Source organism: Bradyrhizobium sp. SZCCHNR1043, from assembly GCF_032489675.1.
Taxonomy (GTDB): Bacteria; Pseudomonadota; Alphaproteobacteria; order Rhizobiales; family Xanthobacteraceae; genus Bradyrhizobium.
Genome location: NZ_JAUEYN010000018.1, coordinates 1 through 172635 on the forward strand (window position 1 = coordinate 1; position 172635 = coordinate 172635).

General features: G+C 63.9%; 144 protein-coding genes, 2 tRNA genes, 1 other RNA gene and 2 pseudogenes. 83 read left to right on the forward strand and 66 right to left on the reverse strand.

Annotation, left to right across the window (positions count from 1 at the left end; genetic code table 11):
• Positions 1–346: 346 nt before the first annotated feature.
• Positions 347–2416 (forward strand): acyltransferase family protein, encoded by a 2070-nt coding sequence (locus QX039_RS28610; RefSeq protein ID WP_315773677.1) that lies wholly within the window; start codon positions 347–349, stop codon positions 2414–2416.
• Positions 2417–2519: 103 nt separating this feature from the next.
• Here QX039_RS28610 and QX039_RS28615 read toward each other — a convergent pair whose 3' ends face one another.
• On the reverse strand, positions 2520–2888 hold the full coding sequence (locus QX039_RS28615) for a hypothetical protein (protein ID WP_315773676.1): 369 nt from the start codon (positions 2886–2888) through the stop codon (positions 2520–2522).
• Here QX039_RS28615 and QX039_RS28620 point away from each other — a divergent pair.
• Together QX039_RS28620 and QX039_RS28625 are read left to right on the forward strand one after the other, a co-directional pair.
• A complete protein-coding gene (locus QX039_RS28620) occupies positions 2866–4053 on the forward strand; it encodes a TCR/Tet family MFS transporter (RefSeq protein ID WP_315773675.1) in 1188 nt (395 codons plus the stop codon). The genes QX039_RS28615 and QX039_RS28620 overlap by 23 nt on opposite strands.
• Positions 4054–4091: 38 nt before the next feature.
• Positions 4092–4307 carry a hypothetical protein gene (locus QX039_RS28625; protein ID WP_315773674.1) on the forward strand — a complete coding sequence of 72 codons (216 nt, stop codon included), beginning with the start codon at positions 4092–4094 and terminating at the stop codon, positions 4305–4307.
• A 31-nt stretch (positions 4308–4338) separates the two neighbouring features.
• Here QX039_RS28625 and QX039_RS28630 read toward each other — a convergent pair whose 3' ends face one another.
• Positions 4339–4731, reverse strand: coding sequence for a hypothetical protein (locus tag QX039_RS28630; protein ID WP_315734901.1), 393 nt, complete (start codon positions 4729–4731; stop codon positions 4339–4341).
• Positions 4732–5100: 369 nt separating this feature from the next.
• Between QX039_RS28630 and QX039_RS28635 the strand changes: the two genes are divergently transcribed.
• Complete coding sequence (locus QX039_RS28635; protein WP_315773672.1) at positions 5101–5316, forward strand: hypothetical protein; 216 nt, start codon at positions 5101–5103, stop codon at positions 5314–5316.
• Between the two features lie 216 nt (positions 5317–5532).
• On the opposite strand, the gene QX039_RS28640 is transcribed toward QX039_RS28635, so the two are convergent.
• Entirely contained in the window at positions 5533–6771 is a 1239-nt protein-coding gene (locus QX039_RS28640) for an NF038122 family metalloprotease (protein WP_315773670.1), read from the reverse strand.
• Between the two features lie 251 nt (positions 6772–7022).
• On the opposite strand from QX039_RS28640, the gene QX039_RS28645 reads away from it, so the two are divergent.
• A complete protein-coding gene (locus QX039_RS28645; RefSeq protein ID WP_315773668.1) occupies positions 7023–7973 on the forward strand; it encodes an aldo/keto reductase in 951 nt (316 codons plus the stop codon).
• A gap of 292 nt (positions 7974–8265) precedes the next feature.
• Positions 8266–9429 (forward strand): hypothetical protein, encoded by a 1164-nt coding sequence (locus tag QX039_RS28650; RefSeq protein ID WP_315773666.1) that lies wholly within the window; start codon positions 8266–8268, stop codon positions 9427–9429.
• A 42-nt stretch (positions 9430–9471) separates the two neighbouring features.
• Here the strand turns inward: QX039_RS28650 and QX039_RS28655 are convergent, their stop codons facing one another.
• Together QX039_RS28655 and QX039_RS28660 are read right to left on the reverse strand one after the other, a co-directional pair.
• Positions 9472–10923 (reverse strand): HAMP domain-containing sensor histidine kinase, encoded by a 1452-nt coding sequence (locus QX039_RS28655; protein ID WP_315734906.1) that lies wholly within the window; start codon positions 10921–10923, stop codon positions 9472–9474.
• Positions 10924–10928: 5 nt separating this feature from the next.
• Positions 10929–11600 (reverse strand): response regulator transcription factor, encoded by a 672-nt coding sequence (locus QX039_RS28660; protein ID WP_315734907.1) that lies wholly within the window; start codon positions 11598–11600, stop codon positions 10929–10931.
• A 468-nt stretch (positions 11601–12068) separates the two neighbouring features.
• Between QX039_RS28660 and QX039_RS28665 the strand changes: the two genes are divergently transcribed.
• Positions 12069–13625, forward strand: a complete 1557-nt coding sequence (locus QX039_RS28665) for a glycosyltransferase family 39 protein (protein ID WP_315773664.1) — start codon at positions 12069–12071, stop codon at positions 13623–13625.
• Positions 13626–13727: 102 nt separating this feature from the next.
• On the opposite strand, the gene QX039_RS28670 is transcribed toward QX039_RS28665, so the two are convergent.
• Positions 13728–14051, reverse strand: coding sequence for a hypothetical protein (locus tag QX039_RS28670; protein ID WP_315773662.1), 324 nt, complete (start codon positions 14049–14051; stop codon positions 13728–13730).
• Positions 14052–14831: 780 nt separating this feature from the next.
• Here QX039_RS28670 and QX039_RS28675 point away from each other — a divergent pair.
• Together QX039_RS28675 and draG are read left to right on the forward strand one after the other, a co-directional pair.
• Positions 14832–15656, forward strand: coding sequence for an NAD(+)--dinitrogen-reductase ADP-D-ribosyltransferase (locus QX039_RS28675; RefSeq protein ID WP_315773660.1), 825 nt, complete (start codon positions 14832–14834; stop codon positions 15654–15656).
• Positions 15657–15668: 12 nt separating this feature from the next.
• On the forward strand, positions 15669–16559 hold the full coding sequence (draG, locus tag QX039_RS28680; RefSeq protein ID WP_315773658.1) for an ADP-ribosyl-[dinitrogen reductase] hydrolase: 891 nt from the start codon (positions 15669–15671) through the stop codon (positions 16557–16559).
• Positions 16560–16646: 87 nt separating this feature from the next.
• Here the strand turns inward: draG and hisC are convergent, their stop codons facing one another.
• Entirely contained in the window at positions 16647–17714 is a 1068-nt protein-coding gene (gene hisC / locus QX039_RS28685) for a histidinol-phosphate transaminase (protein WP_315773656.1), read from the reverse strand.
• A gap of 316 nt (positions 17715–18030) precedes the next feature.
• On the opposite strand from hisC, the gene QX039_RS28690 reads away from it, so the two are divergent.
• The 8 genes from QX039_RS28690 to QX039_RS28725 all read left to right on the forward strand — a co-directional run bounded on the left by QX039_RS28690 (position 18031) and on the right by QX039_RS28725 (position 27285).
• Entirely contained in the window at positions 18031–19389 is a 1359-nt protein-coding gene (locus QX039_RS28690) for a tyrosine-type recombinase/integrase (RefSeq protein ID WP_315773654.1), read from the forward strand.
• A gap of 455 nt (positions 19390–19844) precedes the next feature.
• Positions 19845–20138, forward strand: a complete 294-nt coding sequence (locus QX039_RS28695) for a helix-turn-helix domain-containing protein (protein ID WP_315773686.1) — start codon at positions 19845–19847, stop codon at positions 20136–20138.
• Positions 20139–20150: 12 nt separating this feature from the next.
• Entirely contained in the window at positions 20151–22166 is a 2016-nt protein-coding gene (gene hyfB, locus QX039_RS28700) for a hydrogenase 4 subunit B (RefSeq protein ID WP_315773652.1), read from the forward strand.
• Positions 22157–23110: a respiratory chain complex I subunit 1 family protein gene (locus tag QX039_RS28705; RefSeq protein WP_315773651.1), complete on the forward strand. Its 954-nt coding sequence runs from the start codon at positions 22157–22159 to the stop codon at positions 23108–23110. Before hyfB ends, QX039_RS28705 begins: the two co-directional genes overlap by 10 nt.
• A 2-nt stretch (positions 23111–23112) precedes the next feature.
• Positions 23113–23778: a hydrogenase-4 component E gene (locus QX039_RS28710; RefSeq protein ID WP_315734917.1), complete on the forward strand. Its 666-nt coding sequence runs from the start codon at positions 23113–23115 to the stop codon at positions 23776–23778.
• Positions 23778–25226, forward strand: coding sequence for a hydrogenase 4 subunit F (locus QX039_RS28715; protein ID WP_315735705.1), 1449 nt, complete (start codon positions 23778–23780; stop codon positions 25224–25226). Before QX039_RS28710 ends, QX039_RS28715 begins: the two co-directional genes overlap by 1 nt.
• A 5-nt stretch (positions 25227–25231) precedes the next feature.
• A complete protein-coding gene (locus QX039_RS28720) occupies positions 25232–26743 on the forward strand; it encodes an NADH-quinone oxidoreductase subunit C (RefSeq protein WP_315734918.1) in 1512 nt (503 codons plus the stop codon).
• A 14-nt stretch (positions 26744–26757) separates the two neighbouring features.
• A complete protein-coding gene (locus QX039_RS28725; protein WP_315734919.1) occupies positions 26758–27285 on the forward strand; it encodes an NADH-quinone oxidoreductase subunit NuoB in 528 nt (175 codons plus the stop codon).
• 211 nt (positions 27286–27496) lie between these two features.
• Here QX039_RS28725 and QX039_RS28730 read toward each other — a convergent pair.
• Positions 27497–27573: transfer RNA gene (locus tag QX039_RS28730), tRNA-Arg, on the reverse strand.
• A 270-nt stretch (positions 27574–27843) separates the two neighbouring features.
• Positions 27844–29319 (reverse strand): HAMP domain-containing sensor histidine kinase, encoded by a 1476-nt coding sequence (locus QX039_RS28735; protein ID WP_315734920.1) that lies wholly within the window; start codon positions 29317–29319, stop codon positions 27844–27846.
• A gap of 502 nt (positions 29320–29821) precedes the next feature.
• On the opposite strand from QX039_RS28735, the gene rpmH reads away from it, so the two are divergent.
• The 10 genes from rpmH (at position 29822) to dapE (ending at position 38848) form a co-directional block, all read left to right on the forward strand.
• Positions 29822–29956 carry a 50S ribosomal protein L34 gene (gene rpmH, locus QX039_RS28740; protein WP_006609582.1) on the forward strand — a complete coding sequence of 45 codons (135 nt, stop codon included), beginning with the start codon at positions 29822–29824 and terminating at the stop codon, positions 29954–29956.
• A 31-nt stretch (positions 29957–29987) separates the two neighbouring features.
• Positions 29988–30398, forward strand: coding sequence for a ribonuclease P protein component (gene rnpA / locus QX039_RS28745; protein WP_315734921.1), 411 nt, complete (start codon positions 29988–29990; stop codon positions 30396–30398).
• A 22-nt stretch (positions 30399–30420) separates the two neighbouring features.
• Entirely contained in the window at positions 30421–32286 is a 1866-nt protein-coding gene (gene yidC, locus QX039_RS28750) for a membrane protein insertase YidC (protein ID WP_315734922.1), read from the forward strand.
• Positions 32287–32431: 145 nt separating this feature from the next.
• Entirely contained in the window at positions 32432–33091 is a 660-nt protein-coding gene (gene yihA, locus QX039_RS28755; protein ID WP_315734923.1) for a ribosome biogenesis GTP-binding protein YihA/YsxC, read from the forward strand.
• The gene (locus tag QX039_RS28760) at positions 33088–33459 is read left to right on the forward strand and encodes a DUF423 domain-containing protein (protein ID WP_315734924.1); all 372 of its coding nucleotides are present in this window, start codon (positions 33088–33090) and stop codon (positions 33457–33459) included. The genes yihA and QX039_RS28760 overlap by 4 nt, the downstream gene beginning before the upstream one ends.
• 75 nt (positions 33460–33534) lie before the next feature.
• Positions 33535–34431 (forward strand): acetylglutamate kinase, encoded by an 897-nt coding sequence (argB, locus tag QX039_RS28765; RefSeq protein ID WP_012047096.1) that lies wholly within the window; start codon positions 33535–33537, stop codon positions 34429–34431.
• Between the two features lie 125 nt (positions 34432–34556).
• Positions 34557–35621, forward strand: a complete 1065-nt coding sequence (locus tag QX039_RS28770) for a DUF1036 domain-containing protein (protein WP_315773649.1) — start codon at positions 34557–34559, stop codon at positions 35619–35621.
• Positions 35622–35841: 220 nt separating this feature from the next.
• The gene (locus QX039_RS28775) at positions 35842–36534 is read left to right on the forward strand and encodes a pyrimidine 5'-nucleotidase (protein ID WP_315773648.1); all 693 of its coding nucleotides are present in this window, start codon (positions 35842–35844) and stop codon (positions 36532–36534) included.
• 254 nt (positions 36535–36788) lie between these two features.
• Positions 36789–37634, forward strand: a complete 846-nt coding sequence (gene dapD, locus QX039_RS28780; RefSeq protein WP_315773647.1) for a 2,3,4,5-tetrahydropyridine-2,6-dicarboxylate N-succinyltransferase — start codon at positions 36789–36791, stop codon at positions 37632–37634.
• Between the two features lie 59 nt (positions 37635–37693).
• Positions 37694–38848, forward strand: a complete 1155-nt coding sequence (gene dapE, locus QX039_RS28785; RefSeq protein WP_315773645.1) for a succinyl-diaminopimelate desuccinylase — start codon at positions 37694–37696, stop codon at positions 38846–38848.
• Positions 38849–38867: 19 nt separating this feature from the next.
• Here dapE and QX039_RS28790 read toward each other — a convergent pair whose 3' ends face one another.
• The 4 genes from QX039_RS28790 to def form a co-directional block, all read right to left on the reverse strand.
• Entirely contained in the window at positions 38868–40925 is a 2058-nt protein-coding gene (locus QX039_RS28790) for a HAMP domain-containing methyl-accepting chemotaxis protein (protein ID WP_315773642.1), read from the reverse strand.
• Between the two features lie 154 nt (positions 40926–41079).
• Positions 41080–41817 (reverse strand): tRNA pseudouridine(38-40) synthase TruA, encoded by a 738-nt coding sequence (truA, locus tag QX039_RS28795; protein ID WP_315734935.1) that lies wholly within the window; start codon positions 41815–41817, stop codon positions 41080–41082.
• 117 nt (positions 41818–41934) lie between these two features.
• A complete protein-coding gene (gene fmt / locus QX039_RS28800) occupies positions 41935–42870 on the reverse strand; it encodes a methionyl-tRNA formyltransferase (protein ID WP_315773640.1) in 936 nt (311 codons plus the stop codon).
• 141 nt (positions 42871–43011) lie between these two features.
• On the reverse strand, positions 43012–43539 hold the full coding sequence (gene def / locus QX039_RS28805) for a peptide deformylase (protein WP_315773639.1): 528 nt from the start codon (positions 43537–43539) through the stop codon (positions 43012–43014).
• A gap of 169 nt (positions 43540–43708) precedes the next feature.
• On the opposite strand from def, the gene QX039_RS28810 reads away from it, so the two are divergent.
• Positions 43709–44941: a DNA recombination protein RmuC gene (locus tag QX039_RS28810; protein WP_315773637.1), complete on the forward strand. Its 1233-nt coding sequence runs from the start codon at positions 43709–43711 to the stop codon at positions 44939–44941.
• Positions 44942–44984: 43 nt separating this feature from the next.
• A complete protein-coding gene (locus QX039_RS28815; RefSeq protein ID WP_315773635.1) occupies positions 44985–46370 on the forward strand; it encodes an AmpG family muropeptide MFS transporter in 1386 nt (461 codons plus the stop codon).
• 204 nt (positions 46371–46574) lie between these two features.
• Here QX039_RS28815 and QX039_RS28820 read toward each other — a convergent pair whose 3' ends face one another.
• The 5 genes from QX039_RS28820 to ffs all read right to left on the reverse strand — a co-directional run bounded on the left by QX039_RS28820 (position 46575) and on the right by ffs (position 50136).
• Entirely contained in the window at positions 46575–47000 is a 426-nt protein-coding gene (locus tag QX039_RS28820; protein WP_315773633.1) for a hypothetical protein, read from the reverse strand.
• A 20-nt stretch (positions 47001–47020) separates the two neighbouring features.
• On the reverse strand, positions 47021–47620 hold the full coding sequence (recR, locus tag QX039_RS28825; protein WP_008964175.1) for a recombination mediator RecR: 600 nt from the start codon (positions 47618–47620) through the stop codon (positions 47021–47023).
• Positions 47621–47645: 25 nt separating this feature from the next.
• Entirely contained in the window at positions 47646–47966 is a 321-nt protein-coding gene (locus QX039_RS28830) for a YbaB/EbfC family nucleoid-associated protein (RefSeq protein ID WP_315715348.1), read from the reverse strand.
• Between the two features lie 103 nt (positions 47967–48069).
• Positions 48070–49908 (reverse strand): DNA polymerase III subunit gamma/tau, encoded by a 1839-nt coding sequence (locus tag QX039_RS28835; RefSeq protein WP_315773631.1) that lies wholly within the window; start codon positions 49906–49908, stop codon positions 48070–48072.
• Positions 49909–50039: 131 nt separating this feature from the next.
• Positions 50040–50136, reverse strand: an RNA gene (ffs, locus tag QX039_RS28840) — signal recognition particle sRNA small type.
• 144 nt (positions 50137–50280) lie between these two features.
• Here ffs and QX039_RS28845 point away from each other — a divergent pair.
• The 5 genes from QX039_RS28845 to QX039_RS28865 all read left to right on the forward strand — a co-directional run bounded on the left by QX039_RS28845 (position 50281) and on the right by QX039_RS28865 (position 54206).
• On the forward strand, positions 50281–50700 hold the full coding sequence (locus tag QX039_RS28845; protein WP_315773628.1) for an HIT family protein: 420 nt from the start codon (positions 50281–50283) through the stop codon (positions 50698–50700).
• A gap of 3 nt (positions 50701–50703) precedes the next feature.
• Complete coding sequence (gene nudC / locus QX039_RS28850; RefSeq protein ID WP_315773626.1) at positions 50704–51648, forward strand: NAD(+) diphosphatase; 945 nt, start codon at positions 50704–50706, stop codon at positions 51646–51648.
• A gap of 128 nt (positions 51649–51776) precedes the next feature.
• Entirely contained in the window at positions 51777–52277 is a 501-nt protein-coding gene (locus QX039_RS28855) for an Lrp/AsnC family transcriptional regulator (RefSeq protein ID WP_315773624.1), read from the forward strand.
• 112 nt (positions 52278–52389) lie between these two features.
• Complete coding sequence (locus QX039_RS28860; RefSeq protein WP_315773684.1) at positions 52390–52719, forward strand: hypothetical protein; 330 nt, start codon at positions 52390–52392, stop codon at positions 52717–52719.
• Positions 52720–52739: 20 nt separating this feature from the next.
• Positions 52740–54206: a methyl-accepting chemotaxis protein gene (locus QX039_RS28865; RefSeq protein ID WP_315773622.1), complete on the forward strand. Its 1467-nt coding sequence runs from the start codon at positions 52740–52742 to the stop codon at positions 54204–54206.
• Positions 54207–54269: 63 nt separating this feature from the next.
• On the opposite strand, the gene QX039_RS28870 is transcribed toward QX039_RS28865, so the two are convergent.
• The 4 genes from QX039_RS28870 to QX039_RS28885 all read right to left on the reverse strand — a co-directional run bounded on the left by QX039_RS28870 (position 54270) and on the right by QX039_RS28885 (position 60579).
• Positions 54270–55769, reverse strand: a complete 1500-nt coding sequence (locus tag QX039_RS28870; RefSeq protein ID WP_315773620.1) for a phosphomannomutase/phosphoglucomutase — start codon at positions 55767–55769, stop codon at positions 54270–54272.
• A 224-nt stretch (positions 55770–55993) separates the two neighbouring features.
• Entirely contained in the window at positions 55994–56494 is a 501-nt protein-coding gene (locus tag QX039_RS28875; RefSeq protein WP_315773682.1) for a TIGR02281 family clan AA aspartic protease, read from the reverse strand.
• Positions 56495–56655: 161 nt separating this feature from the next.
• Positions 56656–59130, reverse strand: a complete 2475-nt coding sequence (gene hrpB / locus QX039_RS28880) for an ATP-dependent helicase HrpB (RefSeq protein WP_315773618.1) — start codon at positions 59128–59130, stop codon at positions 56656–56658.
• 129 nt (positions 59131–59259) lie between these two features.
• Positions 59260–60579 carry a UDP-glucose/GDP-mannose dehydrogenase family protein gene (locus QX039_RS28885; RefSeq protein WP_315773616.1) on the reverse strand — a complete coding sequence of 440 codons (1320 nt, stop codon included), beginning with the start codon at positions 60577–60579 and terminating at the stop codon, positions 59260–59262.
• A gap of 151 nt (positions 60580–60730) precedes the next feature.
• Here QX039_RS28885 and QX039_RS28890 point away from each other — a divergent pair, with 151 nt between their 5' ends.
• Entirely contained in the window at positions 60731–61783 is a 1053-nt protein-coding gene (locus tag QX039_RS28890; protein ID WP_315773614.1) for an acyltransferase family protein, read from the forward strand.
• Positions 61784–61791: 8 nt separating this feature from the next.
• Here QX039_RS28890 and QX039_RS28895 read toward each other — a convergent pair whose 3' ends face one another.
• Positions 61792–62760: a quinone oxidoreductase gene (locus QX039_RS28895; protein ID WP_315734965.1), complete on the reverse strand. Its 969-nt coding sequence runs from the start codon at positions 62758–62760 to the stop codon at positions 61792–61794.
• 97 nt (positions 62761–62857) lie between these two features.
• Here QX039_RS28895 and QX039_RS28900 point away from each other — a divergent pair, with 97 nt between their 5' ends.
• From QX039_RS28900 to QX039_RS28915, 4 genes are all read left to right on the forward strand, one after another.
• The gene (locus tag QX039_RS28900; protein WP_315734967.1) at positions 62858–63709 is read left to right on the forward strand and encodes a LysR family transcriptional regulator; all 852 of its coding nucleotides are present in this window, start codon (positions 62858–62860) and stop codon (positions 63707–63709) included.
• 72 nt (positions 63710–63781) lie between these two features.
• Positions 63782–66847: a DNA polymerase I gene (gene polA, locus QX039_RS28905; protein ID WP_315734969.1), complete on the forward strand. Its 3066-nt coding sequence runs from the start codon at positions 63782–63784 to the stop codon at positions 66845–66847.
• Positions 66848–67722: 875 nt separating this feature from the next.
• Positions 67723–68922 (forward strand): glycosyltransferase family 87 protein, encoded by a 1200-nt coding sequence (locus QX039_RS28910; RefSeq protein ID WP_315734971.1) that lies wholly within the window; start codon positions 67723–67725, stop codon positions 68920–68922.
• A gap of 84 nt (positions 68923–69006) precedes the next feature.
• The gene (locus QX039_RS28915) at positions 69007–69642 is read left to right on the forward strand and encodes a LysE family translocator (RefSeq protein ID WP_315734973.1); all 636 of its coding nucleotides are present in this window, start codon (positions 69007–69009) and stop codon (positions 69640–69642) included.
• Between the two features lie 129 nt (positions 69643–69771).
• On the opposite strand, the gene QX039_RS28920 is transcribed toward QX039_RS28915, so the two are convergent.
• Positions 69772–70398 (reverse strand): glutathione S-transferase family protein, encoded by a 627-nt coding sequence (locus QX039_RS28920; RefSeq protein WP_315734975.1) that lies wholly within the window; start codon positions 70396–70398, stop codon positions 69772–69774.
• Positions 70399–70567: 169 nt separating this feature from the next.
• Between QX039_RS28920 and pyrE the strand changes: the two genes are divergently transcribed.
• Positions 70568–71125 carry an orotate phosphoribosyltransferase gene (gene pyrE / locus QX039_RS28925; protein WP_315734978.1) on the forward strand — a complete coding sequence of 186 codons (558 nt, stop codon included), beginning with the start codon at positions 70568–70570 and terminating at the stop codon, positions 71123–71125.
• Between the two features lie 188 nt (positions 71126–71313).
• Positions 71314–72132 carry a DUF2865 domain-containing protein gene (locus tag QX039_RS28930; RefSeq protein ID WP_315773612.1) on the forward strand — a complete coding sequence of 273 codons (819 nt, stop codon included), beginning with the start codon at positions 71314–71316 and terminating at the stop codon, positions 72130–72132.
• Positions 72133–72237: 105 nt separating this feature from the next.
• On the opposite strand, the gene QX039_RS28935 is transcribed toward QX039_RS28930, so the two are convergent.
• On the reverse strand, positions 72238–72669 hold the full coding sequence (locus QX039_RS28935) for a hypothetical protein (protein WP_315753838.1): 432 nt from the start codon (positions 72667–72669) through the stop codon (positions 72238–72240).
• A 190-nt stretch (positions 72670–72859) separates the two neighbouring features.
• Between QX039_RS28935 and QX039_RS28940 the strand changes: the two genes are divergently transcribed.
• The 3 genes from QX039_RS28940 (at position 72860) to QX039_RS28950 (ending at position 76815) form a co-directional block, all read left to right on the forward strand.
• Positions 72860–73162 (forward strand): GIY-YIG nuclease family protein, encoded by a 303-nt coding sequence (locus tag QX039_RS28940; protein ID WP_315773610.1) that lies wholly within the window; start codon positions 72860–72862, stop codon positions 73160–73162.
• A 221-nt stretch (positions 73163–73383) separates the two neighbouring features.
• A complete protein-coding gene (locus tag QX039_RS28945) occupies positions 73384–75891 on the forward strand; it encodes a glycogen/starch/alpha-glucan phosphorylase (RefSeq protein ID WP_315753840.1) in 2508 nt (835 codons plus the stop codon).
• A 105-nt stretch (positions 75892–75996) separates the two neighbouring features.
• Positions 75997–76815, forward strand: coding sequence for a thioesterase family protein (locus tag QX039_RS28950; protein ID WP_315773608.1), 819 nt, complete (start codon positions 75997–75999; stop codon positions 76813–76815).
• Positions 76816–76975: 160 nt separating this feature from the next.
• Here QX039_RS28950 and QX039_RS28955 read toward each other — a convergent pair whose 3' ends face one another.
• From QX039_RS28955 to QX039_RS28965, 3 genes are all read right to left on the reverse strand, one after another.
• Positions 76976–78589: a phosphoenolpyruvate carboxykinase gene (locus QX039_RS28955; protein WP_315734988.1), complete on the reverse strand. Its 1614-nt coding sequence runs from the start codon at positions 78587–78589 to the stop codon at positions 76976–76978.
• A 109-nt stretch (positions 78590–78698) separates the two neighbouring features.
• Positions 78699–79013, reverse strand: a complete 315-nt coding sequence (locus QX039_RS28960; RefSeq protein WP_316219534.1) for a hypothetical protein — start codon at positions 79011–79013, stop codon at positions 78699–78701.
• 304 nt (positions 79014–79317) lie between these two features.
• Positions 79318–80043, reverse strand: a complete 726-nt coding sequence (locus tag QX039_RS28965; RefSeq protein ID WP_315735716.1) for a HugZ family protein — start codon at positions 80041–80043, stop codon at positions 79318–79320.
• Positions 80044–80257: 214 nt separating this feature from the next.
• Between QX039_RS28965 and QX039_RS28970 the strand changes: the two genes are divergently transcribed.
• From QX039_RS28970 to QX039_RS33120, 6 genes are all read left to right on the forward strand, one after another.
• Positions 80258–80959: a response regulator transcription factor gene (locus QX039_RS28970; protein WP_006611449.1), complete on the forward strand. Its 702-nt coding sequence runs from the start codon at positions 80258–80260 to the stop codon at positions 80957–80959.
• A 228-nt stretch (positions 80960–81187) separates the two neighbouring features.
• On the forward strand, positions 81188–82993 hold the full coding sequence (locus QX039_RS28975) for a sensor histidine kinase (protein ID WP_315734990.1): 1806 nt from the start codon (positions 81188–81190) through the stop codon (positions 82991–82993).
• On the forward strand, positions 82990–83451 hold the full coding sequence (locus tag QX039_RS28980) for an HPr kinase/phosphatase C-terminal domain-containing protein (RefSeq protein ID WP_315773606.1): 462 nt from the start codon (positions 82990–82992) through the stop codon (positions 83449–83451). The genes QX039_RS28975 and QX039_RS28980 overlap by 4 nt, the downstream gene beginning before the upstream one ends.
• A gap of 195 nt (positions 83452–83646) precedes the next feature.
• A complete protein-coding gene (locus QX039_RS28985) occupies positions 83647–84048 on the forward strand; it encodes a PTS sugar transporter subunit IIA (protein WP_315734995.1) in 402 nt (133 codons plus the stop codon).
• The gene (locus QX039_RS28990) at positions 84045–84374 is read left to right on the forward strand and encodes an HPr family phosphocarrier protein (protein WP_315734997.1); all 330 of its coding nucleotides are present in this window, start codon (positions 84045–84047) and stop codon (positions 84372–84374) included. The genes QX039_RS28985 and QX039_RS28990 overlap by 4 nt, the downstream gene beginning before the upstream one ends.
• Before the next feature lie 88 nt (positions 84375–84462).
• Positions 84463–84996: a putative immunity protein gene (locus tag QX039_RS33120; protein ID WP_409998913.1), complete on the forward strand. Its 534-nt coding sequence runs from the start codon at positions 84463–84465 to the stop codon at positions 84994–84996.
• Positions 84997–85043: 47 nt separating this feature from the next.
• Here QX039_RS33120 and QX039_RS28995 read toward each other — a convergent pair whose 3' ends face one another.
• The gene (locus QX039_RS28995; RefSeq protein ID WP_315773604.1) at positions 85044–86648 is read right to left on the reverse strand and encodes a glycosyltransferase family 39 protein; all 1605 of its coding nucleotides are present in this window, start codon (positions 86646–86648) and stop codon (positions 85044–85046) included.
• A 116-nt stretch (positions 86649–86764) separates the two neighbouring features.
• Here QX039_RS28995 and lepA point away from each other — a divergent pair, with 116 nt between their 5' ends.
• Complete coding sequence (gene lepA, locus QX039_RS29000) at positions 86765–88576, forward strand: translation elongation factor 4 (protein WP_315735001.1); 1812 nt, start codon at positions 86765–86767, stop codon at positions 88574–88576.
• Positions 88577–88728: 152 nt separating this feature from the next.
• On the forward strand, positions 88729–90696 hold the full coding sequence (locus QX039_RS29005) for a methyl-accepting chemotaxis protein (RefSeq protein ID WP_315773602.1): 1968 nt from the start codon (positions 88729–88731) through the stop codon (positions 90694–90696).
• Positions 90697–90714: 18 nt separating this feature from the next.
• Here QX039_RS29005 and QX039_RS29010 read toward each other — a convergent pair whose 3' ends face one another.
• Positions 90715–91113 carry a rhodanese-like domain-containing protein gene (locus QX039_RS29010; protein WP_315735005.1) on the reverse strand — a complete coding sequence of 133 codons (399 nt, stop codon included), beginning with the start codon at positions 91111–91113 and terminating at the stop codon, positions 90715–90717.
• Positions 91114–91210: 97 nt separating this feature from the next.
• On the opposite strand from QX039_RS29010, the gene ftrA reads away from it, so the two are divergent.
• Positions 91211–92242: a transcriptional regulator FtrA gene (gene ftrA / locus QX039_RS29015; RefSeq protein WP_315773600.1), complete on the forward strand. Its 1032-nt coding sequence runs from the start codon at positions 91211–91213 to the stop codon at positions 92240–92242.
• On the opposite strand, the gene QX039_RS29020 is transcribed toward ftrA, so the two are convergent.
• A complete protein-coding gene (locus QX039_RS29020) occupies positions 92216–94435 on the reverse strand; it encodes a putative bifunctional diguanylate cyclase/phosphodiesterase (protein ID WP_315773598.1) in 2220 nt (739 codons plus the stop codon). The two genes, ftrA and QX039_RS29020, sit on opposite strands and share 27 nt — an antisense overlap.
• A gap of 393 nt (positions 94436–94828) precedes the next feature.
• Between QX039_RS29020 and mepA the strand changes: the two genes are divergently transcribed.
• Both mepA and QX039_RS29030 read left to right on the forward strand, forming a co-directional pair.
• Entirely contained in the window at positions 94829–95770 is a 942-nt protein-coding gene (mepA, locus tag QX039_RS29025; RefSeq protein ID WP_315773596.1) for a penicillin-insensitive murein endopeptidase, read from the forward strand.
• A 175-nt stretch (positions 95771–95945) separates the two neighbouring features.
• On the forward strand, positions 95946–96464 hold the full coding sequence (locus QX039_RS29030; RefSeq protein ID WP_315773594.1) for a hypothetical protein: 519 nt from the start codon (positions 95946–95948) through the stop codon (positions 96462–96464).
• A 3-nt stretch (positions 96465–96467) separates the two neighbouring features.
• Here the strand turns inward: QX039_RS29030 and QX039_RS29035 are convergent, their stop codons facing one another.
• Complete coding sequence (locus QX039_RS29035; RefSeq protein WP_315773592.1) at positions 96468–98261, reverse strand: potassium/proton antiporter; 1794 nt, start codon at positions 98259–98261, stop codon at positions 96468–96470.
• Between the two features lie 209 nt (positions 98262–98470).
• On the opposite strand from QX039_RS29035, the gene QX039_RS29040 reads away from it, so the two are divergent.
• The 3 genes from QX039_RS29040 to QX039_RS29050 all read left to right on the forward strand — a co-directional run bounded on the left by QX039_RS29040 (position 98471) and on the right by QX039_RS29050 (position 101613).
• Complete coding sequence (locus QX039_RS29040) at positions 98471–99790, forward strand: mechanosensitive ion channel family protein (RefSeq protein WP_315735015.1); 1320 nt, start codon at positions 98471–98473, stop codon at positions 99788–99790.
• A gap of 97 nt (positions 99791–99887) precedes the next feature.
• Entirely contained in the window at positions 99888–100712 is an 825-nt protein-coding gene (gene map / locus QX039_RS29045; protein WP_315773590.1) for a type I methionyl aminopeptidase, read from the forward strand.
• A 97-nt stretch (positions 100713–100809) separates the two neighbouring features.
• Entirely contained in the window at positions 100810–101613 is an 804-nt protein-coding gene (locus QX039_RS29050; RefSeq protein WP_315773680.1) for an intradiol ring-cleavage dioxygenase, read from the forward strand.
• Here the strand turns inward: QX039_RS29050 and QX039_RS29055 are convergent, their stop codons facing one another.
• Together QX039_RS29055 and mddA are read right to left on the reverse strand one after the other, a co-directional pair.
• The gene (locus QX039_RS29055) at positions 101614–102804 is read right to left on the reverse strand and encodes an MFS transporter (RefSeq protein ID WP_315773588.1); all 1191 of its coding nucleotides are present in this window, start codon (positions 102802–102804) and stop codon (positions 101614–101616) included. It lies immediately after the preceding gene.
• Positions 102805–102989: 185 nt separating this feature from the next.
• On the reverse strand, positions 102990–103769 hold the full coding sequence (mddA, locus tag QX039_RS29060) for a methanethiol S-methyltransferase (protein ID WP_315735022.1): 780 nt from the start codon (positions 103767–103769) through the stop codon (positions 102990–102992).
• A 146-nt stretch (positions 103770–103915) separates the two neighbouring features.
• Between mddA and QX039_RS29065 the strand changes: the two genes are divergently transcribed.
• From QX039_RS29065 to QX039_RS29085, 5 genes are all read left to right on the forward strand, one after another.
• Positions 103916–105466 carry an alpha/beta fold hydrolase gene (locus QX039_RS29065; protein WP_315773586.1) on the forward strand — a complete coding sequence of 517 codons (1551 nt, stop codon included), beginning with the start codon at positions 103916–103918 and terminating at the stop codon, positions 105464–105466.
• Between the two features lie 33 nt (positions 105467–105499).
• Positions 105500–105667, forward strand: a complete 168-nt coding sequence (locus tag QX039_RS29070) for a hypothetical protein (protein WP_315735026.1) — start codon at positions 105500–105502, stop codon at positions 105665–105667.
• A 70-nt stretch (positions 105668–105737) separates the two neighbouring features.
• A complete protein-coding gene (locus QX039_RS29075) occupies positions 105738–106349 on the forward strand; it encodes a RadC family protein (RefSeq protein ID WP_316219536.1) in 612 nt (203 codons plus the stop codon).
• A gap of 148 nt (positions 106350–106497) precedes the next feature.
• On the forward strand, positions 106498–107742 hold the full coding sequence (locus QX039_RS29080) for a tyrosine-type recombinase/integrase (RefSeq protein ID WP_315774316.1): 1245 nt from the start codon (positions 106498–106500) through the stop codon (positions 107740–107742).
• A gap of 80 nt (positions 107743–107822) precedes the next feature.
• Positions 107823–107899 (forward strand) — tRNA-Arg (locus QX039_RS29085).
• A gap of 199 nt (positions 107900–108098) precedes the next feature.
• On the opposite strand, the gene QX039_RS29090 is transcribed toward QX039_RS29085, so the two are convergent.
• Positions 108099–108335, reverse strand: coding sequence for a helix-turn-helix domain-containing protein (locus QX039_RS29090; RefSeq protein WP_315774315.1), 237 nt, complete (start codon positions 108333–108335; stop codon positions 108099–108101).
• Positions 108336–108514: 179 nt separating this feature from the next.
• On the opposite strand from QX039_RS29090, the gene QX039_RS29095 reads away from it, so the two are divergent.
• From QX039_RS29095 to QX039_RS29115, 5 genes are all read left to right on the forward strand, one after another.
• On the forward strand, positions 108515–108997 hold the full coding sequence (locus QX039_RS29095) for a hypothetical protein (RefSeq protein ID WP_315774314.1): 483 nt from the start codon (positions 108515–108517) through the stop codon (positions 108995–108997).
• A 54-nt stretch (positions 108998–109051) separates the two neighbouring features.
• A complete protein-coding gene (locus tag QX039_RS29100) occupies positions 109052–109231 on the forward strand; it encodes a hypothetical protein (protein WP_315774313.1) in 180 nt (59 codons plus the stop codon).
• Positions 109232–109889: 658 nt separating this feature from the next.
• Complete coding sequence (locus QX039_RS29105; protein WP_315774312.1) at positions 109890–110903, forward strand: SIR2 family protein; 1014 nt, start codon at positions 109890–109892, stop codon at positions 110901–110903.
• A 69-nt stretch (positions 110904–110972) separates the two neighbouring features.
• On the forward strand, positions 110973–112832 hold the full coding sequence (locus QX039_RS29110) for an ATP-binding protein (protein ID WP_316219535.1): 1860 nt from the start codon (positions 110973–110975) through the stop codon (positions 112830–112832).
• The gene (locus tag QX039_RS29115) at positions 112829–113038 is read left to right on the forward strand and encodes a KTSC domain-containing protein (protein WP_315774309.1); all 210 of its coding nucleotides are present in this window, start codon (positions 112829–112831) and stop codon (positions 113036–113038) included. The genes QX039_RS29110 and QX039_RS29115 overlap by 4 nt, the downstream gene beginning before the upstream one ends.
• A 126-nt stretch (positions 113039–113164) precedes the next feature.
• On the opposite strand, the gene QX039_RS29120 is transcribed toward QX039_RS29115, so the two are convergent.
• On the reverse strand, positions 113165–114565 hold the full coding sequence (locus QX039_RS29120; RefSeq protein WP_315774308.1) for a DUF2130 domain-containing protein: 1401 nt from the start codon (positions 114563–114565) through the stop codon (positions 113165–113167).
• 576 nt (positions 114566–115141) lie between these two features.
• Here QX039_RS29120 and QX039_RS29125 point away from each other — a divergent pair.
• On the forward strand, positions 115142–117856 hold the full coding sequence (locus tag QX039_RS29125; protein WP_315774306.1) for an AAA family ATPase: 2715 nt from the start codon (positions 115142–115144) through the stop codon (positions 117854–117856).
• A 99-nt stretch (positions 117857–117955) separates the two neighbouring features.
• Here the strand turns inward: QX039_RS29125 and QX039_RS29130 are convergent, their stop codons facing one another.
• A complete protein-coding gene (locus tag QX039_RS29130; RefSeq protein ID WP_315774305.1) occupies positions 117956–118174 on the reverse strand; it encodes a conjugal transfer protein TraD in 219 nt (72 codons plus the stop codon).
• Position 118175: 1 nt separating this feature from the next.
• Positions 118176–118502 carry a conjugal transfer protein TraD gene (locus QX039_RS29135; RefSeq protein WP_315774303.1) on the reverse strand — a complete coding sequence of 109 codons (327 nt, stop codon included), beginning with the start codon at positions 118500–118502 and terminating at the stop codon, positions 118176–118178.
• A gap of 170 nt (positions 118503–118672) precedes the next feature.
• Here QX039_RS29135 and traA point away from each other — a divergent pair, with 170 nt between their 5' ends.
• A complete protein-coding gene (traA, locus tag QX039_RS29140; protein WP_315774020.1) occupies positions 118673–121684 on the forward strand; it encodes a Ti-type conjugative transfer relaxase TraA in 3012 nt (1003 codons plus the stop codon).
• Positions 121685–121812: 128 nt separating this feature from the next.
• Complete coding sequence (locus QX039_RS29145; protein ID WP_315774022.1) at positions 121813–122067, forward strand: AlpA family transcriptional regulator; 255 nt, start codon at positions 121813–121815, stop codon at positions 122065–122067.
• A 278-nt stretch (positions 122068–122345) separates the two neighbouring features.
• Here the strand turns inward: QX039_RS29145 and QX039_RS29150 are convergent, their stop codons facing one another.
• Genes QX039_RS29150 through QX039_RS29165 form a run of 4 tightly spaced genes read right to left on the reverse strand, consistent with a single transcriptional unit; the run spans position 122346 to position 132461 of the window.
• Positions 122346–123716, reverse strand: a complete 1371-nt coding sequence (locus QX039_RS29150; RefSeq protein ID WP_315774024.1) for a hypothetical protein — start codon at positions 123714–123716, stop codon at positions 122346–122348.
• The gene (locus tag QX039_RS29155; protein ID WP_315774026.1) at positions 123713–129970 is read right to left on the reverse strand and encodes an AAA domain-containing protein; all 6258 of its coding nucleotides are present in this window, start codon (positions 129968–129970) and stop codon (positions 123713–123715) included. Before QX039_RS29155 ends, QX039_RS29150 begins: the two co-directional genes overlap by 4 nt.
• Positions 129967–130635 carry a 4Fe-4S single cluster domain-containing protein gene (locus QX039_RS29160; RefSeq protein ID WP_315774030.1) on the reverse strand — a complete coding sequence of 223 codons (669 nt, stop codon included), beginning with the start codon at positions 130633–130635 and terminating at the stop codon, positions 129967–129969. The genes QX039_RS29155 and QX039_RS29160 overlap by 4 nt, the downstream gene beginning before the upstream one ends.
• A 2-nt stretch (positions 130636–130637) precedes the next feature.
• Positions 130638–132461: an AAA family ATPase gene (locus tag QX039_RS29165; RefSeq protein ID WP_315774031.1), complete on the reverse strand. Its 1824-nt coding sequence runs from the start codon at positions 132459–132461 to the stop codon at positions 130638–130640.
• Between the two features lie 142 nt (positions 132462–132603).
• On the opposite strand from QX039_RS29165, the gene QX039_RS29170 reads away from it, so the two are divergent.
• The 3 genes from QX039_RS29170 (at position 132604) to QX039_RS29180 (ending at position 138289) form a co-directional block, all read left to right on the forward strand.
• Entirely contained in the window at positions 132604–135999 is a 3396-nt protein-coding gene (locus tag QX039_RS29170; RefSeq protein ID WP_315774033.1) for a TM0106 family RecB-like putative nuclease, read from the forward strand.
• Positions 136000–136594: 595 nt separating this feature from the next.
• Positions 136595–136825 carry a helix-turn-helix domain-containing protein gene (locus QX039_RS29175; protein ID WP_315774035.1) on the forward strand — a complete coding sequence of 77 codons (231 nt, stop codon included), beginning with the start codon at positions 136595–136597 and terminating at the stop codon, positions 136823–136825.
• A 264-nt stretch (positions 136826–137089) separates the two neighbouring features.
• On the forward strand, positions 137090–138289 hold the full coding sequence (locus QX039_RS29180; RefSeq protein WP_315714240.1) for an IS256 family transposase: 1200 nt from the start codon (positions 137090–137092) through the stop codon (positions 138287–138289).
• Positions 138290–138426: 137 nt separating this feature from the next.
• On the opposite strand, the gene QX039_RS29185 is transcribed toward QX039_RS29180, so the two are convergent.
• The 15 genes from QX039_RS29185 to QX039_RS29250 form a co-directional block, all read right to left on the reverse strand.
• Positions 138427–139140, reverse strand: coding sequence for a class I SAM-dependent methyltransferase (locus tag QX039_RS29185; protein WP_315774037.1), 714 nt, complete (start codon positions 139138–139140; stop codon positions 138427–138429).
• A 47-nt stretch (positions 139141–139187) separates the two neighbouring features.
• Positions 139188–140039 (reverse strand): SDR family oxidoreductase, encoded by an 852-nt coding sequence (locus QX039_RS29190; RefSeq protein ID WP_315774040.1) that lies wholly within the window; start codon positions 140037–140039, stop codon positions 139188–139190.
• A complete protein-coding gene (locus QX039_RS29195; RefSeq protein ID WP_315774042.1) occupies positions 139933–140940 on the reverse strand; it encodes a hypothetical protein in 1008 nt (335 codons plus the stop codon). Before QX039_RS29195 ends, QX039_RS29190 begins: the two co-directional genes overlap by 107 nt.
• The gene (locus QX039_RS29200) at positions 140918–141901 is read right to left on the reverse strand and encodes a nucleoside hydrolase (RefSeq protein ID WP_315774044.1); all 984 of its coding nucleotides are present in this window, start codon (positions 141899–141901) and stop codon (positions 140918–140920) included. Before QX039_RS29200 ends, QX039_RS29195 begins: the two co-directional genes overlap by 23 nt.
• The gene (locus QX039_RS29205) at positions 141902–142495 is read right to left on the reverse strand and encodes a histidine phosphatase family protein (protein ID WP_315774046.1); all 594 of its coding nucleotides are present in this window, start codon (positions 142493–142495) and stop codon (positions 141902–141904) included. It abuts the gene before it with no gap.
• A gap of 1 nt (position 142496) precedes the next feature.
• Positions 142497–143984, reverse strand: coding sequence for a polysaccharide deacetylase family protein (locus QX039_RS29210; protein WP_315774049.1), 1488 nt, complete (start codon positions 143982–143984; stop codon positions 142497–142499).
• Positions 143981–144298, reverse strand: coding sequence for a PqqD family protein (locus tag QX039_RS29215; protein WP_315774050.1), 318 nt, complete (start codon positions 144296–144298; stop codon positions 143981–143983). The genes QX039_RS29210 and QX039_RS29215 overlap by 4 nt, the downstream gene beginning before the upstream one ends.
• Positions 144285–145622, reverse strand: a complete 1338-nt coding sequence (locus tag QX039_RS29220; protein ID WP_315774051.1) for a B12-binding domain-containing radical SAM protein — start codon at positions 145620–145622, stop codon at positions 144285–144287. The genes QX039_RS29215 and QX039_RS29220 overlap by 14 nt, the downstream gene beginning before the upstream one ends.
• Before the next feature lie 7 nt (positions 145623–145629).
• The gene (locus QX039_RS29225) at positions 145630–146142 is read right to left on the reverse strand and encodes a phosphoribosyltransferase (protein WP_315774053.1); all 513 of its coding nucleotides are present in this window, start codon (positions 146140–146142) and stop codon (positions 145630–145632) included.
• Between the two features lie 50 nt (positions 146143–146192).
• On the reverse strand, positions 146193–147341 hold the full coding sequence (locus tag QX039_RS29230) for a radical SAM protein (protein WP_315774054.1): 1149 nt from the start codon (positions 147339–147341) through the stop codon (positions 146193–146195).
• Between the two features lie 8 nt (positions 147342–147349).
• Positions 147350–147616: a PqqD family protein gene (locus QX039_RS33125; RefSeq protein WP_409998918.1), complete on the reverse strand. Its 267-nt coding sequence runs from the start codon at positions 147614–147616 to the stop codon at positions 147350–147352.
• Positions 147613–148920, reverse strand: coding sequence for a radical SAM/SPASM domain-containing protein (locus QX039_RS29235; protein ID WP_315774055.1), 1308 nt, complete (start codon positions 148918–148920; stop codon positions 147613–147615). Before QX039_RS29235 ends, QX039_RS33125 begins: the two co-directional genes overlap by 4 nt.
• 315 nt (positions 148921–149235) lie before the next feature.
• A complete protein-coding gene (locus QX039_RS29240; RefSeq protein WP_315774056.1) occupies positions 149236–149541 on the reverse strand; it encodes a hypothetical protein in 306 nt (101 codons plus the stop codon).
• 65 nt (positions 149542–149606) lie between these two features.
• On the reverse strand, positions 149607–150791 hold the full coding sequence (locus QX039_RS29245; RefSeq protein ID WP_315774058.1) for a radical SAM/SPASM domain-containing protein: 1185 nt from the start codon (positions 150789–150791) through the stop codon (positions 149607–149609).
• Positions 150792–150855: 64 nt separating this feature from the next.
• Positions 150856–151842 carry a JmjC domain-containing protein gene (locus QX039_RS29250; protein ID WP_315774059.1) on the reverse strand — a complete coding sequence of 329 codons (987 nt, stop codon included), beginning with the start codon at positions 151840–151842 and terminating at the stop codon, positions 150856–150858.
• Between the two features lie 916 nt (positions 151843–152758).
• Here QX039_RS29250 and QX039_RS29255 point away from each other — a divergent pair.
• Positions 152759–152992, forward strand: a pseudogene (locus QX039_RS29255) (JAB domain-containing protein); the annotation flags it as partial.
• A gap of 149 nt (positions 152993–153141) precedes the next feature.
• The gene (locus QX039_RS29260) at positions 153142–153855 is read left to right on the forward strand and encodes a hypothetical protein (RefSeq protein WP_315735028.1); all 714 of its coding nucleotides are present in this window, start codon (positions 153142–153144) and stop codon (positions 153853–153855) included.
• 11 nt (positions 153856–153866) lie between these two features.
• Here QX039_RS29260 and QX039_RS29265 read toward each other — a convergent pair whose 3' ends face one another.
• Positions 153867–154727 carry a DMT family transporter gene (locus tag QX039_RS29265; RefSeq protein WP_315735030.1) on the reverse strand — a complete coding sequence of 287 codons (861 nt, stop codon included), beginning with the start codon at positions 154725–154727 and terminating at the stop codon, positions 153867–153869.
• Between the two features lie 155 nt (positions 154728–154882).
• Between QX039_RS29265 and QX039_RS29270 the strand changes: the two genes are divergently transcribed.
• On the forward strand, positions 154883–156289 hold the full coding sequence (locus QX039_RS29270; protein ID WP_315774060.1) for a PLP-dependent aminotransferase family protein: 1407 nt from the start codon (positions 154883–154885) through the stop codon (positions 156287–156289).
• A gap of 3 nt (positions 156290–156292) precedes the next feature.
• On the opposite strand, the gene QX039_RS29275 is transcribed toward QX039_RS29270, so the two are convergent.
• The 7 genes from QX039_RS29275 to QX039_RS29305 all read right to left on the reverse strand — a co-directional run bounded on the left by QX039_RS29275 (position 156293) and on the right by QX039_RS29305 (position 162841).
• On the reverse strand, positions 156293–156622 hold the full coding sequence (locus QX039_RS29275) for a hypothetical protein (RefSeq protein ID WP_315715302.1): 330 nt from the start codon (positions 156620–156622) through the stop codon (positions 156293–156295).
• Positions 156623–156729: 107 nt separating this feature from the next.
• Positions 156730–158382: a PAS-domain containing protein gene (locus tag QX039_RS29280; RefSeq protein ID WP_315774061.1), complete on the reverse strand. Its 1653-nt coding sequence runs from the start codon at positions 158380–158382 to the stop codon at positions 156730–156732.
• A 159-nt stretch (positions 158383–158541) separates the two neighbouring features.
• Positions 158542–159138, reverse strand: coding sequence for an AprI/Inh family metalloprotease inhibitor (locus QX039_RS29285; protein WP_315774075.1), 597 nt, complete (start codon positions 159136–159138; stop codon positions 158542–158544).
• A 92-nt stretch (positions 159139–159230) separates the two neighbouring features.
• A complete protein-coding gene (locus QX039_RS29290) occupies positions 159231–160214 on the reverse strand; it encodes a 2-hydroxyacid dehydrogenase (protein ID WP_315774062.1) in 984 nt (327 codons plus the stop codon).
• Positions 160214–160942 (reverse strand): ABC transporter permease, encoded by a 729-nt coding sequence (locus QX039_RS29295; RefSeq protein WP_409997693.1) that lies wholly within the window; start codon positions 160940–160942, stop codon positions 160214–160216. The genes QX039_RS29290 and QX039_RS29295 overlap by 1 nt, the downstream gene beginning before the upstream one ends.
• A gap of 83 nt (positions 160943–161025) precedes the next feature.
• The gene (locus tag QX039_RS29300; RefSeq protein ID WP_315774063.1) at positions 161026–161826 is read right to left on the reverse strand and encodes an ABC transporter ATP-binding protein; all 801 of its coding nucleotides are present in this window, start codon (positions 161824–161826) and stop codon (positions 161026–161028) included.
• Between the two features lie 25 nt (positions 161827–161851).
• The gene (locus QX039_RS29305) at positions 161852–162841 is read right to left on the reverse strand and encodes an ABC transporter substrate-binding protein (RefSeq protein ID WP_315774065.1); all 990 of its coding nucleotides are present in this window, start codon (positions 162839–162841) and stop codon (positions 161852–161854) included.
• 129 nt (positions 162842–162970) lie between these two features.
• Here QX039_RS29305 and QX039_RS29310 point away from each other — a divergent pair, with 129 nt between their 5' ends.
• Entirely contained in the window at positions 162971–163801 is an 831-nt protein-coding gene (locus QX039_RS29310) for a creatininase family protein (RefSeq protein WP_315774066.1), read from the forward strand.
• Between the two features lie 229 nt (positions 163802–164030).
• On the forward strand, positions 164031–164306 hold the full coding sequence (locus QX039_RS29315; RefSeq protein ID WP_315774068.1) for a hypothetical protein: 276 nt from the start codon (positions 164031–164033) through the stop codon (positions 164304–164306).
• A gap of 179 nt (positions 164307–164485) precedes the next feature.
• Here the strand turns inward: QX039_RS29315 and QX039_RS29320 are convergent, their stop codons facing one another.
• Positions 164486–166546 carry a carbohydrate porin gene (locus QX039_RS29320; protein ID WP_315774069.1) on the reverse strand — a complete coding sequence of 687 codons (2061 nt, stop codon included), beginning with the start codon at positions 166544–166546 and terminating at the stop codon, positions 164486–164488.
• 518 nt (positions 166547–167064) lie between these two features.
• On the opposite strand from QX039_RS29320, the pseudogene QX039_RS29325 reads away from it, so the two are divergent.
• From QX039_RS29325 to QX039_RS29340, 4 genes and pseudogenes are all read left to right on the forward strand, one after another.
• Positions 167065–167556: pseudogene (locus QX039_RS29325) on the forward strand (creatininase family protein); the annotation flags it as partial.
• A 146-nt stretch (positions 167557–167702) separates the two neighbouring features.
• Positions 167703–167987 (forward strand): hypothetical protein, encoded by a 285-nt coding sequence (locus QX039_RS29330; protein WP_315774071.1) that lies wholly within the window; start codon positions 167703–167705, stop codon positions 167985–167987.
• A 264-nt stretch (positions 167988–168251) separates the two neighbouring features.
• Positions 168252–170237 (forward strand): carbohydrate porin, encoded by a 1986-nt coding sequence (locus tag QX039_RS29335; RefSeq protein WP_315774073.1) that lies wholly within the window; start codon positions 168252–168254, stop codon positions 170235–170237.
• Positions 170238–170546: 309 nt separating this feature from the next.
• Positions 170547–171857, forward strand: a complete 1311-nt coding sequence (locus QX039_RS29340) for a hemolysin family protein (RefSeq protein ID WP_315735049.1) — start codon at positions 170547–170549, stop codon at positions 171855–171857.
• Positions 171858–172635: the final 778 nt, after the last annotated feature.

Genomic DNA, 172635 nt, shown 5'->3' on the forward strand with positions numbered 1-172635 from the left:
CTCTCGCCGCTCTTGAACGGCCGATTCGTCATGCCCCCAAATCTTACCGTGAACACTGAGTTCTTGCCCAGCCTCGATGGCGCAAGCCGAACGACGTGCGACAAACAGGCTCGACGGGCAATCTGCGCATGACGGGGATGCGGGAATTGCCCGTCGGGCCGACAGAGAACTGATGAGCACGGACGTGCCGACGTTCGCCACCGATGGCGACCACCTCCTCACGACGCTCATTCATGATTGCGTTTGCCCCGCACTGTCCGCCATTATTGTACAAGAGACATTTTCGCGAGTTTGATTGCATCCAAGACGATTGGAAGCCGAACGTTCTTTTGGGGAGAGAGCGCACATGCACGCGCCAGTGGCCGGCTCGAAACCGGTTCCCGTGGTCGGCACGGCCTACAGGCCGGATATCGACGGACTGAGAGCTGTCGCAGTCATGTCCGTCGTCGTGTTCCACGCCTTTCCGCATGTGCTTCGCGGCGGATTCATAGGAGTCGACATCTTCTTCGTCATATCCGGGTTCTTGATCACCTCGATCATCGTTGCGGATCTGGCGAACGGATCATTTCGTCTTCGGACCTTCTACGCTCGTCGCGTCAAGCGCATCTTCCCCGCCCTCATCGTGGTCCTTCTCGCCGCCCTCCTGCTCGGATGCATTCTTCTGTACACCGACGAATACAAGGAGCTCGGCAAGCAAGTTGCGGCGAGCGCCGGATTTGCCGCGAACCTGCTGTTCTGGAAGGAGGCCAACTATTTCGACCTGGCCGCGGAAACGAAGCCGCTGCTTCACCTATGGTCGCTCGGCATAGAAGAGCAATATTACATCCTCTGGCCGGTGCTGCTGCGGCTGTGCTGGCGGACGAGGAAGCGCGCCCTGCCGTACCTCGTGGGGCTGCTGCTCCTCGGATCATTTCTGCTGAACATCAAAGCCATGGGCACCAGCCCGACCGAGGCCTTCTACTCCCCGCTCACGCGCGCATGGGAGCTGTTTGCAGGCGGCCTGCTGGCGATCGCATCGTCCCCATACACCCGGCCGCTCTTCGGCGCTGTCCCTGACACGGGGCATCGATCACCCATTTCCGATCGGCTCGCGGCGTCGGGAATAGTCCTGTTGGCGGCGAGCCTGATCCTGATTTCGAGAAGTACTCCATTTCCCGGGTGGGCAGCCCTGCTGCCTGTCGCAGCGACCTGCATGCTCGTCGGCGCCGGACCGTATAGCTGGGTCGCTCGATACGTTCTTTCGCATCCTTTCCTGGTCGGAATCGGCCTGATCAGCTACCCGCTCTATCTCTGGCATTGGCCTCTGCTCGTCCTTACTCGCGCCTGGATGGGCGAGGCAGGCTCCGCACCGCTTCGATCCGGGGTCATCGCGCTGAGCGCCGGTTTGGCCTGGATCACCTATCGATTTCTGGAACGTCCGATCCGGTTTGGGCAATCGCCCTTGCGGTCGGTCCCACTGCTCTGCGGTGCCTCGGCGACGCTCTCAGGAATCGGCGCTCTGACCATGATCTACGGCTGGACCTTCAAGCCGGGCGATCTGAACAGCTACGCAGCCTATTTCGATTCATTCCGCACGGGCGTGTCGCCGGCTCGGGAAGAGCTGGTGGAAATCAACCAGAACCAATGCAACTTCTACAACTTCGAGAGTGCGCTTCCCACGCGCGTCCCTCGGGACGGCATCAGCCCGGACTGCTACACCAGCCACTCTCGCAGAACGGTGCTGCTCTGGGGCGACTCTCATTCGGCGCATCTCTTCCATGGCTTACGGAAGACGCTTCCGTCCGATACGTCCCTGCTGCTCGTTTATGCGTCGGGGTGCCGTCCACACCCAATCGATCTGACCAGACTGACGACCGACTACTGCGAGATGTCCAACTCCTTTGCGCTGTCGACAATCAAAAAGGTCGTTCCTGATGTCGTGGTCATCTCATTCAACAATTCCTTCGATACCGAGTACCTGCGCGAGGTATCTCGGGACATCAAACGGATCGGCGTGAAACGGGTGATCGTGCTCGGACTGGCGCCTCATTGGGAACCGTTCCTCTTCAAGGTGGTCATGCAGCACTATTGGCAGTTCACACCGGCACGAATCTCGACGCACCTCGACCAACATGCGCTTGGCATCGACAAGGCATTTCGAGACGAGCTCCAGGCCAACGAACCGTTCGAGTACCAGAGCCTTCATGACTTCTTCTGCAATCGAGAAGGCTGCCTCATCTATCTCGATCGCAACCGGCGCGAGGGTCTCGTGAGCTTCGACAATGCGCACCTGCGACCGCTTGCGTCCCTCTACCTCGCCGAGCACCTGCTCACCCCGCTGATCCAACGCGACGTACGTCCGCCGAGGACGCGTGACGACGCGCCGCCGCATGGTGGCAGGACGGGGACTCTCGATGACCGGCCAGGAGTGCAGTGAAGATACGGCGCATTGCCGGGGCGGATCACGAGACGTCCCGCGCAGCCCATCCACGTCCGCCTGCCATCGCCCGACCTGTCCGCTCAAACCGCCAGCGGCTTGTTCACCGTCTCGATGCGATCGAGAACCTTGCCGAGATCGCGCCTCGCGATCTGGCGTCGTAGTGAGTCTGCGGATTGAGCCAGAGCTCCAGCGATGGATCGATGAATATGCATTGAATGCACCGATCGTCGTTCGGAAAAAGCGGCTTGCGCCGCCCGATCTCGGCGTGTAGATGGCGCCTGTCGCGAAAAGCGGTCGTTGCCTGCGGCCGAGTACAAGCCGTCCATCTGCCTTTTGGCATGGACCGGCCCAGCGTCTCCCACACATCGATCGCCTGACAGATCGTCAGGCTCCAGCGAGCGGTCGCGCGTGTTTGCGCCATCGGCTCGCGTGGACCGGAGCGCGCCATGACCAGGGCTGTTGCCGTCATCTATCTCACCATCGTGCTCGATGCCGTCGGCATTGGGCTGATCTTTCCGATCCTGCCGGCGCTGCTGCACGACGTGACGCACGCCGACAACGTGGCGTCCCTTCTCGGCGTCATGACGGCGCTCTACGCCGCGATGCAGTTCATCTGCGCCCCGGTGCTGGGCTCGCTGAGCGATCGGCTCGGCCGGCGCCCGCTGCTGCTGGTCTCGCTGGCCGGCGCCATCGTCAACTACCTGTTCCTGGCGGCTGCGCCCGATCTCTGGATGCTCCTGCTTGGCCGCGCCATCGCCGGCGTCACCAGCGCCAACGTCTCGGTGGCCACGGCCTACATCACCGACGTCTCGCGCGAGGACGAGCGGGCCCGCCGCTTCGGCCTCCTCAATGCGATGTTCGGCATGGGCTTCATCATCGGGCCCGTGCTCGGCGGCGCGCTCGGCGACCATTGGCTGCGGCTGCCGTTCGTCGTGGCGGCGGCATTGAACGGATGCAACGTCCTGCTGGCGTTGCTGATGCTGCCGGAATCGCGACCACCGGACCCTGGCAAGATCGAGATCGCAGTTCTGAACCCGCTGCGGCCACTGCGCTGGGTGTTCGCCGTCAAGAGCCTGCTGCCGGTCGTTCTCCTCTTCTTCCTGTTCAGCGCGACCGGCGAGGCCTATGGCGTCTGCTGGGCGCTGTGGGGCGGCGACACCTTCCACTGGAGCGGTCTTTGGATCGGCCTGTCGCTCGGCACCTTCGGGGTGTGCCAGATGCTGGCCCAAATATTCCTTCCCGGTCCGGCCGTGAGATTGCTGACCGAGCGCGGCGCCATCCTGACCGGAGTGACCTGTGTCTGCACGGCCCTCACCGCCATGGCGTTCGCCAACCAGAGCTGGATGGTGTTTGGCGCCATGCCGCTGTTCGCGCTCGGCGGCATGGGCATGCCGGCCCTGCAGTCGATCGCCACCCGGCAGGTGGACGCACATTTGCAGGGCCAGTTCCAGGGCGTGCTCGCCGCCACGGTCAGCCTCGCCTCGATCGTTGCGCCGCTCGGCTTCTCGAGCCTGTACTTCGCCGTCAGGAACGAATGGCCCGGGGCGATCTGGCTGTCGGTCGTCGCCATCTACGCGATCGCTGTTCCCATCGTTCTCACGCTGCGCCCAGCCAAGCCGGCGGCTGTGCCCTGATGTATCGGAACGATCGCCGTCGCCGTCCGTTGGACCCGATGCCTCAGATCGAACTTGTAAAGCCGCTCTCTCGCGCGACGCAGATCTATCGCCGCGTGGCCGGACACGATCTCGACCAGGGAACGCGACGCGCCCTCGCGCGGCATATCCGCGGGCTGGCCGAACAAGGCGTGCATGATCCCGGCCGGCTGACCGTCTGCGGCCTCAGCTATCTGCGCAAGCTCGACCGCCAACGCGGCCGCGAACGATCCTGATAACGATCCTGATCAAGGCACGCCGCCCGCGCTAGCAGCTCGAGTCCCCACCGGCCCAGCGATAGATGCGGCTGCTCAGGGGGCCTGCTCCCATCGGGTTGCTGACCTTGATGGTCACGCGGGATCCAGAGCCGGATTTTTCGATGCGCGCCGCGACGAAGTAGTTCATCCGGATCCCATAGCTGCCGGCGACCAGGCGAAACTCCGCGAAGCCGCGGTCGCGGTGCAGTTCGCCTTCGGCTTCGATCTGTCCCTGGGCCGGGTTGCCTGGACTGAAGACCGGGACGGGCGGATTGCAGCGCTTGCCGGTCTCGATCAAGCGGCGGTAGATTTCCTCGTAGCTTTCGGAAAAGCTTCTGCTATCGGCAACGTCGCGCGAATTCAGGCCCTCCGGCGACGTCGCACATCCACCGAGCAGCGCCATGGCAGCCGCCGTCAGCGCCGCACGCAAAGCGAACTTCATTCCCATGAACCGTCCCCCAGCGCCCAACGATCGCCTCGCCCCGAGTGATCACCGTCGTCTTCACGCTACCTGAAGGATACGCGAGTTCCCGTGAACCATGCAATATGCGACGCGTCCAGACTTGGTGCTTTTGCCCCGGAGATGTCTTGACATGGCGGTCGGAGACTGAGGTTGAGGTCAACCCGCCAGCAGCGATCGTCGTCTATCGGTAGGAGCCGAACGCGGGGACCATCCGCATCGTTTGCGCGTGAGCGAAATCAGCGGCGCACCAGTTGGCTCCGATGATGGGCCGGCATTCGGAACGATCGCCGCCGGCTTCCGTTGACTTCGATGCCTCGGATCGAACTTGCCAAGCCGCTCTCGCGAGCGATGCAGATCTATCGCCGCATGGCCAGACACGATCTGGACCAGGCGACGCGGCGCGCGCCGGCGCGGCACATGCGCGGGATGGCCGATCAGGGCGTGGATGATCCCGGCCGGCTGACCGTCTGCGGTTTGAGCTATTTGCGTCAACTCAACCGACAACGCGACCGCGAGCGATCCTGACCTGTCGCGTCGGACACATGGCGATTGATCGTGAGCGGACCGCACCTCCGATCCGCCCGATCGCCTGGCTACATCACGCCTTTCAGTTCAGGCGAGTGCGACGGAGATGGCCGGGGCAAGCGCGGCCATGACGACGATGAAATGGCGGGCATGACCTAGATCGACTACGCGATGACCTTCTCGCGCCCAATCGATCCTCTGCTGGTAGCGACCGCCTCAGTTCGCACTGATCGCGTGCAGATGCATCGCGAGCATCATCGGATCGTGGTGCGGCTCGGCGGAATAGGACGCATAGGCCGTTGCGTGGTCATGGTTCGCGCCGGCATCGGTGCCATTCAGCGCAGCAGCGTCGGCCTGGGCATTCGCCAGCACCTGCGCGGCGCCGGCGGCATCACCCAGCTTGGTGAGGCTGGCGGCCGTCTCGGCGGCCACGGCGGAGGCGATCGCGACGGCCTGCTGCGGCGTCTGCACCGGTGCGGCGACCCCGGCGGCGTGCGGGATCTGGGCGAGTAGCGCCTGCGTGTCTGGGGTCGAGATATTGTAGCCGAGCGTCTCCAGCACCACGAGATCGATCGGCGACAGCGTCTGCGACGTGGTCGGATTGTAGAACTCGTTCAAGGGATCGCGGGCGCCCTGGATGCCGGTGTTGAGGAAGTCGGCCGGGTCCGACATCTGGCCGTAATCGGCGATCTTGGTGAGCCCGCCGTCGAGCGAGAAATAGGCCGGCGGCGCCGAGCTGATGCTGTTGTTGATCAGATGCTGCCCCGGCTTGGTGAAGTCGAACAGGTCGAAGATGTCGAGATTGCCCGGCGACGGCACCCGTCCCAGCGCATGCGACAGCTCGTGCAGCGCGACGCCGACCAGCGACTGCGTCGGGATGTCGGTGTTGAAGACGGCGAAGCCGTCCTCCGTCGTCGTGCTGTTTGGATCGATGAGCCCGAGCACCTTGGCCTGGGCGTTGGCGACGAACACCTGGGAATGGCCCTGCACTGCCCGCCCCGTCGGCAGGTTGTCGAACACCGTGTCGCCGGCCGCCGCGTGGTCCTGCAGATCGGTTCGGAGCTGCGCGTAGTTGGCGAGCACGCCATTGGAGACATTGGCGCCGGCGCCGCCGCCGGTGCCGGCGAAATCGATCGCGAGGTTGACCGTGGCCTGATCGGTGATCGCCGAGGACAGGATCGCCGCGGCCTGCTCGACACCGGCGCGGAAGCTTTCGGGCGCGGCAGCGGCGGCGGCATCGAAGGTGAGGTTGAAGGTGAGTCCGCCGGTATGAACCGAGACGGTCTCGGAGCCGTCGGCATGCACCACCGGATCCGACACCGCGCCGGGCGGCAGCACGACAGGCGGGGCGGCCGCAGCCATATTGGTCGTCGTGTTCTTCGCCGCCGCGGCCGGATCGGGCATCATGAGGCCATCTGAGCTCAGCCCGAGCTGGTCATAGGTCAGCGTGTTCATCAGACGGACTCCTTGATCATGGCCCCCGCGTCTCCAGCTGCGAGGCGTTCGCAGGCTGCGACCATCATCGGCAAGTGAGTGAAAAGTCTGACGCTGCCGGACCCACTTCGGGGCAGCCGCGCCACGGTTTGGATGCGGCCGGGCGGGCCCGCCATGCTCCTGCCGCGCTGGTCTCGCGCGACGAATGACGGCAATCTGCGGCAGGCGTCCGCGATGGATGCAGCCAACATCATTCAGATCGAGAGCCTCCCATGAAGATGCGCCCGCTCGGCCGTTCCGGCCTCAACGTTCCGCCCCTCTGCTTCGGCTGCAACGTGTTCGGCTGGACGGTGGACGAGGCGGCCTCGTTCCGCCTGCTCGACAAGGTGCTGGAGTCCGGGATCAACTTCCTCGACACGGCGGACGTCTATTCGCGCTGGGTGCCCGGCCACAGCGGCGGCGAGTCCGAGACCATCATCGGCAAGTGGATGAAGCTGCGCGGCAATCGCGATCGTGTCATCCTCGCCACCAAGGTCGGCATGGACATGGGCGACGGCAAGGTCGGGCTGAAGGCCGACTACATCGCGCGCGCGGTGGAGGACAGCCTGCGCCGGCTGCAGACGGACGTGATCGATCTCTATCAGTCGCACAAGGACGACGAGACGACGCCGCAGGAGGAGACGCTGGCGGCCTACGACAGGCTGATCAAGGCCGGCAAGGTGCGGGTCATCGGCGCCTCGAACTTCTCGGCCGAGCGGCTGCAGGCCGCGCTCGAGCTGTCGGCGAAGAGCGGCTTGCCGCGCTATGAGAGCCTGCAGCCGGAATACAGCCTCGCCGAGCGCGCATCCTACGAAGGCGCGCTGCAACGCGTCTGCGAGAACTACGGCGTCGGCGTCATCACCTTCTTCTCGCTGGCCGCCGGCTTCCTCACCGGCAAGTATCGCTCGGAGGCCGATTTCGGCAAGAGCCCGCGCGGACAGCGCGGCATCCCGAAATACATGAACGAGCGCGGCATGCGCATCCTCGCCGCGCTGGACGCGGTCGCAAGGGAGACCGGAGCGCAGCAGGCATCGATCGCGCTGGCGTGGCTGCTGGCGAAGCCGTCGGTGACGGCGCCGATCGCCAGCGCCACCAGGCCCGAGCACGTCGACATCCTGGTGGCGGCGACGGAGCTCGCGCTGACCGCGGATCAGGTCGCGCGGCTCGACGCGGCCAGCGCGTGAGCGCCGGCGCGCGGCGCCATCATTCAGCGCCGAGCATGCGACGCTTCGACACGCACGCAGTACGATCGTTCTCCACCGAACACGGCCTGTGATCGAGGATTCGGCGCGCTCAGCGCCGGTCCTCGATCGCGGCACTTGATCACGCTGCTCCTGCACCGCATTTTCAGCACAGCCGTGAAGCGGGCCGGGCGACTTTGCAGCATCTCGCGGATCGCCACCTCACGGCCAAACTTCGGCCGGGATCGAACTGCTAAGTCCACTGTCAATTTAGAATGTATCGAGGAAGCGTTCGGTGAATCGTGTCGCGCGCGTAGCTGTTGGCGCATTCGTATTTGCATGTGTTCTGTCATCCCTTGTGGCGCTGGCTGGCAGCGCCCGAGCGCAGCAATTGCCGCAGCGCCCGCCGGCCGGCGGCGCCGTCGGTACGCTGCCGGACCGCGAGGCGCTGAACTCCGGCACCGTCACCGTGATCACCGCGCCGATCGGCGGGCCGATGTCGGTCATGGGCTCCGACATGGCCGCGGTGCTCGACGAGGGCGAGAGCCTGCGCGTGCTGCCGATCCTCGGCAGGGGCTCGGCGCAGAACCTCATCGACATCATCATGTTGAAGAACATCGACATGGGCTTCGTCACCACCGACGCGCTGGAATTCGTGAAGACGGAATACAACATTCCAGACATTGCCCAGCGCGTGCGCTACATCGCGCAGCTCTTCCACAACGACGTCCACATCGTCGCGCGGCGCGAGATCCGCTCGCTGGAGGATCTCAATGGACGGCGGGTGTTCGCCGAGCGCTCGATCGGCCTGCCGGCGGCGCGCACGATCTTCCGCCGGCTCGGCATCCGCGCCGACATCGACTCCCAGACTGATCCGACCGGCGGGCTGCAGAAGCTGATCGACGGCCAGGGCGATGCCTGGATCGCCTCGGTGTCGAAGGACGCGCCGATCATCAAGGGCATCAAGAACGAGGGCGGCCGGCTGCATCTCCTGACGATCCCCTATGACCACGCGCTGCAGGACATCTATCTGCCGTCGTCGTTCTCGTCCGAGGAATATCCGAACCTGGTGCCGCCCGGCACCAAGGTCGAGACCGTCGCCGCCTCGACCGTGCTGATGGTCTACAATTGGCCGGAGAACAGCGAGCGCTATCGCCGCACGGCGCGGTTCGTCGACGCGCTGTTCGGCAAGATCCAGGTGCTGCAATCGCCGCCGCGGCATCCGAAATGGCGCGACACCGTGCTGTCGGCGCCGGTGCAGGGCCTGGTCCGCTTCAAGGCGGCGCAGGAATGGCTCGACGGCGCCCGCACGATGCAGTCGCCGGGCCAGGATGCCAACCCGGCCGAATTCCGCAAGTTTCTCGACGAGCGCAAGGCGCAGGCGCGGATGTCGCCGGACGAGGCCGCGAGACTCTACAGCGACTTCCTGAAGTGGCAGCGGAGCAGGGAGCCGCGCTGAGCGCGGGCCGCGCGAGGCTCGCGAGGTCGGGGCGCGGAATCGTTAAACGGAGCGCGGCGGCGGCGCGGCCTTCTCGGCTGTGCGGCGGACCGCCGGGATTGCCGCCTCGGCCGCCGCCGGTGCACCGCCCGGCTGAGGCGCGGCAGGCGCGAAGCTGAGCTCGACCGTGGTGCCGCCACCTGGCGTCTCACGCAACGCCACGCGGCCGTGATGCGTCGCCATGACCTGCGACACGATCGAGAGCCCGAGCCCCATGCCGTCGCCATGGGCGCGGCCGCGCTCGAACGGCTGCAGCAGGCGCTCGGGCTGATCGGCCTGCAGGCCCGGCCCCGAATCGATCACGCTCAGGCGCGCCGACGCGTCGACCTCGACGAGAATCGGACCGCCGGCGCCGGCATGCATGACGGCGTTCCTGATCAGGTTGGAGAGCGCGACCGCCAACGCGGGCTCCGAGCCGAGGATCGAGACCGGCGCATCGCATCCGGCGAAGCCGATCTCGAGGCCGGCCTTCAGCGCCATCGGCACATGCTCGGCCGTGACGCGCCGGGCCAGCGCCACCAGATCGATCTCGGTCAGCTCGACCGGCTCCATCGAAATGCGCGCCAGTTGCAGCAGCATGGTGACGATCGACGACAGCTTCTGGTTCTCGCCGACGAGACGTGCCCGCAAGCCAGCATCCGGGATTGCCTCGAGCATGGTCCGCGCATTGGTCAGCGGCGTCCGCAGCTCATGCGCCGCGTTGGACAGGAAGTTGCGCTGCGCCTCCGCGGCATGATCGATGCGCGACAGGGCGCGATTGAACGCGGTGACCAGCGGCAGCAATTCCGCCGGCGCGTCCCGCTCGGGCAGCCGTCGGCCGTCCGGCACGCCGTCGATCATCTCGGCCGCGCGCGCCACCGCACGAACCGGGCGCGCGATCAGCGTCGGCACGAACACCAGGGCCGCGAATACCGTCACGACCAGCACCAGGATGATTGGAAGCGCAACGACCGTCGCGTCGGTCAGCGTGCCCAGCATCAGCTGCGTCGACGTATAGGCGACGCCGCCGGTCTCGATCCAGACCTCACCGACCGGCGTATTCCGAACGGCCGTCATGCGTTTGAAATTCCGCGTCTCGCCATCGATCGCATAGGCCAGAAAGCTGGTGCCGTCCTGCGACGACGGAGGCTTGTGCGGACGCCATTTCGGAATCGGCCCGTAGCTGACCTCGCCGCTCTTGTCGGAGACGACGTACCAGAATGTCGGGAAATCCTGGATGATCTTGTCGAGACGCGACGTCTGCTTGATGAGCAGGTGGCCGCCGGCATCGCGGGATACGGCCTCCTTCAGCGCATCGGCGACGTCGGCGGCGCCCCATGTGCCGTCATCGTCGCCGCCGAACCGGATCAGCAGGGCGGCCGCGCAGATCAGCATGATGGTGGTGACCACCCCGATCAGCGTCGCCGAGAGCAACGTGATCGAGCGGCGGATACGGCTGAGCTTCTGCCACCTCACCTGCGTCACTCGCCGCTGAGGAGATAGCCGAGGCCGCGCACCGGCCTGATGGCGGCCTTGCAATTGGCCTCGCGCAGCCGGCGGCGCAACCGCGAGACGTGGGCCTCGATGGCATTCGACTGGATCTCGTCCTCAAAGCCGTAGGCCGCGGCTTCGAGCGTCTCGCGCAGGACCACCCGCCCGCTGCGGCGGACCAGCGCCTCAAGGATTGCCAGCTCGCGCCGCGGCACCACGATGGGCACGTCCTCGACGCAGACGGCGCGATTGACGATGTCGTAGCTCAGATTGGCGATGGAGACCGTCGCGCCGCGGTCGAGAAACAGCCGGCGCAGCACCGCCCTCGCCCGTGCCACCAGCTCGATCGGCTCGAACGGCTTGGCGACGTAGTCGTCGGCGCCTTCGTCGAGCGCACGCGCGATGTCGGCGGGGTCATCGAGCGCGGTCAGCACGACCGTCGCCGGGCTCGGCTTCTGCTGCCGCAGATCCGGCAACAGCGCCAGCCCGTCGCCGTCCGGGAGGCCGCGGTCGATCACCACGAGCTCAAAATTGCGCACGGCGATCGCCGCACGCCCTTCGTCGAGCGTCGTGACGATGTCCGACGAGCCGAACGCCGTCGCGAGCGCATCCCGCAGCCAGATCCCCAGCTGGGGGTCATCCTCAACGACCAGAACGCGCACGCGATTCTCCCGCATCATCGACAATCGGCTGTTCCTATCATTACGGAGGGATTACAATAGGATTACGTCGGCGGTGTTCTGATACTTTTGTTTGATCGCGCAAGCGAAGTTGACTCGTTCTGCCAGCGCCGATCGCGCGTAGCTCATATACTCCACGCTGCTGGCGGGCACTGGCCCTATCGCGACATCTCCGATTGCAAGCTGAACCGCTTCTCGGCTGGCGCGATTGCGGTCGTATGACGTGCCCCGCCGCGATGATCCGTTTTTCCATCGGCCGGCAAGCCGGCGGCGTCAGCCTTTCGTAATCGTCTTGGCCGAGACTGGCGCACTCAAACAAACGCCGAGGATTCGCTCGCATGGAGCCTGCCGCATGATCGACCGGACACACCGGACGGTCCGCCCCCAATTATCGGCCGCGGCCGCTCACCGAACGTCCCGTTCGACGCACCATTTTTGATGCACACCGGCATGTTCCACGAGTTTGCGTTCTCGACCGTCGCTGAACGGTCGGACAGCCATCCGGCAGCCTGGCGCATTCCATTCCTGCGCTGGCTGGACGGCATCGAGGCCGGCTGGGCGGTGCCGCTGCTGCTGACGTGCTTCGTGGCCGTGTGGACGGCCTATCTCTCGATAGCCTATGCCGGCGCCGGCCTGCATCCCGACGTTCTCGAGACCTGGACATTCGGACGGCAGTTCGCCTGGGGCTACGACAAGCATCCACCGCTGATGGGCTGGATCGCCGGCGCCTGGACCGCCGTCTTCCCTCTCTCCGACTGGTCATTCCACCTGATGGCGATGACCAATGCGGCGCTGGCGCTGTGGTGCGTCGATCTCGTCTCGCGCCGTTTCGTCACTGGGGACAAGCGGGTGATCGTGCTGCTGCTGCTGATGCTGACGCCGGCCTATCAGTTTCACGCACAGCGCTTCAACGCCAACTCGGTGCAGCTCGCGACGTGGCCGCTCGCCACCTACTGCTTCCTGCGCGCGTTCGAAACGCGAACACTGCCCTGGGCGGCGGCCGCCGGCCTGACGGCCGCGCTCGCGCTGCTCGGCAAGTACTACTCGATCTTTCTGGTGATGAGCTTCGCATTTGCCGCCATGGCGCATCCGCAGCGACGCGCCTACTTCACATCGGCATCGCCGTGGATCTCCGGCGTCGTGGGCCTCGCCGCGCTGTCGATGCATCTCGACTGGCTCGTCGCCAACGATGCGGCCCCCATTCAGTACGCGCTGCTGCACGCCAGGTCCAACCTGTCCACGTCGTTACGGGATTCCCTGTTCTTCCTGCTGGGGCTCGCGGCCGCGATGGCCGTGCCGGCCGCGACCTGGCTGATCGTCGCCGGCGCCAGGATCAGGTCTTTCTCCACGGAGATGGCCACGCTGAACGACGGCCTCCGGCTGTTGTCATATATCGCCGTCGGCACGCTCGGCCTGCCCGTCATCAACGCGCTGGTCATGGGCACCGACCTGCCGTCGCTATGGGCGCTGCAGGGACTGTTCCTGTTCGTCGTGGTCGTCGTCTGCGGCACCAGCTATCCGATCGCGCGCTTTCATACCGTCAACATCGCGGTGCTGACGGCCGGGATCGCCGTCCTGGCTGCGATCGTTGCGGCGCCGCTCCACGCCTTCTATCGCAACAAGCACGGCTATGAGGAAGGTCGTACCTTCTACCAGCAGACCGCGCGGGAAGCGACGCGACAATGGCGGGAGTTGACGGGGAAGCCGCTCGAGCATGTCGGCGGCACCGAGAGCCTTGCGCTCGCAACCACCTTCTACAGTGCCGATCATCCCGCTTACGGTCTGCCCACCACAGCCCACCAGACCGGTGCGGACTCTGGCAGCGGAGGCTGGATTTCGCTGTGCTTCCGCGACCAGGCGGATTGCATCGCCGCCGCGGAAGCGGCGGCCGCCGGATCCGGCAACTACGTCAAGCGCGAGTTCGCGGTGCAGGCCCGGCTGCTCGGCTGGACGGGATGCACACGGACTGTGGTCGCATTCCTGGTGACACGGCCGAAGGAACCATAGGGTTGAGGCAACGCTGGACGCGGCAGCCTCGTCAGCGGATCCGAACATTCGGATCAAGGACAAGGTCCCGCGTCGGCGGGACCTTGTCCTTGGGCGGCGGTCTCAGTCGTTGTCCCAGGATCCGTCGGAATAGCCGTCCCGGTAGCCGGACACATAGCCGTCGCCATAGTTGCCGTATTCCGCGTCGTACTCATAGACGCGGTGACGACGATAGACGACCCGCGGCGGCGGATAATCCTCGTAGCTGTAGACATAGGTGGGCGCGGAACGGGCGGTTGCCGCAGACCCGATCAGGGCTCCGATCGCCAGACCTCCGACGACGCCGGCCGCCACCGCCGCTCCGCGGTTGCCACCGGCATTGGCCGGCGTCGCGATCGTGCCTGCCATGGTCGAGGCCACGATCATAAGCGCGCAAATTCGTTTCATTGGGTTCTCCTTGCGATCAGCTCAGCCGTCGCTGCGGGAGACTCGCGGCTGCGGCTTACGGTATCATTACAGACGCAAGACGATGCGACCAACATGTGAGCGCGAGTGTCACCACGAGGTCCATCATTGCAGGCCGTTCGGACGTGTGGGGCTGGGACACAAACCGAACGGCCCGCTCACTGGACTCCGACGACGTTCGAAGCCATGCGGCGCCAGATCATGATGGAAGGTGCCGCAGGTGGGACGGAGCCGACCTGATCAGGCCGGGCTTTCGGGTCTGCGGCGGCGCTCCAATGTCCTTCCGATCGAACACCACATCGAGAGACGGCGAGCCATGGCTCATCGTGACACGCTGTCGATGGCGAAACCGATGTGATGTCGGTCGTAAGGACGCATTGAAGCTAGCGTCACGGCCTTACCGCAGCATTACAGTAGACGCAGATGACGCGGGCATCTCACCCGTGGACGCCGGGAAGAATTCAACGCGATCGTGCTGATTGCCCTCCGTGCTGACACACTGCGCGCGATCGAGCAGCCGGTTTCGAATGGATCGAAGACAACGCTCTCGGCAGGCGCGCTCGATGCACTTCACAGACGAACCGCTCCGACAGCGCAACGGCGACGCAGTTGCCTGCGGGCGATTTCGAAGGCGCCAAGCGGCGGGGTTGCGGTGGTCATGGTAGCACCGGCTGGGGCGGTTGCAGCTGACAATCAGAAGCTCTCCGCCATGTCAGTACCGACGGCTTCCCTTATACTGCGCGACCCGGCATCATGCCGACCATGAACGACGCAGCACAGCGCGCCCGCCGCGGCATCGGCCATTCCACCAACCTCGTGGGGCGTCCTTCCGAGTGGCTGGCGAGCGCTGCCTTCAACGAGGCGGCGGTGCCGCTGCACATCTGGGGCGTCACCGAGATGAACCCCAGCCTGTTCACGATGCTCGATCAGGCCGAACATCTCGCCGAAGCCGGCGAAGCCTTCACCACCTACATGATGGCGATGTTCGGCCTCGATCCCGAGCAACGCGCCGCGACGTCCGGCGGCCAGCGGCGTTTCCGCTCGTCCTTCCTGCGGCTGATCCAGGGCTGGGGCTTCGACAGCAACGGCCCGGAAGGCGCCGTGCTCAAGGGCTGGGTCGAGAGCCGGTTCGGCCTCGGCCCATCGTTCCACAAGGAGGCTATCGAAGCCGTGGCAAGCCGGGCCTGGACGACCTATGTCGAGGAGAAGATGTCGAGCCGCTTCCACAACAATACGATCTGGGTGCAGCTCGATCTGCTGTTCGAATTCTGCCAATGGGCCATGCGCCGCTTCACCTTTCCCGACCAGACGCATCTGACGCTGCATCGCGGCGTCAATTCGTTCGACGAGCATTGGATCGTGGAGCGAACGACGCGGCGCGAGGCGGTGGTCCGGCTCAATAATCTCGTCTCGTTCTCCTCCGACCGCGACACCGCCGGCTGCTTCGGCGACATGATCCTCACCGCGCACGTCCCCGTCAGCAAGATCGTGTTCTTCAACGGCCTGCTGTCATCACATGCGCTGAAGGGCGAAGGCGAATACCTCGTGATCGGCGGCGACTACCGCGTGAGCGTCGACTATGTGTGAGCGGATCGCAGCATGACCGCACTCGATGTCGAGGAACGCGCGCTCGCGGCCTATCTCGGCTTTGCCATCGGCGACGCGCTCGGCGCCACCGTCGAGTTCATGACCCGAGACGAGATCGCCGCGCAATATGGCGTGCATCGCGACATCATCGGCGGCGGCTGGCTGAAGCTGAAGCCGGGCGAGGTCACCGACGACACCGAGATGTCGCTGGCGCTGGGACGCTCGCTGATCCGCAATGGCGGCTTCGACGCACGCGACGTCTGCGAGGAGTTCGCGGCATGGCTTCGGACCGGGCCGGCCGATGTCGGCAACACCTGCCGCCGCGGCATCCGCCGTTACGTCATGCGCGGCACGGTCGAAGGTGTCTACGCCGAAGGCGACGCCGGCAATGGCGCGGCGATGCGCGTACTGCCAGTGGCGCTCGCGACGCTCGAGGCACCGGACAACGCCGAGACGTGGACGCTGGCGCAGGCGCGCGCCACGCACCATCATCCGTTGTCGGACGACGCCTGCGTTGCGCTGGTGCGCATGACTCATGCCTTGCTGCAGGGTGAGGGCCAGGACGCCGTCCGCCGCGAAGCCGAAGCTCTGATCGGCAAGCACCGCGCCTTCAGCTTCGTCCCCTACCCCGGGCAGAGCTCGGCCTTCATCGTCGACACCATGCAGACCGTGCTGCACCACTATCTCGCCATCGACTCGTTCACAGAATGCCTGGTGCAGACCGTCAACCAGGGCGGCGACGCCGACACGACGGGCGCTCTCGCGGGCATGCTGGCCGGCGCCACCTATGGGCTGGCGGCGATTCCTGCGCGCTGGCGCGACAGGCTCGACCGCGACGTGGCTGCAGCCATTCACGCGCAGGTGCCGCGGCTGCTGGAAATCGCGCGCGTGCTTCGGGTCTGATGTCTGGGACCAATGGCATCCAGACTTCGCAGAGTGTGCCGGTCGTGGCGGATCGGCTCCGACCGATCGTCATCTCAGCCACAACTCTCAACCATTCTGCGCCAGCACCTCGCGCAGCGCGTCCGTCAGCCGCGCGAGCTCCGTCTCCGAGCCGATGGTGATACGCAGATAGTCCGCGATCCGCGGGGCGGTGAAATGGCGGACGAGCACGGCGCGCTGACGCAAGGCCGTGGCCAGCGCCTGGCCGGAATGATCAGGATGACGGACGAAGACGAAATTGGCGCTGGACGGCAGGACCTCGAAGCCGAGACGGGCCAGCGCGGCGGTGAGGTCGGCGCGGTTCTTCATGATGACCGAGCGCGCCTGCTGGAAATGGGCGTCGTCCTCGATCGAGGCGATCGCGCCGGCCTGGGCGGGCCGACCGAGCGGGTAGGAGTTGAAGCTGTCCTTGACCCGCGTCAGGCCTTCGATCAGGCCGGCGGCGCCGATCGCGTAGCCGACCCGCAGCCCGGCCAGCGCGCGCGATTTCGACATCGTCTGCACCACCAGCAGGTTGGGATGCTCGGAGATCAAAGGGATCGCAGTCTCGGCGCCGAAATCGACATAGGCCTCGTCGATGACGACGGCCACATCGCTGTGGGCAGCAGCCAACCGTGCGATCTCGGCACGCGACAGCGCAATTCCGGTCGGCGCATTCGGATTGGCCACGATCACGGGGCCGGGGCGGTCGACATAATCGTCGATACGCACTCGCATCTCGGCATCGAGCGGAACGGTCGCGTAATCGATTCCGAGCAGCCGGCAGTAGACCGGATAGAAGCTGTAGGTCACGTCAGGGAACAGCAGCGGCGCAGGTTGCTTCAGGAGCGCCGCAAAGGTATGCGCGAGCACCTCGTCCGAGCCGTTGCCGACGAACACCTGCTCGGGTGAGACCTTGTGATAGACCGCGAGCACCTCGCGCAGCCGCGTTGCCTGGGGATCTGGATAGAGCCGCAAGGTGTCGGCAGCGGCGGCCCGTATGGCCTCGATCGCCTTCGGCGACGGCCCGAACGGGCTCTCATTGGTGTTGAGCTTGACCAGGCCCGGGATCTGCGGCTGCTCGCCAGGCACATAGGGCGACAGCCCATGAACGAGCTCTGACCAGAAGCGACTCAAGATTGCTCTCCTGCGCACCCGAGATCCGCCGATCGACGCATCGATCGGAAGCGATGGACGTGCGAACTGAACGTGGTGTGGATCATCGGCAAATGGCGCGCCCGGAACGATTCGAACGTCCGACCCTCAGATTCGTAGTTCAAAAACATTGCTTCGCCACGCTATCCGACTGTACGCCACAGCGCAACGATAGACGCAAAAGTCCTTAATTTCGAGCCTTTTATCGCACATCCTCCTACAAGGTCGGGGTCGAACCGTCGAACTCCCCGATTTTCCAAAACCGTTTGAAAAACCGCTTTTGTTTCGGAGCGCTCCGATGGCCGATGTCCGCCTCCTGCTGACCGACAAAGAAATCGCTCGCCTGCCGACCCCGAGGAAGGGCTGGTATCTGGCGCGCGACACCGAACTGAAGGGCTTCTTCGTCGTCGTCGGAAAGCGGAAACGAACCTTTACCGTCCAAGGCGACCTTCGCGAGGACGGCAAGCGAGCGACGTCGATCCGGGTCGCAATCGGCGACGTCAAAGGACTCTCGACAAGGACGGCCCGAGCGACTGCCAAGGAATATCTTGCTCAGATAGGCCGGGGTCAGCATCCCAAGGCCGGGTCGAAACCGAGTCGCGTCGCGGCCAGCGGGGATAGCCCGATCGCGCATCAATCCGGCGGCATCACGCTCAGGCAAGCGTGGGAGCGATATCGCGACGCCCACATGACTAGGAAAGGCCGTAGCGAGCGCACAATCGAGAGCTATCGGGATCACGTGGAACGAATCTTCATCAAATGGCTCGATACGCCATTGAAAGATTTGGGCCGCCACCCTGCAAAGGTGGTCGAGAGACATGACGAAATCACCAAGGAGAACGGGCCATATATTGCGAATGGAAGCATGCGCACTCTCCGGGCCATCTATTCCCACGCCCGAAAAGCCAACAAGACCTTGCCGCCCGATAATCCCGTCGGGGCTATCGACTGGAATGGAGAGAAGCGACGCGACACCGGAATGGGGCCCGGTGATCTGAGGGCCTGGTTTTCCGAATTGCCGGCTTTGGACAATCCGATCCGCCGTGAATTCCATCTCTTCACGCTGCTTTCGGGATGTCGGCCCACCGCGTTGCAGGAAACCACTCCGGGCAATATCGATTTCAAGAGACGGATCCTGCACATTCCGAAGCCCAAGGGCGGCGCGAAGCGGGCCTTCGACATTCCTCTATCTCGGGAAATGATCCGCTGCCTGATCCGAGTCATGCGCTTCGGACATCAGATGCGTCCGTCGCACGCCCGCCAATGGATATTCCCGGCCGACAGCGTGTCGGGGCACATCGTCGAGCAGAAAGAAGATCGGGCCACGCTGTCGAAATGGGGTAACGATCTACGGCAGAGCTTTCGCACCATCGCCGCCGCAGCCGGCGTGTCGGAGTTCGATGCGAAGCTGCTGATGAACCACGCAATTCCCGGCGTGAACGCAGGCTACATCACTCGCCCCAAGCTGCTGGAGGATCACCTACGACGCCAACAACAAGCGATCAGCAGTACGGTATTTGCGGCATCGAATGCGAATAGCCCAAGTATCCGTCGGTGGCTGAAATCCACCAACTCGCAACTTCTCAACCCACGTGCGAATGTTATCGCTGACGACATTCGCGGGCAACAAGGGCTGAAGTCAGCGATCGCGGAATAGCAAGAGCGCGCTCCGTGGGAGAGAGGTGCCTAGTGTCGGCTCCTAGACGCGCGAAACGCGTGTAGCGATCCGCTCTTCTGCATAGATGACGGCACAAGCTCCCCTGTGGCGGAGAGAGTATCAGTCAATCTCCATTGAAAGAGAACGCATTTTCGTTCTTCCCCGACCCAAACCCACCGATTGAGCTACGGCCGGAGAATAGGGTTTCGCCCCCGACAACGACCTGTTCCGCCAATAATCCATCATCGCCGAAAGTCCATCAAGCGAGTCGATCAATGGCCGGCCTGCAATACGCACCCTCCAATGCGTTGATGCCTGGGACAAAGTCCTCGGCAAATGAGGTCTCGAACATCAATATAGCTATACAAAACAACTTCATTGGTATAATTGATCGAACAGCTAGCACTTTTACGTGCAGTATTGATGCACAAAATATCAGTACTGGCATCTCGACGATGATCACCGCAGCACAGCTCCGCGCGGCCAGGGCGCTTCTTGACATCGACCAGCGCCAGCTTGCCGAACTGTCTGGCCTTTCGGTCCCCACGATCCAGCGTATGGAAGCGAGCGAAGGCGTCGTGCGCGGCAACGTCGATTCCTTGATGAAATTGATCGAGGCGCTGATCCAGAGCGGCATCGAACTGATCGGCGACGGAGCAGCCAGTCAGACCGGAGGGCGCGGAGTCCGGCTCAAGGAGCCCGCACTCTCCGACTCGCGCCACGTGAAGGGTATGGCGAAAAGGGCATAGGATCCAATTCAGATGAGTGTCGTTGCATTCCTCATGCTCTGCGCAGCGGCGATGTTGGGGGTTGCGCTGTTGGCGGTAGCCATCTCGCACAAGTATGCGGCGACTCGCATCATCTACGGCGCCATGCTGGCGCTGTGCAGCGCGGCGACGGTTTTTTCGCTTCTCGCGCTTGCCGGCCATGCCGGCGCTCCGACTGACCTCGTTCTGCCGCTCGGCGTGCCCTGGATCGGCGCACACTTCGCGATCGATGCGCTCTCGGCCTTTTTTCTCGTTGTCGTGAATATCGGCGGCGCCGTGGCAAGTCTCTACGCGCTCGGCTACGGCGCGCACGCGGAGGAGCCGCATCGCGTGCTGCCGTTCTTTCCGGCCTTCCTCGCCGGAATGAATCTGGTCCTGCTGGCGGCTGATGCCTTCAGCTATCTGTTGTCCTGGGAGTTCATGTCACTGGCCTCCTGGGCGCTCGTAATCGCGCATCATCGCGATCCCGAGAACAGGCGCGCCGGCTACGTGTATCTGATCATGGCGAGCCTCGGCACGCTCGCGCTCCTGCTCGCTCTCGGCCTGCTCGCCGGGCCGGGCGGCAGTTACGACTTCGAGACGATCAGACATGGCGTGCGAACGCCGCTGACGGCTGCGATGGTCCTCGTACTGGTCCTGATCGGTGCAGGATCCAAGGCCGGGCTGGTGCCGCTGCATGCCTGGCTGCCGCTTGCGCATCCGGCGGCGCCAAGTCACGTTTCGGCTCTGATGAGCGGCGTGATGACGAAGGTCGCGATCTACGCCTTCATCCGCATCGTGTTCGATCTTGCCGGCGACCTGCCCTGGTGGTCGGGCGCGCTGCTGCTCGCGATCGGCAGCCTGAGCGCAGTCCTCGGCGTGTTGCAGGCCCTGATGCAGGACGACGCCAAGCGGCTGCTCGCCTATTCGACCATAGAAAATATCGGCATCGTCTTCATCGGGCTCGGCCTCGCGCTGTCGTTCCGAGCCGACGGCATGAATGCGGCGGCCGCGCTGGCCATAACGGCGGCCTTGTTGCACGTGCTCAACCATTCCCTCTTCAAGAGCCTGCTGTTCTTCGGCGCCGGCGCGGTGCTGACCGCAACCGGCGAGCGCGACATGGATCGTCTCGGCGGATTGATCCACCGCATGCCGGTGACGAGCTTCCTGTTCCTGGTCGGCTGCATGGCGATCTCGGCGCTGCCGCCACTGAACGGTTTCGTATCGGAATGGCTAACCTTCCAGGCCGTGCTTCAGAGTCCCGACCTGGCGCGATGGTTGCTGAAGGTCATGGTCCCGGCGGCAGGCGGCCTGCTCGCGCTCGCAGCAGCGCTGGCGGGCGCGACCTTCGTCAAGGCCTTCGGTATCACCTTCCTCGGCCGTCCACGCAGCACGGAAGCGGGACAAGCAACGGAGGTGGACCGCTTCTCGCTCTCGGCCATGGCGACACTTGCCTTGCTCTGCCTGATCACCGGCATCGTTCCGGGCTTCATCATCGATGCCATCGCCCCGATCACGCACCAGCTTGCCGGCACGGCGCTGACGCCGCAGGGGAGCCGGCCCTGGCTCACGATCGTGCCGGAGGCCGAAACCGGCAGCTCCTATAACGGCTTGCTCGTCTTTCTCTTCATCACCACGTCCGCGCTGCTGGCGGTGTGGGCCATCCACCGCTTCGCCTCGCACGCGATCCGCCGCGGCCCGGCATGGGATTGCGGCTTTCCCGATCCCAGTCCGCTGACGCAATATTCCGGCTCGAGCTTTGCCCAGCCTATCCGCCGCGTGTTCCTAGCGCGGACTCCTGTCACGAGTGAAGAGGTCACCATGCCCGCGCCCGGCGACACACGCGCCGCCCGCTTCACGCTGACGATCGCCGATCCGGTGTGGGACTGGCTCTACGAGCCGGTTGCCGGCGCCGTCGAACGCGCCGCGCTCCAGCTCAACAAACTGCAATTCCTCACCATCCGCCGCTACCTCAGCCTTGTCTTCCTCTCCCTCGTGCTGCTCTTGCTGGTGCTGGCGATATGGAGCTGATCTCCGCCCTTCTCGTTCAGGTCTCGCAGATGATGCTGGTGCTGCTGGCGGCGCCGCTGCTGACCGGCTTCATCCGCAAGGTGAAGGCGCGCCTCCAGCGCCGCCGCGGCCCGCCGATCGTGCAGCCCTATCGCGATATCCTACGGCTCCTGAAGAAGGAGGTCGTGGTCGCGGACAATGCCTCGTGGATATTCCGCGTCGCGCCCTATCTGATCTTCGCGGCGACCTGGGTCGCCGCCGCGCTGGTGCCGACCTTCGCCAAGGGTTTGCTGTTCAGCTGGTCCGCGGACCTCATCGCCATCATCGCGCTGCTCGCCAGCGCGCGGTTTTTCCTCGCGCTCGCCGGCATGGATATCGGCACCGCCTTCGGCGGCATCGGGGCGAGCCGGGAAATGATGATCGCCTCGCTCGCCGAGCCGGCCATGCTGCTGGTCGTCTTCACCATGGCGCTGGTTGCGCACTCGACGCAGCTCTCGGCCGTGGCCGATCTGTTCGCCTCGGGCGTCGGCCTGCGTGTCTCGCTGGGCCTTGCGATGGTCGGGCTGATCATCGTCGCCATCGCCGAAAACGGCCGCGTTCCGGTCGACAACCCGGCGACCCATCTCGAACTCACCATGGTGCATGAAGCCATGGTGCTGGAATATTCAGGTCGCCACCTCGCCATGATCGAACTCGCGGCCGCGGTCAAGCTGCTGCTCTACATCTCGCTGATCGGCTGCATCTTCGTGCCGTGGACGCTGGCTGCGCCCAGCGCGAGCACCGCAAGCCATCTGACCGGATTCACCGGCTATCTCGCCAAGCTCACTGTGTTCGGCTTTCTGCTCGGCGTGTTCGAGACCGCCATTGCGAAGATGAGGGTGTTCCGCCTACCGGATTTCGTCGGCGCTGCCTTGATGCTCGGCCTGCTCGGCACGCTGCTGTTGTTCGTATCGAGGAGCCTCTAGCAATGGCGCACGGACTGACATTCGACGTCGCGCACCTATTGGCGGGCAGCCTGTTGCTGGTCAGCTTCCTGATGATCACACAGCACCGGCTCTATGCCCTGCTCAACGCCTTTGCGCTCCAGGCCGTGCTGCTCGCGATGTCGGTCGCCTGGCAGGCCCACGTCCAGAGCGCGCCGCATCTCTATGTCACCGCCATGATCGCGCTGGTCTTCAAGGCCGTGGTCGTGCCGGTCGGGCTGCATCGCATCATCCAGCGGCTCGGCATCCATCGCGAGATCGAAACCGTGATCGGTTCCGGAACGACCATGCTGACCGGCATGGGACTGGTCGCGCTCTCGATGACGGTCATGCTGAAGGTCACCCCCGCCGCCGATCCGCTCGCGCGCGAGGACCTCGCCTTCGCGCTGTCGGTCGTACTGCTCGGTCTGTTGATGATGGTGAGCCGGCGTAACGCCGTGAGCCAGGTGGTCGGCTTCATGTCGCTTGAAAACGGGCTGGTGCTCGCGGGCACCGGCGCGCGCGGCATGCCGCTGGTGGTCGAGATCAGCGTCGCCTTCTCGATCCTGATCGCCTTCTTCGTGATCGGCGTCTTCCTGTTCCGGATCCGCGAGCGCTTCGATACCGTCGATGTCCAGGCGCTGGATCGCTTTCGCGGAGAGCGCCGATGATGTTGTCCACCAACGAGGGCGTCGTCCTCGTCACCGTCATTCCGGTCGTCTCGGCCGCTGTGCTGGCCCTGCTTCCCGGCTATCGGCTGTCCGCGCGCCTCAACGTGCTGGCGTCGGGGTTGACCTTCGCGGCCTCGCTCTCGATGTTCTTCGCCGATCACATCCAGCCCGGCTCTTACCTGTTCGTCGATGAACTCAACATCGCGTTCATCGTGCTCAATACCTTCGTCGGCTTCACCACCAGCGTGTTTTCGGCAAGCTATATCGGCCACGAGCTGGCGACCGGGCGGCTGACGCCTGCATACTTGCGTTTCTACCACGCCATGTTCCAGGTCATGATGGGCGGGATGAATCTCGCGCTGACCGCCAACAATATCGGCTTGATGTGGGTCGGCATCGAACTGGCGACGCTGACGACCGTGCTGATGGTCGGCATCTACCGCACCCATGAAGCGCTCGAAGCCGCCTGGAAATATTTCATTCTCGGCAGCGTCGGCATCGGGCTCGCGCTGTTCGGTACCATCCTGGTCTACATGGCTGCGCTCCCCGTGGTGGGCGAAGGCATCAACGGCATGGTCTGGACGGTGCTGGTCGCGCATGCCTCACAGTTCGATCCGGCGCTGATCAACGTCGCCTTCATATTCCTGCTGCTCGGCTACGGCACCAAGGTGGGGTTGGCGCCGCTGCACGCCTGGCTGCCGGATGCGCATGCGGAAGGGCCGACGCCGATCTCCGCGGTGTTGTCCGGCCTCCTGCTCAACGTCGCACTCTACGCAGTGCTTCGTTTCAAGATCGTGCTGGCAGCCAATCCGAGCGCGGTGGCTCCTGGACCCCTGATGGTGACACTCGGTCTGGTGTCGCTGGTGTTCGCCGCCTTCATGCTCTACCGGCGGCGCGACATCAAACGCCTGTTCGCCTATTCCTCGATCGAGCACATGGGGATCATCACCTTTGCCTTCGGGATGGGCGGCCCGGTCGCCAATTTTGCGGGGCTGCTGCACATGGTGATGCACAGCCTTACCAAGTCGGGAATCTTCTTTGCCGTTGGCCATGTCGCGCAGATCAAGGACACGCAGAAGATCGCCGATATCCGCGGCCTGACCGCGACCCATCCGGCGCTCGGCTGGAGCCTCGTGATCGGTGTCGTGGCCATCGCCGGATTGCCGCCGTTCGGCGTCTTCATGAGCGAATTCCTGGTCGTGACCTCGACCTTCGCGCGCGAGCCGCTGCTTGCCATCCCGCTCGTGTTCGGCATCCTGCTCGCGCTCGGCGCGCTGTTCTATCATCTCAACGGTATCGCCTTTGGCGTGCCGACCGGAAGCACTGCACCATCGGATGCCTCCTACATGCCGATGATCGTGCATTTCGGTCTCGTGCTGATCGCCGGAATCTTCCTCCCGCCCACGCTGGTCACGTGGTTCCGGCACGTCGCCGATATTCTGGGGTAATCGCAATGGGCCTCGACGAACTCCTGCGCCAAGGCGAGCTTGCATCGAGCCCCCGTCCCTGGCCGCGCGCCGTCGTCGGCGTCGCGACCTGGAACGAGGCGATCGCGGGACTTGCCGGCGCCGACTGGGAACTGCTCGGCCTTTGGGGCGAGGCGGATCGCGTTCACATGGCGCTGCTCGATGCGCCGAAGACTGTGGTCGGCATCATCACGCTCGATTGCCCGACCCGCCGCTATCCGTCGGTCGGTCTGCACCACCCACCGGCACTTCGGCTGGAACGGACCATCCGCGATCTCCGCGGCCTGGAGCCGCAGGGCCTGCCGGACCCGCGCGCCTGGCTCGACCACGGCAATTGGGGCCTGCGGCATCCGCTCGCTGCGAAGCCCGAGCCGACGCCGATCGACAAGACCTATGCGTTCCTTCCCGTCGAAGGCGACGGCCTGCATCAGATTCCGGTCGGCCCGGTCCATGCCGGCATCATCGAGCCCGGCCACTTCCGCTTCACAGCCAACGGCGAGACCGTTGTGCGGTTAGAGCCTCGGCTCGGCTATGTGCACAAGGGTATCGAGGGCCTGATTACGGGCGCGAACCTTGCGAAGGCGGGCAAGCTCGCAGCTCGCGCCTCCGGTGACAGCACGGTCGCCTACGGACTGGCCTTCGCGCGCGCGGTGGAGGCCGCGTTGGGGGTGGAAGTTCCGCTGCGTGCGCACCATCTGCGCGCGCTGATGGCGGAGCTGGAACGTCTCGCCAATCATCTCGGCGATTTCGGCGCAATCTGCAACGATGCTTCCTTCGCCCTGATGCTGGCCCATTGCGGCGTGTTGCGCGAGAAGGTGCTGCGCGGCGCGGGCAATGTTTTCGGGCACCGCCTGATGCGCGACTTGATCCTGCCCGGCGGCGTGGCGACCGATATCAACCAGGATGGCATCCAGGCGATCCGATTGCTGGTGAGCGATATCCAGGCACGCTTCCCAGCCCTGGTCGAACTCTACGACAACACGGCCTCGCTCCAGGATCGCACCGTCACCACGGGCACGGTGAAGGCCGATCTCGCCCGTCAATACGCGCCCGGCGGCTTCATCGGCCGTGCATCGGGCCGCGCCTTCGACGCACGCAAGCATCTTGCCTACGCGCCCTATGACAAGCTCGCCTTCGAGATTCCTGTGCTTGAGGCCGGCGACGTCAACGCGCGGGTGTGGATTCGCGTTCGCGAGATCGAGCAGAGTCTAGGGCTCGTCACCCAATTGCTGGAGCGGATGCCGCAGGGCGAGTTGCGGATCGATCTGCCCATGGCCGGCGAGGTTCGCGAGGGCATGGCGCTGGTGGAGGGTTTTCGCGGCGACATCCTGGTCTGGCTCAGGCTCAATGCCGACAACAGCATTGCGCACTGCCATCTGCGTGACCCTTCCTGGTTCCAATGGCCGCTGCTGGAGGCCGCGATCCAAGACAACATCGTTGCCGATTTCCCGCTCTGCAACAAATCGTTCAACTGCTCCTACTCGGGCCACGACCTCTAGGGACGTCCATCCAGATGAGAAAGCTGCTGTTCCAGAGTCTCGTGCAGATGCCGTTGACGGAGCCGGCGCCGTCGGCCGACGACCGGGCACTTGCAGAAGTGGGCGCTGCGCTGGAGCGGGCGGCCCGCCGGCGCCTTGGCCGGTCGCTGTCGATCCGCGAGGTCGACGCCGGCTCCTGCAACGGCTGCGAGCTGGAAATTCATGCGCTCAACAACGCCTATTACGATCTCGAACGCTTCGGCCTCCGCTTCGTCGCCTCACCGCGCCACGCGGACGTGCTGCTGGTGACTGGGCCGGTGACGAAGAACATGCGCATGGCGCTGGAGCGGACCTACAACGCAACGCCAAATCCGAAGTGGGTCGTGGCCGTGGGCGACTGCGCCCGCGACGGCGGGTGCTTCGCCGGCAGCTATGCCGTGGTGGGGGGCGTGGGAGAGGTCGTGCCGGTCGATCTGCATGTCCCGGGGTGCCCGCCCGCTCCGCTCGAAATTCTCCGCGGGCTACTGGCTCTTCTCGAACGCGTGGCTTCGGCCACGCCATAGCCATCTCGACGGCTTCGATGATTTATAGGACCTCAGAGGCACTGGCGGAGAGAGTGGAATTCGAACTCCCGTTAATTCTCCGATCAGGATGCAATCCTTTGCCAGGAGCGGCACCGTCCACAAGCATGCATGTCGCACACCAAAACCGTTTGAAAAACCGTTTCAGTTTTCAAATCTCAAACGGTGATTTTAGCTAAGTCATTGATCTAAATGGCGCGCCCGGAACGATTCGAACGTCCGACCCTCAGATTCGTAGTCTGATGCTCTATCCAGCTGAGCTACGGGCGCGTTTTTCGCGTTTGGCAGGCTCCGGGCCAGGGGCCGGATCCCGGAAGGCCGGGGCGGCAAATGCCGGCAGGCCTCGCGAAGGGCCCCTGACTAACGGCTCGGAGACCGCTTGGCAAGGCTGGAGCGGGACATTTTGCGACCATTTTTCCGCAGACGCGCTGGCGCGGTTCGGTAGGGGCCGGAGCGGACGGGCTTCGTTCCGGCACGCCCGGAGTTCCGGGCTCGACGCCTGCGGCATCGCCCCGGAATGGCAGGTGAGGCCGGTCCGGTTCAGGCGCTGGCGCGCTCGGTCCAGAAGGTCTGCAGCTCGACAGGGCGGTCGGGAATCGTGATTCGGAAGGTGGCCCCCAGGGTGCCTTCGACCAGCTGGATGTCGCCATCGTGGGCCCGGACCAGCTCGGCCGCGATCGCAAGGCCCAGCCCCGAGCCGCCCGGACGACCGGCACCACGGAAGGCCTCGAACAGGTGCTCTCGCACCTTCGCCGGGACGCCGGGACCCGTGTCCGAGACCTCCAGGATCGCCACCCCGCCCTCGCGGCGGCCGGTGATGCGGATCTGGCGCACGCCGGCATCCGCCGCGAGGCTGTCCAAGGCCTGGGCGGCATTGCGCACCAGGTTGAGCAGCACGCGGAACAGCTGGTCCGGATCAGCATCGATCTTCAGCCCGCGCTCGATCGCCGCGATCCACGTGATCGAGGCATCCGGCGACAGGCCAGCGGTCTCCCGCACCTCCGCCACCACCTGCTCGACCGCCACCATGCGGCGGTCCGGCGCCGGCTCCTGCACCTTGCCGTAGGACAGCGTCGACTGGCAGAACGCGATGGCGCGCTCCAGCGAGCGCATCAGCTTCGGCGCGAAGCGCTGCACCCGCGGATCGGGAACGCTGGCGAGCTGGTCCGACAGCAGTTGCGACGAGGCCAGCAGGTTGCGGAGGTCATGGTTGATCTTGGACACGGCGAGGCCGAGGGCGGCGAGCCGGCTCTTCTGATGCAGCATCGAGACGAGGTCGCGCTGCATGTCGGCGAGCTCGCGCTCGGCGACGCCGATCTCGTCGGAACGCTGGCTCGGCACGATGATTCGCGCCACGCTCTCCGGATTTTCGTGGAAGCCGACGAGGCTCGCGGTGAGGCGCCGCATTGGCCGCACGAACAGGAAATGCAGAGCAAGATAGACCAGCGCCGCGGTCAGCACCGCCAGCAGCAGCGACACGCCGAGCAGATTGCGCGAGAAGCGATACATCGCCTTGCGCAACGGCTTCTCGTCGGTCACGACCTCGATGAACTGGGCGCGGCCCGGCGACGGCCCGATCACGCGCATGGTGTGATCGCCGGTCTCTGTCATCATCGTCAGCGAGTTCACGATCGACGACCACACCGTCATGTCGCGCATGTCGAAGTCGTGGTCGATCGAGGCGGGCAGGTCGGCGCTGGCGAGCAGGCGGCGCTGCTGGCCCATCTTGATGGCGACGCCGCGCGCGTTGATGGAGGTGAGGATCTGCCGCGCCAGCGAATCCGGCACCATGCCGGACGGCGCGGCATCGAGCACCAGCGCAGCGGTATTGGCGGCCGCCAGGCGATCGTTGAGCCGGTTGGTCCAGAAATTGGCGATCGCCGGCACGTAGATCAGCACCTCCGCGATCATCACCAGCGGAATGGTCAACAGCAGCAGCTTTCCAGACAAGCCGAGCCGGCGCGACCTTTTCGGTCGCAGGCGCTCCAGGATTGGCTGGTTGTCGCTCTCGGTCACGTATCGCCCTTGTAAGAGACACCCCCACCCTTACGGGACCGCAAGATGGGACTGCACCGGAGTCCGGTCAAATTACGGATCGCTCATGTTCCGGTTTCCAAATCGTTCATAATGGAACCCAAAACTGCACGACCTCTGACGTCTTCAACCCCGCCGTGCCGAGGCTATTCTTGCCCTCGTCTTGCGCCCAGGGTCTTGCGTTTCTCGTCTTGCTTCGTCTCATTCGCCACGCCGACGCACGGCCGGTGACGAAGGTCTTTACGAGATCTCGGCGCCGTCGATCGCCTGCACCGCCTAGGACGCCTTGCCGCGATTGACGAAGGCGGGACGCTCCCTTATAAGCCGCGCCAACCGTCCGCGATGACCCGGCCCGCCCGGGAGCGGCTCGATTTCAGGGCCGGCAGCGGTCCATTTCGGGCCCGGAAGCATCACCGGACATCAATCGACATTTCAAGCAGGCAAGTTGTCAACTGGCAAATTGCCCGGCAGCGGAGAACGACCCGTGAAGCGGACTTATCAACCCAGCAAACTGGTGCGCAAGCGCCGTCACGGCTTCCGCGCCCGTCTCGCCACCACCGGCGGCCGCAAGGTCCTTGCCGCGCGTCGCGCCCGGGGCCGCAAGCGTCTCAGCGCCTGAAGCCAGGGCGTCTGTCCCGGAGATTTCCATCATGGATCGGCTACGGCAGCGGGCGGACTTCCTCGCCGTTGCCGATGGCGTGCGGGCGAACAGTCCTGCCTTCGGAGTCCAGCGCCGGGAACGGCCGGACCAGGGCCCGATCCGGATCGGCTTTACCGTCACCAAGAAGAATGGCACCGCCACGGAGCGTAATCGCATCCGTCGGCGGTTGCGCGAGCTTGTGAAACGGCTCGATCCCCTGTCGATGCGGCCGCACAGTGACTACGTGCTGGTCGGCCGGCGGGATGCCCTGTCACGCGACTTCTCGACCATGCTCGCCGACCTCCAGGCGACGCTCCGCCGCCTCGACCGGCCGCAGGCCAAGCCGCAGCCGCGCAAGCCGTCGGATGCGGATCAGCCAAACGCTCCCGCACCGGACGCGCATTCCCGCAAACCGGATTGAACGACGAGACGATAAGAAAACGATGACCGACAATCGCAACACCATCCTCGCCGTCATTCTGTCCGGCCTCGTGCTGATCCTGTGGCAGGTCTTCTACAACGGACCGCAGATGGAGAAGCAGCGCGCGCAGGCCCAACTGCAGGCCGAGCTCGCCAAGAAGCAGGCGCCGGCAACGCAGCCCGACAGCACCGCTCCGTCTGCCACCCCGCAGCCGGGCGCTTCCGCAACCGGCAGCCCGAGCGCACCGGGCGGGGCCGTGATCAGCACAGGCGTGATGCCGCGCGACACCGCCATCGCCGCCACCCCGCGCGTCAAGATCGACACGCCGCGGCTGACCGGCAGCATCTCGCTGAAGGGCGCGCGCATCGACGATCTGGCTTTCGTGAAGTACCGCGAGACGGTCGATCCGAAATCGCCGGCGATCGTGCTGTTCTCGCCGTCCAACACCGCCGAGCCCTATTACGCCGAGTTCGGCTGGGTCAACGCCGCCGGCGCCAAGGTGCAGGTGCCGGACCAGAGCACGATGTGGCAGCAGGACGGCTCCAACGCGCTGACGCCCTCGACCCCGGTGAAGCTGACCTTCACCAACGGCGACGGCCTGACCTTCCAGCGCACCATTTCCGTGGACGACCACTATCTCTTCACCATCAAGGACGACGTCACCAACGCCGGCAATGCGCCGGTGACGCTGTATCCCTACGGCCTGATCTCGCGTCATGGCACGCCGCAAGTCTCGGGCTATTACATCCTGCATGAAGGCCTGATCGGCTATCTCGGCGAAAAGGGCCTGCAGGAATTCACCTACAAGAAGATGGACGACGAGAAGGCGGCGAAGTTCGACGTCACCAATGGCTGGCTCGGCATCACCGACAAATATTGGGCGGCCGCGCTGCTGCCGATGACGGATGCCCGCCTGCAGGCGAACTATTCGTCGAAGCTGGTCGACAACCAGCATCGCTACCAGACGGACTATGTCGAGACCCCGCAGACGGTACCGGCCGGCGGCTCGGCCAGCGTCTCCACGCGGCTGTTCGCCGGCGCCAAGGAGGCCGGCGTCGTCGGCATCAACTTCCCGATCGGCGGCCTCGGCGGCTACAACCAGCAGCTCGGGCTGAACCATTTCGATCTCCTGATCGACTGGGGCTGGTTCTACTTCCTGACCAAGCCGATGTTCCTGGCGCTGGATTTCTTCTTCCGCTTCTTCGGCAATTTCGGCATCTCGATCCTGCTGGTGACGGTGCTGGTGAAGCTCCTGTTCTTCCCGCTCGCCAACAAGTCCTACGCCTCGATGGCGAAGATGAAGGCGATCCAGCCGCAGCTCCAGGCGCTCAAGGAGCGCTATCCGGACGACCGGATGAAGCAGCAGCAGGAGATGATGGAGATCTACAAGAAGGAGAAGATCAACCCGGTCGCCGGCTGTCTTCCGGTCGTGCTGCAGATCCCGGTGTTCTTCTCGCTCTACAAGGTGCTGTTCGTCACCATCGAGATGCGGCATGCGCCGTTCTATGGCTGGATCAAGGACCTGTCGGCGCCGGATCCGACCAATCTGTTCACGCTGTTCGGCCTGATCCCGTTCGACCCGACCCAGCTGCCGCTGTTCGGCCACTACCTGGCGCTCGGCATCTGGCCGATCATCATGGGCATCACGATGTGGTTCCAGATGAAGCTGAACCCGACGCCGCCGGATCCGACGCAGGCGATGATCTTCAACTGGATGCCGCTGATCTTCACCTTCATGCTCGCGGGCTTCCCGGCCGGCCTCGTGATCTATTGGGCCTGGAACAACACGCTGTCGGTGTTGCAGCAGGGCTTCATCATGCGCCGCAACGGCGTGAAGGTGGAGCTGTTCGACAACATCCGCGGCACGTTCAAAAAAAAAGCGGCGTGACGAGTAAGGCGGCGTGAGCCGCTGAAGCAACAAACCATCTACCGTCATGGCCGGGCTTGTCCCGGCCATCCACGTTTTGATATCCCGCGCAATGGGCGTGGATGCCCGGGTCAGGCCCGGGCATGACGAAGAGCGAGGCCTTGTCATGACCACCAGCCACGACACTGACGAGCGCCTGATCGAAAAAGGCCGCAAGCTGTTCGCTCAATCGTGGCGCTTCACCCACGCCTCGCCCTCGATCGAGAGCCTGCCGCCGATGGGAAGCCTCGAAGTCGCCTTCGCCGGCCGCTCCAATGTCGGCAAGTCCAGCCTGATCAACGCACTGACCGGCCAGAACGCGCTGGCGCGCACCTCGCATACGCCGGGCCGCACCCAGGAGCTGATCTTCTTCGAGGGGCCCGAGCATGCGCCGCTGCGGCTGGTCGACATGCCCGGCTATGGATATGCCGCCGCGGCGAAGACCAAGGTCGCGTCCTGGACCGAGCTGATCCACAAATTCCTGCTCGGCCGCGCCTCGCTCGCCCGCGTCTATGTGCTGATCGATGCCCGTCATGGGCTGAAGGAGGTCGATCAGGAGATTCTCAAAACGCTCGACAGGTCCGCCGTCAGCTATCAGCTCGTCCTGACCAAGGCCGACCAGATCAAGCCGGCTGAGCTCGCAAGCCGGATCGCCGAGACCGAGGCCGCGCTCGCCAAGCATCCGGCGGCGTTTCCTCAGGTGCTGGCGACGTCGTCACGATCCGGCGCCGGCATGCCGGAGCTGCGTGCCGCCATGGTGCGGCTGCTGGAAGAGCGGAGCACATGATGACGCCGTGGCGAATCCTGGTCGCGATGGCCGGGCTGATGGGCGCCGCCGGCGTCGCGCTGGCGGCCAAGGCCGCGCACGAGCCTGACGCATCGCGGCTCGCGACCGCCTCCACCATGCTGCTGTTCCACGCCTGCGCCCTGCTCGGCACCATCGCGCTGGCAGAGCGCGGCGTGGTTCATCGGCGCATCGGCCTGATCACGGCGATCGGCTTCGTGCTCGGCCCGGCCCTGTTCGCCGGCGACCTCCTGATGCGGCAGTTCACCGGCGATCGGCTGTTTCCGTTCGCGGCGCCGATCGGCGGTAGCTTGCAGATCGCGAGCTGGCTCGCACTCGCGGTCTGCGCGCTGTGGCCGCGGCGGGCGTGATCCGGCGCTTTGCGCCGCGGGCGGCAATCGGCTAGAACGCGGCGCGACGCCCCCGACAGCCGAGACCTCCCAGACATGACCGACGCGACCACCATCAGCCCGCTCGATCAGGCCCGCATCCTGTCCGAAGCGCTCCCGCACATGCAGGAGTATGACGACGAGACCATCGTCATCAAATATGGCGGCCACGCCATGGGTGACGAGGACACCGCGAAAGCGTTCGCGCGCGACATCGTGCTGCTCGAGCAGACCGCCATCAATCCGGTGGTGGTGCACGGCGGCGGACCGCAGATCGCGACCATGCTCAAGCGCCTCGGCATCGTCTCCGAATTCGCCGCCGGCCTGCGCATCACCGATGCCGCAACCATCGAGATCGTCGAGATGGTGCTGGCCGGCTCCATCAACAAGCAGCTGGTCGGCTACATCAACGAGGCCGGCGGCAAGGCCGTCGGGCTGTGCGGCAAGGACGGCAACATGGTGCGCGCGGTCAAGGCGACCCGCACCATGGTCGATCCCGACAGTCACATCGAGAAGGTGGTCGATCTCGGCTTCGTCGGCGAGCCGGACAAGGTCGATCTGACGCTGCTGAATCAGCTGATCGGCTACGAGCTGATCCCGATCCTCGCGCCGCTGGCGACCTCGAAGGAAGGCCAGACCTTCAACGTGAATGCCGATACGTTCGCCGGGGCTGTGGCCGGTGCGCTGAAGGCCAAGCGCCTCTTGCTGCTCACCGACGTGCCCGGCGTGCTCGACAAGTCGAAGAAGCTGATCCCGGAATTGTCGGTGAAGGACGCGCGCAAGCTGATCGCCGATGGCACCATCTCCGGCGGCATGATCCCGAAGGTCGAGACCTGCATCTACGCACTCGAGCAGGGCGTGCAGGGCGTCGTCATCCTGGACGGCAAGGTGCAGCACGCCGTGCTGCTCGAGCTGTTCACCAACCAAGGCACGGGCACACTGATTCATAAGTGATGGACACGGTCGCCACGCAGTCAGGACTCGTCGTACCCGGGCTTGACCCGCCTGCGCGGCCGAAGCCGCTTCGGCGCGGCGAAGGCCCGGGCTTCCACGATTTCCTTTCCGGTGGTTGCAAAGACGTGGATGGCCGGGTCAAGCCCGGCCATGACGCTACGGAAATATCCGCGGATAAAACGTCCACCAAAACTCGCATCGCTCTCGCTCTATCCGCTTTACTTCTTCCTCTCCTCACCACCATCACCCCCGCCCTCGCCGACCTCAAGCTATGCAACCGCATGAGCTATGTCGTCGAGGCCGCGATCGGCATCGACGAGAAAGCAGCGACCGCGACGCGCGGCTGGTTCCGGCTCGATCCGGCGACCTGCCGTGTGGTGCTGCAGGGGACCATGACCGCCGACCGCATCCTGCTGCATGCGCGCGCGTTGAGCCTCTACGGCGCTTCGCCGCTCGCCGAGAATGGCAACGACCAGCTATGCGTGGCGCCGGACAATTTCGTCATCGCAGCCGCCCGCCAGTGCCGCACCGGGCAGACGCCGGCAGCGTTCACGCAGGTGACACCGAGCAAGACCGACGACGGCACCCTGATCGCCTACCTCGCCGAGAGCGCCGAATATGACGACGAGCAGGCGCGGCTCGCCGGCATCCAGCGGCTGCTCGGCATCGCCGGCTATGACGCCTCGCCGATCGACGGCGTCGAGGGGCCGAAGACGCAAGCGGCGCTCGCTGCGTTCCTGAAAAGCCGCGGGCTTGGGTCCGATGTCGTGTCGCAGCCGACGTTCTTTGCCACGATGGTGGACGCCGTGCAGACGCCCTCACCCACCGGGCTGACCTGGTGCAACGACACACCGCACAAGGTGATGGCGGCGGTGGCGACGGACGACGGCCGCACCGTGGTCAGCCGCGGCTGGTACCGGATCGATGCCGGCAAATGCCTGCATCCGGACATCGCCGGACAGCCGAAGAAAGTCTACAGCTTCGCCGAAGCGGTCGACGATGAGAACCGCACCATCAAAGTGAAGAACAAGCCGCTGAACTGGGGCGGGCTGGTGCAGCTCTGCACCCGCGAGAACAAGTTCGAGACATCCGAGCAGGGCGACTGTCCGAGCCGCGGCTTCACCGCCACCGGCTTCACCGCCGTCGACATCGCCCGCGGTGGCAAGACGCTGCGCTTTGCGCTGCCGTGATGGGCATATCGATGTTGCCCACGTTGCCACCACACCCACAGCTGTCATCCCGGCGAACGCCGGGATCCATAACCACCGGCCGAGGTTTGGGCCATCGGCATCAGCCATCATGCCGCAAGATAGCTTCCGCGGTATGGGTCCCGGCGTTCGCCGGGACGACAGCGGAATATGCCGCCCTAGCCGGGCATGATGACCGAAGGCAGGATGGACCGACGCCCACATGACAGAATCCCCCCGCAGCTTCGACCACGTCGATACCTGGGTGTTCGATCTCGACAACACGCTGTATCCGCATCACGTCAATCTGTGGCAGCAGGTCGATGCTCGCATCGGCGAGTTCGTCTCCAACTGGCTCGAGGTCGACGCCCAGGAGGCGCGGCGCATCCAGAAGGACTACTACCGCCGCTATGGCACGACGATGCGCGGGATGATGACCGAGCACGGCGTGCACGCCGACGACTTCCTGGCCTATGTGCACAAGATCGATCATTCGCCGCTGGAGCCGAATCCGGCGATGGGCGCGGCGATCGAGCAGCTGCCCGGACGCAAGCTGATCCTGACCAACGGTTCGGTCGACCATGTCGATGCCGTGCTGGCGCGGCTCGACATTGCCGGCCATTTCCATGGCGTGTTCGACATCATCGCGGCCGAGCTGACGCCGAAGCCGGCGCGCGAGACCTACGACAAATTCCTCAAGCTGCATGCCGTCGATCCGACACGGGCGGCGATGTTCGAGGACCTTTCCCGCAACCTCGTGGTGCCGCACGACCTCGGCATGACCACGGTGCTCGTGGTGCCGGACGGCACCAAGGAGGTGGTGCGCGAGGACTGGGAGCTGGCGGGTCGCGACGACCCGCATGTCGATCATGTCACGGACGATCTGACCGGATTCTTGCAGCGGCTGGTGGGGTGAGACCCGCCACGCATTGAGCTGTCATTCCGGGGCGATGCGAAGCATCGAACCCGGAATCTCGAGATTCCGGGTCTGGTCCTTCGGACCATCCGGAATGACGGAGCATGATAAGCCGCACCTCCCGCGCGGACGGCCCCCGCCACCGATGCGTCCTTGACTCTCCGGGTCCAAATCCCGAAAAAGCCGCCCTGCCCACCATGCTCGTACACGGCCGTCCCCGGCTTTCTGCCCAGGGACCAAGCGAGGATCGACCGATGTCACTGTCCGCCCTGGAATCCGCGATCAACAGCGCCTTCGATGCCCGTGATGGCGTCTCGACCACGACCAAGGGCGAGGTCCGCGACGCCGTGGAGAGCGCGCTGGAGTTGCTCGACAAGGGCGAGGCCCGGGTCGCCGAGCGCGGATCGGACGGCAAGTGGAGCGTCAACCAGTGGCTCAAGAAGGCCGTGCTGCTGTCGTTCCGCCTCAACGACATGAGCGTGATCCCCGGCGGCCCCGGCCAGGCGTCATGGTGGGACAAGGTGCCGTCGAAGTTCGACGGCTGGGGCGAGAACCGCTTCCGTGACGCCGGCTTCCGCGCCGTGCCCGGCGCGATCGTGCGCCGCTCGGCCTACATCGCCAAGAACGTCGTGCTGATGCCGTCCTTCGTCAATCTCGGCGCCTATGTCGACGAAGCCACCATGGTCGACACCTGGTCGACGGTCGGCTCCTGCGCCCAGATCGGCAAGCGTGTGCACATCTCCGGCGGCGTCGGCATCGGCGGCGTGCTTGAGCCGCTGCAGGCCGGCCCCGTGATCATCGAGGATGACTGCTTCATCGGCGCGCGATCGGAGGTTGCCGAGGGCGTGGTCGTACGCAAGGGGGCGGTGCTGTCGATGGGCGTGTTCCTGGGCGCGTCGACCAAGATCGTCGACCGCGAGACCGGCGAGGTGTTCGTCGGCGAGGTGCCGGAATACGCCGTCGTTGTGCCGGGCGCACTGCCGGGCAAGCCGATGAAGAACGGCCAGATCGGCCCCTCCACCGCCTGCGCCGTCATCGTCAAGCGCGTCGACGAGCGCACCCGCTCCAAGACCTCGATCAACGAGCTCTTGCGCGACTGATCGTCCGCGCTCGGGCGGCCGCACTAGCCGCCGCCCGAACGCCCATGTTAAGCGAGGGCATGACCGATGCCCTCGCCATCACCCGCGACCTGATCCGCTGTCCCTCAGTGACCCCCGCCGATGCCGGGGCACTCGGCGTGCTCGAGGCCCTGCTGAAACAGGCCGGCTTCACGACCCATCGCGTGACCTTCTCGGAAGCAGGCGCCGCCGATATCGACAACCTCTACGCCCGCATCGGCACCGAGGGGCCGCACATCACCTTCGCCGGCCACACCGACGTGGTGCCGCCCGGCGATGAAGCGGCGTGGAGCCTTGGCGCGTTCTCCGGCGAGGTGAAGGGCGGCTACATCTATGGCCGCGGCGCCGTCGACATGAAGGGCGGCATCGCCTGCAGCGTTGCGGCCGTGCTCGACTATCTACGCGATCACGGCGGACAGCCAAAAGGCTCGATCTCGTTCCTGATCACTGGCGACGAAGAGGACGTCTCGGTCAACGGCACCATCAAGCTGCTGAAGTGGGCGGCCGATCGCGGCGAGCGATTCGACCATTGCGTGCTCGGCGAGCCGTCCAATCAAGAGGTCATGGGCGACTGCATCAAGATCGGCCGCCGCGGCTCGCAGTCCGGCACCCTGATCGTCGAGGGCAAGCAGGGCCACGTCGCCTATCCGCACCGTGCCTCCAACCCGGTGCCGGACATCTCGCGCCTGATCGTCGCACTGTCGGACGAGCCGCTCGATCATGGCAGCGCGCAGTTCCAGCCGTCGAATCTCGAATTCACCACCGTCGATGTCGGCAACACCGCAACCAACGTCATCCCGGGCCTGGCGCGGGCGAAGTTCAACATCCGCTACAATGACTGCCATACGCAGGAGACGCTGCGCGCGCTGGTGGAAGAGCGGCTCGCCAAGGCCTGTGGCAACCGCATCCGCGCCCACATCGACTGGCTGCCGTCGAACTCCAACGTGTTCCTGACCAAGCCCGGACCGTTCACCGACCTCGCCGTCGCCGCGATCGAGAGCGTGACGGGGCGCAAGCCGGAGCTCTCCACCACCGGCGGCACCTCGGACGCGCGTTTCATTTCGAGCTACTGCCCGGTGATCGAGTTCGGCCTGGTCGGCCAGACCATGCACCAGATCGACGAGCGCGCCTCGGTCGCCGACATCGCGACCCTGACGAAGATCTATCGCGGCATTCTCGAAAGATATTTCGCCTGAGCGGCGCGCCTGATCCTGATCAGGCGGCCTTCACCTCCGCCAGGAACTGATCGACCTCGCGACGCAGGTCGGTGGCCTGGCCGGCAAGGCTCGCCGCGGAGTCGAGCAGCGAGCGCGCCGATCCGCGGGTGTCCGCGGCGGCCGCGCTGACCAGCGCGATCGACGACGAGACGTCGTTGGTGCCGCTCGCGGTCTGCTGCACACTGCGGGCGATCTCGCGGGTCGTGGCGCTCTGCTCGGCCACCGCGCTCGCCACCGCACCGGTGACGCCGCTGATGGTGTTGACGACGGCGGCGATCTTCTCGATCGCGGCCACCGTGCTGCCGGTCTCGTTCTGGATCGCGGCGATCTGGCTTTCGATCTCCTCGGTGGCCTTGCTGGTCTGGGATGCGAGACTCTTCACCTCGGATGCAACGACGGCAAAACCCTTGCCGGCCTCGCCGGCGCGCGCCGATTCGATCGTGGCATTGAGCGCGAGCAGATTGGTCTGCGAGGCGATGGCGCGGATCAGCTGCACGACGTCGCCGATGCGCGTGGCGCTGCCGGCGAGCGTGCGGACCTTGTCAGTGGTATCGAGTGCCTGGCTGGTCGCGTTGGAGGATTCCGACGCGGCTTCCGCGATCTGCCGGGTGATCTCCTTCATCGACGCGTCGAGCTCTTCCGAGGCGGCCGCCACCGTGTTGACGCCGGAGGTCGCCTGCGCCGCCGCATCCGCCACCGCGGTGGCGCGCGATGCGGTGGTGCTGGCCGAGCCGTCGAGCGTCTCGGCCGATTGCTTCAGGCCGCTCGCGGCATCGCTCAGCCGACCGCACAGCGTGTCGATGACCTCGCCGAACCGCCGGGTGAGCGCCTCGATCTTCTGCCGGCGCGCGTCGCGCCGGGCCTCGGCATCGGCGCCCTGCAGCGACAGCCGGTCGGCCTCCGCCGATTTCTCCTGCAGAACACCGATGGCGTTGGCGAGCGTGCCGATCTCGTCGGTCCGATCGCCATATCCGATCTCGACGCTGCGCTCGCCACCGGCGATCCGACGGATCATCTCGGTCAGATTCGACAGCGGCTTGATCACGCGGGCATTGAACCAGACCGTCCCCAGTGCGGCGGCCGCGACGTTGACCAGCAACAGGACCAGCGCCAGGACAAAACGGGTCTGCGACTCGGCGATCGCGACCTCGCTCTGGCTCAGCGCCTCGGCGAGGGCTGCATCGCGCAGCGGCAGGATCGTATCGAGGATCGGGAATACGGACCGCAGGAACTGGTCGGGATCGAGCTCGAGCACCTTGCCCCGGTTCGGCGCCACCTGCGACGAATAGAACTCGCCGCCGCGGGCCCAATAGCCATTCTCGACCTCGGTCAGGGCCGCGAAGATCGGCTTCTGGTTGATCTCGGCAGCAGCGAGCTTGGCCGTCGTCCAGATGCGCTCGATGCGCCCCTTGAACGTCGCGAGCGCCTCGGCCGGTTCACCCGCCATCGGCTGCTTGGTCGCGATCATGCGAACGAACGTCGTCGTGGCGCGACCGGCCCAGTCGCGCAAATCCCAGCCGATCACCGCGAGACGCGCCGCCTGGCCTACCGCGGGATTGGCCGCATTGATCCGGCGCACGATCACGTCGACATGGCTGCCGGTCGTTTCCTGGATCGTGAACATCTGCGGCACGTAATCGCGGACAATGGCCTCAGGCCGGGCCGCCTTCGCCAGAGCGACGGCTTCGAGCGCGGATCCTCGCATGACACGCAGTTTCTGCTGGATCGACTCCAGCGCGGCCGTGTCTTCGCTCAGTTGCGCCAGGCTTCGCGCCTTGGCGAACGCATCATCGGAGCCTTGAAGTATCTTTTGCAGCGAGGCCAGCTCATCGGCCGTCGCCGGGTTCGGCGATGCCAGGCGCGGATTGACCATGGCGCGCTCGAGGTTCAGCTTTTCCGGCAGCCGCAGCATGGCGGCCAGCAGCTGCGTATCACGGCCTGCCGTCCTCGCGGCCTGCAGCGAGGTCAGCTGCTGCCAGGCGAACAACATGGTTGCGAGCAGGCCGATGACGGCCCCGAGCAGCAAAGAGAGCAGGAAGACTTGACGAATGCGCACGATCGACCTCGCTGGACAGCAGCCTGAGGTCCGGATAGCAGCGAGGGCTTCAATTTGGAGTTAATGAATCCTGTCCCTTACTCCCGAAACGACTACTCATTAGGATAATCATTGGCAGCTAATAGCGATTCGCGGGTTCCACTGCAGAACGATCTCAATAGTCGACCTTCACGAGATAGAGGCCTTCCGGCGGGGCGACGACGCCACAGGCGGCGCGATTGCGCGCGGCGAGCGCGGCGGCGAGATCATCGGCGCTCCAGCGGCCCTGCCCGACCCACACCAGCGAGCCAACCATCGAGCGCACCTGGCTGTGCAGATAGGAGCGTGCGGAGGTGAGGATGGTGATCGCATCGCCGTCCCTGACGACGTCGAGCTGATCGAGCGTCTTCTCCGGCGATTTTGCCTGACATTCCGTGTCGCGGAAAGTCGTGAAATCATGCTTGCCGATCAGCCGCTGGGCCGCCGCGTGCATCGCGTCCGAGTCGAGCCGCTGCGGCACGCGCCAGACGCGGCCGACCTCGAGCGCGAGATTGGAGCGGCGGTTGACGATGCGATAGCGATAGTGCCGCCTGCGGGCGGAGAAGCGTGCTTCGAAGGTGTCGGGAACGATCTCGGCGTCGAGCACCGCGATCGGGTTGGGCCGCAGATGCGCGTTGAGCGCGTCGCGCAATTTGTCGGGCCGGAATTCTTTCTCAACGTCGCAATGCGCGACCTGACCGGTGGCGTGGACGCCGGCATCGGTGCGCCCCGAGCCATGCACCCGGGTCGGCACGCCACAGGTCGCCTGCACCGCCGCTTCGAGCGCGCCCTGCACCGACGGCAAGGTCGCCTGCAGTTGCCAGCCGCAGTACGGCGCGCCGTCATATTCGATGGTGAGCTTGTAGCGGGGCATCTGACCCGATCGAGTTTTGCCGTCATTGCCGGGCTCGACCCGGCAATCCATCCCTGGGCGAAGCTTGTTCTTGAGATGGATGCGCGGGTCAAGCCCGCGCATGACGAGATGAGGTGGTCAGCCGAAACGCAGGCCCGGCGCGATACGGGTGCCGCGCAGGAAATCCGCGGCCTTCATGGGACCCTTGCCGGCGCGCTGTAGCTCGGTGACGCGGATGGCGCCGTCGGCGCAGGCGATGGTGAGCTGCTCGTCAAGAACGGCGCCCGGCTCGCCCCTGCCGCCGGCAAGCGCGCAGCGCAGGATCTTCAAGCGGACCGCTTCGCCATCAAGCGTGAACTCACTCCAGGCGCCAGGAAATGGCGACAGGCCGTGGATGTGCCGCAGCACCGCGTGGGCCGGCTTCGTCCAGTCGATCCGCGCCTCGGCCTTCTCGATCTTGGCGGCGTAGGTGACGCCTTCCTCTGCCTGCTTCGTCAGCGTCAGCCCGCCGCGCTCCAGCGCCGCCATCGCGCGCACCATGAGATCGGCGCCGATCCGCGACAGGCGGTCGTGCAGATCGGACGCCGTCATCGCGTCGGTGATCGCAAGGCGCTCGGCCATCGCGACATCGCCGGTGTCGAGCCCGACATCCATCTTCATCACCATGACGCCGGACTCGGCATCACCCGCCATGATCGCGCGGTTGATAGGCGCGGCACCGCGCCAGCGCGGCAGCAGGGAAGCGTGGAGATTGTAGCAGCCGAGCTTGGGCGCATCGAGAATGGCTTGGGGAAGGATCATGCCGTAGGCGACGACCACGGCCGCATCGGCCTGATGAGCCTGAAACTCGGCCAAGGCCTCCTCGGTCTTCAGCGTCTTCGGCGTGAACACGGCAATGCCGAGCCGGCGCGCCTCGGTCTCGACCGGCGTCGGCTGCAGCGCGAGGCCGCGGCGGCCGCCGGGTTTCGGCGCGCGCGTATAGACCGCCGCGATCTCGTGGCCGTGGCCGGCGAGTTCGAGCAGGGTCGGCACGGCGAAATCCGGCGTGCCCATGAAGATCAGGCGAAGCGGCATCTGGTGGAAGATCCTGCATTGCCGAATCCTCCGCGTCATGGCCGGGCTTGTCCCGGCCATCCACGTCGAGCTGCCTGTAACGCGCGGCGAGACGTGGATGCCCGGGTCAAGCCCGGGCATGACGGAGGAGAGAGTTGATCGTTACTCGCTGGCGCGCTTGGCGGCCTTGGTGAACTTCTTCATCACGCGGTCGCGCTTCAGCTTCGACAGATAGTCGATGAACAGCACGCCGTTGAGATGATCGATCTCATGCTGGATGCAGGTGGCGTAGAGCCCCTCGGCATCCTCCTCGCGGACCACCCCGTCGAGATCGGTGAAGCGCACGCGCACGCGCGCCGGCCGCTCGACCTCCTCGTAATATTCGGGGATCGACAGGCAGCCTTCCTCGTAGACCGACAGCTCGTCCGACTTGGCGACGATCTCCGGATTGATGAAGACGCGCGGCTCGCGCTTGCCTTCCCCGTTGGCGTCGGGCTTGGCCAGATCCATGGTGATGACGCGCAGCGGCTGCGCGACCTGGATCGCTGCGAGCCCGATGCCCGGCGCGTCATACATGGTCTGGAACATGTCGTCGACCAGCTGCCGGATCTCCAGCGTGACCTTCTCGACCGGCTTGGACACCAGCCGCAACTGCCGGTCCGGCAGGATGATGATTTCTCTTAGGGACATGGCGCGCGATTTAAGCCGCGGAACCGGCGGGGTCAATGTGATGGCTCGCGGTTAAGACTTCACTAACCATGAATTTCAACGTTTCGTTAACCATGATTCTTAACGTGCCCTTAACCATAATTGTTCTCTCTTCGTTCGCGAGCTTGCGCGAATCGGATAGACGGGGGTGATGACCGTCAGCCAATCCCTCAATCCTGTCGTCGTCATCATCGGCGACCTGCCCATCAGGGCGAGCGATGCGCTGATCGGATTCGGCGTACTGGTGCTGCTACTGCTCGTGATCATCGTGGCCGCCGTGGCCCGCTCCGGACGGCGCGGCGCGGAGCTCGCCGCCCAGCAGGCGATGCGGGCTGACGAGCTCGAACAACGGTTCGGCGAGATGATCCGCGTCCAGAGCGAGGCCTCCGGCCGGGTCGACGCGATGGCCCAGCTGCTCGCCGGCCGTCAGGTGGACCTGGCCCGCAGCGTGAACGAACGGCTCGATGCGGTCACCCACCGCGTCGGACAGTCGATGGAGCAGAGCACGCGCCACACAATGGATAGTCTGCGCGTGCTGCACGAGCGCCTCGGCATCATCGACAACGCCCATCGTGATCTCAGCGAGCTGACGACGCAAGTGACGACCTTGCGCGACGTCCTCGCCAACAAACAGTCGCGCGGCGCCTTCGGCCAGGCGCGCATGGAGGCGATCGTCCAGGACGGGCTTCCGAAGGGCAGCTACGCGTTTCAGCACACGCTCGCCAGCGGCAAGCGCCCCGACTGCGTCGTGTTCCTGCCCGACACGCGGCCGCTGTGCATCGACGCCAAGTTTCCGCTGGAAGCCGTGACCGCGCTGCACGACGCCGTGACCGAGGACGAGAAGCGCGCCGCGGCGCAGCGGCTGCGCACCGACGTGCTCCGCCATGTCAATGACATCGCCGAGAAGTACCTCGTGGTCGGCGAGACGCAGGACACGGCGCTGATGTTCGTGCCGTCGGAATCGGTCTATGCCGAGATCCATGACGGCTTCGACGACGTGATCCAGAAAGCCTATCGAGCGCGCGTCGTGCTGGTGTCGCCGTCGCTGCTGATGCTCGCGATCCAGGTCATGCAGCAGATCATGAAGGATGCGCGCATCCGCGACGCCGCCGACCAGATCCGCAACGAGGTGATCCATCTCGGCGACGATCTCGGCCGCCTGCGCGAGCGCGTGCTCAAACTGCAGAAGCATTTCGGCGATGTCGGCGAGGACATCCGCCAGATCCTCATTTCCGCCGACAAGATCGAGAAGCGCGCCGCCCGCATCGAGGAGCTCGATTTCAGCAAGCAGGATTCGCCGGTGGACTCACCACGCATCGCGCCGGTTACCGGCACGACGCCGGATCTGTTTCCGCTGGCGGGACGCGTGCAGGTGGGGGAGTGATGGTGGCGTCGCGAAGGCCGTTCAAATCTGCTACCACCCGCCCATGACCGCACCTGACGCCGCTTCCGAGATCCCTGCTGCCGCTCCAAAGCCCGGCGCTGCCAAACCCGCCCCCACCTGGCGCGAGAGCATGGCCGTCTACTTGCAGCCGCGCGTGCTCGTGGTGCTGTTCCTCGGCTTCTCGTCGGGACTGCCGCTGGCGTTGTCCGGCTCGACGCTTCAGATCTGGATGCGTGAGCTCGGCGTCGATCTCGGCACGATCGGGCTGTTCGCCCTCGTCGGAACGCCTTACACGCTGAAATTCCTTTGGGCGCCGCTGGTGGACGCGCTGCACGTGCCGCTGCTCACGCGCGCGTTTGGACGGCGGCGCGGCTGGCTGGTGTTCGCACAGCTGCTCTTGATCGGCGCCATCCTGCTGCTGGCGCTCACCGATCCGGCACATGCGCCGTTCATGGTGGCGCTGGCCGCGCTGCTGGTCGCCGCGATGTCGGCGACCCAGGACATCGTGGTCGATGCCTTCCGCGTCGAGAGCCTGCCGGAGAGCGAGCAGGCCGCGGGCATGGCGGCGTATGTCGCCGCCTATCGCATCGGCATGCTGGTCTCGACCGCCGGCGCACTGGTGGTGGTCAGTGCATTCGAGAACTCGGGGCTGACGCGTCCGTCGTCCTGGATGTGGGGCTATGTTGCGATGGCCGTACTGGTGCTGATCGGCACGATCACGGCCCTCGCGGCGACCGAGCCGGCCCAGTCGCAGCAGGCGGAGGCCGCGATGGGTGCGGACACCGCGCTCACCCGCGTGATGCATGCGGCTGCCGGAGCCTTCGTCGAGTTCCTCGGCCGACGTGATGCGCTCACGGCGCTCGCCTTCGTCGTGCTGTTCAAGTTCACCGACGCCTTCTCCGGCACGATGACCGCGCCGTTCGTGATCGATCTCGGCTTCAGCAAGGTCGACTACGCCGCGATCGTGAAAGGCGTGGGCCTCGCCGCGACGCTCGCCGGCGGCTTTGCCGGCGGCTTCGTCGCGCGACGCTATTCGCTCGCGACGAGTCTCTGGATCGGCGGCATGGTGCAGGCGCTGGCGAACCTCTCGTTCTCCTGGCTTGCGATCGTCGGAGTCAATCAATGGGCACTGGCGCTGGCGATCTCGGCGGAAAACTTCACCAGCGCGGTCGGCACCGTGATCTTCGTCGCCTATCTCTCCGCGCTGTGTCAGAACCCGCTGCACACCGCCACCCAATATGCACTGCTGACCGCGCTCGCCGCGGTCGGGCGCACCTATTTGTCGTCAGGCGCCGGCTACGTGGCGAAGGCGACCGGCTGGCCGCTGTTCTTCGTGATCTGCGTGCTGGTCGCGATCCCGAGCCTCGTGCTGCTCGCCTGGCTGCAGCGGCGCGGACATTTCGACCAGTTGGGGCCAGTGAAGGTGTAGCTGCCGCCTCACATTCGACCGTCGTCACCCACCACCGGGTGTCGTCTTCGACGAGCCCGATGACAGGCTCCGACGGGTGACCCAGTATTCCAGAGACGTCAGCCATCGACCGAGCAGCCGCGGGGTACTGGATCGCCCGGTCGAGCCGGGCGCTGACAGCGGAAAGTCAGGACGCCGCGCTCGCGTGGACGGCCCAATCAGGTCTCACCGCTTCACTAAGCTCCACTTGGTCACGACCGCCTCGCTCATCTGTCCCGCATCCTGGGCGCAGGCGATCTCGTCGACCTTGACCGCGATCTGCTTGCCGAGCAGACCCTTGAGCTGCGACGCCTGCGCCGTGTTCGCGGTAACGAGCTGGAACGTCTCCGGGCCGGTCTCCAGATTGCACAGCCCGCTCGGCGGCGGCAGGCGGCGCGGCTCGCTCGTGATCTGATAGGCGGCGGACGGCTGGCCCGGCTTGGCGCCTTTGAGCTTCAGCGCGTTCAGCTCGCCCGACAGCACGTCACCGGCATTGAGCGGCTTGCCCGCCTTCTGCGCCGCCTCGCTTTGCTGCGCCAGCACTGACGGCGCCGAGAGCGCCGCCAGAATCGCGCCCAAAGCCAGCCGTTTGCCGAATCCGCGTTTCGTCATCATTCCACTTCCGTCTGTGCTTAGAACAAGGTCCGCTGCCGCATCGCGGCCGAGAGCGTGCCTTCGTCGAGATAGTCGAGCTCGCCGCCGACCGGCACGCCATGTGCCAGCCGCGTGACCTTGACGTTCGCCTCCTGCAGGAGGTCGGTGATGTAGTGCGCGGTGGTCTGGCCGTCGACCGTCGCATTCAAAGCGAGGATGATCTCGGACACCTCGGGCGCATGCGCGCGCTGCACCAGCGCATCGATGGTGAGATCCTGCGGGCCGACGCCATCGAGCGGCGACAGCGTGCCGCCGAGCACGTGATAGCGGCCGTTGGAGGCCTTGGCGCGCTCCAGCGCCCAGAGGTCGGCGACGTCGGCGACGACGACGATCATCGCCGGATCGCGACGCGGATCGGTGCACACGGTGCACGGGCTTTGCGTATCGATGTTGCCGCAGGTCTTGCAGACCTGGATGCGATCGATCGCGACCTGCAGCGCCGAGGCAAGCGGCACCATCAGCGCCTCGCGCTTCTTGATCAGATGCAGCGCGGCGCGCCGCGCCGAGCGCGGTCCGAGGCCGGGCAGGCGCGCAAGCAATTGGATCAGGCGTTCGATCTCGGGACCGGCGACGGCCATCAGTTCACGAATGTCATCAGGTCAACTAACCGAAACCGAAGCCCGGCGGCAGGCCGAGCTTGCCGGTGATGGCCTGCATCTTCTCCTGCATCGCGGCTTCAGCCTTGCGGCGCGCATCGCCATGCGCCGTCACCAGGAGGTCCTCCAGGATCTCGGCCTCCTCCGGCTTGAGCAGCGACGGATCGATCTTGATGCTCTTCACGTCCATCTTGGCGGTCATGCGCACGGCAACCAGACCGCCGCCCGAGATGCCCTCGACCTCGACGTTGCCGAGTTCCTCCTGCATCTCCTGCATCTTCGTCTGCAGCTGCGCCGCCTGTTTCATCATGCCGAGAAAGTCAGCCATCGGAGCACCTCATCATCAGCCATCTTGTTGAGCATGATCTCCGCGCAAACGCCTTTGGCGTTTGTCGCGAGGAAAACCGGTTTCCACTTTTCCGGATCATGCTCTAGAAATCATCATCGTCGGACTCGTCAGGCGGCTCGACAGCACTGGCGTCCGATTCGGGCGGCTCGGGGGCGAGCCGGCGCACTTCGACCACCTTGGTGCCCGGGAACCGCGCCAGGATCTCCTGCACGCGCGGATCGGCCTCCGCCGCCGCCTCGCGCTCGCTCTTGGCGCGCAGATTCTGCTCGCGCAAGGTCGCCTGGCCCGGCTCGTTGGAAACGATCACCGTCCAGCGCCGGCCGGTCCAGTCCTCCAGCTTGCGCCCGAGGTCCGAGACAAGCGAGCGCTGCGCCGTCCGTTCCAGCGCGATCTCCAGCCGTCCCTCTTCGAAGCGGACCAGCCGCACGTCCATCTCGAGCGCGCTCTTGGTGATCAGGTCACGATTCTTGCCGGCCAGCGCGACGAGTTCCTGAAAGCTCCCTATGCGTAGCGCGGGCTGGTCCTGTGATGCCTGCGCCGGCTGTGACGACATCGCCTGCGGGCGCATCGAACCGCCGACCGCGGCGAGCGTCGGGCCTTGCGCGCGCGGCGCCTGCATCGGCGCCGACGTCATCACAGACGGCGCCCCCGCGCTCATGGTGGATGCCGGCGCAGGGCGCGCCCCGCCGCCGTTCGTGACGATCGGCGAGCCACCACCGCTCTGCTCGATCATACGAATGGCTTCGTCGGGCGTCGGCAGATCGGCCGCGTAGGCGATGCGCACCAGCACCATTTCCGCCGCTGCAGCCGGGCGCGTCGCGCCTTGTGTCTCGGCGATGCCCTTGAGCAGCATCTGCCACATCCGCGACAGCACCCGCATCGACAGCTTGGTGGCGAAGTCGCGCGCGCGCAGCCGCTCGGTCTCGCTGAAGGCCACGTTGTCGGCCGTCGCCGGCACGACCTTCACCCGGGTGACGAAGTTCACGAACTCGGCCAGATCCGACAGCACAACCACAGGGTCGGCGCCGACGTCATACTGCTCGCGGAATTCCTTGAAGGCGGCGACAATGTCGCCGCTGGCGAGATGGTGGAACAGGTCGATCACGCGGGTGCGGTCGGCGAGGCCCAGCATCTGACGGACATCATCGGCGCGCACCTCGCCGGCGCTGTGCGCGATCGCCTGATCGAGCAGCGACAACGAATCGCGCACCGAGCCTTCGGCGGCGCGCGCGATGATGCCGAGCGCCTCGGGCTCGATCGTCACGCCTTCCTTGGTCGCGATGCCCTGGAGATGCTTCATCAGCACCTCGGCCTCGACCCGGCGCAGATCGAAGCGCTGACAGCGCGACAGCACCGTGACCGGCACCTTGCGGATCTCGGTGGTGGCGAACACGAACTTGGCGTGCTCCGGCGGCTCCTCCAGCGTCTTCAGGAAGGCGTTGAACGCCGCCGTCGACAGCATGTGGACTTCGTCGATGATGTAGACCTTGTAGCGCGCGCTGGCTGGGGCATAGCGCACGCTGTCATTGATCTGGCGGACGTCGTCGACGCCGGTATGGGACGCCGCGTCCATCTCGAGGATGTCCATGTGCCGGCTTTCCATGATCGCCTGGCAATGGGTGCCGAGCACCGGCATATGGATGGTCGGCCCCTTCACCGAGCCGTCCGGCAGCTCGTAATTCAATGCGCGGGCGAGAATGCGGGCGGTGGTCGTCTTGCCGACGCCGCGGACGCCGGTCAGAATCCAGGCCTGCGGAATCCGGCCGGTCTCGAACGCGTTCGAGACCGTGCGCACCACGGCCTCCTGGCCGATCAGATCTGCGAAGCTGGAGGGGCGGTATTTGCGCGCCAGCACCCGGTAGGGCTTGGCGGGAGCGTCGGCGCTGTCAGGCGGAACAGGTGGGGCGCCAGCGTCGGTCATCGAGCGATCCGCAAGTGAGTATTCCAGGCCGACATCGATCGCGATCGTCGACGCAATCAGCCGGGGCGCGGTCGAGCGCCCGCCCTGCGCGGGGTCCCCGCCATCTTTGCGCGATTCGCTCGAGAAAACAGGTAGGAGACTGACGAGCGACCCGATCCGGACCTCGTTAGGGCTGCTTCCTTCCGGACCTGACCCGGTTGGCGAGTGGCTCGTCCACCGCCAATCTCCCGCTGCCTATTTGGGGCCAAACGGTCCGGAAAGCAAGCGCGAGCTTCGCCGGGGCGGCCCACCGCCCCGCGGGCTTGTGCCGCAGCTCGGAAAGGCTTTAGGTGCCGTCGAATTCCCGCCAGACCGTCCGCCAGGAACCGCCGCATGCCCGAATCAGCCTGGTCGCTGCATCCGCAACTTGCGAAGGATACGATCGACATTGGCGACCTGCCGCTGTCCCGCGTGCTGGTGATCAAGGACGCGAACTATCCTTGGCTGCTGGTGGTGCCGCGCCGCGAGGGCGCGGTCGAGATCATCGATCTCGACGAGGTTGCGCAGGCGCAGCTGATGACCGAGATCACGCGGGTGTCGCGCGCGCTCAAGGAGATCACCAAATGCGACAAACTCAACGTCGCCGCGCTCGGCAACATGGTGCCGCAGTTGCACGTCCACATCATCGCGCGACGCACAAGTGACGTGGCCTGGCCGCGACCGGTGTGGGGCACCGCGCCGCCTGTGCCTCACGATGCGCAGGAGGTGCAGCAGTTCATCAGCGCTGTCAGGCGCAAGATCTGGTTAGGGTAAGAGATGTCGCCATTCGACTTGTTTCCGCTCGGCAAGCCGGCCTTCGTCAGCCATCCAATCGATCGCGCCGCCCATCTGCGCTTCCATGATGACAAGCTGATCGCCTTCGAGAGCAATCCCTCGACGCGCGCCTATGTCGTGCACCGCGATTCGCTGGTGCTGAAGCGCGACGGCGACCAGCTGCGCGCGCTGCTGTCGATCGACGAGGCGCTGAAGTTCGGTGCCAATCCGGGAACGATCTTCCTCGGGCTGCAGGACGGCGCGGCCGTGTTCGGCATGGGCATCTCGCCGGCCGCCGTCGAAAAGCTCGCCGGGCGCGACGATGTGTCGGTCGCCGAGCTGCGCGGGATGGCGATGCAGGGTGCGACCCCGGTCGACCAGCTGGCGACGATCGCGATGGCGAAATCCCTGGTGTCCTGGCATCAGCGTCACGGCTTCTGCGCCAATTGCGGCGCCAAGACCGCGATGCGCGAGGGCGGCTGGAAGCGCGAATGCCCGAGCTGTAAGACCGAGCATTTCCCGCGCACCGATCCGGTCGTGATCTCGCTGGTCGCTTCCGGCGACAAGTGCCTGCTCGGGCGGCAGAAGCAGTTTCCGGCCGGCATGTATTCCTGCCTCGCCGGCTTCGTCGAGGCGGCCGAGACGATCGAGGACGCCGTCCGGCGCGAGGTGTTCGAAGAATCCGGCATTCGCTGCACCGACGTGACTTATTACATGACCCAGCCCTGGCCTTACCCGTCGTCGCTGATGATCGGCTGCAGCGCCCGGGCGCTCAACGAAGACATCGTCATCGACCGTAACGAGCTCGAGGACGTGCGCTGGTTCAGCCGCGACGAGGCCCGGCAGATGCTGGTGCGGCAGCATCCAGATGGCTTGGCGGGACCGCATCCGTTCGCGATTGCTCATCATCTGGTCGGCCGCTGGCTGAAAGAGAACGACGAGCGGTAGCAGGAAACCAGCTATCGCTCCGCGGAAACGGCCAGCCCGTCCGCAAAGGGCTGAACGGCCGATCCTTGCCTTGGAACGATTTTCTCTATATGAGGGTTTTATAGCCTTCATATGGAACAAGTTTCTCCATGACCGATGTCGCCGCCCAAAGCTCCGAGGCCAATCGCCGGCTCGATGCCATCGACCGCAAGATTCTGATGGTCCTGCAGGAGGACGCTTCGCTGTCCGTCGCCGAGATCGGCGACCGGGTCGGACTGTCGTCGACACCGTGCTGGAAGCGCATCCAGCGGCTGGAGGCCGATGGCGTGATCCTGCGCCGGGTGGCTCTGGTCGATCAGAACAAGATCGGGCTCGGCATCTCCGTGTTCGTGTCGGTGGAGAGCGCCGACCATTCCGAGGCCTGGCTGCGCAAATTCGCCGAGGCGGTCAGCTCGATGCCGGAGGTGATGGAGTTCTACCGGATGGCCGGCGACGTCGACTACATGCTACGCGTCGTCGTTGCGGACATGCAGAGCTACGATGTCTTCTACAAGAAGCTGATCAGCGCGGTGCCCCTCAAGAACGTCACCTCGCGCTTCGCCATGGAGAAGATCAAGTCGGTCACGGCGCTGCCGGTGCCGCCGGTCTGAGCCGAGCATTCCGGGCAGCTTCGACGTTGCAGCGCTAGCGTCCCGAACCTCGGTCGTCATCCCTAACGAACGTTTACCGGAAGTTATTCCCATCCCTCTATTCTTGGATGCGATGACGTCCGGTGCAACCATACCTCAGTCTTCGCGCGCCTGGCTCAATGCCACGGCACTCCTGATCGCGAGCTTCGTCGCGGTTGCTGCGCTGTCACTCCAGGTGCGCATGGGGAGCGAAATCGTGGCCGTCGCTTTCCCACCTTGGTGGAGCGCGCAACAGGCGATGCTCGCTGCGGCCTCGGCTGACGCCGCTCTCGTGCGCACGACAACCGTTTCATCGCTGCTGGTCGTCCGTCCCGGCGAACACGACGGCTTGGCGCGGCTGCGCGAGGCTGGCGCCTGGCTCATCATCGATCCGCAGGCGGTGTCCGCCTGCTTTGCAAAATGATCTCTTTGGGGGAATAGGAAATGACCGTCGAGACCAGCGATCTGGCAACCCTCCGGCACACGACCAGCAAGCTTCTGCTGGCGGTGCTCTGGGTTCACGTTCCGCTCTCCCTCATCATCGGGCTGTCGCGCGGCGACTGGTTGATGCCGACCATGCTCATGGTCGTCATGGCAGTGGTGGCAACCCTTTCCTGGCGCAGCGCTGGCGACACTTTGTCGACCCAGCTCACCGTCGCAGTCGCCGTCATGGGCGGCGTATCCGTGCTTGTCTACCAAATGTCTGGACATCCCTGGCAGATCGACATGCACATGTATTTCTTCGCGGCGCTGGCCTGTCTGGTCGCATATTGCGACTACCGGCCGATCCTGGCCGGCACCGTTGCCGTCGCGCTTCACCATCTGGTCCTGAACTTCATCTTTCCTGCAGCGATCTATCCGGGCGGCGCTGATTTCGGCCGCGTTGTGCTGCATGCGGCCATCCTGCTGATCGAGGCCGGCGTTCTCATCGCCCTCGCGCTCAAGCTGACGCAGTTGTTCGAAACCAGCGCGCGCAAGACCGCGGAAGCCGAATCGGCGATCGCTGCCGAGGCGCGCGCCAACGCCGAGCGGTTCGAGGCCGAGCAACGCGTCAAGCAGCAGGCCGATCTTGCCCGGCGCGAGCTGGCAGAGGGCTTCGAGCGCAAGATCGGCGGCATCGTCGAAGCGGTGGCCGTCGCCGCCAACGAGATGCAGAGCCTGTCCTCGTCGATGAGCCGGAGCAGCGCCGAGTCCTCGCGCCAGACGTCGGCCGCGGCCGGCGCCTCGCAGCAGGCGTCGACCAATGTCGAGACGGTCGCTGCCGCAACGGAAGAGCTGACGGCGTCGATCAACAACATCTCACAGCAGGTGACGCGCTCGGCGGAGATCGCCGCGAAAGCGGCGGACGAAGCTCGCCGCACCAACACGGTGGTCGAGAGCTTGGCTGCCGGCACCCAGAAGATCGGCGAGGTGGTGACGCTGATCCAGACGATCGCCAGCCAGACCAACCTGCTGGCGCTGAATGCCACCATCGAGGCGGCGCGCGCTGGCGAGCACGGCAAGGGCTTTGCCGTCGTGGCAAGCGAGGTCAAGGCGCTCGCCAACCAGACCGCGAAGGCCACCGAGGAAATTTCCAGCCAGGTGCAGAGCATCCAGAGCGCCACGGGGGACGCCGTCAGCGCCATCCAGGCGATCGGGGGAACGATTGCCGAGATCGACGAAATCTCCAAGGAGATCGCCACCGCGGTCGAGCAGCAGGGCCTCGCCACCGGAGAAATTTCCGGCAACGTGCAGCAGGCGGCCGAAGGCACGCGGCTTGTCAGCCAAAGCATGGGCAGCGTGACCCGTGCCTCCGACGAGACCGGCAGCGCCGCCTCGCGCCTGCTGGAGTCCGCGAACGGACTCACCTCGCAATCGACCTGGCTCAAATCCGAGGTCGATCAGTTCCTGAGCTCCCTGAGGGCCGCTTGATCCCATCGAATAGGATGGGATCAGCGCGAGCATCGGCCCTAGCGCGACATCATCAACGCGGCCTCAGATCGTCTGGTTGTAGGCGCCGACTTCGGGATGCGTCCGCAGCACCTCGTTGACCGCCTCGAACATGTCGTGCATGCGCCGCTCGGACACCGGGCTTTCGACCACCACCACGAGCTCGGGCTTGTTGGATGACGCTCGCACCAGACCCCAGCTGCCGTCCTCGACCGTGACGCGGACACCGTTGACGGTGACGAGATCGCGGATCGGCTGCCCCGCCACCTTGCCGCCCTGCTGCTGCAGCGCCTGGAAGTGCCTCACGACGGCGTCGGCGACGCCGTATTTGACCTCGTCGCCACAATGCGGCGACATCGTCGGCGACGACCAGGTCTTCGGCAGCGCGTCCTTCAGGTCGGCCATCGACTTGCCCGGCGCCCGATCGAGCATCTCGCAGATCGCGATCGCCGAGACCAGACCGTCGTCATAGCCGCGGCCGAACGGCTTGTTGAAGAAGAAGTGGCCCGATTTCTCGAAGCCGGCGAGCGCGCCGAGCTCGTTGGTGCGGCGCTTCATGTAGGAATGGCCGGTCTTCCAGTAGGCGGTCTTCGCGCCCTGCGCCTGCAACACCGGATCGGTCATGAACAGGCCGGTCGATTTCACGTCGACGACGAACTGCGCATTCTTGTGGATCGCCGACATGTCGCGCGCCAGCATCACGCCGACCTTGTCGGCAAAAATCTCCTCGCCGGTGTTGTCGACCACGCCGCAGCGGTCGCCGTCGCCATCAAATCCGAGACCGACATCGGCCTCGTGCGCGAGCACGGCATCGCGGATGGCGTGCAGCATCTCCATGTCTTCGGGATTGGGATTGTATTTCGGGAAGGTGTGGTCGAGCTCGGTGTCGAGCGGGATCACCTCGCAGCCGATCGCCTCCAGCACCTGCGGCGCGAACGCGCCCGCGGTGCCGTTGCCGCAGGCCGCGACCACCTTGAGCCTGCGCTTGAGCTTGGGCCGGCTGGTGAGGTCGGCGATGTAGCGCGCCGGATAATTCTCGTGAAATTGGTAGGAGCCGCCACCGCCGTTCTTGAACTCAGCGTTGAGCACGATCTCCTTCAGCCGGGTCATCTCCTCGGGCCCGAAGGTGAGCGGACGGTTGGCGCCCATCTTCACGCCGGTCCAGCCGTTGTCATTGTGCGAGGCGGTCACCATGGCGACGCAGGGCACGTCGAGATCGAACTGCGCGAAATAGGCCATCGGCGTCACCGCGAGGCCGACGTCATGCACCTTGCAGCCGGCGGCCATCAGGCCCGAAATCAGGGCGTATTTGATCGAGGCGGAATAGCCGCGGAAATCGTGCCCGGTCACGATCTCCTGCTTCACGCCGCGTTCGGCGATCAGCGCGCCCAGCCCCATGCCGAGCGCCTGCACCCCCATCAGATTGATCTCCTTGTTGAACAGCCAGCGCGCGTCATATTCGCGGAAGCCCGTCGGCTTCACCATCGGCTCGGATTCGAAGGCGTAGGTATTGGGAACCAGGACGGGCTTGGGTTTCGGAAACATCAGGAGACGGCCTCGGCAATATCACATCAATGGAAGAAGGCGTTCATGCTTAGCACGACGTCAGACAACAGTGTCAGAAGGCAGAGGAATGCAGGCAACAATCGGGCAGGACCGCTCGCGCAGGCCACCCGACGAACTATTCAATGACTGCGACTCGGGATCGGCCTGCCTGCCGGTATATGGGGGCCGGTGACGCGCGAAACAACATTCCGCTTCGGTGCAGCCTACTGCTCCAGCACCATCTGGCCGTTGGCGTAGGCGAAACGCTTCAGCTTGGACAGGAACGACAGGCCAAGCAGATTCTCCGACAGCGCCGTATCGGGCAGCACCAGGGCATCGACGTCACGCACGGTGAGCTCGCCGAGCTCGACCATCGCAAGCTTGGCCCGGGCGGCCTTCACGGTGCCGTTGGCCGTGGTCACGGTGGCGGTGTAGTCGCCGCGCGCCGGACGCAGGCCGAAACGGGCGGCCGAGCTCTCGTTCAGCGCGACCATCGAGGCGCCGGTATCGACCATGAAGCTGATGCGCTGGCCGTCGATGCGGCCGTCGGCGCGGAAGTGACCGCGGCGGTCGGTCGGAATGCTCAGGCTGCGCTGGCCCGCGGCAGACGGTTCCGCCGTGGCAACCCGCACGGACGGTGTCGCGGATGCCGACGCGGGGGTCAGGCGATCGGCCAGTTGCGCCATGAAGGTGCCGAGACCGACGAGAACGGCCGCAAAGATCATTATGTTACGCATGACGCAAACGCCCGACTTTACCCCGCAACCGATTTGACCATCAAAGCCGCTGACGGGCGACTGCGAGCGACCGGCTGCCGCCGCCATTTTGGCGAAAACGATGAGTGAAGCGTTAACGACAACGATAGCGGCGGTACAATTTGCATGAGCTACGTTCCCCGCGGCTTGGCCCGCCGGGTCGGCTCGGCATGGGCCGGATCGTCGGGCCAGGGATGGCGCGGATAACGGCCGCGCAGGTCGGTGCGGACCGCGGCATAGGAGCCGCGCCAGAAGCCGGGCAGATCGCGCGTCACCTGTACCGGCCGCTGCGCCGGCGACAGCAGCTCCAGCACCAGGGGCACCGCGCCGCGCGCGATCGAGGGATGGACGTTCAGGCCGAACAGCTCCTGCAGCCGCACCGCGATGGTGGGCCCCTGCTCGGCCTCGTAGTCGATCGCCAGCATGGTGCCGGTCGGCGCCTCGAAATGCGTCGGCGCCTCCCGGTCGAGCCGGGCCCGCAGATCCCAGGGGAGCAGTGCCATGACGGCATCCGAGACGTCGCCGGGCGAGACATCCTTGAGCGAGGTCTTGTCGGCCAGCAGCGGCACCAGCCAGTCCTCGCGCCGCTCGGCAAGCCCCGCATCCGACAGGTCCGGCCAACTGTCGCCTTCCGCCTTGCGCAGGAAGGTAACGCGATCGCGCCATTGCAGGGCGGCCTTCGACCACGGCAGCCTGTCAAGGCCCGCGGCGCAGATGCCGTCGGCGAAGATGCGCGCGGTCTCCTCCGACGGCGTCAGCGCGACCGGCGCATCGGCCATGGTGATCGCATGCAGCTTGCGTCGGCGCCGCGCCCGCAACGCCATCGCGTCTTGATCGAAGCTGACCTCGTCTCTCGCTTCGATATGCGCAGCAAAATGCCGCTCGATATCCTCGATCGCCAGCGGCGCCGCCAGCAGGATGCGGCCGCTGGCCGCCGTTCCCGTCAGCTCACCGACCGCGATATAGGGTACGCGCGCCAGCGACGAGGTCGGCTCGACGGCGGCGCCACGGCCATTGGCGAGCACAAAGCTGGCATTGCCGCGGTTGCGCGCGACCCGGTCCGGAAAGGCAAAGGCGAGCATCAAGCCGGTGCTGAGCTGCCCTTGCACTTGCGGGGAGGAAGCCGCCCCGACCTGCTGCGCCCAGCGCCGTGCCATGTCTCGCGCACTCTGCGCGCGTTGCGAGCGGTCGCGACGGAACTGATCGAGCCTGACCTCGAGATCAACGCTGTCGCCGCCCAGCCCGCGCTCGGTCAGGATGGCGGCGATGTCGGCGGCCTGCGCGGCGGCGCCATAATCGGCGGCGTCGACGATCATGCGGGCGAGCCGCGGCGGCAGCGCCAGTGCCCGCAGGCGGCGGCCCTCGTCGGTGAGGCGGCCTTCTTCGTCGAGAGCGTCGATCTCGCGCAGCAAATCACGCGCCTCCTTCCAGGCCGGTTGCGGCGGCGGATCGAGGAAGCTCAGCGCGGAGGGGTCACTGACACCCCATTGCGCCAGATCGAGCACCAGCGAGGACAGGTCGGCGCTGAGAATTTCCGGCTGCGTATAGGCCGCCAGCGAGGCCGTCTGCGGCTCGTCCCATAGCCGGTAGCAGACGCCAGGCTCGGTGCGGCCGGCGCGGCCACGGCGCTGATCGACAGCGGCGCGCGAAGCCCGCACCGTCTCTAGCCGGGTCAGGCCGATGTCCGGCTCGTAGCGCGGCACCCGGGCGAGCCCGGAATCGACCACGATGCGGACGCCTTCGATGGTCAGCGAAGTCTCGGCAATCGAGGTCGCCAGCACCACCTTGCGCTGCCCTTTTGGGGCGGGCGAGATGGCGCGGTCCTGGACCGCGGCATCGAGCGCACCGAACAGCGGCACGATCTCAACGCTGGCATCGTGGACGCGCTCGGCGAGCATGGTCTGGGTGCGCCGGATTTCGGCGGCGCCCGGCAGGAAGGCGAGCACGGAGCCGGCATCGGCGCGCAGCGCGCTGGCGATGGTTTCGGCCATCTGGCGCTCGACGGGCGCATCCGGCTTGCGGCCGACATAGCGGGTCTCGACCGGATAGGCGCGGCCCTCGCTCTCGACCACCGGTGCATTGCCGAGCAGGGTAGCGACGCGGGCGCCGTCGAGCGTCGCCGACATCACGAGGATGCGGAGATCCTCGCGCAGCCCCTGCTGCGCATCACGCGCCAACGCCAGGCCGAGATCGGCATCGAGCGAGCGCTCGTGGAATTCGTCGAACAGCACGGCGGCGACGCCGGTCAGCTCGGGATCATCAAGGATCTGCCGGGTGAAGATGCCCTCGGTGACGACCTCGATGCGGGTCGCGCGCGAGATCTTCGAGCCGAAGCGCACGCGGTAGCCGACGGTGTCGCCTACGCGCTCGCCGAGCGACTTCGCCATCCGCTCGGCGCTGGCGCGGGCCGCGATCCGGCGGGGCTCCAGCACGATGATCTTCTTAGTTCCGACCCACGGCGCATCACGCAAGGCCAGCGGCACCCGCGTGGTCTTGCCGGCGCCGGGCGGCGCCACCAGAACGGCGGTGTTGCTGCGTTCGAGCGTGCCGGACAGTTCGTCCAGCACGGCATCGATGGGCAGCGGCGTGTCGAAGCGAAGAGGCAATCGTTGAACCCGTCATTGCCCGCGAAGGCGGGCAATCCAGTAGACGCAGATCTCGCGGATGACGAAGATCGAGGCTACTGGATACCCCGCCTGCGCGGGGTATGACAACGCCATGTCACGCTCCTCGCATCACGCGCCCTTCACCGACGGCCTGCCCACGCTCTCGTAGACGAAGCCGTGAGCGGCCATCTCGTCGGGGCGGTAGACATTGCGCAGGTCGACGACGACCGGATGGGCCATCACCTCCTTGAGGCGATCGAGATCCATGGCGCGGTACTGCACCCATTCGGTCACCAGCACGATCGCATCGGCGCCCGTCGCGCACTCATAGGGATCGTCGAAATAGGCGATCTCCGGCAGCTCCTTCTTGGCCTGCTCGATGCCGACCGGATCATGCGCGCGCACCTTGGCGCCCATGTCGAGCAGCCCGGTCACCAGCGGGATCGACGGCGCCTCGCGCATGTCGTCGGTCTCCGGCTTGAAGGTGAGGCCGAGCACCGCCACCGTCTTGCCGCGCAGATTGCCGCCGACCGCATGCGCGACCTTGCGCGCCATCGCGCGCTTACGGTTGTCGTTGACGGCCAGCACCGATTCGACGATGCGCAGCTGCGTGTCGTAGTCCTGCGCGATCTTGATCAGCGCGCGCGTATCCTTCGGAAAGCACGAGCCGCCGAAGCCCGGACCGGCATGCAGGAACTTGGAGCCGATGCGGTTGTCGAGACCGATGCCGCGCGCCACCTCCTGCACGTCGGCGCCGACCTTCTCGGCGAGATCGGCGACCTCGTTGATGAAGGTGATCTTGGTGGCGAGGAACGCGTTGGCGGCGTACTTGATCAGCTCGGCGGTGCGGCGCTCGGTGTACATCATCGGCGCCTGGTTCAACGACAGCGGACGATAGATGTCGCCGAGCACCTTGCGGCCGCGCTCGTCCGCGGTGCCGACGACGATGCGATCCGGCCATTTGAAATCGCGGATCGCGGCACCTTCGCGCAGGAATTCCGGGTTGGAGGCAACGACGACATCGGCCGCCGGATTGGTCTCGCGGATGATGCGCTCGACCTCGTCGCCGGTGCCGACCGGCACCGTCGACTTCGTCACGACCACGGTGAAGCCGGTGAGGGAGGCTGCGATCTCGCGCGCTGCGGCATAGACGTAGGTGAGGTCGGCGTGACCGTCGCCGCGCCGCGACGGCGTACCAACCGCGATGAACACGGCATCGGCCTCCGCGACCGGCTGCTTGAGGTCCGTGGTGAAATCGAGCCGCTTGGCCTTTACGTTGGCCGCGACCAGCGCATCCAGGCCGGGCTCGAAGATCGGGATTTCTCCGCGATGCAGCGCGGCGATCTTGCTCTCGTCCTTGTCCACGCAGGTCACCTGGTGGCCGAAATCGGCGAAGCAGGCACCGGACACCAGCCCCACATAGCCCGTGCCGATCATCGCAATTCGCATCGAAACCCATCCTTCAAGGTTAATACTTTCGCGTCTTAAACCATTTGCGGTTCAAGGGGAATTTAGAAAACGGCATGACGTTTGGATGACAAGGAGGAGTATTAACGGCTCTGCCCGACAATGCGGCAGCTCCGCGCCAAAGAGGGACAGCATGACCGCAAATGGTACGCCGAAATCGGCCGGAACCGAGGCGCGCATCGACTGGGTCGACTACGCCAAGGGTATCTGCATCATCATGGTCGTGATGATGCACTCGGTGCTCGGCGTCGAGCTGGCCGCCGGCGAGACCGGCTTCATGCACGCCGTCGTCGCCTTCGCCAAGCCGTTCCGGATGCCCGACTTCTTCCTGATTTCCGGCCTGTTCCTGCCGCTGGTGATCGACCGGGATTGGCGTACCTATATCGACCGCAAGGTCGTGCATTTCGCCTATTTCTATGTGCTGTGGGTGACCATCCAGTTCGGCTTCAAGGCGCCCGGCTTCGCCGCCGCGTCTGGCTGGCAGCATGCCGGCTATCTGTATCTCGAATCCTTCGTCGAGCCGTTCGGCACGCTGTGGTTCATCTATCTGCTGCCGATCTTCTTCGTCGTCATCAAACTGACACGAAAGCTGCCGGCGCAGGTGATCTGGGGCATCGCGGCCGGCCTGGAAATGTCGCATATCGTCACTGGCTGGACCGTGATCGACGAATTCTGCGCCCGCTTCGTCTACATCTATTCCGGCTATCTGTTCGCGACCACCATCTTCGCGCTGTCGGACCGCGCGCGGGCGCAGCCGATACTCGCCATCGTCGGCCTGCTCGCCTGGGCGGTGATCAACCAGTCGCTGGTGAACCTCGGTGTCAGCGAATGGCCGGCGGTGTCGCTCATCCTCGGCTATGCCGGCGCGGTCGCCATCATCATCGCCGGCACGCTGCTGGCGCGCGCGCAACTCCTCAATGCGCTGCGCTTCTGTGGCGAGCATTCGATCGTGATCTACCTCGCCTTCTTCCTGCCCATGGCAGCCACACGTACAGTCCTGCTGAAGACCGGGGTGATCGGGGACATCGGAACGATCTCGCTGCTGGTCACGATCGCCGGCGTGCTCGGCGCGCTCCTGATCTGGCGCCTCGCGCTCCGCGTCGGCGCCCGCTTCCTGTTCGAACGCCCCATCGCGTTCTGGATCGCGCCGCCGAAGCCGAAAGCCGTGTTGCAGCCGGCGGAGTAGCCTCACCGTCAGGGCACCAGAAGCAGCGCGCCACGGCTGCGGCCGCTCTCCAGATCGATATGGGCCTCGACGACCCGCGCCAGCGGATACGCGGTGCCGTGGCCGACGAGATCGCCATCGGCGAGCGCGGCGAGAACCGTCGCTGCATCCCTGCGATAGTCGGCGACATCGTTGACATGGGCCATCACGCTCGGCCGTGCCAGCGACAGGCTGCGGCGCGGCCCCAGCTCCTCGACGGCAAGGCTTGGAATTGGACCGCCGGACTGACCGATGCTGGCGACCGTCCCGAACGGCCTGACGCAGGCGAGCGTTTGCGCAAGCGTCTTGCCGCCGACGCCATCATAGGCGACATCGACGCCGCGCCCGTCGGTCAATCGCTTCACGGCATCGACAAAGTCAGCATCCCGGCCGACGATCAGATGGCGCGCGCCAGCGGCACGCGCGAGCTCCGCCTTGGCCTCCGAGCTCACCGTGCCGATGACGGTCGCGCCGCGCAGCCGAGCCAGTCGCGTCAGCACCTGGCCGAGCCCGCCGGCGGCACTGTGCACCAAAAGCGTCGTTCCGGCTCCGACGGCGTAGGTACGATTGAGCAGCATCACCGCGGTGATGCCTTTCAGCAGGGTCGACGCAGCGCTCGCTTCAGACACGGCGTCGGGCAGCGGCATCGCGCGCCAGGCGGGCAGATTTCGCTCCGAGGCATAGGCGCCGACCGGGGCGCCGGCATAGGCGACGCGGTCGCCGACGGACAACTCTGTCACGTCCGCGCCTTTCGCGGTCACGATCCCCGCCCCTTCGACGCCAGGAACTCCATCGGGCAGCGGATAGAGGCCGCTGCGCTGGTAGATATCGATGAAGTTCACGCCGATCGCGGTGTGGCGCAGCCGGATCTCGTTGGCGCCCGGCGCCGGCAGCTCAACATTCTCCAGCACCAGATTCTCCGCGCCACCCGGTGACTTCAGTCGAACGATAGCAGCCATGCCCGTCTCCACATCTTGCCTTGATCCGGACAGTGTGGTCAGCGTTGGCATTCTGCGGAATTGCCCAATTTGGCTCCCCTATTGTGAATATTCGAACATGCGGATCGACTGGACCGACCTTCACCACTTCGTGACGCTGGCCCGCGAGGGCACGCTGTCGGCCGCCGCACGTGGTCTCGGCGTCGATCATGTCACGGTGGCCCGCCGGGTCGCGGCCCTGGAACGGGTCACCGGGCTGAAGCTGGTCGACCGCCGAGCGCGGGCCTATGAGCTGACCGAGGACGGTCGCCGCCTCGCCGCGGCCGCCGGCCCGATGGAGCAGGCGGCGTTCGCGATCGAGCGCGCCGTGGTCGCATCGCGTCCCGGTCTGGCCGGTGAGGTCTCGGTCAGCGCGCCGCCGACGCTCGCCAACAGGCTGATCGCGCCACGGCTGGTCGAGCTGCACCGACGGCATCCTGCAATCATCATCAAGCTGATCGGCGAGAAGCGCAGCGCCTCGCTCAACCGACGGGAAGCCGACATCGCTCTGCGACTGTCGCGTCCCGACGAGCCCGGCCTGATCGCACGCAAGATCGGCAGCTTCGGCTTCAACCTCTACGGCGCGCCGCACTATCTCAAGGAGACGCCGCAGCATGCGCTCGGATTCATCGCCTATGATGCCAGCATGGACTCGGCACCCCAGCAGCAATGGCTGAAGGCGGTCGCCGGGCAGCGCACGATCGTGTTTCGGAGCAGCGATCTCGAGAGCCAGGCCGCAGCGGCGCGCGCAGGGCTGGGGCTCGCCGCCCTGCCGCATTTTCTCGGCGATCATGATCCCGACCTCACCCGCTTCGAAGCCGGCGCGGCCATCAGCAGGGACATCTGGCTCATCGTTCATCGCGACCTCAGGCGCACGCCCCTCATTCGCGCCGTCATGGAGTTCCTGACCCGCTGCGTCCGACCGGACTGAGGGGCGGAAAAATCCGGTGCGCATGGCGTCGTCACGGCTGTCAATGCGAGCGAAAATCCCTACATTGCGGCCATGCCCAAAGCTCCCCAGAAAGCCGCCGCCACGCCCGCCGTTCCCGCGCCTGCCGCCGCCAAGGGCGCGGCCAAGGGCGACCATGTGTTCCTGGTCGACGGCTCGTCCTACATCTTCCGCGCCTATCACGCGCTGCCGCCACTCAACCGCAAGTCCGACGGGCTGCAGGTCAATGCCGTGCTCGGCTTCTGCAACATGCTGTGGAAGCTGCTGCGCGACATGCCCGAGACTGACCGTCCCACGCATCTGGCCATCGTGTTCGACAAGTCCGAGGTCACGTTCCGCAACAAGATCTATGCCGACTACAAGGCGCACCGGCCGCCGGCGCCCGACGATCTGATCCCCCAATTCGCGCTGATCCGCGAGGCGGTCCGCGCCTTCGAGCTGCCCTGCCTGGAGCAGGCCGGCTACGAGGCCGACGATTTGATCGCGACCTATGCGCGGCTTGCCTGCGAGCGCGGCGCCACCACCACCATCGTGTCCTCCGACAAGGATTTGATGCAGCTCGTCAACGACTGCGTCACGATGTACGACACGATGAAGGACCGCCGCATCGGCATCGCCGAAGTCATCGAGAAGTTCGGCGTGCCGCCGGAGAAGGTGGTCGAGGTGCAGGCGCTGGCCGGCGATTCCACCGACAACGTACCGGGCGTGCCCGGCATCGGCATCAAGACCGCCGCGCAGCTGATCACCGACTATGGCGATCTCGAAGGGCTGCTGACGCGCGCGGGCGAGATCAAGCAGCCGAAGCGGCGCGAGGCGCTGATCGAGAACGCCGAGAAGGCGCGGATCTCGCGCCAACTGGTGCTGCTCGACGACAAGGTCGCGCTCGAGGTGCCGCTCGACGACCTCGCGGTGCACGAGCCGGATCCGCGCAAGCTGATCGCGTTCCTGAAGGCGATGGAGTTCACGACGCTGACGCGCCGCGTCGCAGAGTATTCGCACATCGATCCCGCCGACGTGTCGGCGGATGAGCAGTTGAAGAGTGGTGCGGGCACTGCTGCCTCCGTTCCCTCCCCCCTTGTGGGGGAGGGTCAGGGAGGGGGGCACCCCACCAACGGTGCCTCCGCAGCACCCCTCTCCCCAGCCCTCCCCCACAAGGGGGGAGGGAGCCCTCGCACCGGTGATCCGCGTACCGACAAGTCGGCGATGAGCAAGGGCACGCCGGCGAGCCTCGCGGAATCCAGGGCGGAGGCGGCGAAGAGCGGGCGGATCGATCGCGACAAGTACCAGACGCTGCGTAGCCTCCCAGAGTTGAACACCTGGCTCGCGCGCATCCATGACTTCGGCCGCGTCACTCTCGAGGTCAAGGCCAGCTCGATCGATCCGATGCAGGCTAGCTTGTGCGGCATCGCCCTGGCACTTGCGCCGAATGAGGCCTGCTACATCCCGCTGGCGCATCGCCAGGCCGGCGATGGCGGCGGCCTGTTCGATGCCGGGCTCGCGCCGGACCAAATCAAGGAGAGCGATGCGCTCGCCGCGCTGAAGCCGGTCCTCGAATCCACAGGGCTGCTCAAGATCGGCTACAACATCAAGTTCATCGCCGTGCTGCTGGCGCAGCACGGCATCACGCTGGCGAATGTCGACGACATCCAGCTGATGAGCTACGCGCTCGATGCCGGGCGCGGCTCGCACAAGCTCGAGTCTCTGGCCGAGCACGTGCTCGGCCACGCCGTGCTCGGCGAAAGCGAGCTGATCGGCAGCGGCAAGAACAAGCTGACGTTCGAGCAGGTCGCGATCGACCGGGCCACGGCGCATTCCGCCGAAGCGGCCGATGTCATTCATCGCGTCTGGCGCGTGCTGAAGCCGCGCCTCACGGCCGAGCGCATGACCGCCGTCTACGAGACCTTGGAGCGGCCGCTGGTGCCGGTGCTCGCGCGCATGGAGCGGCGCGGCATCTCGATCGACCGCCAGGTGCTGTCCCGTCTGTCCGGCGATTTCGCCCAGACTGCCGCTAGGGTCGAGGCCGAGCTGCAGGAGCTGGCCGGCGAGCCGATCAATGTCGGCAGCCCCAAGCAGATCGGCGACATCCTGTTCGGCAAGATGGGCCTTTCGGGTGGCACCAAGACCAAGACCGGCGCCTGGTCGACCTCTGCCTCCATCCTCGATGATCTTGCCGAGCAGGGCAACGAGTTCGCGCGCAAGATCCTGGAATGGCGCCAGGTCTCGAAGCTGAAATCGACCTATACCGATGCGCTGCCGACCTACGTGAACCCACAGACGCACCGTGTGCACACCACCTACGCGCTGGCCGCGACCACGACGGGGCGGCTGTCGTCGAACGAGCCGAACCTGCAGAACATCCCGGTCCGGACCGAAGATGGCCGCAAGATCCGCCGCGCCTTCATCGCGACTCCCGGCCACAAGCTGGTGTCGGCCGACTACTCGCAGATCGAGTTGCGGCTGTTGGCGGAGATCGCGGACATCCCGGTGCTGAAGCAGGCGTTCAAGGACGGGCTCGACATTCACGCGATGACGGCGTCCGAGATGTTCGGCGTGCCGATCAAGGACATGCCGAGCGAAGTCCGCCGCCGCGCCAAGGCGATCAATTTCGGCATCATCTACGGCATCTCCGCCTTCGGCCTCGCCAACCAGCTCGGCATCGCCCGCGAGGAGGCTTCGGCCTACATCAAGCGCTATTTCGAGCGCTTCCCGGGCATTCGCGACTACATGGATGCGACCAAGGAGTTCTGCCGCAAGCACGGCTATGTCGTCACGCTGTTCGGCCGCAAGTGCCATTACCCGGAGATCAAGGCATCGAACGCCTCGGTGCGCGCCTTCAACGAGCGCGCCGCGATCAACGCGCGGCTGCAGGGCACCGCAGCCGACATCATCCGGCGCGCCATGACCCGCGTCGAGGAGGCCCTGGCGCAAAAGAAGCTGTCGGCTCAGATGCTGCTGCAGGTGCATGACGAACTGATCTTCGAGGTGCCGGACGACGAGGTCGCCGCGACCTTGCCGGTGGTGCAGCACGTCATGCAGGACGCCCCCTTCCCCGCCGTGCTGCTCTCGGTGCCGCTGCACGTCGATGCGCGGGCCGCCGACAATTGGGACGAGGCGCATTGAGCTGATCGCGGTGATCTCTGCTTCGTCATCGCGAGCGCCGAAATCCGTCCACGAGCGAGATGCCACCCTCCCCTGGAGGGGGAGGGTGGGCAGTGTGCCTCGCAACGCAGCCCTCATACGCATCCGTTTGATGCTCCCCGATACGATGATCATTGGCTGCAACGCGAGGCGTAGACATGCCTCAGCCTTCTCGCAGCATGATTTGCTCGAGGGATGCATGTCGTTCGCCCTCTGAATTTTGCAAAGGGCGCAGGGAAGGCCGGGCCTCGGCTGAGGCCCGTGGCCCGCCTGCTCAAAAGAATGCAGGCGGCAGGTACCACAGGTCCAGCCGGACAAGACCCGGCCCTCCCTGCGCGATGGGCTTAACGTCTGCTCCGAGCTCTCCCCGGGGACCGGCTTGTTTGCCCCCGTCACCAGCGCGACACGTGATGTCACGCAGGCTTGGCGCCAGCTTCGGGGCGCCAGGACCACACGGCTTGAACGTCCGCGAGCTGCCAATCGTCCAGTGCATCAGCACCTGACAGGCCCACGGCCACCGCTCCCCGCCTCAACGTATCGTGACGACGCGTACGCCCCTCTGCATGAGGACGGGATGCGCTGAATAGAACACGACTTCGGAAAAATAGCAATATAAATCTTGACGAGCGTTGCCCGATGCGGAGCGATGACCCCGTTCCCTGTCCACGGTCACTCGGAACGCGGCGATTTTACCCCTCGTTAGGCACGATGAGATCGCGCCTGGCCGGATGAACGGACGGTAACACGGCGTGCAGCGCACCCTGGCAAGGTTGGAGAGGCACCGCACGCGAGCGATCGCTGACAGCTCCGATCATCCCCATGCCACGACTGCGCCGAGGGCGCGAACGAAGAGCTCCATGACCGCGATCTCATCCGCAGCTCACCCCAAGACGCGCGACCGGCGCGCGGTGCTGATCCTGCTGGTCGCGATGGCGCTCTACAACGGCGCCTATCTCGTCGGCTGGGCGCTGTCGTCGCCGCAGCCGGCGTTTGGCGACTTCTTCGGGCTATGGTCGTTCGGCAGATTTGCCGCGCTGTCCGGCGCCAGCATCTACGATCCGGTTGCGCTCGCGCGCTATCAGCAGGCGCTGGATCCGACGCTGGGCGGCGGCGGCTTTCCCTATCCCTATCCGCCGACCTTCCTGCTGGTGCTGATACCCCTGGGCATGCTGGCGCTGCCGGTGGCCTATGTCTGCTGGATCTCGGTCACCTTCGCGCTTTATGGCCTGGCGACGCTGGGGCGCGATTGGCGCTCGTTAACCTCTCTGGCGCTGCTCGCGGCGCCGACGACGCTGATCAACGCGATCACCGGCCAGAACGGCTTTCTCTCGGCGGCCTTGCTGATCGGCGGACTGCGCCTGCTCGCGCGCCACCCGATCGTTGCCGGCACGCTGCTTGGCCTGCTCGCCTACAAGCCACAATTCGTGCTGCTGATGCCGGTCGTGCTGCTGGCGTCACGCAACTGGCGCGCCATCCTCTCGGCAATCGCCACGACCGTGATCGTCGCCGTCGTCAGCAGCGCTGCGCTCGATCCGTGGATCTGGCTCGAATGGATCGTGAAGTTTCCGCGCTATCAGGCGCAATTGCAAGCCAACCAGGCCAGCCTCGATCACATGATGCCGACGGTCATCGCTGGCTTGCACGCGCTCGGCGCGCCGCCGCCGATCGGCTACCTGGTTCAGCTCCTGTTGTCCTGCTCCATCGTCGTGATGGTCTGGGATGCCTGGCGACGCGGCATGACGGAGCAGGCGATCGCGCTGGTCGCGGTCGGCAGCATCATCGCCACGCCCTATGCGATGATCTACGACATGCCGATGGTCGCGGCGGGGATTGCGATCCACTGGAAGGCGCGGAGCGACGCCGGCGAGCCGATCCCGCCGCTGGAGATCGGCCTCGTGATCGCGCTGGGAGCCTGCCTGCTCGCCATGATCGTGCACTCCGTGCCGCTCGCGGCGGCCATTCTGCTGGTCCTGCTGGCGTTGAGCATCGCCGGTGTGTTCGACCGCTCCAGCCGGCGCGCCCCTGCATTGAACATGACGCCGCCGGCGGCGGGCTGATTGCTCTCGGTGCAATTGACCGGATGACGATGCGTGATCGTCCGCGCTAAAGCAGCGGCAGAGATCCCGATCATCGAACCAGTCATGCCGCACACATCCTCCCTGCTCGCTTTCGCCCTCGTCTCGCTCGGCATGGTGCTGACACCAGGGCCGAACATGATCTATCTGATCTCGCGCTCGATCACGCAGGGCCACGCCGCCGGCCTGGTCTCGCTCGGCGGCGTTGCCGTCGGCTTTCTGGTCTACATGCTGGCGGCGGCGTTCGGCATCACCGCGCTGCTGTTTGCCGTGCCGTTCGCCTATGACGCGCTGCGCCTCGCCGGCGCGGCCTACCTGCTCTATCTGGCGTGGCAGGCGGTGAAGCCGGGCGGACGCTCGCCATTCCAGGTGAGGAAGCTCGCCATCGACAGCCCGCGCCGGCTGTTCCTGATGGGGCTCGTCACCAACCTGCTGAACCCGAAGATCGCGATGCTGTATCTGGCGCTGCTGCCGCAGTTCATCGATCCCGCTGTTGGCGGCGTGCTGACGCAGTCGGTGGTGCTCGGCGCGATCCAGATCGTGATCAGCGTCAGCGTCAACGCCATGATCGCCATGGCGGCGGGATCGATTGCCCTGTTCCTGGCGACACGGCCGAGTTGGGCGCTGGTGCAGCGCTATCTGATGGGCACGGTGCTCGCGGGACTTGCGGTGCGCATGGCGCTGGAGGCACGACGGGGGTGATTTGCATCGGCTCCCCCGCCTTGTCCGCCGAAGCCTCCCGGCAAAGGCGGACGAGAGCGGGAGAGGGGGCACCGCGCGTGCGGCAAGATCTCGGAAATCATCGTCGGCAAAGAACGGCCGATGAGCTTCTCAGTCCAGCTTCGCCTCCATGCCGCGCTCCACGGCGGGGCGGGCCATCAGGGTATCGTACCAGCGCTCGACGTGGGGAAAGTCGGCCAGATCGACCTTGTGGCGCGGGTGGCGCCAGGCCCAGCCGAGGATGGCGAAGTCGGCGATCGAGAGCGCGCCGGCGACGAACTCTTGCTGCGCCAGCCGGCGGTCGAGCACGCCATAGAGCCGGACCGTCTCGGCCATGTAGCGCTTGAGGCCGTAGGCGCGGTCCTGCTCGTTGGTCAGCGCGATGAAATGGTGCACCTGGCCGGGCATCGGGCCGAAGCCGCCCATCTGCCACATCAGCCATTCATAGACCGGAATCCGCTCGGCGAGGGATCTCGGCAGGAACTGCCCGGTCTTCTCAGCCAGATAGAGCAGGATGGCGCCGGATTCGAATACGCTGACCGGCTTGCCGTCGGGGCCGTCCGGATCCACGATGGCGGGAATCTTGTTGTTGGGGCTGATCGCCAGGAACTCCGGCGCCATCTGGGCGCCCTTGGTGATGTCGACCGGAACGACGCGGTATCGCAGCCCCATCTCCTCCAGCGCGACCGAGATTTTGCGCCCGTTCGGGGTGTTCCAGGTGTACAGCTCGATCGTCATGCGGGGCATCCTTCCCAATCGTCCTTGCTTGGTCGCGGGCTCCCATTAGCTCGAAACTGCATCCGGCTTCAAACGTACCGTTGTTGATGGGACATCGTGGCGGCTGGTCTCCGCCGCCCGCCCCCGATAGATTGCGCCACCCAAGAATCCACCCTCAGGGGAAAACGCCGTGTCCAAATCCGCCTCCCGCGCCCGCCTCCTCGAGATCATCCGCAGGCGCTCGTTCGGCCGTGGCGAGGTCACGCTGGCCTCCGGCCGCAAGAGCGATTTCTATTTCAACCTGAAGCCGACCATGATGGACCCGGAGGGCGCCACCTTGCTCGCCGAGCTCACCTATGAGGCGCTGAAGGACGAGGGCTTCGATTATATCGGCGGCCTGGAGATGGGCGCGGTGCCGCTCGCCGGCGCGATCGCCCAGATCTCCTGGATCAAGGGCCATCCGATCGCGGCCTTCTTCGTCCGCAAGAAGCCGAAGGAGCATGGCGCCAGGCTCGCGATCGAGGGCCTAACCCGCGACGAGACCCTGGCCGGCAAGCGCATCGTCGTGGTCGAGGACGTCACCACCACCGGCGGCTCGGCGATGAAGGCCGTGGAAACCCTGCGCGAGGCCGGCGCCGAGGTGACGCTGGTGTTCACGATGGTCGACCGCGAGGAAGGCGCCGCCGAGACCTTCGCCCAGGCCGGCCTGCCGTTCCAGGCGCTCTTCAAGGCGCACGAATTCCTCTGAGGCGCTTGGCGCGCGGCGCAATTCGCCGCCCGCGCATACCGCTCATTTACCAACGCCCGTTAAGGTTACCGCAAGGCTGATGGCGCCATGCCTTGGGCAAGGCGCGTTCGATCGCACATGATCGAGCGACGCGGGTTGCCGCGTCACGGCGTGGCTTTGCGGTGAAGATCCTGGCGATGGAGCGGGCGTTGCGTAGCGTGTTGTCGTTTCGGCGGAGGTCCCGCCACGTCGCTGTCGCGGCGACGGTCGGCCTCGTCGCGGCCGGCGCGCTGGCGCCGCGGATGGCGTCGGCCCAGGGCCTGTTCGACTTCCTGTTCGGCGGCTTCAACAAGCCGCAATCGCAGCGGCCGGCGGCGCAAGGCGGCCTCTTCGCCGATCCGTTCGGCACCAACCCGCAGGCCCCCGCCCAGCCGCGCGCCGCGAGCGGCGGATCGGGGGCAGCGTTCTGCGTGCGCACCTGCGACGGCCGCTATTTTCCGCTGGCGCGCGGCCTCGCCTCGCCGGCGCAGATGTGCCAGGCGTTCTGCCCGGCCAGTGCGACCAAGATCTATTTCGGCTCCAACATCGACTACGCCACGGCGGCGAACGGGGAACGCTATGCCGACAGCGAGAACGCATTCGCCTATCGCCAGGCGCTGCGCGCCGACTGCACCTGCAACGGCCGCGATCCGGCCGGGCTGGCGCCGGTCGATCTGTCGCTCGACACCTCGCTGCGCCAGGGGGACGTCGTCGCCACGGCCGACGGGCTGGTGGCCTATTCCGGCGCGCGCGGCAGCGGCGGCCAGCCGGCCGACTTCAAGCCGGTCGCGTCCTATCCCGGGCTCAACTCGGACATGCGGGCCAAGCTGAGCGAGATGAAGGTCGCGCCGGTGCGCGCCGACATGGTCGGCGCAGACGCGCAGGCCATGGCTCTGCCGGCGGACGTCAATGTCAGCGCCGCACCGCCGCCCCTGAGCATCGCGCCAAAGCCCGCCGCAAGCCGGCTGAAGCAGGCGGATGTGAATTGAACACGCGCTGCGCCAAGGCGCAGCGCCGGCGTCGGTGCAGGCCGGCTCGGCACAGCGACCTCTGGAGCTTGAGCGCGCACTGTCCGCCGGGACTGACGGCCAGGGCTAGCGCGCGACGATCACGCCGATGACGTTCGGCGCTTCCAGATATTTCTCCTCGATCGCCGCGCGGGCGGCGGCGCGGTTGTCCGGCGTCAGCAGGCCGCGCTTCTCGGCCAGGATCATCCAGCAGAAGCCCCACCAATCGGTCAGCATGCCCTCGTCGTCGACCAGGTCATAGCCCTGCTCCGCGGCGAAGATGCGCGCTCGCGCCTCGTCGAGGCCATCGAGGAAGGTGTGGTCGGTGGCCGAGAACAGGTCGTCGGAAATGTCGTCGGTGGTGTAGCCCCAGACCGACATGCACACCGCGTTGAAAGCGCGGTCGATCTGGTCGTCGTCGACGGCCCGCCGCCGCGCCGTCTTGTGCAGCCGCGTCAGGCTGCGCGCGAAATCGGCAATGCGGGTCAGGGCCAGGGGATCGAAGGCGATATGGGACATGGGTGTCCTCGCGGGATGCACTGATGCCGGTTTGTCTGGGGCGGATCGAATCGCAATCAGGATAATCGATCGTCTGCTGAATTGTTCTTAATTTGTTCTTGCGGAAAAAGGAAGTGCTGATTTATCGTCGTCCCGGCCCCCGAGCCGGGACCCAGAGCCACCGCAGCAGCCCTTTGGTTTGCACGGACCGATGAGCACCCAGGCCGCATGGACGGTCTACATTCTTGCCAGCGGGCATCATGGCACGCTGTACATCGGCATCACCAATGATGTCAGAAGGCGCCTCGAAGACCACCGTGCCGGGCGAGGCGCCAAGTTCGTCAGCAGGTACAAGGTTTTTCGCCTGGTTCACGTCGAGAGCTTTCCAACTCCGATCGAGGCGATCGCTCGCGAGAAGCAGCTCAAGAACTGGCACCGCGACTGGAAGGTCGAGCTGATTGAAAGGGACAGCCCCGATTGGAGTGACTTGTCGGGCCTCATCTTCGGCCGGTGAGTCTGGATCCCGGCTTTCGCCGGGATGACGATGTGGAGAGTCCTTTCAGCATCACCGCATATGCAACCAGCCGCCAGCGTGTTCCGCCCCCGGAACTCCGGCCCCGTTTTTGCATCATTTTCCATCACCTAGCTGTGCGGACCAGCCTTTCCCCGGGTTTCGGACCGCGCGCAACCATCGTATGCTTTTACCGGTTCCTCGTAGCATCACAGGTTTCCAAGGTGACAGATCAGCCGTCCCAGCGCAGCTTCGTAAGCATCGGCCAGCCCGTCGACGAATTGGCGGTCGCGGAGATCAAGAGCGACATCCTGGCCAAGCTTCGCCTCGCCATCGGCAAGGAAGCGAGCCAGGCGACGCAGCAGGACTGGTACCACGCCGCGGCGCTGACCTTGCGCGACCGCATCGTGCATCGCTGGCTGACCGCGGACAAGGAGAGCTACGACGCCGGGCGCAAGCGCGTCTACTATCTCAGCCTCGAATTCCTGATCGGCCGCCTGTTCACCGACGCGCTCAACAACATGGGCCTGATGAAGGTGTTCGAGACCGCGCTCGGCGATCTCGGCGTCGGCCTGATGGACCTGCGCAAATGCGAGCCGGACGCCGCGCTCGGCAATGGCGGCCTCGGCCGCCTCGCGGCCTGCTTCATGGAGAGCATGGCGACCTTGCAGATCCCGGCGATCGGCTACGGCATCCGCTATGATTTCGGCCTGTTCCGCCAGGTGATCGTCGACGGCTGGCAGCACGAATATCCCGACGTCTGGCTGTCGTTCGGCAATCCCTGGGAATTCCAGCGCCCAGAGGTGGTCTATCACGTCCATTTCGGCGGCGGCGTCGAGCATGTCGACGACAAGGGCCGCGACCGCGCGATCTGGCACCCCGGCGAGACCGTGCAGGCGGTCGCCTATGACACCCCGATCGTCGGCTGGCGCGGCCAGCATGTGAATGCGCTCAGGCTGTGGTCGGCTCGCTCGCCAGACCCGCTGAAGCTCGACGTCTTCAACTCCGGCGACTATCTCGGCGCCTCAGCAGAAGAGGCGCGCGCCGAGGCGATCTGCAAGTTCCTCTATCCGAACGACGAGAGCCCGGCAGGACGCGAGCTGCGGCTGCGCCAGGAATATTTCTTCGTCTCGGCCTCGCTGCAGGATCTCGTCAAGCGCCATCTCGGCTCCGACGGCCAGCTGCGCAGCCTGGCGCAGAAGGCCGCGGTGCAGCTCAACGACACGCATCCTTCGCTCGCCGTGGCCGAGCTGATGCGGATCCTGGTCGACCTGCACAATTTCCGCTGGGACGAGGCCTGGAAGATCACCATCGCGACCTTGTCCTACACCAACCACACGCTGCTGCCGGAGGCGCTCGAGACCTGGCCGGTCGAGCTGTTCGAGCGGCTGCTGCCGCGGCATCTCGAGATCATCTACCACATCAATGCGCAGCATCTCGCGCTCGCCGAGCAGCGCGCACCGGGTGACATCGACTACCGCGCCTCGGTGTCCCTGATCGACGAGAAGAGCGGCCGTCGCGTGCGCATGGGCCAGCTCGCCTTCGTCGGCTCGCACCGCATCAACGGCGTCTCGGCGATGCATTCCGACCTGATGAAGGAGACCGTGTTCCACGATCTCAACCATCTCTATCCCGGCCGCATCACCAACAAGACCAACGGCATCACCTTCCGCCGCTGGCTGACCCTGGCCAATCCCAAGCTGACGAACCTCTTGCGCGAGGCCTGCGGCGACGCCGTCGTCGACGATCCGACGCTGCTGTCGAGCCTCGAGAGCTACGTTGCCGACGCCAGCTTCCACCAGAAGTTCCGCGCGGTGAAGCATCACAACAAGGTGCTGCTGACGCGTCTGATCGTCGAGCGCATGAACGTGCGTCTCGATCCGGGCGCGCTGTTCGACGTGCAGATCAAGCGCATTCACGAATACAAGCGCCAGCTCTTGAACATCCTCGAAGCCGTCGCGCTATATCAGGACATGAAGGACGACCCGCAACGCGACTGGGTGCCGCGGGTGAAAATCTTTGCCGGCAAGGCGGCGGCGAGCTACCGCTACGCCAAGCTGATCATCAAGCTGATCAACGACGTCGCCGACACCGTCAACAACGATCCCGCGATCGGCGGCAAGCTGAAGGTCGTGTTCATGGCCGACTACAATGTCAGCCTGGCGGAAACGATCATTCCCGCGGCCGACCTGTCTGAGCAGATCTCGACCGCCGGCATGGAGGCCTCCGGCACCGGCAACATGAAGCTGGCGCTGAACGGCGCCCTTACCATCGGCACGCTGGACGGCGCCAATATCGAGATCCGCGACAATGTCGGCGCCGACAACATCGCGATCTTCGGCATGGAGGCCGACGAGGTCATGCTCCGCCGCAAGCAGGGGCTGGACGCGTCCGACGTGATCCACCGGTCACCGCGGCTGGCGCGCGCGATCGATGCGATCGCGACCGGCGCGTTCTCGCCGGACGAGCCCGGCCGGTTCGAGCCGATCGCGCATGCGCTGCGCCATCTCGACCACTACATGGTCTCGGCCGATTTCGATTCCTACTACGAGGCCCAGCGCGGCATCGATGCACGCTGGCAGACCGTGCCGGCCTGGACCCGCGCCTCGATCCTGAACGTCGCACGCATGGCGTGGTTCTCCTCCGACCGCACCATCCGCGAATATGCCGACGACATCTGGAACGTGCCGGTCGGCCCGGTGATGGCGCCGGTGCAAGCGCAGCGGGCGTGACGGGCCCTTCCCCTCGCCTTCAGCAATGACCCATGACGTCATTGCAGAGGCCTTCCATTGCGTTTCACCTGACGGCCATCATACGATGACCGTCGGGAGGAATGCATGACCGAACCGCCAGCTCACCTGTTCGACGAGGCGACCCGGGTCACTGCCGGCGACAGCCGCTGGCAGGGGCGGACCAGCCCGGACTACTGGGCCTTCGTCGGGCCGTTCGGCGGCGTCACCGCGGCGACCGTGTTGCACGCGTTGATCCAACATCCGCAAATCCAGGGCGATCCGCTGGCGGTGACGGTGAACTATTGCGCGCCGATCGCGGAAGGGCCGTTCGATCTCGACGTGCGGTTGGTGAAAGCGAACCGCTCCTCGCAACATTGGTGCGTCGAGCTGAGTCAGGGCGACTCTGACGCGGCGACGCTCGCCACCGTCGTGTTCGCCGAGCGCCGGCCGTCCTGGTCGCACCAGCCGGCCACAAAGCCCGAGGCGCCGCCGTTCGACCAGGTCAAGCGTCATCCCGACACGAACATGTCCTGGACCAAGCAGTACGATTTCCGCTTCATCGAGGGCCGTCCGGCATTTGGCGCATCGTCGTCGGGTGAGCCGCACAGCAGCTATTCCCGGCTCTGGATCTCCGACCGCAAGCCGCGCAAGCTCGACTGCCTGTCGCTGCTGTCGATGTCGGACGCCTTCTTCGGCCGCGTCTTCCACGCCCGCGGCGAGCTGGTGCCGTTCGGCACGGTGTCGCTGACGACCTATTTCCACGTCAGCCGGGACGAGCTCGCGGCCGAGGACATCACGCACGTGCTCGCAACGGCCGATGCCAAGATCTTCAACCGCAGCTATCAGGACCAGCATGGCGAGCTGTGGTCACCCTCCGGCCGCCTGCTCGCGACGACGACGCAGATCGCGTATTTCAAGGCGTGAAAGCCGGGACGCAAGCCAAGAAAACGGCGTCGTCCCGGCGTTCGCCGGGACGACAGCTGTGGGTATGGCTTGAGCTCGCGCCTCTCGTGCATTGAACGGGGCGGAGCGGGAAAATGTGGGGTCAGCCGCAACGCGACCGCCCCCTTTGACGTTTGCAGCCCTACTCCGCCGCCAGCTTCAGATCCGGCGCGGCGTTACGGACCTCGGCATCGACCTGGGCCTCGAACTTGGCAAAATTCTTCTGGAACATGCCGACCAGCGCGCGCGCAGTCTTGTCGAACTCGGCCTTGTCCTTCCAGGTGTTGACCGGGTCGAGGATCTCGGTCGGCACGCCCGGTAGCGCGGTCGGCACCGCGAAGCCGAAATATTTGTCGGTGCGGAACTCGACGTTGCGCAAGCTGCCGTCGAGCGCCGCCGTCAGCAGCGCACGCGTCACCTTGATCGGCATGCGCGAGCCTGTGCCGTACTTGCCGCCGGTCCAGCCGGTGTTGACCAGCCAGCAGTCGACATTGTGGTCGGCGATCAGCTGCCGCAGCATGTTGCCGTAGACGGACGGATCGAGCGGCAGGAACGGCGAGCCGAAGCAGGTCGAGAATTCCGGCTGCGGCTCGGAGCCCAAGCCGCGCTCGGTGCCCGCGACCTTGGCGGTGTAGCCGGACAGGAAGTGGTACATCGCCTGCGCCGGCGAGAGCTTTGCGATCGGCGGCAGCACGCCGAAGGCGTCGGCGGCGAGCATCACGACGTTCTTCGGATGCGGCGCGCGGCCGGTGCGCGAGGCGTTCGGGATGTAGTCGAGCGGATAGGCCGAGCGGGTGTTCTCGGTCTTGGAGCCGTCGTCGAAATCGGGAACGCGCGTATCCTCATCGAGCACGACGTTCTCGAGCACGGCGCCGAAGCGGGTCGACGCCGCGAAGATCTGCGGCTCGGCTTCCTTCGACAGCTTGATGCACTTCGCATAGCAGCCGCCCTCGAAGTTGAACACGCCGGACGGGCCCCAACCATGCTCGTCGTCGCCGATCAAGGTGCGGTTCGGATCGGCCGACAGCGTGGTCTTGCCGGTGCCGGACAAGCCGAAGAAGACCGCGGTGTCGCCCTTCGGCCCGACATTGGCCGAGCAGTGCATCGGCATCACGCCGCGCTCGGGCAGATAGTAGTTGAGCGTCGTGAACACGCTCTTCTTCATCTCGCCGGCATAATAAGACCCGCCGATCAGGACGATCTTGCGGGTGAAATCGATCGCGACGACGTTCTGCGAGCGCACGCCATGACGTTTCGGATCGGCACGGAAGCTCGGCATGTCGATGATGGTGAGCTCCGGCACGAAGGTGTCGAGCTCGATGGTCTCGGGGCGGATCAGAAGGGTGCGGATGAACAGCGAGTGCCAGGCGAGCTCGGTGAAGACGCGCGTCTTGATGCGGAAGGTGGGATCGGCGCCGCCATAGAGGTCCTGCGCGTACAGGGTCTTGCCTTCGGCGTGCTTGATGAAGTCCTGATGCAGCGCCTCGAACTGCTCGGGCGTGATCGCCTGGTTGCCCGCCCACCACATCTTTTCGGTGGAGGCGTCGCGCACCGTGAACTTGTCCTTCGGGCTGCGACCGGTGAACTCGCCAGTATCCGCGCACAGCGCCCCATCGGCCGACAGCACAGCCTCGCCGGCCGCCAGCGAATACTGATAGAGCTGAGGAGCGCCGAGATTCCAGTGCACCTGCTTGAGGTTCTTTAAGCCGAACTTGTCGGCACCGAAGGCGCCGTTGCGAATACCCGTCTCTTGCACGAAGATCCCTCCTGAGAGCCCGCATCTGTTGCGCGCAGTCGCGCGCGTTGCGCGGTGACCGTTGCCGTTACATCGCCTTATCGAAGCGCGGTCGCCGACCTAATACTGATCAACGCTGGTCTTGCCAAGACGATCCGGCCCAATTGGTTATTGGCAAGCCGTGATGCACGTAGCTCATGTTTTGCCGCGTCATGCACATTCCAGCGGCAGCCGCCTGCGCTTCGCCGAGATGCTGCAACGCAACAGATATATCAGCGCGGTTGGATTTCATGAGAGGGACGGACGATACTCGAATCGATAGATTCGCGCCGGCAAGCGAAGACCAAGCATCCAGCAACGCCTGTCGCAGCGCCTCGCTGCAATCAATCACGGGACGCCGCCAGAGCCGACGGAATGTGTCGGTGATCAGCCGTGTCGTCGCCACGCGCGATCAGCCGGCTTCCACTCACGATTTTCTCGCGCTTGCAGGATCACGTGATTCGATTCTCCCAGCCGGGACGATGGTCCCAGCGTTGGTCCATGGCACTCAACGCCGCACGCGTTCACCCCAGCCGCGACGTCAACGAGCTGACTAGCGCCCACGCCGTGGAGTTCGCGCGGCGCTCACCCTCCGCTGGACAGGCAGCGTGCACATCGAGCATCACTACAAACTGCGCTCATGGGTGAACTTCACGGTCTTTCATCACGAGACGATGAGCACAGCCATCAAAGCCCGCTCGAACTACACCTCACTTCGCGCGTGCCTCGTCAGCAAGCCTCACCAGCATCTTGCGCAATGCCCCGGGCGTGGTCACGCGCTCGGGAAACTCCAGCCGCAGCGTCCTGCCGTCGGCCATCAGATCCAATCCCTCCGGGTCACAGCCGCTACACCGCCACTCCGCGGCTTCGGCGCCGAGCAGCGTCGTCGCGTAGAGGGCGAGCGCCTCGCGATGATCTTCGTTCATGTGATCGACGGCGCCCTGCTCTGCCAGAATCAGTTCGTCAGCATCGGATATATCCGTGAGAAACTGCTCGGGCTTGAGATCGACGATGCGGCCGAATCCGGCGACGAGATGTGTGCCTGACGGGCGAATCACGAAGAACGAGAAGTCGGCGAAATCCGCGTAGTCCGCAGCAGACGGATGCGCATTGAGATACCGACGGCGCAGCATCTCGCGATTGTCGTCGCTGGCCTGCTCGGCTTTTCCCGACAGCATGATGCGCGAACCTTCGAGCGGATCGCCGGGCGCGCGTTCATCGAGCATCAGCGACACGCGCGAATCGGCAAGTACATTCCTGGTGTGCACGGCTAATCGCGAGATCAGGATGATCGGAGCACCATCGGACGCAGTAGCGACATTGACCAGCGAGCAGTAGGGATCGCCCGAGCCAACCATCAAGGTTGCAAGTGCGCCCTGCCGGCTCCGGCGCAGCAGGGAATGCGTCACGCGGTTAGGGTTAAAGCTCGCAGACATCATCTTTCCCTCGTCCAAGCAGTTGCAATGAAGGCCTTTTTTCGGCTAAACGGACCACAAACTTGGGCGGGGCACAAACTTTGCCATGCTATTTGTGGAACTCGGTCACACTTCAGCCCAGCTTGCATTGCTCGTTGACCATGTTCGAAGCCCAGTTATGCGGCCCTTAGCTCGATTCTCGTGTCTCGGCTAACCAGACTCTGAAAGCAGGCTCATGCCCACAATCGCCTTGGTCGATGACGACCGCAACATTCTGACATCCGTCTCGATCGCGCTCGAGGCCGAAGGCTATCGCATCATGACCTATACCGATGGTGCATCGGCGCTCGACGGATTCCGGACCAGCCAACCCGACCTTGCCATCCTCGACATCAAGATGCCGCGCATGGACGGCATGGAGACGTTGCGGCGGCTGCGGCAGAAGTCCGACCTGCCCGTGATCTTCCTCACCTCCAAGGACGAGGAGATCGACGAGCTGTTCGGCCTGAAGATGGGTGCGGATGACTTCATCCGCAAACCGTTCTCGCAGCGCCTGCTGGTCGAGCGCGTCAAGGCCGTGCTGCGTCGCTCGCAGCCGAAGGATCCGACGGCGCTGCCGAAGGAGAACGACGCCAAGGCGCTCGATCGCGGCCTGCTGCGCATGGATCCGGAGCGTCACACCTGCACCTGGAAGAACGAGCCGGTCACGCTGACCGTCACCGAGTTCCTGATCCTGCAGGCGCTGGCGCAGCGTCCGGGCGTGGTCAAGAGCCGCAATGCGCTCATGGACGCGGCCTATGACGACCAGGTCTATGTCGACGACCGCACCATCGACAGCCACATCAAGCGGCTGCGCAAGAAGTTCAAGATGGTCGATGAGGAGTTCGAGATGATCGAGACCCTCTACGGCGTCGGCTATCGCTTCAAGGAAACCTGAAACGATAGCCCTGAAGCAAGGGACCTGAAGCATTGCCTTGCGCGACGTCATGCGAAATTGCGCGCTGACGTCGCGGTCTCGATTGGATAGGCTACGCCTCCTGCGCGTTTGTCCGAGCGCAGATGCCGGAACGGGGCCATTGTTGCGGCGAATTCGGGTGCGGCAAGTCGAGTTCTCACGGGAATTCGCCGCACGACCCCTACGAAATTCGGAATCGGAGCACTCACATTGCTCGATCGCACGCAGCTTGACCCAGCCGTGAATGCCCACGACGCCGCGGCGACGATCGCGTCCGAGGCGGCGGACGAGACCCCGCAGGTCTCCGGCTGGCAGCGTCCGCTGAGCTGGCTGCGCCGCGCCGGACAGTTCCTGTTTGCGCTGTCGTTCTCGAGCCTCACCCGCCGCATCGTCTCGCTGAACATCGCCGGCCTGCTCGCACTGGTTGCAAGCATTCTGTACCTGTCGCAGTTCCGCGCCGGACTGATCGATGCGCGCGCGCAGAGCCTTCTGGTGCAGGCCGAGATCATCGCCGGCGCCATCGCCGCCTCGGCCACCGTGCAGACCAACACCATCACCATCGATCCCGAGCGCCTGCTCGATCTCAAGCCCGGCGAGAGCTACGGCGCGCCGGACGAATATTCGCCGCTCGACTTCCCGATCAATCCGGAACGCGTCGCACCGGTGCTGCGCACGCTGATCTCGCCGACCAAGACCCGCGCACGCATCTATGACCCGAATGGCGGCCTGTTGCTCGATAGCCGCAATCTCGAGAACGTGCTGCGCTTCGACCTGCCACCGCCGTCGAGCGAGAAGCCCGGCTTCGTCGAGCGCGCGCTGATCTCGGTACGCACCTGGCTCAATCGCGGCGACCTGCCGCTGTACCGCGAATATGGTCCCGAGAACGGCAACGGCTACGAGGAAGTCGCCGACGCGCTGAAGGGCCAGAAGCGCAGCATGGTCCGGGTCAATTCGCGCGGCGAGGTCATCGTCTCGGTCGCGGTGTCGGTGCAGCGCTCGCGCACCATCCACGGCGCCTTGATGCTGTCGACGCAGGGCGACGACATCGATCAGATGGTCACCGCCGAGCGTCTCGCCATTCTGAAGGTCGGCGGCGTTGCCTCCGCGGTCATGATCGTGCTGTCGCTCTTGCTCGCCAGCACCATCGCCGGGCCGGTGCGCCGGCTCGCCGACAGTGCCGAGCGGGTCCGCCGCCGCATCAAGACCCGCGTCGAGATTCCCGATTTCACCCGCCGCCGCGACGAGATCGGCCATCTCTCCGGCGCGCTGCGCGACATGACGGACGCGCTCTACAACCGCATCGAGGCGATCGAGATGTTCGCCGCCGACGTCGCCCACGAACTCAAGAACCCGCTGACCTCGCTGCGCTCGGCGGTCGAGACCCTGCCGCTGGCGCGCAACGACAACAGCCGCGCCCGCCTGCTCGCCGTGATCGAGCACGACGTGAAGCGGCTCGACCGGCTGATCTCCGACATTTCCGACGCCAGCCGGCTCGATGCCGAGCTGCAGCGCCAGGACATGACCCTGGTCGATCTGCGCCGCCTCCTGAACACGCTGACCTCGGTCGCCAACGAGACCAAGCTCGGCACCGACGTCGCCGTCGAGGTCCGGTTCGAGGGCCGCGGCGCCAACGACACGTTCTCGGTGCCCGGTCATGATTCGCGGCTCGGCCAGGTGATCTCCAACCTGCTGTCGAATGCGCAATCGTTCTCCGCCGCCGGCGGCAAGGTGCGCATCACCTGCCGACGCGTGCGCTCGGAGATCGAGATCACGGTCGATGATGACGGTCCCGGCATTCGCGAGGACGCCCTGCAGCGCATCTTCGAGCGGTTCTATACCGACCGGCCGCACCAAGGCTTCGGCCAGAATTCCGGCCTGGGCCTATCGATCTCCAAGCAGATCATCGACGCCCATGGCGGGCGGATCTGGGCCGAGAACCGGCCCGGCCCTGTCGACGCCGACGGACATCCGACCTCGGCCGGGGCCCGCTTCATCGTCCGGCTGCCGGCGTCGTGACGACCGAAGCGGCGAGCATCCATGCGTCTGCCGTCCAGGTGGGGGAACTGGCCGTCCTGATCCGGGGTCCCTCCGGGTCCGGCAAATCCCGTCTCGCCTTCGATCTGATGCTCGCCGGACGCGCGGGACAGCTGCCGCCGACGGTTCTGGTGGGCGACGACCGTGTTCATCTCGCCACACGCGGCGGGGAAATGTGGGTAAGTCCCGCACCCGCTCTGGCCGGACTGATCGAGATCCGCGGCCTTGGAATCCGCGCCTGCGACCATGTGTCGGAGGCGAAACTGGGGCTGGTGGTCGACCTGATGGCCGAGGATGCCGCCCGCCTGCCGAACGCCGAATCGCTTCGCATTCATCTCAACGGTATCAAATTGCCACGCATACCGGTTGGGCCGGGTTTTCCACCCCTCCCGTTGGTTGTAGCAGAGCTTATTACCACTCCGACTTTCATGTTCCGGTAATCTTTCGGCCGATTGTGTGGAGCAAATTGGTAACCATATCAGCCCCACTATCGCGACCGATTAGACCGCCGCCAGCTCCCATTCTGTATGCCAGAATCCGGGAGGCTCGCGAATATGCCCTCTTGCGCGGGGGCTCCGGATGGTCAAAGTGGCGCGTTCGTGCGGTGCACCCAAGGCGCCCGCGAGGAGTATCCGATGATTGGCCTGGTACTGGTGACCCATGGGCGCCTCGCCGACGAGTTCAAGGCGGCGCTGGAACACGTCATGGGCCCTCAAAAACAAATCGAAGCGGTCACGATTGGCGCCGACGATGATTCCGATCTCTGTCGCAGCGACATCATCGAAGCCGTGAACCGCGTCGACACCGGCGACGGTGTCGCCATTCTCACCGACATGTTCGGCGGCACGCCTTCGAACCTCGCCATCTCCTGCATGAGCCGGCCCAAGGTCGAGGTGCTCGCGGGCATCAACCTGCCCATGCTGGTCAAGCTCGCCAAGGTGCGCGAGGAGCGCTCGCTGCCCGACGCCATCGCCATGGCGCAGGAGGCAGGACGCAAATACGTCACCATCGCCAGCCGCGTGCTCGCCGGCAAATGAGCGACGAGGACGCCCCGCAGGACAACGTCGCCGGCCCGGCGGTCCCTGCCGGAGCCCTCTCGCGAGAGCTGCTGATCACCAACAAGCGCGGCCTGCACGCGCGGGCCTCGGCGAAATTCGTGCAGATGGTCGAAAAGTTCCAGGCCGAGGTCTGGGTGACGCGCGGCGGCGAGACCGTCGGCGGCCGCTCGATCATGGGCCTGATGATGCTGGCGGCGGCGCCGGGAACCAAGATCCTGGTCTCCGCCACCGGGCCCGAGGCGGAGGCCGCGCTGCAGGCGATCACCGACCTGGTGAACGACAAGTTCCACGAAGAAGGCGTGTGAGGGCCTCCCGAACCTCGCTTCGCCTGCCGCAATGGGGCATTCTACCCCATGTGCGCCTATCCTCGCATAGCGACGCGGTAAGGATGGCATGTCCAATAGCGCTATTCGGCTGAGCGAGGCAGACCTGCGAGCCGTGGCTGAATACGCAGCCCTCTCTGCACTTCCGGCGCTGGCGATCTTCGAATGCGACCGACCGGATGATCTTCGTGCACGAGCCGCAATACAGGCCGCCCGGAGCTTTGCGAGCGGTGGGAATCGGAGCAAATCCCTACGGGATAGCGCGTGGGCGGCGCAGCGGGCGGCAATCGAGGCCCGCGATGAGGGGTTGCGCGCGGCCTATGAGGCCGCTCGCGCTGCCCTCGCCGCGGCGGGCGCCGGCTTCCTTCATCCCCTCCCGAACCCTTCCCAGGTCAAGCACATCCTCGGAGCTGCCGGCCACGCGGCGCGAGCTTTCGAAATCTCAGCCGGAGACGTTCCCGCTGTCGGCGCTGACTACCTCGCGCGATCACGGCTTCTTGCTTCTCAAGAGGTCGTGGACGTCCTCAGACGTTATCCTTGTCCACCGCCCGGCGGAGGCCGAGTCGGAGAGCTGATCCGCCAGCTCGATACCCTGCTCCGGTGATCGGGAGGCCTCGCGCGCAGGAGCGCTTGGCCGGGACGGCAGCGGAGCTATCTCCCCGGTCCCTGAATATACACCTTCCAAACGATTGCAGGGCCCGCCTGGCCGTGGAAGAAGCGCTGGGTGGTCATCACCAGCGGCTCAGCCTTCGGCGCCTCCTTGGCCATCCAGGCCTCGCAGGCCGCGATCCGGTTGTCGGTGGTGTCGCAGATGCCGATGAATCCCTCGCGCTTGAGGTCCTCCAGCGTGCTCAGGCCGGAACTCCAGGTCTCCTCCGCCGTGGTGGGCACCGTGAACGGCCGCGGGTGGTCCGGGCTATAGAAGGTCATCGGCGTGTTCATCTCGGAAAAGCCGGCCACGAGCGGCCAGGGCGAGCCGAACCGGGCGTGCCAGGCCTTGGTCAGCTCCCGTGCCAGCTCTGAACGGGCGCCATAGCCGGTCGCGCCATTCGGATTGGCGGCCATCTCGCGCCGGGCAATCCAGGGCGAGGCGATCAGCGTGAGCAGCGACAGGACGAGCCAGACGGCGGCGAGCCGCGGCAGCATGACCGATCGCAGCCGCAGCGCGGGGATCGCGACCAGGGCCAGCGGCACCAGGAAGAACAGCGAGATGCCCCAATCGGTCTTCATGTAGATCGTGAAAGCGAGCCCGCCGAGAGGCGGCCCGACGGCGACGATCGCCTGCACCAGCCAGACATTGATCGCCTGGCTTACATTCACGCCGGGATTGGGACCGCCGCGCCAGTTGTGAAACGCAAAGCGCGGCGGCCAGGCCATCACCAGCGCCGCCAGCGCCACCGGCAAAGCCAGCAGCGCCAGATTGTGGCCGACATAGCCGAGCACGAGCTCGGCGGCCCGGCCGCGGTCCGACAGCGTATAGACATCCCCGGCATAGGTGATGGCGACGAAATCGACCCGCCACAGCCACACCAGATGCGGGATCATCGCCACCAGCATGGTGACGATCGCGACCCACGGCGCGGGCGACGCCAGGAAGCGCAACCGTTCCGGGTGCAGCAGTGCCGCAAGGCCGATGGCGCCGATCATGGTCAGCACCCAGTATTTGGTCATCAGCGCCGCCGCGCCGGCGAGGCCGAGCCACAGGCCGGAGGCGGCGCTGCGCTTTTCGAACGCGTTGAGATAGGCCAGCACCAACAGCGGCAGGGTCAGCAGCTGGACCAGGTCGGCGTTGTACTTGAAGCCCTTGAAATTGAAGATCGGGTACAGCGCGACCATCACCACGACGAAGAAGGCGCGGCGGCGGTCGACCACCTTGAGGCTCGCGAGCCAGACGATCACGAGGCCGCTGCCATTCACGGCCATCGCCAGCGCATAGGTCGCCCAGTCCTTGACCGGAAACACTGCGAACCACAGCCCGGCGATCCAGCCCGACAGCGGCGGATGCTTGCCGTAGCCGAGCAGGAAGCGGCTGCCCCAGGCATAGGCCTCGGCGACGTCCATGTGGACGTCCTGCGCTGCCTTCAGATTGGTGAGGATCGCCGTCCACAGCACCGCGTGGACCACCGCGAAGCCGATGACGACCCAGATCGACGTTGCCGGCGCCGTGGCGCGCGCCACCAGCCAGGCGGAGATTCGCCGCGGTCCGAGACGGCCGCGCATGCGCGCCGCGAGAGGCGGGAGAGAGGTACTCGACATCCGCCCTCGGTAGCCTGTTTTCAGCGCCCGGGGAATCAGCTTGCCGTGAAGAAAGGCCCTGGAAATTCAGCAATATGGTTGCTGGTTGGGGGCTTGGGGTGCTATCTGCGCGACCCATGACGACCGCCCCCATTCCCAACATCCGCAACTTCTCCATCGTCGCCCATATCGACCATGGAAAGTCCACGCTCGCCGACCGCCTGATCCAGATGACGGGCGGGCTGTCGGACCGCGAGATGGCGGGCAAGGAGCAGGTGCTCGATTCGATGGACATCGAGCGCGAGCGCGGCATCACCATCAAGGCGCAGACCGTGCGCCTGCGCTATCGCGCCAAGGACGGCAAGGACTACATCTTCAACCTGATGGACACGCCCGGCCACGTCGACTTCGCCTACGAAGTCTCCCGGTCGCTGGCGGCGTGCGAGGGCTCGCTGCTGGTGGTCGACGCCAGCCAGGGCGTCGAGGCGCAGACGCTCGCGAACGTCTACCAGGCGCTCGACAACAACCACGAGATTGTCCCGGTCCTCAACAAGATCGACCTGCCGGCGGCGGAGCCCGAGAAGATCAAGCAGCAGATCGAGGACGTCATCGGCATCGATGCCTCCGATGCCGTGATGATCTCGGCCAAGACTGGCCTCGGCATTCCCGACGTGCTGGAGGCGATCGTCACCCGGCTGCCGCCGCCGAAGGGCGATCGCGACGCCACCCTGAAGGCGCTGCTGGTCGACAGCTGGTACGACGTCTATCTCGGCGTCGTCGTGCTGGTGCGCATCGTCGACGGCGTGATGAAGAAAGGCCAGCGCATCCGGATGATGGGCACGGGTGCGGCCTATGACGTCGAGCGCGTCGGCTTCTTCACGCCGAAGATGACCCAGGTCGACGAACTCGGCCCCGGCGAGGTCGGCTTCATCACCGCCGCGATCAAGGAAGTGGCGGACACCCGCGTCGGCGACACCATCACCGACGACCGCAAGCCGGTGACGGAGATGTTGCCGGGCTTCAAGCCGGCAATCCCCGTGGTGTTCTGCGGCCTGTTCCCGGTCGATGCCGATGATTTCGAGACCCTGCGCGCCGCGATGGGCAAGCTCCGCCTCAACGACGCCAGCTTCTCCTTCGAGATGGAAACGTCGGCCGCGCTCGGCTTCGGTTTCCGCTGCGGCTTCCTCGGCCTGTTGCACCTCGAGATCATCCAGGAGCGCCTCTCCCGCGAGTTCGATCTCAACCTGATCGCGACCGCGCCAAGCGTCATCTACAAGATGAAGCTGACCGACGGCGAGGAGATCGAGATCCACAACCCGGTCGACATGCCCGACGTGGTCAAGATCGCCGAGATCCAGGAGCCGTGGATCGAGGCCACCATCCTGACGCCTGACGAATATCTCGGCAGCGTGCTCAAGCTCTGCCAGGACCGCCGCGGCAATCAGAAGGAGCTCACTTACGTGGGCAGCCGCGCCATGGTCAAATACGACCTGCCGCTCAACGAGGTGGTGTTCGACTTCTACGACCGGCTGAAATCGGTCTCCAAGGGCTACGCCTCGTTCGACTATCACCTGACCGACTACAAGCCGGCCGATCTCGTCAAGATGCAGATCCTCGTCAACAACGAGCCGGTCGATGCGCTGTCGATGCTGGTGCACCGGACCCGCGCCGAAGGCCGGGGACGCGCCATGGTCGAGAAGATGAAGGACCTGATCCCGCCGCACATGTTCCAGATCCCGATCCAGGCGGCGATCGGCGGCAAGGTGATCGCGCGCGAGACCGTGCGCGCGCTGCGCAAGGACGTCACCGCCAAGTGCTACGGCGGCGACATCACGCGTAAAAGAAAACTTCTGGAGAAGCAGAAGGAAGGCAAGAAGAAGATGCGGCAGTTCGGCAAGGTCGACATCCCGCAGGAAGCCTTCATCGCCGCCCTCAAGGTGGATAGCTGAGGCGCGGGTCCGCTCCCTTCTCCCGGTTTCATCAGCACGATAGGCTGAAGAAAATCCGGATTCCAAAGCGGAACCAGCGCTCCCGTGCAACTACGGTATTCGTTCCTTAATGGTATTCTGGGACCCTTGCTGCAAAGCAAGGAATGCCCCGAATGTCCCGCCTCCGGTCCATCTCCGCCCGCCTCATCGTCGCGCTCTCGCTCACCGTCGCCATCGCCTGTGCCGTGCTCGGCACCTTCTCCGTCATCCAGCAGCGCGCCCTGACCCGGCTGGCGCTGGAGCAGCAACTCAAGCTGCAGTTCGACAGCGTGTCGGCCGGCATCGACTATGAAGGCCGCGCCGCGCTGGCGGTCAGCTCCACCCTGGCGGCGCTGCCGCCGATCGCCGATGCCTACCTCAAGGGCGACCGCGACGCGCTGGGCGCCCTGCTCGGCGGCGCCATGACATCGCTGAAGGCGCAAGGCATTCCGCTGGTGAACGTATGGGCGCCGCCGGCCACCAATTTCTATCGCGTGCACGAGCCCAAGGTGTTCGGCGACGACACCTCCAAGCGCCGCATCACCGTGGTGCAGGCCAACCAGACCGGCCGCCTGATCGCCGGCGTCGAGCAGAGCCGGCTGTCGCTCGGCATCTTCGGGATGACGCCGATCGTGCGCGACGGCAAGGTGATCGCGACCGTCGACGTCGGCGCCGCCTTCGGCAAGGAATTCGTCGAGCGCGCCAAGCAGCGCTTCGGCATCGATCTCGCGGTCTACTGGATCGACAACGGGCAGCCGAAGCGGCTGTCGTCGACGTTCGGCGACGATGTCGTCGCCACGCCGGACGAGGTGCTCGCGGTGTTCAAGGGCACGTCGCTGCAGCGCGACGCCACCCTGGCCGGCAAGCCCGCCGCGGTCTATGCCGGCCAGATCAGGAACTACGCCGGCGACCCGATCGCCGTGCTCGAGCTGATCAAGGACACCACGGCCTATGAGGCCGCAGCCAGCAGCGCGCAGCAGCAGCTGATCATCGGCACGGTCGTGATCCTGCTGCTCGCCGTCATCGTCGCGCTGTTCGTCGCCCGCGGCATCTCGCGCCCGCTGGTCGCGATCACCGCCGTCATGCACCGGCTGTCGAGCGGCGACACCGAGGTCGCGATCCCCGGCGGCCAGCGCAAGGACGAGCTCGGCACGATGGCTCAGGCGGTCGACGTGTTCCGCCGCAACATGATCGAGACGGCCAGCCTGCGCGAGGCGCAGGAGGCGACGCAACACCGCGCCGAGCAGGAGAAACAGGCGCTGCAGCGGCAGATGGCCGACCGGTTCGAGGCCGACGTCAAGGGCGTGGTGTCCTCGGTTGCCAAGGCCACGGCGGACATGGAGCGCGTCGTCCACGAGATCACCGTCAGCGTCAACGGCACCTCGCAGCGTGCAGCGGCCGCCGCTGCCGCGTCCGAGGAAGCCTCGAGCGGCGTGTCGACCGTCGCCGCGGCCTCCGAAGAACTCGCCTCCTCGGTGACCGAGATCGGCCGCCAGGTCGCGCATTCCAGCAAGGTCGCCGATGCCGCGGTCGTCAAGGCGCGCCAGACCACCGAGATGGTCGGCAGCCTCGCCGCAGCCGCCGAGAGGATCGGCGACGTGCTGCGCCTGATCGACGCGATCGCGAGCCAGACCAACCTGCTGGCGCTCAACGCGACCATCGAGGCGGCGCGTGCCGGCGAGGCGGGCCGCGGTTTCGCGGTCGTGGCCGCCGAGGTCAAGGAGCTGGCCGGCCAGACCGCCAAGGCGACGGAAGAGATCGCCGGCCAGGTCAGCTCGATCCAGGCCGCGACGTCCGACTGCGTGACTGCCATCGGCGGCATCAGCACAACGATCCAGGAGATCAGCGGCATTGCCGCGACCATCGCCGCCGCCGTCGAGCAGCAAGACTCGGCGACGCGCGAGATCGCGCGCAGCGTCCAGCAGGCGGCGTCCGGCACCAACGAGGTGTCGCAGAACGTCGTCGGCGCCAGTGACGCCGCCGAGCAGTCACGCCAGCTCGCCGACCACGTCATGGTCGCCACGCGCGACCTCGGCAAGCGTGCGAACGACCTGTTCAAGAGCGTCGACACCTTCCTCGCCGGCCTGCGCAAGGCCGCGTAGCTGGCGGGCCGCTTGCGCTCAGCCGCCCGGCGTGAGCGCAAAGCCCTCGTCGAGCCAGCCGGCAATGCCGCCGATCATCATCTTGACCGGCAGCCCGAGCTGCGCGAGGCGGATGGCCGCCCGGTTGGCGCCGTTGCAATGCGGACCGGCGCAGTAGACGACGAAAAGCTCGGTCTTCGGATACTCTGCCATCCGCTCCGCGGTCATGGTCCGGTGCGGAATGTTGATGGCGCCCGCGATGTGGCCCTTCGCGAACGAGGCCGGGCCGCGGACGTCGACCAGGATGAAGTCCGGAGCGGCCGCGCGGAGGCTCTCGTGAACGTCCCAGCAATCGGTCTCGAATCCGAGCATCGCCTCGAAATGCTGGAGCGCCAGCGCTGAGGGAGCGGCGGGTACTTCGGTAACATGCGTGGTCATTGGGTCTCCATTCGGTGATGTAAACAGACCCGAATCTCGCCCGAGATGCCCGGCGCCCCAAGTGACGGATCCGACAAAGTCCGGTAAGTTTCCGCCAATGCCGCCAGCCGCAGCCAGCAGCCATCCGCAGGATCCCGGCCTCGTCGCCGTCATTGCCTATGACGGGCTGTGCACGTTCGAGTTCGGCATCGCGGTCGAAGTGTTCGGACTGCCACGGCCGGAGTTCGATTTCTCCTGGTATCGGTTCAAGGTGGTCTCGGCCGAGGGACGGCGGTCACGCGCGATCGGCGGCATCGTCGTTGAGGCCGGCGCGCCGCTCTCGCGCCTGAAGGACGCCCGCACGATCATCGTGCCGGGGTGGCGCGATCGCACCGAGCGGCCGCCCGAGCGCCTGCTGCGCGCCATCTCGCAGGCGGCTGCGCGCGGCGCGCGATGCCTGTCGATCTGCTCCGGCGTGTTCGTGCTCGCAGCCGCAGGCCTGCTGGACGGCAAACGCGCCACGACGCATTGGCGGCACATCCCCGACCTGAAGCGGCTCTACCCCCGCATTCAGGTCGAGGAGGACACGCTCTACGTCGACGAGGGCAATGTCATCACCTCGGCCGGCAGCGCGGTGGGCATCGACGCCTGCCTGCATCTGGTCCGGCGTGATTTCGGCAGCAAGGTTGCGAACACCGTTGCGCGGCGGTTGGTGATGCCGCCGCACCGGGACGGCGGGCAGGCGCAGTACGTCGTCGCACCGGTCCAGGCGCGCCCGGGACGGACGATCGGCGAGGTCATGGACTGGGCACGGGCGCGACTGGCGCAGCCGATTGCGATCAGCGCGATGGCAAAACGCGCCGGGATGAGCGAGCGCACCTTGCTGCGGTCGTTCAAGGACAGCACTGGCGCGAGCCCTGCGGCCTGGCTGCAGCAGGAGCGCATGGCGCGGGCGCGGGAGCTGCTGGAGACTGCGACGCTCTCCCTGGCGGACATCTCGGCGCAGTGCGGCTACCGGTCGCTCGAAACGTTTCGCGTCGCTTTCCGTCGCATCGTCGGAACATCGCCCGCGGCGTATCGCCGGCGCTTCGAGGCGCGCCCGACATCAGCCAGCGTCGCTCGCTCAAGCCACCAGCGCGTTGCCAGATGAGGCACCGTCCATGGCATCTCGCTGCGCCTGCAACAGCCGGACGATGTCGACATTGGGCCGGGGCCGGCTGAACAGATAACCCTGCCCTTCATGGCAGCCCTCGGCGCGCAGGCAGCGCAGCTCCGCCTCGGTCTCGACGCCCTCGGCCGTGATGATGACGCCGAGCCCCTTGCCGAGGCTGACGATCGAGCGGACGATCGCCTGCGCCTCGCGATTGGCGGCGAGATCGCGGATGAAGGATTGGTCGACCTTGATCTTGTCGAACGGAAAGCTGCGCAGATAACTCAAGCTGGAATAGCCGGTGCCGAAATCATCCATCGAGATGCGGACGCCGAGCGCGCGTAGCGCATGCAGGGTCGCCAGCACCTGGCCGCTCTTTTCAAGCACCAGGGTCTCGGTGATCTCGAGCTCGAGCCGGCTCGGTGGCAGGCCCGACTGCTTCAGCACGTCCATCACCAGCGACAGCACGTTGCCGACGCGAAACTGCAGCGGCGACATGTTCACGGCGACGCGGACGTCGTCCGGCCATTTTGCAGCGTCGCTGCAGGCCTGGCGCAGCATCGCGCGGCCAAGCGCCGAGATCAGGCCGGTGTCCTCGGCGACCGGGATGAACTCCGACGGCGGGATCATGCCGCGCTCGGGATGCGGCCAGCGCACCAGCGCCTCGAACCCGGTGATGCGTCCGGTCGAGAGGTCGATCAGCGGCTGATAATGCGGCTGCAGCACGTCGCGCTGGATGGCCTCGCGCAGCTCGGATTCGATCTTGCGCCGGCTCTGCGCGCGGGCATCCATGCCGGGTTCGAAATAGCTGAAGGTGCCGCGCGTCTCGTTCTTGGCGCGCGACAGCGCCATGTCGGCGTTCTTGAGCAGCTTCTCGGCATCGTCGCCGTCGTTCGGCGCCATGGCGATGCCGATCGTGGCGCCGATCGTCACCGAGCTGCCGTCGATGAGATAAGGATCGGCGATCGCCTGCAACAGCCGGCGGCAGAGCTGGGCCGCATCCTCCGGCCGTGCCTGCCCGCCTTGCACCACCGCGAACTCGTCGGAGTTGAGACGGGCGACGATGTCCTCCTGGCGCAGGATCGAGCGCAGCCGCTTGCCGACCCCGCGCAGCAGCCGGTCGCCGACGGCGTGGCCCAGCGTGTCGTTGATCGACTTGAAATTGTCGAGGCCGAGCACCAGCACGGCGATTTTCTCGGAGCCGCGCCGCATCTGGGCGAGCTTGTCATCGATCTTCTGGCGCAGCAGGTTGCGGCTCGGCAGGCCGGTCAGTGCATCGTGCTGGGCCAGGAAGGCGAGCCGCGCTTCGGCGCGCTTGCGTTCGGTGATGTCCATCAGCGCCAGCAGCACGGCGGGCTGGCTGTTGTGGACGAGATGGCGTGAATAGATCGCGAGATCGATCAGGGCGCCATCGGCGCGGACATGCTTCCAGGTGCGCGCCGCCTGCTCCTCGCCGGACTGCTCGCCGGCCCAGGGCGGCTCGCTCTCATAGGCCTGCAGGTTGCGGATGCCGAGCCGCTCGAAGGCGGCGCGGCTATAGCCGTAATGCTGGGCCGCCGCTTCGTTGACGCCGAGCACGCGCCCATCATCGGTCGCGCAGACGATCATCGGCACCGGATTGCCGTCGAACAGCAGGCGGAACGATTCCTCGCGCTGCTTCAATTCGGTGATGTCGACGCGCAGGCCGACGATCCCGCCATCGCCGGTCAGGCGCTCCTCGATCAGAATGATGCGGCCGTCGGACAATTTCTGCTCGTGGCGGCCGCTCGGCTGGAACAGCCTCTCCAGCCGCTCGGCGATCCATTCCTCCTCGCGCCCGGCAGCTTCCGGATAGTCGCCCCGCGCCACGCCGACCCGGATGGTGTCCTGCAGCCGCGCGCCGGCTTCGAACAGGTCCGAGCTGCGGTTGTAGATTTCGGCGTATTTCTTGTTCCAGAGAATGTAGCGGCCGTCGGCGTCGAGGAACACGATACCCTCGGGAAGAATGTCGATCGCTTCGATGAGACGATCATGCGCCTTCTTCGCCTCCGCCATCGCCACTTCGGCGCACTTGCCCGCGATCTCATCGACGGGGCCGAGGTCGCGCAGGTTGTGCCGCCGCAATTTCGGGCTCGGCTTGACCGGGTGAATTGCATCGCGGGCGCTTGGCACGCGATTGCGCTTTTTTGCCGTGGGTGGCCGAACGGGCCGCATTGCGTGCCTCACTCTCCTTCTCGACGAGCAGTTTTCGGCCACGTTTCTGAAAAAATGGTATCTTGATGCGGGGCACGACAGCCACTGGTTACGGGAACAGGCAGACGCACTCGCGTATTTGGAGAGCTGAGACTTGCGCGGAGGATCAACCAAGGGCTGCGGTACAACCAGCGATAAGTGACGTCGGTTGCCGCAGACCAAAAAAGACCCGCATACCGTGCAATGGCCCCGCACATGGTGTTCATTTACCGAACGAACTCACGCAATTGAGCCGTGTTCAGCCGGTTCCGCCAATCGGGCAGCAGGGTTAAAATCAGGTTACAGTGGCTCGAATGCCTGACGTTGACGCAGAATTGGGCATCTCGACCGGTCGGCAGCCGCTACACTCGCTCCATGCATGTCCGCCTGATTCTGGTCGCCATCATCAGTTCGGCCGTCATTGCCGCGACGGCTCCGGCCCGTGCCCAGGACAAGGGCAGCGTCGAGCCGAAGGCCCTGCCGCCCTTGGCGCATCCAGACGATCCGGATACACCGGCCAAGGAGCTGTTCGCCCGCAGGATCCTGCCCTCGGCGCAACCGACCAAGGTGATTGGAACCTATAATCGCGGCTGCATCGCCGGCGCCGAGCGAATGCCGATCAATGGCGAGGGCTGGCAGGTGATGCGGCTGTCGCGCAACCGCAATTTCGGCCATCCGAACCTGATCGCGCTGCTGAAGCGGCTGGCGACCCGCGCGCACAAGGATGCCGGCTGGCCCGGCATCCTGGTCGGCGACATCGGCCAGCCGCGCGGCGGGCCAGCGCTGAGCGGCCATGCCAGCCATCAGATCGGGCTCGACGCCGACATCTGGCTGACGCCCATGCCCGACCATCGGCTGTCGCGCAACGAGCGCGAGGAGATGTCGGCGGTCATGATGGTGCGGCCCGATCGCCTCGACGTCGATCCGCGCGTGTTCACGAAGGGCCACCTCGCCGTGATCCGCGCCGCGGCGCAGGAGCGGTCGGTGCAACGCATCTTCGTCAACGCCGCGATCAAGAAGGCGCTGTGCCGTGACGCGAGGGGGGACCGCAGCTGGCTCACCAAGGTGCGACCGTGGTGGGGCCACGACTATCATTTCCACATCCGCATGGTGTGCCCGCCGGGCAACCCGGACTGTCATGGCCAGACCGACCAGGAGGGTGGCGACGGCTGCGGCGACCTCGACTATTGGTTCTCGGACGCGGTGCTGCATCCGCCGCCGCCGAAAGAGCCGCCCAAGCCGCCGCAACCGATCACGATGGCGCAACTGCCGCCTGGCTGCCGGGCGGTGCTGCATGCGCCGGACGCCAAGAATTGATGCGACCGAAAGCCGACACGACGAAGGAGTCGCAGGAGCGCCTGGATCGCTCTCGGATGACGGCGCTCGCACCGTGAGCGCGACGATCGAAGGGGATGACGGTCCCTCCACCTCCTGTTATCGCGGTATCGAAATGCCGCGGGCCGTTGCGCGGCGTAACGGTAGCGAGTCCGTCATGATCCTGATCCGTCCCGCCGCGACTGCCCTCCTCCTCACGCTGGCCGCCAGCACGGTCGCGCTCGCCACCGAGCCGAGCGGCTGCGACAAGTTCAAATGGGACATCGCGCGCGAGCGCGCCGCGCTGACCTCGGCTGACCGCCAGAAGCTCGCATCGGGTGTGGAGGTCGCCACCATCCCTGCGACCGGCATCGTGCTGGAGCTGCGTCCGGCGGCTGAGGCCAAGCTGGCGATGCCGCCGGAACGCGCGCCCAAGGACGGCACCTTCGCCGGCCTCACGCGGATCACCGCGGCGCCAAAGGCCGGCGTCTACACGATCAGCCTGTCGGCCGCGGCCTGGATCGACGTCGTGCAGGACGGCAAGATCCTCAAGCCGGCCGGCTTCAGCGGCGCCACCGATTGCGACGGCATCCGCAAGACCATGAAGTACGAGCTGGGATCGCAGCCCTTCGTGCTGCAGGTCAGCGGCGCGCCGGAGAATACGATCTCGATCGCCGTCCTGCCGGCGGCAGAATGACGCTCACACCCCCGCGACCGACGACCAGACACTGGCCAGCCTGCGCTTCATCCGCTCCTTGCGCGTCAGCACCGGCACATCCTCCTCGTCCTCCGGCAGGCGCAGGCCGACCACGTTGACGCGGCCGCCGGAGATCGAGCGGGCGACCAGCACGATGGTATCGAGCGCCACGGTCGCGCCTTCCTTCGGCGCGTTGTCGAGATGGATGTCGAAATAGTCGGCGAGCGTCAGCTTGTCCTCGCCCTCGTCGAGCTTGACGCCATAGATGCCGGCGACCTCGTCGAGCGTATGCTCGGCCGAGACCATGAAGTCGCCGAGCAGATGCGGGTCGGGCGCCGCCGACGGCGGCATGTCGACGAAGAAGCGGTCGAGCGACTCGGCCTTTTCCGGCGGTGCCAGCAGATAGAGATAGTCGCCCGGCGCGATCGGCTCGGCCTCGGGCGGCGACAGAATCTGCTCGTTGCGGATCACCAGCGTCGGCTTCGACCAGGACGGGATCAGGCCGCGGCGGAAGTACAGGCTCTTGGAGCGAATCGAATAGCCGACCAGCTGCTGCTCGAGCTGGCCGGGCAGATCGAGCTCGATGCGGCGCGGGCCCCGATCGGTGCGCGGCAGCGCCACGTGCAGCTTGCGCGCGGCCACGCCGAGCGTCCAGCCCTGCGCGAGCAGCGAGATGATCACGACCACGAACGCGACGTCGAAATAGAGATAGGCCTTGGACAGCCCGACCAGCAGCGGGATCGAGGCGAGGAAGATCGCGACCGCGCCGCGCAGGCCGGTCCAAGCGATGAACGCCTTCTCCCGCCAGTTGAAGCGGAACGGATAGAGGCAGAGAAACACCGCGACAGGTCGCGCCACCAGCATCAGCATCAGCGCAACAGCGATCGCCGGCAGCAGGCTGTCGAGCAGCCGCTGCGGCGACACCAGCAGCCCGAGCAGCACGAACATCACGATCTGGGCGAGCCAGGTCGCGGCATCGAGGAAGGTGACGACAGAGTTGTGCGCGCGGGTCGGACGGTTGCCGACGATGAGGCCGGCGAGATAGACCGCGAGGAAGCCGGAGCCGTGGGCGATCTGCGCCATGCCGAAGATGACCAAAGCGGCCGTGGTCACGAACGGCGCGTGCAGACCCTGCGGCAGCGCCACCCGGTTGAGGCCGATGACGACGAGGCGCCCGCCGACGATGCCGAACAGCGTGCCGAGCACCGCTTCGCGGACCAACTCGAACGCGAAATGTCCGAACGAGCCGTGACCGACCGAGATCAGCTCGACCAGCATCAGCGTGAGGAACACCGCGAACGGATCGTTGCTGCCGGACTCCGCCTCCAGCGTGGCGCCGACGCGCGGGCGCAGCCGCAGGCCTTGGGCGTGCACCAGCAGGAACACGGCCGCCGCATCGGTCGAGGCGATGACGGCGCCGACCAGCATCGCCTCGGTCCAGCCGAGGTCGAGGGCATATTTCGCCACCGGCGCGGTGATGAACGCGGTCATCAGCACGCCCACGGTGGCCAGCACCATCGAGGGCGCCAGCACGGTACGGATGCTCTGGAAGCGCGTGCGCAGGCCGCCGTCGAACAGGATCAGCGCCAGCGCGACGGAGCCGACCAGATAGGTGGTACGGACGTCCTGAAATTCGATATGACCAGGGCCGGAATCGCCCGCCAGCATGCCGATGACCAGGAACACCAGCAGCAGCGGTGCGCCGAAGCGCAGCGCCAGCAGGCTCGACAGGATACCGGCCATGACGAGGACCGCACCGAGGAGGATGGCAATGCTGACGGCGTCGAGGGATGTCATGAAAAAACGCTGATGAATCCGAGTTTTACATCCTTATCGTCGCCACACTTGCACGCCAACCGGATTTGCTCCTATCGCGGCGATATGCCCATTTTTCCATCCTTGGCCGTGTTCGGGGTATATTTCGCGGCAATCGCCCGTGACGAACACGAACTAAATCCCGCTGATCCCGCCAACCCGCGCCACTGTTCCCCTCCGAGACCCCGCTGATGGACCTCGACCTGAAAGACGTTCTCGAATTCCTGCAGACCGTTGGCCGCTCGATCGGCGCCGAGGTCACCTCGCCGTGGTTCTATCTTCAACTCGGGCTGGTGCTGAGCGGCGCCGGCATTGCCTTTGCGGCACGCGCCGCCGTGCGCGCGCGCATCGACATGACCTCGCTGGCGATGGGCTGGCCGGGCCCGCTGCGGCAGCTGCTACGGGTGCTGCTGGAGAGCGTCGCCACGGTCGTGTTCGTGATCCTGATGCGGATCGCCCGCACCGGCATGTTGCTGTGGACCTGGCCGAGCCGCAGCTACCTGCTCGCCGTCGCGCTCAAGCTGGCGCTGGCCTGGCTCGTGATCCGGCTGATCACCTCGGTGATCCGCAGCACCTTCATCGTGCAGATCGTGTCGATCTCGGCCTGGCTGGTCGCCGCGCTCAGCATCATCGGCCAGCTCGACAACGTGGTCGACGCGCTCGATTCCATCTCGGTCGTGCTCGGCGGCCTCAGGCTGACGCCGCTGCTGGTGATCAAGCTCGGCGTGCTGCTGCTCGCGGTGCTGTGGCTGACCAACATCGCCAGCAATTTCGTCGAGAGCCGCATCACCCGCTCGACCGACCTGACACCGTCCATCCAGGTGCTCTTGATCAAGATGGTCCGCATGGGCCTGATGATCCTCGGCGTCGCGATTGCGATCAGCGCGGTCGGCATCAACCTGTCGGCGCTCGCGATCTTCTCGGGCGCCGCCGGTGTCGGTATCGGCCTCGGCCTGCAGCGCATCGTCGCCAATTTCGTCGCCGGCATCATCCTGCTGGCCGACAAATCGGTGAAGCCGGGCGATCTCGTCACCATCGGCGACAGCTCGGGGCGCATCAGCGCGATGAACACGCGCTACATCTCGGTCGCCGCCGGCGACGGCCGCGAGTTCCTGATCCCGAACGAGGACCTTGTCACCCAGAAGGTGACCAACTGGACCTACACCGACAAGAACACGCTGGTGAAGGTCAATTTCGGCACCAACTACGACGCCGATCCCCGGGTCGTCTGCAAGCTCGCCACCGAGATCGCGGCCGAGACGCCGCGCACCTTGAAATCGAAGGCGCCGAACTGCCTGCTGACCGAGTTCACCGAGGCCGGCATGAAGTTCTCGCTGACCACATGGATCGCCGACCCCAGCTACATGGACAGCGTCAAGAGCGAGGTGATGCTGGCCCTGTGGGAGGCATTCAAGCGCGAGGGCATCAGGGTGCCGTATCCGGTGCGAGAGCTTCGCGTTCGCGGCGGTGCGCTGCCGGTGGAGACCACGCTGGAGGTGCCGACCGGCTAGGCGGCAGATCCGGCCGTGCACACCCGGCTTGCACCGGCCGGCACGATCATTAAATTAGGCGATCACCCCGCGACACCCCTGAGAACGAAACAGGCCCATGAACTATATCGAAGCGACCGACACCACTGCGCGCAAGAACGGCCAGATCAAGCTGCACGGCCCGAGCGGCTTTGCCGGCATGCGCAAGGCCGGCGCGCTGGTGTCGAGGTGCCTCGATGCGCTCACCGACATCGTCAAGCCGGGCGTGCCGACCTCGCGGATCGACGATTTCGTCCGCGACTTCGCCTTCAGCCACGGCGCCTATCCGGCGACGCTGATGTATCGCGGCTATCGCTACTCGACCTGCACGTCGATCAACCACGTGGTCTGCCACGGCATGCCGAACGACCGGCCGCTGAAGGAAGGCGACATCATCAATGTCGACGTCACCTTCATCGTCGACGGCTGGTACGGCGATTCCAGCCGCATGTACGGGATCGGCCCGATCGCGCGCAAGGCCGAGCGGCTGATCGAGGTCACCTACGAATCGATGATGCGCGGCATCGCCGCGGTGAAGCCCGGCGCCACCACCGGCGACATCGGCCATGCGATCCAGAGCTTCGTCGAGCCGCAGAGCATGAGCGTGGTGCGCGACTTCTGCGGCCATGGCCTCGGCCGGCTGTTCCACGACGAGCCGAACATCATCCATGTCGGCCGGCCCGGAGAGGGCGTGCTGCTCAAGCCCGGCATGTTCTTCACCATCGAGCCGATGATCAATCTCGGCAAGCCGCATGTGAAGATCCTGTCCGACGGCTGGACCGCGGTGACGCGGGACCGCTCGTTGTCGGCGCAGTTCGAGCATTCGGTCGGCGTCACCGCCGACGGCGTCGAGATCTTCACGCTGTCGGAGCGCCATGGCGAGAAGCCGCTGACGCAGGTGTGAGCGGGCTCCCTGGACGAATGGTCGCAGGGCGTCCGATTGTTGCCATGTCCGGCTGATCGACTGCCGCCTCCATCGCATGCGATTGCGGGAGGCAGCTCTGACCATCGCAACACGCCGTGGCGTTCTCGGCCTTCTCTCCGCGGGCGCAGCGCTGCTGACGCCGCCGGCGCGCGCCGCGTCGGAGACAGTTCCTGCATCGGCGAATGCCGACGATGCCTGCATCCTGACGCCGCAGTCGGAGTCGGGCCCCTATTATCTCGATCCCAAGCTGGTGCGCGCCGAGATCGCCGAGGACCGGCCGGGCGTCCCGCTCAGGCTGCGCCTTCGCGTCATCGAGGCCGGCTCCTGCGCACCGATCCCGGGCGCACGGGTCGACGTCTGGCACTGCGACGCCCGCGGCATCTATTCGGGCTATCCCGGCCAGAGCGACAATCACAAGCTCGACCAGAGCGGCAAGACGTTCCTGCGCGGCACCCAGATGGCCGATGCCGCCGGCTGGGCCGGCTTCAGGACGATCTATCCCGGCTGGTATGCCGGCCGCGCCACCCACATCCACTTCAGGGTGTTTGTCGACGAGGCCACGGTGTTGACGGGACAGACCTTCTTTCCCGAGGCGCTGAACGAGTTCATCTACACCAACGTGCCCGACTACACCGGACGGCCTAAGCAGCGGCTCGTCATCAACGCCAACGACCGCGTCGCGACCGAGGCCGATCCCGATCACCGCGCGCATTGCGCGGTGAAGGAGGAGCGCGACCATTATCTCGCAACATTGACGCTGGCTGTGAGCCGCAACCCGGCCGCCGCGGTCGAGATGCCCACCGGCAAGCTGCCGCCGGCGCCGTGGATCAAGGACCGGCTGGCGGCGCTGGTGCCCGGGCTGAGGCGCAGCCCGTTCTGATCAATCCGGCTCGGTGAACTGATAGGCCAGCGCGGCGAGCGGCAGCGCCGTGCCGAATGCGGCGGCGGCCGTCCAGCCGCCATGCGCATAGGCCCACGCGCCGAGGCCCGACCCTGCTGCGCCCGCGACGAAGAAGGTGGTCATGTAGAGCCCGTTGAGTCGGCTGCGCTGGCCTGCGCCGAGCACGAACAGCACGCGATAGCCGAGAATGAGGCTGAGCTGCGCGCCGCAATCGATCGCGATGGCGGCGATCACCAGCGAGATCAACGACCAATTCGTTCCGAGCGGGACCAACAGTGTCAACGCGAACCCGGCAGCGCACAGCACCATCGACGCAACCGTCGCCGGCCTCGTCCAGCCGCGGTCGGCGATGCGGCCGGCGACCGGTGCCATGATCGCGCCGGCGACGCCGGCCAGCGCGAACAGGGCGATGCCGGTCTGCGACATCCGGAAATTCGGTCCGGCCAGCAGCAGCGGTGACGTGGTCCAGAACACGCTGAAGCCGCCGAACAGCGCGGCCTGGTACAGCGCGCGGCGGCGCAGCGCCGGCGTGTCGCGATAGAGCTCGACCATCGAGCCGAGCAGCTGGCCATAGCTCAGCCGCGCCTGCGGCTCACGCGGCGGCAGGGCCAGGCGCAGCACGACGGCAAGGATCAGCATGGCGAGCGCCGAGGCCATATAGATGACGTGCCAGGAGGCATGGGCCGCAACGAAGCTCGCGAGCGGCCGTGCCAGCATGATGCCGAGCATCAGACCGGTGGTGACATTGCCGACGGCGCGGCCGCGGATCGCCTCCGGCGCCATATGGCCGGCATAGGGGATCAGGATCTGCACTGCGACCGAGCCGAAGCCGATCAGCAGCGCCGAAAGCAGGAAGGTCGATGGGCTCGTCGCCAGCGCCGCACAGGCCAGTGCGACCGCGCCGACGATGATGGTCGTGATGACGAGCTTGCGGTTCTCGATGAGGTCGCCGAGCGGCACCACGAACAAGAGACCTGCGCCGTAGCCGATCTGGCTCATCGTCACCAGCAGTCCCGCGAGCTGCGGCCGCAGCCCGAGGTCGGCGCTGATCGGCCCGATCAACGGCTGCGCATAATAGATGTTGGCGACGATCAGCCCGCAGGAAAAGGCCAATAGCAGCGTGATCCAGGCGGACAGCGAGTCGCCGGAATCGGACGTGATGGTGGTCAACGCGGATCTCTCTCGGGCGGAAACGGCAGGCCATAGGGCCTTATGAGAACAGAGGCTGTCGAGCCGTGATTTTGCATCGCAGCATTCAAGCCCGACATAGGTGCTGAGGTCCCCCGCACCAATTCACGTCTACGTGGGCGCTGCATCGCCCAAGCCGGAGCGGAGGGAGCAGGCAATCGAGGCCGCTAGCGCATGCCACGCGCTGACGTTTCGGTCTCTTCGGTGCGCCGGCCGCCGATCAGCCGCGGCAGCAGCATCGGCACCCGCTGGCGGTAGCGCCGATAGCTCTCGCCGAACTCGGCAACCAGGTCCCGTTCCTCGAGCTGCAGCCCGATCAGGATGTAGGCCGTGCTGAGGACCGCGAACAGCAAATGACCGACCGACATCTCCGGCGTGGCCCAGAACGCGAGCAGGAAGCCCAGCATCAGCGGGTGGCGCACCAGGCGATACAGCAGCGGGGTCTTGAACGGCTGCGCCGTCGCATCGGTGCCGCGGAGGGCAAGGACGGCCTGCCGCAGGCCGAACAGATCGAAATGATCGATCATGTAGGTCGAGCTGAGCGCGATGAGCCAGCCGAGCCAGTGGACGCCGGTCAGCACGGCCGCGGCGACGCCCTCGACGCGCCAGACCGGGATCGGGATCGGACGCCATTGCCAGAACAGCAGCAGCAGGATCACGCTGGACAGCAGCACATAGGTGCTACGCTCGGCCGCCGCCGGAATGATGCGCGTGAACCACCGTTTGAAAGCCGGACGCGCCATCACGCTGTGCTGGGCCGCAAACAGCGCCAGCAGCAGCACGTCGACGACGACGGCCTCGGTCACGGTGCCGGACACGCCCACGTCGATCGACTTGGCCGTGAGATAGTTGTAATTGCCGACGAAACCGACCGCCCAGACGAACGACCCAAGAAAGACGGCATAGCTCGTGATGGCGTAGAGCATGATGAGGAGACGTCCGGACATGAATGTTTCCTTGTTGCATCGAGGACGGCATGGCCGTGATCGAGACGCCCGATCCTGGGATCGTTCACGTCCCGCGCGAGCCTGAGCCTTACCAATCGACCGTCCCCCGAGCGTCCCCCGGACGCAGCCATGCAGGTCGCACGACAATGGTTCAGTTCCGCGTCCGGACATTCGGCTTTCCCGAGCTGCATCGCGACGGCCAGCCATGCCCGCTGTCGCTGCGCAAGGGCCTCGCTCTGCTGGTCTATCTGGCGGAGGCCAAGGGCCGCGTCGCGCGGGACGTTCTGGCGACGATGCTCTGGCCCGAGAGTTCCGAGGAGGTGGCGCGGGCGCGGCTGCGGCGCCTGCTGCACCGGCTCCAGCTCACGCTCGGCGACGGCTGCCTCACCATCGATCGCGCGACGATTCGGTGGGCGGCCGCGGTCGAGCTGGAGGTCGAATCCGGGCTGTTCGAAACGGCCTGCGACCGCGGCGAATTCGAGCTGGCCTGCCGCCTCTATGCAGGTGACTTCCTCGACGGCTTCACGCCCGGCGATTGTCCGCAGTTCGAGGAATGGGCCTTCTTCCGGCGCGAAGCCTTGCGCGGCCGGGCGGTCCAGGCGCTGGAGCGCGTGGTGCAGGATCGCAGCGCGGCCGGTGACCATGCCGCGGCGGCGGCCCACGCCCGGCGCCTCGTCGCGTTCGATCCGCTCAGCGAGGTCTATGGCCGCGCCCTGATCCGCAGCCTGCTGCTGGCCGGCGACCGCGCCGCCGCCGAGCGTCATCTCGACGCCCTGACACAGCGCCTGCGCGACGAGCTCGGCGTCTCCCCCGAACCGGATACGCTGGCGCTGCTGACGCAGGGCGTCGCGGCGCAACGCGAGAGCGCGCCGCCGACGCGCTATGTCCTGGGCGACGGCGTTCATCTGGCCTATCAGACCTACGGCACCGGTCCTCTGGACATCCTGCTACTGCCCGGCTTCGTCTCGCATGTCGAGCGGATCTGGGAGGAGCCGCGCTGTCGGGCCTTGCTGTCCGCGCTCGCCAGAATCGGCCGTCTGATCCTGTTCGATCGCCGCGGCATCGGGCTCTCCGACCGGGTCGGTTTCAGCCCCAGCGTGGAGGCGACGGCGCGCGACATCGCGACCGTGCTCGACGCCGCCGGCAGCCGGCGCACGGTGCTGCTCGGCGCCTCCGAGGGCGGACCGGCCTGCATCACCTTCGCGGCCGACCATCCCGAGCGTGTCGCCGGGCTGATCCTGTTCGCCTCGCTGGCCAAGGGCAGCGCGACATCAGACTATCCGCATGCGCTGCAGGCCGGCCAGTACGGCATCTGGCTGCGACAGCTCGTGGCCGAATGGGGCGGACCGGCGGGCATCGAGACGTTCGCACCGAGCCTGGCCGGCGATCCCCAGGCGCGGGCCTGGTGGGCCGGACTGCTTCGCGCGGCATCCAGCCCCGGCGCCATCAAGGGCCTGCTCGAAGCCTTCAGGGATATGGACGTCCGCCACCTGCTCGCCCGGGTCTCTGCACCGACCCTGGTGCTGCACCGACGCCGTGACCGCGCCGTACTCGTCGGGGCCGGGCGACATCTCGCCAGCCATATCCGTCACGCGCGCTTCGTCGAGCTCGACGGCGCCGACCATTGGATGTTCGCCGGCGATCAGAGGCCCGTCCTCGCCAGCATCGAAGCCTTTATCGGCAGTCTGCAGCCATAAGCAGGATCGCCCGGACGAGATGGACGTCGTCCGGTGCTGCTCACGCTCGTGATCCTGTTCGGCCTCGGGCGGCTGCTGTTCTGGCTCGGCTATGCCAGGGGCGCGGCGGGCCGCGCCTTCGGCGTTGCGCTCACCTTCTACCCCACAGCGTTCTCGCTCATCATCGGCCTCATCCTCGTGCTGACCGGGCGCGCGGCCTAGCAAGGCGCGCCCTGCGGCGCGCGAGCACTTCGAGGTTGCAAAAATGCGGCATCACGGCATGCTGACGCCGATGCCCGAGAAAGCCCCTCCTCCCAACGATACGCCGCCGGACACGCCGCACTATCACGGCCACCGGCAGCGGCTGCGCGAGCGCTTCCACAGCGCCGGCCCCGACGCGCTCAACGACTACGAGCTGCTGGAGATGGTGCTGTTCGCCGCGCTGCCGCGGCGCGACGTCAAGCCGCTGGCGAAGGCGCTGCTGAAGACGTTCGGATCGTTCGCCGAGGTGATCCACGCGCCGGAGCCGCGGCTGCGCGAGATCGACGGCGTCGGCGACGCCTCGATCACCCAGCTCAAGCTGATCGCCGCCGCCGCGCACCGCATCGCCAAGGGCGAGGTGCGGCAGAAGCACGCGCTGGCGTCATGGCAGGACGTCATCACCTATTGCCGCACCAGCATGGCGTTCGCCGACAAGGAGCAGTTCAGGCTGTTGTTTCTCGACAAGCGCAACCAGCTGATCGCCGACGAGGTGCAGCAGACCGGCACCGTCGATCACACGCCGGTCTATCCGCGCGAGGTGATCAAGCGCGCGCTCGAATTGTCGGCCACTGCGATCATCCTGGTGCACAACCATCCCACTTGCCCGATTTCGATCACGCTAGATCCCGTCCTTATCCATTGAATCATTTGAGTTTTCTGGCTTGTCGTAGTCTCGGATATCGTGGCATATTGGGGTCGGTTTTGAAGGGGATCGAACGCCCTTTAGACCCCAGTCGCCGACCCCACGCACCCGTCTGGCGACCCCACCTCAGAGCCGATGGGAGAGCCCAGTGCCAAGCCTTACCGACGGAGAAATACGACGCGCTCTGAAACAGGTGCAGCAGACCGGCAAGCAGCTAAGCCTCGTCGACGGCGATGGTCACGGAACTGGTCGCCTCGTCCTGGTGATGAAGCCCATGCCAACTCGCGTCACGGCGGACTGGATGGCGCAGCAATGGCGCGATCAAAAGCGTCTGAAGAAGAAGCTCGGCTCGTATCCTTCGATGTCGCTCAGCAAGGCCCGGGAGGTTTTCGCCCGCGACTTCGCAGACCTTATCCAGAAGGGCCGCAGCATCAAGATCGCCGGCGACACCCGCCCGGGCACGGTGGCCGACTTATTCGAGGCCTACGTCCAATATCTGAAGGACGCGGAAAGGCCTTCGTGGAAGGAGACAGAAAAAGGCCTCAACAAGATAGCCGACACCCTCGGCCGCAACCGACCGGCACGCGAAATCGAGCCCGAGGAGATCGTCGAGGTGATCCGGCCGATTTATGAGCGTGGCAAGAAGGCGATGGCCGACCATGTGAGAAGCTACGTTCACGCCGCCTATAGTTGGGGCCTAAAGTCAGAACACGACTACCGAAGCGCTTCGCAGCGTCGCTTCCGCCTTGTCTACAACCCCGCCGCCGGAATTCCGACGGAGCCCAAGAAGGTTGGGACACGATGGCTCAACGAAGACGAATTCGTGCAACTCTACCGCTGGCTTGAATGCCCCGATGCACCGGTGCATCCGCCCTATACGAGAGCGGTCCGGATCCTCATGCTCACAGGTCAGCGTGTGGAAGAGATCGCCCGCCTCCACCTCGACAATTGGGATGCGGAAGAAAAAATCATCGATTGGTCAAAGACCAAGAACGGCACGCCTCATGCTATTCCCGTACCTCCCGTCGCTGCGGAGCTTATCCAAGCGATCAAGCCGAACGAATACGGTTGGTTCTTTCCCTCGGCGAAGGACCCGAAGCGGCCTGTTAGTCACGGAACGCTCTACAGCTTCATATGGCGACAGCGCGACCGGGGCGTGATCCCGGTCGTGACCAATCGCGATCTTCGCCGGACATGGAAGACACTTGCAGGCCAGGCGGGCGTACCGAAGGAAATTCGTGATCGCATTCAGAATCATGCGCTGCAGGACGTGAGCTCCAAGAGCTACGATCGCTGGAACTACATGCGCGAGAAGCGGACGGGCATGGCCAAATGGGACAAGTTTGTTCGCGCGATGTTAGCGAGAAAGCGTCCGCTCAGGCTGGTCGCCTAGATCAGCTGAAAGCTGAAGAGATAGACAAATTCAGAGACTTAACGAGCCGGCACGGATCGTTTTCCCGCCTGAACACTTGAGCACCCGCCGCTCGGCTGGATAGAGCGTCGCCCTCCGAAGGCGAAGGCCACACGTTCGAATCGTGTCGGGTGCGCCACCCACTGGATAGCTCTCGCGGAAGCCGGGGTGAGCTAGCAGCACTTCCTCCAGCCACTCGCTAGAATTGCGTTCAGCGCGAAAAGGCGCCATCGCCCGGTTGCGTTTGGTCGTTAGAAGCCAATTCATTTGCTTGAGTTGCGAAACTCGGTCCTGACGCCCTAGATCGAGGCAAGTGGGGTGCATAGATTTTGGGCCGGTTAGGCCTTGGGGCTCTTGAGCCTCACGCCCTCGCCCTTTTGGTCGGCAACGAGAAATTCTATGCCGGCTTTGACCAAAGCGTCCTGAACAGCTTGCACCGTACTTATCCGAGAATCCACAACACCGCCTTCGAGCCTGGCAACGGCGTTAAGCGACACGATCGCCTTGTCCGCGAGTTGCTGCTGGGACCAGCCAAGCAACGCTCTAGCAGCCCGAATTTGTCGAGAGGTGATCATGAGATCACCATCGACACCCCTAGCAAAAGCGCCACTATAAGGTTATAATTACCCCTCTAAAGGGTATTATTTACCCGTAAAGGAATGAAATCTCATGTGGATAGCGCGAGATTTCCGAACTGAGCCGTCCGCGCATTTTCCGGATGCAGATGTTGTCGTCCATTAAGGCTGCCTGATCAATGAAGACCCCCTCGTCTCAACCGTCTTACAAGTCTCAGACCAAAGTCGGTTCTCGCCCTGGCCGCTGCGATGGCGACAATCCTAGCAACGGTTCTAGACGCTCAACTTCAGACCTCGCCAACATACGGTTCAAGGCGACCGACGACGATTTCGGCTTGATCGTGTTGGGCAGGCAGCTCGAAGAGGCTCTTGCCAAGATACGAGCCTTCGATCCGGTGTCACCAGACCATCTCGAACGAATTGAAACCTTGCTCGCTGGCCTAGCGCCCATAGAGCAGGCCATTATTGCCACACCGGCACGAACTATAGCCGGTCTGGGCGTAAAAGCTCGTCATGCAGCCTACGTCAATTCCGAACACTGGGATGCGCCGGTTGACGAGATCGACTGGGATGCCCGGGCCGTTCGTTCCTTGATTGAAGCGGTGTGCGACATGGCCTCCATACCATTTTCCTTGGGGGCGAACTCCAAGGAAGACAAATAGTCGCGCCGTACAGATCTTGCTGCCGTTCAACTTTCGATGGAAGGACTGGAGCGAATGAGCATCGTGTCGATCATGGCCACGTTCCTCGAAGAGAAGTTGCGAGAACACGGTATCCGCGGGCTAACCCAACGCGACCGTGAAACGATAGTCATCAGCATGATCGAACGCACTGCTGAACTCGAAACAGACATCAAGCAGCGTCATTTGGGAGCACGCCTCGATGATCAGAACTGAGGACTGTTGGTGAGCTGCGGACGTTTTCAAGCGTGGAGGAGGGGGAGTCTGCACTAGCCGTCGAGATTACCATTTTACATCAATTTCTTAGCTAACTCTCCGTGCCAGCTGCCCATTGCTTCACCCACCCGAACAGGGACTGGAACGATCAGGGGTAAACTGGAGGCCGGATCGCAGGGTTGAGCGGAGTTTCGATACGCCCCTTGTGTTCAGAAAGTCTGTCAAGATGCGCGAACGGCCGGGGGGCCGCAGGCGCCAAACTTTGCCTTCCGCTCCAAATTTATCGGCCGGACTGGTCAGCGGTACGATGCAAGATGCCAAGTTGCCCGGCCGAAAATGGGAATACGTACCCGAACGGCGTTCGTGCTCGACAGGAAACAAATTGGGCATCTTGACGGTTGTGGTACCACGAGGGCACAATTGATAATGGAATTGATCGGGGACATGGGGGCCAGACACTATGACGTTTGGGCATGACGCCCATCACTGCGTTTCGCAGCTTCGGCAAACCCTCGCTGCAGACAAACTCCCAGTTGGCTTTTTCCTAGGGGCCGGCTGCCCCTGCGCCGTTAGGATCGACGAAGGAAACGGCTCGCCGCCGTATTCGATCATTCCGGACATTCGGGGGCTTACTGCCTTCATTCACACGGAACTAATTGTGAATGAGGACGTAAAGGAACCCTACTCCAAGCTACTTGCACTATTTAAAGAAGATGAAGTTGACAATCCGAATGTCGAGCAGATGCTCAATCGGGTACGACAATTTCGAGAAGTTGCCGGCAGAGTCGGCGTGCGGGGCGTCTCCGCTGCTGAGCTGACCGCTCTGGACAAGGAAATCTGCAAATCGATCCGAGCGAGGGTGACCAGATCACTCCCTGCGGCTTCAACTCCATATCATTCGCTCGCGGAGTATGTCGGCCGCCATCGATCTCCATCGACAGAGCTGTTTACGACGAACTACGATCTACTGCTCGAAGAAGCTCTCGAACATCACCAGGTTCCGTTTTTCGACGGTTTTGTTGGCTCGTCACGCCCCTTCTTTGATCAAAAGGCGATCGAAGATGGGGAAGTACCAGAGAGATGGGCCCGGCTATGGAAGCTGCATGGATCGATCAACTGGAGGTTCAATAGGGACTCAAAGGCTATCGTCCGCACAGATCGGGATGATGCTGGCGATGAGCTGCTGATTCATCCCTCGCATCTAAAATACGACGAAAGTCGGCGAATGCCTTACCTCGTCATGGCGGACCGACTAAAGACTTTCCTAAAGCGTGGCGAGCGCCCCGTTGCCATGTTTATCTTGGGATACTCCTTTGGTGACGAGCACATTAACGAGGCACTTATTGATTGCCTGCGCTCCAACCCCTCCGCCGCGTGTTTCGCAATACAATTCGGGAGTCTGTCTAATTATCCAGCTGCGGTGAAGCTTGCGACCGAGAATCCCAATCTTTCAGTCATGGCAAAGGATAGAGCGGTAATTCGACGGCAGGAGGCAGGTTGGCTTATGACGCCAACTCGGGATGTTACGGCTCTAGCTCAAGTCTTCACTGTGGGGGCAGAAGCACGTGGAGCCGATACTGACGCTCCCCGCCCATGTGACTTCCAGATCGGTGACTTTGCAAAATTTGGAGACTTTCTCCGTCTCGTGTCAAGCTCCGTAGAAGCAAGGTAGTCTGCCGTGGCTCGAACAGATCCCACATTGCTTGGTACTGTAGAGGATGTCAGCGGAGCTACCGTCAGAGTGAAGCTAGGTAGCGAGACAGTTTCGGGCCTGAGCTTCATTGAAGGACAAAGCTATCGCGTCGGACAAGTTGGCGGCTTTGTTCGAATTCCATTGGGCTTTGTGAATCTTTATGGAGTAATTTCGCAGGTCGGCGCCAGTGCAGTGCCAGAGCGCCTAGCCGAAATCGAAGTTCATGGCAATCGGTGGATGACGATCCAATTGGTGGGGGAGGGCCAGCCAGGCGCTCGATTCGACAGAGGCATCTCTCAGTTTCCTACTGTTGGTGATACCGCTCACCTCGTCACCGAGACCGATCTTAGAACAATTTATGGACGCCCCAACGATGACCGCTTCGTACAAGTCGGGCAGCTAGCAAGCGCGAGCAGCATTCCTGCATTGGTAGAGATTGATAGGCTAGTCACACGTCATAGCGCCGTACTAGGGACAACAGGCTCCGGAAAGTCAACCACCGTGGCGGGGCTGCTGGCCGCGCTATCAGACCGCAGCCGCTATCCATCCGCGCGCATCCTCGTCATTGATATTCATGGAGAGTATGGGAGAGCGCTACAGGACAGAGCTGCAGTGTTCCGTATTAATCCAGATCTCAAAAAGGGAGAACGGCCGCTTTACATCCCCTACTGGGCAATGACCCTCGACGAATTGTTGCCAGTGACGCTTGGCTCCATAGACAATCCCGGTGATCGGGGAGCGGTCATTGACCGCATCATGGCTCTAAAACTAGAGGGGTTGACCACCTACCCAAGACCCGGCGTCGACTCCGAGACCTTAAGCGTTGATACGCCGGTCCCCTTTAGCATTCATAAGCTATGGTTTGACTTACATTGCGAGATGAGATCGACTCACTTTGAACGAGACGGACAACCTCAATCGAAGGAAACTTGGGCGCTAGAGCTCGATCCAGCAACTAACAAGCCTGTACAAGAAGGCGACGCAATCCGAGGGATACCGCCGCGATTTCGTGCAGCGAAGGACATAAAAGGTGATACCGAAAAAATACGGCTAAGTCGATCGTCCCTGTCAGTCAGTAGGCAGATGGATGCGTTAGGCTCCAAAATTCGTGACCCCCGGTTTGATTTTATGTTGAGGCCGGGTCCCTATTGTCCCGCAGAAGACGGGAAAACAGAACAAGATCTCGATACACTGCTGTCGGATTGGCTCGGGGACCGCAGCCCCATTACGATTCTTGATTTATCGAACATTCCTCCAGCGATCCAATCCGAGCTGGTGGGAGCTGTCCTACGCATTGTTTACGACGCCCTTTACTGGGCTCGAAACATTCCAGAAGGCGGACGAGAACGGCCACTGCTAGTCGTTCTTGAGGAAGCTCACGCCTATCTCGGCGAAAAGCAAATCGCCGCCACAGCTGTTCGCAAGGTCGCCAAGGAAGGTCGAAAGTACGGCATTGGAATGATGCTCGTTAGTCAAAGGCCAGCCGAAATAGATCAAACGATTCTTTCACAGTGTGGGACGCTATTCGCGCTTCGATTGAGCAATGCGACAGATCGTAGCCACGTTAAAGGTGCCGCCTCGGACAACCTTGACGGATTATTTGCGATGCTTCCTGTCCTTCGGACGGGAGAGGCTGTTATTATCGGTGAGGCGGTGAATTTGCCGATTCGTACGCTTATCAATCCACCGAGCGTAAACCGGAGACCCGATAGCTCCGATCCGAAGGTTGTGGTTTCCGGCTCTGAAGCCGATGGCTATGAAGGCCCTGGCGGATGGAATCAGAAGCGTGACCCAGCAAAGTATTCTGAAGCCGTCGAACTTTGGCGGCGGCAAAACGCGCGACCAAGCAACGTTGTTGTTGAGACGGCGGCTCCAGAAGGTATCGAATTAGAGAGAGGGACGGAATGAAGCGCGATGCAGTAAGCTCATCGAATATCGCCGAAGTCGGCTATGATGCGACCAGTCGCACCCTCGAGGTACTATTCAAGACCGGCGCGGTTTATCAATACTTTGACGTGCCCGAGCAGATTTACGACGAGCTTATGCGATCTTCGTCGGTCGGAGGCTTCTTAAATTCAAGTGTCAAGGGGCAGTACCGCTACGCTCGCCTATGACTGATCGGGTATGAGGTGAGCACTTCGACTCCGTCGAACTACGTCGGTGTTTAATAGCCAACGACGTCAACGACGCCGCGCTGTCCCTACACCTGCGAGGGCTTGTTGACATGCGGCACCGACACCTCACTCAGCAGCTTGGCCTTTCAACTCCGCAAACTTCGCTGCCATTGTTGGATTGCCCTTGGTCAGCCTCTTGATCGTGACGTCCTGGGCTTTATCGTTTGCAAGGCGCAAGTTACGGTCTGCACCGATCAATGCATCCTTCGTTCTCTGGAGATGATCGATAGACTTATCGATCTCAGCGATCGCCGTCTGGAAATGCCTGGAGGCGAGATCGTAATTCTTCGCGAAGCCGTTCTTAAACGTCTCCAGCTGGCTTTCAAACTGCGTGATGTCGATATTCTGCGCCTTCACGAGCGCCAGCTCGTTCCTGTACTTCAACGAATTCAGCGCGGCATTTCGCAGAAGCGTAATCATCGGCAGAAAAAACTGCGGTCGGATGACGTACATCTTCGAATAGCGGTGGAAGACGTCGACAATGCCCGAGTTATAGAGTTCGTTGTCGGGCTCAAGTAGCGAGACCAGGATCGCATATTCGCAGCCCTTCTCGTTGCGGTCTCGGTCGAGCTCCTTCAGGAAGTCCTCATTCTTGCTCTTTGTCGCGGTTCGATCGCTTTCGTTCTTCATCTCGAACATGATGGAGATGATTTCGGTGCCGACCTCATCTACGTCCCGGAAGATATAATCGCCTTTGCTGCCGGTCCGCGCGTCGTTGTCCTTCTCGAAATATGCGCGCGGGAAGGCCATCGAGCGCACCCGGTTGAACTCGGTCTCGCAGTGCTGTTCGAGGGTCTCTCCGACCATCTTAGTCGAGAGACGCGCCTTCATGTCCTTGAGGCGCTCGATCGCGTCATCGCGATCCTTAATCTGAGTCTCATATTTGTCCTTGAGCGACTTTTCGGCGAGTTGCTTCTCAAGCTGCACCTGCTTGATGCCGTTTTTCAGCTCATCGCGTTCCTTCTCGAGAGCACCGACGGCTTCGGTAACGGCGAGCTTCTTCTCAAGCTCGACAGCCCGAAGCTTGGCATTCAGCTCGCGGATCTCCTCCTCCTTGGCAGCAGACACCTTGTGAACCTCGGTGGCCAGAAGGGCCTCGGCCAGCTCGGAGGCAGCTTTCTTCTCGCGTTCGGCTTGGGCAAGCGCATTTGCAAGCCCGTCGCGCTCCTTCTCCACGGCGCTGAGCGCCTGGGTGACGGCGAGCCGCTGAGACACCTCGCTCGCCTCAAGCCTGGCCTTCAACTCCTGGATTTCGGCATCCTTGGCGGCCGCGGTCTTCTGGAGATCGCTGCTGAGCTTGGTCTTGGCTAGCTCCACAGCGCTCTGTTTGTCGCGCTCGGCCAGCTCCAGCCGATCGTGCAGCTGTTTTTCAAAGTCGGCGTCACGGACCTGTTTCAGGATCTCGGCATAGCCGGCTTCGTCGACCTTGAAGGCCTTGTTACAGTGGGGACAGATGATCTCGTGCATTTTTCCTGTCCAAAGGGCTGGCGCATCTGCGGTAGTCTCGAAGGATGAATCCAGCCCGACCCGGCCAACCAGCGTGAGGGCGAACTCCCCTCCTCATGAGAACAAAATTAGAACACGCCACCCTAGGCCGGTCAAGCAGTGCACAATGGTTACGGGCATTTTCCCCCGATTTCCGATCTGGGCGAATTAGCCGGCGGCCCACGGCACAGAGGTACCCAAACGATAGGCTCCGCCCAATCTAAGGAAAAGAAAATGCACTATCCTCTCCTTACGAGGGATCATAGGGAAAGGATAGCTTGCTTGGCCACCGCGTCAGGAGCCCGGCAGGGAACTTCTGTCGAAAGCTCGGTGGGCGGGGAGCTTGTACGCGCCTTCATGCCCCTCCACTGCCGCCGGTTTCCCCCGTCGACCGGGTCAAGCTGGTCGGTCTGCTGGACCGAGCCACTGCCGCCTTGGGCCGCCTGGACGGCCTGACCACCGCACTTACCTGACCCAGACAGTGCACCCCGATGAATTCGCTGGACCGGGCCGGGCCGGCGGCTGAATTGTGCCGCTCGGTCAGGAGCTGCGCATTAGGTGGTGGCACCTGAACCGGTGACCACCGAGCATAGGCATCATGGGGAAACGGCCGGCGATCAGACACGGCGCGATCAAGAGGGCAGGAAAATGGAAGCGCAGGAGAACGATCTCTCGAACGAGGCGGCAGCGCTCGCAGACATCCTCACTTGGTCGGGGGACCTGCCGGCATGGCAACGCGACGCGCTACGCCGGTTGAGCAACCAGACCAAGCTGGACGTCGCCGACATCACCGCCCTCGTCGCGATCTGTAAAAGCGACGCGACAGCCGTCCCACTCGATGCGAGCCACATCAGGGACCCCGCAGCCAGTCACGCCGTCGTCAGCCTTGGCGCTCTTCACAGCCTGTCGAACGTCAACGCGCTTGCGCCGGGCGAACGCCTCTCATTCGGCAAGGCGGGGCTTACCATCATTTACGGCGACAATGGCGCCGGCAAGTCCGGCTACGCCCGCGTCCTAAAACAGCTCTGCAGGGCACGCTCGCCGAAGGGCGACGCAATCCTTCCAAACATTTATGCGGCTGGCTCCGGCATTCCGACGGCCAGCGTCGACTTCTTCATCGGGGGACAGAAGCGAAGTGCATCCTGGACGCAGGGTAACGCGCCCGACCCGATGCTCTCGGCCATCAGTGTGTTTGACTCACGCACGGCCAATGTCCACGTCGAGAACACAAACGATCTCGCCTACACGCCGCTGCCGCTCCGGATCCTCGCCGGTCTCGCGCAAACGTGCCAGGACGTAAAGGCCAAACTAGTTGCCGAGATAAAGGCGCTCCAAGAGCAAGAGCCCGCAATCCTGTCAAAACCGGAATGTAAGCTGGACACGCCGGTCGGCAAGCTTGTCTCGGGCCTCTCGGGCAAGACGAAGCCGGAAGTGGTCGAGAGGCTCGCGGGCCTAACGGCGGAGGAAGAAGCCCGGCTCCAAACGCTCAGCACCGATCTGGCCAGCGATCCCGCGCGCACGGTCCGTCAACTCCAGAACCAAGAAGCCCGCATCAAGTCGGCGATAAAGCAGATCGAGCGGCTCATGGCAGCCGCGGTGGACGAAACCCGAACCGCGCTACGCGACACCCATGCGCATCTTGCAACAGCTCGCTCCGCCGCGGCGGCCGCCTCCGCCGACCTGTTCGCCGATGAGCCGTTGCCCGACATCGGCTCGGACGTCTGGAAGGCCTTGTGGGAGGCGGCCCGGGATTATTCCCACGCCGCCGCCTATACAGACCAGCCGTTCCCCGTGACAGGAATTGGAGCCCACTGCGTCCTTTGCCAGCAGCCACTCAGCGAAGATGCCTCTAAGCGACTCAGCAGCTTCGAGGCATTCGTGCAGGACGAGAGCAAGCGCCGTGAGCAGGAGGCCACAGACGCATACAACAAGAAGCTAGAAGAGGTCTCGTCACAAGCCATCTCAATGAAGGATCTCACCTCGATCGTCGCTACGATCCGCGACGATATCGGCCAGGAGCAGGTCGCGAGCACTCTTCGCCGCGAGATCCTGCAACTGGCCTGGCGGCTGCGTGCCATCTTGCGAACCCACAATCTTGCAACTCTACCTAATCTTCCGCAACAAGTCGCCATCTCGCTCGATCCACTGGTCACGGTCCTCAGCAGTATCGCCACGCGTATCGAAGGCCTGCAGTCGGAAGCCAGCTCCCCGCAACGCGCCGCGCTTATCGGCGAGCGCGACAGCCTCGCTGACCGCAAATGGCTCGACGTGGTGAAAGCCGATGTGCTTGCTCAGATCGAACGCCTCAAAGCTATTGAAGCGATCGAGAAAGCCAGCAAGGACACGGCCACGAACAAGATCACGACCCAGAGCGCCCGCATCGCTCAAGCTCTCGTCACCAATCGCCTGCGAGGCAGGTTCGCAATTGAGGTGGACAAGCTCGGCGTCGCGGGTCTCGCTATCGAGCTTCAGCAGGCCAAGACCACTGCCGGCGTACCCTTCTTCCAAGTCAGGCTGATCAACAAACCGAACGAGCCGGTTGGCAAGGTCCTGAGCGAAGGCGAGCATCGCTGCGTCGCGCTGGCCGCGTTTCTCGCAGAGCTGTCGACCATCGATGCGCAGTCCGCGATCGTGTTTGACGATCCTGTGTCTTCGCTCGACCATTTGCATCGCGACAAGGTAGCTGCCCGATTGGCGGAAGCGGGACAGACCCGCCAGGTGATCGTTTTCACCCACGACATGGCGTTCTTGCTTCTTCTCGACGAAGCCTGCCGGGCGACCAAGGACCGTGAAGCGACGCCGGTCGCATACCGCCTGATCAGCCGCGGCCCCGAAAATGCGGGTTACTGCCATCAGGATCCGCCCGCCAATGTCATGCCCCTCGACAAGGTGATCGAGGGGATGAAGGCCCACCTCGCCAACGTGAGGATCCATCACGAACGCGGCGATCAGGCGAAATGGCTGCGCGAGGTGACGTCCTTCCAGGACCAACTCCGCACCACCTGGGAGCGCGCCGTCGAGGAAGTGGTCGGGCCGGTGATCCGCCGCCTGTCCCGCAAGGTGGACACGACGGGCCTCATCAAGCTCACCGTGCTCACCGATATCGATTGCACCACTATGCGTGAGGCGTTCGGACGGTGCTCGGCGCTCCTTCACAGTCAGCCCGGTGAGATCAATCCGCGGCTTCCCGCGCCATCGGCCATCGAAGCGGAAATCAAAGCGCTGGCACAGTGGATCGCCGACATTCGGATCCGTCAAGATAAGGCAGAATGATAATGCATCGCGCCATCGCCGGTCGCTCCGACACGCCGTCGTGCACTCATATCGCATCGTCATGCATCACGACGTTCTGCCCCCCCCCTTGCGGGTCATCTAGTCCGCCTCAAACGCTTGCTTTCCTTTTGCAGCCCAGATCGCGAGTGCCCTTCCGCCATGATCGCTTTTTAGTTTCTCAGCAATCCAGATCAGCGCGCCGAGAATCGTGGTGCGATCATTGCCTATCAGGTCCACGATACCGGCTTTAACGACGAGGCCGCCGAGTTCGATGAGGTGCCGGGTACGCTTGCGGCGCTCGACCTGCCACGTGCGCATGTCATGTCGCGCCCTTACGGCTTGACACCGGTTGTGCGCCGCCCGGTTGCGCCGGAGCGCCGTCCATGTTGCGGTCAGTTGCTGGCGAATTTCGCCGCGCCCGGCTTTGAAAGAACGCGGCCCCGCGCTTGGCCCATGCCTCCCTCTTCCCGGTATCCTTCATCTCCGTCAGCACGATCAGTGCACCCGCGAGTTCGTCGGTGCTGAGGCAATCTGCGCCGATAGTGATGACCAGTTCACCGAGCTGCTGGACCTTGCGACTCTTGAGATCGCGCGCCTTGTCCGTAAGTGCTTTCAGTTCAGCATCAAAGTCCCGGGGCTTTCGCATCGTCGTCTCCTTGAGCGTTTATGGAGAAATGATAGCTGGGCACTCGGGACAACGCTGCAGGGTCCTCAGGACGGGCTGAGACGGTGCGATCCCTCCCGAGATTTTTTCGAGGAGGGCGCGCTTATACGTCGTGCCGACGTACGCTTCGCTGTGTAGATGCTCTGGTCGCGATGGCGATCTATCATCTTCACGTCAAGGTCATCGGCCGCAAGGCCGGGAGCAGCGCGGTGGCATCGGCGGCCTACCGCTCTGCCTCGCGGCTGCGCGACGAACGGCTTGGTCGTGATCAGGAATTTTCCGGCAAGCGCGGCGTCGTCCATTCCGAGGTGATGCTGCCGGAGAATGCGCCGGAAGCGTGGAGCGACCGGGAGCGGCTGTGGAACGCTGTCGAAGCGTTCGAGGTCCGGAAAGATGCCCAGCTTGCCCGCGAGGTGGAGTTCGCCCTTCCGCGCGAGATGAGTGAGGCACAGGGGATCGAGTTGGCCCGGGACTTCGTTCGGAGCGAGTTCGTCGGTCTTGGCATGATCGCCGACCTCAATGTGCATTGGGACATGGCCGAGGATGGCATGCCGAAGCCACATGCTCATGTCATGCTGACCATGCGGGCGGTGTATGAGAACGGTTTTGGCCAGAAGGTACGCGACTGGAACCGCACCGAGATGGTCGAGCGCTGGCGCGAACGCTGGGCCGAGCTTGCAAATGACCGCATGGCCGAGCTCGACATCGACGCGCGGATCGACCATCGCAGTCTGGAAGCTCAGGGCATTGCCCTGGAGCCACAAAGTCAGATTGGCGCACCGGCGAAACGGATCGAGGTTCGGGGCTTCGCCGGCGAAGGCGGTGAGGCCGACCGGGCCGAGATGCACCGCGAGATCGCGCGCGGCAATGGCGCGCGGATCATCGCCGATCCCTCACTTGGGCTAGACGCGATCACGCAGCAGCAATCGACCTTCACACACCGCGATCTGGCAAAGTTCGCGCACCGGCATAGTGACGGGCTCAACCAGTTCAACGCGGTGATGGGCGTGATGCAGGGAGCGCCCGATCTGGTCGAACTCGGCCAGGACGCCCGTGGCGAGGATCGGTTCACCACCCGCGGAATGATCGAGGCGGAACAGCGATTGCACCGTGCCGCCGAACGGATGGCGGAACGGGAGCGCCATGAGGTGCGTGACGCGGATCGAGAAGCCGCTCTGGCGCGTGCCGAAGCGCGCGGCCTGGTGCTGTCCGGCGAGCAGGCCGAGGCGCTGGCGCATGTCACGCACGGACGCGATCTCAGCGTCGTGGTTGGCCATGCCGGGACGGGAAAGAGCGCGATGTTGGGCGTGGCGCGAGAGGCCTGGGAAGCGGCGGGCTTCGAGGTCCGGGGCGTGGCGCTCTCCGGTATTGCGGCGGAAAACCTCGAAAGCGGATCGGGCATTGCGTCGCGCACGATCGCCAGCCTGGAGCATGGCTGGGAACAAGGTCGTGAATTGCTCAGATCAAGCGATGTGCTGGTGATCGACGAGGCGGGCATGGTGGGCACGCGCCAGCTCGAGCGCGTGCTGTCCCATGCTGCCGATGCTGGCGCAAAGGTGGTGCTGGTTGGCGATCCGCAGCAACTGCAAGCCATCGAGGCGGGTGGCGCGTTCCGCTCGATTCATGAGCGTCACGGCGGGGTGGAAATCGGTGAAGTGCGCCGTCAGCGGGAGGACTGGCAGCGCGACGCTACGCGCGATCTGGCGACCGGCAAAGTGGACCATGCGCTTGACGCGTACCTCTCCCACGACATGGTGCATGAGGCCCAGACCCGCGAGCAGGCACGCGGCGATCTGATCGAGCGCTGGGACCGCGACCGGCAGGCCTCACCGGGTCGGAGCCGGATCATCCTTACCCACACCAATGACGAGGTCCGGGCGCTGAACGAGGCAGCGCGCGGGCGGATGCGGGCGGCCGGCGATCTAGGCGACGAGGTGCATGTGACGGTCGAGCGCGGCACGAGAACCTTTGCCAGCGGAGATCGCGTCATGTTCCTGCAGAACGAGCGCGGACTTGGCGTCAAGAACGGTACGATCGGGACCGTCGAGCAGGTCAGCTCGCAATCCATGACCGTGCAGACCGACGATGGCCGCTCCGTGGGCTTCGACCTCAAGGATTACAACCGGATCGACCATGGCTATGCGGCGACGATCCACAAGGCGCAGGGCATGACGGTCGACCGCGCCCATGTGCTGGCGACGCCCGGCATGGATGCCCACAGCAGCTATGTCGCGCTGTCGCGGCACCGCGACGGCGTCGACCTGCATTACGGCCACGACGATTTTGGCAATCGGGACCGGCTTGTCCGCGGTCTGTCGCGCGGCCGCGCCAAGGACATGGCTTCGGACTACGAGCGTGCCGATCCGGTCCAGAGCTACGCCGAGCGGCGCGGGATCACGTTCCGCGAGCGCGTGGCCGAGATCGTGCGCAAGGTCGTACCGGAGAAGCTGCGCGACATGTTCGGCGGCCTACGCGTCCCTGGAGAGGTGCCCGACCGGGATAGCGGACGAAGACCCGAGCAGGGATCGCCGGAAAGGGAAAACAGCGCTACAGCCGCCGACCGCCGCGAAGCCGAAATACCGGCAAGGAACGTAGCGCAAGATCCCGAAGTGGAAGCGCGTCGCGGCCGGACCCGGGCGCTCGTGCGCCATGCCCGCGCCGTGGATGCGATCTTCGCCACGCAGGAGACGGGCGGCAGAGCGAGCCCCAAACAGGTCAAAGAGCTGCAGAACGCCCGCCAGGCCTTCGAGGCGCTGCGGCCCTATGGCCCGCACGACGCCGAAGCCGCTTACAAGCAGAACCCAGAACTGGCCCGCGAGGCCGCTAGTGGCCAGGTCAGCCGCGCGGTGCGCGCGCTCCAGCTCGAAACCGAACTCCGCGTCGATCCGGGCCGCCGCGCAGACCGCTTCGTGGAGCGCTGGCGGAAGCTCGAGCAGACCAGCCAGCGCCTGTATCAAGCCGGCGACATGGCCCGCTATAAGGCGACGCGCACGGCGATGGGCGACATGGCCAAAAGCCTCGAACGCGATCCGCAATTGGAATCCATCCTCGCCAGCCGCAAGCGGGAGCTCGGTATCGCCTTCGAATCAGGCCGCAGGCTCGGTCATGAATTGGCTTTCGCCCATGGCATCGACCTCGGCAGGGGCCGGGGCCTCGGAATTTGAACCATCCCGTTTGCCGCCGGCTCTACGCTATAACCAGCAACTTACGAGATCCTCTTGTCCGTCCGCAGCTGCTAGGCCTCTCTGGTCTCACAAGCCGTCAGCAACAGCCAGCAAGAGGCAGCGCCGCCATGCGCGAACCGGACCGCATCATTCGGCTAAAGACCGTCCTCGCCAGGACTGGGCTGTCCCGATCCACCATCTACCGCAAGATCGCGGAGGGCACCTTCCCGGCCCAGCTCAAAATCAGCAGCAACGGCTCGGGCTGGCATGAATCCGATATCAATCGCTGGATCGTAGATCCAGTTGGATGGCGTCCCGAGGGCGGGTCTCCAAAAAGGCCGGTAAACCCAATGGCGCATCCTGCAACCGACGGCAGGGCGTAAGGCTACCGCTCTCGCATCCTTTCTTCGTGCGCTCCTAATTCCAATCGCGAACGCTTCCTGCGCCAGTGTATCCGAAACCCCGAGTTCATCTCTGACGCTCTTCCATTTCCGCATCCAACACCTCTTGGCTGTGCTTAGGGGAGGCGTAGTCTCTAAAGCTCAGACCGAGCAATTTTGGAAACGTTCGCCTTCGGTCGGCAAAGGCGATCAAAGTACTTCTAAGGAAGCGCGGCTTTGTCTTGGTCGCCTGATCGGAACTCAAGTGGCTAGAGATGCGATCAAACATCGGCGGCACGACCCGCGCGAGCTAGATGGTGAATTATTGCGTTGTCACTATCGGTTGCAGCGATGCCGAGATCAGGTACCACTTTGAGCGGAAATTGACCCACGGGACGCGCACTTTCGATGGAGACGTTTCCTCCGGCTTTCGCGACCAACGACTGCAACCGCCCAAATTCGCTGCACCAGATCGCTTCCATGTCCTTATCTCGTCCTGCATCGCGTGCGTCGGTCGGATTGCCGATACCTACGGCCCTGACCTGCATGATGTCAGCCTGCGATCCACCTGAAAGCTCGACCCCATACCCTGGAGTAGCCGGCTTTCGGAGAACGACCCGGCCGCCCGCGACCCACGCCGTCATCATCCCCTCGGACACCTCATAGCCGAGGCTCGCGAGCCCGTCCAAGACGGCGCGTCGCCGCTCCTCCGCAGCCATAGAGCGGACTTCGGCTTCAATCAGTAAGTCAGCGCGTTGGACGAGTTCCTGATCATTGGCGCTGGACCTCGCGATGGCCCGCTCGATCTCAACGCGCAACGCGGCCGCTTCGGCCGATTTCATCTCCGACAGCTCGGCATGCCGCTCAGCAAGATCCCGTTCGAGGCGTGCGCGCTCGCGTCCGGTCTTGATCGCAGCGCTGAGATCGAGGAGCAGACTGTCAGCAACAAGAGCCCGCCGGGCGCGTGGCTCAGTCTCGAGAGCGGCGATCCGGGCGGAAAAAGGACTCGGCTCGATCCCAAGGCTAGCAAGTTCGCCGAGGAGCTTGTCCACCTTCAAAAAAGCTTGGTCGTCGCTTGCGCCGATTTGCTGGGAAGTCCACTCCTCGAGCGTGATACGACGGTCGCCGGCACCGAGCCGATCGGCGAGCGCCCGCTGACGCTCGGTGACGCCTTCGGAGCGATCCGCCGGCTGAAGCAGCATTAGCCCCTTGCTTACAGCCTTGTTGAGGCTCTCGACTGACGCCGCGGGGGTCGTAAGCTCGCGTCGTAGATCGACCGGGATTTCGATGCGGGAAGCTTCGAACTTCTCGAGCAGTGCCTGGGCAGCGGACTTGGCACGCCTCTGATCGCTCTTGCGCTTCGCTTCAGATTCTGCGGCCTTTTCGGCGCGTCGCTCGGTATCGGCGCTCAAATACGAGATCTCGGCTATGACCTGCTTTTGAAGGTCCGTGAACCTATCCGCGTTGAGCATGCGGCGAATTTCGTCGCGTCGAGCGATAACCCGGTCGATATCCGACTGATCGATCGTCCCATTACGTTTGCAGGTCAAAGTCCAAAATTCGATAGCCGCCTCGAGGCGGGCCAAGCTGCGGCGGCAAATTGAGATAACTTCTGCGCGGGTGACTATCCGGAAGGCTTTCGGACCACTCATTGGTATCCTCCTCCGCTTTGCAGGGCGTTTTCGACGGCTTGCTTGAGGCGTTGACGCTCTTCGTTTCCGGCATGGGTCCAAGCGTAGGATGACACGCGGTGAATGAACGGGACAGCTCCATTCAGAACCTTTGGACGCCAGACCTCCCGCGCTCGCGCTCTCTGGAGCAACAAATGCCGCGGAGCGTCGCACTCTACGCCTAGCGCATACAGACCCGTACGAGGATCGGTGATCGCAAAATCAAGACTGAACGCGCCACCGTCGCGCGCCTTTGCCGGCTTCCATCCATTGGTTTCCAGGAATTTCTCGACGGATTTCGTGAAGCCATCCTCTGCGTGGCTTTCATATTCGTGATGTGGACTCTTTTCCGTCACGAGGCGTTCGAGCAAGGTCCTGCCGGAGTCCGCGGATCCCTCCGAAACGGCACGAGCGTATTCCAGGTAACCCTGCAGGTAGTCCCGAGGTACACGCGGTCCGCTGCGTCGAGTCAGGAGGTCAGAAATCTCGGATACCGGCATGGACGTGACGATGACGACTTTTTCCCTCGCTCTGGTCACGGCCACGTTCAAGCGTCGTTCACCGCCGGCATGACCGAGCGCCCCGAAGCTCTTGCGGAAAACGCCATGCTCGTTGCGTCCGAAAGTGGTCGAGAACACGATGATGTCGCGTTCGTCGCCCTGAACGTTCTCGACGTTCTTAACGAAGAAGCCCATATCCTCGCCGCCTTCGATGCGCTCACGCTCACGCATCAAGGCATCGCGAAATCCCTCGTCGTTTTCGGCGCGATCTTCAAGCGCGTCCTCGATCGCGTCCGCCTGCTTGCGATTGAACGTCACCACACCAATCGACGGCGGCGAAGCGTCCTCCCAGAGGCTACTGAGATACTCCACCACATCGGAGGCTTCCTTGGGATTGGTCTGGCTCTTGTAGATGCCGTCCGAGCGGAGAACCTCGATAGGCTTGATCCTCCGGATCGTTTCGTCAGGGTGGCGAACAGGTACACTGAGACCGTTCGCGTAGAACGAAGCGTTTGAAAACGAGATGAGCTCGCGATACTTCGAACGATAGTGGACCTGCAGCGTTCGGCTTTGGAGGGCAGAGCGCGCAAGCTGGAGCAGGTCGGGACAATCCTTGATCTCCCGCCGATTCCACGTTTCCGTGAAGGCCTCGCGTTCCTCTTCGGTCGCTTCCTCCTCCGGCTCCTCGCCATCAAAGATTGCCGCCTCGTCGTTCTCAACCCTGCTTGCAAAGAATGTCGTAGGCGGCATCTGCTTCTCGTCGCCGCTCACGATCACGATCTTGCTCCGGAATAGCGACGGCAACGCATATTCCACCGGCATCTGCGAGGCTTCGTCGAAGATGACGGAATCGAACGTGCCGGGCCGCGCCTGCAGCACGCGGCTCGCGATGTCGGGAGTCATCAGCCAAACCGGCCGCAGCGCGAAAAGGCCGAGCGGAGCGGCTTTCTCGATGAACTCTCGAAGTCGCAACGCCCTCGGTCCGCGCAGTCGAGTGATCGGTTCCCACGCTCGCGTCGGGTGGACCCGGCTGACGTCGATGCCGTGGATCAGAAGCTCCCTGTTGCAATCCCTGATCTGCGCGTCGGCTTCGGCAAGCGACCTCACCTTCGCTTCGACCGCTCCCGTATCGAGCAGAACCTCCGGATTGGCGGCTTCCATCGCGCTCTTCCAGGCCAGCCGCGCCTCCCGTCCGATGGTTGCACGGATGCAAGAATCAAGATCGCTGGTACCGAGCGGCGAGAGTTCAGCTTCCTTCGAGCGAAGATTGCGGAAGATAGCACGTTCCTTGTCGCCGAGACGAACGGAGCGGAGCCGAAATTCCTGGTAGGGCACCAGCATCGGTAACGCCTGGAGTATTTCGGCGAGGGCGGGCTCGTTTGAACGGCCGCCGTCGATCGCCGCGCGTCGCGATTCGATCCAACCCTCGTCAAAATATCGGGCAAGATCATCCAACGCCACATGGCTTTGCTGCCGGACATCCCGTCTTCTGAGGGCACGATCCGCTCGCCCAAAGAACCAGTCGATGCCTTCGACCTTTCCGGTAATGGCTGCCCGATCGAGCTCAGCCCGGTTGGGGCAGTCGTCGATGATGGTCACGAGGTTGTGGACGACCGCAAGTATCGAATGCAGGTTCCTAGAAAATTCGGCGAGTTTGCCGGGAGCAACGTCGTGATCGGGAGCCTTGCCGAAAAGCACGGTGAGATATCCGGCCAACTGCGTTCTCAGCGGCCTGAGCACCAACTCCAGTTCGGCCCCGCGGCGGAAAGACGAGATGGCTCGGTCGTCGTTGGCAAAATTCATGGTCGTCAGCAGAGCGCGAAGACGACGTTTTCGAAGCCAACGCATGGGATTGATCATTGCCAATCCCGTCGCTGGCTGGAGTACCGCTGCCGCCAGTTCCGAAGTGGATCTTAGCTCGTGGTCGTGGACCCCCACCAGTTTCCGGACCTGCTCCGGCTGGTGGGCTGCCGGATCAAGCGAAGCGAGGCGTTCCTGAAGCTGGACGAGATCGGCGAGCATATTCGTGCCCTTAGACCCGCCGCGCTCGGGAGTTCTAAACAAAGGAAGCCAGCGTCCGAGATTGGCGCAAAGGCCATCGCTGATCGAGCGAAGCTTCTCGGCCGTCCGAAGCCATTGGCGGAAGGCATCAAAATCTGAAATCTTCAACGAGTCCGCAGTCTCCGCTTCCGCGTTCTCGCGTCCTGCCTCCAGGTCCGAGAAGGTGCGAAGGGATCGACCGAACTCCTCCGCCGTTCCGCGGTCCGGGTTGAAGACCTTGAGAGAGGACAGGGGATTGCCCTCGAATTTTGCCGGAAGCCAATATTTTGCAAGCGGTCCGCAATTCTCCTCGACGGTTGCGATGTCCGACGGATGCAAATCCGATAGTAGCGAACGAAGCGCCGGCGCATCGATGGGCTTCGGCTCGTTTTCCTCGATGGCCAGAAGTTCGCCGAGCAATGACCGATAGGTCAATCCCGTCCGATTGTTGACTTCGTGCAAAGCGGCTTGTTGCCGATCGAGTTCCGCTTCGAGCACTTCTATTCGGGCTGCCAATCGATCGCGATCGCGCTTCCATGCGGGCGAGCCGCCCGCGGGACGACTGTGCAGCGCTTCGACCTGGGAGCGGATCGCACCGACAATAGCCTCGCGATCTCGCGTCGCATCCGTGATCATGACGAACCGGTCGCCAAGCCGCTCTCTTTCGAGGCGTTTCCTGACGACGTCGATTGCCGGTTGCTTCTGGCAAATCACAAGCAGCGATTTGCCTCTGCCGATCGCGTCCGCCACCATGTTGACGATGGTTTGGCTTTTGCCCGTCCCTGGTGGCCCCTCTATGACGAGGCCTGGTGCCTGTCGAGCTTCGATCACCGCAGCCTCCTGGGAGGGATCGCTGTCGGCCGTGAAGTAGCGATCGATCTCCCGTACCGGGGCCGGCGTAGGCGGCGCCGACTTTTGATCCGTGAGACGGAGTGCCGCCTCGAGTGCGGTCGCCGTGGGCGGCATTTGTCTCAAGAGCTGGAGATCCTTCATGACCGCCTGCCCCATGAAGGCGAGATGGAATAGCACGGCTGCAGGCACGATTTGTCGTTCGTGCGGGCCGACCTTCACGTCCTTCCCGGGAAGGGGCGTCAACTCGCTTCCCATCGGCGTGGCGAGCTGGCTGAACGCATCCATCACATCCTGAGCCGTAAGACTGCCACGGGTAAGCAACTCGTCCGCCGCTTCCTGCCATCGTCTTGCTTCGGGAATTCCCACCATGCCTTCGAGGGCTGGGTTGACGGCGACGTATTCGGCGTCCGCCTCGGCGTTCTTTTCGCGCCCGTACCCGATCGTGACGTGACCACGGTTTCCAACCTCGGGCGACACGCTAACCGGCCAGAGCAGGACGGGCGCGATCCTCGGCTTCGTGTTCGGTTTCCCGTCTCGCATGAGGAGAAAGGGAAATCCCATGTATAGACCGTCGATCCCAGTATCTCGCTTGTAGAGCAGTGCATGCGAATGGAGAGACCGCAGTCTGCGTTCCAGTCCCTCGTTCTCGGAAAACGCAGCAGGATCGACGTTCACTGCTCGACCCGCTCTGGCCAAAAGAAGACCAAGAATCTCAGATCCCGGCAGTCGCGCCGCATTCAACTCGGTCAGATCTATCCTCGCGGTCTTGCCGATGAGCATCCGCGTCAGCGGTCCGCGCAGTACGCCGCCTGATATCTTTTTCGCGAAAAAATCCAGAATGGTCGAAACGTAGCCTTGCTTGGGAAGCGGCTTCCACGTGTCTTTCGGAACAGAGAGAAGTGCGAGCGCCCGACCGATCGGCATGCGTCGGTCAAGACGAAATTCGTCGGCCCATTCGTCGACCGTCGAAATCCCGCACCTGGCGAAATTCTGTATGCGCTCGTCGACGGCCTGGTAGATTTCACGGCGAGGCCGCGCGAGTCGCGCCGCAGCCTCCTCCTCCGAAAAGGCGCTCAAGCCTGCCGATGAAGCCTGCTTGGCTACCTCCCCGATCACCTCCTCCACCGAGCGGAATTGGCTCGGCGATGCGCTGAGAAGAATTATCAGATCCTCTTCGGCCGACTGTCGCCGCTCGACGAGCGAAACTATCCCCGCATGGTCGGTGTCGGGAAGCAGCCTCCGCTTCTCCTCCCACAGAGCCGACAAACGGGCCATTGACGTCGAGAGGAGGTGCACGCGAAGCAGGTCTTCCTCGACGTCAATGTCGAGCTGCTCCAGGCGCTTCCTGACCGTCTCGGCGCGCAGTTTCAGACGCCAAAGTAGATCGTCCGCATCGACCTTTCGAAGAAGATCTGGGGCCGGGCCCGTGATGAGGCTGAAGCCGTCGTCGGGATGATCGAGCAGCCAGCCCGGCGTAACGATATTGCCCCGAACGATCAAAGGCATGGACGGGTTCAGTGTCTTCAACGAGATCGATAGCCTCAGATCTTCGTTCAGTTCCTCGACCCTTGCGAACTGTCGCAGCGCCGCGGGCATTTTCGCGTCGAAGCCCGCCTCCATGGCCCAAGTCGCCACCGCCCCCCGCAGGAGAAGGCCTCTTGCCTCATCCCAGACGGACGCTTCGGCAGCGGCAAGAGCGAACGAACCGGCCGATCGATACTGCTTGCCGCCGAGCGTGATGGATGCGCGCCCCTCCGCTTCGCCGACTTTCTGTCCTGTAGGTGCCGACACTGCTTCGCCCGCCAACCAGGCCTGAACTTCTTTCCATTGCCACCGCTGACGGCGATCACTTGCGAGAAGGCCTCGAAGGAGCTGGTCAAAAGAAGGAGCCAGATCCTCCGGCAGCGGTACACCGTTGGTCAACACATGGATCAGAAAGGCCTGCTCGTTGATGCCTTCGAAGCAGGCCCCTGCGGTGATCCGCTCCAGCAGGATCATCCCTAGGCTCCACCAGTCGGAGGCCGCCGCTACGCCGCCCGCAATCGCTTCTGGCGCCATGTAGCGGGTCGTTTCTAGCGGAGAAGCGATGTCGAGATCGTATTCCGAAAGCCGTGCGGAGCCGAAGCTGCCGATAGCGAGGTCGAGCGGGTCCTGGGAGCGAACGAAAATGGTGGAAGGACGGAGATCTCTGTGGCGCAGGCCTGCCTCGGTCAGCGAATGTACGGCTAGGGCAAGTTCGCTGATGAACCTCTCAAGCGCCAGCCTATCGCCGACGTCCAGCGACAGATCCGCGATAGTACCGCCCGGGAATTCTTCTACGACCTCATAAGCCCGCTCGCACCAGCGACCGGTCGCGATTATTTCGGCGACGTGATCGCGCGGAAGTTTTCGCAGCAGATCGTAGATCGCTCCGTCCGGTTCGGACGTGGTTGCAAATAACGTAAGCACTCCGCGACGTCCGCTGGAGTCCTGCACAGCCGTATAGCGTTCACGAACCGTGCTTGAAGACTCGATCCTGTCGAGAAGACGCCAGCCGTCGATGATTGTCTCGGTCGGCGATGGTTCGGTATCCGGTTCGGGTCGTGGAGCGGGCGGGGCCGGTTCGTCGAGATTTTCTCCGCAGGTGCTGCAGATGAGATCGCCCGGCGAATTGGCGTGCCCGTTGCGGCAAGTCGGATTGGTTGGCGTCGGCGCGGGAGGGACAGGCGCAGGTTGCGGCCGGCCAAGTGGCGTCACATCGACCGACGACAGATCCCATCCGCAATTGCGGTCGTCGACCGCGCCCTCACAAAAGTATTCTGTGACGGGGCGCTCGGTTTGGCAGTTCGGGCAAAGTCTTATCATGCCGGTCGAGCCCGCATGGAAAAAATGCGCTTGTCCTCGGAAATGTCGAGTGCCGATCCATTGCTTTCAAGTAGTTCCTGCAGTCTACGAAAATCATTGCGCGCGGGTATACCGGCAAACCAAACGTCGCCATTTTCGTCGAACATAACGTCGACGGACCGATCCCGCTCGTCGGCCAGGCGCTCGAAGTTGGCGAACCGGGCGCGCCCTTTCTCCGTGATGAAGTGAAGTTCCTGATTGTCGCTCCCACGCAGAGCAAGTGTCTGCTTTTCCTCGAAGTCGAAAGGCCCCGTAACGAGGGCATCGATCGTAGCGGGGGACGTGCCAACCATGTCGCGGATGTACGCCCACAGATATCCTGTGAAGACGAGTATGTCCGCCTCGGTTTTCGACCTAATACGTGCCGTTAGTTCCAACAAAGCGTCGGGCTGATCGAAAGGCTCGCCTCCCGAGATGGTGATGCCGTTGGCCGTCGAGATCCACGGGATGATGGAATTGACGACTTCTTCGACCGTCGTGTCTCCTCGTCCTTCGACCCAAGTATCCATGGAAATGCAGCCCGGACAACGGATAGAGCAACCCTGAAACCAAATGCCGAGCCTTCGTCCGGGTCCTAAAGTCGTCACGGGAAAATGAATACGCGATAGGGAGATGCGAACCGTCATCTCTATGGCTCGCTTTCGAGACGAAGCGTCGACGATGCCCCGGTTTGAACTTCCAAGACCCGAAATCGACTTCCTGCTGCTGCGCCCCTATCGAACAGACCGCGCGAAAGCGGGTTGACGAGATGGGCTTCGACCTGATTGCGTATGCCGCGGCCGCCGTTCGAAAGATCCGCCAGACACAGACCGCGCAGCGTCGCGCGGGCCTGTTCCGACAGTGTCACGTCGTAGCCTAGCGATTTGACGTCGTTCAGTAGGTTGTCCAACATCTGATCGAAGATCTCGTTGGCGACATCTCCGCGAATGAAATCGAAGACGATCACGTTCTCGCCGATGCGATTCAATATTTCCGGCCGGTTGAGCACTTGCTTGAAGTGCTTTTCGATCTCGGTGCGGACCTTCCGCTTGACCGCATCGAACGTCTCCTCGGGCGTCACGTTCGCGATCCGCTCGCCCGTGGGGCCGGGAGTGTAGATACCGAGATTGGACGTGAAGACGATGAAAGCTTCGGAGAAGTAGACGCGGTCGCCTCGTCCCGAGGTGAGGACGCCGTCATCCAGGATCTGAAGGAATTTATCGAGGATTCGCGGGTGCGCCTTCTCGATCTCGTCGAAAAGGACGACGCTGAATGGCTTTTCCCGGATCGCGTTCGTGAGTTCGCCGCCGACGTCGTATCCAACGTAACCGGGCGGGGCACCGATCAAGCGCTGATCTGAATGCTCGGCACTGAACTCGGACATGTCGAAGCGGATGTATGCACTGTCGTCGCCGAACAGCAGGCTCGTGATTGTCTTCGCGAGTTCCGTCTTGCCGACTCCGGTGGGACCGGCGAGGAAAGCGACGCCCCTCGGTCGGCCTCCCCTCGGTGATTGGCCGATCCCGGTGACGGCGCGTTTCACGATGTCGAGCATGTGAGTGACGGCGTGCGCCTGTCCCTTCACGCGGCGCCTTACGAACTCGTCCGCCGAGCTGATCTTGTCGTGGCTTATTTTGCGCCACGGGTCTTCGGTGACGCCGACCTTGAACCGCCGAACCGCATCGGAGATGCGATCGAATGGAACGTTTTCGCTTCGGGAGAGCTGAGCGATCGCGCTGAGGTCGAGAAGCAGGAGTCCCTCGGTCTCGTCGACGAATCCGTTGGTCGACTTCTCCAAGTCGACCGGCGCGGCATTTTGAGCGCCAGGCAGTCCCCGCATCAACGAGCTGATCATGGTCCGCCGGGCCAGGTGGTCGGGCCGACCGATCGGAATGTGCCGAATACGTGGATTGCCGATTAGGAACCAGTCGGGAAGGTCCCCTTCTTTGTCCGCGATCCAGATCACTGTGTTGAAAAATGGCTGACGACGATCGCCGGCCGGGCGCGCGCGCGCAGAGTGGGAAAGGATCAACGCGCGCGAAAACAGCTGATGTTCGGCAGGAGAGAGGGCCTCGCTGCGAGTGATCAAGCGCGACGCGAAGTCGATGATGAGGGCCGAGGGCAGGCCGTCGGATGGAACATGCCGTTCAAGGGCCGAGGCCAACAGATCGATACCGCCGGCAGCGGTGCCGTTTGCAGGCGACAGCCGAAGATGCGTCAGAAAGCTATCGTCGGATGGTTCGAGGGCTCTAAAGCCGTTCAAAAGATCGAAGCTCGCGATCCGGCCATAGCCGGCGTCCTTCAGCGCGTCCGGCAATGCTCGGGCTAGGGATACCGATGTGATCTGGCCAGGCGCGGCCTCATGGATCTGGAGATCCCTAGTATTGCCCGAAAGGACGAATTGGCTTCGCAAGGGCAGAAAGCGAAGCAAATCGCGCAGCCATCTCGCCTTCTCGACCGTACCAGCCCCCACCGGCTCGCCCCCCGCCCACACTCTTTGCGCGACTATAGTAGATTACTCGCCTCTTTCGAGTCGGATCGACTAGGAAAATGGCATAATGGGCGCACGCTAGACGGCCGAGTAGGGTCGCCGGCAAACGGCATTGTGGTGGGGAATGCAGAACGTCGGCGGGAATTTGTGTCTGAGTTCGACCGATTTGGTCGGGCACCTGAACTGTGCGTATCTGACGGAACTCGACCTCAAAGTGGCCAAAGGCGAGCTTCAGAAGCCCAAGGTCTGGGATCCGGTTCTTGAGACCCTTGCCAAGCGCGGTGCCGCGCACGAACAGGCCTTCATCGATCATCTGAGGACGCTCGGAATGCCCGTGACGGTGATCGATGGAGGGCTCGATCCCAAGTCCATTTCGGCGACCTTGGAGGCCATGACTCGCGGCGATGCGGTCATCGTTCAAGGAGCATTACAATTCGGGACGTGGAACGGCCGGGCAGACGTGCTTCGCCGCGTGGAAACGCCGAGTCGGTTCGGTGCCTGGTCGTACGAAGTTACCGATACGAAGCTCTCGCGCGAAACGAAGGGGAACACGGTTCTGCAGATATCACTGTATTCGGACATGCTTTCCGCGATGCAGGGTGTCGAGCCGACGTCGGCCCACGTCGTGACCCCGGGTACGAATTTTGAGCTGGAAACCTACCGTATCGCCGACTACTCAGCCTACTACCGGCAAGTGAGATCCAGCCTCGAAAGGGCGATCACCAACGGCGTCGACGCCGCCTATCCCGAACCTATCGAACATTGCGACATCTGCCGGTGGCGCCACGATTGCGACGATCGGAGGCGGCGGGACGACCACTTGTCGTTGGTCGCCGGTATCAGCAAGTCGCAGATCGGAGAATTGACCAGACGCGGAGTCGGCTGCACGGCCGCGCTCGCCGCCATGCCTATTCCTCTTGAATGGAGGCCGGAACGCGGAGCTGCCAAGAGCTACGAAAAGGTCCGCGAGCAGGCGAGAATTCAGGTCGAAGGCAGAACGAGCGGCTCGATGAAGTATGAGGCGCTACCGCCTATCGCCGGCTTCGGCCTGTCACGGCTTCCCGCGCCGTCTCGAGGCGACATCTTCTTCGATTTCGAGGGTGATCCTTTCGTTGGAGAAGGCGGCCTAGAATTCCTGTTCGGCTACTCCTTCCTCGATCACGAAGGGAAGCCGACGTACATGGGTGACTGGGCCTCGGACCGGCGGGAAGAGCGGGCCGCATTCGAGCGCTTCGTCGACTTCGTGACCGAGCGCCTCAAATCCTACCCCGATCTGCACATCTACCATTTCGCGCCGTACGAGCCGGCCACCATGAAGCGCCTGATGGGCCGTTACGCCTCGCGCGAGAACGAAGTCGATAACCTTCTTCGGGCCGAGATCTTCGTCGATCTGTTCGCCGTCGTACGCCACGGGATTCGTGCCAGTGTGGAGAGCTATTCGATTAAGAAGCTCGAGCCCTTGTACTCCTTTACCCGCAGCGTTCCGCTGGAGGACGTCGGGGCGGTCATGGCCAGGACTCAGGCGCGCCTCGAAATGGCGGATGCCGCCGGCGTTCCCGATGCGGACAAGGAGACGATCCGCGGCTACAACAAGGACGACTGCGACTCGACGGCCGCGCTACGGGAGTGGCTCGAAGCGCTGCGTGCCAGTCTCATTGCCAGCGGCGAAGATATCGAACGGCCCGTTCCAAAGCCCGCGGAGGTCAGCGAGAAACTCGGCGATTGGCAGAAGAAGGTGGCAGTGCTCGTCGGAAGGCTTACGGAAGGTATCCCGGACGACGTCGCCAAACGGACCACCGAGCAGCAAGCCCGCTGGCTGCTGGCATTCATGCTGGACTTTCACGGCCGGGAGAAGAAGGCCGTTTGGTGGGAATATTTCCGGCTCCGTGATCTATCCGCCGACGACCTGCTCCATGAACGCGCCGGTCTATCTGGGCTTACGTTCAAGGAAGTGGCCGGTGGCACCCCGAAGGTGCCTGTTCATAGGTACAACTTCGTCCTTCAAGATACCGATCTTCGGCCCGACAGCGAACTCCGGAGCGTCGGCGGGCAGAAGTTCGGTAGCGTCGTCGCCATTTCGCATGAAGATAGAACCATCGACATCAAGAAGCGAGGCGACACCGCGGATTTCCATCCGGAAGCCGTCTTCGCTCACAAATCGGTGGATCGCGACGAACGTCCCGAGGCTCTCTTCCGGCTAGGACAGTACGTGGCGGAAAACGGAATCGAAGGAGCCGGCGAGCACCGCGCTGCGCGCGATCTTCTCTTATCGACCGCGCCGCGGCTCCAGGGAGAGAGCCTGCAGGTCGAGGGCGAAGATAGTTTGAAGACCGCCACCCGGGTTGCACTTGCGCTGGACCAGAGCGTCTATCCGGTCCAAGGACCGCCGGGTGCCGGGAAGACATTTACCGGGGCCCGCATGATCTGTGCTTTTGTGCGCGCAGGAAAGCGAGTTGGGATAACCGCCAATAGTCACAAAGTCATTCGGAATCTTCTCGACGAGGTCGTCGAAGCTGCAGGAGAAGAAGGTCTTCCGATCCGCTGTGTTCAAAAAGTCGATGAGAAGCATCAAGAAGACGATCTCGACAGCTTGAAGTTCATCAAGAAGAACGAGCATGCCCTCGACGAGTTGCGGACGAACTGTTCCGTCGGCGGAGGGACATCGTATTTCTGGGCCCGGCCGGACGCACGTCTAAGCGTCGACGTGCTGTTCATCGATGAAGCCGCTCAGATGGCTCTCGCGAACGTGTTGGCCGTCGCACAAGCTGCACAGAGCATCGTTCTGCTGGGAGACCCGCGGCAATTGGAGCAGCCGATTCAAGGAAGCCATCCGGATGGCGTCGGAGTTTCGGCCCTGAACCATGTCCTTGGCCCTCATGCCACCATTCCGGCCGATCGGGGCCTATTCCTCGCTGAGACGTGGCGGCTTCATCCGCTCATCTGTGCCTTCAATTCGGAACTGTTCTATGAAGGTCGCCTGAAGTCTCGGCCGGGACTTGAGTGGCAAGAAATCAGGATCAAGTCCGGAATCAACGGCTCTGGCCTTCGCTACCTTCCGATCCAGCACGACGGAAATCAGAGTTCGTCGCCAGAAGAAGCCGATGCGATCCGCGACCTAATTGCGGACATCCTAGGGTCAGGCACGACCTGGGTCGACCGGAAAGGTAGTGAGTCCCCGATTTCGCTCGACGACGTGCTGATCATCGCGCCGTACAATGCGCAAGTCTTCGAGCTTCAGGAGCGCCTCCCCGGCGCGCGCATCGGCACCGTAGACAAATTTCAAGGCCAGGAAGCCCCAATCGTCATCTATTCTATGACAACTTCAAGTCCTGCGGATGCGCCGCGCGGAATGGAGTTTCTGTACAGCGCCAATCGGCTCAACGTCGCCGTTTCGCGAGCGAAGTGCATTTGCATAATGGTCGCTTCGCCGCGTTTGTTTGAGGTCGAGTGCCGGACCCCTCGTCAAATGCAACTAGCTAATGCCTTTTGTCGGTACGCCGAAATGGCGTCAGCATTGTAAGGGTTATCGCTGGACTATGTAGATGCGTCCATCATCAAATCGAATCCACTGTCAGGCTCGAACGGTAAATCGATCGAACGACGTCAGGATTTGTGAACGCGGCTCGACATGCCGCAGGTAGATTTCGGTCTTGAGAAATGCGATATCTTCCGTGATTTTGCTTTCGTCTACGCCCTCATACCTCGATCGCAGCTTACCATCACTTCCATCGCTCCGCCCGCAGCGACGAAGAGTACACGCTGGTCTGGTCGCGCCGGGCAGGCGACTGATTGACGCGGAATCACCGACCCTCCATGTTGAGAAGCTTCAAGTCACCGGGAGCCGAGTATCGGCTTCAAGGTTGTTCTCGGTATTTTTGGTCGAGAGATTCGTTGGGCAATGACCGCGAGGACTACGGCTTCTGGCCCATCCCCGACTGGAATCTCGTCTACCGATGACGCTGCTCGATTCACTGGCTGGCTTCAGCCGCGTGAGCTAAGACACGCCTATTCAACGCCGACCGCCCGCCCTCGTGCGACCCGTCGCTCACGCGAGTTCCATGTCCGAGCGGGATGTTGAATGCTCCGAGCGTACCCATGGTGATGGGAGTGACGGCATGGAAGATCGGAAATACCTGACCGCCGAGGAGGTCACAGAGCGCTATCGTGGCGCCGTGAGCGTAGGCACATTGCGGAATTGGAGAGCGATGCGCGTTGGCCCGGCTTTCGTCAAAGTCGGGAAAGCAATCCTCTACCCAGTCGGAGAACTCGAAGCCTGGGAGAAGAGAAACATGGTGTCGTGCCGTGCGCCTGGAAGACGAAGCATTGCCGTGTCTGACCGAGCGTGATCATCACAATCCGTCACGCAGTTCCGTCCCCATTCCCCGCCCCCACTTAAACGCCAAATCTCGAAAAACGAAAACTTATCAATTATATAGAAGTGACATCACGTTCGGGTCGTGTCCCCGGAGGTGGTGTAGCTCGGTGGAGCAAAGCCGCCCGGACGCGCGCTCCCAAATAGCGCCGTAGCGGGCGGGCGGCTTTGCGGTGGTCACCGGCAGTTCTCCGGTAGGATCGGGTTGCGACACGCCAACGCAACCGAGGAACCACCGATGACCGAAGACATGATGAACCTGCGCACGCTGGTAGAGAAGACCCCAGACGCCGATCTGCTGCGCGAGATGATCGGCTTTGCGGCCCAGCGCCTGATGGAGCTGGAGGTCGAGAGCCAGACCGGGGCTGCCTATGGCGAGAAGAGCCCCGAACGTCTGGCCCAGCGCAATGGCTACCGCGACCGGATCTGGGAGACCCGCGCCGGTGCGGTGGAGCTGCGCATCCCAAAGCTGCGCAAGGGCTCCTATTTCCCCGGCTTCCTGGAGCCGCGGCGCATGGCCGAGAAGGCGCTCACCGCCGTGGTTCAGGAGGCTTACGTTCAGGGCGTCTCGACCCGTTCGGTCGACGATCTGGTGCAGGCGATGGGCATGACCGGCATCTCCAAGAGCCAGGTCAGTCGGTTGTGCGGCGAGATCGACGACAAAGTGAAGGCCTTCCTCGGCCGTCCAATCGAGGGTGACTGGCCCTATCTTTGGATCGACGCCACCTATGTGAAGGTGCGCCAGCAGGGGCGCATCGTCTCCGTCGCGGTGATCGTTGCAGTCGGCGTCAACAGCGACGGCCGGCGCGAGGTTCTCGGCATGGACATCGGGCCGTCCGAGGCCGAGACGTTCTGGACCGCCTTCCTGCGCAAGCTGGCCCGCCGCGGCTTGCGCGGCGTCAAGCTGGTGGTGTCCGACGCCCACGAGGGCATCAAGGCCACCGTGACCAAGGTGCTCAACGCCAGCTGGCAACGCTGCCGCGTCCACTTCATGCGGAACGTGCTGGCTCATGCCGGCAAGAGCGGACGGCGCGTGGTCTCCGCCTTCATCGCCACGGCCTTTGCCCAGGACGATGCCGAGGCCGCTCGCACCCAATGGCGCAAGGTCGCCGATCAGCTCCGTCCCAAGCTGCCCAAGCTTGCCGGCTTCCTCGACGAGGCCGAGACCGACGTGCTTGCCTACATGACGTTCCCGCCGCAGCATCGGACCAAGTTGCACTCCACCAATCCGATCGAACGCCTCAACGGCGAGATCAAACGGCGCACCGAGGTGGTCGGCATCTTCCCCAATGAGGACGCTATCGTCCGCCTCATCGGAGCTGTCCTGCTCGAACAGAACGATGAATGGGCGGTCCAACGCGCCCGCTACATGACGCTGGAAACCATCGCGCCATTGAGCGATGATCCGAACGTCAGCCTCACGGCTATCGCCAGCTGACAGGCCCGGCTCCAGCCGGCGAACGCGGTGGGCCGCCAGCTACACCACGCTTGGGGACACGATCTCACGTTCGTGCACAACTATCCCGCTCGATACCCTTCGAGCACATCAGCTCACGCGTGAGCGCGGCGGGATTCCTACCGTTTAAAAGTAAGACAGAAGCAGCTTCCAGGCACATCATCGACGGCCATCGAAGGCATCCCATCCTGCCACGACAACCGGCTCTCGAGATAAATATCCTCCGGTATATCGAGGATATCGACTGAGATGTCGAACGGCGCGGCGGTCTTTAGGGATACTAGTTCGCTCATGTCCAGACTGGCATCGAACGTCTCCATGATTGCCGAGCGGATGACGGAGTTCACAGGTTCTTCCCGAAGGCTTTTCGCTAGTGATCGCTTGGCGTTTCGAAGGGTGTCGACGATCACTACCGACCCGCGTGGCTTAAGCAATCGATGTAATCGCTTTAGTTCTGAAGCAGGATCAGGGAATTCGTGAAAGCAAGCATAGGAAAAGATGAATTCAAACTGTTCCGAGGACTCAAGAATCTTGTCATAGATGGCGGTGATTCCAATCTCGGGCGAAACGATCCAGTTTGGAAGTTGCGGTGGTGTTTCCAAAAGCGTCAGGAACTCCGGTTGGACCGCAGCCAACACTCGATATCCAGATACCTTAGAAAAGAGTCGAGAAAGTACGGTTGGACCTGCGCCATAATCGAGCGCCAAACAATTTGGGCCCATAGCAACATTCTGGTCAGTCGCGATCGAACGCAGGAAATGAGCTAGATCCCAGAGCGCGAGCAATTGAGGCCCGACCGCAAACTCCAAATACCGATCCGAGGTCCAACCCATGCTTTCTTCCTTTAGCTTCAAGTCTCCTTGGGCATTACCGGCTGCGTCTACACTAAAGAGAGTCCGCCGTCCGCAACCAGCACCGATCCGGTAATCCAATGGCTCGTTCTGTCCACTAGAAACGAGACCAGATGCGCTACATCTGTCGAGGTTCCTAGATAGCCGAGCGGTGTAGCGGCGATCAGCTGATCCCGAAGCATTGCCCCTTCCATCTCATGCTCCTTATCACGAAATTCCGGATTGATTGCTCCAAGACATATGCAATTCACTCGAATACCGCGATCCGCGTAGTCCAACGCTGCAGCTTGGGTTAGATGGATGATGGCGGCCTTGGTTGTGCTATACGCAGCGAAGCGCGGTATCGGCCGGGCGCCGGCCGTGGACGCAATCGTCACGATTCGAGCGTCCGCTGGCATTAGGCTTAGGAAGGCTCGGATCGCCATCGCTGTACCAAGCACGTTGGTGTCAATGAGCTGATGCCAAATTGCTTCGGAGATTTCATCCAGCGCGCCAACGTGCATTACGCCGGCCGCTGTACACAACACGTCGATCTTGCCCCAACGGGAGTTCGCGACCGATGCGGCACGCTCCAGATCTTCCGCTCGACGGACATCGCAGACCTCGATGATCACCCTACTGTCATCCAGACCTTGGGTTGAAGCGACGATCGCCTCCAAGGTCTGCCTCGTGCGGCCTATCAGCATAATGGCGAAACCTGCTTTCGCCAGCATTGCAACGATTCCCCTTCCGATGCTGCCAGCAGCGCCGGTTACGACAGCTACCCGTCGCGAGCTAGCTACGACCATGTGCGAGGTCCAATATTTCTTTGGCAACGCGAATTGGATCTCTACCGAGAACAACTCGGTAGCCTTGAAGCTTGCTCGCCAACGAGGCGGCATAGTCGAAGTGTGCAGATGTGTGACGCTCGCCGTAAAATACGTTATACATCGTCAAGGCGACCGCAGTTTCTATCTCGTCGATCGGCTCGATGGATCCTGCCGTGCCACAGTCGCACATTTCCAAAAGCAGCCGAGCCTGCGCCCGCTCGCCTACGGTAAGACCGGCCGCATATGGGTCAAAAACAGCAAGGTCTGCTTCGCTGTCGGAGACCCGCGCGGAGGCCGGCAGATCCGCCAACCAGTTCCAAATTGGACCGTCATGACGATGCAACTTGCAGCGGATGGGAAAGGCCAGAAGCTCGGGACCGGTGGACCCATCGCTTAGCAGGCCCAGTTCGTCCGCCAGCAGGGAGGCTCCCGTTCTGCAGAGAGCCAATAGAAGGCTCGTCTTACCCATCAAGGGTTCTCCAGCGATGATGATTCCGGCTTTCTCAAATGCGCACATTCCGGCGTGAAGCGGGAAAATGCCGGCGAGAGGTAGCGCCTCAAGAATCAGGCTCTTGAACAGAACCGACGATGTGTAGAGCGGATCGTAGTGCGTTCGGAACCAATCTAAGTCGTGAACAACGATATCAATTCGGGGGCCCCTATAGCTGATAAGTGCTGTCGCGAGCCCAGAGAAGTCAATCAATAGTCGATCGTTCGCCTCGTCTTCTAACGTTCTCAGGAGGAGATTTATCCGACCCTTGCTAAGATTGAATTCTCTCCAACGAGGTGCGCAACAACTGTCTATCTGCGGAAGTCGGTATTCGGTGCTCAACGATATACTAAGCCAAGGAACGATGAAATCAGCGCACCGGAAAGCCGTCAGGCCTTCATTGACTAAATCTGCCAGAAAGCCATCTTCGGCATCAACCGCTATCCGCCCACCATGAATTTCAAACTGCATTTTCATCGGCATTGACTACTATTTTGTCGGACGGCGCGCCAATTGTACCAAGATAACGTCGACGAATTTCATCGATATCGCATTCAATCGCAACAGTCGTACTGGAGACGCCATCGCTCGGCCGAAGGGATGTTCGCCCATAGTGATCCCCGGCCGAGCAATCAACGCTCACGAGCGCCGACCTGAAGGTAAACAGTTCGGGCCAAAGGACGGCGGCCACGCCGAGCACGTCGCCGCCGGCAAGTCCAGTCGGCTGGCCAGCCTTTTCGAGTTGATCTAACACGGTACCGTAGAACCGGCCGACCCGTGTATCAATTGCCGAAATCCGCGCCGCATCCTGTTCGTCAAAGTTCATGCGACGCATCAGGTGCAGCGGTATAATTGTCAATCTGATCCCGCTGCTAATTACCGTTTCTAGTGCTTCGGGATCAACCCAGACATTAAACTCCGCCTCGGGCGTAATATTACCTGACGGCGCCCCAAACTCGTCGAACGTACCGCCGGCAAAATATAGTTGGCTGAGATTCGAGGCGGTCGCGGGTTGCTCGTCGAAAGCAGCGGCGAAATTCGTAAGCGGCCCTAGGGCGACAGCAGATATTTCACCAGGCGCAGCTTGCGCACATTGCGGTATCCATTGCCTTGCAGGAGGCTCAGCCGGATTCATCGTAGGCGCATAACCGAAGGGCCAGACGGGCGGTGTATCATCCCCCCACTGTCCGTAAGCGCGGCGCTCAAAATCACCATACGAATGGTATCTTGGGTTTGCTTCCCCGCTGTGGACTCCGATATCCGGGCGCCCCAGATACTCGGCCAGCGTCAGAGCATTGTAGAGAGACTGTTGCATTGTGAGATTTCCGGCACACACCGAAATGCCATCAACGCGCAAGTTTCGGCTCGCAAGTGCGAGCACAAGGGCTTGACAATCGTCGTTACAAATTCCGGCGTCGCTATCGATCAAAATTCGCTTTGTCACTCAACACCCCCAAATACGCCGGCACTCCCAACCACCGGCATTCTGCCAGAACGCAAACACCTCACCGTTATCCAATCCGAGCTTTGTCCATTGTCGCGTCGTCCCCTGGACGAGCTGAGCACGCAGCATTGCTGTGGCAGCCCAATGCGTGATCAACAACGGATAACATGTCTTCGGTATTAGGTCGCCGATGGATGAAGTGAGACGCTCGACAAATGCGACGCGACTCTCTCCGAATGGCCAGGTAAAGCTCAAGTCTTCCTCGTCCTCGATGGCTCGCGAGTGATTGGGAAACCGACGGGAAAACTCTTCTGGTAGGAGCCCCTCGGCGCGACCGAATCTAATCTCGTCGAGACGCTCATCAGCCACGCTCGCCAAGGCAAGCTTCGATCCAATAATGATTGCCGTCTCGATGGCGCGCGGCAAAGCACTCGAAATAATCTCGGTCGGTCGGTCAGGCAGGTCGGCAAGCGCTGCAGCTATGCGATTTGCTTGATTTCGCCCCGCATCTGACAACGGACTGTTTCTTGCCGGAAGCCTTCGCTCGAGATTGTCAATGCATTCACCGTGACGTGCGAGTAAAAATCTTCTCATGTCAAAGCCCAGTAGCCGGAATTGTTATCAGCTCGCCTTCCATCATCATGAGATCGTTGTTCACCTCGATCGGTATGGATTGATCCGCCCGAATCTGAATCTTCGAATTGACGACGGCCGCTTCGATCCTGATTGAGTCACGTCTCGACCACCATTGGGCGAACTGGTGAAATGTCATATCGGGTAGTCGCCGCACATCCGGATATTCCAGCAGGATATCGATTGCCGGCTCGTCCCCATCGACAAAATCTCCTGGGTGAAAAATAAAGCTAATCGGTTCGTTCCTTGCTAAACATCTCCGCACGAATTGCGACCAGCCGTTCCTGAATTGATCAATCGTAGGCTGGCCCGCGAGAAGGCACTGCAAGTATGGGCTGACAGGAATTTGCAGCGCAGCGTTGCAATCGCCCCTGTGAGCGGTCCAGAATGGCAGACCATCGTATCCACAGCCGAGTTCGGAAGAGTAGGAAAGCCCGTGTTCGACGACTGCTTCCGCGACCGACGGATACCAAACGCCGCCTGGGCCTCCGTATCCCTTCGGAGGCGAGCCACACAACGAGCCGAGCACCGTCTGCGCGCGACCGATATCTTCAATGCATCTTCCGCGTTCAGAGAACACCGTGTGCCAATAGCCATGATTGGCTATCTCATGGCCCGCGTCGCTTAGACATGCGAGGGCAAAACCTTCGGTTTCGCAACGAAGACTAGGGACACGTTTACCCTCGCTGTCTTCCGTTTCCTCCTCACCGCTTGCATTGGCGAAAAATGTTGCCCTTCTGCCGTATGCCGAAAAACGTGAGGCGGTTGTCATCAAAATGCTGGCATCAACAACATCGATGTCGAGGCGTCCAAGGAAAATGGAAGAGGAAACTGTGGGGTAATACCATTTACGAACATAGGGCACATTCGCTTTGGTAAAGGCCAGCCGAAGCACCTTTGACAGAATTCGGCATATGCCATTGTGGTCCACGGCCGCAAGCAGGATCTCAACGCGCTCGACTTCGGCCGCAGTATCCGTTCCCGGGAGCGGATAGGGGTGGAAGCCAGAGCCGCGCGCAACCAGCAGTTCGCCTAACGCTAACGGCAGGTAAAATCTCCCCGCTTGCTCGACGCAGGCGGAGTAGAGCCGACCAGCACTCGGCGATCCTTCGTCAACAAAAGTCTGCAGAAAGATGGCAGGCCAGAAGGGTCTGGCCGGATAAAGCTCAGCGATACCGCCAACACGCACCCTTTCGCCATCTGTCTCGACATGGGAGACAAAGCCGCAACCTAGACCAGCGATTGGTGGCGACACGCCATCAAGGATAACAACACTATCAGTGCCGAAATCTGTGTTCGACACATTCTCCAATGCCACGACGACGCGGCTTCTTCCCGTTGGGGCATCTACTTCAACAAATGGCAGCCCTTCGCGAAGCAGGAAGCCTCGCCAGCCAGCCACCGCCTCGTGAGATCGTCCGCGAACGAGTTCAACGCCGATCCAGGTCATGAAGCCGATCGTTCGGTAAGAATCACCTTGAGCTGCTGCAACTCGCTGACGAGTTCAACCACGTCGCATTTGCTGACCGTACCAGACGTTAATCCTTCCACTCGGTCCGCGATCTGGCCTAAAGTTCGATCTCCGTCGATCTGCTCAAATATGAGCTGAGCAGAGGCATTCAGGACGTAAAATCCACCTACGTCGAATTCATAAACGACCAGCTTGTTTCCCTTGCGACGTGATACCACCGACTGATGATTTATTCGCACGCGGGTAACGCGCCAGTCGTCTCCCAGGATTTCTCGCCCTTCAGTCAATGACATGTTGGCACAGGTAATCGACGAACGCCTCGGCTTGATCCTTGCGCGTAAAGTTCTTGGATTCAATTATCGGAAGCAAATGATTGAAACGCTCCCAATCCCGATCGGGTATGCTGATGCCAAACCGCTCGGGATGATCGAAATATGGTGTACCCGGATATGGAGCAAGCATCGCCAATCCGTACTCGTCTAGTTCAAGCGCTCCCATGGTATCGATCACTCGGGACATGTCATCTCGCGTTTCCCATGGAAATCCGATGATGAAGTAGCCGGCCACCTCTAGACCTGCCTCTTTGGCCATACGCACCGCAGCGAATACATCGCGAATATGCGTATCCTTTCCACATTTCGCCAAACTCTCCTCATTTGTTGTTTCGATACCATAGATGATACGAAAACAACCGCTGCTTTTCATTCGCTGCAGCAAATCATCGTCGACCCGGTCGACACGAGTCATTGCTTTCCAGCGTACATCGACGTCCCAGCGCTTCATGCTATCGCAGATATCAAGAACGTGCGCGCGATTCACCGTAAACGTGTCGTCATAGAATATGAATTCCCGACCGCGATATGCATAGCGATCAACAAGCCATTTCATCTCGCGGGCGACTTCATCTGCAGACCGCCACGTTACTTGACGTCCCCACTGACCTTGAATGGTGCAGAAATCGCAACGGTATGGGCAGCCTCGTGACGTGTGTATTCCGAGAGCCTCAAGCTCGACGTAGTGCTTCATATCGAGCAGATCGTAGGGCGGAAACGCGATGCTGTCCAAGTTGCGAATCCGCTTCGGCAACGACGTGTCCCCGAACGACGACGCGCCCTTATCATCTAGCCGATCTCGGGAGCGACGCTGTGCGGGCCGCGCTATCAAGCCACTTACCTTTCCATCCGGCGCCTGACCTGCCACCAGCATTTGAAGCAACGACGCAAACGCCTGCTCGCCTTCTCCCTTAATCACGTAGTCGACGCAATCGCTGGAGAGAGCCTCCGCATACTCGAAGGTAACGTGTGCGCCGCCCATGACAACTCGCGCGCCGGCTGCTTTGGCAATCCGCGCGCAACGCATGGCGTTCGGGAACGTCGCGGTCATCGTCGTAACGCCCGCCAGATGAGGGCGGAATTCATCTACGATCCGCTCCACTTCGGTCCAGCCCATATTGGAGACCGGCATATCGATGACACGAACATCGTGCCCACCCTGCATAGCGACGCCTGCAAGGTAAAGAATCCCCATCGGCAAGTGAATCAGATCAACATCATGAATCAACTCCCGGCCATTTGGAAATTTATTCGATAGTGCCGGATTCATCATCAAGATGCGCATCTCGACCTCAACCCCGTAGCGTGACGCCCATTTCGTCCAGTTCGGCCTGGTATTCCGGATTGATGATCCATTTTCCGCTAACGAACATGTTACGGTCCCATGGATGGATCAGAAGATCATCCGATTCGATCACGTACCAATCCGGGCGCTTACTGAAGCGATGAACCGCGAGCGTTGCCGTCCTGACCTCCGCCGCTCCCAAATCAAGTATTGCCTGCCGCGCAATATTAAGCGTCCTTAGGGTGATGCAAATGTCGTCAACGAGCAGCACCCTCTTGTTGGCCACATGCTGCGTAGGCGGAACAAACATCTCGGGAATCTCGCGCACGATCTCCTCGTTGTGGCGGCTCGAGAGTTTGACCGGAAAGAGATCAACTGAGAACGCCGATGCAATAACCACGGCGGGCATCAGTCCACCTTTGGCGATCCCCACCACAATCTCCGGCTGATAATCACGGCTTATCTGTTCGACCAAGCTCATGGAGAGCTCGCCAAACCGGCTCCACGACAGGTCGTTCACGCCGGTATGCTCATGGTGATACGAGGGAGCTTTTTTGGAATCCGAAGTGTTCACAGCATACCTACTCCAACGATTGAGTCACGGGGAAAGACGCCCGCGTCGAATGCTCCCTGGCAAAGCACATCGGAGGCATCCTTGCGGCCCGTCTGAAGTCGCGAAAGCGGCCGATTACCTCCTCCGCACACATCCCAAAAGGCACAAACGCGACAGACCCCGTCGACCTGATTTCGGTCGGTCAAGAGAAATGGCAGCTCCGATTCGACAGCCGCGGCGTAGATCTCTTTCAGGCTGCGCGAACGAACATTTCCTAACAAGTGACCACAATTGTTAAGATCGAGGTCGGCCAGAGCGCAGTTCCCGTCGGCATCGATTGCGAACTCAAAGGGAAATGGCCGAAGATACGCCTTAGATAGCCGATCGCCAAGCCCGGAAGTGGCGATGGCGGGCGGCAGTAGGGATGAGACCCGCAACGACTGGCCAAAAAAATGGCGTTCAAGCATCTGGCTCAGCGCGATCAAGCGCTCTATCGGCACCTGAAGGTCTTGCGACGCTCGACCAGTTACGGTGAGGGGCACTAGTACGAAACTCCGAGCTCCCGCGGCGAGCACCATTTCGGCTAGGGAGAGGATTCGGCCTTCATTGCGCCGGCTGACCACCGTCGCGACGATGAGGTCACGATCGAGGGGAAACTCTTTGGCGGCTAGCGAAATACTGTTGAGCGCTCTGGCCCAGAGACCGGGGACTCCACGAATCTCGTCGTGCAGCTCCCCATCGGCGTCCAGGCTCACCTGTAGTTGCCGCAAACCGGCATCGCGCAGCGATTTTATCAAACGATCGCTCAGATGGCCGCCATGGGTACTAATGCCAACCTTGATGCCGGCGGAAGCCGCCCGGTCAACAACCCTGCACAAATGTTTGCTGAGCGTGGGCTCTCCCCCGGAGATGAACAGACGTACGAGACCGAGTGCGGCCAGTTCATCGACAACGCGAAGGCATTCGCCCTCGTCGAGCTCGTTTGGCAATGGCTGCGCTGAACTCGAGTAACAATAGCCGCAACGCGCCGAACAAGCTCGGGTCAGACGCCAATTGCACGAAACAAGCGGAGTTTCCCCAAGGAGAGCAATTATCTCTTCCCAAGCCGACAACACCTGTATGCAACTCGCCCTCTCTGCATCCATCGCTTGTCCCGGTTTTGGCATCCCCTTGACTAGAGCAGGATTGATTGGTCACGAAGCATTTTGAGAACATACGCGACATCCGCTCGGGCCGTCTCAAGCGGAACGGCAAATTCGTCGCTGTAGCTATGGACGATGTCCTCCGTTCTGGTCGCACCATCGCACCGTTTGAACACGAAAGCGGCAGTCGCATTCATTGCAATCCCACTTTCAGTCAGGATTCCTTTGGCGTACTCACGCCAATCGGAAGATGGGTGCCGGGCCGGGAACTCACCGCACTGTGGAGCAATTTCACTCATCGAGTGACCCGAATCGTTCGTGACGGATTCATCTGGCCGTGCGACTTCTGCGTATGAATTTCGAGATATTTGTGGGTGCGCGCCTTAACAATTGCACGCGTGTAAGGCGTGGCCCCACAATCGGTGTAAGTTCTATTCAGGGCGTGTGACAATGCCGGACATTTTCCAGAGCAAGAATATTGGGAGTGGCCCAATTCGCATCCATGGCATCTGTCAAACTTCTCGAAGGTAATGTCGCGCATCTCCTGGAAGGAATACGCCCATAGCAGCGAGAACGGCGCAAGACGAACGTTTCCTCCACTTAAAATCTCCTCGCCTGCGCAATTCGAGCACGGATAAACGTCACCGTTCGAGGCGATGTATGCGATAGACCGCGCGCCCTTACAGCGCGCGGTCAAGCTGTCCAGCCAATAAGCGAGCTGCAGAAAACCCGCATAATAGAGCTTGGCGCGAGGATCCACGCACTCCTCGTAATAGTCCTCTAGCTCCTCCTTCGCCACGAACACCGCAAGGTCGTCTTCGACGTCAAGCGGGCTCAATTGCAGGCCCTGCGCGTTGCGCGCGCGACCGATCATCTGAGTCTCGAGCGTCTCGAGCATTACGTCATTTTCCCGGCACCAAGCGATCAAGCGCGGCGCCTCCTTAATATTCAGCTTGTTCAGCGTGAGAACGATATTGAAATCAACCCCTGCACGCTTTAGCTTCAGCGCTCTTTCCGCAATAACTTCAAATCGCGACTCGCTTCCACGAAGCAACGCATTGCTCTCGATCCCGTCGATACTAAGCCCCATTCCAAAATCACGCGTGGGAAGGCGCGCGATGACATCGTCCGTCAGGTGAAGACCATTTGTGACGAACGAGGTTACGAATCCCAATTCGTGCGCATATGTCAACAAGTCCAGGAAATCAGGATGTTCCAGAGGCTCCCCGCCTATGAACTGCAGGCAAAACACACCACAGCGGTGAAGATCATCGACGAGTTCAAATAGCTCACCGCGGCTAAGTTCGTTGGCACGCGCATCGCCACCATCGATGTAGCAGTGTGGGCATTTTAGCTCGCAAGCCCGACTGATTTCGATGCTGACGATCAACGGGTGCCGGAGATGAAACTGCTCCGACACCGCCGTGAAGCCACGCAGCCGATGCTGGTCCAACTCGGTTGTGGCAATCCTTTCCTGTTCCAGCAGCCTGGATACGGAATGGTCATATAAGTCGATATCGCCATCCGGCCGCGCGACAATGCAGCCAAACTCCTCACGTCGCCAGCGAAGACTCCTTGCAGTCAGCCATTCACCCGCAACCAACCGAACCTCCCGGCATCTTTTGCGAAGAGCTGAAACGACGTTGACGGGCCCACGCCGAATAACAGGTATTCGGCGCCCTCGGCACACTGATCTGAGATCAGACCGTGTGGCCGCCCGCAGCGAGGACTCGTCTCACACGCACCACCTTGGGCTTTTCGTATTTTACATCTGGCGATAGCCGTTCACCTTGCTCCGGCGACGGAGCGGTTGCATTGGATATCGACGATTGACGTTCGTCAATCGAACCATGTTGGTCGTCCATTTCCGTTCTCCTCTTAGAATTTCGCTTGATAGGCCACGGATATCGATTGCAACCTAAAGGGCTGCGCCAACGATTGCAGTCGCGGCAAGGTTCAGTTGCACTGAGCGATCGATTGTCTTGCGTAGCTGTTTTGCGGTATTGGGCCCAACCGGCTCTGCGACGGTAGCACCGGACGGGGTACTGTCAGGGACATGATCGAGTAGTGTAAGCACCGTGACCGCAGCCAACTCGTTGCGGTCGATTCCCGTTTGGAGCAGAGCTTGGCGAACCATGTCCTTTTTCTTGTCGATGTCCGAGATCGCCGAGGAATGGATACCGTGTTCGTCGATCAACCCGTGCGGTAATTTTACTGCAGCCATAGCAATCCTCCTATGTCATTGGGAGATGGATAAGGATCTTCGTTCGGTCGTTCCGCTCGAACCTCTCAAAAATACTTCAGTAATGCGTCTTCGCCGCTCTTAGCTTTGCTGCGTGCACTCAGGAATTCTGCGTAGTCGGCGATTTCGCCCGATTCCAGGTCGGCTTTGACTTGTGCAATAAACTGTTTGAGTTCACGACAATTCGGATGCTTGCGGTGCAGCCCGCCAGTTTGATGCCAGGTCATGGCTCTGCAGCCACCAGCACAAATATAGCGATACTCGCAACTACGACATTCCTCGATCGTCTCTGCGCCAAGATCAGGGAAGCGCCCATTGTTGCGCGCTGTGCTTACGAGCTCGGTCAGACGCTGCCCATCCTTGATCGAACCGATCCGCATCTCCGGAACATCTCTCTGTGCTGCGCAGAAGTATGCGGTGCCATCTGACGCAACCTCAACCGTACGCCCTGCCATGGCGTTGCAGTAGTGCTGCCGGCGAACTCCTAGCACGATCGGTAGAACGAGATTTTCGATAAAGTCGATACAGACATAGAGGTAGTTATCCTTTTGAAGCTGGTAAAGCTCCTGTAGGATTGGCTCCAGATCCTTGATAAAGAGATTTCTTTGAAACGCGCTCCCATCCTTCCAGTGGGTTGGAGCGAAGTGGACAAATTGAATATCTCGATCGATCGCGTACCGAACAATGTCTCCTGCATATGCCTTGTTAGCGTTTGTCAGAGTCACGGATAAGGTAACAGGGATGTCATGCCTGCGAAGATGTTCAATCCCGTCTAATGCCTTCGACAGGAGATGATTGCCGCGTATTTCTCGATATAGCCTCGGATCAACTGCATCGAGGCTCACTTGCACGGTGCATCCGTGCTCTTGCAGCGCCCCCAATACCTTGGGAGTCATGTGCGTGCCATTCGAGACAAGCGTAACCTTCAGACCAAGATCGCCGCACGCAAATCCAATCAGGGCCTCGATATCCGGATAGATAGTGGGCTCACCGCCGCTCAGCATGACGATCCGAGCTCCGGCTTCGCGCAGTTCTGTTAGGACTGACTTGGCTTCGTCCATAGTCAGCTCTCCGCCTCCGGCTTGCGGACCAGACTCGGTATAGCAGTACGTACATTTGAGATTGCAGCGGTTCGTAAGCTGAACCCAGCCGAGGAGACCGTCCGAGTCACCGCCTTGCAGACCGTCAGTCATGGGAACACCAGCCCTCATGTACCTAGGTGCAGTCACCATAGCGTTCAATCACAAGGATGTCACGTGCATTTTCGTGTCCCACACCTTGTGCGATTCCAGACGGTCAATTCGACGCGGTGTCCTCCAAGGAAAGCAGTTGACGCACCGCTAATTGGACACTTTGCTGGGGGTCGAGATCGTTGGCGGATACGCTGACGATATCGTCCGGCGAAATTGGACCTATAGCGTCGGGTAAGGCGGCCAGTAGCTGGCCAAGGCGGGACGTGGCATTGGCATTGCGAGCCGGGTCGTTCGAACCCAAACCATCGGCAAGCTCTCGCCACTCTTCAAGTTTGACGAGCCGCGACCGCACCGCGGCGAGCAGCAAGTCTAGCCAAGTCGGTTGTCCGAGGGTGATATTTAGCGAGACGGAGCATTCATCGCCGCGCGTCGCATGCCAAGTGCCGCGCGGCACGAACAAACAAGAGCCTGGGTCGAGGACAACCTCTTCCGCCTGCGGCGGCATCTCATCCGGGAGCCGCGCCGGGCTGTATAGCTTCAACTCCGGCGATACGTACGGAAACTGACGAACATCATAGTGCTCTGTCGGATGTTGAACCACCTGATTTGGCGCAAGATTCCAGACTTTTCGACCGGTCAACTGCAAAACAAAATTGGCGTAAGCGTCGAAATGAGCCGGAAACCCCCCACTAGTCGGGGTTACGTAGATGACGGCTTTGGAGGAGCAGCCAAGAGGTAATCCCAGCTCCCGTTTGAGCTCGTCGACAAGGTCCCTGAGGCTTTGAAAAGCCAGATCGGCATGATCCAGTTCCAGCGCGGCTCCATCCGAAAGCATTGAAAGTGCTTTGCTAGGCGTCACCAGAATACGATCCGTCAATCCCGCTGCGTCCGTGAATTGCTGCTTGCCGACGGCCATTACCAGATTCGAATACTCCCTAACGAGCCGAGCAATATCCTGATAATTGATCTCGCTAAGCGGCAGCTCAAATCGGTCAAGTTCGCCCCTCGTGACCCACACCTTTGAAGGCCAATATTCAGAGAAAAATTCAGCCTGGGAAAGGGGTGCAATCAGACGCTGCAAAACGCCCATAGTTTCCTCCGCAAAGCCAGTGTCAGCGCGCCGCTTCGGTCTCTGGGTTCGGTCACCGCTTGTGGGTTGTTCATCTTACGCGAGCCTGGCTCATGAACTCAAATGGCTTGAGCATCTTCCTGCCGAACACTCTGGGCGATTTGAACAGGTTCGGCTGCGGCTTTGAAAGTCGAAGGACCGCTAGAATCAGAAAGGCAAAATGGACCTGACAACATCGTGCCCCCTTCCAAGTGCGTGAAGGTTTCCACCAAATCGACCTCATTGCAAGCTCAGATTGTGACTGCCAGTAAGATGCACAAACGAAGGAGCTCCACCTCTGAGCTAGTAATTCAGCCGGTCATCCGCAGAGTTCACTAACTCTTGAAGGTGCCTTTTGGTCTGCCGACAGAGCGCCTCAGGGTCGAGCAGAAAGAACGACACGAGCAATCGCGCGAAAGGGATCGGCTCGCCCGGGAGCAGCGACTGCTGTCCGGCGCTGATTGCAAGTGGACACAGTTGGCGAGATCGCCCGACTGGCATTGTCGCACGAACGGGCGACTGTACCGGCTTTCGCCGACTAAAGGACAAGATGTGGAATCTCTACCGTGCAAACAGTGTCGATAGATCGAACGGTTCGCTGATCGGAAAATACCAAAGGCGGAGTGACGCGTCGAAAGTCGTCACCCAGATGGCATATCAGCCCGACCAGCTTTAGCTGGCTGCATCGCGCCTGAAATGCTTATGCCTTCGGTAGGGGCCGATCTTGCCATCGGCCAGAGATGGTAACGCTATTTGCTCGATGGATCTCGAGTGCCTTGGTTTAGGCGAATTTAATACAGAGTTGCTCGCGACCCAACGTGCACCAAGCAAACGAAGACTACGTAGACGTTACCGACGATGATGTTCACGCTGGATCATGACCTGCCGACCCCAGACCCATACCCCAGCGATTTTTCGCGCCGACAAAAATGCATTTCAGTTCAATGCGATAGATCCTGAGAGAATATTGGTGCACAATCACCCTTCGGGCGATCCGACGCCGTCGCAGGCCGACATCCGGATGACCAAGACGATCGTGGAGATCGCCAAGCCGCTCGGCATCACGGTTCACGATCACATCATCGTCGGCAAGAACGGCCACACCAGCCTGAAGAGCATCGGGGTGATGTGAAGGCGCGACGCCGACGAGACGACGCATGCAGCGTGCCGCGGTCGGAGCCGCCAAAAGATCGCCGCGGGATAGACGAAACGTCGGGCCGCGTTGAACCGGCCGTCTTCCCACGTCGGCTAATGCTGGCGAAGCGTGGAGAGGAATGACGGATGCGCGCGGCCTTCATCGGACTGATCCTTGGCGTCCTGACCGTCACGGCGGCGGCTGCCTACGACGCCAACGATCCCGCCAATTGCAATGGCATCGGCTGGGACGATGCGCGGCCGCTCGTCGTCGCCAAAGTGAGCGGCCAGCCGCGCGTGAATTTCGTCAAGAGCCCCTATGACGATGATTTCAAGGCCGCAGGCTGTCCCGCTGCGACCGACGCCTGCCGGAAGAAGGCGTACCTCGTCGGCGACGACCTCGTGCTGGTCGGCAGGACCCACGGCGATTTCGTCTGCGTCAGCTACCAGGCGCCGCGTGCGAAGGCCCAGATCTGGACCACCGGCTGGCTGCCGCGCGCAACCCTCACCACCGTCCCGCCAATGGCCGCGCCGGCAATGTCCGACTGGGCCGGAAGCTGGGAGCATCCGGGAGGGGGACTGACGATCAGGAAAGAGGCCGGCAACCGGTTCAGGATCGAAGGCGATCAGGTGCTGCCGGCCGGTCGCGAGTTGCGCAACGGATCGCTCGGCGCGACGGCAGAGCCCAAGGGCGGCCTCATCGCCTTCGTCGACGACGGCAGCACGCCGTTCGATCGGCCGAATGCCGGCGACGAGTGCCGCGTGCGTCTGCAGCGCATCGGCGCGCTTTTGCTGGTCGAGGACAACAATGATTGCGGCGGTGCCGGCGTCAGCTTCACCGGACTCTATCACCGCAAGTAGCCGCTGACGGCTTACGCCCAGCGACGCGCCATCGCCACACAGACGACGACGATTCCGGCTGCGGCGATCATCGTGGCCGACACCGGCTCATGCAGCAGCAGGCTCGCGAAACCGAGGCCGAGGAAGGGCTGCAGCAATTGCAGCTGGCCCACCGTCGCAGTGCCGCCGCGCGCGAGCCCGCGGTACCAGAAGGCGAAGCCGATGAACATGCTGAAGACGGAGACATAGGCGAGGCCCAGCCACGCCGCGGCCGTGATGTCATGTGACGCGCCGGGTAGCGTCAGCACCGCCATCGACAGCATCAGCGGTGCGGACAACAGCAGCGCCCACGAGATCACCTGCCAGCCGCCGAGCCGGCGCGTGAGCATGGCGCCCTCGGCATAGCCCAGGCCGCAGACGATGATCGCGGCGATCATCGCGAGATCGCCGATCGGCGCCGCGACGCCGTCCTGCGACAGGGCGAAGCCCGAGACCGCCGCAGCGCCAAGGGCTGCGAACAGCCAGAACAACGGCCGCGGCCGCTCGCCGCCGCGCAGCACGCCGAACAAGGCGGTCGACAGCGGCAGCAGACCGACGAACACGATCGCATGGGCCGAGGTGATGTGCTGGAGCGCGAGCGCCGTGAGCAGCGGAAAGCCGATGACCACACCGAGCGATACGATCCCGAGCGACACCAGATCACGCCGGCCGGGCAGCGGCTGCCGCAACAGCAAAAGACAAAGCGCAGCCAGCACGGCCGCGAGCGTCGCGCGTGCGCCCGTCAGGAACAGCGGCGCAAAGCCCTCCAGCGCCGCCCGCGTGGCCGGCAGCGAGCCGCTGAAGATCGTCATGCCGACGATGCCGCTCCCCCAACCTTCGATCAATCCCTTCATGCACCGCTCCTCCTCGCAGATCCCATAGCCGGATCGGGCTTGTTGCGGCAGTCACAGACCGATACAATTTCGACATTCTGTATTGATGCAGGAGGCAATACACTTTGGAATCAAGGGCGCTCGAGTCCCGCCGAGACGGCACGCGGACCACCGCCGTGGTCGATGCGATCCGGCAGCGTCTGGCGACGCGCGCGCTCGACGTCGGCCAGCGCCTGCCGTCGATCCGCGCCTTCGCCGCGGCGATGGGCGTCTCGCCGGCCACCGTCGTCGAGGCCTATGACCGGCTCGCCGCCGAGGGGGTCATCCGGGCCCGGCGCGGCTCCGGCTTCTATGTCGCCGACACGGCGCTGCCGCCGCTGGCCCTCGCCGATCGCGAGCCGCGCCGGCCGCGCGCGGTCGATCCGTTCTGGGTGTCGCGGCAGTCGCTCGACGCCGGGCCGGGAACGCTGACGCCCGGCTGCGGCTGGCTGCCGGCCGAGTGGATGCCGCAGGACGCGCTGCGGCGCGCGGTCCGCGCGCTGGCGCGCGGCGGCGGCCCAGTGCTGAGCGACTACGGCGCGGCGCGAGGATCGGCGGCGCTACGACGGCTGCTGCAGGGCCGCCTTGCCGGCCTCGGCATCGACGCGTTCAGCGAGCAGCTGGTGCTGACCTCGTCCGGCACGCAGGCGATCGACCTGATCTGCCGCATGCTGCTGCGCCCCGGCGACGCCGTGCTTGTCGACGATCCCTGCTACTTCAATTTCCTGGCGTTGCTGCGCGCGCATCAGGCGCGGATCGTCAGCGTGCCGATGACGCCGGGCGGACCCGACGTCGCGCGGTTCGAGGCGATGCTCGCAGCCGAGCACCCGCGGCTCTACATCACCAATTCCGGCCTGCACAATCCGACCGGCGCGACGCTGTCGCTGCAGACGGCGCACCGGCTGCTCAACGCCGCGGTGGCGCATGACACGATCATCGTCGAGGACGACATCTACGGCGATTTCGAACCCGAGCCGTCGCCGCGGCTCGCCGCACTCGACGGGCTGACGCGGGTGATCCTGGTCGGCAGCTTCTCCAAGACGCTGTCGGCCTCGGTGCGCTGCGGCTACATCGCCGCGCGCGCCGACTGGATCGAGCCGCTGATCGACCTGCAGATCGCGACCGGCTTCGGCGGCCCCGGACAGTTCGCCGCGGAGACACTGACCCAGGTGCTGACCAGCGGCAGCTACCGCAAGCACATCGAGGAGCTGCGCGCTCGGCTTGCGCGGGCGCGGCCACGCGTGGCAGCACGGCTGCAGCGCATCGGCATCGCGCCCTGGCTGATGCCGCGCGGCGGCTTTCATCTGTGGTGCAGGTTGCCGGACGGCTGCACGGCGATCGAGGTGGCCCAGGCCGCGCTCGAGGAACATGTGGTGCTCGCGCCCGGCGACGTCTTCAGCGCGGCGCAATCCGCCGCCACGATGATGCGCTTCAACGTCGCGCATTGCGAGGATCCGCGCGTCATTCACGCGCTGGAGCGCGCGACAAAGCCACCGGCCGCGCGTTCGTCGCGCCGCCAAGCGGTCAATTCAGCCGACCGGTAAGACTTAGTAGCAGTAGCGCGGGTGTGCGCGGACCCATGACCCGTCGCCGCGTTGCAAATAGCAGCCATTGCGATAGGAATAATAGCCGCCACGACGGCGCTCGCCATCGGCCGCGATTGCAGCTCCGGTGCCGGCCCCGATCACGGCGCCGATCGCAGCGCCCCGGCCGCCGCCGATCGCGCCGCCCAGGATCGCTCCGCCGGCGCCGCCCAGGATCGCTCCGCCGAGCACGTCCTGCGCAGCAGCCTGATGCACCGGCGCGACGACGGCGAGCGTGAGCAGCGCCGCAGCGCCAAGGCGGGTAGCAAAGGGAATCCCCAGACGTCGGATCATGAACAGGCCTCCGTTCCGGGCACGCTAGTCCGCCCGGCGTGGCCGTTCTTGATGCAGATCAAGGCGACGTCAAGGCAGGGCAATCCAAGGCGTTGCCACGTGACGCATCATGCCGCCACGCGCTGATCCTGCGTGCGGTCCTCGATGATGCTCAGCAGATATTTCGGCTCGCCCTCGCCGATCGAGACCGGCAGCCGGCGCACGACGATGTCGCGCGGACCATTTCCGGGTGTGAGGATGCTATGGGCTCGCGGCTCATCGTCGCCGCGCCCTGCGAGCTGTTCGCGGGCGGCTTCCTCGAGGATCGCGCCGGTCGGCGCGGAGAACAGTTCGCCCGGCGTGCGGCCGATGATGTCGGTGCGAGGCACGCCGAACAGACGCTCGGCGGCGCGATTGACGAACATGTAGCGCAGCGACTGCGCATCCTTGGCCAGCACCGCCTGCGGGATGTTCTCCAGCAATGCGGCGAGGAAATATTCGGCGCGCGCGAGCTTGCGTTCGGCACGGCGCTGCGCGGTGAAATCCTCGTGCGTCGCGATCCAGCCGCCGCCGTCCATCGGCCGCTCCGAGATGCGGATGATGCGGCCGTCGGCGAGCTCGACCTCGACGATCTCCGCCCTTCGCTCCTTCATGCGCTCCCGCAGCGCGGCGAGGAACTCCGACGGCTTCTCACGCAGCAGGCCGAGCTTGGCGCGGTGCGCGAGGATCTCGCGCACATGTGCACCGGGCTTCGCAACCGAGGCAGGAACGCCGTAGAGCTTGCGGTACTGCTCGTTGACCATCAGTACGTAGCCGAAGCTGTCGAGCATGATCAGGCCCTGGGCCATGTTGGCGACCGCGGCATCCAGACGCTGCTGGTTGCTGAGCGCGCCCTGCTCCAGCCGCTCGTGCTCGCGCAGGATGTCGGCGTGCTGGCGCTCGATCTCGACCTCGTGCTGCTCGAGCTCCTGAATCCGGAAGGCGCCGTTCTGGAAAGTCTCCACCGCATGCGCGACCCGTCCGATCTCGTCATGGCGCCGCGCATGCGGAATCTTGAGCTTGATGCGGCCGGCGGCGATGCGGTCGGTGACGCGGGCGATGTCCAGCAGCGGCATCAGCACGCCCCAGCGCAGCGCCAGCGCCGCGGCCGCGATCAGCACGATGATCACCGCCCCGAGCGCGCCCAGATAGAACGCGGCCATGCCGCGCGCGTCGGCCGCCTCGCCGAGCTCGCGGGTGCGGTCGGCATAGAGCCGCGACAATTTCTCGAGGTCCTCGTTGAGCGCGGTGCGCACCGCGCGATTCTCGTCATTGTCGCCGAGCTCGCGCGCCGCCGACGATCCGACCGAGATCGTCTGCCGCGCCATCTCGGTGCGGAATGCGACGAACTGATCGATCCGCTTCCTGAACGGGGCGAACAGCGCGGCGTCGTCATCTGTGACCCGGCTTTCCCATTCGTCGACCACCTTGCTCAGCTGCGCAATCTTCGCAAGCTGCGAGTCGGCGTAGCGCCGCGCGACGGTGCGGTCCAACGACATGTAGATGCCGCGCGATTCCATCACGACCGCGTAGATCAGCGCGTTGGTGCGCTCGATGTTGCGGGCTGCAATGGAAAGCGCTTCGAGCCGATCGTAGAACAGGCGCTGCTCGCGCAGCGCCGACAGCGCGCCCAGTGTCGACAGCATCACCAGGACGGCGAACGCGGCCGCAGCCGCAGAGATCTTGTCGTTGAGGCTGAACGACGGCAGCGACCTGTTGAACCGGCGCAACAACTCACGCATGGCGGGCCCCCTCGATGGAATGCAACCATCAGACGCAAGATGCGTAAACAACAAGTTCCAATTGGTGGAACAGGCACGTAACCGACCGTTAACCAAATCCGATGCCGGAAGAGGCTTGCCCGACGCGCGGCAAGGGCGCTCAACGGCGCGCGTCTCGCCCTACTGCCTGAGCATGATCAGCGGATTGGCGCTGTCGGGCACCAGCCGCCACTGCGCATTGTCGTCCGCCTCGAACCGCCAGGTCTCGCCGCGATCCGACATCAGCATCATCTGGCCGTGCTCGAGCCGCCACTGGCTCGGCGCGAACGCTGCGATGGCGGCGTCGCATTTCGGCTTCACGAACACCTGGAAATTGTCGTGGCCGGCGTCGTTGTTGGTCAGCACCAGGCTGCAGATCGTGGCGCCATTGCCGCGGACCATGGCCCAGTCGCCGATCATCTGGTCCATGGATTTCGCCAGCGACCGCGCCGCCGCCAGGTTCTGCAGGATGTAGACGCCTTCGCCCTGGCGCAGGCCCTCGAAGATGCCGGCCTCGACCTCGGTGAAGTCGATCACCGCCTCGCCATTGGCTGCCTGGAGACTGACGATGTCGAGGCCCTTCACGTTCCAGCCGGCGATGTCCTTGGTGAAGGGCAGCGCGGCGGCACAGCCCGGCTCCAGTTCGAGCTTCTGCCCACGCGGCGCCGCGTCCGGCTTCAAGGTCACGACGCAGGTCTTGCTGCGCTCGGTGGTCGCAAGCTCCCACTGCCCGATCATCGCCTTCTTCAGGCCGGCGGCGTCCTGCGCAACGGCGGGGACGCCCGCCACTGACGACAGCAGCGCGATCAGCATTGGGAGCGAACGTTTCATCAGCGGCCTTTCACCGGCGTTTCCGGAACGGGCGTCAGCGGCGGCTTGCCGGCAAACCAGACCTTGAGATTGTCGACCACCAGCTGATCCATCGCGTTGCGGGTTACGATGGCAGCCGAGCCGATGTGTGGCAGCAGCACGACATTGTCCATCGCCTTGAGCGCGTCGGGCACCGCCGGCTCCTTCTCGAACACGTCGAGGCCAGCCGCCAGGATGGTGCCGGACTTCAGCGCCTCGACCAAAGCCTGTTCGTCGATCACCGAGCCGCGGGCGACGTTGACGACGACGCCGCGCGGTCCGAGCGCCTTCAGCACCTCGGCATTGACGATCCGGTTGGTGCCGGCGCCGCCGGGCACGATCACGATGAGCGTGTCGACGTCCTTCGCCATCGCGAGCAGGTCGGGATAGTGCTTGTTGGCGACACCGGCCGCCGGATTGCGCGAGTGATAGACGACGGGGACCAGCGAGGCTTCGAGCCGGCGCGCGATCGCCTGGCCGATGCGGCCCATGCCGACCATGCCGACGGTGCGGTCGCGCAACGAGCCGACGCTGAGCGGATAGGGCTTCGACGTCCACTCGCCGGAGCGCACGAAGCGGTCGGCCTTGATGAACTCGCGGCAGGTGGCGATCAACAGGCCCATCGCGACGTCGGCTACCTCCTCGGTCAGGACATTGGGCGTGTTGGTGACGATGATGCCGTGCTGACCGGCATGGGCGGCCGCGATGTGGTCATAGCCGACGCCGAAGCTTGCGATCATCTCCAGCTTCGGCAGCATCGCCATCACGGCGGCATCGGTCTTCACGGTGTGGAAGGTCACCGCGACGCCGCGGATCCGCCCTTTCACGTCCGCTGGCAGCGCTTCGAGATCGGCCTGTGTCGTCGCATGGTGCACAGTGAAGCTGTCCGGGAAACCCTTTTCCAGGATCGGCCGCAGCGGCCCATAGATCAGAACATCGATCTTGTCAGACGAAGTGGCCGCCATCAGTTGTCCTTTCCAAGAGCACTTTCGTGCCAGCGCCGCAAAACGAGGTGCGAAACTAGCGCCAGCAAGCCATAGATGACAATCCCGGCGACCGACAGCAGCACCAGCGCGGCGAACATGCGGGGTATGTTGAGACGATAGCCGGATTCTGCGATGCGATAGGCGAGGCCTGATCCCGCGCCGGCGCTGCCGGCGGCGATCTCGGCGACGACGGCGCCGATCAGCGACAGGCCGCCGGCGATGCGCAGACCGCCGAGAATATAGGGCAGAGCGGCGGGCAATTTCAGATGGCGCAAGGTCTGCCAGCGCGAGGCGCCGTAGAGCTGGAACAGGCCAGCGAGATTGCGATCGACCGAGTTGAGCCCGAGCGCGGTGTTGGACAGCACGGGGAAGAAGCCGACGATCCAGGCGCACACGACCACCGCGGTCTGCTGCGGCAGATAGATCAGGAGCAGCGGCGCGACCGCGATCACGGGCGTCACCTGCAGCACCACGGCATAGGGAAACAACGCCCATTCCAGCCATCTCGACTGGTTGAACAGCAGCGCCAGCGCGATGCCGCCGAGGGCGGCGGCGATGAAGCCTTCGAGCGTCGTGATCAGTGTCGTCAGCAGCGACTGCGCCAGAATGTCCCAGTCGGCAACCAAGGTCTTCAGGATGAGCAGCGGCCCCGGCAGCACATAAGGCTGGATGCCGTTGACGCGCACCACCAACTCCCACGCCGTCATCGCTGCGACGAAAACCAAGGCCGGAAAGGCGAGGCTCGCCAGCCGCGCTGCCGCGACAAACGTTCTCTGCTCTCGTACGCCGCTCACAGCGCATGCACCCCGGTGTAGGCCGGCGCCAACGCGTCCGAGACGCGGCGGCAATATGCGGCGTAGTCCGGCGAGGCGCGGAACGCATCATCGCGCGCGTCGACGTCGATCCGGATCTCGGCGCTGAGCCGGCCGGGCCGCGCCGTCATCACCAGCACGCGCTGCGACAGGTAGACCGACTCGAACACCGAATGGGTGACGAACAGGACGGTCATGTTCAGGCTGCGCCACAGCGCCAGCAGGTCGTTGTTGAGGCGGAAGCGCGTGATCTCGTCGAGGGCCGCGAACGGCTCGTCCATCAGCAGGATGTCGGGCCGTGTCACCAGCGCTCGCGCCAGCGAGGCGCGCATCTTCATGCCGCCGGACAATTCGCGCGGGAATGCATCGGCAAAATCCGACAGGCCGACCTGCGCCAAGGCGGCATCGATCCGCGGCCGTGCCTCCGTGGCCGGGACATGCGCAAGCTTCAACGGCAAGCCGACATTGTCGCGCAGGCTGGTCCAGGGCATCAAGGTCGGCTCCTGGAACACGAAGCCGATGCGATGGCCCGGATGCGTCTCGGACGCGAACGCCGCGACGTCGACCATACCGCCGCTCGGGCTCGCAAGCCCGGCGATCAGCCGCAGCGCCGTCGACTTGCCGCAGCCGGAGGGGCCGAGCAGCGAGACGAACTCGCCTTTGGAAATCGTCAGGTCGATCGGCCCCAGCGCGGCGACGCCGGACTCGTACACCTTGGTGACGCCGCGCAGGCGTACCGCGGTCGCAACGGCGCGCTCGGACGAAGGGGGTGAACTCATGTGCTGAAAGCGCCGCTCAAGCGTCCTACTTCTTCGGCCGGAGATCGATGCCGACCCCCTTGTTGACGAAACGCAGCGTATAGGACTTGCGATAGTCGATCGTCGACTTGACCACGCCGGCCCGCACCATCTTGTCGAAGAAGCTGGCGATGCGCTCCTCCGTCATGGCGCCGATGCCCTTCTCCACGCTGTCGCCGGAATCGACGATGCCGTACTCCTTCATCTTGGCGACCGAATAGGCCAGCAGGTCGTCGGTCATCTCCGGGTTCATCTTCTTGATCAGCGCATTGCCGGCAGAATTGTCGCCGTAGATGTAATTGTACCAGCCGACGATCGAGGCATCGACGAAACGCTGCACCAGGTCCGGCTTGCTCTCGATCAGGTCGCGCCGCGTCTCGATCAGGGTCGAATAGGTGTTGAAGCCGTTGTCTGCGAGCAGGATCACGCCGGGCTTGAAGCCGGCGGCGCGCTCGACCGCGAACGGCTCTGATGTCACGTAGCCCTGCATCGCGCTCTGCGCGGTGGCGATGAACGGCTGCGGATTGAACGTGTAGGGACGCACGTTCTTCTCCGAGAAGCCGTATTCGGACTTCAGCCACTGATAGTAGCTGGAGATGCCTTCCTTGGAGACGAACAGGGTCAGCGGCTTCAGCTCTTCGAGCTTGGTGATCCTGGACTCCGGATGCGTCAGGAACACCTGCGGATCCTTCTGGAACATCGCGGCGATCGACACCACCGGCACGTTGTTGGCCACCGCGTCGAACGACATCAGCGTGTTCGCGGCCATGAAAAAATCGATCTTGCCGGAGATCAGCAGCATGCGGTTGTTCTCGTTCGGACCGCCCGGCACGATCGTCACGTCCAGACCGTAGCGCTTGTAGGTGCCGTCGGCGACCGCCTGGAAGAAGCCGCCATGCTCGGCCTCGGCGACCCAGTTGGTGCCGAACGAGACCTTGTCCAGGGTCTGGGCCTGGGCCGCCGGGACCAGCGCACCCGCGACGAGCAAAGCCGCCATTAACGTTCGCGACAGAAGCCCCTGCGTCATGATTGGATTCCCCGGTTAGTCTCGCCCAAGATGCCGTTCGAAGTGCTATGGTCGGGCGATAAGTACCCTGCCCGAGGCACGAAAGAAACAGCCAGCACGATGACCACCCCGCCCCGCGACTGGACCGAGCTGCACTGGCCCTTGATCGGAACGTCCGAGGCGGCGCGCTGGATCGCAGTGCTGCCGCTCGCGGCCACCGAGCAGCACGGACCGCATCTGCCGCTCGGCACAGATGTTTACATTGCGGAAGCCTATCTCGCCCGCGTGCGCGCGCTGCTGCCGCCGGCACTGCCGGTCACCTTCCTGCCGGTGCAGCCGGTCGGCATTTCCACCGAGCATATCGATTATCCGGGCACGCTGACCTTGCCGACCGAGACCGCGCTGCGGAGCTGGCGAGCGCTCGGCGACAGCGTGGCCCGCGCGGGAATCAGGAAGCTCGTGATCGTCACCAGCCATGGCGGCAACAGCGCCGCGATGACCCTGGTCGCGCAGGACCTGCGCGCCGCCTTTCGGATGCTGGTGGTGACGACATCGTGGTCGCGCTTCGGCGCGCCCGACGGCCTGTTTTCTTCCGACGAGCTGCGGCACGGCATCCATGGCGGCGCCGTCGAGACCTCGATCATGCAGGCCTGTCATCCGGAGCTGGTGCGTGGCGACGCCATCGCTGCCTTCGCGTCATCTGGCGCTGAGATCGAGAAGAACAATCGCGTGCTCTCGACGCAGCGGCCGGCGCCGATGGCCTGGCAGACGCAGGACCTGAATGCGAGCGGTGCGGTCGGCGATGCCACGCAGGCGTCGGCGGAGAAGGGCGAGCGCGTGCTCGACCACGGCGCGCGGGCGTTCTGTGCGCTGCTCGAGGATATCGATAACTTCGACGTGAACGGGCTCGGCGGCGGCCCGCTGGCGAGCCGTTGGATTGGGCCCAACTAGAGCATGATCCGGAAAAGTGGAAACCGGTTTTCCGGAAAGATCATGCTCAAACAAAGAGATGAGATCATGATGCGATTCCGTGGAATCGCATCATGATCTAACTGGATTTTCAAACGAATCTCTGAACCGCCCCGGCCTTGTTCGGGCGATTCGAACCGCTTTCGAGAAGCCTCCGTCCAATTTGACAGACGGCCAGCACCGGCCGCCCAACGGAAAACAGGAGCCTTCCATGTCCATCAAGACCAAGCTTGCCGCCCTGACCCTCGCCGCCCTGACCGTGACCGGCGGCGTCGCCGCGACCTCCACGCCTGCCGAGGCCCATGGCTTCCATCACGGCTGGGGCTGGGGCGTCGGAGCCGGCCTCGTCGGCGCCGCTGTCGTCGGCAGCGCCATCGCCGCCAGCAACGACGGCTATTACTACGGCGGTTATCGGTACTGCCACTGGGTGCCCCAGTACGACGCGTTCGGACGTTACGTCGGCCGGGTCAGAGCCTGCGGCTATTGATGGCGCGACGGTCACCTTGCCCAACCGAATCCACCAGGGCTCGCCACGTCGGCTCGTGAACGCGCTGCAGCACCGGTCCCGCGTCTGATACGGGTGTCCCCATCAGCTCAGACCCGTGTCCCAACCCGCCCGGCTATCCCCCCCCCCGGGCGGATTGTCGGGGTGGCAGGTCGTTCGACTCAGAACTGCGCGTGCAGCCGCGACCCGATGATCGAGACCGGCCCGCGATCGCGGCTGTAGGCCGGGTTGACGATGAACTGATAGTCAAACGTCAACTGCCAATTGAACACCGGCAGCGAGTAATACGCTTCGAGGATCTTCTCGGCCCCGGGGTGCGGCAGCTGCCCATCACCAATCAGCGCCGTATAGCCGCCCGCGGCCAAATAGGCCTGATGCGCCGGCGAGATCTGATTGACCACCCCTGCGAGGCCGAACGTGTCGTCCGGCCGTCCCCAGAATCTGCCTGACACCGAGGTGCCGGCGGCAAAGGTCGTGTCAACGTCGGTGAACGCGTAGGCCTCCAGCTTCCCGGGCGTGTAGCCGGCGCGCGCGAACACGCCGAGCCCCGGCAGGATCTGCTGCTCCCAATTGGCGGAGATGCCGGGCTTGCTCTTGTAGGTCCGGACCGCCGCGAGATCCGGAGCGGCTCCAGTCTGCGCCGCCAGGGTCACCGCATCCTGGAAATTGCCGAGGCGGGCCCGCGTCAGATAGCCGGTGACCAGGATCTTGCCCGGCTGCCCCCAAAGCTCGTAGCGGCGTTCGAGTTCGCCGACCATCTGGAATTGGCCGAGCTTGGCATCGAGATCGGTGCTGTTTGGGACGGCCGGACCATCGAAGATACCGGCGCGGACCGTCCACGGGCCGGTGTACCACTCGGCCGCTGCGCCATAGGTGAACGCCCAGGCATCCGCGGCATAGTCGAACGTGCCGGTATTGACCAAGGTCCAGTTCAGGAAGTCGGCACGCGGGTCGTGGGCGTATTTGTTCTGGTCGAAGATATCGACGACGCCGAACTTGCCGACGGTGAAGACGAGACGATCGGATGTCTGTGATCCCGCGAACTGGTTGATGCCGGCCTCGACCTTCTGGCTCTCGCCGCCGAGATCGATGGTCTGGCGCAGGAAGGCGCGCGGAATGCGGGCATAGGGATAGCTTGAGCCGACCTTGTAGGCCTCAGCACTCGGGAAGCCGGCGACGCCGAACGTGCCGCTCAGGCCAAAGCCCTGGTCGATTTCGGGGTTGATCCAGATCTCGGCGCCGTCCCAGGGGCGGAAACCGACGTACAGGTCGAGGTCAAAGGTTTCGCGGCCGATATTGGGATCCAGGCTGTTCCGGCCGGCATAGGGGGCACGGAACGGAAAGTCGTACTGCGTCGTGATCGTGGTCTGGCCATGCACGGCGAAATTGTCGAGCTCGGGTGGCACGATGCCCTTGCCGAGCAGGTCCTTCTTGGCCGGATCCGTGCCCAGCTGGTAGTTGAGCCCGAGTTGCAGCCTTTGGATCGACAAATCGGAGTCGTAGAGCTGGCCGGCCGCGGTGAAGCGTTTCCGATGATGCCCGAACTCGGAGTCCAGGAATTCGAGCTTGGCGCTCCAGGCCGGCGCGATCGGCACTTCCACCCCGAGACCGGCGACCCAGCCGAGCCGCCAGGTCAGCGCCATATCGACGTCGCCCACCGCCGCATTGCCGGCCGTGCCCGCGAGCTGAGTCCGCTCCAGACGGTCGTAGCTCCAGGCGAGGCCGCCGGTCGCGTAGACCAGCCATGGATTGAAGTCGTAACCGATACGCCCGCGCAGCGTACCCGTCCCCAGCACCGTATCGCGATAGGCCGCCTGGCCAGTTGCCGGGGAGGTCGGGGCCCGCACGCCGGCGAGCGTGTTCGGAGCCGAGAAGTCCCCCTCCACGCCGAGCAGGAGGCGCGGCGACAGCATCCGGTTGTAGCCGGCCTGCAGGCCGAACAGATAGCTGCCGGTCCCCTTGAAGGCATCATAGGAGTTAAACAGGCCGGTCGATCCCGAGAGCATCGGGACGCCGGCGCCGGCCTCGAGGGCGGTCCAGCCGGACTTGCCTGCGGCGTAGCCGAGGTGCCCGCCGATATAGAATCCGTTCCAGTCAGGGGCCGCCGAATTGTCATACGACTGCGGCCGCGAATTTACCGACCCGAGATCGGCCGCTGTCGCGGTTTTGGACAAAGTGAGCAGGAGACCGAGCGTCGCCCGAGCCAGGAGCCGGTGGTCCATCTTGTTCAATTCACGTGAGAATTACGATCAGTGCCGTTCTGACATCATCTCGTAACGGATTTGCAACACGCGGGTCTCCCACCATGCGGCAGTTCCGTCTTCGAATCGCTCGTCAGCTCGATTGCCTTGCGACGTCATGTCACAAGCGAGCTCGATCGCGAAGGGCCGACACCCGTTCCCACAGCCGATAGGGCCATCGAAAATCACCGCTTCCGCGCGCGAGCCGTGACGTGTGACTTCAAAGTCATTGTAAGTAACTTGCAATATTCGCTAGGGTCCGCATCACCAGCGCCTCTGTTCACTCCTGCTCTTGCGGTCCATACGCTTGCCGACGGTTACGCCAATACGATCCGGACGATCGCGCGTCCGAAGCTGGACCGGGCTTGCCGCCGTCGTCGTCCTCGGCTCGGGAGCTGCGGCCCAGGCCGCGGATTTGGCGCTGAAAGCGCCGGTCGCACAGACGGAGTTCGATTGGACGGGTGTCTATGTCGGCGGCCACGCCAGCTATACGCGCGATCGGAATCACGAAGCTCGTGATTGTCACCAGCCATGGCGGCAACAGCGCCGCGATGACCCTGGTCGCGCAGGATCTGCGCGCAGATCACCGCATGCTGGTGGTGACGACGTCATGGTCGCGCTTCGGCGCGCCCGATGGCCTGTTCTCCGCCGACGAGCTGCGTCACGGCATCCATGGCGGTGCCGTCGAGACCTCGATCATGCTGGCCCGCCATCCCACGCTGGTGCGCAGCGATGCCATCGCCGCTTTCCCCTCGCGCGGCGCTGAGATGGAAACGACCTACGAGGTGCTCTCGACGCAGCGGCCGGCGCCGATGGCCTGGCAGACGCAGGACCTGAATGCGGGCGGCGCGGTCGGCGATGCCACGCAGGCCTCGGCGGAGAAGGGCGAGCGCGTGCTGGACCACGGCGCGCGGGCGTTCTGCGCGCTGCTGGAGGACGTCGATAACTTCGACGTGACCACGCTCGGCCACGGCCCGCTGCCGGGCTCCTGAGCCAAAGATAACATTCTGGATCTTCTGATGAATCTCCGGATGGCGTCGATCGCCATCAGGCGATTCGAACCGGTTTCGAAAAGGCTCCGTCCAATTTGGCAAGCGGCCGACGCCGGCCGCCGCAACATCAAACAGGAGCCTTCACCATGTCGATCAAAACCAAGATTGCCACCCTCGCGCTGACCGCGCTCGCCGTGACCGGCAGCATCGCCGCAACGTCGACGCCTGCGGCGGCCAACGGCTTCCATCATCATCACCATTGGGGCTGGGGCGTCGGTGCCGGCCTCGTCGGAGCCGCCGTCGTCGGCAGCGCCATCGCCGCCAGCAACGACAGCTACTCCTATGGCGGTGGCTATCGGTACTGCCGCTGGGTGCCGCAGTTCAACGTCTACGGCCAGTATGTCGGCCGCGTCAGGGCCTGCGGCTATTGATGCCGGGCGTTCGTCGCGTCCCGCCCGGCCGCCCGGGCGGGCTGATTGTTGCGTGGGCGCCACACCCTCAATCGGAAACCGGATGAGACCGCCCCACGCTTGCTGTTGCGAATTAATCGCAATATAAATCATCCACAAATTGCCGCGTGCCGTCCACACTTCCGATCGAACATCGACGACTCCGTAATCTTCTCGTGACTGTGCGCGGGCAATCAGTTGTGACGTTTGCCTGTGTCGTTTGCCTCGCCTTGGGAATCCGCCGCCATGATCCGTTCGAACTGCACCCGGGAGATGATCGCGGCCGGCGCCATGATCGCCGCGCTCGCTGCCCCCGCCGCTGCCGCCGACCTGCCGGTCAAGGCCCGGATGGCGCAGACGGTGTTCGACTGGACCGGCCTCTATGTCGGCGTCCATGCCGGCTATACCCGCGACCGCGCCCAGGCGACGCTGACCGACCCGAGCGGGACGGTCAGCGCCGGTAGCCCGTTCAGCGGTCTCACTGGCGGCGTGCAGGCCGGCTATAACTGGGTCACCCGCTCCGGGCTGTTGCTCGGGCTCGAGGGCGATTTCAGCTTTCCGAACTATCTCACCTCCAACCACACCGTCGCGATGCTCGGCACGCCCGGCTCGAACGTCTCGGAGCTGTGGGACTATGTCGCCACCGCGCGCGGCCGGGTCGGCTACCTCAAGGGCGACTGGCTGGTCTACGCCACCGGCGGCCTCGCCTGGACCGGCGGCCGCTTCATCAACACCAATGCGGCCGGCGACACCGAGAAGCTGCTGACGACGCGGCTCGGCTGGGCCGCCGGCGCCGGCATCGAGCGCAGCTTTGCGCCGCATTGGAGCTGGCGCCTCGAATATCTCTACAGCCATTTCGAGAACGGTGGCGTCCGCTTCTCCAACGGCGCCAGCTACAATTCGCAACTCGACTTCCAGACCCTGCGGGTCGGGCTCAACCGCAAGCTCGATTTCGTGGGCGGGCCCGACCTGAAGCTCAAGAGCGATCCGTCCGATCCCGAATCCGACCGCTGGGAGATCCACGGCCAGGCGACCGTGATCGGCCAGGGCTATCCGGCGTTCCGCGCCGCCTACACCGGCGCCAACAGCCTGACACCCGCGCGCCAATTCCAGGAGACCTGGAGCAACAGCCTGTACATCAACGCTCGGCTGTGGGACGGCGGCGAGGTCTACTACAATCCCGAGCTGCTGCAGGGCTTCGGCCTCAGCAACACCGTCGGACTCGGCGGCTTCCCCAATGGCGAAGCGCAGAAGTCCGACTTCCCCTACCCGCACTACAACACCTCGCGGCTGTTCCTGCGCCAGACCTTCGGCTTCGGCGGCGAGCAGGAGCAGCTCGGCAGCGGCCAGCTGCAGCTGTCCGGCAAGCAGGACATCTCGCGTCTCACGCTTCAGATCGGAAAATTCCCCGTGCTCGACGTGTTCGACGGCAACGCCTACGCCAAGGACGCACGCAAGGACTTCATGAACTGGTCGGTGTGGGCGCCCGGCGCCTTCGACTATGCCGCCGACAAGCTCGGCCTGACCTACGGCGCCACCGCCGAGTTGAACCAGAAGAACTGGGCGCTGCGCGCCGGCTATTTCCTGGTCGATGCCGAGTCGAACTCGAACAATTTCGACACGAAGGTTTTCAGACGCGGCAGCTACGTCGTCGAGCTGGAGACGCGCTATCAGCTGTTCTCGCAACCCGGGCATCTGCGCACCATCGGCTGGTTCAACAACACCTTCTCCGGCAGCTATCGCGAGACGCTGGACAATCCCGCGCTCAATCTCGACATCGGCCAGACCCGCCGCGGCCGCGGCAAATACGGCTACGTGATCAGCTTCGACCAGGCGCTCTCGGACGATGTCGGCCTATTCGGCCGCTGGAGCTGGAACGATGGCAAAACCGAGATCATGGCGTTCACCGACATCGACAGCAGCCTGTCGTTCGGCACCTCGATCAAGGGCGCGCGCTGGGGCCGTCCCGACGACACCATCGGCCTCGCCGGCGTGACCAACGGGCTGTCGCGCGACCACCGCGCCTTCCTCGCCGCCGGTGGCCTTGGCCCCTTGATCGGCGACGGCGCGCTGAACTACCGGCGCGAGAACATCATCGAGGCCTACTACGCCTACTCGATCAACAAATACCTGACCTTCACGGCGGACTATCAGTTCATCAGCAATCCCGCCTACAACGCCGACCGCGGTCCGGTGTCGATCTTCTCGGGGCGGCTGCACGGGGATTTCTGAGGGGCGGCTGTTTTTATTTGCGCAGGCCATAGCTCCTCACTCGGTGTCGTCCGCGCAAACGCGGGGACCCATACCGCGGAAGCTATCGAGGGACGTCACTGCCGATTGCCCGCCACATGACGGCCGGTGGCGATGGGTCCCGGCTCAAGGCCGGGACGACAGCGGAGGTCCAGGCGCGGCAAGCCCCAATCTGACCGCCCACCCGTCTCCAGCCATGCCCCCACCGCAACGCGGCATTGGGCGCTTGCCATCCCCATATGCTAGGACCTGTCCCCATCCCGCCCCCTCCGGGCGCCAGACCAGGTCGAAATGCTCTCCGTCGAACTCGCCATCATCGTCGTCCTCATCGTCGTCAACGGGCTGTTGTCGATGTCCGAACTCGCGATCGTCTCGTCGCGGCCGGCACGCCTCGCCATGCTGGCCGAAAAGGGCATCGCCGGCGCCCGTCGGGCGCTGACGCTGGCGTCCGATCCGGGGAGGTTCCTGTCGACGGTGCAGATCGGCATCACCCTGGTCGGCGTGCTCTCTGGCGCGTTCTCGGGCGCCACGCTCGGCCAGCGCCTGACGCAGTGGCTGCTGGAGCTCGGCCTGTCCGCCTCCGTCGCCGACATCATCGGCGTCGGCCTGGTCGTCACCACCATCACCTATGCGACCCTGATCGTCGGCGAGCTGGTGCCGAAGCAGCTGGCGCTGCGCGACCCCGAGGCCGTGGCGGTCCGCGTCGCGCCGGCCATGCAGGTGCTCGCCAAGGTGTCGCTGCCGCTCGTGGTGCTGCTCGATCTCTCCGGCAAGTTGATCCTGACGCTGCTCGGCCGCTCCGGCGAGGCCGAGGAGAAGGTGTCGGAGGCGGAGATCCACCATCTGGTGCGCGAGGCCGAGACCGCAGGCGTGCTCGAGCCCGGCGAGAAGGAGATGATCGCCGGCGTGATGCGGCTCGGCGACCGCCCGGTCGGCGCCATCATGACGCCGCGCCCCGAGGTCGACGTCGTCGACCTCAACGACGATCCCAAGACCATTCGCGAGCTGCTCGCCAAGAGCCCGCATTCGCGCCTGCCGGTGTCGGACGGCGAGCGCGACCGTCCGATCGGCGTGCTCCAGGCCAAGGACCTGCTGGCCGCCTATCTGCGCGACGAGACGCCGGACCTGCGCAGCCTGGTGCGGGAGGTGCCGATCATTCCCTCCACCGTCGATGCGCGCGACGTGATCGCGATTCTCAAGGTGGCGCCCGTGCATATGGGGCTCGTCCACGACGAATACGGCGCGTTCGAAGGCGTCGTGACCGCGGCGGATATTCTGGAGTCGATCGTCGGCGCGTTCTCCTCGGAGGAAGGTCCGCCGGAGCCGGCCTGCCTCCGCCGCGACGACGGATCGCTGCTCGTCTCCGGCTGGATGCAACTCGACGAGTTCGCCGACGTCCTCGCCATCGAGGTGCCGCCACATCGCGGCTACCACACCGTCGCCGGCCTGGTGCTGCAGCATTTCGGCAGCGTGCCCGCGGTCGGCCAGAGCTTCGAGCTGCAAGGGTGGCGCTTCGAGATCATCGACCTCGACGGCCGCCGCATCGACAAGATCCTGGCGACCAGGCTCGCCCCGGAGGGCGGCGAGCCGAACGTGGGGTAGCGCTCACTCAATTGCGCCAGGGCGTTTCATGATGCGTATCTCGGCCCGCATCATCGAGAGACCCGCGCAGGCGCGGCACCGGCGGTGCGCCCCCTCTCCCGCTTGCGGGGGAGGGCTGGGGTGGGGGTGCCACAGCGGCAGTCTTTCCGGAGCAATCCCCCACCCGCATCGCATCTGACGATGCGATGCGACCTCCCCCGCACGCGGGGGGAGGCGCTGACCGATCGCGCCGCGCCTGCGTGCCACAAACAACTTTGCAATCCCCGATTCGCCCGTCGGGCGGAGTGCCGATCTCCAACACGCCGGCGGACGGCCGATGCGCCACGCATGTCGCCTGCGCCAAAACACTCATTTCCCCCGCGCCCTCAATATGAAGACCCACTTCAAGAGCCTCTGCGAAAAATAAACAGCTTCCGAAAATCATAATTCCTGTCCTATGCTCCTCCCATTCCGGTCCTGATGAGGGGCGTACGCGCGTCGTCACGAACGTTGGACCGGCAATGCGATGGACGTGACGGCGGCGCTGGACGAGCGCTGTCGTCGCGGACGGCGAAATCGTGTGGTCCTGACCTCCCGACGCTGAGGTCCGCGGCAGCGCGCGTGATGCGCGCGTTGTCGCCACGGTGGCCAGAAAGCCGGCGCACCGGGGAGATCACGTATAAGCCGTTAAAACCGATCGCGCAGGGAGGGCCGGGTCGTTCCGGCTGAACCTTGTATGGGGAGTAAGTTGTCAAGAGGGGCGTCGTTTGTTGGGGGCGGTCTTTGGCGCCAAGGAGAG

What these genes read in the sequence shown, in the direction of transcription:
- QX039_RS29290 (WP_315774062.1), bottom strand. Translation starts at nt 160,214, where the DNA reads ATGGCGGCCACTTCGTCTGACAAGATCGATGTTCTGATCTATGGGCCG.
- QX039_RS29275 (WP_315715302.1), bottom strand. Translation starts at nt 156,622, where the DNA reads ATGATCCGACGTCTGGGGATTCCCTTTGCTACCCGCCTTGGCGCTGCG.
- QX039_RS28620 (WP_315773675.1), top strand. Translation starts at nt 2,866, where the DNA reads ATGACCAGGGCTGTTGCCGTCATCTATCTCACCATCGTGCTCGATGCC.
- QX039_RS28890 (WP_315773614.1), top strand. Translation starts at nt 60,731, where the DNA reads ATGACCGCAAATGGTACGCCGAAATCGGCCGGAACCGAGGCGCGCATC.
- QX039_RS28855 (WP_315773624.1), top strand. Translation starts at nt 51,777, where the DNA reads ATGACCGATGTCGCCGCCCAAAGCTCCGAGGCCAATCGCCGGCTCGAT.
- QX039_RS28900 (WP_315734967.1), top strand. Translation starts at nt 62,858, where the DNA reads ATGCGGATCGACTGGACCGACCTTCACCACTTCGTGACGCTGGCCCGC.
- QX039_RS29220 (WP_315774051.1), bottom strand. Translation starts at nt 145,622, where the DNA reads ATGCGCATCTTGATGATGAATCCGGCACTATCGAATAAATTTCCAAAT.
- QX039_RS29090 (WP_315774315.1), bottom strand. Translation starts at nt 108,335, where the DNA reads ATGATCACCTCTCGACAAATTCGGGCTGCTAGAGCGTTGCTTGGCTGG.
- QX039_RS28920 (WP_315734975.1), bottom strand. Translation starts at nt 70,398, where the DNA reads ATGACGATCGAGCTGTACACCTGGAACACCCCGAACGGGCGCAAAATC.
- QX039_RS29320 (WP_315774069.1), bottom strand. Translation starts at nt 166,546, where the DNA reads ATGGACCACCGGCTCCTGGCTCGGGCGACGCTCGGTCTCCTGCTCACT.
- QX039_RS29285 (WP_315774075.1), bottom strand. Translation starts at nt 159,138, where the DNA reads ATGATCGGGCAGTGGGAGCTTGCGACCACCGAGCGCAGCAAGACCTGC.
- QX039_RS29065 (WP_315773586.1), top strand. Translation starts at nt 103,916, where the DNA reads ATGGTTCAGTTCCGCGTCCGGACATTCGGCTTTCCCGAGCTGCATCGC.
- QX039_RS28830 (WP_315715348.1), bottom strand. Translation starts at nt 47,966, where the DNA reads ATGGCTGACTTTCTCGGCATGATGAAACAGGCGGCGCAGCTGCAGACG.
- QX039_RS28875 (WP_315773682.1), bottom strand. Translation starts at nt 56,494, where the DNA reads ATGATCTTTGCGGCCGTTCTCGTCGGTCTCGGCACCTTCATGGCGCAA.
- QX039_RS29230 (WP_315774054.1), bottom strand. Translation starts at nt 147,341, where the DNA reads ATGCCAAAACCGGGACAAGCGATGGATGCAGAGAGGGCGAGTTGCATA.
- QX039_RS29030 (WP_315773594.1), top strand. Translation starts at nt 95,946, where the DNA reads ATGATCCTGATCCGTCCCGCCGCGACTGCCCTCCTCCTCACGCTGGCC.
- QX039_RS29040 (WP_315735015.1), top strand. Translation starts at nt 98,471, where the DNA reads ATGGACCTCGACCTGAAAGACGTTCTCGAATTCCTGCAGACCGTTGGC.
- QX039_RS28865 (WP_315773622.1), top strand. Translation starts at nt 52,740, where the DNA reads ATGACCGTCGAGACCAGCGATCTGGCAACCCTCCGGCACACGACCAGC.
- map (WP_315773590.1), top strand. Translation starts at nt 99,888, where the DNA reads ATGAACTATATCGAAGCGACCGACACCACTGCGCGCAAGAACGGCCAG.
- QX039_RS29280 (WP_315774061.1), bottom strand. Translation starts at nt 158,382, where the DNA reads ATGCGTGAGTTGTTGCGCCGGTTCAACAGGTCGCTGCCGTCGTTCAGC.
- QX039_RS28725 (WP_315734919.1), top strand. Translation starts at nt 26,758, where the DNA reads ATGAGAAAGCTGCTGTTCCAGAGTCTCGTGCAGATGCCGTTGACGGAG.
- QX039_RS28775 (WP_315773648.1), top strand. Translation starts at nt 35,842, where the DNA reads ATGACAGAATCCCCCCGCAGCTTCGACCACGTCGATACCTGGGTGTTC.
- QX039_RS28885 (WP_315773616.1), bottom strand. Translation starts at nt 60,579, where the DNA reads ATGCGAATTGCGATGATCGGCACGGGCTATGTGGGGCTGGTGTCCGGT.
- QX039_RS29335 (WP_315774073.1), top strand. Translation starts at nt 168,252, where the DNA reads ATGATCCGTTCGAACTGCACCCGGGAGATGATCGCGGCCGGCGCCATG.
- QX039_RS29265 (WP_315735030.1), bottom strand. Translation starts at nt 154,727, where the DNA reads ATGAAGGGATTGATCGAAGGTTGGGGGAGCGGCATCGTCGGCATGACG.
- QX039_RS28915 (WP_315734973.1), top strand. Translation starts at nt 69,007, where the DNA reads ATGCCGCACACATCCTCCCTGCTCGCTTTCGCCCTCGTCTCGCTCGGC.
- QX039_RS28615 (WP_315773676.1), bottom strand. Translation starts at nt 2,888, where the DNA reads ATGACGGCAACAGCCCTGGTCATGGCGCGCTCCGGTCCACGCGAGCCG.
- ftrA (WP_315773600.1), top strand. Translation starts at nt 91,211, where the DNA reads ATGCCGCCAGCCGCAGCCAGCAGCCATCCGCAGGATCCCGGCCTCGTC.
- nudC (WP_315773626.1), top strand. Translation starts at nt 50,704, where the DNA reads ATGTCGCCATTCGACTTGTTTCCGCTCGGCAAGCCGGCCTTCGTCAGC.
- QX039_RS29245 (WP_315774058.1), bottom strand. Translation starts at nt 150,791, where the DNA reads ATGGTGACTGCACCTAGGTACATGAGGGCTGGTGTTCCCATGACTGAC.
- QX039_RS29020 (WP_315773598.1), bottom strand. Translation starts at nt 94,435, where the DNA reads ATGCGGCCCGTTCGGCCACCCACGGCAAAAAAGCGCAATCGCGTGCCA.
- dapE (WP_315773645.1), top strand. Translation starts at nt 37,694, where the DNA reads ATGACCGATGCCCTCGCCATCACCCGCGACCTGATCCGCTGTCCCTCA.
- traA (WP_315774020.1), top strand. Translation starts at nt 118,673, where the DNA reads ATGGCGATCTATCATCTTCACGTCAAGGTCATCGGCCGCAAGGCCGGG.
- QX039_RS29075 (WP_316219536.1), top strand. Translation starts at nt 105,738, where the DNA reads ATGCCCGAGAAAGCCCCTCCTCCCAACGATACGCCGCCGGACACGCCG.
- QX039_RS28720 (WP_315734918.1), top strand. Translation starts at nt 25,232, where the DNA reads ATGGGCCTCGACGAACTCCTGCGCCAAGGCGAGCTTGCATCGAGCCCC.
- recR (WP_008964175.1), bottom strand. Translation starts at nt 47,620, where the DNA reads ATGGCCGTCGCCGGTCCCGAGATCGAACGCCTGATCCAATTGCTTGCG.
- QX039_RS29035 (WP_315773592.1), bottom strand. Translation starts at nt 98,261, where the DNA reads ATGACATCCCTCGACGCCGTCAGCATTGCCATCCTCCTCGGTGCGGTC.
- QX039_RS29295 (WP_409997693.1), bottom strand. Translation starts at nt 160,942, where the DNA reads ATGACGGCGTGGGAGTTGGTGGTGCGCGTCAACGGCATCCAGCCTTAT.
- QX039_RS28835 (WP_315773631.1), bottom strand. Translation starts at nt 49,908, where the DNA reads ATGACCGACGCTGGCGCCCCACCTGTTCCGCCTGACAGCGCCGACGCT.
- QX039_RS29010 (WP_315735005.1), bottom strand. Translation starts at nt 91,113, where the DNA reads ATGACCACGCATGTTACCGAAGTACCCGCCGCTCCCTCAGCGCTGGCG.
- QX039_RS29115 (WP_315774309.1), top strand. Translation starts at nt 112,829, where the DNA reads ATGAAGCGCGATGCAGTAAGCTCATCGAATATCGCCGAAGTCGGCTAT.
- QX039_RS28815 (WP_315773635.1), top strand. Translation starts at nt 44,985, where the DNA reads ATGACCGCACCTGACGCCGCTTCCGAGATCCCTGCTGCCGCTCCAAAG.
- QX039_RS29185 (WP_315774037.1), bottom strand. Translation starts at nt 139,140, where the DNA reads ATGGGTTGGACCTCGGATCGGTATTTGGAGTTTGCGGTCGGGCCTCAA.
- mepA (WP_315773596.1), top strand. Translation starts at nt 94,829, where the DNA reads ATGCATGTCCGCCTGATTCTGGTCGCCATCATCAGTTCGGCCGTCATT.
- QX039_RS29300 (WP_315774063.1), bottom strand. Translation starts at nt 161,826, where the DNA reads ATGAGTTCACCCCCTTCGTCCGAGCGCGCCGTTGCGACCGCGGTACGC.
- QX039_RS29150 (WP_315774024.1), bottom strand. Translation starts at nt 123,716, where the DNA reads ATGAGTGGTCCGAAAGCCTTCCGGATAGTCACCCGCGCAGAAGTTATC.
- truA (WP_315734935.1), bottom strand. Translation starts at nt 41,817, where the DNA reads ATGCCCCGCTACAAGCTCACCATCGAATATGACGGCGCGCCGTACTGC.
- QX039_RS29240 (WP_315774056.1), bottom strand. Translation starts at nt 149,541, where the DNA reads ATGGCTGCAGTAAAATTACCGCACGGGTTGATCGACGAACACGGTATC.
- QX039_RS29250 (WP_315774059.1), bottom strand. Translation starts at nt 151,842, where the DNA reads ATGGGCGTTTTGCAGCGTCTGATTGCACCCCTTTCCCAGGCTGAATTT.
- hyfB (WP_315773652.1), top strand. Translation starts at nt 20,151, where the DNA reads ATGAGTGTCGTTGCATTCCTCATGCTCTGCGCAGCGGCGATGTTGGGG.
- QX039_RS29160 (WP_315774030.1), bottom strand. Translation starts at nt 130,635, where the DNA reads ATGACGGTTCGCATCTCCCTATCGCGTATTCATTTTCCCGTGACGACT.
- QX039_RS28970 (WP_006611449.1), top strand. Translation starts at nt 80,258, where the DNA reads ATGCCCACAATCGCCTTGGTCGATGACGACCGCAACATTCTGACATCC.
- QX039_RS28695 (WP_315773686.1), top strand. Translation starts at nt 19,845, where the DNA reads ATGATCACCGCAGCACAGCTCCGCGCGGCCAGGGCGCTTCTTGACATC.
- QX039_RS29155 (WP_315774026.1), bottom strand. Translation starts at nt 129,970, where the DNA reads ATGATAAGACTTTGCCCGAACTGCCAAACCGAGCGCCCCGTCACAGAA.
- dapD (WP_315773647.1), top strand. Translation starts at nt 36,789, where the DNA reads ATGTCACTGTCCGCCCTGGAATCCGCGATCAACAGCGCCTTCGATGCC.
- QX039_RS28635 (WP_315773672.1), top strand. Translation starts at nt 5,101, where the DNA reads ATGCCTCGGATCGAACTTGCCAAGCCGCTCTCGCGAGCGATGCAGATC.
- QX039_RS28810 (WP_315773637.1), top strand. Translation starts at nt 43,709, where the DNA reads ATGACCGTCAGCCAATCCCTCAATCCTGTCGTCGTCATCATCGGCGAC.
- QX039_RS28990 (WP_315734997.1), top strand. Translation starts at nt 84,045, where the DNA reads ATGAGCGACGAGGACGCCCCGCAGGACAACGTCGCCGGCCCGGCGGTC.
- QX039_RS28820 (WP_315773633.1), bottom strand. Translation starts at nt 47,000, where the DNA reads ATGACGAAACGCGGATTCGGCAAACGGCTGGCTTTGGGCGCGATTCTG.
- QX039_RS33120 (WP_409998913.1), top strand. Translation starts at nt 84,463, where the DNA reads ATGTCCAATAGCGCTATTCGGCTGAGCGAGGCAGACCTGCGAGCCGTG.
- QX039_RS29210 (WP_315774049.1), bottom strand. Translation starts at nt 143,984, where the DNA reads ATGACCTGGATCGGCGTTGAACTCGTTCGCGGACGATCTCACGAGGCG.
- QX039_RS29135 (WP_315774303.1), bottom strand. Translation starts at nt 118,502, where the DNA reads ATGCGAAAGCCCCGGGACTTTGATGCTGAACTGAAAGCACTTACGGAC.
- QX039_RS28965 (WP_315735716.1), bottom strand. Translation starts at nt 80,043, where the DNA reads ATGTCTGCGAGCTTTAACCCTAACCGCGTGACGCATTCCCTGCTGCGC.
- QX039_RS28950 (WP_315773608.1), top strand. Translation starts at nt 75,997, where the DNA reads ATGACCGAACCGCCAGCTCACCTGTTCGACGAGGCGACCCGGGTCACT.
- QX039_RS28630 (WP_315734901.1), bottom strand. Translation starts at nt 4,731, where the DNA reads ATGGCGCTGCTCGGTGGATGTGCGACGTCGCCGGAGGGCCTGAATTCG.
- QX039_RS28860 (WP_315773684.1), top strand. Translation starts at nt 52,390, where the DNA reads ATGACGTCCGGTGCAACCATACCTCAGTCTTCGCGCGCCTGGCTCAAT.
- QX039_RS28705 (WP_315773651.1), top strand. Translation starts at nt 22,157, where the DNA reads ATGGAGCTGATCTCCGCCCTTCTCGTTCAGGTCTCGCAGATGATGCTG.
- QX039_RS29100 (WP_315774313.1), top strand. Translation starts at nt 109,052, where the DNA reads ATGAGCATCGTGTCGATCATGGCCACGTTCCTCGAAGAGAAGTTGCGA.
- QX039_RS28640 (WP_315773670.1), bottom strand. Translation starts at nt 6,771, where the DNA reads ATGAACACGCTGACCTATGACCAGCTCGGGCTGAGCTCAGATGGCCTC.
- QX039_RS28665 (WP_315773664.1), top strand. Translation starts at nt 12,069, where the DNA reads ATGTTCCACGAGTTTGCGTTCTCGACCGTCGCTGAACGGTCGGACAGC.
- QX039_RS29120 (WP_315774308.1), bottom strand. Translation starts at nt 114,565, where the DNA reads ATGCACGAGATCATCTGTCCCCACTGTAACAAGGCCTTCAAGGTCGAC.
- draG (WP_315773658.1), top strand. Translation starts at nt 15,669, where the DNA reads ATGACCGCACTCGATGTCGAGGAACGCGCGCTCGCGGCCTATCTCGGC.
- QX039_RS29340 (WP_315735049.1), top strand. Translation starts at nt 170,547, where the DNA reads ATGCTCTCCGTCGAACTCGCCATCATCGTCGTCCTCATCGTCGTCAAC.
- def (WP_315773639.1), bottom strand. Translation starts at nt 43,539, where the DNA reads ATGTCCCTAAGAGAAATCATCATCCTGCCGGACCGGCAGTTGCGGCTG.
- QX039_RS28710 (WP_315734917.1), top strand. Translation starts at nt 23,113, where the DNA reads ATGGCGCACGGACTGACATTCGACGTCGCGCACCTATTGGCGGGCAGC.
- QX039_RS28845 (WP_315773628.1), top strand. Translation starts at nt 50,281, where the DNA reads ATGCCCGAATCAGCCTGGTCGCTGCATCCGCAACTTGCGAAGGATACG.
- fmt (WP_315773640.1), bottom strand. Translation starts at nt 42,870, where the DNA reads ATGCCGCTTCGCCTGATCTTCATGGGCACGCCGGATTTCGCCGTGCCG.
- QX039_RS33125 (WP_409998918.1), bottom strand. Translation starts at nt 147,616, where the DNA reads ATGAGTGAAATTGCTCCACAGTGCGGTGAGTTCCCGGCCCGGCACCCA.
- QX039_RS29095 (WP_315774314.1), top strand. Translation starts at nt 108,515, where the DNA reads ATGAAGACCCCCTCGTCTCAACCGTCTTACAAGTCTCAGACCAAAGTC.
- QX039_RS28760 (WP_315734924.1), top strand. Translation starts at nt 33,088, where the DNA reads ATGATGACGCCGTGGCGAATCCTGGTCGCGATGGCCGGGCTGATGGGC.
- yihA (WP_315734923.1), top strand. Translation starts at nt 32,432, where the DNA reads ATGACCACCAGCCACGACACTGACGAGCGCCTGATCGAAAAAGGCCGC.
- QX039_RS28715 (WP_315735705.1), top strand. Translation starts at nt 23,778, where the DNA reads ATGTTGTCCACCAACGAGGGCGTCGTCCTCGTCACCGTCATTCCGGTC.
- QX039_RS29260 (WP_315735028.1), top strand. Translation starts at nt 153,142, where the DNA reads ATGCGCGCGGCCTTCATCGGACTGATCCTTGGCGTCCTGACCGTCACG.
- QX039_RS29180 (WP_315714240.1), top strand. Translation starts at nt 137,090, where the DNA reads ATGACCGAAGACATGATGAACCTGCGCACGCTGGTAGAGAAGACCCCA.
- QX039_RS29205 (WP_315774046.1), bottom strand. Translation starts at nt 142,495, where the DNA reads ATGAGAAGATTTTTACTCGCACGTCACGGTGAATGCATTGACAATCTC.
- QX039_RS28940 (WP_315773610.1), top strand. Translation starts at nt 72,860, where the DNA reads ATGAGCACCCAGGCCGCATGGACGGTCTACATTCTTGCCAGCGGGCAT.
- QX039_RS29315 (WP_315774068.1), top strand. Translation starts at nt 164,031, where the DNA reads ATGTCCATCAAGACCAAGCTTGCCGCCCTGACCCTCGCCGCCCTGACC.
- QX039_RS29310 (WP_315774066.1), top strand. Translation starts at nt 162,971, where the DNA reads ATGACCACCCCGCCCCGCGACTGGACCGAGCTGCACTGGCCCTTGATC.
- QX039_RS28690 (WP_315773654.1), top strand. Translation starts at nt 18,031, where the DNA reads ATGGCCGATGTCCGCCTCCTGCTGACCGACAAAGAAATCGCTCGCCTG.
- mddA (WP_315735022.1), bottom strand. Translation starts at nt 103,769, where the DNA reads ATGTCCGGACGTCTCCTCATCATGCTCTACGCCATCACGAGCTATGCC.
- QX039_RS29005 (WP_315773602.1), top strand. Translation starts at nt 88,729, where the DNA reads ATGTCCCGCCTCCGGTCCATCTCCGCCCGCCTCATCGTCGCGCTCTCG.
- lepA (WP_315735001.1), top strand. Translation starts at nt 86,765, where the DNA reads ATGACGACCGCCCCCATTCCCAACATCCGCAACTTCTCCATCGTCGCC.
- QX039_RS28985 (WP_315734995.1), top strand. Translation starts at nt 83,647, where the DNA reads ATGATTGGCCTGGTACTGGTGACCCATGGGCGCCTCGCCGACGAGTTC.
- polA (WP_315734969.1), top strand. Translation starts at nt 63,782, where the DNA reads ATGCCCAAAGCTCCCCAGAAAGCCGCCGCCACGCCCGCCGTTCCCGCG.
- QX039_RS29130 (WP_315774305.1), bottom strand. Translation starts at nt 118,174, where the DNA reads ATGCGCACGTGGCAGGTCGAGCGCCGCAAGCGTACCCGGCACCTCATC.
- QX039_RS29215 (WP_315774050.1), bottom strand. Translation starts at nt 144,298, where the DNA reads ATGTCATTGACTGAAGGGCGAGAAATCCTGGGAGACGACTGGCGCGTT.
- argB (WP_012047096.1), top strand. Translation starts at nt 33,535, where the DNA reads ATGACCGACGCGACCACCATCAGCCCGCTCGATCAGGCCCGCATCCTG.
- yidC (WP_315734922.1), top strand. Translation starts at nt 30,421, where the DNA reads ATGACCGACAATCGCAACACCATCCTCGCCGTCATTCTGTCCGGCCTC.
- QX039_RS28935 (WP_315753838.1), bottom strand. Translation starts at nt 72,669, where the DNA reads ATGTCCCATATCGCCTTCGATCCCCTGGCCCTGACCCGCATTGCCGAT.
- QX039_RS28670 (WP_315773662.1), bottom strand. Translation starts at nt 14,051, where the DNA reads ATGAAACGAATTTGCGCGCTTATGATCGTGGCCTCGACCATGGCAGGC.
- QX039_RS28870 (WP_315773620.1), bottom strand. Translation starts at nt 55,769, where the DNA reads ATGTTTCCGAAACCCAAGCCCGTCCTGGTTCCCAATACCTACGCCTTC.
- QX039_RS28995 (WP_315773604.1), bottom strand. Translation starts at nt 86,648, where the DNA reads ATGTCGAGTACCTCTCTCCCGCCTCTCGCGGCGCGCATGCGCGGCCGT.
- QX039_RS29195 (WP_315774042.1), bottom strand. Translation starts at nt 140,940, where the DNA reads ATGCCGATGAAAATGCAGTTTGAAATTCATGGTGGGCGGATAGCGGTT.
- QX039_RS29190 (WP_315774040.1), bottom strand. Translation starts at nt 140,039, where the DNA reads ATGCCGCCTCGTTGGCGAGCAAGCTTCAAGGCTACCGAGTTGTTCTCG.
- QX039_RS29145 (WP_315774022.1), top strand. Translation starts at nt 121,813, where the DNA reads ATGCGCGAACCGGACCGCATCATTCGGCTAAAGACCGTCCTCGCCAGG.
- QX039_RS28625 (WP_315773674.1), top strand. Translation starts at nt 4,092, where the DNA reads ATGCCTCAGATCGAACTTGTAAAGCCGCTCTCTCGCGCGACGCAGATC.
- QX039_RS29175 (WP_315774035.1), top strand. Translation starts at nt 136,595, where the DNA reads ATGGAAGATCGGAAATACCTGACCGCCGAGGAGGTCACAGAGCGCTAT.
- QX039_RS28610 (WP_315773677.1), top strand. Translation starts at nt 347, where the DNA reads ATGCACGCGCCAGTGGCCGGCTCGAAACCGGTTCCCGTGGTCGGCACG.
- QX039_RS28910 (WP_315734971.1), top strand. Translation starts at nt 67,723, where the DNA reads ATGACCGCGATCTCATCCGCAGCTCACCCCAAGACGCGCGACCGGCGC.
- QX039_RS29170 (WP_315774033.1), top strand. Translation starts at nt 132,604, where the DNA reads ATGCAGAACGTCGGCGGGAATTTGTGTCTGAGTTCGACCGATTTGGTC.
- QX039_RS29330 (WP_315774071.1), top strand. Translation starts at nt 167,703, where the DNA reads ATGTCGATCAAAACCAAGATTGCCACCCTCGCGCTGACCGCGCTCGCC.
- QX039_RS28675 (WP_315773660.1), top strand. Translation starts at nt 14,832, where the DNA reads ATGAACGACGCAGCACAGCGCGCCCGCCGCGGCATCGGCCATTCCACC.
- QX039_RS29305 (WP_315774065.1), bottom strand. Translation starts at nt 162,841, where the DNA reads ATGGCGGCTTTGCTCGTCGCGGGTGCGCTGGTCCCGGCGGCCCAGGCC.
- rnpA (WP_315734921.1), top strand. Translation starts at nt 29,988, where the DNA reads ATGGATCGGCTACGGCAGCGGGCGGACTTCCTCGCCGTTGCCGATGGC.
- QX039_RS28895 (WP_315734965.1), bottom strand. Translation starts at nt 62,760, where the DNA reads ATGGCTGCTATCGTTCGACTGAAGTCACCGGGTGGCGCGGAGAATCTG.
- QX039_RS28645 (WP_315773668.1), top strand. Translation starts at nt 7,023, where the DNA reads ATGAAGATGCGCCCGCTCGGCCGTTCCGGCCTCAACGTTCCGCCCCTC.